At 68.1% G+C, this 225,467-nt stretch carries 222 protein-coding genes and 5 tRNA genes (2 of these 227 running past the window's edge); 126 read left to right on the forward strand and 101 right to left on the reverse strand.

Annotated features, from left to right (window positions below; translation table 11 throughout):
• Positions 1–654, forward strand: the 3' portion of a protein-coding gene (locus ACQ1RG_RS15915; RefSeq protein ID WP_140954586.1) for an amino acid ABC transporter ATP-binding protein. It extends 150 nt beyond the left edge of the window; only the last 654 of its 804 coding nucleotides appear in the window; the start codon falls outside the window, past its left edge; its stop codon occupies positions 652–654.
• Between the two features lie 107 nt (positions 655–761).
• Here the strand turns inward: ACQ1RG_RS15915 and ACQ1RG_RS15920 are convergent, their stop codons facing one another.
• The 5 genes from ACQ1RG_RS15920 to thiL are packed head-to-tail and all read right to left on the reverse strand — an operon-like array spanning position 762 to position 6,662.
• A complete protein-coding gene (locus ACQ1RG_RS15920) occupies positions 762–1,184 on the reverse strand; it encodes a hypothetical protein (RefSeq protein ID WP_137825213.1) in 423 nt (140 codons plus the stop codon).
• Positions 1,181–1,828, reverse strand: a complete 648-nt coding sequence (gene rsmD, locus ACQ1RG_RS15925) for a 16S rRNA (guanine(966)-N(2))-methyltransferase RsmD (protein ID WP_259788549.1) — start codon at positions 1,826–1,828, stop codon at positions 1,181–1,183. The genes ACQ1RG_RS15920 and rsmD overlap by 4 nt, the downstream gene beginning before the upstream one ends.
• A 12-nt stretch (positions 1,829–1,840) precedes the next feature.
• Complete coding sequence (locus ACQ1RG_RS15930; protein WP_101624817.1) at positions 1,841–3,988, reverse strand: ATP-dependent DNA helicase RecG; 2,148 nt, start codon at positions 3,986–3,988, stop codon at positions 1,841–1,843.
• Complete coding sequence (locus ACQ1RG_RS15935; RefSeq protein WP_100227464.1) at positions 3,985–5,643, reverse strand: DAK2 domain-containing protein; 1,659 nt, start codon at positions 5,641–5,643, stop codon at positions 3,985–3,987. The genes ACQ1RG_RS15930 and ACQ1RG_RS15935 overlap by 4 nt, the downstream gene beginning before the upstream one ends.
• A 5-nt stretch (positions 5,644–5,648) precedes the next feature.
• Positions 5,649–6,662 carry a thiamine-phosphate kinase gene (gene thiL, locus ACQ1RG_RS15940; protein ID WP_009378239.1) on the reverse strand — a complete coding sequence of 338 codons (1,014 nt, stop codon included), beginning with the start codon at positions 6,660–6,662 and terminating at the stop codon, positions 5,649–5,651.
• Positions 6,663–6,694: 32 nt separating this feature from the next.
• On the opposite strand from thiL, the gene ACQ1RG_RS15945 reads away from it, so the two are divergent.
• Entirely contained in the window at positions 6,695–7,222 is a 528-nt protein-coding gene (locus ACQ1RG_RS15945) for a DUF3515 domain-containing protein (protein ID WP_081590999.1), read from the forward strand.
• Here ACQ1RG_RS15945 and ACQ1RG_RS15950 read toward each other — a convergent pair whose 3' ends face one another.
• The 7 genes from ACQ1RG_RS15950 to leuC form a co-directional block, all read right to left on the reverse strand.
• Positions 7,223–8,338, reverse strand: a complete 1,116-nt coding sequence (locus ACQ1RG_RS15950; protein ID WP_063249052.1) for a D-alanine--D-alanine ligase family protein — start codon at positions 8,336–8,338, stop codon at positions 7,223–7,225.
• A gap of 70 nt (positions 8,339–8,408) precedes the next feature.
• Positions 8,409–8,942 carry a YbhB/YbcL family Raf kinase inhibitor-like protein gene (locus tag ACQ1RG_RS15955; RefSeq protein ID WP_009378233.1) on the reverse strand — a complete coding sequence of 178 codons (534 nt, stop codon included), beginning with the start codon at positions 8,940–8,942 and terminating at the stop codon, positions 8,409–8,411.
• A 41-nt stretch (positions 8,943–8,983) separates the two neighbouring features.
• Positions 8,984–9,997, reverse strand: a complete 1,014-nt coding sequence (locus ACQ1RG_RS15960; RefSeq protein WP_009378231.1) for an NAD(P)H-dependent glycerol-3-phosphate dehydrogenase — start codon at positions 9,995–9,997, stop codon at positions 8,984–8,986.
• Complete coding sequence (locus tag ACQ1RG_RS15965) at positions 9,994–10,800, reverse strand: lysophospholipid acyltransferase family protein (RefSeq protein ID WP_009378228.1); 807 nt, start codon at positions 10,798–10,800, stop codon at positions 9,994–9,996. Before ACQ1RG_RS15965 ends, ACQ1RG_RS15960 begins: the two co-directional genes overlap by 4 nt.
• The gene (gene murA / locus ACQ1RG_RS15970; protein WP_009378226.1) at positions 10,797–12,113 is read right to left on the reverse strand and encodes a UDP-N-acetylglucosamine 1-carboxyvinyltransferase; all 1,317 of its coding nucleotides are present in this window, start codon (positions 12,111–12,113) and stop codon (positions 10,797–10,799) included. Before murA ends, ACQ1RG_RS15965 begins: the two co-directional genes overlap by 4 nt.
• A 120-nt stretch (positions 12,114–12,233) precedes the next feature.
• The gene (leuD, locus tag ACQ1RG_RS15975; RefSeq protein WP_009378223.1) at positions 12,234–12,833 is read right to left on the reverse strand and encodes a 3-isopropylmalate dehydratase small subunit; all 600 of its coding nucleotides are present in this window, start codon (positions 12,831–12,833) and stop codon (positions 12,234–12,236) included.
• Between the two features lie 9 nt (positions 12,834–12,842).
• Positions 12,843–14,327 carry a 3-isopropylmalate dehydratase large subunit gene (gene leuC / locus ACQ1RG_RS15980; protein WP_040341747.1) on the reverse strand — a complete coding sequence of 495 codons (1,485 nt, stop codon included), beginning with the start codon at positions 14,325–14,327 and terminating at the stop codon, positions 12,843–12,845.
• A 185-nt stretch (positions 14,328–14,512) separates the two neighbouring features.
• On the opposite strand from leuC, the gene ACQ1RG_RS15985 reads away from it, so the two are divergent.
• The 3 genes from ACQ1RG_RS15985 (at position 14,513) to ACQ1RG_RS15995 (ending at position 17,115) form a co-directional block, all read left to right on the forward strand.
• The gene (locus ACQ1RG_RS15985; RefSeq protein ID WP_009378215.1) at positions 14,513–15,229 is read left to right on the forward strand and encodes an IclR family transcriptional regulator; all 717 of its coding nucleotides are present in this window, start codon (positions 14,513–14,515) and stop codon (positions 15,227–15,229) included.
• A gap of 17 nt (positions 15,230–15,246) precedes the next feature.
• Positions 15,247–16,173 carry an aldose 1-epimerase family protein gene (locus ACQ1RG_RS15990; RefSeq protein ID WP_009378213.1) on the forward strand — a complete coding sequence of 309 codons (927 nt, stop codon included), beginning with the start codon at positions 15,247–15,249 and terminating at the stop codon, positions 16,171–16,173.
• Between the two features lie 195 nt (positions 16,174–16,368).
• Positions 16,369–17,115: a DUF4282 domain-containing protein gene (locus ACQ1RG_RS15995; protein ID WP_009378211.1), complete on the forward strand. Its 747-nt coding sequence runs from the start codon at positions 16,369–16,371 to the stop codon at positions 17,113–17,115.
• A 50-nt stretch (positions 17,116–17,165) separates the two neighbouring features.
• Here ACQ1RG_RS15995 and ACQ1RG_RS16000 read toward each other — a convergent pair.
• The 5 genes from ACQ1RG_RS16000 to ACQ1RG_RS16020 form a co-directional block, all read right to left on the reverse strand.
• Positions 17,166–17,238 (reverse strand) — tRNA-Glu (locus ACQ1RG_RS16000).
• A 37-nt stretch (positions 17,239–17,275) separates the two neighbouring features.
• Positions 17,276–17,347 (reverse strand) — tRNA-Gln (locus tag ACQ1RG_RS16005).
• Positions 17,348–17,483: 136 nt separating this feature from the next.
• Complete coding sequence (locus ACQ1RG_RS16010) at positions 17,484–18,722, reverse strand: alpha/beta fold hydrolase (RefSeq protein WP_009378208.1); 1,239 nt, start codon at positions 18,720–18,722, stop codon at positions 17,484–17,486.
• 41 nt (positions 18,723–18,763) lie between these two features.
• The gene (gene gltX / locus ACQ1RG_RS16015) at positions 18,764–20,230 is read right to left on the reverse strand and encodes a glutamate--tRNA ligase (RefSeq protein ID WP_009378207.1); all 1,467 of its coding nucleotides are present in this window, start codon (positions 20,228–20,230) and stop codon (positions 18,764–18,766) included.
• Between the two features lie 64 nt (positions 20,231–20,294).
• Positions 20,295–21,101 carry a fumarylacetoacetate hydrolase family protein gene (locus ACQ1RG_RS16020; RefSeq protein ID WP_040341741.1) on the reverse strand — a complete coding sequence of 269 codons (807 nt, stop codon included), beginning with the start codon at positions 21,099–21,101 and terminating at the stop codon, positions 20,295–20,297.
• A 55-nt stretch (positions 21,102–21,156) separates the two neighbouring features.
• Between ACQ1RG_RS16020 and ACQ1RG_RS16025 the strand changes: the two genes are divergently transcribed.
• The 4 genes from ACQ1RG_RS16025 to ACQ1RG_RS16040 all read left to right on the forward strand — a co-directional run bounded on the left by ACQ1RG_RS16025 (position 21,157) and on the right by ACQ1RG_RS16040 (position 26,955).
• Complete coding sequence (locus ACQ1RG_RS16025; RefSeq protein ID WP_009378205.1) at positions 21,157–22,188, forward strand: FAD-dependent monooxygenase; 1,032 nt, start codon at positions 21,157–21,159, stop codon at positions 22,186–22,188.
• A 12-nt stretch (positions 22,189–22,200) separates the two neighbouring features.
• Positions 22,201–24,837, forward strand: a complete 2,637-nt coding sequence (gene hrpB, locus ACQ1RG_RS16030; RefSeq protein ID WP_009378204.1) for an ATP-dependent helicase HrpB — start codon at positions 22,201–22,203, stop codon at positions 24,835–24,837.
• An 89-nt stretch (positions 24,838–24,926) separates the two neighbouring features.
• Positions 24,927–25,766 (forward strand): hypothetical protein, encoded by an 840-nt coding sequence (locus tag ACQ1RG_RS16035; protein WP_009378202.1) that lies wholly within the window; start codon positions 24,927–24,929, stop codon positions 25,764–25,766.
• A 109-nt stretch (positions 25,767–25,875) separates the two neighbouring features.
• A complete protein-coding gene (locus tag ACQ1RG_RS16040) occupies positions 25,876–26,955 on the forward strand; it encodes an alcohol dehydrogenase catalytic domain-containing protein (protein ID WP_009378200.1) in 1,080 nt (359 codons plus the stop codon).
• A 27-nt stretch (positions 26,956–26,982) separates the two neighbouring features.
• Here the strand turns inward: ACQ1RG_RS16040 and ACQ1RG_RS16045 are convergent, their stop codons facing one another.
• The 11 genes from ACQ1RG_RS16045 to ACQ1RG_RS16095 all read right to left on the reverse strand — a co-directional run bounded on the left by ACQ1RG_RS16045 (position 26,983) and on the right by ACQ1RG_RS16095 (position 39,665).
• Positions 26,983–27,561, reverse strand: coding sequence for a maltokinase N-terminal cap-like domain-containing protein (locus tag ACQ1RG_RS16045; protein ID WP_009378197.1), 579 nt, complete (start codon positions 27,559–27,561; stop codon positions 26,983–26,985).
• 49 nt (positions 27,562–27,610) lie between these two features.
• A complete protein-coding gene (gene thyX, locus ACQ1RG_RS16050) occupies positions 27,611–28,396 on the reverse strand; it encodes an FAD-dependent thymidylate synthase (RefSeq protein WP_009378195.1) in 786 nt (261 codons plus the stop codon).
• A gap of 110 nt (positions 28,397–28,506) precedes the next feature.
• A complete protein-coding gene (locus ACQ1RG_RS16055) occupies positions 28,507–28,944 on the reverse strand; it encodes a hypothetical protein (RefSeq protein WP_009378193.1) in 438 nt (145 codons plus the stop codon).
• A gap of 70 nt (positions 28,945–29,014) precedes the next feature.
• Positions 29,015–29,770 (reverse strand): peptidase E, encoded by a 756-nt coding sequence (locus ACQ1RG_RS16060; protein ID WP_009378191.1) that lies wholly within the window; start codon positions 29,768–29,770, stop codon positions 29,015–29,017.
• Positions 29,749–30,828 carry a lipoate--protein ligase family protein gene (locus ACQ1RG_RS16065; RefSeq protein WP_009378190.1) on the reverse strand — a complete coding sequence of 360 codons (1,080 nt, stop codon included), beginning with the start codon at positions 30,826–30,828 and terminating at the stop codon, positions 29,749–29,751. The genes ACQ1RG_RS16060 and ACQ1RG_RS16065 overlap by 22 nt, the downstream gene beginning before the upstream one ends.
• 76 nt (positions 30,829–30,904) lie before the next feature.
• Positions 30,905–33,100 carry a prolyl oligopeptidase family serine peptidase gene (locus tag ACQ1RG_RS16070; protein ID WP_430600265.1) on the reverse strand — a complete coding sequence of 732 codons (2,196 nt, stop codon included), beginning with the start codon at positions 33,098–33,100 and terminating at the stop codon, positions 30,905–30,907.
• Positions 33,101–33,147: 47 nt separating this feature from the next.
• The gene (locus ACQ1RG_RS16075) at positions 33,148–33,792 is read right to left on the reverse strand and encodes a hypothetical protein (protein ID WP_009378186.1); all 645 of its coding nucleotides are present in this window, start codon (positions 33,790–33,792) and stop codon (positions 33,148–33,150) included.
• A gap of 139 nt (positions 33,793–33,931) precedes the next feature.
• Positions 33,932–35,503 (reverse strand): DUF222 domain-containing protein, encoded by a 1,572-nt coding sequence (locus ACQ1RG_RS16080; RefSeq protein ID WP_430600266.1) that lies wholly within the window; start codon positions 35,501–35,503, stop codon positions 33,932–33,934.
• A 203-nt stretch (positions 35,504–35,706) separates the two neighbouring features.
• A complete protein-coding gene (locus ACQ1RG_RS16085) occupies positions 35,707–37,152 on the reverse strand; it encodes an MFS transporter (RefSeq protein WP_009378183.1) in 1,446 nt (481 codons plus the stop codon).
• A 275-nt stretch (positions 37,153–37,427) separates the two neighbouring features.
• A complete protein-coding gene (locus tag ACQ1RG_RS16090; RefSeq protein WP_009378182.1) occupies positions 37,428–38,519 on the reverse strand; it encodes a branched-chain amino acid aminotransferase in 1,092 nt (363 codons plus the stop codon).
• Between the two features lie 108 nt (positions 38,520–38,627).
• Positions 38,628–39,665, reverse strand: a complete 1,038-nt coding sequence (locus ACQ1RG_RS16095) for a 3-isopropylmalate dehydrogenase (protein ID WP_009378174.1) — start codon at positions 39,663–39,665, stop codon at positions 38,628–38,630.
• Between the two features lie 215 nt (positions 39,666–39,880).
• Between ACQ1RG_RS16095 and ACQ1RG_RS16100 the strand changes: the two genes are divergently transcribed.
• From ACQ1RG_RS16100 to ACQ1RG_RS16110, 3 genes are all read left to right on the forward strand, one after another.
• The gene (locus ACQ1RG_RS16100; RefSeq protein ID WP_009378173.1) at positions 39,881–40,732 is read left to right on the forward strand and encodes an HpcH/HpaI aldolase/citrate lyase family protein; all 852 of its coding nucleotides are present in this window, start codon (positions 39,881–39,883) and stop codon (positions 40,730–40,732) included.
• Positions 40,733–40,911: 179 nt separating this feature from the next.
• Positions 40,912–41,430, forward strand: a complete 519-nt coding sequence (locus ACQ1RG_RS16105) for a phosphatase PAP2 family protein (RefSeq protein WP_009378172.1) — start codon at positions 40,912–40,914, stop codon at positions 41,428–41,430.
• Positions 41,431–41,779: 349 nt separating this feature from the next.
• On the forward strand, positions 41,780–42,451 hold the full coding sequence (locus ACQ1RG_RS16110; protein WP_009378171.1) for a LysE family translocator: 672 nt from the start codon (positions 41,780–41,782) through the stop codon (positions 42,449–42,451).
• 80 nt (positions 42,452–42,531) lie between these two features.
• Here the strand turns inward: ACQ1RG_RS16110 and serA are convergent, their stop codons facing one another.
• The gene (serA, locus tag ACQ1RG_RS16115; RefSeq protein ID WP_009378169.1) at positions 42,532–44,124 is read right to left on the reverse strand and encodes a phosphoglycerate dehydrogenase; all 1,593 of its coding nucleotides are present in this window, start codon (positions 44,122–44,124) and stop codon (positions 42,532–42,534) included.
• An 86-nt stretch (positions 44,125–44,210) separates the two neighbouring features.
• A complete protein-coding gene (locus tag ACQ1RG_RS16120) occupies positions 44,211–45,503 on the reverse strand; it encodes a GNAT family N-acetyltransferase (RefSeq protein WP_009378167.1) in 1,293 nt (430 codons plus the stop codon).
• A gap of 243 nt (positions 45,504–45,746) precedes the next feature.
• On the opposite strand from ACQ1RG_RS16120, the gene ACQ1RG_RS16125 reads away from it, so the two are divergent.
• The 4 genes from ACQ1RG_RS16125 to ACQ1RG_RS16140 all read left to right on the forward strand — a co-directional run bounded on the left by ACQ1RG_RS16125 (position 45,747) and on the right by ACQ1RG_RS16140 (position 51,303).
• Positions 45,747–46,703, forward strand: coding sequence for an ABC transporter permease (locus ACQ1RG_RS16125; RefSeq protein WP_009378165.1), 957 nt, complete (start codon positions 45,747–45,749; stop codon positions 46,701–46,703).
• Entirely contained in the window at positions 46,700–47,695 is a 996-nt protein-coding gene (locus tag ACQ1RG_RS16130) for an ABC transporter permease (RefSeq protein ID WP_009378163.1), read from the forward strand. Before ACQ1RG_RS16125 ends, ACQ1RG_RS16130 begins: the two co-directional genes overlap by 4 nt.
• A gap of 166 nt (positions 47,696–47,861) precedes the next feature.
• Positions 47,862–49,532 (forward strand): ABC transporter substrate-binding protein, encoded by a 1,671-nt coding sequence (locus tag ACQ1RG_RS16135; RefSeq protein ID WP_009378161.1) that lies wholly within the window; start codon positions 47,862–47,864, stop codon positions 49,530–49,532.
• A 1-nt stretch (position 49,533) separates the two neighbouring features.
• Positions 49,534–51,303, forward strand: a complete 1,770-nt coding sequence (locus tag ACQ1RG_RS16140) for a dipeptide ABC transporter ATP-binding protein (RefSeq protein WP_009378159.1) — start codon at positions 49,534–49,536, stop codon at positions 51,301–51,303.
• 149 nt (positions 51,304–51,452) lie between these two features.
• On the opposite strand, the gene ilvC is transcribed toward ACQ1RG_RS16140, so the two are convergent.
• From ilvC to ACQ1RG_RS16155, 3 genes are all read right to left on the reverse strand, one after another.
• Complete coding sequence (ilvC, locus tag ACQ1RG_RS16145) at positions 51,453–52,481, reverse strand: ketol-acid reductoisomerase (RefSeq protein ID WP_009378156.1); 1,029 nt, start codon at positions 52,479–52,481, stop codon at positions 51,453–51,455.
• A gap of 160 nt (positions 52,482–52,641) precedes the next feature.
• On the reverse strand, positions 52,642–53,154 hold the full coding sequence (gene ilvN / locus ACQ1RG_RS16150; protein ID WP_009378155.1) for an acetolactate synthase small subunit: 513 nt from the start codon (positions 53,152–53,154) through the stop codon (positions 52,642–52,644).
• Positions 53,151–55,088: an acetolactate synthase large subunit gene (locus ACQ1RG_RS16155; protein ID WP_009378152.1), complete on the reverse strand. Its 1,938-nt coding sequence runs from the start codon at positions 55,086–55,088 to the stop codon at positions 53,151–53,153. Before ACQ1RG_RS16155 ends, ilvN begins: the two co-directional genes overlap by 4 nt.
• A 371-nt stretch (positions 55,089–55,459) precedes the next feature.
• Between ACQ1RG_RS16155 and ACQ1RG_RS16160 the strand changes: the two genes are divergently transcribed.
• Both ACQ1RG_RS16160 and ACQ1RG_RS16165 read left to right on the forward strand, forming a co-directional pair.
• Positions 55,460–57,310 carry an ABC transporter ATP-binding protein gene (locus ACQ1RG_RS16160; protein ID WP_430600272.1) on the forward strand — a complete coding sequence of 617 codons (1,851 nt, stop codon included), beginning with the start codon at positions 55,460–55,462 and terminating at the stop codon, positions 57,308–57,310.
• Positions 57,307–59,190 (forward strand): ABC transporter ATP-binding protein, encoded by a 1,884-nt coding sequence (locus ACQ1RG_RS16165; protein WP_009378147.1) that lies wholly within the window; start codon positions 57,307–57,309, stop codon positions 59,188–59,190. The genes ACQ1RG_RS16160 and ACQ1RG_RS16165 overlap by 4 nt, the downstream gene beginning before the upstream one ends.
• Positions 59,191–59,458: 268 nt before the next feature.
• On the opposite strand, the gene ACQ1RG_RS16170 is transcribed toward ACQ1RG_RS16165, so the two are convergent.
• A complete protein-coding gene (locus ACQ1RG_RS16170; protein ID WP_430600275.1) occupies positions 59,459–60,286 on the reverse strand; it encodes a DUF559 domain-containing protein in 828 nt (275 codons plus the stop codon).
• Between the two features lie 615 nt (positions 60,287–60,901).
• On the reverse strand, positions 60,902–61,504 hold the full coding sequence (locus ACQ1RG_RS16175; protein ID WP_009379331.1) for a protein-L-isoaspartate O-methyltransferase family protein: 603 nt from the start codon (positions 61,502–61,504) through the stop codon (positions 60,902–60,904).
• Positions 61,505–61,604: 100 nt separating this feature from the next.
• Between ACQ1RG_RS16175 and ACQ1RG_RS16180 the strand changes: the two genes are divergently transcribed.
• Together ACQ1RG_RS16180 and ACQ1RG_RS16185 are read left to right on the forward strand one after the other, a co-directional pair.
• Positions 61,605–62,123: an adenine phosphoribosyltransferase gene (locus tag ACQ1RG_RS16180; protein WP_009379332.1), complete on the forward strand. Its 519-nt coding sequence runs from the start codon at positions 61,605–61,607 to the stop codon at positions 62,121–62,123.
• Positions 62,124–62,425: 302 nt separating this feature from the next.
• Positions 62,426–63,247, forward strand: coding sequence for an aldo/keto reductase (locus ACQ1RG_RS16185; protein WP_040342099.1), 822 nt, complete (start codon positions 62,426–62,428; stop codon positions 63,245–63,247).
• A gap of 225 nt (positions 63,248–63,472) precedes the next feature.
• On the opposite strand, the gene ACQ1RG_RS16190 is transcribed toward ACQ1RG_RS16185, so the two are convergent.
• From ACQ1RG_RS16190 to cysK, 13 genes are all read right to left on the reverse strand, one after another.
• Positions 63,473–65,161 (reverse strand): ABC transporter family substrate-binding protein, encoded by a 1,689-nt coding sequence (locus tag ACQ1RG_RS16190; RefSeq protein WP_223289960.1) that lies wholly within the window; start codon positions 65,159–65,161, stop codon positions 63,473–63,475.
• 46 nt (positions 65,162–65,207) lie between these two features.
• Positions 65,208–67,313, reverse strand: coding sequence for an ABC transporter ATP-binding protein (locus ACQ1RG_RS16195; protein ID WP_009379335.1), 2,106 nt, complete (start codon positions 67,311–67,313; stop codon positions 65,208–65,210).
• Positions 67,306–68,223, reverse strand: a complete 918-nt coding sequence (locus ACQ1RG_RS16200; protein WP_040342078.1) for an ABC transporter permease — start codon at positions 68,221–68,223, stop codon at positions 67,306–67,308. Before ACQ1RG_RS16200 ends, ACQ1RG_RS16195 begins: the two co-directional genes overlap by 8 nt.
• A 1-nt stretch (position 68,224) precedes the next feature.
• The gene (locus ACQ1RG_RS16205; protein ID WP_227007196.1) at positions 68,225–69,079 is read right to left on the reverse strand and encodes an ABC transporter permease; all 855 of its coding nucleotides are present in this window, start codon (positions 69,077–69,079) and stop codon (positions 68,225–68,227) included.
• Positions 69,080–69,588: 509 nt separating this feature from the next.
• On the reverse strand, positions 69,589–70,530 hold the full coding sequence (locus ACQ1RG_RS16210) for a D-2-hydroxyacid dehydrogenase family protein (RefSeq protein ID WP_009379338.1): 942 nt from the start codon (positions 70,528–70,530) through the stop codon (positions 69,589–69,591).
• A gap of 20 nt (positions 70,531–70,550) precedes the next feature.
• Complete coding sequence (gene ilvD, locus ACQ1RG_RS16215) at positions 70,551–72,263, reverse strand: dihydroxy-acid dehydratase (RefSeq protein ID WP_009379340.1); 1,713 nt, start codon at positions 72,261–72,263, stop codon at positions 70,551–70,553.
• A gap of 146 nt (positions 72,264–72,409) precedes the next feature.
• Positions 72,410–73,357, reverse strand: a complete 948-nt coding sequence (locus tag ACQ1RG_RS16220) for a 2-hydroxyacid dehydrogenase (RefSeq protein ID WP_430600279.1) — start codon at positions 73,355–73,357, stop codon at positions 72,410–72,412.
• 30 nt (positions 73,358–73,387) lie between these two features.
• Positions 73,388–73,867: a MarR family winged helix-turn-helix transcriptional regulator gene (locus ACQ1RG_RS16225; protein ID WP_063249095.1), complete on the reverse strand. Its 480-nt coding sequence runs from the start codon at positions 73,865–73,867 to the stop codon at positions 73,388–73,390.
• Between the two features lie 2 nt (positions 73,868–73,869).
• Positions 73,870–74,577 (reverse strand): CE1759 family FMN reductase, encoded by a 708-nt coding sequence (locus tag ACQ1RG_RS16230; protein ID WP_009379346.1) that lies wholly within the window; start codon positions 74,575–74,577, stop codon positions 73,870–73,872.
• The gene (locus ACQ1RG_RS16235) at positions 74,574–75,785 is read right to left on the reverse strand and encodes an LLM class flavin-dependent oxidoreductase (RefSeq protein ID WP_430600281.1); all 1,212 of its coding nucleotides are present in this window, start codon (positions 75,783–75,785) and stop codon (positions 74,574–74,576) included. Before ACQ1RG_RS16235 ends, ACQ1RG_RS16230 begins: the two co-directional genes overlap by 4 nt.
• 359 nt (positions 75,786–76,144) lie before the next feature.
• Positions 76,145–77,098 (reverse strand): endonuclease domain-containing protein, encoded by a 954-nt coding sequence (locus tag ACQ1RG_RS16240; protein WP_101624796.1) that lies wholly within the window; start codon positions 77,096–77,098, stop codon positions 76,145–76,147.
• A 606-nt stretch (positions 77,099–77,704) separates the two neighbouring features.
• Positions 77,705–78,418: a serine O-acetyltransferase EpsC gene (gene epsC, locus ACQ1RG_RS16245; RefSeq protein ID WP_063249097.1), complete on the reverse strand. Its 714-nt coding sequence runs from the start codon at positions 78,416–78,418 to the stop codon at positions 77,705–77,707.
• Between the two features lie 131 nt (positions 78,419–78,549).
• Positions 78,550–79,479, reverse strand: coding sequence for a cysteine synthase A (gene cysK / locus ACQ1RG_RS16250; RefSeq protein WP_009379353.1), 930 nt, complete (start codon positions 79,477–79,479; stop codon positions 78,550–78,552).
• Between the two features lie 428 nt (positions 79,480–79,907).
• On the opposite strand from cysK, the gene def reads away from it, so the two are divergent.
• A complete protein-coding gene (def, locus tag ACQ1RG_RS16255; protein WP_063249098.1) occupies positions 79,908–80,480 on the forward strand; it encodes a peptide deformylase in 573 nt (190 codons plus the stop codon).
• Between the two features lie 8 nt (positions 80,481–80,488).
• On the opposite strand, the gene ACQ1RG_RS16260 is transcribed toward def, so the two are convergent.
• From ACQ1RG_RS16260 to ACQ1RG_RS16310, 11 genes are all read right to left on the reverse strand, one after another.
• Positions 80,489–81,538 carry a hypothetical protein gene (locus ACQ1RG_RS16260; protein WP_231882169.1) on the reverse strand — a complete coding sequence of 350 codons (1,050 nt, stop codon included), beginning with the start codon at positions 81,536–81,538 and terminating at the stop codon, positions 80,489–80,491.
• Between the two features lie 195 nt (positions 81,539–81,733).
• Complete coding sequence (gatB, locus tag ACQ1RG_RS16265; RefSeq protein WP_095375971.1) at positions 81,734–83,215, reverse strand: Asp-tRNA(Asn)/Glu-tRNA(Gln) amidotransferase subunit GatB; 1,482 nt, start codon at positions 83,213–83,215, stop codon at positions 81,734–81,736.
• On the reverse strand, positions 83,212–84,711 hold the full coding sequence (gene gatA / locus ACQ1RG_RS16270; RefSeq protein ID WP_009379362.1) for an Asp-tRNA(Asn)/Glu-tRNA(Gln) amidotransferase subunit GatA: 1,500 nt from the start codon (positions 84,709–84,711) through the stop codon (positions 83,212–83,214). Before gatA ends, gatB begins: the two co-directional genes overlap by 4 nt.
• Position 84,712: 1 nt before the next feature.
• Entirely contained in the window at positions 84,713–84,952 is a 240-nt protein-coding gene (gene gatC, locus ACQ1RG_RS16275; protein ID WP_430600286.1) for an Asp-tRNA(Asn)/Glu-tRNA(Gln) amidotransferase subunit GatC, read from the reverse strand.
• 219 nt (positions 84,953–85,171) lie between these two features.
• A complete protein-coding gene (locus ACQ1RG_RS16280; protein ID WP_119296423.1) occupies positions 85,172–87,523 on the reverse strand; it encodes a molybdopterin-dependent oxidoreductase in 2,352 nt (783 codons plus the stop codon).
• A 13-nt stretch (positions 87,524–87,536) separates the two neighbouring features.
• The gene (locus ACQ1RG_RS16285; RefSeq protein ID WP_119296422.1) at positions 87,537–88,007 is read right to left on the reverse strand and encodes a hypothetical protein; all 471 of its coding nucleotides are present in this window, start codon (positions 88,005–88,007) and stop codon (positions 87,537–87,539) included.
• Positions 88,008–88,121: 114 nt separating this feature from the next.
• Complete coding sequence (ligA, locus tag ACQ1RG_RS16290; RefSeq protein WP_009379368.1) at positions 88,122–90,281, reverse strand: NAD-dependent DNA ligase LigA; 2,160 nt, start codon at positions 90,279–90,281, stop codon at positions 88,122–88,124.
• A gap of 56 nt (positions 90,282–90,337) precedes the next feature.
• Positions 90,338–91,453 (reverse strand): hypothetical protein, encoded by a 1,116-nt coding sequence (locus ACQ1RG_RS16295; protein WP_119296420.1) that lies wholly within the window; start codon positions 91,451–91,453, stop codon positions 90,338–90,340.
• On the reverse strand, positions 91,410–93,398 hold the full coding sequence (locus ACQ1RG_RS16300; protein ID WP_119296419.1) for a S9 family peptidase: 1,989 nt from the start codon (positions 93,396–93,398) through the stop codon (positions 91,410–91,412). Before ACQ1RG_RS16300 ends, ACQ1RG_RS16295 begins: the two co-directional genes overlap by 44 nt.
• A 41-nt stretch (positions 93,399–93,439) precedes the next feature.
• On the reverse strand, positions 93,440–94,612 hold the full coding sequence (gene mnmA, locus ACQ1RG_RS16305) for a tRNA 2-thiouridine(34) synthase MnmA (protein ID WP_366232284.1): 1,173 nt from the start codon (positions 94,610–94,612) through the stop codon (positions 93,440–93,442).
• Entirely contained in the window at positions 94,609–95,820 is a 1,212-nt protein-coding gene (locus tag ACQ1RG_RS16310) for a cysteine desulfurase family protein (protein ID WP_231882170.1), read from the reverse strand. The genes mnmA and ACQ1RG_RS16310 overlap by 4 nt, the downstream gene beginning before the upstream one ends.
• A gap of 116 nt (positions 95,821–95,936) precedes the next feature.
• Between ACQ1RG_RS16310 and ACQ1RG_RS16315 the strand changes: the two genes are divergently transcribed.
• Both ACQ1RG_RS16315 and ACQ1RG_RS16320 read left to right on the forward strand, forming a co-directional pair.
• Positions 95,937–96,287: a hypothetical protein gene (locus ACQ1RG_RS16315; RefSeq protein ID WP_009379374.1), complete on the forward strand. Its 351-nt coding sequence runs from the start codon at positions 95,937–95,939 to the stop codon at positions 96,285–96,287.
• Positions 96,284–96,745: a hypothetical protein gene (locus tag ACQ1RG_RS16320; RefSeq protein ID WP_259820724.1), complete on the forward strand. Its 462-nt coding sequence runs from the start codon at positions 96,284–96,286 to the stop codon at positions 96,743–96,745. Before ACQ1RG_RS16315 ends, ACQ1RG_RS16320 begins: the two co-directional genes overlap by 4 nt.
• 43 nt (positions 96,746–96,788) lie before the next feature.
• Here ACQ1RG_RS16320 and ACQ1RG_RS16325 read toward each other — a convergent pair whose 3' ends face one another.
• From ACQ1RG_RS16325 to ACQ1RG_RS16335, 3 genes are read right to left on the reverse strand one after another with little or no spacing between them, the layout of a single operon-like run.
• Positions 96,789–98,522, reverse strand: coding sequence for a hypothetical protein (locus ACQ1RG_RS16325; protein ID WP_063249109.1), 1,734 nt, complete (start codon positions 98,520–98,522; stop codon positions 96,789–96,791).
• A 59-nt stretch (positions 98,523–98,581) separates the two neighbouring features.
• Positions 98,582–99,505 (reverse strand): tetratricopeptide repeat protein, encoded by a 924-nt coding sequence (locus ACQ1RG_RS16330; RefSeq protein WP_009379380.1) that lies wholly within the window; start codon positions 99,503–99,505, stop codon positions 98,582–98,584.
• Between the two features lie 22 nt (positions 99,506–99,527).
• A complete protein-coding gene (locus tag ACQ1RG_RS16335) occupies positions 99,528–101,120 on the reverse strand; it encodes a hypothetical protein (RefSeq protein ID WP_063249155.1) in 1,593 nt (530 codons plus the stop codon).
• Positions 101,121–101,352: 232 nt separating this feature from the next.
• Here ACQ1RG_RS16335 and orn point away from each other — a divergent pair, with 232 nt between their 5' ends.
• Positions 101,353–101,970, forward strand: coding sequence for an oligoribonuclease (orn, locus tag ACQ1RG_RS16340; RefSeq protein ID WP_009379384.1), 618 nt, complete (start codon positions 101,353–101,355; stop codon positions 101,968–101,970).
• On the opposite strand, the gene ACQ1RG_RS16345 is transcribed toward orn, so the two are convergent.
• A complete protein-coding gene (locus tag ACQ1RG_RS16345; RefSeq protein WP_342474214.1) occupies positions 101,967–102,887 on the reverse strand; it encodes an SCO6745 family protein in 921 nt (306 codons plus the stop codon). The genes orn and ACQ1RG_RS16345 overlap by 4 nt on opposite strands.
• A 39-nt stretch (positions 102,888–102,926) precedes the next feature.
• On the opposite strand from ACQ1RG_RS16345, the gene ACQ1RG_RS16350 reads away from it, so the two are divergent.
• Positions 102,927–103,634 carry an LmeA family phospholipid-binding protein gene (locus tag ACQ1RG_RS16350; protein WP_063249156.1) on the forward strand — a complete coding sequence of 236 codons (708 nt, stop codon included), beginning with the start codon at positions 102,927–102,929 and terminating at the stop codon, positions 103,632–103,634.
• 5 nt (positions 103,635–103,639) lie between these two features.
• Here ACQ1RG_RS16350 and ACQ1RG_RS16355 read toward each other — a convergent pair whose 3' ends face one another.
• The 3 genes from ACQ1RG_RS16355 to ACQ1RG_RS16365 form a co-directional block, all read right to left on the reverse strand.
• Positions 103,640–103,798 carry a hypothetical protein gene (locus tag ACQ1RG_RS16355; protein ID WP_430600289.1) on the reverse strand — a complete coding sequence of 53 codons (159 nt, stop codon included), beginning with the start codon at positions 103,796–103,798 and terminating at the stop codon, positions 103,640–103,642.
• A gap of 92 nt (positions 103,799–103,890) precedes the next feature.
• Positions 103,891–104,889 (reverse strand): IS481 family transposase, encoded by a 999-nt coding sequence (locus ACQ1RG_RS16360; RefSeq protein WP_430600857.1) that lies wholly within the window; start codon positions 104,887–104,889, stop codon positions 103,891–103,893.
• A gap of 98 nt (positions 104,890–104,987) precedes the next feature.
• Entirely contained in the window at positions 104,988–106,331 is a 1,344-nt protein-coding gene (locus tag ACQ1RG_RS16365; protein WP_430600291.1) for an MFS transporter, read from the reverse strand.
• Positions 106,332–106,440: 109 nt separating this feature from the next.
• On the opposite strand from ACQ1RG_RS16365, the gene ACQ1RG_RS16370 reads away from it, so the two are divergent.
• The 5 genes from ACQ1RG_RS16370 to ACQ1RG_RS16390 all read left to right on the forward strand — a co-directional run bounded on the left by ACQ1RG_RS16370 (position 106,441) and on the right by ACQ1RG_RS16390 (position 111,365).
• Positions 106,441–107,724 (forward strand): histidine kinase, encoded by a 1,284-nt coding sequence (locus ACQ1RG_RS16370; RefSeq protein WP_430600292.1) that lies wholly within the window; start codon positions 106,441–106,443, stop codon positions 107,722–107,724.
• Positions 107,721–108,365: a response regulator transcription factor gene (locus ACQ1RG_RS16375; RefSeq protein WP_342474217.1), complete on the forward strand. Its 645-nt coding sequence runs from the start codon at positions 107,721–107,723 to the stop codon at positions 108,363–108,365. The genes ACQ1RG_RS16370 and ACQ1RG_RS16375 overlap by 4 nt, the downstream gene beginning before the upstream one ends.
• Before the next feature lie 151 nt (positions 108,366–108,516).
• Entirely contained in the window at positions 108,517–108,873 is a 357-nt protein-coding gene (locus ACQ1RG_RS16380; RefSeq protein WP_101624957.1) for an antitoxin, read from the forward strand.
• A gap of 217 nt (positions 108,874–109,090) precedes the next feature.
• Complete coding sequence (locus tag ACQ1RG_RS16385; RefSeq protein WP_101624956.1) at positions 109,091–110,425, forward strand: glutaminase; 1,335 nt, start codon at positions 109,091–109,093, stop codon at positions 110,423–110,425.
• A 127-nt stretch (positions 110,426–110,552) separates the two neighbouring features.
• Positions 110,553–111,365, forward strand: a complete 813-nt coding sequence (locus ACQ1RG_RS16390; protein ID WP_101624955.1) for a siderophore-interacting protein — start codon at positions 110,553–110,555, stop codon at positions 111,363–111,365.
• A 54-nt stretch (positions 111,366–111,419) separates the two neighbouring features.
• Here the strand turns inward: ACQ1RG_RS16390 and ACQ1RG_RS16395 are convergent, their stop codons facing one another.
• The 3 genes from ACQ1RG_RS16395 to ACQ1RG_RS16405 all read right to left on the reverse strand — a co-directional run bounded on the left by ACQ1RG_RS16395 (position 111,420) and on the right by ACQ1RG_RS16405 (position 115,559).
• Positions 111,420–113,561, reverse strand: a complete 2,142-nt coding sequence (locus ACQ1RG_RS16395; protein WP_232252477.1) for a choice-of-anchor I family protein — start codon at positions 113,559–113,561, stop codon at positions 111,420–111,422.
• A gap of 196 nt (positions 113,562–113,757) precedes the next feature.
• Complete coding sequence (locus ACQ1RG_RS16400) at positions 113,758–114,708, reverse strand: dihydrodipicolinate synthase family protein (protein ID WP_101624954.1); 951 nt, start codon at positions 114,706–114,708, stop codon at positions 113,758–113,760.
• Positions 114,705–115,559 carry a ribokinase gene (locus ACQ1RG_RS16405; protein WP_101624953.1) on the reverse strand — a complete coding sequence of 285 codons (855 nt, stop codon included), beginning with the start codon at positions 115,557–115,559 and terminating at the stop codon, positions 114,705–114,707. Before ACQ1RG_RS16405 ends, ACQ1RG_RS16400 begins: the two co-directional genes overlap by 4 nt.
• A 62-nt stretch (positions 115,560–115,621) precedes the next feature.
• Here ACQ1RG_RS16405 and ACQ1RG_RS16410 point away from each other — a divergent pair, with 62 nt between their 5' ends.
• Positions 115,622–116,290: a DUF1345 domain-containing protein gene (locus tag ACQ1RG_RS16410; protein WP_101624952.1), complete on the forward strand. Its 669-nt coding sequence runs from the start codon at positions 115,622–115,624 to the stop codon at positions 116,288–116,290.
• A 26-nt stretch (positions 116,291–116,316) separates the two neighbouring features.
• Here ACQ1RG_RS16410 and ACQ1RG_RS16415 read toward each other — a convergent pair whose 3' ends face one another.
• Positions 116,317–116,730 carry a VOC family protein gene (locus ACQ1RG_RS16415; RefSeq protein WP_063249117.1) on the reverse strand — a complete coding sequence of 138 codons (414 nt, stop codon included), beginning with the start codon at positions 116,728–116,730 and terminating at the stop codon, positions 116,317–116,319.
• 277 nt (positions 116,731–117,007) lie between these two features.
• Here ACQ1RG_RS16415 and ACQ1RG_RS16420 point away from each other — a divergent pair, with 277 nt between their 5' ends.
• Positions 117,008–118,138 (forward strand): IS1249 family transposase, encoded by a 1,131-nt coding sequence (locus ACQ1RG_RS16420; protein WP_144589524.1) that lies wholly within the window; start codon positions 117,008–117,010, stop codon positions 118,136–118,138.
• Between the two features lie 119 nt (positions 118,139–118,257).
• Here ACQ1RG_RS16420 and ACQ1RG_RS16425 read toward each other — a convergent pair.
• Positions 118,258–118,330, reverse strand: a tRNA-His gene (locus ACQ1RG_RS16425).
• A 224-nt stretch (positions 118,331–118,554) separates the two neighbouring features.
• Between ACQ1RG_RS16425 and ACQ1RG_RS16430 the strand changes: the two genes are divergently transcribed.
• From ACQ1RG_RS16430 to ACQ1RG_RS16450, 5 genes are all read left to right on the forward strand, one after another.
• The gene (locus ACQ1RG_RS16430; protein WP_201672009.1) at positions 118,555–120,336 is read left to right on the forward strand and encodes a hypothetical protein; all 1,782 of its coding nucleotides are present in this window, start codon (positions 118,555–118,557) and stop codon (positions 120,334–120,336) included.
• Between the two features lie 108 nt (positions 120,337–120,444).
• Positions 120,445–121,977, forward strand: coding sequence for a hypothetical protein (locus ACQ1RG_RS16435; RefSeq protein ID WP_201672008.1), 1,533 nt, complete (start codon positions 120,445–120,447; stop codon positions 121,975–121,977).
• Between the two features lie 173 nt (positions 121,978–122,150).
• Complete coding sequence (locus ACQ1RG_RS16440) at positions 122,151–122,438, forward strand: DUF3618 domain-containing protein (protein ID WP_009379411.1); 288 nt, start codon at positions 122,151–122,153, stop codon at positions 122,436–122,438.
• Positions 122,431–122,751 (forward strand): GroES family chaperonin, encoded by a 321-nt coding sequence (locus tag ACQ1RG_RS16445; protein WP_009379413.1) that lies wholly within the window; start codon positions 122,431–122,433, stop codon positions 122,749–122,751. Before ACQ1RG_RS16440 ends, ACQ1RG_RS16445 begins: the two co-directional genes overlap by 8 nt.
• A gap of 102 nt (positions 122,752–122,853) precedes the next feature.
• Positions 122,854–122,929 (forward strand) — tRNA-Lys (locus ACQ1RG_RS16450).
• Here ACQ1RG_RS16450 and ACQ1RG_RS16455 read toward each other — a convergent pair.
• Complete coding sequence (locus ACQ1RG_RS16455; RefSeq protein ID WP_430600877.1) at positions 122,892–123,206, reverse strand: helix-turn-helix domain-containing protein; 315 nt, start codon at positions 123,204–123,206, stop codon at positions 122,892–122,894. The two genes, ACQ1RG_RS16450 and ACQ1RG_RS16455, sit on opposite strands and share 38 nt — an antisense overlap.
• 88 nt (positions 123,207–123,294) lie before the next feature.
• On the opposite strand from ACQ1RG_RS16455, the gene ACQ1RG_RS16460 reads away from it, so the two are divergent.
• The 50 genes from ACQ1RG_RS16460 to ACQ1RG_RS16705 all read left to right on the forward strand — a co-directional run bounded on the left by ACQ1RG_RS16460 (position 123,295) and on the right by ACQ1RG_RS16705 (position 164,146).
• Entirely contained in the window at positions 123,295–123,513 is a 219-nt protein-coding gene (locus ACQ1RG_RS16460) for a hypothetical protein (RefSeq protein ID WP_430600294.1), read from the forward strand.
• Positions 123,510–124,400 carry a hypothetical protein gene (locus ACQ1RG_RS16465; protein ID WP_430600295.1) on the forward strand — a complete coding sequence of 297 codons (891 nt, stop codon included), beginning with the start codon at positions 123,510–123,512 and terminating at the stop codon, positions 124,398–124,400. The genes ACQ1RG_RS16460 and ACQ1RG_RS16465 overlap by 4 nt, the downstream gene beginning before the upstream one ends.
• Positions 124,390–124,761: a hypothetical protein gene (locus ACQ1RG_RS16470; protein WP_430600296.1), complete on the forward strand. Its 372-nt coding sequence runs from the start codon at positions 124,390–124,392 to the stop codon at positions 124,759–124,761. Before ACQ1RG_RS16465 ends, ACQ1RG_RS16470 begins: the two co-directional genes overlap by 11 nt.
• Positions 124,761–125,084, forward strand: coding sequence for a hypothetical protein (locus ACQ1RG_RS16475; protein ID WP_430600297.1), 324 nt, complete (start codon positions 124,761–124,763; stop codon positions 125,082–125,084). The genes ACQ1RG_RS16470 and ACQ1RG_RS16475 overlap by 1 nt, the downstream gene beginning before the upstream one ends.
• Positions 125,085–125,251: 167 nt before the next feature.
• Positions 125,252–125,431, forward strand: a complete 180-nt coding sequence (locus tag ACQ1RG_RS16480) for a hypothetical protein (RefSeq protein WP_430600298.1) — start codon at positions 125,252–125,254, stop codon at positions 125,429–125,431.
• A complete protein-coding gene (locus ACQ1RG_RS16485) occupies positions 125,428–125,781 on the forward strand; it encodes a hypothetical protein (protein WP_430600299.1) in 354 nt (117 codons plus the stop codon). Before ACQ1RG_RS16480 ends, ACQ1RG_RS16485 begins: the two co-directional genes overlap by 4 nt.
• Positions 125,781–126,128: a hypothetical protein gene (locus ACQ1RG_RS16490; RefSeq protein ID WP_430600300.1), complete on the forward strand. Its 348-nt coding sequence runs from the start codon at positions 125,781–125,783 to the stop codon at positions 126,126–126,128. The genes ACQ1RG_RS16485 and ACQ1RG_RS16490 overlap by 1 nt, the downstream gene beginning before the upstream one ends.
• The gene (locus ACQ1RG_RS16495; RefSeq protein ID WP_430600301.1) at positions 126,122–126,649 is read left to right on the forward strand and encodes a hypothetical protein; all 528 of its coding nucleotides are present in this window, start codon (positions 126,122–126,124) and stop codon (positions 126,647–126,649) included. The genes ACQ1RG_RS16490 and ACQ1RG_RS16495 overlap by 7 nt, the downstream gene beginning before the upstream one ends.
• Positions 126,646–126,954 carry a hypothetical protein gene (locus ACQ1RG_RS16500; RefSeq protein WP_430600302.1) on the forward strand — a complete coding sequence of 103 codons (309 nt, stop codon included), beginning with the start codon at positions 126,646–126,648 and terminating at the stop codon, positions 126,952–126,954. Before ACQ1RG_RS16495 ends, ACQ1RG_RS16500 begins: the two co-directional genes overlap by 4 nt.
• Complete coding sequence (locus ACQ1RG_RS16505; protein WP_415711421.1) at positions 126,951–127,100, forward strand: hypothetical protein; 150 nt, start codon at positions 126,951–126,953, stop codon at positions 127,098–127,100. Before ACQ1RG_RS16500 ends, ACQ1RG_RS16505 begins: the two co-directional genes overlap by 4 nt.
• A 166-nt stretch (positions 127,101–127,266) precedes the next feature.
• Positions 127,267–127,548 (forward strand): hypothetical protein, encoded by a 282-nt coding sequence (locus ACQ1RG_RS16510; protein WP_430600303.1) that lies wholly within the window; start codon positions 127,267–127,269, stop codon positions 127,546–127,548.
• A 5-nt stretch (positions 127,549–127,553) separates the two neighbouring features.
• Positions 127,554–128,387 (forward strand): hypothetical protein, encoded by an 834-nt coding sequence (locus tag ACQ1RG_RS16515; RefSeq protein ID WP_430600304.1) that lies wholly within the window; start codon positions 127,554–127,556, stop codon positions 128,385–128,387.
• A 73-nt stretch (positions 128,388–128,460) separates the two neighbouring features.
• Complete coding sequence (locus tag ACQ1RG_RS16520; protein WP_430600306.1) at positions 128,461–128,838, forward strand: hypothetical protein; 378 nt, start codon at positions 128,461–128,463, stop codon at positions 128,836–128,838.
• Between the two features lies 1 nt (position 128,839).
• Complete coding sequence (locus tag ACQ1RG_RS16525) at positions 128,840–129,001, forward strand: hypothetical protein (protein ID WP_430600307.1); 162 nt, start codon at positions 128,840–128,842, stop codon at positions 128,999–129,001.
• Between the two features lie 29 nt (positions 129,002–129,030).
• Entirely contained in the window at positions 129,031–130,215 is a 1,185-nt protein-coding gene (locus tag ACQ1RG_RS16530; RefSeq protein ID WP_430600309.1) for an RtcB family protein, read from the forward strand.
• A gap of 1 nt (position 130,216) precedes the next feature.
• On the forward strand, positions 130,217–130,702 hold the full coding sequence (locus ACQ1RG_RS16535) for a hypothetical protein (RefSeq protein WP_430600310.1): 486 nt from the start codon (positions 130,217–130,219) through the stop codon (positions 130,700–130,702).
• Positions 130,695–131,126: a hypothetical protein gene (locus ACQ1RG_RS16540; RefSeq protein ID WP_430600311.1), complete on the forward strand. Its 432-nt coding sequence runs from the start codon at positions 130,695–130,697 to the stop codon at positions 131,124–131,126. The genes ACQ1RG_RS16535 and ACQ1RG_RS16540 overlap by 8 nt, the downstream gene beginning before the upstream one ends.
• A 90-nt stretch (positions 131,127–131,216) precedes the next feature.
• Positions 131,217–131,486, forward strand: coding sequence for a hypothetical protein (locus tag ACQ1RG_RS16545; protein WP_430600313.1), 270 nt, complete (start codon positions 131,217–131,219; stop codon positions 131,484–131,486).
• A gap of 119 nt (positions 131,487–131,605) precedes the next feature.
• Positions 131,606–132,073, forward strand: coding sequence for a hypothetical protein (locus ACQ1RG_RS16550; protein ID WP_430600314.1), 468 nt, complete (start codon positions 131,606–131,608; stop codon positions 132,071–132,073).
• Positions 132,074–132,132: 59 nt separating this feature from the next.
• A complete protein-coding gene (locus ACQ1RG_RS16555) occupies positions 132,133–132,429 on the forward strand; it encodes a hypothetical protein (protein WP_430600315.1) in 297 nt (98 codons plus the stop codon).
• Positions 132,426–132,800: a hypothetical protein gene (locus tag ACQ1RG_RS16560; RefSeq protein WP_278372200.1), complete on the forward strand. Its 375-nt coding sequence runs from the start codon at positions 132,426–132,428 to the stop codon at positions 132,798–132,800. The genes ACQ1RG_RS16555 and ACQ1RG_RS16560 overlap by 4 nt, the downstream gene beginning before the upstream one ends.
• Positions 132,801–133,105: 305 nt before the next feature.
• Positions 133,106–134,290 carry a hypothetical protein gene (locus ACQ1RG_RS16565; RefSeq protein WP_430600316.1) on the forward strand — a complete coding sequence of 395 codons (1,185 nt, stop codon included), beginning with the start codon at positions 133,106–133,108 and terminating at the stop codon, positions 134,288–134,290.
• Positions 134,287–134,619, forward strand: a complete 333-nt coding sequence (locus ACQ1RG_RS16570) for a VRR-NUC domain-containing protein (protein ID WP_430600318.1) — start codon at positions 134,287–134,289, stop codon at positions 134,617–134,619. Before ACQ1RG_RS16565 ends, ACQ1RG_RS16570 begins: the two co-directional genes overlap by 4 nt.
• Positions 134,616–135,389, forward strand: a complete 774-nt coding sequence (locus ACQ1RG_RS16575) for a hypothetical protein (RefSeq protein ID WP_430600319.1) — start codon at positions 134,616–134,618, stop codon at positions 135,387–135,389. The genes ACQ1RG_RS16570 and ACQ1RG_RS16575 overlap by 4 nt, the downstream gene beginning before the upstream one ends.
• A gap of 252 nt (positions 135,390–135,641) precedes the next feature.
• Positions 135,642–135,839, forward strand: a complete 198-nt coding sequence (locus ACQ1RG_RS16580; RefSeq protein ID WP_430600320.1) for a hypothetical protein — start codon at positions 135,642–135,644, stop codon at positions 135,837–135,839.
• 228 nt (positions 135,840–136,067) lie between these two features.
• Complete coding sequence (locus tag ACQ1RG_RS16585) at positions 136,068–136,622, forward strand: hypothetical protein (protein WP_430600321.1); 555 nt, start codon at positions 136,068–136,070, stop codon at positions 136,620–136,622.
• Positions 136,609–139,236, forward strand: coding sequence for an LAGLIDADG family homing endonuclease (locus ACQ1RG_RS16590; RefSeq protein ID WP_430600322.1), 2,628 nt, complete (start codon positions 136,609–136,611; stop codon positions 139,234–139,236). The genes ACQ1RG_RS16585 and ACQ1RG_RS16590 overlap by 14 nt, the downstream gene beginning before the upstream one ends.
• A 15-nt stretch (positions 139,237–139,251) precedes the next feature.
• Positions 139,252–140,634, forward strand: coding sequence for a phage portal protein (locus tag ACQ1RG_RS16595; protein ID WP_430600324.1), 1,383 nt, complete (start codon positions 139,252–139,254; stop codon positions 140,632–140,634).
• On the forward strand, positions 140,585–142,105 hold the full coding sequence (locus ACQ1RG_RS16600) for a hypothetical protein (RefSeq protein WP_430600326.1): 1,521 nt from the start codon (positions 140,585–140,587) through the stop codon (positions 142,103–142,105). Before ACQ1RG_RS16595 ends, ACQ1RG_RS16600 begins: the two co-directional genes overlap by 50 nt.
• A gap of 243 nt (positions 142,106–142,348) precedes the next feature.
• Positions 142,349–142,957, forward strand: a complete 609-nt coding sequence (locus ACQ1RG_RS16605) for a hypothetical protein (RefSeq protein ID WP_430600327.1) — start codon at positions 142,349–142,351, stop codon at positions 142,955–142,957.
• A 20-nt stretch (positions 142,958–142,977) separates the two neighbouring features.
• A complete protein-coding gene (locus ACQ1RG_RS16610) occupies positions 142,978–143,958 on the forward strand; it encodes a major capsid protein (protein WP_430600328.1) in 981 nt (326 codons plus the stop codon).
• A gap of 14 nt (positions 143,959–143,972) precedes the next feature.
• On the forward strand, positions 143,973–144,377 hold the full coding sequence (locus ACQ1RG_RS16615) for a hypothetical protein (protein ID WP_430600330.1): 405 nt from the start codon (positions 143,973–143,975) through the stop codon (positions 144,375–144,377).
• Positions 144,378–144,806, forward strand: a complete 429-nt coding sequence (locus ACQ1RG_RS16620; protein WP_430600332.1) for a Gp19/Gp15/Gp42 family protein — start codon at positions 144,378–144,380, stop codon at positions 144,804–144,806.
• Positions 144,803–145,192 carry a DUF6093 family protein gene (locus ACQ1RG_RS16625; RefSeq protein WP_430600334.1) on the forward strand — a complete coding sequence of 130 codons (390 nt, stop codon included), beginning with the start codon at positions 144,803–144,805 and terminating at the stop codon, positions 145,190–145,192. The genes ACQ1RG_RS16620 and ACQ1RG_RS16625 overlap by 4 nt, the downstream gene beginning before the upstream one ends.
• Before the next feature lie 9 nt (positions 145,193–145,201).
• Positions 145,202–145,630, forward strand: coding sequence for a hypothetical protein (locus tag ACQ1RG_RS16630; RefSeq protein ID WP_430600335.1), 429 nt, complete (start codon positions 145,202–145,204; stop codon positions 145,628–145,630).
• Complete coding sequence (locus ACQ1RG_RS16635) at positions 145,627–146,046, forward strand: hypothetical protein (RefSeq protein WP_430600337.1); 420 nt, start codon at positions 145,627–145,629, stop codon at positions 146,044–146,046. The genes ACQ1RG_RS16630 and ACQ1RG_RS16635 overlap by 4 nt, the downstream gene beginning before the upstream one ends.
• 71 nt (positions 146,047–146,117) lie before the next feature.
• Positions 146,118–146,402: a hypothetical protein gene (locus tag ACQ1RG_RS16640; protein WP_197931901.1), complete on the forward strand. Its 285-nt coding sequence runs from the start codon at positions 146,118–146,120 to the stop codon at positions 146,400–146,402.
• Between the two features lie 8 nt (positions 146,403–146,410).
• Positions 146,411–146,920 (forward strand): hypothetical protein, encoded by a 510-nt coding sequence (locus ACQ1RG_RS16645; RefSeq protein ID WP_430600339.1) that lies wholly within the window; start codon positions 146,411–146,413, stop codon positions 146,918–146,920.
• 91 nt (positions 146,921–147,011) lie between these two features.
• Positions 147,012–147,551 carry a hypothetical protein gene (locus ACQ1RG_RS16650; RefSeq protein ID WP_430600340.1) on the forward strand — a complete coding sequence of 180 codons (540 nt, stop codon included), beginning with the start codon at positions 147,012–147,014 and terminating at the stop codon, positions 147,549–147,551.
• A gap of 209 nt (positions 147,552–147,760) precedes the next feature.
• Complete coding sequence (locus ACQ1RG_RS16655) at positions 147,761–147,907, forward strand: hypothetical protein (protein ID WP_197931904.1); 147 nt, start codon at positions 147,761–147,763, stop codon at positions 147,905–147,907.
• An 18-nt stretch (positions 147,908–147,925) separates the two neighbouring features.
• Positions 147,926–154,039, forward strand: coding sequence for a phage tail tape measure protein (locus tag ACQ1RG_RS16660; RefSeq protein WP_430600342.1), 6,114 nt, complete (start codon positions 147,926–147,928; stop codon positions 154,037–154,039).
• A 2-nt stretch (positions 154,040–154,041) separates the two neighbouring features.
• The gene (locus tag ACQ1RG_RS16665) at positions 154,042–154,914 is read left to right on the forward strand and encodes a hypothetical protein (RefSeq protein WP_430600344.1); all 873 of its coding nucleotides are present in this window, start codon (positions 154,042–154,044) and stop codon (positions 154,912–154,914) included.
• A gap of 12 nt (positions 154,915–154,926) precedes the next feature.
• The gene (locus tag ACQ1RG_RS16670) at positions 154,927–155,937 is read left to right on the forward strand and encodes a hypothetical protein (RefSeq protein WP_430600345.1); all 1,011 of its coding nucleotides are present in this window, start codon (positions 154,927–154,929) and stop codon (positions 155,935–155,937) included.
• Between the two features lie 10 nt (positions 155,938–155,947).
• The gene (locus ACQ1RG_RS16675; protein WP_430600347.1) at positions 155,948–157,063 is read left to right on the forward strand and encodes a hypothetical protein; all 1,116 of its coding nucleotides are present in this window, start codon (positions 155,948–155,950) and stop codon (positions 157,061–157,063) included.
• A complete protein-coding gene (locus tag ACQ1RG_RS16680) occupies positions 157,060–161,292 on the forward strand; it encodes a hypothetical protein (RefSeq protein ID WP_430600349.1) in 4,233 nt (1,410 codons plus the stop codon). The genes ACQ1RG_RS16675 and ACQ1RG_RS16680 overlap by 4 nt, the downstream gene beginning before the upstream one ends.
• A 162-nt stretch (positions 161,293–161,454) precedes the next feature.
• Positions 161,455–161,928 (forward strand): hypothetical protein, encoded by a 474-nt coding sequence (locus tag ACQ1RG_RS16685; protein WP_430600350.1) that lies wholly within the window; start codon positions 161,455–161,457, stop codon positions 161,926–161,928.
• Entirely contained in the window at positions 161,925–162,278 is a 354-nt protein-coding gene (locus tag ACQ1RG_RS16690) for a hypothetical protein (protein WP_430600352.1), read from the forward strand. The genes ACQ1RG_RS16685 and ACQ1RG_RS16690 overlap by 4 nt, the downstream gene beginning before the upstream one ends.
• A 75-nt stretch (positions 162,279–162,353) precedes the next feature.
• On the forward strand, positions 162,354–163,388 hold the full coding sequence (locus tag ACQ1RG_RS16695; RefSeq protein ID WP_430600354.1) for a peptidoglycan recognition protein family protein: 1,035 nt from the start codon (positions 162,354–162,356) through the stop codon (positions 163,386–163,388).
• A gap of 17 nt (positions 163,389–163,405) precedes the next feature.
• Positions 163,406–163,939 (forward strand): hypothetical protein, encoded by a 534-nt coding sequence (locus ACQ1RG_RS16700; protein WP_430600356.1) that lies wholly within the window; start codon positions 163,406–163,408, stop codon positions 163,937–163,939.
• Between the two features lie 12 nt (positions 163,940–163,951).
• On the forward strand, positions 163,952–164,146 hold the full coding sequence (locus ACQ1RG_RS16705) for a hypothetical protein (RefSeq protein WP_278372240.1): 195 nt from the start codon (positions 163,952–163,954) through the stop codon (positions 164,144–164,146).
• Positions 164,147–164,212: 66 nt separating this feature from the next.
• On the opposite strand, the gene ACQ1RG_RS16710 is transcribed toward ACQ1RG_RS16705, so the two are convergent.
• The 6 genes from ACQ1RG_RS16710 to ACQ1RG_RS16735 all read right to left on the reverse strand — a co-directional run bounded on the left by ACQ1RG_RS16710 (position 164,213) and on the right by ACQ1RG_RS16735 (position 168,248).
• Complete coding sequence (locus ACQ1RG_RS16710; RefSeq protein WP_197931915.1) at positions 164,213–164,728, reverse strand: hypothetical protein; 516 nt, start codon at positions 164,726–164,728, stop codon at positions 164,213–164,215.
• Positions 164,729–164,795: 67 nt separating this feature from the next.
• Positions 164,796–165,635, reverse strand: coding sequence for a tyrosine-type recombinase/integrase (locus tag ACQ1RG_RS16715; RefSeq protein ID WP_197931916.1), 840 nt, complete (start codon positions 165,633–165,635; stop codon positions 164,796–164,798).
• Positions 165,636–165,821: 186 nt separating this feature from the next.
• Positions 165,822–166,049: a hypothetical protein gene (locus ACQ1RG_RS16720; protein WP_430600358.1), complete on the reverse strand. Its 228-nt coding sequence runs from the start codon at positions 166,047–166,049 to the stop codon at positions 165,822–165,824.
• On the reverse strand, positions 166,046–166,186 hold the full coding sequence (locus tag ACQ1RG_RS16725) for a hypothetical protein (protein WP_197931918.1): 141 nt from the start codon (positions 166,184–166,186) through the stop codon (positions 166,046–166,048). Before ACQ1RG_RS16725 ends, ACQ1RG_RS16720 begins: the two co-directional genes overlap by 4 nt.
• Before the next feature lie 178 nt (positions 166,187–166,364).
• Positions 166,365–167,495 (reverse strand): IS1249 family transposase, encoded by a 1,131-nt coding sequence (locus ACQ1RG_RS16730; RefSeq protein WP_144589524.1) that lies wholly within the window; start codon positions 167,493–167,495, stop codon positions 166,365–166,367.
• Positions 167,496–167,609: 114 nt separating this feature from the next.
• Positions 167,610–168,248 (reverse strand): GntR family transcriptional regulator, encoded by a 639-nt coding sequence (locus ACQ1RG_RS16735; RefSeq protein WP_430600360.1) that lies wholly within the window; start codon positions 168,246–168,248, stop codon positions 167,610–167,612.
• Between the two features lie 235 nt (positions 168,249–168,483).
• Here ACQ1RG_RS16735 and ACQ1RG_RS16740 point away from each other — a divergent pair, with 235 nt between their 5' ends.
• The 7 genes from ACQ1RG_RS16740 to ACQ1RG_RS16770 all read left to right on the forward strand — a co-directional run bounded on the left by ACQ1RG_RS16740 (position 168,484) and on the right by ACQ1RG_RS16770 (position 175,443).
• Complete coding sequence (locus ACQ1RG_RS16740) at positions 168,484–169,758, forward strand: NRAMP family divalent metal transporter (RefSeq protein WP_342474227.1); 1,275 nt, start codon at positions 168,484–168,486, stop codon at positions 169,756–169,758.
• 2 nt (positions 169,759–169,760) lie between these two features.
• Positions 169,761–170,549: a LamB/YcsF family protein gene (locus ACQ1RG_RS16745; protein WP_342474228.1), complete on the forward strand. Its 789-nt coding sequence runs from the start codon at positions 169,761–169,763 to the stop codon at positions 170,547–170,549.
• Complete coding sequence (locus tag ACQ1RG_RS16750) at positions 170,546–171,316, forward strand: putative hydro-lyase (RefSeq protein WP_063249123.1); 771 nt, start codon at positions 170,546–170,548, stop codon at positions 171,314–171,316. The genes ACQ1RG_RS16745 and ACQ1RG_RS16750 overlap by 4 nt, the downstream gene beginning before the upstream one ends.
• Complete coding sequence (locus ACQ1RG_RS16755) at positions 171,313–172,971, forward strand: carboxyltransferase domain-containing protein (protein ID WP_430600363.1); 1,659 nt, start codon at positions 171,313–171,315, stop codon at positions 172,969–172,971. The genes ACQ1RG_RS16750 and ACQ1RG_RS16755 overlap by 4 nt, the downstream gene beginning before the upstream one ends.
• A 3-nt stretch (positions 172,972–172,974) precedes the next feature.
• On the forward strand, positions 172,975–174,726 hold the full coding sequence (locus tag ACQ1RG_RS16760) for an acetyl/propionyl/methylcrotonyl-CoA carboxylase subunit alpha (protein WP_144589018.1): 1,752 nt from the start codon (positions 172,975–172,977) through the stop codon (positions 174,724–174,726).
• A 92-nt stretch (positions 174,727–174,818) separates the two neighbouring features.
• Positions 174,819–175,292 (forward strand): thioredoxin-dependent thiol peroxidase, encoded by a 474-nt coding sequence (gene bcp, locus ACQ1RG_RS16765; protein ID WP_430600365.1) that lies wholly within the window; start codon positions 174,819–174,821, stop codon positions 175,290–175,292.
• A gap of 69 nt (positions 175,293–175,361) precedes the next feature.
• Positions 175,362–175,443, forward strand: a tRNA-Leu gene (locus ACQ1RG_RS16770).
• A gap of 46 nt (positions 175,444–175,489) precedes the next feature.
• On the opposite strand, the gene ACQ1RG_RS16775 is transcribed toward ACQ1RG_RS16770, so the two are convergent.
• Entirely contained in the window at positions 175,490–176,188 is a 699-nt protein-coding gene (locus tag ACQ1RG_RS16775) for a helix-turn-helix transcriptional regulator (RefSeq protein WP_063249127.1), read from the reverse strand.
• Positions 176,189–176,237: 49 nt separating this feature from the next.
• Between ACQ1RG_RS16775 and ACQ1RG_RS16780 the strand changes: the two genes are divergently transcribed.
• On the forward strand, positions 176,238–176,948 hold the full coding sequence (locus ACQ1RG_RS16780) for an alpha/beta fold hydrolase (protein WP_063249128.1): 711 nt from the start codon (positions 176,238–176,240) through the stop codon (positions 176,946–176,948).
• Positions 176,949–177,290: 342 nt separating this feature from the next.
• Here the strand turns inward: ACQ1RG_RS16780 and ACQ1RG_RS16785 are convergent, their stop codons facing one another.
• Complete coding sequence (locus ACQ1RG_RS16785) at positions 177,291–177,671, reverse strand: hypothetical protein (RefSeq protein ID WP_280559303.1); 381 nt, start codon at positions 177,669–177,671, stop codon at positions 177,291–177,293.
• Between the two features lie 203 nt (positions 177,672–177,874).
• Here ACQ1RG_RS16785 and ACQ1RG_RS16790 point away from each other — a divergent pair, with 203 nt between their 5' ends.
• The 4 genes from ACQ1RG_RS16790 (at position 177,875) to ACQ1RG_RS16805 (ending at position 179,444) form a co-directional block, all read left to right on the forward strand.
• The gene (locus ACQ1RG_RS16790) at positions 177,875–178,198 is read left to right on the forward strand and encodes an ArsR/SmtB family transcription factor (RefSeq protein WP_063249130.1); all 324 of its coding nucleotides are present in this window, start codon (positions 177,875–177,877) and stop codon (positions 178,196–178,198) included.
• Positions 178,191–178,634, forward strand: a complete 444-nt coding sequence (locus ACQ1RG_RS16795; RefSeq protein ID WP_063249131.1) for an SRPBCC family protein — start codon at positions 178,191–178,193, stop codon at positions 178,632–178,634. Before ACQ1RG_RS16790 ends, ACQ1RG_RS16795 begins: the two co-directional genes overlap by 8 nt.
• A gap of 65 nt (positions 178,635–178,699) precedes the next feature.
• Positions 178,700–179,059, forward strand: coding sequence for a nuclear transport factor 2 family protein (locus ACQ1RG_RS16800; protein ID WP_063249132.1), 360 nt, complete (start codon positions 178,700–178,702; stop codon positions 179,057–179,059).
• A gap of 37 nt (positions 179,060–179,096) precedes the next feature.
• Positions 179,097–179,444: a TfoX/Sxy family protein gene (locus ACQ1RG_RS16805; protein WP_063249133.1), complete on the forward strand. Its 348-nt coding sequence runs from the start codon at positions 179,097–179,099 to the stop codon at positions 179,442–179,444.
• Here the strand turns inward: ACQ1RG_RS16805 and ACQ1RG_RS16810 are convergent.
• Positions 179,425–180,414, reverse strand: a complete 990-nt coding sequence (locus ACQ1RG_RS16810) for an SRPBCC family protein (RefSeq protein ID WP_063249134.1) — start codon at positions 180,412–180,414, stop codon at positions 179,425–179,427. The genes ACQ1RG_RS16805 and ACQ1RG_RS16810 overlap by 20 nt on opposite strands.
• On the reverse strand, positions 180,411–180,656 hold the full coding sequence (locus tag ACQ1RG_RS16815) for a hypothetical protein (RefSeq protein WP_009379447.1): 246 nt from the start codon (positions 180,654–180,656) through the stop codon (positions 180,411–180,413). The genes ACQ1RG_RS16810 and ACQ1RG_RS16815 overlap by 4 nt, the downstream gene beginning before the upstream one ends.
• Positions 180,657–180,752: 96 nt before the next feature.
• On the opposite strand from ACQ1RG_RS16815, the gene ACQ1RG_RS16820 reads away from it, so the two are divergent.
• The 3 genes from ACQ1RG_RS16820 to ACQ1RG_RS16830 all read left to right on the forward strand — a co-directional run bounded on the left by ACQ1RG_RS16820 (position 180,753) and on the right by ACQ1RG_RS16830 (position 182,032).
• Positions 180,753–180,893, forward strand: a complete 141-nt coding sequence (locus tag ACQ1RG_RS16820; protein WP_342474230.1) for a hypothetical protein — start codon at positions 180,753–180,755, stop codon at positions 180,891–180,893.
• A complete protein-coding gene (locus ACQ1RG_RS16825) occupies positions 180,893–181,216 on the forward strand; it encodes an N-acetyltransferase family protein (RefSeq protein ID WP_430600368.1) in 324 nt (107 codons plus the stop codon). The genes ACQ1RG_RS16820 and ACQ1RG_RS16825 overlap by 1 nt, the downstream gene beginning before the upstream one ends.
• Positions 181,217–181,327: 111 nt before the next feature.
• Positions 181,328–182,032 (forward strand): hypothetical protein, encoded by a 705-nt coding sequence (locus ACQ1RG_RS16830; protein ID WP_009379454.1) that lies wholly within the window; start codon positions 181,328–181,330, stop codon positions 182,030–182,032.
• 14 nt (positions 182,033–182,046) lie between these two features.
• Here ACQ1RG_RS16830 and ACQ1RG_RS16835 read toward each other — a convergent pair whose 3' ends face one another.
• Positions 182,047–182,667, reverse strand: coding sequence for a TetR/AcrR family transcriptional regulator (locus ACQ1RG_RS16835; protein ID WP_040342135.1), 621 nt, complete (start codon positions 182,665–182,667; stop codon positions 182,047–182,049).
• A gap of 94 nt (positions 182,668–182,761) precedes the next feature.
• Between ACQ1RG_RS16835 and ACQ1RG_RS16840 the strand changes: the two genes are divergently transcribed.
• Positions 182,762–184,402, forward strand: a complete 1,641-nt coding sequence (locus tag ACQ1RG_RS16840; protein ID WP_009379458.1) for an amidohydrolase — start codon at positions 182,762–182,764, stop codon at positions 184,400–184,402.
• Between the two features lie 14 nt (positions 184,403–184,416).
• Complete coding sequence (locus ACQ1RG_RS16845) at positions 184,417–185,772, forward strand: APC family permease (RefSeq protein WP_342474232.1); 1,356 nt, start codon at positions 184,417–184,419, stop codon at positions 185,770–185,772.
• On the opposite strand, the gene ACQ1RG_RS16850 is transcribed toward ACQ1RG_RS16845, so the two are convergent.
• Positions 185,709–186,383 carry a hypothetical protein gene (locus ACQ1RG_RS16850; RefSeq protein WP_040342082.1) on the reverse strand — a complete coding sequence of 225 codons (675 nt, stop codon included), beginning with the start codon at positions 186,381–186,383 and terminating at the stop codon, positions 185,709–185,711. The genes ACQ1RG_RS16845 and ACQ1RG_RS16850 overlap by 64 nt on opposite strands.
• Before the next feature lie 43 nt (positions 186,384–186,426).
• On the reverse strand, positions 186,427–187,686 hold the full coding sequence (locus tag ACQ1RG_RS16855) for a class I SAM-dependent methyltransferase (protein ID WP_063249136.1): 1,260 nt from the start codon (positions 187,684–187,686) through the stop codon (positions 186,427–186,429).
• Between the two features lie 110 nt (positions 187,687–187,796).
• Here ACQ1RG_RS16855 and ACQ1RG_RS16860 point away from each other — a divergent pair, with 110 nt between their 5' ends.
• Positions 187,797–188,201 carry a universal stress protein gene (locus tag ACQ1RG_RS16860; RefSeq protein ID WP_009379462.1) on the forward strand — a complete coding sequence of 135 codons (405 nt, stop codon included), beginning with the start codon at positions 187,797–187,799 and terminating at the stop codon, positions 188,199–188,201.
• A gap of 59 nt (positions 188,202–188,260) precedes the next feature.
• On the opposite strand, the gene ACQ1RG_RS16865 is transcribed toward ACQ1RG_RS16860, so the two are convergent.
• The 4 genes from ACQ1RG_RS16865 to sucC form a co-directional block, all read right to left on the reverse strand.
• Positions 188,261–189,421 (reverse strand): threonine aldolase family protein, encoded by a 1,161-nt coding sequence (locus tag ACQ1RG_RS16865; RefSeq protein WP_231882172.1) that lies wholly within the window; start codon positions 189,419–189,421, stop codon positions 188,261–188,263.
• Between the two features lie 153 nt (positions 189,422–189,574).
• Positions 189,575–190,891, reverse strand: a complete 1,317-nt coding sequence (locus ACQ1RG_RS16870; RefSeq protein WP_101624894.1) for a collagen binding domain-containing protein — start codon at positions 190,889–190,891, stop codon at positions 189,575–189,577.
• A 444-nt stretch (positions 190,892–191,335) separates the two neighbouring features.
• Positions 191,336–192,238 carry a succinate--CoA ligase subunit alpha gene (sucD, locus tag ACQ1RG_RS16875; protein WP_144589031.1) on the reverse strand — a complete coding sequence of 301 codons (903 nt, stop codon included), beginning with the start codon at positions 192,236–192,238 and terminating at the stop codon, positions 191,336–191,338.
• 18 nt (positions 192,239–192,256) lie between these two features.
• Complete coding sequence (gene sucC / locus ACQ1RG_RS16880) at positions 192,257–193,426, reverse strand: ADP-forming succinate--CoA ligase subunit beta (protein ID WP_009379467.1); 1,170 nt, start codon at positions 193,424–193,426, stop codon at positions 192,257–192,259.
• Positions 193,427–193,640: 214 nt separating this feature from the next.
• Between sucC and ACQ1RG_RS16885 the strand changes: the two genes are divergently transcribed.
• The 3 genes from ACQ1RG_RS16885 to ACQ1RG_RS16895 all read left to right on the forward strand — a co-directional run bounded on the left by ACQ1RG_RS16885 (position 193,641) and on the right by ACQ1RG_RS16895 (position 195,709).
• Complete coding sequence (locus tag ACQ1RG_RS16885; RefSeq protein ID WP_009379468.1) at positions 193,641–194,135, forward strand: MarR family winged helix-turn-helix transcriptional regulator; 495 nt, start codon at positions 193,641–193,643, stop codon at positions 194,133–194,135.
• Between the two features lie 3 nt (positions 194,136–194,138).
• Entirely contained in the window at positions 194,139–194,861 is a 723-nt protein-coding gene (locus tag ACQ1RG_RS16890; protein ID WP_144589033.1) for a GNAT family N-acetyltransferase, read from the forward strand.
• Between the two features lie 137 nt (positions 194,862–194,998).
• Complete coding sequence (locus ACQ1RG_RS16895; protein WP_144589035.1) at positions 194,999–195,709, forward strand: hypothetical protein; 711 nt, start codon at positions 194,999–195,001, stop codon at positions 195,707–195,709.
• Positions 195,710–195,721: 12 nt separating this feature from the next.
• Here ACQ1RG_RS16895 and ACQ1RG_RS16900 read toward each other — a convergent pair whose 3' ends face one another.
• From ACQ1RG_RS16900 to ACQ1RG_RS16920, 5 genes are all read right to left on the reverse strand, one after another.
• On the reverse strand, positions 195,722–196,096 hold the full coding sequence (locus tag ACQ1RG_RS16900) for a hypothetical protein (protein WP_223289954.1): 375 nt from the start codon (positions 196,094–196,096) through the stop codon (positions 195,722–195,724).
• A 53-nt stretch (positions 196,097–196,149) separates the two neighbouring features.
• Positions 196,150–197,256: an adenosine deaminase gene (locus ACQ1RG_RS16905; RefSeq protein WP_009379474.1), complete on the reverse strand. Its 1,107-nt coding sequence runs from the start codon at positions 197,254–197,256 to the stop codon at positions 196,150–196,152.
• A 43-nt stretch (positions 197,257–197,299) separates the two neighbouring features.
• Positions 197,300–198,448, reverse strand: a complete 1,149-nt coding sequence (locus ACQ1RG_RS16910; protein ID WP_190247143.1) for a BMP family ABC transporter substrate-binding protein — start codon at positions 198,446–198,448, stop codon at positions 197,300–197,302.
• Between the two features lie 38 nt (positions 198,449–198,486).
• A complete protein-coding gene (locus ACQ1RG_RS16915; RefSeq protein WP_223289953.1) occupies positions 198,487–199,818 on the reverse strand; it encodes an amidohydrolase in 1,332 nt (443 codons plus the stop codon).
• A 93-nt stretch (positions 199,819–199,911) separates the two neighbouring features.
• Positions 199,912–200,550: a helix-turn-helix domain-containing protein gene (locus ACQ1RG_RS16920; RefSeq protein WP_430600372.1), complete on the reverse strand. Its 639-nt coding sequence runs from the start codon at positions 200,548–200,550 to the stop codon at positions 199,912–199,914.
• Positions 200,551–200,737: 187 nt separating this feature from the next.
• On the opposite strand from ACQ1RG_RS16920, the gene ACQ1RG_RS16925 reads away from it, so the two are divergent.
• Positions 200,738–201,946 (forward strand): globin domain-containing protein, encoded by a 1,209-nt coding sequence (locus ACQ1RG_RS16925; protein WP_063249140.1) that lies wholly within the window; start codon positions 200,738–200,740, stop codon positions 201,944–201,946.
• 11 nt (positions 201,947–201,957) lie between these two features.
• Here the strand turns inward: ACQ1RG_RS16925 and ACQ1RG_RS16930 are convergent, their stop codons facing one another.
• Positions 201,958–203,067 carry a mannose-1-phosphate guanylyltransferase gene (locus tag ACQ1RG_RS16930; protein WP_167560068.1) on the reverse strand — a complete coding sequence of 370 codons (1,110 nt, stop codon included), beginning with the start codon at positions 203,065–203,067 and terminating at the stop codon, positions 201,958–201,960.
• A gap of 270 nt (positions 203,068–203,337) precedes the next feature.
• Between ACQ1RG_RS16930 and sdhC the strand changes: the two genes are divergently transcribed.
• The 7 genes from sdhC (at position 203,338) to ACQ1RG_RS16965 (ending at position 210,002) form a co-directional block, all read left to right on the forward strand.
• Positions 203,338–203,715, forward strand: a complete 378-nt coding sequence (sdhC, locus tag ACQ1RG_RS16935) for a succinate dehydrogenase, cytochrome b556 subunit (protein ID WP_009379486.1) — start codon at positions 203,338–203,340, stop codon at positions 203,713–203,715.
• 1 nt (position 203,716) lies between these two features.
• A complete protein-coding gene (locus ACQ1RG_RS16940) occupies positions 203,717–204,166 on the forward strand; it encodes a succinate dehydrogenase hydrophobic membrane anchor subunit (RefSeq protein WP_009379489.1) in 450 nt (149 codons plus the stop codon).
• Positions 204,167–204,175: 9 nt separating this feature from the next.
• Positions 204,176–205,936 carry a succinate dehydrogenase flavoprotein subunit gene (sdhA, locus tag ACQ1RG_RS16945; RefSeq protein ID WP_009379491.1) on the forward strand — a complete coding sequence of 587 codons (1,761 nt, stop codon included), beginning with the start codon at positions 204,176–204,178 and terminating at the stop codon, positions 205,934–205,936.
• Positions 205,936–206,727, forward strand: a complete 792-nt coding sequence (locus ACQ1RG_RS16950) for a succinate dehydrogenase iron-sulfur subunit (RefSeq protein ID WP_009379493.1) — start codon at positions 205,936–205,938, stop codon at positions 206,725–206,727. Before sdhA ends, ACQ1RG_RS16950 begins: the two co-directional genes overlap by 1 nt.
• Positions 206,728–206,887: 160 nt before the next feature.
• The gene (locus tag ACQ1RG_RS16955; protein WP_009379494.1) at positions 206,888–208,102 is read left to right on the forward strand and encodes a D-alanyl-D-alanine carboxypeptidase family protein; all 1,215 of its coding nucleotides are present in this window, start codon (positions 206,888–206,890) and stop codon (positions 208,100–208,102) included.
• Positions 208,103–208,470: 368 nt separating this feature from the next.
• Complete coding sequence (locus ACQ1RG_RS16960; protein WP_156491127.1) at positions 208,471–208,635, forward strand: hypothetical protein; 165 nt, start codon at positions 208,471–208,473, stop codon at positions 208,633–208,635.
• A 227-nt stretch (positions 208,636–208,862) separates the two neighbouring features.
• Positions 208,863–210,002, forward strand: a complete 1,140-nt coding sequence (locus tag ACQ1RG_RS16965; RefSeq protein WP_009379496.1) for an FUSC family protein — start codon at positions 208,863–208,865, stop codon at positions 210,000–210,002.
• Here the strand turns inward: ACQ1RG_RS16965 and ACQ1RG_RS16970 are convergent.
• The 5 genes from ACQ1RG_RS16970 to nrdH all read right to left on the reverse strand — a co-directional run bounded on the left by ACQ1RG_RS16970 (position 209,993) and on the right by nrdH (position 214,178).
• Positions 209,993–210,211, reverse strand: coding sequence for a hypothetical protein (locus tag ACQ1RG_RS16970; RefSeq protein ID WP_009379498.1), 219 nt, complete (start codon positions 210,209–210,211; stop codon positions 209,993–209,995). The two genes, ACQ1RG_RS16965 and ACQ1RG_RS16970, sit on opposite strands and share 10 nt — an antisense overlap.
• Before the next feature lie 141 nt (positions 210,212–210,352).
• A complete protein-coding gene (gene nrdF, locus ACQ1RG_RS16975) occupies positions 210,353–211,324 on the reverse strand; it encodes a class 1b ribonucleoside-diphosphate reductase subunit beta (RefSeq protein WP_009379500.1) in 972 nt (323 codons plus the stop codon).
• A 58-nt stretch (positions 211,325–211,382) separates the two neighbouring features.
• A complete protein-coding gene (gene nrdE, locus ACQ1RG_RS16980; RefSeq protein ID WP_179952599.1) occupies positions 211,383–213,629 on the reverse strand; it encodes a class 1b ribonucleoside-diphosphate reductase subunit alpha in 2,247 nt (748 codons plus the stop codon).
• Complete coding sequence (gene nrdI, locus ACQ1RG_RS16985; protein WP_009379509.1) at positions 213,515–213,928, reverse strand: class Ib ribonucleoside-diphosphate reductase assembly flavoprotein NrdI; 414 nt, start codon at positions 213,926–213,928, stop codon at positions 213,515–213,517. Before nrdI ends, nrdE begins: the two co-directional genes overlap by 115 nt.
• A gap of 1 nt (position 213,929) precedes the next feature.
• Positions 213,930–214,178: a glutaredoxin-like protein NrdH gene (nrdH, locus tag ACQ1RG_RS16990; RefSeq protein ID WP_009379512.1), complete on the reverse strand. Its 249-nt coding sequence runs from the start codon at positions 214,176–214,178 to the stop codon at positions 213,930–213,932.
• Between the two features lie 490 nt (positions 214,179–214,668).
• Between nrdH and ACQ1RG_RS16995 the strand changes: the two genes are divergently transcribed.
• The 7 genes from ACQ1RG_RS16995 to ACQ1RG_RS17025 are packed head-to-tail and all read left to right on the forward strand — an operon-like array spanning position 214,669 to position 221,167.
• Positions 214,669–215,664: an AAA family ATPase gene (locus tag ACQ1RG_RS16995; protein WP_009379514.1), complete on the forward strand. Its 996-nt coding sequence runs from the start codon at positions 214,669–214,671 to the stop codon at positions 215,662–215,664.
• Between the two features lie 12 nt (positions 215,665–215,676).
• Positions 215,677–216,561 (forward strand): DUF58 domain-containing protein, encoded by an 885-nt coding sequence (locus ACQ1RG_RS17000; RefSeq protein ID WP_009379515.1) that lies wholly within the window; start codon positions 215,677–215,679, stop codon positions 216,559–216,561.
• On the forward strand, positions 216,548–217,000 hold the full coding sequence (locus tag ACQ1RG_RS17005; protein WP_100227494.1) for a hypothetical protein: 453 nt from the start codon (positions 216,548–216,550) through the stop codon (positions 216,998–217,000). The genes ACQ1RG_RS17000 and ACQ1RG_RS17005 overlap by 14 nt, the downstream gene beginning before the upstream one ends.
• Positions 216,991–217,965, forward strand: coding sequence for a vWA domain-containing protein (locus ACQ1RG_RS17010; protein WP_009379522.1), 975 nt, complete (start codon positions 216,991–216,993; stop codon positions 217,963–217,965). The genes ACQ1RG_RS17005 and ACQ1RG_RS17010 overlap by 10 nt, the downstream gene beginning before the upstream one ends.
• Complete coding sequence (locus tag ACQ1RG_RS17015; protein WP_063249142.1) at positions 217,962–219,236, forward strand: vWA domain-containing protein; 1,275 nt, start codon at positions 217,962–217,964, stop codon at positions 219,234–219,236. The genes ACQ1RG_RS17010 and ACQ1RG_RS17015 overlap by 4 nt, the downstream gene beginning before the upstream one ends.
• On the forward strand, positions 219,233–220,033 hold the full coding sequence (locus tag ACQ1RG_RS17020; protein ID WP_101624899.1) for a tetratricopeptide repeat protein: 801 nt from the start codon (positions 219,233–219,235) through the stop codon (positions 220,031–220,033). The genes ACQ1RG_RS17015 and ACQ1RG_RS17020 overlap by 4 nt, the downstream gene beginning before the upstream one ends.
• Before the next feature lie 21 nt (positions 220,034–220,054).
• A complete protein-coding gene (locus tag ACQ1RG_RS17025) occupies positions 220,055–221,167 on the forward strand; it encodes a histidinol-phosphate transaminase (RefSeq protein WP_009379528.1) in 1,113 nt (370 codons plus the stop codon).
• 21 nt (positions 221,168–221,188) lie between these two features.
• Here the strand turns inward: ACQ1RG_RS17025 and ACQ1RG_RS17030 are convergent, their stop codons facing one another.
• A complete protein-coding gene (locus ACQ1RG_RS17030; RefSeq protein WP_009379530.1) occupies positions 221,189–222,598 on the reverse strand; it encodes a PucR family transcriptional regulator in 1,410 nt (469 codons plus the stop codon).
• 132 nt (positions 222,599–222,730) lie between these two features.
• Here ACQ1RG_RS17030 and speB point away from each other — a divergent pair, with 132 nt between their 5' ends.
• The 3 genes in view from speB to ACQ1RG_RS17045 are tightly spaced (at most 25 nt apart) and all read left to right on the forward strand, a layout consistent with a single transcriptional unit that may run on beyond the window.
• A complete protein-coding gene (gene speB, locus ACQ1RG_RS17035) occupies positions 222,731–223,741 on the forward strand; it encodes an agmatinase (RefSeq protein WP_063249144.1) in 1,011 nt (336 codons plus the stop codon).
• Positions 223,734–225,413 (forward strand): thiamine pyrophosphate-binding protein, encoded by a 1,680-nt coding sequence (locus tag ACQ1RG_RS17040; RefSeq protein ID WP_009379534.1) that lies wholly within the window; start codon positions 223,734–223,736, stop codon positions 225,411–225,413. The genes speB and ACQ1RG_RS17040 overlap by 8 nt, the downstream gene beginning before the upstream one ends.
• 25 nt (positions 225,414–225,438) lie before the next feature.
• On the forward strand, positions 225,439–225,467 hold the 5' end (the start) of the coding sequence (locus ACQ1RG_RS17045; protein WP_231882173.1) for a sodium:solute symporter. It continues 1,471 nt past the right edge of the window; only the first 29 of its 1,500 coding nucleotides appear in the window; the start codon lies at positions 225,439–225,441; its stop codon lies off the right edge, out of view.

Consider the following 225,467-nt stretch of genomic DNA (forward strand, 5'->3'; position numbering starts at 1 on the left):
CCCAGCGGTTCGGGCAAGACGACGATCCTTCGGCTCGTCATGACGCTCGAGGAGCTCACGGGCGGATACATCTACATCGACGGCATGCCGCTGACCTTCGAGGAGAGGGACGGCAAGCGCGTCGAGCTGCCGAAGAAGACTACTCGGGAGATGACGACGCGCATCGGCATGGTCTTCCAGCAGTTCAACCTCTTCCCCAACATGACCGTGCTCGAGAACATCATCGAAGCCCCGATCCACGTGCTGAAGAAGTCGAAGGAGACAGCGGTCGCCGATGCCCGGTCACTGCTCGAGCGGGTCGGGCTGAGTGAGAAGGCCGACGAGCACCCGACCCGGCTCTCCGGCGGTCAGCAGCAGCGGGTGGCGATCGCCCGGGCGCTGGCGATGAGCCCGGAGATCCTCCTCCTCGACGAGGTCACCTCCGCCCTCGACCCCGAACTCGTCGGCGACGTCCTCGCGGTGCTGCGCGACATCGCCGAAACCACGGACATCACCATGCTCCTCGTCACCCACGAGATGCAGTTCGCGCGCGAGGTCTCCGATCGGGTGATGATGTTCGACAGCGGCCGCGTTCTCGAGGAGGGCCCGCCCGACCTCATCTTCAACGACCCGAGCCACGAACGCACGAGGTCGTTCCTCTCGAGCGTGCTCTGAGCCGCTTCGACGGTGCTCTGAGCGCTTCGACGCGGTGATCCGACAAAAACGCGGTCTGCTCACCGCGTATTTGTCGGATCACCGCGTCGATGGCGCGAAGTCGGGATTCACGCGTCCACGGGGGCACGCCGGCGCTCGGCTGCGCGGACCGAGCGCCGGCGCCGGTTCTGCACCATGAGTACGACGGCGATGATCACACACGCGAGCGCGCCCGCGGTGAAGACGTCGGCGAGCCACGCCCAGTGGACGACGTAGTGGTCGGAGAACTCCCACGGCCCGTCGTCGCCGGCGATCTCCCACGAGGTCTGCAGCGACTGGCTGCACGTGACTCCCGCGGGGAACTGCTGCATCCAGGTCGTGAAGCCGGTGACCTCGAAACCTGCCGGCGGCTCGGCGCATCCCTGTGCGCCGCTGCGATGGTCGACGATCTGGTACTGCAGCCACAGGAGGACGCGCGACCCGACGAAGAGCACCGGCACGAGCAGCAGGTAGAGCCACGGCGAGCGCAGCCAGCTGCCGCGTCGCGTCATGAAGCCGCCCCGCCGTCGGCCGCGTCCTCAACGCCCGGATCCTCGTCGCCCGGGTCCTCGTCGCCCGGACCCTCGACGGCGAGCTGGACGAAGTGGAGGGCGGTCTCCCCGAAGGTCTTCGAGCGGAAGACCTCGAGGCCGTCCGGCATCGTCGGCTCAGGGGCCCGGGAGGAGCGTTCGACGACGACGATCGACTCCTCGTCGAGGTGGCTGCGCAGGCGGCTGAGCACCTGGGTCACCGCGTCCTCGCCGAGCGGGTAGGGCGGGTCCATGAAGACGAGGTCGAAGACCCGGGACTCCGGATGGTCCGGGTCGGGGAGGTTCCCGAGGAACTGGAGGACGTCTCCGCTGGTCACCGACGCCGAATGCCCGATGCCGAGCTTGTCGGCGTTCGCTTCGATCGCCCGGGCCGAGGCGAGCGAGGAGTCGACGAAGACGACCTGCGCGGCCCCGCGCGACATCGCTTCGAACCCGAGTCCCCCGGATCCGGCGAAGAGGTCGAGGACATTGGCGGCTTGGAGCACCCCGTAGCCCTCGAGCATCGAGAACAGCGACTCCTTGACGCGGTCCGAGGTGGGTCTCGTCCCGGTGCCGCCCGGTGTGACGAGCTTCGACCCCTTGTGCGCTCCTGCGATGATCCTCATCAGCTCCTCCTCTCAGCTCGCCTCGATGAAGTGGGCGTTGTCCGCGGGCAGCACCCGCTGCCGCAGCACCTGCAGGGCCGGCAGCAGTTCGAAGGTCGGATCGCGGTCGACGATGTGCTCGGCTTCGACCCGTGCCGCCTCGAGGATCTCCGTGTCCCGGAGCACCGAGAGGTGCTTGAGCGAGGATCCGCCCCACTGCGAGGCGCCGAGCACATCGCCCTCTCCCCGGTTGTCGAGATCGTACTCGGCGAGGGCGAACCCGTCGAGGGTGCTCGCCACCGCCTGCAGGCGCTCGAAGCTCTCATCGGCCTCGGGACGCTCGGTGAGGAGGAAGCACATCGCCTCCGAGCCGTCACGGCCGACCCGTCCGCGCAGCTGGTGGAGCTGGGCGACGCCGAAGCGCTCCGCCTCGGCGACGAGCATGATCGTCGCCCGAGGCACGTCGACGCCGACCTCGATGACCGTCGTCGAGACGAGGATGTCGATGTCGCCGATGGTGAACGCGTGCATCACCCGGTCCTTCTCCTCCGTCGACATCCGCCCGTGGAGGAGGCCGAAGCTCAGCCCCTGGAGATGCGGGGACCGCTGGAGCTTCTCGATGAAGTCCTCGATGCTCTCCCGCTGACCGATGACGTCGCCGCTCTCGGGATCGACGATGTCGCTGCGTTCGATCCGGGGGAAGACTGCGAACGTCCCCCGTCCCGCCTCGGCAGCCTTCTGGACACGGGCGAGGGCCCGCGGCAGCCAGTCCTTGTGGTCCTCGATCGAGACGGCGAAGGTCGAGATGTGCTTGATCCCTGCGGGCATCTCCCCCAGCGTCGAGACGTCGAGGTCGGCGAAGACCGTCATCGCCACCGTCCGCGGGATCGGGGTCGCAGACATGACGAGTGTGTGGGGCACCGTGATCCCGCCCTTCGCGCGCAGGGCCTCGCGCTGCTCGACGCCGAACCGGTGCTGCTCGTCGACGACGATGAGGCCGAGGTTGTCGAACATCGTCGAGTCCGAGAGGAGTGCGTGCGTGCCGACGACGATGTCGATCTGCCCGGTCGCGAGGTCGAGGGCGAGCTGCTTGCGCTCCCTGGCCGGCATCGACCCGGTGAGGAGCGCCACCCGGACCTGGTCGTCACCGGAGAGCAGCGGGGAGAGGGCCATCTGGTCGCCGAGGAGCTTCTGGATCGACGCGAAGTGCTGGGAGGCGAGCACCTCGGTGGGGGCGAGCATCGCCGCCTGCGCCCCGGAGTCGACGGCCATGAGCATCGCCCGCAGCGCGACGACGGTCTTGCCGGAGCCGACGTCGCCGTGGAGGAGCCGGTGCATCGCCGTGGTCTTCGCGAGGTCCCCGGCTATCTCCTTGCCGACCCGGACCTGGGAGGAGGTGAGCGCGAACGGCAGGTCGGCGTCGAAGCGGCGGCTGCGCTCCCCGACCTCGAGCAGCGGGGTCGCGACGAACTTCTCGTACTCGGTGCGCCGGGAGACGATCTCGGTCTGCAGGGCCAGCGCTTCCTCCCACTTCCACCGCAGTCTCGCCCGCTCGGTCTCCTCAGTCGTCGACGGCCTGTGCATCGCGTTGAGTGCCTGCCGCAGGTCCGGCAGATCGTACTTCTCCCGCACATCGCGCGGCAGCGGATCGGCGAACTCGGCGGGGTCGGCGACGTCGAGGAGGACCTTGATCGCCTTCCACAGCCTCGTCTGCGCGATCCCCTGCACCCGCGGGTAGACGGGGAACGGCGAGTTGAGGTCCTCAGGCGTCCACTTCGTGTCGTGCTCGTCGCGGTTGAGCCACACCGGGGAGTTCAGCGTCAGCTGTCCCCGGAACTGCTCGACCTTGCCGGCGAAGACGACGACGAGTCCGGGGGTCAGCTGCGCGTCGAGCCATTTCTGGTTGAAGAACGCGATCTTCATCGACTGCCGCCCGTCGTGGACGATGACGTCGGTGATCGTGCCCTTGCGCTGCCGCATCCCGCGGGTCTCCACGGAGACCACCTCGGCCTGGATGATCGCCGTCTCCCCGAGCGGCAGGTCGCCGAGCGGCGTCTTCTCGCCGGGGACGAGGAAGCGCCGGGGGAAGAACCGGAAGAGCTCGCCCACCGAGGTGATCCCGCGCTTGCGCAGGGCACCGAGGTCGCGTTTGGAGAAGTAGTCCTCAAGTCGTGCGCTCATTCGACTCCCATGATGAGCAGGGTCGCCCGGTCCCGCGAGTCGATCTCCTGAAGGCGCACGTGCTCGTGGGACTTCGTGAGCCACCCGCGCAGGTGCGCGAGCACCTCGGTGTCGCAGCCGGGTCCGTGGACGACGGTGAGCAGCTCCCCACCGGCGCCGAGGAGGCGGTCGGCGAGCTTCTCGACGAGGTCCGACAGCTCCGTGCTCTGCGACTTCGCCTTCCCGTCGATGACGACCCGGTAGAACTGCGACGCCGAGGCGGCCGTCCGGTCGGACTCCACCGTGTCCTCCTCGACGACGGACAGCGCTCCCGTGGGCGGGTTGAGCGCAAGCTGTTCAGCGGAGACGATCGTGCCCACGCGCGTCCCGGCCGCCGCATCGGTCATGTCGGCGACGATCTCGACCGTCGGGGCGAACGGGTCGTAGACGGCGAGCGCCGAGAGCAGGGTCGCGACATTGCGCGAACGGATGAGGTGGGCGCCGTCCGTGCCGGTCAGAGCCGTGAGCGTCGTCGAGGAGGCGGGGACGACGATGACGTCGCGCTCCTCTGAGGCGATGACCTCGGCGACCGCCTCGGCGATGGGATTCGACTCACCCCGACCAGTACTCGGCACGCCCCGACCCGGCGCGGCGGCAGGGTCGGCTGCGGCGAGGGCTGCCGGGTCGAGGACCGTCGCCCCGTTGAGGGCGCAGTGGAGGAGGAGCCCGGTGCCGCCGACGAGGGCGACGAGCTTCGTCTCCCCCGCCTCCTCGTGGAGGCGCAGGTCCTCCATGTCGAGGCGGGCGATGCCGTAGTCGGTGAGAAGGTCGAGGGCCCGCGCGGCGCCGGTCTCGTCGGCGACGTGGACATGGACCTTGGGCCCGTTGAGGACGATCGAGGTTCCGCCGAGGCGATCGAGCGCCTCGGCGAGCCCCTCACCGGGAACGGTGCCGAGGGTGGCGACGATCTCGAGTTCCTCGGCCCGGGCCTCGTGGACGATGCGCGGGGTCTTCGCGACCTCCCCGAGCATCGATGCCTGGCCGGTGCGACCGGTGACGGTCGCGTAGAGGAGGTCGAAGAGTTCGACGATGCCGGTGGAGCCGGCATCGACGACGTCGGCCTCGCGGAGGACGGTGAGCTGCGCCGTCGTCTCCCGCAGCGCCTCACGGGAGCGCTGGCGCACCGCGGAGATGAGGTCGACGAGGGCGGCGCCGGCGTCGGCCTGTTCGCGGGCTTCGGTCGCCATCGCGTCGAGGACGGTGAGCATCGTCCCGTCGACGGGGCGGGCGACGGCCTGCCGGGCACGGTGGGAGGCGAGTTCGAGGGCGGAGGCGAGCGCCTCTGGGGTCGCGACGGTCACTCCCTCGAGGGCGTCGGCGACCCCCTCGAGGGCGACGGAGAGGATGAGTCCCGAGTTGCCGCGGGCCCCGCGCGCGGCCCCGGCGGCCATCGCGGTCACGACCTGGGGCAGCGTCACGGGACCGGAGAGCTCCTCGACGGCGAGGTAGGCCGCGCGCAGCGTGTGGTACATGTTCGTGCCGGTGTCGCCGTCGGGGACGGGAAAGACGTTGAGCTCGTCGATCTCCGCGCGCTCACGGCGGAGACGATCGACCGCTCGCCGCGCCCATCTGGCGGCCAGGCGACCGTTGAGCCCGATGGCCGGATTGGGTCCCACGTCCGTCACTTCCCGAAATGGCTGAAGCCGCTCGTCGGCACGGGGGCGCCGTCGAGGCTGACTCCGCTGCCGTCCTGCATCTCTCCGATTCTCCGCCAGCCTACCGGGTCACCCTGACTCACCGGTGCCGACGCGACGAAGCCGTGGTCCTCTCCCCCGTCGAGCACCCAGTGCAGGGCGAGCTCGTCGATACCCGCATCTGCCGTCTCCCCGCCGCGGGCGTCGAGGACGTAGCGGGCGGCGGGGCGCAGCGCAGCGATGAGGTCCTCGAGCGCGGCCCGGTCGATGTCCGCGCGGACCCCGGAGGCCTCCGCGATGCGTCCGAGGTCCGTGCTCAGTCCGTCGGAGACGTCGATCATCGCCGAGGCGGCCGGACGGTGGGCGATCGCCGCATAGTCCGGTTGCGGGGCGAGTTGGGTCCCGATGAGCCCGGCGAGGTCGTCCGGCAACTCGGGGTCGCTGCCGGCCCCGGCGAAGAGGAGGTCGAGTCCGGCCGCCGAGCGCCCGAGGGTGCCGGCGAGCCAGATCTCGTCACCCGGGCGGGCGCCCGCCCGGGTGACGGCCTCCCCGGGGGCGACCGTGCCGAGGGCGGTGATCGCGGTGACGATGAGACCCGACGAGGAGAGATCGCCGCCGATGATCGGCACTTGGGCGCCGAGTGCCCGACCTGCGCGCTCGGCCTCGGCGACGATCCCTGCGAAGAGCGCTTCGAGATCGGTCACGTCCGTGTCATCGGGCACAGCGAGGGAGGCGAGGAGGCCGTGGGGCCGGGCGCCCATCGCGCAGACGTCGGCGAGGTTCTGGGCGGCGGCCTTCGTGCCGAGGCGGGACCAGTCGAGCCAGTCGCGGGTGAAGTCCTCGTTCTCGACGAGCATGTCGGCCGTCGAGACGAGCCGGCCGGTGATCTTCGTCACGGCCGCGTCGTCGCCGGGGCCGACCTCCTCATGGGCCCCTGACCTGCGGTGGGCCAGGAGACGGCGGAGCACTTCGGATTCGCCGAGATCGGACAGTCGGGTCATGTCACCACCCTATCGGGCGATACGCTGGAACCATGCCTGCGAACTCCCGCCGACGCCTAAGCGCCACCTCGCCGCTCGTGCGTGCTGTCGCCGCTGTGACCATCGGCGTGCCCGTGCTCACGACGGTCCTGTCCGGCTGTGCGAAGACGGTCATCGTCGAACCCGCCGAGGATGCGGCGAACCCGAAGTGCGCGGACATTTTGCTCCGCCTGCCCGTCGAAGTGGGCGGCGAGCAGGAGCGCGACACCTCCTCGCAGGGGACGAAGGCGTGGGGCGACCCGAACGTCGCAGTGCTCCGCTGCGGCGTCACCCCTCCGGGTCCGACCACGGACAAGTGCGTGAGCGTGAGCGGGGTCGACTGGGTCTCCAAGGGAGGCGAAGAGGACGACACGTGGGTGTTCACGAGCTACGGCCGCACCCCGGCCGTCGAGGTCCTCGTCAACCGCAAGCTCGGCTCGGGCGCCGACGTCCTTGCCGGCATCTCGCCCGCGCTGCAGGCGTTCCCGCCCGAACGCGAATGCGTCGGTGCCGAGGACGTCGACGCTCCCCCGGAGGGCTAGTCAGCTCCGGCGGGCGTGGTCGGTGAGCGCGATGCCGATGAGTTCGCTGATGAGGCTCGGATAGTCGATCCCGGAGTTCGCCCACATGAACGGGTACGCCGAGGTGGGGGTGAAGCCGGGCAGCGTGTTGATCTCGTTGATGAGCACCTCACCCGAGTCCGTGACGAACGTGTCGACGCGGGCCAGCCCCGTGCAGTCGAAGAGCCGGAACACCGCCGCCGAGAGCTCGCGGATCCGTGCCGTCGTCGCATCGTCGACGTCCGCGGGGCACGTGAGCTTCGCATCGGCGAGGTCGAGGTACTTCGCTTCGAAGTCGTAGAAGTCGTGATCGCCGGAGACCTCGATCTCCCCGGGGTACGAGGTCCGCAGTTCGGCGTCGTCGAGGGATCCGAGCACGGCGCATTCGATCTCCCGGCCGATGACCTGGGGTTCGACGATGACCTTCGTGTCGTGCTCGTAGGCAGCGAGCAGCGCGGCCTCGAGCCCGGCGGGGTCGGCCACCCGGCTCACGCCCATCGACGATCCGGCTCGGGCCGGCTTGACGAAGACGGGGAAGCCGAGGGCTGCCACCCGGGCCTCCGCCTCGGCGCGGTCGGCCTCCCACATCGTCTCGGTGACCAGCTCCCACGGGCACGTGGGGATCTCCGCATGGGCGAGCAGGGACTTCGTGAAGTGCTTGTCCATGCTCGCAGCCGAGGCGAAGACGCCGGAGCCGACGAACGGGGTGTCGCTGAGCTCGAAGAGTCCCTGGAGGGTGCCGTCCTCTCCGTACTGGCCGTGGAGGACGGGGAAGAAGACGTCGACGGTCTCGAGCTCGGAGTAGACGCCGTCGGCGTCACGGTGGATGAGCGGGGCGCCTTCGGCGGAGACGCGCGGGATGATCTCGGTGCCGTCGTCGGTGACCTCGGGCATGTTCTCGGGGTCGAAGCGCATGCTCGCCCAGTCCTCGACGATGCGCCAGACACCGGACTTCGTGATCCCGATCGGCAGGACCCGGTACGCGTCGTCGTCGATGGCGCTGATCACCCCGGCGGCCGTGACGCAGCTGACGGAGTGTTCGCTCGACCGTCCTCCGAAGAGGACTGCGACGAAGGGCCGGTGATCGGTGTCTGACATATGTTTCCTTGCTCGGGGACTCTCATGTGTCCCCGCACGCTCTCACGTGCGGGGACGGGGGCGTGCAGGCTCAGCCGGCCTCATAGGTGCATTCGAGCCAGGCCCGGCCGATGCCCTTGAAGTACATGTTGAAGCCGGCGTAGGCCGGGCTCGCGCTCTCGTCGATGCCCAGCGGCTCGGAGAGTGCGGTGACGATGAAGTAGTACCGGTGCGGGCCGTGGCCCTCGGGAGGGGCGGCGCCGACGAAGCGCGGCTCGCCCGCGTCGTTCTTCAGCGTCACGGCACCGGCGGGCAGGAGGTCGGCCTCGGGGTTGCCGGCGTCGGTGGGCAGTTCGGTCACCGAGGCGTCGAGGTCGGTGACCGTCCAGTGCCAGAACCCCGACCCGGTCGGGGCGTCGGGGTCGTAGCAGGTGACGGCGAACGCCTTCGTCTCCTCGGGGAAGCCCGACCACGACAGCTGCGGGGACTTGTCCTCACCGCCGGGCACACCCATCGCTCCGGAGGCCTGCGCCGCCGGAAGCGGTGCCCCGTTCTCGATGTCGGTGCTGGTCAGGGTGAAGGTCGGCAGCTCGGGAAGGTTGTAGAACGGTGAGTTGACGCTCATGTCTGCTCCTTGGCTCGTGGGACTCGTGGGACGATTCCGGCTCACGCCGGCGGGCCTTCGTGCTTACGCTTCCGAGACAACAGCAATCCCGCGAGTTCGTCAACCTGCAGGTGACCGGCGAGCACCGCGCTCACCGCCTCGGTGATCGGCAGGTCGACGCCGTATCGCTCCCCGAGGGCGAGGACCGCGGGTGAGGACTTCACCCCTTCGGCCGTCTGCTCGGTGTGCGCGATCGTCTCCTCGAGGCTCATCCCCTCGCCGAGGTGGCGCCCGAACGTGCGATTGCGCGAGAGCGGGGAGGCGCATGTGGCGACGAGGTCGCCGAGCCCGGCGAGACCGGAGAGCGTGTGCGGCTGGGCTCCCATCGCCGCGGCGAGACGGGAGGTCTCGGCGAGGCCGCGGGTGATGATCGAGGCCTTCGAGTTGTCGCCGAGGCGCTGCCCGTCGGCGATGCCGACGGCGAGAGCGATGACGTTCTTCACCGCCCCGCCCATCTCGACGCCGACGACGTCGGTGTTCGTGTACGGCCGGAAGTACGCGTTCGCGCTGATCTCGGCGACCACCTCGGCGGTGGCGGCATCGGAGGAGGCGACGACGGTCGCAGTCGGCTGGCGTTCGGCGATCTCCCGGGCGAGGTTGGGCCCGGAGACGACGGCGATCCGTCCGGGATCGACCTCGGCGACCTCGGCGATGACCTCCGACATCCGCTTGCCCGTCTCGACCTCGATGCCCTTCATCAGGCTGACCAGGCGGACGTCGGGACGCAGGTGCGCCTTCCACCGGCTGAGGTTCTCCCGCAGGGTCTGCGCGGGCACGGCGAGGATGACGACGTCGGCGTCGGTGACGGCGGCGATGTCATCGGTGGTGGCGGTGATCGTCTCCGGCAGCTCACGGTCGCCGAGGTAGCGGGAGTTCGTGTGCGCCGTGTTGATCTCCTCGACGGTCTCCTCCCGGCGTGCCCAGAGCGCGACCGGGAAGCCTGCGTCGGCGATGACGGCGGCATACGTCGTCCCCCACGATCCTGCGCCGAGCACGGCGATCTTGTCTGCGCTCATGAGCCGGCCTCCTCGGTGCGGAACCTCTCGGGCAGCTCACGGCCGGAGAGATCGGCGACCATGCCTGCGATGGTGTTCGTCAGCCTCGTCGTCAGCGTCGCCATCGAGCTCCTCTCCCCCCGGTGCTCCCAGAGGTCGGTGTAGTCCAGCGGTTCGCCGAAGCGGACGACGCTGGTGTGCGTGAGCGGGCGCGGGCGGGGAATGAGCCGACCGCGGGGTTTGACGGTCTCGAGCCCCCAGTGCGCGGCGGGGACGATCGGCGCCCCCGTCTCGAGGGCGAGCCGGGCCGTGCCGGACTTGAAGCGCTCGGGCCAGAAGTGCTCGTCCTTCGTCAGCGTCCCCTCGGGGTAGATGACGACGGTCTCGCCCTTCTGCAGGGCCTCCTTCGCGTATTCGAGGGAGTCCCCCGCCTGCGCCGAGGCGCGCAGCACCGGGATCTGGCCGAGTCCCTTGAGGATGACGCCGAGGGGCCCGGAGAAGAGCGTCGACTTCGCGAGGAAGTGCGGGAGCCGGCCGCTGCGCCACACGGCGAGTCCGACGAGGATCGGGTCGAGGTGGTTGGCGTGGTAAGCGGCGACGATCGTGCCCTGACCCACCGGCAGCGCCTGGGCGTTCTCGATGCGCATCTTCGAGGTCAGGCGGAAGAGCCCGTAGGCCGCCGAGGCGACACCGAAGGCGACCCGGCGCTGCGAGGCGACGTCCTTGGGTTCGAACGAGACGATGTGCTCACCGGGCTGCCTGCTCGCGCCCCTGCCGCCGTTCGCGCCCCTGCCCGTGCCGGCATCCCTGCCGGTGCCGCTCATGCCGAGACCTCCGCACCGAGGCCCTGGAGCTTGTCGAGGAAGTTCTCGTACCCGCGGTTGATGAGCTCGATCCCGTGGACCTCGCTCCGGCCCTGGGCGGCGAGGGCGGCGATGAGATGGCTGAAGCCGCCGCGCAGGTCGGGGACGTCGATGCGGGTGCCCTTGAGCTCGGTCGGTCCGGACACGACGGCCGAGTGCGCGTAGTTCCGCCGCCCGAACCGGCACGGGGTGCCGCCGAGGCATTCGCGGTAGAGCTGGATCTTCGCCCCCATCTCGACGAGGGCGTGGGTGAAGCCGAAGCGATTCTCATAGACGGTCTCGTGGATGATCGACAGTCCCTCGGCCTGGGTCATGGCGACGACGAGCGGCTGCTGCCAGTCGGTCATGAAGCCGGGGTGGACGTCGGTCTCGAGGGCGAACGAGGAGAGCCGGCCGCCAGGGTGGCGGAAGCGGATGCCGGTCTCATCGACCTCGAATTCGCCGCCGATCTTGCGGAAGACGTTGAGGAACGTGATCATCTCCGGCTGCGAGGCGCCCTCGACGACGATGTCACCGCCGGTGGCGAGTGCGGCAGAGGCCCACGAGGCGGTCTCGTTGCGGTCGGGCAGTGCCCGGTGGATGTACCCGTGGAGGGAGTCGACCCCTTCGATGCGCACGACTCGGTCGGTGTCGACGGTGATGATCGCGCCCATCTTCTGCAGCAGCGCGATGAGGTCCATGATCTCCGGTTCGATCGCCGCTCCCCGCAGCTCGGTGATGCCCTCGGCGCGCACGGCCGTGAGCAGGACCTGTTCGGTCGCTCCGACCGAGGGGTACGGGAGTTCGACCTTCGTGCCCTGGAGGCGGCGCTTCGTCGAGAGCATGATGCCCCCGGCGGTCTTGTCCACCTCGGCGCCGAACTGCCGGAGCACGTCGAGGTGGAAGTTGATGGGACGGTCGCCGATGTGGCATCCGCCGAGGTCGGGGATGAACGCCTGCCCGAGGCTGTGGAGGAGGGGTCCGCAGAAGAGGATGGGGATCCGGGAGGATCCGGCGTGGGCGTCGATGTCGACGATCGAGCCCTGGGCGACCTCGGAGGGGTCGAGGTGCAGCTCGCCGTCGGGCTGGTCCCCGTCGGGGGCCTGGCTCACCCGCACCCCGTGGAGTTCGAGGAGACCGGTGACGATCTCGACGTCGCGGATCTGCGGGACTCCGCGGAGGACGGACGGGGTCTCTCCGAGCAGGGAGGCGACCATCGCCTTGGGCACCAGGTTCTTCGCGCCCCTGACCCGCACGGTTCCCCCGAGCGGATTTCCGCCGCGGACTTCGAGCATGTTCCTCCCTCTGATCGTCGAACAGCGCACACGTCGGCACCGCCTCGGGAGGCCGTCCCGAGTCGATTCCGGACTCGTCCAAGACTAGCGCAGACGACGCCCCGACCCGGAGTCGGCGGATCAGACTCGCGCAGGCAGGGTGCGGGGTTTGTGAGCGGGCCGTCCGGCCTCGTACGCCGCGATCTCGTCCTCTTTCGCCAAGGTCAGGCTGATGTCGTCGTGGCCCTCGAGGAGACGCCAGCGCGTGTAGTCGTCGATCTGGAAGGGCACCGTGAGCGAGTCGCATGTCACGGTCCTCGACTCGAGGTCGACGGTGATCGAGGTGCCCGGATGGTTCTCGAGGATCTTCCAGATGAGTTCGATGTCGTCCTGCTCGAGCTGGGCGGCGAGCAGTCCCTCCTTGCCGGAGTTGCCGCGGAAGATGTCGCCGAAGCGGGAGGAGAGGACGACGCGGAACCCAAAGTCCTTGAGCGCCCACACGGCATGCTCGCGGGAGGAGCCGGTGCCGAAGTCGGGGCCCGCGACGAGGACGGAGCCGCACGCGAAGTCGGGGTCGTTGAGGACGAAGTCCTCGGCGGTGCGCCAGCGGGAGAAGAGGGCGTCTTCGAAGCCGGTGCGGGTGACCCGCTTGAGGAACTTCGCGGGGATGATCTGGTCGGTGTCGACGTTCGACCGGCGCAGGGGCACGCCGATGCCGGTGTGGGTGGTGAAGGCTTCCATGGCTGCTCCTTACGCGTTCGCCGAGGTGGGGGTGAGCGGGATCGTCGGGCGCTCCGGGCTCCAGTCCACCGGTTCGGCGTCCCGGGGCAGGTCGGCGACATCAGCGGGCGAGGACAGGGTGCCGCGGACCGCAGTCGCCGCGGCCACAAGCGGGGAGACGAGGTGCGTGCGCCCGCCCTTGCCCTGCCGGCCCTCGAAGTTGCGGTTCGACGTCGAGGCGCACCGCTCCCCCTCGGCGAGCTGGTCGGGGTTCATCCCCAGGCACATCGAGCAGCCGGCGAAGCGCCATTCGGCACCGAAGTCCTTGAAGATCACGTCGAGGCCCTCGGCTTCGGCCTGGAGGCGGACCTTCGCGGAGCCGGGGACGACCATGAAGCGGACGTTCTCGGCCTTCCGCCGGCCCCGGACCACCTCGGCGGCGGCACGGAGATCCTCGATCCGGGAGTTCGTGCACGATCCGAGGAAGACCGTGTCGACCTCGATCTCGCGCAGCGGAGTGCCAGGGGTCAGGCCCATGTAGGCGAGCGCGTTCGCGGCGGCGACCTTGTCGTTCTCATCGGCGAAGTCGTCAGGCGAGGGCACCGCGGCCGACAGCGGCAGGCCTTGACCGGGGTTCGTCCCCCACGTGACGAAGGGTTCGATGTCGGCGGCCTCGAGGACCACCTCGGCGTCGAAGGTCGCGCCCTCATCGGTGTAGAGGGTCTTCCAGTACTCCACGGCGGCGTCCCAGTCCTCGCCCTCGGGGGCGTGGGGGCGGCCCTTGACGTAGTCGAAGGTCGTCTCGTCGGGGGCGACCATGCCCGCGCGGGCACCGGCCTCGATGGACATGTTGCAGATCGTCATCCGCGCCTCCATCGACAGGGAGCGGATCGCCGAGCCGCGGTACTCGAGCACGTAGCCCTGTCCGCCGCCGGTGCCGATCTTCGCGATGATCGCGAGGATGATGTCCTTGGCCGTCGAGCCCTCGGGCAGCTCACCGTCGACGGTGATCGACATCGTCTTGAACGGCTTGAGGCTGAGCGTCTGGGTGGCGAGGACGTGTTCGACCTCGGAGGTGCCGATGCCGAAGGCGAGCGCCCCGAACGCTCCGTGAGTCGAGGTGTGCGAGTCGCCGCAGACGACGGTCGTGCCCGGCTGGGTGAGCCCGAGCTGGGGGCCGACGACGTGGACGATGCCCTGATCGGCGTCGCCGAGGCTGTGGAGCCGGATCCCGAACTCCTCGGCGTTCTTCCGCAGGGTCTCGATCTGCGTGCGCGAGGTCGGTTCGGCGATCGGCTTGTCGATGTCCCACGTGGGCGTGTTGTGGTCCTCGGTGGCGATCGTGAGGTCGGGGCGGCGCACGGGGCGCCCGGCGAGTCGGAGTCCGTCGAAGGCCTGCGGGCTGGTCACCTCATGGACGAGGTGGAGGTCGATGTAGATGAGGTCCGGCGCTCCGTCCTCCCCCTCGGAGACGACGTGATCGGCCCAGACCTTCTCGGCCAATGTGCGTGGCATGGTTCCTCCCGCCGGTACGGAGATCCTCCGTACGCGTTGTGCTTCTTCTCGGCGTCCGAGTGCGGTCGCCTAGGGCATCCGATCGGCTCGCCGGATGCTCACCGATGGGTGTGGACAGGAATCTACTCGCCCGTATCGCATTCCGAACTTGCATCTCGCTCAATGAGACGCGCACAATGGTGTCTATGACAAGCAATGGTAGCGGCGTCGGTGTCATCGACAAGGCCGCAATGGTTCTCTCCGCCCTCGAGGCCGGACCTGCGTCTCTGGCCGAGCTCGTCTCGCTCACCGGACTCGCTCGACCGACCGCCCACCGTCTCGCCGTCGCCCTCGAGTTCCACCGCATCGTCGGCCGTGACCTCCAGGGACGCTTCGTCCTCGGTCCGCGACTGGCCGAGCTCTCGTCTGCCGCCGGCGAGGATCGCCTCCTCGCCGCCGCCGGACCGGTGCTCGGGCAGCTGCGCGACCAGACCGGCGAATCGGCGCAGCTCTTCCGCCGCCAGGGCGATCTGCGCCTGTGCGTGGCCGCGGCCGAACGCCCCGTGGGTCTGCGCGACTCGGTGCCGATCGGGGCGACCCTGAGCATGCGGGCCGGGTCCGCTGCCCAGGTGCTGCTGGCCTGGGAGGAGCCCGACCGCCTCCACACCGGCCTGCGCGGCGCCCGGTTCTCCGCAACCATGCTCTCCGGTGTCCGCCGCCGAGGCTGGGCACAGTCGATCGCCGAACGCGAACGCGGCGTCGCCTCCGTCTCCGCCCCCGTGCGGGGTCCGAGCAACCGGGTCGTCGCCGCGGTCTCGATCTCCGGACCCGTCGACCGCCTCACCCGCCAGCCGGGTCGGCTCCACGCGAAGGCCGTCGTCGACGCCGCCCGGGCGCTCACCGAGGCCCTCGTCCGAGGCTGACGATATTCGGGAGCCGCATGACCGACCTCATCGACCTCGCCTATGGGACAAGCACTGCTGTCGTCTCCCCGGTCGGCGCGAGCCTGCGCGACTATACGGTTGCGGGACGATCCGTCGTCGTCGAGACGGGCACCTCCGACGGCGCGGTGCTCGCGCCGTGGCCCAACCGCATCGCCGACGGACGCTACGAGTTCGACGGCACGGTCCACCAGCTTCCGATCACCGAGCCGGCACGGAACACCGCTCTGCACGGGCTGGTCATCGACGTCGAATGGGACGTCGTCGAGGCGACGGAGACTTCGGTGACGCTCACGACGCAGCTCTCCCCTTCACCCGGGTACCCGTTCCGATTCCTTCTCACCGTCCGCTACGACCTCGGCGAGGAGGGACTGCGGGTCCACGCGCGTGCTGAGAACATCGGCACCGAAGCGGCTCCGTTCGGCTTCGGCTTCCACCCGTGGTTTCATCCGGGGGCCGAGTACGTCGACGCCGCGCAGCTGGTCATTCCCGCCGGAACCTGGCTCGTCCCCGATGAGCGCCTCATCCCCGTGGAGTCGCGCCCGTTCGACGACGGTTCGGAGGTCCCTCTCGACCACGATGCGGAGATGTCCGATTGCCTCACGTGCAAGGACTTCCGTGCCCTGCGCAGCGTGGACGGGACGCAACTCGACGATGCGTTCGGTCAGCCGCGCCGAGACCCCGACGGCCGGTCGCGAGCGCGGCTCAGGGGTGCCGACGGCCGGGAAACGGTCATCGACGTCGATTCGGGATTCCGCAACTGGCAGGTCTACACGGGCGATGAGCTCGACGACGGGCTCTCCCGCCGCGCGCTCGCGATCGAGCCGATGACCTGTCCACCGAATGCCTTCGCGACCGGAGAAGACGTCGATGTCGTCGAGCCCGGCGGAACACTCGCGGTCGAGTGGGGCATCCGACTGGTCTGAGCCCGGTGCCTCTCCCGGTCCGCTCCCCTTCGGCCCGCTCCCCTTGAACCGAACCTGTGTGTTCGCGTCGATGATCGGCGCGCTGTGACGGACGGCCAGCTGGCCGTGAGGATGCCCTGATAGATTGCGAAGACGCAGGTGGGCGGCGTCACATCGTCCATCTGGCAATCAGCACCGCCGAGAGAGAGGTCGACTATGACGACGTCCCCGCAGGACCCGAACCAGGACCCCAACCGCCCCGACACCCCGTCCTCCCGGCCGCAGGGCGATTCGCGGCAGCAACAGGGCGATTCGCCGTCGTCGCAGGGCAAGCCTGACCGCAGCCACGATCCGGCGGCCGCCTCATCGAACGAATCGGGACTGCCGACCGGCAGTCAGCCGGCGCAGCAGTACGGCAGTCAGCCGCAGGCCGGCAGTCCGTACGACGGCAGCCCGTACGACGGCTACGCACAGTCCGGCGGCTACGGTCAGTCGGCCAGCTACGGCCAGTCGGGCGGATACGGAGCACCCGGCCCCTACGGTCAGGCGGCGACGCACGGTCAGCATCAGCACTACGGTCAGGCCGCGCCCTACGGTCACGAGACCGGCTACGGTCAGCCCTCGGAGCCGGGATTCCTCAAGTCGCTCTTCGACTTCCGCTTCGAGAACTTCGTCGCCGTGCGCTGGGCCGGGATCATCTACCTGCTCGCCATCATCGTCGCAGGACTGTGGTGGTTGGGAGCGATCCTCTCGGCGATCGCGATCGGAGCCGCGGCGAACACCCCGACGATGTTCAACCCTGAGGCCTCGTTCAATGCATGGCCGCTCGTCCTCACGATCGTCTTCGGCTGGATCCTCCCCGCCCTGTGGGTGATCTTCGTCCGTCTCGTCCTCGAGCTCATCGTCGCAGGCGTCAAGACCGCCGAGCACACGAAGCGCATCGCCGACTCATCCGGTCGGTGAGGTTGAATAGAGTGAGCCCCGCACCGATGGATCGGTGCGGGGCTCAACCGTACCCCCGAGCAGATTCGAACTGCCGTTACCGCCTTGAGAGGGCGGCGTCCTAGGCCACTAGACGACGGGGGCCGATGAACAGATCCTCAGATCGCTCTGAAGCTGTCCGCTGGGGTACCAGGACTTGAACCTAGACTAAGTGAACCAGAATCACTCGTGCTGCCAATTACACCATACCCCACTGCTATGCGGGACTTCCCTGGAGGAATTCCCCTCAGCAACGAGATATAACTCTACACAGGCCCCTCCCCCGCCGCCAAATCCAAACCGTGTGACCTTCTTAACACCGCCGAGGCGGAGAGGGAGGACCGCCTCCCTCACGCCCTCGCGAGCGTGATGAGTCGGTCGAGGACCCGGTAGCCGTCGGCGCGCAGGCCGTTGTGCTCGTACTCGTTCGTCACCCACGGGCGCACGCCGTCCATGAGCTCGGCCGTGGCCAGAGAGTACTCGGCAGGGACGTAGGCGTCCTCGAAGTACACGGCAGCGGCCCCACGCACGGTCGAGGCCCGCAGCGCATCGACGTCGTAGAGCTTCGGCCACTCATAGGCGGCGACGACCTCGGCCACCTCGGCGAACGGTGCGAGCTCGGGATCCTCGGCGAAGGACTCAGGGCCGGCATGCTCACCGGCGAGCAGGGTGGGATCGTCACGGACCTCCGCAGGCATCGCCCGCCTCGCCGCCCAGTTCGTCACGGTCCCGTCGGCCCAGCACGATTCGTGGACGACCGCGTACAGCGGGTTGCGTCCCGAGAACGGCAGGGCACCCGCGAGATCATGGCGCAGGCCGGAGGAGCCCGGATCGAGGTCGAGGAGGTAGTGGAGGGCCTCAGGTCCGTCGGAGGCGCCGAGGTGGTGCCCGAGGAGGCGCACCCGCTCGGTCGTCGCCCGTGCCCCGCCCGGCAGTGCGATGCCGCCGTCGGCTCCGGCGAGGTCCATGAGCGCGGCCATCCGGTCGCGATCGCCGGGGAAGTTCCGGTAGTGCTGCTCGGACTTGCGCATCATCTGCGCCCACGTCGCCCGATAGACGTCGACGGGATCGACCCCGATCGCGGGCAGCCCGCCGGTGAAGTAGGCCTCGGTGAGCGACTCCGAGTGCGCGGAGACGTAGCGCAGAGCGGTGAAACCGCCGAAGGACTGCCCGAGCACCGACCAGCGGTCGACGCCGAGTTCACGGCGCAGCGCCTCGGCGTCCTCGACGATCGAGTCCGCCCGGTAGCACGCGAGCACCTCGGCGATGGCCTCGGGATCGTCGCCGGCGATGTCGAGACCGGTGATCCGGCCCTCGACCGAGCCGATCGGACTCGACTTTCCGGTCCCCCGCTGGTCGAGCATGACCACCTGGAAGTCCTCGAGCGCCCGGGCCAGCCACGAGCCCTGTCCCACCGGAGTCGTCGGGCGAGGCGCCTCGAATCCGGGTCCGCCCTGGAGGAAGACGAGGTAGGGCTTGGAGCTCTCGGCCTCATCGGCGACGATCCGGGCGAAGACCTCGATCCTCGCAGAGGCCGCCGAGTCCGCGTCGAGCCGACCGAAATGGTCGAGCGGGACCTCGACGGTCACGTCACGGAGATGAAGGCCCCCGCGCTGCCATGGGTGGACGTTCACAGCTGCGCCGCCAGCGCGCGCAGACGGGTGAGCGAGGACTCCTTGCCGAGGATCTCGAGTGACTCGAACAGCGGCGGGGAGACGCGGCGCCCGGAGACGGCGACGCGCAGCGGGCCGTAGGCCAGGCGCGGCTTGATCTCCATCTCGTTGACGAGCTTCTCCTCGAGCACGGCCTGGAGCCTCTCCGTCCTCCAGTCCTCGAGTCCCTCGAGGACCTCGATCGAGGCGGCGAGCACCTCGGGGGCGGAGTCCTTGAGGGTCTTGAGCCCGTCCTCGGACATCGTCAGCTCGGCATCGGGGGTGAAGAGGAAGGCGAGGAGGTCGGGCGCCTCGCCGAGGAGGTTCATCCGGGTCTGGACGAGCGGTGCCGCCTGGTCGAGGATCGCCAGCTGAGCATCCGTCGGTTCGGCCGGGAGCACCTCGGCGGCCTGGAGGTAGGGGATGAGGCGGTCACGGAAGTCGTCCGGGGCGAGCATTCGGATGTGGTCGGCGTTGATCGCCGTCGCCTTCTTGATGTCGAAGCGCGCCGGGTTGGGCAGGACGTCGTGGATGTCGAAGGCCTGGGTGAACTCGTCGACGGTGAACACGTCGCGGTCGGGCCCGATCGACCAGCCGAGCAGCCCGAGGTAGTTGATGAGGCCTTCGGGGATGAAGCCGTGCTCGCGGTGGAGGAAGAGGTTCGACTCGGGGTCGCGCTTGGACAGCTTCTTGTTCCCCTGGCCCATGACGTAGGGCAGGTGGCCGAACTCGGGGGTCGCCTCGGCGATGCCGATGTCCTTGAGGGCTTCGTAGAGGACGATCTGGCGCGGGGTCGAGGAGAGGAGGTCCTCGCCGCGGAGCACATGGGTGATGCCCATGAGCGCATCGTCGACGGGGTTGACGAGCGTGTAGAGGGGCTGGCCGTTCGCGCGGACGACGACGAAGTCGGGGATCGTGCCGGCCTTGAAGGTGATCTCGCCGCGGACGAGGTCGGCGAAGGTGATGTCGGCATCGGGCATGCGCACGCGCCACACGGGCTCACGGCCCTCGGCCCGGAACGCGGCGATCTGCTCGTCGGTGAGGTCGCGGTCGAAGCCGTCGTAGCCGAGCTTGGGGTCGCGGCCGGCGGCGGTGTGGCGGGCTTCGACCTCTTCGTTCGTCGAATAGGACTCGTAGATGTGTCCGGCGTCCTTGAGCTTCTCGATGACGCCTGCGTAGATGTCACCGCGCTCTGACTGCCGGTAGGGGCCGTCGGGTCCGCCGACCTCGATGCCCTCGTCCCAGTCGAGCCCGAGCCACTTCATCGCCTCGACGACCTGGGAGAAGCTCTCCTCGGAGTCGCGGGCGGCGTCGGTGTCCTCGATGCGGAAGACGAAGGTGCCGCCGGTGTGCTTGGCGTAGGCCCAGTTGAACAGGGCAGTGCGGACCATGCCGACGTGCGGCGTGCCGGTGGGCGAGGGACAGAAGCGGACTTTGACGGTCATGTGGTGATCGGCTCCAAGGAGTGGTGGTTTGTGTAGTGTTCGTGCAGGGGCGAGCAGGTTCGGCTCAGGCGTCCATGACGGGGTTGGAGAGCACTCCGAGACCGTCGATGGCGATGTCGACGCGGTCGCCGGCGACGATCCGACCGACCCCGGCGGGCGTGCCGGTGAGGATGACGTCGCCGGGCAGCAGCGTGATCGTCTCGGAGAGGTGCTCGATGATCGTCGGGATGTCGAAGATGAAGTCCGCGGTCGTCCCGTCCTGCTTGAGGTCACCATTGACCCACGAACGGATGCTCAGGTCGTCGACGTCGAGGTCGGTCTCGATCCACGGGCCCAGCGGGCACGAGGTGTCGAAGCCCTTGGCCCGGGTCCACTGCGTGTCCGACTTCTGCAGGTCGCGCAGGGTGACATCGTTCGCCGAGGTGTATCCGAGGACGTGGTCGAGTGCGTTCTCCGCCTTCACGCCCTTCGAGACGCGTCCGATGATGACGGCGAGCTCGGCCTCATAGGAGACGTGTTCGCTGATCGCGGGCAGCCGGATGGGGTCGCCGGGGCCGATGACCGAGGTGTTCGGCTTGAAGAACGTCACCGGGGTGACCGGCACCTCGTTGCCGAGTTCGGCGGCGTGGTCGGCGAAGTTCCGGCCGACGCCGATGACCTTGGACCGGGGCAGGATCGGCGAGAGGAGGCGGACGTCGTCGAACTTCAGCCTCTCCCCCGTCGACTGCGCGGGAGCGAAGAACGGGTCGGAGTCGAGGACGGCGAGGCTGAGACCCGAGGTGTCCCACTGCCCGTTCTCGATCGGCGGAACCTCGCCTTCGACGACTCCGTAGGCGGGTTCGTCCTTGTGCACAAATCTCGCAATACGCATGATGCCCAGTCTAGACGCCGAGTTTGCTTCACTCGGGTCGCGGTATCGTGACGGCATGACGAGCGTGCGGATCATCGGCAGCGGAATCGCCGGGGCGACCCTGGCCGCCGCGCTCGACCGGCCCGAGTGGACGGTGACCGTCCACGAACGCGATCCGCAGGCGAGAGCCCTGGACACGGCGTTCGCCCTCTTTCCCTCCGCCATGACCGCCCTGCGCAGGGCAGGCCTGAGCACTGCGGTCGTAAAGTCGGGCGTCCGCGTCGACGAGGCGACGATCCGCAGCTCCGACGGTCGCCTCCTCGCCCGGCCGCCCCGCCTCGGCGCGCTGATGATCGGCCGCGCACAGCTCCACTCCCTCCTCACCGCCGCCCGACCGGCCTCGACACCCCTGCTCACCGGGGAGGTGGCCGACCCGACGACGCTTGCGGCCGATGTCCTCGTCGGCGCCGACGGTGCCCGCAGCAGGGTTCGGTCGGCTGTCTGGGGCGAGCGGTCCGGGCCTCGGCGTCCTCGGCTCACGGTCATCCGCGGCGTCATCGACGCAGACCTCTCCGGTGGCACCGTCACCGAATACTGGGGTGATCGCATGCTCTTCGGCATCACCCCGCTGCCCGGGAATCGGACGAACTGGTTCACCGCCTTCCCCGAACACCGCTTCGCGAGCACGTCCGCCGGGCTCGCCCACCTCCGCCGGGCGGCTCGGGTCTTCCCCTCCCCGGTCACCGCGGTCGTCGAGGCCGCAAGGACCGGGCAGACCGTGATCAGCGGCATCCACGTGTCTCGTCCCCTGCGGTCCTTCGTCCGCGGCCGGACCGTGCTCATCGGCGACTCCGCCCACGCAATGCAGCCGAACCTCGGCCGTGGGGCGTGCGAGTCGATCTGCGATGCCGTCGCCCTCGCCGAACTCCTCAACGCCGACGAACCGGCGTCGGCGCTCGCACGCTACTCTCGCCGCCGCGTGGTGACTCCGCAGGTCATCCGCTCGGGCGCGAGCGTCGCCTCGGGAGTGGCGTTGGCCGGTGGACCGGTCGGGCGCGTCCGTGACCGTGTCCTCTCAGCCCTCGCGCGACTGGGCACCGCACCCTGAGAGACTGGGGGCATGGACTCCTTCGACCTGACGACGATCGGTGCCGACCTCCCGGCGGCTGAGCTCATCGAGCGTCTTCCCGCCGAGGTGGCCGACCCCTTCCCGCGCCTCGTCGTCGAAGCCCCGCCCGGCACCGGCAAGACGACCCTCGTGCCCCCGCTCATCGCCGAGCATCTGCGCACCACCGCCGGACCCGACTCCGGCCGCATCGTCGTCACCCAGCCGCGACGGATGGCGGCCCGCGCTGCGGCGAGGCGGCTCGCGCACCTGACGGGGACCCGCCTCGGCGAGGACATCGGCTTCACGGTGCGCGGGGAGTCCTTGGTCTCGGCACGCACGCGGATCGAGTTCGTCACCACGGGAGTGCTGCTGCGGCGGATGCTCGGCGATCCGGAGCTGCCAGGCGTCGCCGCGATCATCCTCGACGAGGTCCACGAACGCCACCTCGACACCGACCTCGTCTTCGCCATGGGCAGGGAACTCGTCGAGCTCCGTGACGACCTCAGCCTCGTCGTCATGTCCGCGACCCTCGACGCCCGCGATTGGGCGAGGCGTGTGGGTGTCCCGACCGACCCGGCACCGGTCCTCTCCGTCGCGGCGCAGACGCATCCGCTCGACGTCCGGTGGGCACCGGCTCCCGAACGCCCCCTCGACGCCCGTGGGGTAAGCCGGGCCTTCCTCGACCACCTCGCCCGCACGACTGTCCGTGCCCTCGAGGAGTCAGCAGGCGGCGACGTCCTCGTCTTCGCCCCTGGAGCTCGCGAGGTCGACGAGGTGGCCGACCGGATCCGCGGGCAGCTGTCCGGATCCGCGGCGTCCCTCGGTTCCGGGATGCCTGCCGTAAGCGTCCACACGCTCACCGGCCGCACCCCGGCCGCCGACCAGGACGCGATCCTCCGGCCCCGGAACCCCGACGACAGTGAGCGCCGGGTCATCGTCACCACCTCGGTGGCGGAATCTGCGCTCACGGTGCCCGGCGTGAGCATCGTCGTTGATTCGGGGCTCGCCCGTGGTCCCCGCCTCGATACCAAGCGGCGGATGTCGGGGCTCGTGACGACCCGGGAATCGAAGGCTTCCGGTGTCCAGCGCTCGGGTCGCGCCGCCCGCCTCGGCCCCGGCGTCGTCTACCGGTGCCTGTCCGAGTCCGACTGGGCCTCCCTGCCCGAGCACACCCCGCCGGAGATCGCGACCGCCGACCTCACCTCGGCGGTCCTCGACCTCGCCTCCTGGGGCGGTGACACCGAGCTGCTGCCCGACCCGATGCCGCATCACGCCTGGGCCCTGGCCGTGGACAACCTCGTCGGCCTCGGTGCCGTCGAGGTCGACACCGGTGATAGGACGCCCCCGGAGGCGCGGCGCGCCGACCTGCACGTCACCGACCTCGGGCGGGCGATCGCCCGGGTGCCGGCGTCCGTGTGGGCGGCACGCGGACTCCTCGACGGGGCGGCGATGCTCGGGGCCCGGGCCGCCGCCGAGGCGGTCGCCGCCGTCGAATCCGACCGCCGCTCCTCCGGCGCCGACCTCACCGCGGTGCTGCGCGACCTCCGTGCCTCCCGCGACCGGCGCTTCACCCAGGACGTCGACCGGTTCACACGCATCGTCGGCGAGTACAGCGGCGGCGGCACGGCGGGTGAGCGCCTGCGACCGGAGGACCTCGGGCTCGTCGTCGCCCTCGCCTTCCCCCACCAGATCGCCCGAGCGCGCAACGGTGCCGATGCCGAGTATCTGCTCGCCTCGGGCACCGCCGCCTCGCTGCCGAGAAACTCTCCACTCATGGGCAGCCCGTGGCTGGCGATCGCCGAGGTGGGTCTGGCAGGCGGGCGGCCGACGATCCGCTCGGCCGTTCCCATCGACGCGGACACGGCCGAACTCGCCGGGGCGGGACTGCTCGTCACGGAGGAGTCGGCGACGTTCACGGACGGGAAGGTGCGCGCGGTCCGGCAGACCCGCCTCGGCGGGATCGCACTGACGTCGACGCCGATCACGGCGAGCCCGGAGCTCGCGCGGGAGGCGATCGCCCGCTCGATCGAGGACAGGGGTGCGCGGGAGGTGCTGCGGCCGAGTCCCGCCTTCGACCAGCTGCGCGCACGGCTCGGGCTGCTCCGTCACGTCATCGGACAGCCGTGGCCGGACGTGCGGTGGTCGCATCTCGCGCACACTCTGCCCGACTGGTGTCCGGCGGCGCTCGACCGCATGGCGCGCGGCGCCGACCCGGGTGCCGTCGACCTCGTCGGTGCGCTGCGCACACTGCTCCCGTGGCCGGAGGCGGCCCGTCTCGACGAACTCGCCCCGGAGACGATCGAGGTGCCGAGCGGATCGCGGGTGCGCCTCGACTACCCCGACCCGGACGACGTCGGCGACGACGACTCCCCGAATGGGCCGGTCCTCGCCGTCAAACTCCAAGAGGTCTTCGGGTGGACCGAGGTCCCGCGGATCGCCGACGGTCGGGTGCCCGTCGTCCTCCACCTCCTCTCCCCCGCACGCCGGCCGCTGGCGGTGACGAGCGACCTCGCATCGTTCTGGGAGGGCGCGTACCCGCACGTGCGGGCGGAGAACCGCGGCCGCTATCCCAAGCACCCGTGGCCCGAGGATCCGATCAGCGCTCCCGCGATGCGCGGAACGAAGCGGTCTGGGACAATGGAACGGTGACTCAGGCTCTCTCCTCCGCACCGCCGGCCCCCGCAGCTGACGCTGTCGTCGGGCCCGGTTCGCGGTTGTCGGCTCCCGCGTGGCGGACGTTGCGCGAGGAGCACGAAGCGCAGGTCGCCACCCGCACCGATGCGCACGTCGCCCGCCGGATGGCCGGGGAGAAGCACCCCGTCGAGGACTTCCTCTTCACGTACTACCCGTTCAAGGCCGGTCAGCTCGCGAAGTGGAATCCCGGAGCCGGGGTCCTCCTCGAGCTCGAGACCTCAGGCGACCGCGAGTACGTCGACCGTCGGTGGTATCGCACGGACGGCACCGTCGCCGAGGTGGACCTCGAGTCCTGGAGAGCCGACCGAGGCGAGGGGGCTCGGTTCATCGCCGCGCTTCTGTCCGCCACCCTCGATCGCGAAGCGAACATCGGGTGCTTCGGCCTCCACGAATGGGCGATGGTCTATCGGATGAGCGAGGACGAACGCCGCCATCAGCAGGTGCCGCTGCGGCTGAGCTCCGCGGAGACCGACGCCGTCGTCGAACGCCACCGCATCCAGTGCTCCCACCACGATGCGTTCCGCTTCTTCACCGCCGCCGCCAGGCCGCGCAACACGCTCCAGCCGACACGTGAGGGCATGGTCGGCAACGAACAGCCGGGTTGCCTCCATGCGGGCATGGACCTCTACAAGTGGGCGATGAAGATCGGGCCGATCGCCCCGTCGCCGCTCGTCCTCGACTGCTTCGATCTCGCCCTCGACATCCGCACGCTCGACATGGAGGCCTCCCCCTACGATCTGCGCGGCTGGGGCTACGGAGTCGTCGCGATCGAGACCGCGGCCGGCAAGGCGGAGTACATGGAGCGCCAGCAGGCCTTCAGCCGCCGTGCGCAGGCGCTGCGCCGACGCCTCCTCGACGCACTTGCAGCTGCCGGCATCAGCTGAGGCCGACGGGGCTGGCGCACGCCCCTCCCGAACGGCGCGCACCCCGGTCGGCACCGCACCTCCCGGACGGCGCGCACAGCCGCGGGGACTCGCGGCTATCATCGGCGGCATGCGCGCCATCGTCTACGACCGCTTCTCCACACCGCCGCAGCTTGCCGACATCCCTGCACCGACGGCTCCCGACCACGGGGTCGTCATCGACGTCGACGCCACTGGCGTCTGCCGCAGCGATCATCATGCCTGGTCAGGGCACGATGAGACGGTGAGTCTGCCGCACGTGCCCGGGCATGAGCTCGTCGGGCGGATCGCCTCGGCGGGGCCGGCGGTCGAGGGATTCCACGTCGGTGAGCGGGTGACGGTGCCCTTCGTGTGCGGGTGCGGGGCGTGCCGGTGGTGCCGCTCCGGCAACGCCCACGTGTGCCCGAACCAGACGCAGCCGGGCTTCACGCACTTCGGGTCGTGGGCGGATCAGGTCGTCATCCATCACGCCGACGCCAATCTCGTCACCGTGCCCGAGGAGCTGCCGGATTCCGCACTCGTCGGGCTCGGGTGCCGCTTCGCCACGGCCTTCCACGGACTGCGGGTCCGCGCCGAGCTGCAGGCCGGTGAGACCGTGGCCGTGTTCGGCTGCGGCGGGGTGGGTCTCTCGACGATCATGATCGCCCGCGCGATCGGGGCACAGGTCATCGCGGTCGACATCAGCGATGCCGCCCTCGACCGGGCCCGGGACCTCGGAGCGAGCCGGACGGTCAGCGCACGCGGACTGGGACCCGGGGAACTCGCCGAGGCTGTCGTCCGGGCCGCCGCGGCTGTCGAGCCGGCTGCCGACCGTCCGGGCGGGGTCGCCGTGACCGTCGATGCCCTGGGACGGCAGGACACGATCACCTCGGCGATCGCCTCCCTCGGCCCATTGGGCAGGCATGTGCAGATCGGGCTGCTCGACGGCGAGCCCGTCATCGACGTGCCCCGCGTCATCGCGCTCGAGCTGAGCATCCTCGGCTCCCACGGCATGGCCGCAGCCGGCTACCCCGAGCTCGTCGCCCTCGTCGCCTCCGGCGATCTGCGGCCGCAGGATCTCGTCACCACGACGATCGGTCTCGAACAGGCACCGCAGGCGATGCTCGATATGGATGAGGCCGGCGCGACGACGGCTGGGATGACGATCATCGACCTCGGTCTCGGCCGCTGACCAGCGGCTCACCGCAGCCGGCCGAGCTCACTCCATGACCGCGAGCACGACCGAATGGTCCTGACCGGGCCAGCGTCCGAGCAGGAGACCGGATTCGGTGCCCTCGAGCGGCGAGTCGAGTGTGAGCTCGGTGATGAGGTCGACGCCGCCGGCACCGGCCAGCGGGCCCGTGCCGTGGACGTGGGCGACGTCGGTGATCTCCTCGACGCGCTCGCCCGCGTCGTCGACGAGGTACTGCTTCGCCGAGGTGCCCGCGGTGGCGATCGTCGCGTCAAGGCGGCGCCGGAACAGGGGATCGCCCATGCCCGCGTACACCCAGCGCGTGCCGAGGACCGAATGCTCCATCGTCGTGATGAGGGCATCGGCGGCACCGTCGAGGGGCTCACCGCGGTACGTCAGCGGCACCTGGAACGTGCGACCGCCGCTGGAGACGATGTGGACCTCGAGCCCGACCTCACCGGCGGGGTCGTCGAACCGATAGGCGGTGACCTTCTGCAGCGGCTCACGCTCGAGGTCGAGGTCGGACGCCCAGTCCTGCGCGGCCACCCACTCCGTGATGACCTCGAGCTTGCCGGGGCTGAGCTCGGCGTCGAAGATGTCAGCCATGGTGTGCCCTTTCGTGGGTCGCGAGGGTGCGGGGCCGGCGGTGCGGTGGTCAGGCCTTGCGGGTGCCGGGGATCCACTCCCCGTCGACGATCTCGTAGTCGGAGAAGATCGCCGGAGCCTCGGTCTGCATGATCTCGCCGATCTTGTTGAACACGAGGCGGATCTCCTCCTCGGCGCCCTTCGCGGTGCGCATCTCGATGACGTGGCGCAGGGAGCGGAGGTTCGCGGTGTAGACGATGCCGGTGGCCAGGCCTTCGGGGGCGAAGCGGCGCATGAACGAGGTCATGTGCTTCTTGTGCGCGAACTTCGTGCCCTCTTCGTCGAGGCCGAAGTGCTCGGCCATCCACTTCTGATGCTCTTCGAGGGTGTCGAGGACGGCGAGCGAGCGCTCCATGAGCTCGGGATCCTCACGGGCCCAGTCGGGGAACCAGAACGGGATGTCGGCGAGGCGGACGTAGCGCAGGGACTCCTGCGAGAACGCGGAGCCGGCACGGTGGCGGATGAGCTCGTGGGTGAGGACACGGGAGACGTTGTGGAGGACGAACGTGAAGTTCGCATGCTCGAGCACCGACCCGTGCTGGGAGGAGATGACGTTGCCGAGGTAGGACGCCGAATCGGTGCGCACACGGGAGACATTCGGATTGAGGCCCGGCTCCCACGAGCGGTAGCACATGCGTCCGGAGAACTCGAGGAGGTCCTCGGCGTCCGGTGACTCCGCTGCTTCGACCCTGTCCGCCCACGAGGTGCCCCCGACTTCGTCGAGGTACGTCCTCATCGCCTCCCAATCGATGCTGGGCTTGGCGAGCAGTTCAACGGACGGTTCGACCTGGCGCATGTCTCTCCTTGGAGGTTCGGGACGCTGTGGTTCCCAATCCTACAGAGTGTCGGGGTCATCGAGGACGGGGTGCTCACGCTCGCGGGCGCCGGGCCCGGTCTGCCGGTCGCTCAGGCCTCCGGGCCGTCCTGATCCCGCCCGATCTCCGTCCGATTCCTCCGATAGAGGACGGTGAGCAGGATCGCTCCGCCGCCGAAGAAGACGACCCCGACAGCGGCGACGACGGTGAGCGCCGTCGGCGCCACGATCGTCGACTCGATCGCCATCCCCGCAATGGCGAGGGCGACGATCACCGCGCACGCTACGGCGAAGGCCGAGCTGCCGGCGATCGCGAGCAGCAGACTCGAGCGCAGGCTCATCGACGGCAGCCGCATGAATCCGGCGAGCAGGCATCCACCGAAGAAGAGGACGACGAGGATGGCGACGAGCTCGCCGGTCAGGAGCATGCCCATACCGATGAGGACGAACATCGCGGAGACGACGATGAGGAGGATCGCGCTGCGTCGTTCGCTGCGGATGCGCCGTTCCTCACGACTGAGCCTGGCCATGGTTCGCCTCCCTGAGTCCTCGCGCCCAGCATAGCGGCACCGGCGACCTGCGGTCGGCGCTCTCGTCGCCTCAGGCGAGCAAGATCGACTCGAGCGGAGTCTCCGTTTCACCCTCGACGAGGTGGACACGAGCGAGGGGGTCTTCGGTGACCACCGAGGCGAGCGCACCGTCGGTGAAGACGGCGGCAGCACCGTCGTCGAGTCCGAATCCCGGGCCCGGCAGGGTCCCGTCGGCGATCCACGTCCGGAACGTCTCGGCCCGACCCTCTTCGCCGTGATGGTGCGGGCAGGCGCTGCCGGGGAGGAAGCCGAGGCCGTCCCGGAGCGGCGCCAGAGGCCCGAAGGAGTCCGTCGACGAGGCCTCGAACCAGCAGTTCGCGCCGGCGCTGATCCCGGCGAGGATCGTGCCGGAGGCCGCGGCCCGCTGCAGAACGTCGTCGACGCCGTGCGTGCGCCACAGAGCGAGGAGGTTGACCGTCGATCCTCCGCCGACGTAGACAAGGTCCATCTCCGCGAGCATCTCCGGCTCCCGGTATCCCCAGGGGCTCTGTCCGAAGAGGGAGAGCACATGCGTCTGGGCGCGACCGGTGAAGGCGGCCTCGAAGCGCTCGATGTAGTCGCGGCTGTCGCCGGAGGCGGTCGGGACGAAGCACACGCGCGGCAGTGCCGGACTGTGAGGCTGAGCCGCTGCCACCCGACGACCCGCGAGGTCGAGCAGCCAGTCGTCGGTGGCTGACTCTCCGGTCTCCGACATCGAGAAGCCGCCTCCGCCGAGAGTGACGATCGTGCCGCGGAACGCCCCGATCACGGAACCCGGTGCGTCCACGCCTCAGTGCCGAACTTCTCCGCGACGAGCTTGCGGGCGCGGTCGAGCTCGGCTTCGGTGTAAGTGTCCTCAGTGGCGCCGTAGCGGTCGATGAACGTCGTCGCCATGGTCTCGATGATGTCGGTGCGGGTCTCACCGGTCTGGCTGCGCAGCGGGTCGACGCGCTTCTTCGCACTCGCAACGCCTTTGTCGGAGATCTTCGCCTGACCGATGCGGAGGATCTCGACCATCTTGTCGGCATCGATGTCGTAGCTCATCGTCGCGTGGTGGAGCAGCGTGCCGTCGCGCAGGCGCTTCTGCGCGGCCCCGCCGATCTTGCCCTCGGTCGAGGAGATGTCGTTGATCGGTTTGTAGAAGGCCTCGACCCCGAGGCTGCGCAGAGCCGCGAGCACCCATTGGTCGAGGAAGACGTAGGACTCCTGGTAGTCGAGGCCGGCGACAAGCGACGGCGGGACGAACATCGAATACGTGATGCAGTTGCCGCCCTCCATGAACATCGCTCCCCCACCGGAGATGCGGCGGACGACCTCGACGCCGTACTTCTCGACGCCTTCGGGGCGGATCTCGTTGACGTAGGACTGGAAGGCGCCGATGACGGTGGCGGTGTCGTCCCATTCCCAGAACCGCAGGGTGGGCCGGCGCCTGCCCGCGGAGACCTCTTCGAGGAGCACCTGGTCGAGGGCGACGTTGAGCTGTGTCGGCAGGACTTCGCCGCGGATGATCTGCCAGTCGAAGTCGGTGAAGTCCGCGGCCGATCCGAGGGCCCGACGCACTGCTGTGGCGACATCTGCGGTGGAGAACCCGTGCATGGCGAGTTCGGAGCCGTACGTCGCGAGCGCGTCGTCGAGGCGTTCGCGCAGCTGCGCGTTGTCGGCGGTGACGTCGGCGCCGACGAGGGCCGGTGCGAGATCGAAGTAGGCGTCCTCGGGTTCGAGGAAGAAGTCGCCGGAGATCGTGGCCCCGGTGATGGTCTGTCCGTCGGTCTCGACGTCGGCGACGACGAGTTTGCCGCCGATGACCTTGTACTCCGCGTGGAAGCGCTGCGTCTCATTCGTCATGGCTCCACGCTACGCCGCCGCACAGGCCCCTGCCAGTGAGTCCCCTCACCTCTGCAGGGGCCTGCGCGACCCCGGTTCACTCCCCCGTCAGCGCGTTCCAGAGGAATCGGTAGCTCAGCGCCCGCACGAACGCGGCCTGCTTGTTGTCCGAGGCCGCCGCGTGGCCGCCTTCGGTGTCTTCGAAGAACCACACGTCAGGGATCCCCATCGCCTGCATGCGCGCCGCCATCTTCCGTGCCTGCACGGGTCCCACCCGATCATCGGAGGTCGCGGTCCAGAAGAGGACGGGCGGGTAGTCGACGCTGCGGTCGAGAAGGTGGTAGGGCGAGAAGTGCTGGATGAAGGCCCAGTCCGCGGGGTCGTCGGGATCGCCGTATTCGGCCTTCCATGAGTACCCGGCGCTGAGCTTGGTGTACCGGCGCATGTCGAGCAGCGGAACCCCGCAGGAGACCGCGCCGAAGAGCTCGGGGTACTGGGTGAGCATGTTGCCGACGAGGAGACCGCCGTTCGATCCGCCCGCGCAGCCGAGGTCCTCGGTCCGGGTCACGCCCCGGTCGATGAGATCCCTCGCGACGGCGGAATAGTCCTCGTAGGCGCGCATCCGGTTCTCTCGCATCGCCGAGGTGTGCCACTGCGGTCCGTACTCGCCGCCGCCGCGGATGTTGGCGAGCACGTAGACTCCCCGGCGGCCTGCGGGGATGTCGTGGCCGCGCCCTGCGCCGCGGCCCTGTGTCTCCCGCGAGAGCCAGCCGAGGCCGACGATGGGCGAGTAGACGGGCGTGCGGCTGACCTCGAATCCGCCGTAGCCGTCGAGGAGCGTCGGGTTGTTGCCGTCGAGCACCAGACCCGACTCGGCGATCTGGAAGTAAGGAACCTGCGTGCCGTCGGCGCTCGTCGCGAAGTGCTGCTCGACGGTGAGGCCGTCTGAGTCGAAGAGCGCAGGCGAGGACTTGATCACCTCAGGCGCCGACGCCTGAGCGCCGGCTGCGTCGCCGAGGCTGCCGTAGGAGAGCGTCGAGGGGGTGAGGAAGCCGGTGCTCACGAGCCAGTAGTCGTTGGCGGTGGCGTCATCGTCGGGGTCGACGGGGGCGAAGCTGACCATATGGTTCGCCTCGACGCCGGGGAGCGGCGCGGAGGCGAAGTCGTCGCTCGGGTCGAGGACGACGAGCTCGGACTGGACGTCTCGGAGCAGTTCGAGGACGAGCCGGTCGCGAGTCCACGACCACGACGCCAACGCGGTGTGGGCGTCGGGGGTGAAGATCAGCCGGGGTCGGATGGCGCCGGCCTTGACCTCGGCGGTCGGGGCCGCGGCGAGTCCGCCGGCGGGAACGACGACCGTGCCTGCGTCCCAGTCCGACTGCGGTCGGAAGAGGACGAAGTCGTCGTCGATTCCGACGGAGACGTCGGTGGGGACGTCGACGGGGATCCAGGCGTCCTCCCACGACGAGGCGGTCCTCGGCAGGGCGTGGTCCGGTCCGCGGAGATCGTCGAGGTCGATGAAGCTCGCCCGGGAATTGAAGAAGTCGATGGCATCGACGGTGACCGCGCGGTCGACATTGCGGCCGCCGACGTCGGAGCCGACGTAGATCGCGACGTGGTCGCGGGGCACCTCGGCGACGATGGGTGCCTCGTCGATGCTCTGTCCCCTGGTGAGTGCCCGCGCCTGCCGGGGGTAGGAGGAGGTCGTCAGGGAATCGGATCCGGTGTCGGTCGCGACGAGGATCGTGTCGGCGTCGAGCCACGCGAAGCGGGACTTGGCCGTGGGGAGGTCGAAGCCGTCGTCGACGAACTGCTTCGTCTCGAGGTCGAACTCGCGGACGCGGTGGGCATCGCCGCCGTCCGGGGAGAGTGAGATGAGCGCGCGTGTGTGGTCCGGTCGCTTCACCGACGCTCCCGACCACACCCAGGGGGTGTCCTCGGCGCGGGCGAGTTCATCGACGTCGAGAAGGATCTCCCAGTCGGGGTCGTCTGTGGTGTAGCTGTCCCACGTGGTGCGGCGCCACAGGCCCTTGGGGTGGTCCTTGTCGCGCCAGAAGTTGTAGAGGTGCCCGCCGCGCTTGGTGACCATCGGGATGCGGTCGTCGGAGTCGAGGGCCGTGAGGATCTCAGCTGACATGCGGTCGAAGAGATCGTCGCGGAAGCGGGCGAGGGTCGCCTCATTCTCCTCGCGGACCCAGTCGAGAGTGTCATCTCCGTGGATGTCCTCGAGCCAGAGGAAGTCGTCGTCGAGGTCAGGGGTCTGGTCGTGGGCTTCTGTCAATGAGCTGCTCATGGTCCCATCTTGCCAGGTCAGGCGGTGACGTGCGTCTCAGAACGTCATCATTGCGGCGGACGGAACATGACGAGGCCGGGCTCGCCGTTGGGGGCCTGCGGCCCGTGTCCGATGGCGGTGAAGCCGAGGCTTCCGTAGAGGCGGCGAGCCGGGCTGTCGATATCGTCGGTCTGGAGCCAGCAGCCGTAGCCGGAGATTCCGCGCAGCCAGGACTCGAGGGTGCGTCGCCCGAGCCCGGCGGCCCGGAGGCGGGGATCCCTGGCGAGGAGGTTGAGGGCGAACGTCCATTCGAGGACGGGCGCGGCGTCGCCGAGGGACTCCCTGAGCTCGTAGGCCCACTCGTAGGCCTGTTCCGCCCAGGCCCAGAAGTGACCGTACGCGATGGCGCGGAGGCGGCCGTCCTCGGCCGAGCGGGCGAGGGCGGCGAGCACCTGCCCCTTCCGCACGGAGGCCTCGTAGACGTCGGCGAAGAGAAGCGCGTACTTCCGGTCCTCGTTGAGCGGGGGTTCGGCCGCAGCCGCACCGTAGAGGTCACCGACCTCGGACGGCGGCGGCAGCACACCGTGTACACCGGCAGCCGACTCGACGGGCGTCCACCGGTCGCCGAGGCCACCGGGAAGACCCCAGACGAGTTCGACCGGTTGGATCACATCCGCCGTCTTCGCTGAATCGGCGCCGGAACGGTCATTCATATGACCAGCTTAACGACTTGAGTAGTCGGGCCACTGAACGGAAGGAGAACTCGGGCCGTGGAAAACCTCACGGTATCCCGAGATCCTTCGGCACAGTGGTTCTCGATCACGATTCTTCAGAACGGTCCGAGATGCCCGATCACGGAGCTGCTCTGGCGACGAGGTCGTTCCGCAGTCGCCTCTCGCACGGGCTGTCCTCACGCACTGATCCCGCGGAGTCGAGCGGTTGACGGCGAGTCGGGCGCGTGCCCGTCCGAGACGCCAGCCCGACCTGAGGCGGTCCGAGCCGAGGTGGTCCGACCTGAGGCGGTCCGACCGGCGACGGATCGATGAGGACTCGTTCGTCCTTCGGCACCGCCGCAGTCTCCGCGAGGATGACGATCGTCCTGGGCGGCGAGCCCGGACCACGAGCCTGACCCTCCTCCTGCGCCGTTCCGGGCGATCGCGGTCTGGCGTCGATCGGGCAGGTGGATCTGGCGTCGATCGGGCAGGTGGATACGGTGTAGCGGTGACCGGTCGGCGTCGTCACCGACAGCTCGGTGGCTGAGGTTCGATGGCGCCACCCGGGCAGTTCTTTGATGTAGTTGCAGGCAGCGCACAGGCCGGAGGCGTTGTCCCAACTCGTCGCGCCTCCCGCGGCGACGGGAGTCGCGTGGTCCACGTGCTTGATGGTCGCCTCGCACCACGGTGTGCGGCACACGTCGTCGCGGACGGTGATCATCCGTCGCAGCAGACCGGAGAACTCCCGCCGGCTCGATTCCATGGCGACGAGCTGACCGTCGGTCGGTCTCGCATACATTCTGCGCAGGAACACCGCGCCCGGGTCGTCGGCGATGAGGGATCGCGCCGCGCCGGCGGGGATCGGCCCGAAGCCAGGAAGCCATGCGGGCTCGTCACCGTCGTCGAACAGTGTCTCGTCATTCATCACGACGAGGACTTCGAGCGGGATCGCGTCCGCGCTGTCCTGCCCGGTGACGCGCTCAACGAGCAGGTCGGCCATCGTCTGACTCTGCGTGCACCCGCCCGAGGCGCCGGTGCCGACTCGAGCGGCGGCGGCCCTGGAGAGGTTGGCGTATGCGGCGACCGCCTCCGGCATCGGGAGGAAGGCGGTGAGGTAGGCCATGTTGCCGGGTGCCGGGCGAACGCTCACGCAACGCTCCTCCTTGCAGCGGTCGAGGTGCCGCACCGCTGCGACCTGGTCGAGCTTCTGAGCCAGCGCGCGGACTTCGCTGCCGAGCCGGCGCACCCCCACCTCGGCGAGCCGGTCGGCCATCCTCTCATCGACCTGCTGCCGCTTCTCGCGCGGCAGCCATGCGGTCTCGGTCGCGACGAGGCGAGCCTTCTCCTCGGAGATCTCACCCTCTCTGAGAGCCGCGTACGTGTGCGGGAGGTCCATGAGCAGCGTGCGGGAGAAACCGAGGAACCTGCTGCCGCGGGCGCGGGAGACCTTGCGGGCGAGCCCGATCTCGGCGCCGACCCCACGTCCCTGCCGGTCGCTGGGCACCCCGTCCTCGGCTTCGCGGTTGCGCCGGTGCATGTCGAAGGTCAGGGTCTCGCGGGCCTGTGCCGCCGCCGCTGCCGAGGTGAGCTCCTCCAGGGCCGTGATGCGGTCGATCGCCTCACGTTCGGTCCGTGCGGGAGGCAGGGCGGACAGCGTCTCGCGCCAGCGGACGATGTCCGCGATGACGTCTGAAACCGACTCTGCTTCCATGCTCTGTACCCTAGACCGCGGCACTGACACGAGATTCGCCGTGAACGCTCTGCCTGGTCAAGGCCCATTTCGTCCGATGGCTGCCGGTCGGACCGATCGCTGCCGACTCTGCCGGGCCGCGGCTGCTCCGACCGCAGGCGTGCCGGGCTGGAAACGCCACGTTCGACGATGCCCGCCGGGGTCGGCGACCCTCGACGACTGCCTCAGGTGAGCTTCTCCCCTGTCGTCTCCCTGGCGAGGAGCGCCATGAGCGCAACGGCGACGACGACGAGGACACCGGTGAGTGCGAAGGTTGTCACGAGCCCGAGGACCGGCCACATGTAGGCACCGAAGACGAGCGGCGCGATGCCGGTGGCGATCCGCGAGGCCGCCGACGCCCACCCGAAACCGGACCCGCGCAGGCGGGTCGGGTAAAGCTCGGAGACGTAGGTGTAGAGCGTGGGGATCGCGATCTGGATGACGAAACCGAACCCGATGACGCTCGCCTTCGCCGCGAAGCTCAGCTCCGATCCCGATGCTTCGATGAAGACGGCGACGCCGACGAGGAGCACCGCGGAGACGATCGCACTGACACCGAGCACCCACTTGCGCCCCAGGCGTTCGACGAGGAGCGCCGAGACGACGACGCCGAAGATGCCGACCGCGGTCATCGACCCGGTGACGAGGAACGCCGCCTGGTCGCCGAGCCCTTGCCGCTTGAGGATCCCCGGCAGCCATGTCAGTGCCGCGTAGTAGACAAGGAGGACGGAGACGAAGAGGGCCCACGACACCAGCGTCGTCTTCGCCGAGTACTGCCACAGCTGTGCGAGCTGTCCCGTGGCGGCCCGCAGCCGACCGTTGACGGAGGTGATGATTCCAGCGGAGGACTCAACGGTGCCCTGTCTCCCCTCGCCGAGGCTGTCGGTCGTCAGCGGTCCCGCATCGCCGGGTGCGTCGTGCGTCCAGGCCGGCACGTCGGCGCCGGTGCGCTCGACGAGGCGCGCGATGACCGCGTCCGCCTCGGCGTAGCGGCCGACGGAGGCGAGATAGAGAGGCGATTCGGGGATCCCGAACCGGACGGCGACGGTGAGCAGTGCGGGGATGATCATGACGAGCATGATCAGCCGCCAGTCCCCCATCGTCAGCAGCCAGGCGGAGACGAACGCGCACAGAGACGCACCGATCGGCCACCACCCGTCCATCGCGGTGAGCACGCGGCCGCGATGACGCTTCGGCGTGAACTCACCGACGAGTGCGTAGTCGACCGGGATGCAGCCGCCCAAGCCGAAGCCGGCAAGGAAGCGGAAGACGATGAACCACCCGAACTCGGGAGAGAACGCTCCGGCGACGGTGAAGATCGAGAAGACGAGCAGCGTGAGGGTGAACGCCTTCTTGCGCCCGATGACATCGGCGATGCCTCCCCAGACGAACGCGCCGAGGGCCATGCCGATGAGGTTGGCGGTGGCGATCCACGCCGCCTGCCCCACACTGAGGTCCCAATGGTCGCTGAGCAACGGGATGAGGAACCCGTTGAGGGCGACGTCCCACGCGTCGAACATGAAGCCGAGGCCGCCGATGATGAAGATGGCGCCCTGCGTGCGCCACTTCCACGGCAGGTTCGCGATGACGTCGGAGGCCGTGGGTACGGAGGTCGAAGACGGTGCAGTCACGGGGACACAGTACAACGTTTAACGCACGGACGCGCAAAACACTCAGCAGGTGCGCGCCGGGGGCGGGCACGGACGCCAGAAAGGTGGATCCGGTTCGAAAAACGAGACGATTTCGAACCGGATCCGCCTTTCGGGGCCGGCACACAGGCGGCACAGGCGGCTCGCACGCAAGCTGCTCGCGCCGCGCACACCGTCAAGCCGCACAGGCCGTTCAGACCGCACGGGCCACCCACGCCACACAGGCCACGCGAAACCGCTGGCGCGGCAACACCGCCTCAGGCCAGGCGGACGAGCCAGTTGTGCTTGTCCTCGACGCGGCCGTACTGGATGTCGAGGAGTGCCTTGCGCAAGGCCATCGTCTTCTCGCCCGGGGTGTCCCCGTGGTCGATGGTGAAGTCGTCGCTGACGAGCTTGCTGATCGGGGTGATCACCGCGGCGGTGCCGCACGCGAAGGCCTCGACGATGTCACCGTTCTCCGCACCTTCGCGCCATTCGTCGACGGTGAGCTGGCGTTCGACCGGCTCGAGGCCGAGTTCGGGGGCGAGGTCGAGCAGCGAGCGGCGGGTCACCCCGTCGAGGATGGTGTCGCTGAGGGCCGGCGTGAGCAGCTGCCCGTCCTTGGTCACGAGCATGAGGTTCATGCCGCCGAGCTCGTCGATGTACTTGTGCTCCTCGGCGTCGGTGAAGAGCACCTGCTGGCAGCCCTTCTCCGCGGCCTCCTTCTGCGCGAGCAGCGAGGACGCGTAGTTGCCGCCGCACTTGGCGAAGCCGGTGCCGCCGGCGCCGGCGCGGTTGAGCTTCTTCGACAGCCAGATCGACACGGGCTTGATGCCGCCGGCGAAGTACGGTCCGGCAGGCGAAGCGATGACGTAGTAGTCGACCTCGTGGCTGGCGCGCACTCCGAGGAACCGCTCCGAGGCGATCATGAACGGGCGCAGGTAGAGGCTCGATTCGTCGGCGTCGGTGCCCGGCGTCGGCACCCACTTCTCGTCGGTCGAGACGAGCGCCTTGAGCGAGTTGATGAAGTCCTCTTCGCTCAGCTGCGGCAGCGCGAGGCGCTCGGCCGAGCGGTTGATGCGCGCGGCATTGCGGTCGGGCCGGAACGTCCACACCGAGCCGTCAGCGTGACGGTAGGCCTTGAGCCCCTCGAAGATCTCCTGCGCGTAGTGGAAGACCGCTGCCGCCGGATCGAGCACGAGCGGACCGTACGGCTTGACCTCGTGCGCCTGCCATCCGTCATCGTTCGTGTAGCGGATGTGCGCCATGTGGTCGGTGAAGTACTGCCCGAACCCGGGATCCTTCTTGATGTCCTCGCGCACCAGCTCGGGCTGCGGCTGGATGTTCCTGAGGATGGCGAATTCAGTCATCAGAGCTCTTTCGACGTGTGTGAGGCCTACCACGTCTCAGGGTAGTCCATCGGTCCGGCATCCTCGCATCGGGGGTCGGGTGGGATCCCCGCCGAGGCGACCGGCCCCTCAGCCCAGGCGCGCGGCGATCGCGTCGCCCACCTCGGCGGTGGTCCGCTGCGTCCCGTCGCGTTCGGCGAGGTCGGCCTCGACGGCTGCCTCGATGGCCTTGGCCACGGTCTCGAGGCCGAGGTGGGAGGCCATGAGCGCGCCGGAGAGGATCGAGGCGGTCGGATCGGCGATCTGCCGACCGGCGATGTCGGGGGCCGAACCGTGGATCGGCTCGAAGAGACTCGGGGCCGTGCCTTCGACGTTGAGGTTGCCCGAGGCGGCCAGCCCGATGCCTCCGGTGACGGCGGCGGCGAGGTCGGTGAGGATGTCGCCGAAGAGGTTGTCGGTGACGATGACGTCGTAGCGCTGCGGGTCGGTGACCATGTAGATCGTGCACGCGTCCGTGTGCTCGTAGTTGACCGCGACCTCGGGGAACTCCTCGCCGACCTTCTCCACGACCCGTCGCCACAGGTGGCCGGCGTGGACCATGACGTTGTGCTTGTGGACGTACGTGAGCTTCTTCCGCCGCGACTGTGCGCGCGCGAAGGCGTCGCGGACGGCGCGCTCGACGCCGTACCACGTGTTCACCGAGACCTCGGTGGCGACCTCATGCGGGGTGTCCGTGCGGACCGAGCCGCCCATGCCCGTGTACGAGCCCTCCGTGCCCTCGCGGACGACGACGAAGTCGATCTCGGGGCGCGCGGCCAGGGGCGACTCGACGCCGGCGTAGAGCTTCGAGGGCCGGAGGTTGACGGCGTGGCCGAGGCCGAAGCGCATCTTGAGGATGACCCCGCGCTCGAGCACCCCGGAGGGGACGCTGGGGTCGCCGCATGCGCCGAAGAAGATCGCGTCGTGGCCCCGCAGGGATTCGAGGTCCTCGTCGGTGAGCGTCTCGCCTGTGGCATGCCAGCGCTTCGCGCCGACCTCGTAGTCGGTGAGCTCGAGTTCGACCGGTTCGCCCGAGACCTCGATCGCACGCTGGAGGACCTTGAGCCCTTCGGGGACGACCTCGGTGCCGATTCCGTCGCCGGGCATGACCGCAATTGAGAACTTCATGCCGCCACCCTAAGGCGCATCTCATGATGCAACTACCGTGTCCCATCATGCGGACGAGGCGGCAAGTGGGCTCGTCTCCAGCCGGGTGTCAGCCTCGCCAGACCGCTGACGTGGACAATTTCACGTCCCAATCTTCGCATACGGCTACAATTCCACCCTGCAAGGCACGAAGATGGAACTGGCAGAACCACCGAGTCCCGAGAGAAAGTCGATCCTTGACTGAAACGATCCGCAACCGCCGCGCCGCCTCCCTCCCCGCCAAGCTCTCCCGCTCGTGGCTGCTCGTCAACGCGGCGAAGGAGGAGATCTTCGCTCCGGCGCAGGCCTCGGAGGCCGACTCGGTGATCTTCGACCTCGAGGCCTCCGTGGCCGAGGACAAGAAGCTCGATGCCCGCGACAACGTCGTCCGCGCGCTCGAGTCGGGGATGTCGGCGTGGGTGCGCATCAACAAGATGGAGTCGGAGTTCTGGGACGACGACCTCGCCGCCGTCGCCACCCTGCCGGGTCTGCGCGGAGTCATGCTCCCGGAGACCGAACGCCCCGAACAGGTCTCCTACACCGCGATGCGCGCGAAGGCCGGCCTGCCCGTCATCGCCCTCCTCGAATCCGCCCGCGGAGTCGAGAACGCGACGAAGATCGCCGAGGCACCCGGCACCTTCCGCCTCGCCTTCGGCACGAACGACTTCCGCAAGGACACCGGCTTCTCCGGCGATCCCATGGCGCTCGCCTACGCCCGTTCGCGCCTGACCATCGCTTCGCGCATGGGCGGGCTGCCCGGTGCCATCGACGGCCCCTCGGCCGCTGATGCGAGCGACGAGCAGGTGCGCGCGGACGCCGACGTCACCCACCAGATGGGCATGACCGGCAAGCTCGTGCTCGCTCTCGATCAGGTCAACGCCCTCAATGAGGCGATGAGCCCGAGCGAGGACGAGCGCGCGTGGGCCCGGCAGATGCTCGCGGCGGCCGAGGGCGGATCCGAGATCACCGACGGCTCCTACCTGCCCCGTCTCGCCCGCGCGAAGAAGATCGCCTCGCTCGCGGACACCTACGGTCTCTGGAACGCCTGATCCGTCCGCCCGCAGACTCCGTCCACCCCATCGTCCGCATCCCCCGCTGGGCTCTGTGGGCGACGGTTCCCGCGCTCTTCGCGGTCCTCGCCTTCGGGCTCTGGCTGCGGCTGAGCATCGTCGGGCCGACCGTTCTCGACACGTGGTGGGCGCAGCTCGTCAAGGTCCCCGTCGACTCCGTGCCGTACTGGATCTGCGTCACCCTCGCCGAGGTGGGAGGGGCGACGGGCGCCGTCGTCTGCACTGGCGTGGCCGCTGGGATCCTCGTCCTGCTGCGCCGACTGCGCGCAGCCGCTGTCATCGTCACGACGATGCTGCTCGGCGTCGGACTGTCCGAGGCCATCAAGGCGGTCGTCGAACGGCTGCGCCCCGGCGATCAGCTCTACAACTCCCTCGGCTTCTCCTACCCGTCCGGGCATTCGATGGGTGCTGCCGCCCTGGCGCTCAGTCTCGCCCTCATCATCGCCCATGCACGTTCCGGCCGGGGCCCGGACTCGACCCGACTGCGTTTCCACTGGTCGATGGTCCTCGTCCCCGTCTGGATCCTCGCGATGATGTGGTCGCGCACAGCACTCCAGGTCCACTGGCTCACCGACACGATCGCCGGTGCCCTGCTCGGCCTCTCGGCGGCGCTGCTCGCCGACGCGTTCTGGATCTGGGTGGCCCTGCGCACCCGCTCACCGCTGCTCGCCCGCTGACGCCCGACCCTCGGGTCATGCGGGTGCGCGTGGCTCCTGATAACCCAAAACTTCGAGGGCGGCACTGACCGTCTTCCCGACCAGGCGGTTGCCGACCGGCGGCATGCTGGGGAAGACGACGCGCATGAGGAGCGGGCCGGTGAGCAGATCGGCGAGCCAGCCGGGATCGACCCCGCCGGAGATCTCCCCACGCGATCGCCCGGTCGAGGTTGACCCGGGTAAAGGAGTGACGCGGCAGCCGGCAACCCCGAAGCCAGGGCCGCGGCGATCATCGACGCAGGCTGAGACTCCGGGGTCACTCGGGCACCAGGTCCGGCGAACGCGGTCGAGCCGGTCGTAGAATGAGATTGTGCTGACGTGGGCGCAGATGGCGTTGTTCATCCCGGCTGCGGCCGCGGTGGCCGCCTCCCCGGGGGCGAACAATCTGCTCGCTTTCCGTAATGGACTGCGCAGCGGATTCCGTCCCGCAGCCCTGGCTCTGACTGGTCGGTTCCTCGCTTTCACCATCATGCTGGGACTCGTCGTCGCAGGTCTCGGGGTTGTCCTCCAAAGCTCGCAGCTACTCTTCGAGACCCTCCGGATCGTCGGCGCAACCTTCATGGTGTGCCTAGGAGTCTGGATCCTCTGGTCGACTCGCAGGCGCCGCTCTCACGACGATGAGACAGTCTGCGGCGAAGTCGAGGACCACCAGGACGATGCGTCGCATTCGGTGAGACTGGCGATGCAGGAGTTCGTCACGGCCGCGGCCAACCCGAAGGCCCTACTGCTCTTCACCGCGTTCCTTCCACCGTTTGTCAACACGGCAAGCAACGCTGCCCCCGGAAGCGCCCAACTCGCGTTGCTCGGGGCCCTTTACATCGCGTGCGAAGCGGTCACAGCGCTGATTTGGGCGGCGTCGGGTCGCTTGCTGGCCATGCGAGGCGTCAAACAGCGGACACTGCGCCGCCTCGATCAAGCCTCCGGTGGTGCTTTCATTGCACTCGGCGGTGGACTCGCAGCGTCTGACTACTTTCGCCGGTGACCATCACCTCTTCGCGAACCGCGTGACGGGACCGCCTCGGACTCGGAACAGGCGAATCCGGGGCCAGTGGCGGCTCGCCCTCAGTCCTCCTCGAGGGAGACCGCGGAGAACGCCGAGGCATTGACGGCCCCGGCCACGGCGCGCACGACCTCTTCGGGCACGGACGTGTCGACGGCCATGACCGAGAGCGCCTCGCTGCCCTCCGCCGAGGGCGAGACCTGCATGCCTGCGATGTTGATCTCGTTCGCCCCGAGCGCGAGGCCGAGCTGGCCGATGATGCCCGGACGGTCCTCGTAGCGGAAGATGAGGAGGTTGTCGGTGAGCTCGATCTCGAGGTCGTAGCCGTCGACCTCGGTGAGCTTCTGGACGAGCTTCGGCCCGGTCACGGTGCCGGCGACCGTGATCCGCTGACCGTCCCCGGTCGTCGCCGTCAGGCGGGTGACGTTGCGGAAGGACTCGCAGTAGGGGTCGGTGACGAGTTCGACGCCGATCCCGCGCTCCTCGGCGAGCAGCGGGGCGTTGACGTAGGAGACCTGGTCGGACACGACGTCCTTGAACAGGCCCTTGAGCGCGGAGAGCTTGAGGACGGAGACGTCCTTGTCCGCGATCTCCCCGTTGACCTCGACCTTGAAGTGCGTGACCGAGGACTCGGCGAGGGCGTTGACGACGCGTCCGAGCCGTTCGGCGAGCGGGATGCCCGGCCGGACGTCCTCGTGGATCGCCCCTCCCGCGACGTTGACGGCGTCGGGGACGAGCTCACCGGCGAGCGCCTTGCGCACGGACTTCGCGACCGCGACCCCGGCCTTCTCCTGGGCTTCGGCCGTCGAGGCGCCGAGGTGCGGGGTGACGTTGACGGCGTCGAGCTCCATGAGCGCCGAGTGCTCGGGGGGTTCGACGTTCCACACGTCGATGCCAGCGCCTCCGACGGTCCCGGCGGCGACCGCCTCGGCGAGGGCGTCCTCATCGATGATGCCGCCGCGGGCGACGTTGACGAAGCGGGCACCGGGCTTGGCCTGGGCGAACTGCTCGGCCCCGATCATCCCGATCGTCTCCGGGGTCTTGGGCATGTGGACGGTGACGAAGTCGGAGACGGCGAGGAGCCCGGGCAGGTCGACGACCTCGACGCCCATCTGGGCGGCGCGGGCCTGCGTGATGTAGGGGTCGTAGCCGACGAGGCGCATGCCGAAGGCCTTCGCGCGCTCGGCGACGAGCCCGCCGATGCGCCCGAGGCCGACGATGCCGAGCGTCTTCTCGTAGAGTTCGACACCGGTGAACGTCGAGCGCTTCCACTCCCCCGCCTTGAGCGAGGTGTTGCCCGCACCGAAGTACCGCGCCGAGGCGAGGATGTGGGCCATCGTCAGCTCGGCGGCGGAGATGATGTTCGAGGTGGGGGCGTTGACGACCATGACACCCGCCGAGGTGGCGGCCGGGACGTCGACGTTGTCGAGTCCGACCCCGGCGCGGGCGATGACCTTGAGCCTCTTCGCCGCGGCGATCGCCTCGGCGTCGACCTGCGTGGCCGAGCGGACGAGGATCGCGTCGGCATCGACGATGGAGTCCAGGAGCTGGGAGCGGTCGGCGCCGTCCGTGTGACGGATCTCGAAGTCACCCCCGAGCGCGTCGATGGTGGCCGGTGACAGGTTTTCGGCGATGAGCACGATGGGCTTGGGCACGAACAGACTCCTTAGGGTTCCGGGACGGGCCCATCCTAGGTGAGTCCGGGAAAGCGTTCACGAGATCTCAGATTCTGGGAAAGTCCTCAGAACCCGTTCGGCGAGTACGGCATCCGCCCGAGGCTGAACATCGCACTCGCCTGCACGGCGGCACCGGGGACGTTCTCCTCGATGCGTCCGGCACGGACGAGGATGACGGGGTCGGCACCGCCGAAGTAGAGCGAACCGAGCTCGGCGATGCCGAGGCTGAGGTCGGCAGTGGTCGACTCGGAGGCGGTCTCGACGACGGCGTTCTCCCCGTCGGAGGTGATGCGGAACTTGCCGCCGGTGAGCTCCTGCGGGTCGTCGATCTCGAGCACGAGGGTGCCCGCGACGTACCAGGGGCGGGCCTCGAGGGCGGCCTTGACGTCGAGGATCCGGATCCAGATGTTGTCCTCGGTCGACGTCGTCCGCACCCGGCGGGAGTCGGTGAGCAGCCACGGCAGCGGTGAGTCCTCGGCCGATTCGCCGAAGGTCACCCGGCTCGAGAGATCGATCGCGGCGAGGAACGACCACAGCGAGGCGTAGGCGGCATCGGTGGCGGCGACGAAGTCGATGAGCTCGATCGTCGGCGGCTTGACCGACCAGCCGGCGAACTTGTAGGACACGTAGCCGTCTGGCTGCCCGTCCTCACCGAAGTGGAGCGCGGCGCGGACCCCGCGGTCGGCCTCCCCCGTCTCGGTGTTGAGATCCCCCGTGGCCCGCTCGATGTAGGTCTGCTGCCTCTCCATCGCACCCGGTGAGGTGCGCATGAACTCGCCGTAGATCTTCGGGGCGAGTTCGCGCAGGACGCTCGGCAGGCACATCTCGACCCGCCGGTCGGGTTCGCGGATCATCTGGAAGCCCGGCGAGGTGTCGACCTCGATCGCGTGCGACCACGTCGCCACCCCGAAGCCGTAGCGGGAGTAGATGCCGCCCTCGGTCGCGGTGAGTGCGGCGAACGGGTAGCCGGCGGCCTTCGCCTCGGCGAGGTCGGTCGTCATCATCGATCGGAGCAGTCCGCGCCGCCGGTGCGTCGGGCGCACGGTCACCCACGTGATGAGGTGGGCGGGCACGAGCCGGCCGCCGCCGACGTTGACGAGCTTCTCGAACCACGCGAACGTCGCCACGGGGATGCCGGAGTCGAGGGCGTACTCGTATTCGCTCTCGGCATAGACGGCGGTGAGCCGACGGTCATCGTCGATCGCGCGCTGGACGCGCTTCTTCAGCGCCTCATCGGTTGACCGGGAGTCGTGGAAGCCGACGCTCGTCGAGGCGAAGTAGCCCTTCGTCCTCTCATCCGGCTCTCCCGTCGACTCGTCGAAGGCGGGGGTGAAGCTCTCGAAGCGGTAGTTCGTCACAATGTCGCCTTCCTCGAGGATGGGCCGGGTGGTCCTCCCTGCGACTCTAGCACCGGCTCTGTGACCTGGCCCTCGGCAGCGCGCGGCCCCGCCCCGACTCACCTGCCGTCACCCACGGTCACCGGCGGCGGCTGTCACGGAACTTCACGACTTTGCACAGGCGACGATCAGGCGCATAATTGTTGAGCAGTTCGGCGATCCCGGATGCGATTGGCCCAGCCGACCACGAATCGAAGGACCCCGATGCCCACTCCGACGCGCAGCCGCCGTCGCTCAGACACCGTCTGGTCGCGTCTGCGCCGGTCACGCCCCGCGATGATCGGCCTCGGACTCGTCGTTCTCTTCGTCCTCCTCGCCGTCCTCGCCCCGGTCTTCTCGTGGCTGACCGGCAACAGCCCCTACGCGTACAACCCCGATCTCCTCGGTCCGGACACGGCACCGGCGGGGCCGCTGGGCGGGATGAGTGCGGGGCACTGGTTCGGGGTCGAACCGCGCACGGGCCGGGACCTCTTCGCGATCGTCACCTACGGCGCCCAGGTCTCCCTCCTCATCGGGCTCGCCGCGACGGTCGTGTCCGTGGCCGTCGGGGTCGCGATCGGGCTCATCGCCGGCTTCTTCGGCGGAATCGCCGACCGTCTCCTCTCGCGCCTGACCGACATCGTCTTCGGCTTCCCGTTCCTCATCTTCGCGATCGCGCTCTCGGCCACCGTGCCCGCGAGCTTCCCGCGCCCGCTCCTCCTCATCCTCGTCATCGGCCTCTTCGGGTGGCCGCAGGTCGCCCGCGTCGTCCGCAGCGAGACCCTGTCCCTGCGCGAACGCGGCTTCGTCCGTGCCGCCGCCGCACAGGGCACCGGGTCGGCCCGCATCATCGTCCGCGAGATCGTGCCGAACATCGCGGCCACCGTCATCGTCTTCACGACCGTCTCGATACCCGGCAAGATCGGCGCCGAGGCGGCCCTGTCCTTCCTTGGGGTCGGCGTCAACCCGCCCACCCCGTCGTGGGGGCGCTCGATCTCCGATGCGATCTCGTGGGTCCAGGTCGACCCGATGTACCTCATCTTCCCCGGCATGGCGCTCTTCCTCGTCACGCTCGGGTTCAACATGTTCGGCGACGGTCTCCGCGACGCCCTCGACCCCGCCGAGGAGCGGGGCGGGGAGACGGCGAAGGCCGACCCGATGAGCGCAGGAGGTCAGCCGTGAGGCTCCGATTCATCGTCTCCCGGATCCTCGGCGCACTCGTCGTCCTCCTCCTCATCGCGGCCGCGTGCTTCGCGATCTTCTACCTCATGCCCACCAACCCGGCCCAGCTCTCGTGCGGCAAGCCCTGCTCCCCCGAGCGCCTCGCCGAGGTGGAGCGCTACCTCGGCGTCGACCAGGCGTGGTGGAAGCAGCTCGTCGACTTCCTCGCCGGCATCATCGGCGGACGCACCTTCGGCGAAGGCGCGACGGCCATCCACTGCAATGCCCCGTGCTTCGGGTATTCGTTCCGCCTGCGCGACTCGGTCACCGCCCTCATCCTCGACCGTCTGCCGGTGACGCTCTCGCTCACCCTCGGCGCCGCGGTGCTCTGGGCGATCGGCGGCATCGCCGCGGGGCTGCTCGCCGCACTCAAGCGGGGCACGTTCACCGACTCCGCGGTGATGGGGGCGGCGATCACGGGGATCTCGGCACCCACGTATCTGCTCGGCCTCCTCGGCGTGCTCCTCTTCGGCTTCGTCCTCAACGTCCTGCCCATCGGCGGGTATGTCCCGCTGACGGAGAACCCCGCCCTGTGGGCGTTCCATCTCATCCTGCCCTGGGTCGTGCTCGCGATCGCCAACGGCGCGATCTACGCGAGGCTCACGCGCGGGCAGATGCTCGACGTGCTCAGCCAGGACTACATCCGCACGGCGCGGGCGAAGGGGCTGAGCGAGACCGTCGTCGTCGGCAAGCACGGCCTGCGCAACCTCGTCGTGCCCCTGACCACGCTGTTCGCCATCGACATCGGCGGCCTGCTCGGCGGGGCGGTGATCACGGAGAAGGTCTTCGCGCTCGGCGGGGTCGGCACCCTGCTCCTCGAATCGGTCGCCAGCCTCGACATCCAGGTCATCGTCGGCGTCACCCTCTTCGCCGCCGCCGTCGTCATCATCGCCAACCTCATCGCCGACCTCAGCTACTCCGTCCTCGACCCGCGGATCGGAGCCGCCCGATGACCCTGCCCTCCCGGCTCCCGCCGCACCGACTGACACAGCACCGACGCCGATGTCGGCGGCAGCGATGTCGGCGCCTGCGGGCCCCGTACGTCCAGACCCCAGGCACCCAGACCACAGCCACTCAGACACTAGACTCCACTCCACCCACTCCACGCAAAGGACCATCATGAAGCGCATCGGCCTCGCCGCCGCCGCCCTCGCCCTCGGCCTCGTGCTCACCGGCTGCAACGCCAACCCCGGCCTCAACGACGACTCGCAGGGCAACACCCTCGGTGAGACGCAGAAGGGCGGGACGCTCAACATCTTCACCGACGCTCCCGACATCGACTTCGACCCCGGCAAGAGCCAGGGACTCGCGATCACCTCGCTCTCGCTCGTCCACCGTCGGCTGACGACGTGGGACATCCAGCCCGACAAGCCCGGCAAGGTCGTCCCGGACCTCGCCACCGACACCGGCACGGTCAGCGACGACGGGAAGACGTGGACGTTCACCCTCAAGGACGGACTCAAGTACGAGAACGGCCAGCCGATCACGACGCAGGACATCAAGTACGGCATCGAACGCTCCTTCTCCACCGAGCTCTCCGGCGGCCTGAGCTACCACAAGGGTCTGCTCGAGGGCGGCGCCGAATACCAGGGCCCGTTCAAGGGCGAGGACCTCGCCTCGATCGAGACCCCGGATGAGAAGACCATCGTCTTCCGCCTCAACTCCTCCTTCGGCGACTTCCCCTGGATCGTCTCGATGCCGGCCTTCTCCCCTGTGCCCGAGGACCAGGACGACCCGAGCCGGTACGGCATCGACCCCATCGCCTCGGGTCCCTACAAGGTCGAGTCGAACCAGTCCGGTGCCGAAGCAGTGCTCACCCGCAACGACCAGTGGCAGCAGGACACCGACCCGGTGCGCACCGCCGGACCCGATTCGGTGGTCTTCAAGCTCGGCCAGGACGCCTCGGTGACCTCTCAGGCGCTCATCTCCGACTCCGGGGATGCGAAGAACGGGTTCTCCGCGAGCTTCGTGCCCGCCTCCCAGCTCGCGCAGGTCCAGAACGATCCGAACGCGAAGTCCCGGCTCGTCACCTCCGGACCCGGCGCGCTCGCCTACCTCGCGATGAACACCGAGCGCCCCGGCCTCGACGACGTCAAGGTCCGCCAGGCGATCAACTACGCCGTGGACAAGAACACGTTCCGCATCGCCGGTGGCGGGGAGATCTCCGGTGACTATGCGACGACGCTCATCACGCCGGGCATCCCCGGACGCGAGGAGTACGACCTCTACCCGGCCGAGCCCGGCGGCGACGTCGAGAAGGCGAAGTCCCTGCTCGCCGAGGCCGGCGCCGACCTCGGCACGCTCACCCTGCTCACGCAGAACTCCGCGACCTTCGTCGCGCAGGCCGAGGCGATCCAGCAGGCTCTCAGCAGAGCGGGCATCACCGTCGAGATCAAGTCCGTCGACGCGAACACGTACTCCGCCGATGCCACGGCCAACGACGCCGACTACGACCTCGTGCTCGGGTCGTGGCAGCCGGACTTCCCCTCGGCCAACGGCAACATCCAGCCGCTCTTCGACTCCTCGCAGATCGGCAACGGCAACTACAACCTCTCCCGCTACTCGAACAAGGAGGTCGACGCGCTCATCAGGAAGGCGACCGAGACCGTCGATCCGACCGAGGCGCAGAAGGTGTGGGCCGAAGCCGACCGCCGGATCATGGAGGACGCGCCCGTCGTGCCGCTGACGTACAACAAGAACTCCTTCCTCCACGGCTCGAACGTCGAGAACTTCATCATCGGGGAGTTCCCGGCCTACCCCGTGTACTTCAAGGCCTCCCTCAAGGGCTGAGATGACGAGTCCGCATCCCGCGCTGCGCTACCGGGACTACTCGGTCTCCTTCGGCTCCCGCCAGGTCACCCGGGACGTGTCCTTCGATCTCGTCCCGGGCTCGATCCTCGCCCTCGTCGGCGAATCCGGGTCGGGCAAGTCCGTCACCGCACTCGCTCCCCTCGGCCTCGTGCCGGGGGCGAGCGAGTCCGGTTCGGTACTCCTGTGCGCCGAGGAGGGCACCGCCGCCCCGGCAGGACCGGCCCCCGCCCCGGCGGCTGAGGGGGTCGACCTCGTCGGCCTCGATCAGGAACGGCTGCGGGCGATCCGCGGGGAGCGGGTCGGTGTCGTCTTCCAGGAGCCGATGAGCGCGTTCAACCCGATGTTCCGAGTCGGCCATCAGATCGCCGAGGCGGTCCGTGCCCATACCCGCCGTCCCGGGCCGGACCTCGGAGAGCGGGTGGTCCGGCAGCTGCGCACCGTCGGCCTGCGCGACCCCGAGCAGGTCGCCCGGGCCTTCCCGCACGAGCTCTCCGGCGGCCAGTTGCAGCGGGCGATGATCGCGCTCGCGACGATCAACTCACCGCAGGTCCTCATCGCCGACGAGCCGACCACGGCCCTCGACGTCACCGTGCAGACGGGCATCCTCGACCTCCTCCTCGCCCAGGCGCAGGCCGGCCAGGCCGTCCTCCTCATCACCCACGACATGGGCGTCGTCGCCGACATCGCCGACCGCGTGGCCGTGATGAAGGACGGCCGCATCGTCGAGACGGGTCCGGTCGCCCGGATCTTCTCCGACCCGACCTCGGCCTACACCCGGGAGCTGCTCGCCGCCGTGCCGCGGCTCTCCGCGGTCGTCGCGCGGAGGGACGACTCCCCCGCCGAGGCGGCCGCCGGGTCCCCGACGAATGCCGGGTCCCGCGCGGACGTCGGGCCCCGCGCGGGCGTCGAGTCCCGCGCAGCCGCCGAGTCTGCGACCGGCCCAGTGCCCGCAGCCGAGCTGCGGCACGCCACCGTCGTCCACCGCTCCTCGGGCCGCCGGGTCGTCGCCCTCGACGACGTCAGCCTCGTCGTTCCCGCCGGGCAGATCACCGGGCTCGTCGGCGAGTCGGGCTCGGGCAAGTCGACGATCGCCAACGTCCTCACCGGCGGGCAGGCGCTGACCTCGGGTGAGGCGTTCGTCGACGGGGAGCGCGTGACCACTCGCCCGAACCGACGGCAGCGGCGGCACCGGGCAGAGGTCGGTGTCGTCTTCCAGGACCCGCGCGGCTCGCTCAATCCGCGCCGGTCGGTCGGCTCGCAGATCGCCGAGCCGCTGCGCGTCCACACCGACCTGCGAACCCGGCAGATCGAGGCACGGGTGGGCGAGCTGCTCACCGACGTCCAGCTGCCGGCCGACTTCGCCGAGCGCTACCCGCACGAGCTCTCCGGCGGTCAGCGTCAGCGGGTCGCGATCGCCCGCGCACTCGCTCTGCGGCCGAAGCTGCTCATCGCCGACGAACCGACCTCGGCCCTCGACGTCTCCGTCCAGCGCGGAGTGCTCCGGCTCCTCGCCGACCTCCACGAGGTCCGCGAGTTCGCGTGCCTGTTCATCAGCCACGACCTCGCCGTCGTCGAACAGCTCGCCTCGAGCGTCGTCGTCCTCCGCGACGGGCGCATCGTCGAGGAGGGATCGAGCAGGCAGGTGCTCACCGACCCGCAGCAGCCCTACACCCGGGAGCTCATCGAGTCCGCACCGGTGCCCGATCCCGCGGTCCAGGCCGCCAGACGCGCGGCGCGGCTCGCGGCGTAGGCGATCCGGCTCGAGGCACAGGCGAGCCCGCGTTGCCCGGGCTTCCCGTGGAGCGCGCGCACCGGGCCCGCGGCCGACGAGACGACGAAGGCGCCGAGGGAGGCGGTTCCCTCGGCGCCTTCGATCTCCGGGTCCACCCGGGCAGACGATCAGCGAGCGGCAGTGCCCTCGGTGTAGTCGTCGTCGGTGTCCTTGAGCCACGCGAACATCTTCCGCAGCTCGCGACCGGTGGCCTCGATCGGGTGCTTCTCCTCCTTGGCGCGCAACTCCTTGAACTCCGTGCCGCCGTTCTTCTGGTCGTTCATGAAGCGCTCGGCGAAGGTGCCGTTCTGGATGTCGACGAGGACGCTCTCCATGTTCTCCTTGACCTCGGGAGTGATCACCCGGGGGCCGGAGACGTAGTCGCCGTACTCGGCGGTGTCGGAGATCGACCAGCGCTGCTTGGCGATGCCGCCCTCGACCATGAGGTCGACGATGAGCTTGAGCTCGTGGAGGACCTCGAAGTAGGCGATCTCCGGCTGGTAGCCGGCCTCGGTGAGGACCTCGAAGCCGTACTGGACGAGGTGGGAGACGCCGCCGCAGAGCACGGTCTGCTCGCCGAAGAGGTCGGTCTCGGTCTCCTCGGTGAAGGTCGTCTTGATGCCGCCGGCACGGAGGCCGCCGATCGCCTTCGCGTAGGAGAGCGCGAGATCCCACGCGTGGCCGGTCGCGTCGACCTCGACGGCGACGAGGACGGGCACACCGCGGCCGTCGACGTACTCACGGCGGACGACGTGGCCGGGGCCCTTCGGCGCGATCATGACGACGTCGACGCCCTCGGGGGCCTTGATGTAGCCGTAGCGGATGTTGAAGCCGTGGATGAAGACGAGGGCCTTGCCCGGGGTGAGCTGGTCCTTGACCTCGTTCTCGAAGATCTCAGCCTGCACCTGGTCGGGAGCGGCGATGGTGATGACATCGGCCCAGGCGGCCACCTCGGCGGGGGTGCCGACCTCAAGCCCTTCGGCGGCGGCCTTGTCCCGGCTCGACGAACCCTCCTTGAGTCCGATGCGGACTTCGGCGCCGGAGTCGCGCAGGCTCAGTGCGTGAGCGTGGCCCTGACTGCCGTAGCCGATGACGGCGACCTTCTTGCCCTGGATCAGCGACAGGTCGGCATCGTCGTCGTAAAAGCGTTCTGCCATGGTTCTAGCTCCTTCGAGGTTTCGGGGTGATGGCCCCATTGTTTCACAGTTCGGTACGAATGTTCACTTGTTGAGACGACTGTCGTTCCACTCCGTGGAACGCGGTGTCGGTGCCGGTCGGTCGCCGGCTCAGCCGCGCAGGGCCCGGTCGATCGCCGGCTCAGCCGCGCAGGGCCCGGTCGGTGATCGACTTCGGTCCGCGCCCGATCGCGACGGTGCCGGACTGGACGATCTCCTTGATCCCGAAGGGCTCGAGGACGTCGCGAAGGGCCTCGACCTTGCCGAGCTCACCGGTCGCCTCGACGCACACGGAGTCCGTGGAGACGTCGACGATCGAGCCGCGGAACATCTCGACGGCGGCCGCGACCTGGGGTCGCGTGGCGGCGTTGGCCTTGACCTTGTAGATGACGTGGGCCCGGCGCACCGAGGAATCGGGTTCGAGCTCGACGATCTTGATGACGTTGACGAGCTTGTTCAGCTGCTTCGTCACCTGCTCGAGCGGGACGTCGCCGACGTCGACGACGACCGTGATCCGGGAGAGCTCATCGTGTTCGGTGACACCGACGGCGAGGCTGTGGATGTTGAAGCCGCGGCGAGCGATGAGGCCGGTGAAGCGGGTGAGCACACCGGGCTTGTTCTCGACGAGGACGGAGAGCGTGTGTCGGCTGGTCATTCCAGGCCCCCTTCGATCTGAGCCACGGAGCGCAGCGTGTCGTTGTCCTCGGAATCGCCCTCTTCGATGACCGTCTCGATCGGTCCGTCGCCGTCACCGTCGAAGTCGGGGCGGATGCCGCGGGCGTACTCGATCTCATCGTTCGAGACCCCGGCGGCGACCATCGGCCACACCATCGCATCGGGTGGGACCGTGAAGTCGAGGACGACGGGTCGGTCGTTGATCGCCAGCGCCTGCTCGATCGCGGCATCGACGTCGTCGTTGCTGTCCACGCGCAGTGCGAAGCAGCCGTACGCCTCGGCGAGACCCACGAAGTCGGGGATCCGGATCGTCTCGTGCCCGGTGTTGAGGTCGGTGTTCGAGTAGCGGCCGTCATAGAAGAGGGTCTGCCACTGGCGCACCATGCCCAGCGACGAGTTGTTGATGATGGCGACCTTGATCGGGATGCCATCGAGCGCGCACGTTGCGAGCTCCTGATTGGTCATCTGGAAGCAGCCGTCGCCGTCGATGGCCCAGACCACGCGGTCGGGTTCGGCGACCTTCGCGCCCATCGCCGCAGGCACCGAGTAGCCCATCGTGCCGAGCCCGCCCGAGTTCAGCCACGAGCGGGGCCGTTCGAACTCGACGAACTGCGCCGCCCACATCTGGTGCTGGCCGACGCCTGCGGCATAGATCGCCTGGGGTCCGGTGAGCGCGGAGATCCGGGAGATGACGTACTGCGGGTCGCAGAGCTCGCCGTGCTTGGAGTAGCCGCGCGGGTAGGTCCGCTTGAGTCGGGTGAGGAAGCGCCACCACGGCTCCCGCTGGCGCTCGAGCGCCTCCGGGTGCTTGTTCCGCAGCTCGGTGAGGATCTCCGCGAGGACCTCACGGGCGTCGCCGACGATGGCGACCTCGGCCGCGCGGTTCTTCCCGATCTCCGCCGGGTCGATGTCGGCGTGGATGACCTGGGCGTTCGGGGCGAACGAATCGAGGTTGCCCGTCACCCGGTCATCGAAGCGGGCACCGATGGCGATGAGGAGGTCAGCCTTCTGGAACGACGTCACGGCCGGCACGCTGCCGTGCATGCCGGGCATCCCGAGGTGGAGCGGATGGGAGTCGGGGAACGCGCCGCGGGCCATGAGGGTGGTGACCACGGGGATGTTCGTCGCCTCGGCGAGCCGCAGGAGCTCCTTCTCCGCCTCCGAGCGGATGACGCCGCCGCCGATGTAGAAGACGGGACGGTGCGCCTCGGCGATGAGGCGGGCGGCTTCCCGGATCTGCTTCGCGTGCGGCTTGAGGATGGGGCGGTAGCCCGGCAGCTGGGCCTCCTCGGGCCAGACGAACGGGGCCGTGCCGGTCTGCGCATCCTTCGTGATGTCGACGAGGACCGGTCCGGGGCGCCCGGTCGTCGCGATGTGATGGGCGTTGACGATCGCTGATGGAATGTCCTCGGGCCGGGTGACGAGGAAGCTGTGCTTGGTCACCGGCATCGTCATCCCGACGATGTCGGCCTCCTGGAAGGCGTCGGTGCCGAGCAGCTTCGAGCTCTGCTGACCGGTGATCGCGAGCACCGGCACCGAGTCCATGTGGGCGTCGGCAAGCGCGGTGATGAGGTTCGTCGCCCCAGGACCCGAGGTCGCGATGCACACGCCCAGCTTGCCCGAGGCCGCCGCGTAGCCCTCGGCGGCATGGCCGGCGCCCTGCTCGTGGCGGACGAGGATGTGCCGGATCTTCTCGGTCTCGAAGAGCGGATCGTAGGTCGGGAGGATGGTGCCGCCGGGAAGTCCGAAGACGGTGTCGACGCCGAGGCGCTCGAGGCTGCGGACGATCGCCTGTGCGCCGGTGAGGACCTCGGGGGTCGAGCTCCTCCGCACGCTGGACGGTGTCGGCTTCGCCGGCGCTGCGCTCTGCGCAGTCCCGGCGGCCGACTTCTGGGCCGGGGGCGTGGCTGCCATCTCTTCGTTCCCTTTCCTTGGTTGACCCGCTCGCATCCGTCCCCGCACTAAAAAAGCCCCTCCGGTGTCGGTAGGGGCGCGCGGAACGTGTCGTGGTGACAGGCTACGGATGATCCGCGCGCTGGCTAATGACGACGACGAGAAGGTGAGTCATGCCTCAATGATTCACCGCCCCCTCACGGGTGTCAAACCGCAGAAACGATCGTCTCGCATATCGGGATACCTGCGGAGCGAGCGATGAGACCCGGAGCCGACGACCGCCTCGGCGGGGGAATCCATCAGCTTCCACGGTCGAACAAAACCCCACTTCAGGGGGCCCAGATTCCGCATCGCGAGACCATAGACGCGGGGAGTCCCCGGGACTAGGCTTGATGTTCGTGCGCCCCCTTCTACGCTTCTGGCCCGATCTGCGAACCCGGATCGGCATCTACGCGGTCGTTCTCGTCCTCACCCTCGTCGCGAACGGCATCCAGCTCATCGTCCCCGTCATCACCGGGTACATCATCGACGGTCCGATCACCGAAGGCGACCTGCCGGGTCTCTGGCTGCCCGTGCTCGGAGTCCTGGCCATCGGGATCGCCGAGGCGGTGCTCATCTGGGCCCGCCGGATGATCGTCGCCCCCGTGGTCTCGGCCTGGGAGATCATCTGGAGGGCCCGGCTCTTCGACCGCCTCCAGTACACCTCGGTGGCCGTCCACGACTCGTGGGAGTCGGGACAGCTGCTCTCGCGGGCGACGACCGACCTCTCCCAGCTGCGGCGCTTCTTCGCCTTCGGCCTGCCGTTCCTGCTCGCGACCCCGATCGTCCTCGTCGTCGGCACGATCATGCTCACAGCGCTCCAGCCGATCTTCGGACTCATCATGATCGCCATGGCCGTGCCGACGATCGTGTGCGCGGCGATCTTCGAACGCAAGTACCGTGAGGCCTCACGCCGATCGCAGGACACGGTCGGTGAGATCACGACCGACGTCGAGGAGTCGATCCAGGGCATCCGGATCCTCAAGTCCTTCGGCCGCTCCCCGTGGGCCGCCGAGCGCTTCTCCGTGCTCTCGCGCCGGTTCCAGAGCCTTGAGGTGCGCAAGGCAAAGCTCGACTCGTGGTTCTGGGCCCTCCTCATCCTCCTGCCCACGCTCGCCCAGGCCGCGATCGTCGGGGTGGGCACGTGGGGCGTCGTGCAGGGATGGACGACGATCGGCACGGTCGTGGCCGGAGTGACGATCTCGATGGTGCTGCGGATGCCCATCGAGATGCTCGGGTTCCTCCTCGCCGACGCCCTCATGTCGATCACGGCCGCCGGGCGCTACTGGGAGGTCATCGACATCCGCCACGACATCACCGATGCCGACGGCGGGATCGCCGACGACCCGGACGTCGGGCGCTTCCGCGGGGAGCTCGACTTCGACGACGTCGACTTCCACTTCGCCGACACCGACCGGCTCACCCTGCGCGGACTCGACCTGCGCATCGCGCCGGGACAGACGCTCGCGCTGGTGGGCACCACCGGGTCGGGCAAGACGACGCTCGCCTCCCTCGTGCCGCGACTCCAGGACGTCACCGGGGGCGCGGTGCGCATCGACGGCATCGACATCCGGAACCTGCCGGTCAACGAGCTGCGCCACCTCGTCTCGGTCTCCTTCGAGGATCCGATCCTCTTCTCCGCGAGCGTCCGGGACAACGTCGTCATGGGCTCCCCCGGTGCCGATGACGACGCCGTGTGGCAGGCGCTGGAGATCACGGCGGCCGCCGACTTCGTCTCCCGCCTGCCCGAGGGCCTCGACACACAGGTCGGCGAGCAGGGTCTGTCGCTGTCCGGCGGGCAGCGGCAGCGGCTCGCGCTCGCTCGGGCCGTCATCGGCAGGCCGCGGATCCTCGTCCTCGACGATCCGCTCTCGGCCGTCGACGTCGACACCGAGGACCGGGTGCAGCTCGCCCTGCGCGAGATCCTGCCCGATTCGACGACGCTCATCATCGCCCACCGACCCTCGACAGCTGCCCTCGCCGACGTCGTCGCCGTCCTCGACGAGGGCCGCATCGTCGCCCGCGGCACCCACGAGGAGCTCCTCGAGACCTCCCCGCTCTACCGGGAGCTCATGGGGGCGGGGATGCAGGCGAGCGCCTCGGCGAGGGGAACCGGGGCGACCGCCTCGGCGGGGAACTGCCCCAGCCCGGACGGCACTCCTGCCGGGACGAGCGGAACGATCACGGAAGGACGGGACGCATGAGTGCGCCGAAGCCGGCTCAGGACGACGAGGTCGAGTCGCTGCCGCCGGACATCGCGAGGAAGGCGCGGGCCCTGCTCTACTCGCTCGTCCGCCCGCACCTGCCGATGGCGGTGTTCCTCCTCGTCATCGTCGTGGCCACAGCGATCACGCTCGTCATCGGTCCCCTCTTCATCGCCGATGCCCTCGACACCGGCATCCCGCGGGCCGTCGACGGCGACCCCGGGCCGCTGACGAGGGCGATCACGCTGTTCGTCGCGGCGGCGGTGGGCTCGGCGGTGCTCTCGTTCACGGCGACGAGGCTCGTGGGCATCACAGCCCAGAAGATCGTCTTCACCCTGCGCGAGCGCGTGTTCACCCATGTCCAGCGCCTCGATCTCGGCTACCACGAACGCTCGACCTCGGGGCGTCTCGTGTCCCGCCAGACCTCGGACATGGAGTCGGTGCAGCAGTTCCTCTCGTACTCCCTCTTCGAGACCGCGCTCGCGGTGCTCCAGATGGGGTTCATCGCCGTCACCCTCGTCGTCCTCGACGTGCCGCTGGCGATCGTCGTCTTCGCCGGGTTCGTGCCGCTGTTCTTCATCACGAAGTCCGCGCATTCGACGCAGCGCGCCGCCTACCGGCGCACGCGGACGTCGATCGCGAAGGTCATCGTCCACTTCGTCGAGACGATGGGCGGCATCCGCGCCGTCCAGGCCTATCGCCGGCAGCCGGATCGGCGGGGGACGCTCAGCGATCAGGACTCCGCCTATCGGGACGCCAACACCGATGCGCTGCGCGGGGTCGCGTGGTTCGCCGGGTGGACCCGCCTCATCGGCAACGTCACGCAGACGGTCATCATCGTCGTCGGCGCGTGGCTCGTCATCGAGGGGTGGACGCAGATCGGCGTGCTCGCCGCGTTCATCCTCTACCTGCGCCGGTTCTACGGCCCCCTCGACGAACTCGTCCAGTTCTTCAACCTCTACCAGTCGGCCTCGGCCGCGCTCGAGAAGATCGCCGCCGTCCTCGACACCGAGCCCGGAGTGCCCGCCCCGAAGACGCCCGTGCACCTGCCGGCGCGCGCGGGGGCGACCGCCTCGGCGGGGGACGGTGCGGGGGCGACCGCCTCGGCGGGGGACGGTGCGGGGGACGGTGCGGGGGCGACGACGGGACGGTCGATCGAGATCACCGACGTCCGCTTCGCCTACGCCGACGGACCCGACGTCCTCCCCCGCTTCGACCTCACGATCCCGGCGGGGCAGATCGTCGCGCTCGTCGGAGCGACGGGGGCGGGCAAGTCGACGCTCGTCAAGCTCGTCACCCGGTTCTACGATCCCAGCGAGGGCACGGTCAGCCTCGACGAGGTGGACCTGCGCGACCTCGACGATACGGAGCTGCGCTCGAGCGTCGTCATGGTCACGCAGGAGTCGTTCCTCTTCGCGGGCACGATCGCCGACAACATCCGCATCGGCAATCCCGAGGCCACGGACGCCGAGGTCGTCGCCGCAGCCACCGCGGTCGGCCTCGACGCCTACATCCGCCGACTGCCCGACGGGTATGACACGGATGTCAAGAAGCGCGGCGGTCGGCTGAGCTCGGGGCAGCGGCAGCTCGTGTCGTTCGCCCGAGTGTTCCTCGCCGACCCGGACGTCGTCGTCCTCGACGAGGCGACCGCGCACCTCGACATCCCCTCCGAGCGGCTCGTGCAGAAGGCGCTCGCGACGGTCCTCGAGGGCAGGACCGCGATCATCATCGCCCACCGGCTCTCGACGGTCGAGATCGCCGACCGGGTGCTCGTCATGGACGCCGGGCGCATCGTCGAGGACGGCACGCCTGACGAGCTCATCGCCGGCACCGGTCGCTTCGCCGCGCTCCACCGCGCGTGGCGCGACACGCTCGTGTAGCGGGCGGCGGCGGCGCGGCGCGGCCCGGCGCGGCGCGGTGCGGCCCGGCGCGGCGCGGTGCGGCGCGGCGCGGTGCGGCCCGGCGCGGCGCGGTGCGGCGCGGCGCGGTGCGGCCCGGCGCGGCGCGGTGCGGCGCGGCGCGGTGCGGCGAGCTCCACTTCCGGCTTCGACGCGGTGATCCGACATATACGCGGTAAGCAGACCGCGTATATGTCGGATCACCGCGTCGATAGGAACGGGCACGGAGCGCGACCGCGTATGTGTCGGTTCACCGCGTCGAAGCAGCCGGTGTGCGCGCGGCGACGATCCGGGCGATCTCGGTGAACGCCTGCCGCCTCCACAGGTCCTTCCAGAACACTCGGATGACGTGATAGCCCAGAGCTCGCAGCTGCCTCTCACGTTCGCGCTCCCGATCGAAGGCGTCCCGGGCGTCCTGCCCGTCGAGTGTGTACTTGATCCGCCCATCGAACTCGACGATCGTCTTCGACTTCGCGTGCAGGAAGTCGACGCGGGCGATGAAGAAGCCGCGATCGTCGACGATCTCGACCTGCGGTTCGAAGCCGTCCACGCCGATCTCATGGAACCGCACCGCGACGATCGACTCCCCGGGCGACTCACGGCGCGGGTCGGCGAGTCCGAGGGCGGTTCTCACTCGGGCGGCATCACGCACTTCGGGGCACTCGGACAGAACCGTGAGCAGTCGGTCGCCCGCGACCAGGCACTTCCGCAGAGCATCGTCGAGCATCGGCACGCTGAGGTCGAGAGGGTAATCACGGGCTACGTCGATGAGCGTACGCTCTTTCGACGTCACCACGGTATCGCCGAGGCGAGCGATGTGCTCCGCCGGAACGGTTCGTCTGCGGATGATCAGGTGGGCGTGCCGAGTGTTCGTATTCGTCCTGATGACTTCGACCACAGGCTTCTCCATGCTCACGATGACGAATTCCCAGAGCAGGGCCGCGGAGAGGTGGGAGAAGATTTCGGCAGAGATGATGCCGGAATCCGCGCAGCGTCGATTGATGAGGTCAGCCCGCGTTCTGATGAGGATCTTCGTCCGTTCGAGGTGGTCACGGACATCCCCTATCTTTCCGAGCACTTCGGCATCGCCTTGGCGAACTGCCTCCCAGATCCGAGCATGTCTGGGGTTGTTGCACTGATCTTTGACGGCGAACCTTCCTCGGGCGACGCGCTCGAGACAGCAGTCGACAGCAAGTCGGACGTCGCGATCCGAACAGCCGAGGTTCCTCAGCTCTCGGGTCGTGAACACCTGGTACATGACATCATAGTGCTCTATAGCCAAACAAACGTCAATAGACGCACATATTTCGCATCAAACCAATTCGAGCGAGAGTGCTGTGTTCGACATCGACGGCGCACCAGCGACGCGGTGATCCGACATATACGCGGTCTGCTTACCGCGTATATGTCGGATCACCGCGTCGATAGGAATGGGCGCTGAGCGCGACCGCGTATATGTCGGATGACCGCGTCGGTAGTAATGGACACTGAGCGCGACCGCGTATGTGTCGGTTCACCGCGTCGGAGTACCGTCGAAGGGCCTCGATCGCGTCGGAGTACCGTCGAAGCACCTTGGCCGCGTCGGAGTACCGTCGAAGCACCTAAGTATCGCGCCGCTAGTCGCCTGCGGGTCCGGCTCACGACGAACCCTGCGTTCACGACGAACCCTGAGCTCACGACCAGCCGTCCGCGCTCACTCCTCGATGAGCGGGACGAACCGGTAGCGACCGTGGCGAGTGATCGACACGTCCTCGGCCGCCTCGCCGGTGCGCTCGACGCGGAGCATCTCGCCGGAGACGGGAATGACCATCACTCCCCCGCCCACTCCCCCGCCCCTCAGCTGCTCGACAAGACTGCTAGGCAGCTCAGCAGCTTCGGCAGAGACGAGGATCCGGTCGAAGGGCGCGCGCTCGGGCAGGCCGAGGGTCCCGGCGACCGCCTCGGCGAACTCGATCGACTCGATCCCCAGCCCATCACAGGCGATGATCGCGCGGTCGAGGAGCTCCCGATGCCGTTCGACCCCGATGACGCGGCCGCACCCACCGACGAGCACGCCGAGGAGCGCGGTCGTCCACCCCGAGCCTGACCCGAGATCGAGCACCGAATGACCAGGCTCGACGCCGAGGAGGCTGAGCATGTCGGCGACCGTGCTCGGCTGCGAGTTCGTCTGACCGCACCCGATCTCGAGTGGAATATTGGACCCCGCCCACCCCTGCTGATGCTCGGGAAGGAAGCGCTGCCGGGGCACCCGAGCGAACGCCTCGGCGAGGGTGACTTCGTCATCGGACGTGCTCATCTTCTCCCCTCGCCGGTCTGCGCCCTGACGTCTTGGCGTCGACGATACGCTCTCGAGCACCAGCCGAAAAGGCTCCACCCCACCCGAGTACAGTTGACCCGTGACGAATGCAGAGCTCGACCGCGCGCAGGCCCTCATCACCTCGATCCCCGACTACCCGGAACCCGGGGTGAACTTCCGCGACATCTCTCCCCTGCTCGCCGACGGCCCCGCGTTCACCGCCGTCACCGAGGCGCTCATCGCCCCATTCCTCGGCCGCTTCGACTTCGTCGGCGGGCTCGAGGCCCGCGGCTTCCTCTTCGCCGGTGCCATCGCCGCGATGACCGGAGCCGGAATCCTCCCGATCCGCAAGGCCGGGAAACTGCCCCGGCCGGCCGCCGCCGTGTCCTACTCGCTCGAGTACGGCACCGCGACGATCGAAGCCCCCGCCGTCCTCTCCCCCGGCGACCGGGTCCTCCTCGTCGACGACATCCTCGCGACCGGGGGCACGCTCACCGCCGCGCAGGCACTCGTGCGCGAACTCGGCGCCGAGGTGGTCGGATCCGCCGTCGTCCTCGAACTCACCGACCTCGGCGGGCGCGCCCACACCGGCGACGTCCACACGGTCTTCGCCGATTGAGCGCGACCGCCGACTGAGCGCGACCGCCGACTGAGCGCGACCGCCGACTGAACGCGACCGGCGCGGCCCGGCCGTCACAGACGTACCGACCGACCGCCTCGGCGAGGTCCACAGACGCACCGACCGACCGCCTCGGCGAGGCCCTGATTCCCGTTCAACGGAAACTTTCGGACAACCGGGAATGATCCACGGACCTTGTGCCGTTGTACGCTCGGATCAGGTGCCGGAGACCGGCAGCTGAACCCGTCGAGGCGCCCCACCGGGCGCCGATCAGACTCCCATCCGTGACGAAAGGCGACATGATGTCGGTTCCCACTCTCACTCTCAACGACGGCAAGACCATCCCCCAGCTCGGCTTCGGCGTCTTCAAGGTCGACCCGGCCGAGACCGAGCGCATCGTCACCGACGCGCTCGAGGTCGGCTACCGTCACATCGACACCGCTGCCGTCTACGGCAACGAAGAGGGCGTCGGTCGCGCCCTGAAGAACTCCGGCATCGCCCGCGACGAGCTCTTCATCACGACCAAGCTGTGGAACGACCGCCAGGGTGCGGCCGAGTCGCGCCGCGCGCTCGAGGAGAGCCTCGGCAAGCTCGGCCTCGACTACGTCGACCTCTACCTCATCCACTGGCCGGCACCGGCCCAGAACAAGGCCGTCGAGACCTGGGAGGCCTTCCCCTCCTACCGCGACGAGGGCCTGACCCGGTCGATCGGCGTCTCGAACTTCGACTACCGGTACCTGCCGGCGATCCTTGAGACCGGCATCATCCCGGCCGTCAACCAGATCGAGCTCCACCCGCAGTTCCAGGAGATCGAGACCCGTCCCCTCCTCGCCGAGAACGACATCAAGATCGAGGCGTGGGGACCGCTCGGCCAGGGCAGCGTCGACTACGCGTCGACCGTCATCGGCGAGATCGCGGCCGCCCACGGCAAGTCGTGGGCCCAGGTCATCATCCGCTGGCACCTGCAGCGCGGCCACATCCTCTTCCCCAAGTCGAACAGCCGCGAGCGCATGGCCCAGAACTTCGACGTCTTCGACTTCGAACTCACCGACGTTCAGATGGCCTCGATCGATGCCCTCGAGAACGGCGGTCGGGTCTCGGCCGATCCCGCCGAGGTGAACTGACCCTCGCCGAGGTGATGCGGACTCCCGTGGTCCGCTGAGGAACAACCCGCAGGACGCGGGCGGAATCATTCCGCCCGCGTCCTGCGTCTTCTCACCCGAACTCCGGAGCGCTCCCGATGATGCGTTTGAGACCGGCCCCGTGGGAGAACGTGGAACCACGGGGCCGGAGATCAGGTGAGCGAACCTCTGGCCGCTCCGGTTGTATGGACAGTCATATCAGTCGCCTCAGTCCTTGAAGCCGATGGTCGTCCAATCAGGCGTCTCAAGCTGGCGGGGTCCGAGGCTGACGATGTCGTCCTTGACTCCCCACACGTACGGAGTCGGGTAGATCGGAATCACCGGCTTGAGCTTGAAGATCGCCGCATCGCCTTCGTTGGCCAGCTTACGGGCCTCTTCCTCATCGAGCGTCGCTGTCGCAGCCTTGAACTTCTCACCGATCTCGTCGCTCGAGATCTTCGAGTAGTTCTGCTCCGAGTCGGCGGGGTAGAACAGGTTCGAACCCGACGAGATCGGGAACGCCGTGCCTTCCCAGGTGAACGTCGCCATATCGAAATTGCCGTTGAGGATGTTGTCGGCGAAGTACGCGGCGACCGGGACGGTCTCCAGCTCGATCTTGAAGCCGACCTCGTTTAGATCTTTCATGATCTGCTCAGCCCGCTGCGCATTCGATGCGGTGTCTGCAGGGACGACGATCTTGAATTGGAGCTTCTCGCCGTCCTTCTCCCTGACTCCGCCGTCGCCGGGTGTCCATCCGGCGTCGTCAAGGATCTTCTTCGCCGCTTCGGGATCGAAATCCAGACTGCCGCCGGTGTTGTCCTGGTAGCCCTTCTGACCGGGCATGAAGGTGTAGTTGTTAACCAAGGTCACCGGAGCCTCGACCGGGCCGATGGCCGCCTGGGCGATCGCTTCGCGATTGACTGCCCTGCCGATGGCGTCACGGACTTCCTGGTTCTTCAATGCGCCCTTCTCGGCGTTCATCGTCAGGTGAGTCCATTGCATTCCCTGCGACTTGTAGATGGCGCCGTCTTCACGGTTGTTCGCCGTCTGATACGCGTCGCCGTCGGTGCCGACATCGACGACGTCGATCTCCTTGTTCGCGTAAGCCTGAGCCTGCTGCGCCTGCGACACGACCTTGAAGACGACCTTCTCGAGCTTCGGGGTCTGGCCCCACCACTTGTCGTTGCGCACCATGGTGATGACACCGGACTTGTTGTCGACGCTCTCGGCCTTGAACGGACCGTTGGAGGGCAGCACCTTCTTGGTGTACTCCTTGTTGAAGACCTCGGGGTCCTCACTGATCTCATTCGGCAGCGGAGCCGCAATGTAGTTCGGCCAATCGATGTTGGGCGTCTTGAAAGTCACTTTCACTTCGTACTTGTCCGCCCCGGGTTCGATCGACTCGATGTCTTCGTAGCCCTTCGTCGATGCGACCTGGTACTCGTCGGACTTTCCGTCGCGGGTCTTCCAGAAGGCTTTGTAGTCCTCGACGTCGATCGGGGTGCCGTCTTCCCACACGGCGTCTTTGTTGAGCTTGACGTCGATGACCAGTGGGTCCTCGCTGGCGACTTCAACGCTCTCTGCGTAGTTCTTGTCGACCTCCCACGTGCCGTCCGCTTTGATGGAGATCGGTCCGCCGAGCGAGGTTCCGTACAGATTGTTGTTGTCGACGTGCGCGCCGTCGGCGTGATAGTAGTTCAGACTCGCCGGAATCTCCGTCATCGGGTAGGTCAGAGTACCGCCGTCGGCGACCTCGTCGTAGCTCGCCTTCTGGTAATCGGTGGTCGGCAGTGCCGAGATCTCCTTGTCCGCCTTGTCGCTGTCCACTCCGCCCGAGCCGTTGTTCTGCTGCTGGCAGCCGGAGAGAGCCAGCCCCAGAGCGGCGGTCGCGGCGACGACCACTGTCGCCCTTCTCATCCTGATCATCATTGTTCTTGCCTTTCCTTGAGCGGGTTGTGCTGGTTCAGTGGGGGTGATCGAGCTCGCCGATCAGCTCCGAATGGTGGCAGGCCACCAGGCTCTCGCCCGAGGGACTCGGCTGCGGATCGATCTGCGCGCACATCTGCTGCCGTTCGGGGTCGAGCAGGAGGTAGAGCGGGCAGCGAGTGCGGAAGTTGCAGCCGCTGATGTCGTCGGTCGGGCTGGGCAGGTCCCCGGAGAGAAGTACACGTTCGCGGGAGCGTTCGACGAGCGGATCGGGCACCGGGATCGCCGACATGAGTGCCCGGGTATAGGGGTGCTTCGGACTCGCATAGAGTTCGTCCGAACCCCCGTATTCCACGATGCGTCCCAGGTACATCACCGCTACGAAATCAGAGATCTGCCGGACGACGGCGAGGTCGTGGGCGACGAACAGATAGGACAGTCCGAGTGAGTCGCGGAGGTCTTCGAGAAGGTTGATGACCCCGGCCTGAACTGAGACGTCGAGAGCCGATACCGGTTCGTCGAGGACGAGGAGGCTTGGATTCGTCACCAAGGCTCGGGCAATTCCGATCCTCTGACGTTGGCCGCCGGAGAACTCATGAGGATACCGATCGGCCATCGAGGGGTCGAGTCCGACCAGGTCAAGCATCTCCTCAACTCTGCGGTGCCGCTCGGCCGACCGGACTCCATGCACCGTGAGGGGTTCACCGATGACATCGGCGATGGGCAGTCTCGGATCGATCGCAGCCATCGGGTCCTGGAAGACGACCTGCACGTCCTTGCGCAGCGCCAGACGTTCCCGCTTCGACAGAGTCGACACGTCGACTCCGTTGATGACGATCGAACCCTTCTGCGGTGCGACCATCTCGAGGATCTCCCCGATCGTCGTCGACTTGCCGCAGCCAGATTCACCGACAAGGCCGAGTGTCTGTCCTGCCTTGATCTCGAAATCGATGCCGTCGACGGCCTTGACTGTACCGATCTGTCGTTTGAAGACGGCTCCCTTGAGCAGGGGATAGTGCTTCTGCAGATCCGTGACCTCGAGGATCTGCGCCGCCCCGAGGTCCCTGGCTTTCCTCTGCACCGGATCAGGGCGCGGGAAGATCTCCGCTGCGGTCAGCGTTCCCGACGCAATCTCGTCGGCGCGGTGGCATGCTGCGGATGTTCCGGCGATGCCATGGCCTTTCAGTTCCGGCTCGACTTCGCGGCAGATGTCGAGCGCGATGGGGCAACGCGGTGCGAAAGGACACCCGGTAGGAAGGTTCGACAGTGACGGGGGCCTGCCCTCGAGAGGCACCAACCGTTGAGTGCCCGCAGTCGCCAGATTGGGCACGGACCGCAGCAGACCGGATGTATACGGCATCTGCGGGCGGGAGAACACGCTCTCGACTGGCCCTGTCTCGACCAGTCGTCCCGCATACATGACGGCGATCCGGTCAGCGTTGCCGGCTACGACGCCGAGGTCGTGCGTGATGAGTACGACGGCGGCCCCGGTGATCTCCCGCGCCTTCTGCAGCACCTCGAGGATCTGTGCTTGGATGGTGACGTCGAGTGCGGTGGTCGGCTCGTCGGCGATGATGAGATCAGGATCGTTGGCGATCGCGATCGCGATCATGGCCCGTTGGCGCATTCCGCCGGAGAACTCATGAGGATAGGCGTTGACCCGGCGTTCAGGCACAGGAATGCCGACGATGCGCAGCAACTCGATCGCGCGGTCATGCGCGGCGTCCTTGCTCAATGACGCATCGTGAAGGAGCAGTCCCTCGGCGATCTGCTCTCCGATGGTGTAGACAGGAGTGAGTGCTGAGAGCGGATCCTGAAAGACCATCGCGATCTCGGAACCGCGCAGCCGAGACATCTGTTCATCGGGCATGCCCAAGAGTTCTCTGCCCCGGTAGCTGATCGAGCCTTCCACCACCGCGTTCGACGGAAGGAGTCCCATCACGGCCATCGACGACACCGATTTCCCCGAACCCGATTCGCCGACGATGCCGAGGAACTCTCCCGGTCGGACGGAATAGTTGACCCCGCGCACTGCCTTCACATCGCCGTTCGAGTTGGGGAACGTGACCGTCAGATCTCTGACCTCGAGAATCGGTGAATCGGAGGTCGGCAGTGTGGGTACGGAGTTGAGGATGTCAGTCACGATTGGCTCCTGATGTCGGATCGATCGCGTCGCGCAGAGCGTCAGCCATCAGGCTGATGGCGAACAGCATGAGGACAAGGACGCCGGCAGGGAAGACGAAGAGCCACGGTCTGGTGACGGCGGCGCCGGATCCCTCGGCAAGAAGCGTGCCGATCGAGACGTCTGGCTTCTGAATGCCCAGGTTGAAATAGCTCAGCGACGTCTCGGCGAGGATGGCCGAGACCACTCCGAGAGTGGCGTCGACGATGAGGATCGAAGCGACGTTGGGGACGATGTGGCGGCTGAGGATGCGCGGGGTCGAGACTCCCATGTACCGGGCTGCCTTGACGAAGTCACGGTCCTTGATCGCCTTGGTCTGGTTGCGGACGACCTGCGCCATGATCATCCACCCGAACAGAGCGAGGAAGACGACGATCGCCACCCACGACAGCTGCCGCAGCAGCGGCGAGAGCAGGACGAGGATGAAGAACGCAGGGAGGACGAGCAGCAGGTTGATGAACCAGACGATGACGACCTCGACGCGCCCACCGAAATAGCCGGCGGTGGAACCGATGATCGCCGCGAGGATGCTTGCGGCGGGCCCGGCGATGATGCCGATGAGCAGTGATTTCTGGAGCCCAGCCACAGTCTGCGCGTAGATGTCCTGACCGATCGCATTCGTGCCGAACCAATGCTGAGCGCTGGGAGGCTGGTTGAGCGCGAAGATGTCCTGGTCGGTCGGCGAGTAGATGTTGATGGTGTTGCCGAACACGGCGAAAAGGACGAAGAAGGCAAGCATGATCCCGCCGACCCAAAAGCGAGGGGTGGCTTTGAGCCGTCGCCAGATCAGCTTCGCCCGGGACGTAGGACGAGACCGCTGGGCGACGACCTCGGTGTCCGGAGTGGTTGAGATCGGAATATCAGTAGCCATGTCAGATCCTCACTCGCGGATCGAGTGCAGCGTAGAGCACCTCGGACAGCGTCGACGAGATGAGTGTCAGGACCGCGATGAACAGGACAGACCCGGCCGCTGCGTTGATATCGGATTGGAGAATGGAGTTGATGGTGAATTCGCCCATCCCCTTCCAGGAGAAGACGACTTCGAGCATCGCGGAACCGGCGACCAGAGTGCCGAATGCGTACGCGAAGTAGGTCGACATCGGGATGAGAGCGACCCTCACTCCGTGTCGGACGAGCGCGGATCTCCGTGTCCGCCCTTTGGATCGGGCTGTGCGTATGAAATCGGAGCTGAGCACATCGAGCATGACCGACCGCTGATAGCGCGAGTACGTGGCAGCGCTCATGAGGATCAGGGCGATCGTCGGCAGCAACATATGGGAGAACTGATCTGCCAGCCACGGAAAGAATCCAGGGTCGATATCGACCGTGTATTCACCGGTGAAGCGTATGAGGTTGTCGCCGACCGCATTGTTGAAATTGGTAGCGAGGATCATCAGCACGACACCGATGACGAACGTCGGCGTGGCAATTATCAGATAGGACGCATAAGTCACTAGCTGATCAGATCCCTTGTATTGCCTTACGGCTCCCCAAACACCGAGCACGACACCGAGAAGCGCACCGAGAAGCGTACCGATGAGCAGCAGTTTGAGACTCACTCCGGCGCGGGTCATGATCTCAGTGAGCACCGGACTGCCGTTGACCGTGGTGCCGAAGTCTCCATGCAGGAAGATGTTCGTCAGCCAGGCCCATGTGCGCTGGAGGATGGGGACGTCCGGATTGGTTCCATGACCGTTGAGGATCGACTGGATTGACGCCTCTGACAAGGGAGGATTCTGTCCGCGGTACCGTGCCGCGGGGTCCATGAAAGCACTGGCCGCGATATAGGCCGTCACTGTGGCAATGAATGCCAGGATGAAGTAGTTGATGAACCGTCGAAGGATGTATTTCCCCGTGGCGAGGCCTAGAGGGCAGTGGTCGACGCGGTCCTCTCATGGCAGATGCGATGGCGCATCGGGCAGGGAAGCAGAGTGTAGATCTCCCGACGAATCTCAAACGCACTGTCAATCATCAACGATCAGACTTCCTTCGCTCGCACGGCCAATCGAACAGTTCAGCTGAGCACAACCTGACTGGTTACTCACCGGAAACTGAAGATACAGCTCACTGTAGCCAACTGTGATCACTAACACAAAGAAGGCAATCGACTAGAGACGAAGTGGCATTGACGATCCGCGAGTTTACGGGCGACACGCCGCTGACAGGACTGCTTGGCCGCCGCGGCTTCGCATTCTCAGCGAAACGGTGGCCGCGGGTGGGCCCGGGAGGTCAAGCCCTACGTGAGCACCCTGATCGGCTCCCCCGCGGTCCACGCCGCGATGTCCTCGACGGCCTGCGGGTAGAAGACCCGATAGGTCTCCTCGGTGACGTAGCCGAGGTGCGGGGTGAGCACGGTGCGCGGGGCACGGCGCATCGGATGATCGCCCGGCAGGGGTTCGGTGTCGAAGACGTCGAGTCCGGCGCCGCGGATCCGCCCGTCCGCGAGCACGGCGAGCAGCGCCTCGGTGTCGACGAGCCCGGCCCGGGAGGTGTTGACGAGGATCGCGTTCGGCTTCATCCGCGCGAGCTCCGCGGCGCCGATGAGACCCCGGCTGCGCTCGCCCAGCTTGTAGTGGATCGTCACGACATCGGAGGTGGCGAGCAGCTCGTCCTTGTCCACCGCCCGCACCCCGACCTCCGCCGCCCGCTCCGCGGTGAGGTTCTGACTCCACGCGACGACGTCCATCCCGAAGGCTTTGCCGACCGCGGCGACCCGCGATCCCAGCCGGCCCAGACCGATGACGCCGAGGCGGGACCCGGCGAGGTCTCCCCCGATCGTCTCCTGCCAGCCCCCGGCGCGCACTCGCGCATCCTCCGCGGGGATCTGCCGGAGCACGGAGAGGATGAGTCCCCACGTCAGCTCCGGAGTCGCCGTCCGCGGGGCCTCGGTGCCGCACACCGTGACCCCGTGTGCCCTCGCCGCCTCGAGGTCGATCGAGGCGTTCGCGGCCCCCGTGGTGACGAAGAGCCGCAGATCGGGCAGCCGGCTCAGACGGTCGGCGTCGAAGACGGTGCGTTCGCGCATGGCGACGACCACCTCGGCGCCGGCGAGGAGGGACTCGAGATCCGCGGTATCGGTGACCGGCCGGGTGACGACGTCGATGTCGGCGTCGAGGACCGACCAGTCCTCGAAGTCCCGGGAGACGTCCTGGTAGTCATCGAGGATGACGATGCGCATGGTGCGGCTCCCGTCGACGGTCAGCGGCAGACGGCCCCGGTCGAGGCCGACTGGACGAGCTTCGCGTACTTGCCGAGCACGCCGGTGAGTCGGTGGTTCTCCGGCAGCGTCCACGACGTGCGACGCTCGGCCAGCACCTCCTCGTCGACGTGGAGTTCGATCGACCGGGCGGCGATGTCGACGGTGATCTTATCCCCGTCCTCGACGAGGGCGATCGGTCCGCCGTCGACGGCCTCGGGCGCGACGTGGCCGATGCACAGCCCGGTCGACCCTCCGGAGAAGCGGCCGTCGGTGATGAGGAGGACGTCCTTGCCGATGCCCGCGCCCTTGATCGCACCGGTGATCGCGAGCATCTCGCGCATGCCCGGCCCGCCCTTGGGGCCTTCGTAGCGGATGACGACGACGTCACCCTTCTTCAGTTCGCCGTTCAGCACCGCATCCATCGCCGGCTGCTCCTGGTCGAAGACCCGTGCCGTGCCTTCGAAGACGTCGGCGTCGAAGCCCGCGGACTTGACGACGGCGCCCTCGGGGGCGAGCGAGCCGCGGAGCACGGTGAGTCCGCCGGTTGCGTGGATCGGGTTGTTGAGCGCCCGGAGGATCTTGCCGTCGGGGTCGGGCGGGTTGATCTCGGCGAGGTTCTCGGCCACGGTCCGGCCCGTCACGGTGAGGCAGTCGCCGTTGAGGAGACCGGCGTCGAGGAGGGCCTTCATGATCACGGGCACGCCGCCGATCTTGAACACGTCGTTCATCACGTACTCGCCGAAGGGCTTGACGTTGCCGAGGTGGGGCACCTTGTCCCCGATCCGGTTGAAGTCGTCGAGTTCGAGGTCGACGCCGGCTTCGGCGGCGATCGCGAGGAGGTGGAGGACGGCGTTCGTCGACCCGCCGAAGGCCATGACGACGGCGATCGCGTTGTGCAGCGACTCCTTCGTGATGATGTCCTTCGCAGTGATGCCCTTGCGCAGGAGGTTGACGACGGCCTCACCGGACTGGCGGGCGTAGATCGTGCGGTTGCGGTGGATCGCCGGCGGGGCGGCGGAGCCGGGCAGGGACATGCCCATCGCCTCGGCGGCCGAGGCCATCGTGTTCGCCGTGTACATGCCGCCGCACGCGCCTTCACCGGGACACACGGCACGTTCGATGGCGTCGACGTCCTGGCGTGACATCGTTCCCGCCCGGCAGGCGCCGACGGCTTCGAACGCGTCGATGAGGGTGACTTCCTTCTCCGTGCCGTCGGAGAGCTTCGCTGTGCCCGGCATGATCGAGCCGTTGTAGAGGAAGACGCTCGAGAGTCCGAGGCGGGCGGCTGCCATGAGCATGCCGGGGATCGACTTGTCGCAGCCGGCCATGAGCACGGAGCCGTCGAGGCGTTCGGCGCTCATCACGGTCTCGACGGAGTCGGTGATGACCTCGCGGGAGACGAGCGAGTAGTGCATGCCCTCATGCCCCATGGAGATGCCGTCGGAGACGGAGATCGTGCCGAACTCGAGCGGGTACCCACCCGCCGCGTGCACGCCTTCCTTCGCGGCACCGGCGAGGCGCTGGAGCGAGAGGTTGCACGGCGTGATCTCGTTCCACGACGAGGCGACGGCGATCTGCGGCTTCGCCCAGTCGTCATCGCCCATGCCGACGGCCCGGAGCATGCCGCGCGAGGCGGTGCTCTCGAGTCCGTCCGTGACATCGCGGGAACGGGGTTTGATGTCCGGTGCTGAGGTGTCCGTATCGATGCTCATGGGGGCACTCTACGCCCCTGTCCGGCATCCGTCGGCCCCGTTCTCGCATCGTGGAACCAGGGTTTCGGGGTGCCGGTTTCGACCCGGCCGGTCGAGCCGGCACCCCTTCTCACGTGGGCTTTCAGGCGGGAATGCCTCAGCTGACCTCAGTCCTCGGCAACGACGTTGAGGAGTTTCTCCCCGTCGTTGATCCGGCGCACCTGTTCGGCAAGGATCTTGACGACCCGCGGTTCGAACGCCGAGGTGTCGCCGCCGACGTGCGGAGTGATGAGTGTGTTCGGGGTTCCCCACAGCGGGTGGTTCTCCGGCAGCGGCTCGGGGTCCATGACGTCGAGGGCCGCATGGAGGCGTCCGGTCGACAGCTCCGCGACGAGGGCATCGGTGTCGACGACCTTGCCGCGGGCGACGTTGACGATGAGCGCGTTGTCCGGCAGCTGCCGGAGGAATTCGGCGTCGACGAGGTGGTGCGTCGAGTCCGTGAGCGGGATGATGAGGACGACGACGTCGGTGTGGGGAAGGAGGTCGGGCAGTTCGTCGACGCCGTGGACCCTGCCGCGGTCGTCCTCCCTGGCGGTCGTGCCCACCCGGGTGAGCTCGACCTCGAAGGGGGCGAACCGGTCGGCGATCGCCCGCCCGATCTCCCCGACACCGACGACCATGACCCGCCGGTCCTGCAGCGACCGGTAGCGCCTGTGGTCCCAGGTCCGCGAGACCTGGTTGCGCACCGCGTCGTCGATTCCGCGCAGGCTCGCAAGGGTGAGCGCCAGCGCGAGCTCCGCGGTGCCTCCGGTGTGCACTCCCGAGGCGGTGGCGACCTCGATGCCCTTCTCGGGCAGGTGCGCGACCGGGTCGTAGCCCGTCGTCTGGGTGATGACGAGCCGGAGATTGGGCAGTTCCGGCAGAAGCTCGATCGTGCCGGCCGAATCCATGTAGGGCAGGACGACGACGTCGACGTCGTCCTTGCTCAGCTTCGCCGACTTCTCCTTGTCCGAGTAGACGACTAAGTCGACGTTCGCGCGCTGGTGCGCGGGGATCCTGGCGATGACGCGATTGCGGAGGTCGGAGTCGGGGAAGGCGATGGTCGTGATCGTCATAGGGACAATTGTGGCACGAGTCTCATCCGCTCACGGAAGGGCTTTCGCGATACGGGCGAACACGGTGTCGATGACCTCGAGCTCCGCATCGTCGACGTGGGAGAGGAACACCTCGTCGATCGCCCTGCTGTGCAGCCGGGCGGCGTCGAGGAACCGGCGACCACCCGCCTCGGTGAGGCGGATGTTGTGCGATCGCCGGTCCGCGGCGCACGCGAGCTTCTCGACGAGCCCGGCGTCCTCGAGCACCTTGATCCGGTAGTTGAGCCGTGACGGCGAGAACACGAGGCGCTTCGCCAGCGTCCCCATCGTCAGCGTCCGCTCGGGCGCCTCCCAGAGGAGCAGAAGGGTGTTGTAGTCGCTCACGCTCATCCCCGCCTGCTCCTTGAGGCGGTCGTCGAGGACCTGCCGGATGCGCTGTGAGGTCTCGAAGTACGTCCGCCATGCCTCCTGGGCGCGTTCCTCCCGGCCGCGCCCGAATCGGATGACCGGGGCTGCGGTGGTCTCGGACATCGTCAGCCCTCGAGCAGCTGCGCGAACGGGGTGATGCGCTCGGGGTCGAACTCGTCACTGACGCTGCGCTTCTCACCCCGTCCGATGGTCACCCGGTGCGGGGCGAGGCTGTCCGGCCCCTCGTTGCCCGGTGAGTCGTCGGTCGCTGCCGCCTCGGTGCCCGTGAGTCCGCGCACCGCCGCGGTGAGCTCGATGAGCTCCTCCGCGGACTGGCGCACGCGGGAGGTCAGCGCACGCCCGCCCTCCGCGCTGCCCCAGTCGTCGGTCGCGGCGAACACCGTCGTGGGCACGACGATGCCCTTGAGGTAGCTGAGCATCGGGCGCATCGCGGTGTCCCCGGCCAGCGAATGGCGGGCCGTGCCGCCGGTCGTGGCGATGAGCACCGGGGTGCCCGCGAGGACCTGTTCGTCGATGAGCTGCCAGAAGAGCGTGTGCAGTCCCACCGGTGCCACCTTGTACACGGGGGTGACGGTGATGATCGCATCCGCCTCGGCGACCTTCCGGTACGCCTCCTCAAGCTCCTCGGACCGGAACCCGGTGAGCGCCATGTCCGTGAGCGAGGTCGAGAGCCGACGGACGTTGATGCTCTCCGTCGTCGCCTCGATTCCGGCAGACTCCGCCGCCGAGGCGGCCGCGGCCATGATCCTGTCCGCGAGCTTCTGCGTCGTCGAGTTCTCACTCAGCGAGGTGGTGACTGCGAGGATCTTCATTCGCTCTGCGCTCCTGATTCTGCTGCTTCGCGCTCTTCGGCTTCCTTGGCCTTCTTCGCTTCGGCCGCGCGGGCCTCACGGTCCTCGTACGCCTTCGAGCCGGGTCCGCCGCCGGGGATGGGGTCGCGTCCCTCGCGGTGGCGGATGACGAGCGATTCGTGGCTCGGGGCATCGGGCACGTCGGCCGGACGGCCCTTGGCGAACTCCTCGCGGAGGACCGGCACGACCTCCTCGCCGAGGATGTCGAGCTGTTCGAGCACCGTCTTCTGCGGGAGACCGGCGTGGTCGATGAGGAACATCTGGCGCTGGTAGTCGCCGGCCCAGTCGCGGAAGCTCAGGGTCCGTTCGATGACCTCCTGCGGCGATCCCACGGTCAGCGGGGTCTGCGTCGAGAAGTCCTCGAGGCTGGGACCGTGGCCGTAGACCGGGGCGTTGTCGAAGTAGGGACGGAACTCCTTGACCGCATCCTGCGAGTTCTTCCGCATGAACACCTGACCGCCGAGGCCGACGATCGCCTGCTCCGCCGTGCCGTGGCCGTAGTACTCGTAGCGCTGGCGGTAGAGCTGGACCATGCGCGCGGTGTGCGAGGTGGGCCAGAAGATGTTGTTGTGGAAGAAGCCGTCACCGTAGTAGGCGGCCTGCTCGGCGATCTCGGGGCTGCGGATCGACCCGTGCCAGACGAACGGCGGGACGTCGTCGAGCGGCCACGGGGTGACCGTGAAGCCGTTGAGCGGCGTGCGGAACTTGCCCTCCCAGTCGAGGTTCTTCTCCCGCCACAGACGGTAGAGGAGGTTGTAGTTCTCGACCGCGAGCGGGATGCCCGCGCGGATGTCCTTGCCGAACCACGGGTAGACCGGTCCGGTGTTGCCGCGCCCCATGATGAGGTCGAGGCGACCGTCGGCCAGATGCTGGGCGTACGAGTAGTCCTCGGCGATGCGCACCGGGTCGGTCGTCGTGATGAGGGTCGTCGCCGTCGACAGCTTGAGCTTCTCGGTCTGTGCGGCGATGTTCGCCAGCAGCACCAGCGGGTTGGCCGGTGCAACGAACGGCGGGTTGTGGTGCTGGCCGGTGGCGAACACGTCGAGGCCGACCTCTTCGGCCTTCTTCGCGAGCTCGACCGTGTTCTTGATCCGCTGGTGCTCCGACACCGTGGTGCCGTTCGTCGGGTCCGTGGTGACGTCGCCGATGGTGAAGATTCCGAATTCCATGACTGCTCCTCGTCTCTGTGGTCGGCCCGAAGCCAGCCTACAGCCGTTAAAACTTCAGTTTTGAAGTAACTTGTTGAAATCTTAACAGTCAGGTCCGCAGATGTATTCCCCGATTCGGAATTCCTTCGCCGAGGCGGTCCCGCGCCCTAGGGCCACCCGTGCGGCCGGGGCGTCCACCCACGATCCCGAGGAGGATCCAGTCCGATATTGGGCCCAGTTTCGGACCCGATCCTCCTCGGGGACGAGGCTGCGGACCGCGCAGCAGCCACCTCGGCGAGGGTCCACGTCAGTCGGACCATGTCTCTGCGGTCCGAGCGCGCCGCGCTCAGGGAACGTTCGCCACCCCATGCATGTCGAGGTCAGGCGCGACCGCCTCGGCGGACGACATGGGCGGACAGGGTCCGCGCGAACGCTGCCATGTCGGTGCGCTTGGTCACCCTGAGCACCACCCAGCCTTCCGCCTCGAGCAGCTCACGGCGGCGGATGTCGGCGGCGAACTGCTCGGGCGAGGAGCGATGCTGGTCGCCTTCGTACTCGATCGCGATCCGCAGTTCGGGGTATCCGAGGTCGGGGTGGAGGAGGCAGCGCCCGGCTTCGCTCGGCACCGCAGGGTGGACGACGGGCTCGCGAAAGCCGTGGTCGACCAGCCACAATCGCAGCCACGTCTCGCGGGAGGAGTCCACGGTCGGTCGGATGAGGGCGAGCGCTCGCTCGACCTTCCTGCGGCCGCTGATCCTCGGTCGGTCGAGGACACACTGCCGCAGTTCGTCGAGGGAGATGTACGGTCCGCCGGCCTGCCGTCCGATCGCGGCATCCCCGAGAGCGACGAGCTCGGCCAGCGTGAGCTCCGATGCGAGCTGGACGACGAGAAGCGGAATCGCCACGAGATCGACGTCGAGCAGTCCGACCGTCTGACGCTCATGGAACTTCGACCGGTGGAGAACCACCTCGGGCCGATCGATGCGCAGGTCCTTCGAACCGCTGGCCACGTGAAGTGGACCAGCGTCGAAGCGGGCCGGAAGCGGAAGCCCGTAGAGCCGGGCGGCGGTGGCATGACTGCCGGCGACGTCCGGGTGGAGGAGCCTCAGCCCTTTGAGCTTGGTCCATTCAGCAATCCAGCGGTCATCAGCCCACCGCGGCACCGGCAGCTCGGTCTCAGCGTCGACGTCGATCCAGACCCCGCGGAAGAGCTGGACGAACCGCTTCTCCGTCAGCAGTGCGTAACGGGTGACGTCGGGGCGGTCGGCGGACGTCATTGTGAAGGGGATCGACGCCGGTCGGAAGGTCACGGGTTCGTTCATCGAGTTCCACATACGGCCCAGGCTCAGCCCGAACACCCCGAGCACGGTAGACCTGCGATCGGCCCTGTGGAGAGTCGGGTCTGGTCCACAGGCAGAATGCACCCGAGTCGGTGTCGCCGTGCACAGGGTGGCACGCACGAGTGGCGTGGCCGCCGAGGTGCATCCAGTCCGATTCCCGAGCCGAATCCGCACTGGATCCACCTCGTGGACTCAGCGGAGGCGGCAACGCAGCGGCGGGACAGCGATAGTGCCACGGCCGGAGGGCAGGAGCACGCGGAGCGCTTCCCTCGAGTGCCCGTCCACACCGACGTGACCGCGAGTCAGCCGACACCCCATGCAGGCGCGGGGCTCACGGCGAGGGGTTCGTGCGCACGATTCCGAGGCGCGCAGGTTTGACCGCACAGCGCTCAAAACCCCACGGGGTGCCGCGGCGGGCGGCCCCGAGGAGGATCCGATGCGAATTAGAGCCGAAGTTCGCACCGGATCCTCCTCGGAGAGGCGGTGGGTCGGCGAGCGGGGTGGGCGCAAGCCCGGGAGCGAAGTGGGCGCCGGGCCGGGGCGCAGACTTGGTGCCGGCGTCAGCGCGGGAGACGGTGCGGGACGCCGGTGCTCGCCCGCTCAGATCCAGATGGCGGGGTCGAAGAGCTCGAAGTCCGCCTCATCGGCGGTGCGCTGGTCGGCGTCGGTGCGTCCCGCCTCGGCGTCGGGCTTCGCGGGCGTGGGTACGGAGGTCGGCACCGCACCGGTGCGCTTGGGACGGACGGTGGCGGGGATGCCGACGGCGCTCGAGTCCGGCGCGACGTCCTTGACGACGACGGCGTTCGCCCCGACCGAGGAGTTGTCGCCGACGACGACGGGCCCGAGGATCTTCGCGCCGGAGCCGACGAGGACGTGGTTGCCGAGCGTGGGATGCCGCTTCGTCTTCTCCATCGACGTGCCGCCGAGCGTGACCTGGTGGTAGAGCATCACGTCGTCGCCGATCTCCGCGGTCTCCCCGATGACGACGCCGTTGGCGTGGTCGATGAAGAAGCGCCTGCCGATCGTCGCGCCGGGATGGATCTCGACGCCGGTGAGCGCCCGCACCGCCTGCGAGAGGAGGCGTGCCGGGACCTTGAGCTCATCGTGCTGCCACATCCGATGGAGGCCGCGGTGCGCCCAGATCGCGTGGAGTCCCGGATAGGAGAGGATCGAGACGAGGTCGTTCGACGCCGCCGGATCCCGGCGCTGCACCGTGTCGAGGTCCTCGCGCAGCGCCTCCCGGACGCCCTTGCGGCTGAGCCCGTATGCCGCCGCTCCCGCAGTCGCCGCCGCGATCGCCCACAGTGCCTTCATCAAGCCGCTCCCCTTCACGAGTCTTCCCGTCGTCGATGTCGACCCTACCGACGACCGAGGGGACGCCGCATGCCGACGTCCCCTCGTCTGTCTTTCGGCCCCGACGATTCCTCGCCGAGGTGTTTGCCGCCTCAGTCGTCGAGGTATTCCGAGAACAGCGGCGTCGAGAGATAGCGCTCGCCGAAGTCCGGGAGGATGACGACGACGCGCTTGCCGGCGTTCTCCGGCCGCGAGGCGACCTCCTCGGCGGCGACGAGGGCGGCTCCCGAGGAGATGCCGACGAGCAGCCCCTCCTCGTGCGCGACCGTCCGGGCCCGATCGAACGAGGCATCGGCGTCGACGTCGAAGACCTCGTCGTAGATCTCGGTGTCGAGGATCGCCGGCACGAAGTTCGCACCGATGCCCTGGATCGTGTGCGGTCCGGCCTTGCCCTCGGTGAGCAGCGGCGAGGCGGCGGGTTCGACGGCGACGATCTTCACCTCGGGGTTCGCCTCCTTGAGCGCCGCACCGGCACCGGAGATCGTTCCACCCGTGCCGATGCCGGAGACGAAGATGTCGACCTTGCCGTCGGTGTCGGCGAGGATCTCAGGGCCGGTCGTCGCCTTGTGGATCGCGGCGTTGGCCTCGTTCTCGAACTGACGCACGAGGACGGCACCGTCGGCGGCGATCTCCTCGGCCTTCTCGACCGCGCCCTTCATACCCAGGGACTTGTCGGTGAGGACGAGCTCGGCACCGAAGGCGCGCAGCAGCGCACGGCGCTCCTTCGACATCGACTCGGGCATCGTGAGGACGACCTTGTACCCGCGCGAGGCGCCGACCATGGCCAGCGCGATGCCGGTGTTGCCCGAGGTCGCCTCGACGATGGTGCCGCCCGGCTGGAGCTGACCGGAGGCCTCGGCGGCATCGATCATCGCCACGCCGATGCGATCCTTGACCGAGTTCGCGGGGTTGTACGATTCGAGCTTCCCGATGATCTCCGCACCGGTGCGCTCGCTCGCCTTGTTGAGGCGGATCAGCGGTGTGCGGCCGACCAGTTCGGAGACGTTGCTGTAGATGGTCAAGTCGAGTCCTTCCAGGTGTGCGTGCCTTCTGGCTCGCCGGTCCGCGGCATCGGCCCCGGGTGCGGCTGTCATCTCGTGGAACGAGACGTCCAGTGCCCATCTTAACCACGCAGGCGACGGCCACGCCTCTTCAGAGGTTGCTCAACAATCTGTGTTCGCTGGAGGCGAAAAAGTTCGACGCATGACGACACATTCGCAGAATTGCCTGTCAGTGCGGTGAGATGGTGCAGTGTGGAATCGATTGAGGCCTCCAGTCGGTCGCGAACCGCTGAGCAATCGACGTCCCCGGATGGGTCGCTTGGAGGTCCGCCGAGGCGGACGCAGAGGTGCCCCGAGCGCGCAGTGTGAGACAGGGCTGGGCACCCTGCGCACCCGCGTTCGTGCTCGCAGCGGGACGGCCCTGCGCCGGGCTGGATACGATGGAGTCCATGACCGTTCATCCCATCGTCATCTACGGCGAACCCGTCCTCCATCGTCCCGCCGAGACCGTCACGGAGTTCGACGACGCCCTGCGAACCCTTGTCGCCGATATGCACGAGACCCTCGACGCGAGCAACGGCGTCGGACTCGCCGCACCCCAGATCGGCGTGGGCAAGCGGATCTTCGTCTATCACGCCGACGACGACACCGGGGTGCGCCGTCGCGGCGTCTTCGTCAACCCCGTGCTCGTGTCCTCCCGGATCCCCGACACCCGCCCCGACCCGGCGGAGGAGACAGAGGGCTGCCTCTCGGTGCCGAGCCTCGACTTCCCGCTCAAGCGGGCCGAGCGGGTGACGATCAACGGCGTCGACGAGACCGGGGCACCGGTCTCCCTGAGCGCAGAGGGCTGGTTCGCCCGGATCATGCAGCACGAGTACGACCACCTGCAGGGCACGCTCTACGTCGACCGCCTCGATAAGCGCTGGGCGAAGAAGTGGAAGAAGGAGCAGGCCGCCGCAGGCTTCGACGAACCCGGCCGGTCGTGGATGCCCGGGGTCGACCCGGATCCCTTCGGCCACTGAGGCACGGCCTACTGACTGCTGCTCGTCTCCCCCGCGTCGAGGGACTTCTGCGCCGCGGCGAGCCTCTCGTCGAAGTCGTCGAAGGTGTCGGCGGTCTGCTCGAGTTCGACGAGCAGACCCGAGATGACCTCCGACTGGGAGTCGGCGTCGATGCGCAGCTCCCGGAACTGCCAGTCGGCGTTGTCGTCGGCGGCGGTGCGGGAGAGGACGTCGAGGACCCGGTCCCCGAGCTCACGGGAGCGCTCCGAGTTGTGGAGGAGGATGAGCTGCTGGTCGAGCTCGAGGAGCCGGAGGTAGTACTCGTGCATCGAGACGACACGGTTGGCCATCGAGGTGAATGCGACAGCGAGCTTCGCCAGGTAGGCGTCGACGGTCTTCGCCGTGCCGGAGTCCTTGATGCTCTCGATCTCCTCGCGCAGCCGCACGAGTTCGGACAGCCGCACCCCGATCGAGGCGACCGCATGGTCGAGGTCGACACGGGAGACATGGTCGGTGAGTATCGGGTGCGTCCACGCACGGGTGCGCACGATCTTCCGCGCGATCGTCACGGCGAGGTGGAAGAGGCGCTGCTCGTCGGTGTCGCGTCCCTCCTTGCGTCCGGGCAGGTACCCAAGGCGCGCGGGTGTCAGCCATTCGGCGCTCGCCGCCTTCTGTCGGTTGCGGCGGTTGAGGCGTTTGGGGTCACGGAGGTACTTCGGGGCCGTCACCGCGGCGAAGACGCCGGTGCCCACGGCGGTCGCCCCGCCGAGGACGCCGAAGGTCAGGGCCGCGTCGAGGAATCCGGTGAGGAGCGCGACGCCGCCGGGCGCCGCGAAGCCCGCGGTCACTGCGGTGCCGGCCGCGGTTCCGCCCTTGAACGTCGCCGAGGTGCGGAAGAAGTTCCGTCGCATCCCCGGGGTGACCATGATCGCGCTCGGGGACCCCGCGGTGTACCGGTATCCGCGCGCCTTCCACGCCTCGAGGATCTCGTCGTTGACGCTCTCGGGCACGAGCACCCGATAGATCGGCACGGTCCGACCGCATTCGCTCTTCCACAACGACTTCCACGCATGTGCCACCGTGTCCACCTCCACGCACGCTGCGGTGCTGCCGGGCGATCGTCGTCGCGGCACCACCGGGGAGGATGCGAAAAGCCACACCCTCCGACTTCCCTGCCGGACTCCCGGGGCCAGTGACGGACCCGGAGTCCTTTGGGGAGAGTCTAGAGGGTGTGGCTGGATCAACCCTGAGTTCGGCTCAGCCGCCCCCGCGGCTCAGCCGTTGATCTTCGCGAGGATGAGCTCTTTGGCCTTGCCCGCGTCGGCCTGTCCGCGGGTGGCCTTCATGATCGGACCCATGAGCGCGCCGATGGCCTGCATCTTCCCGCCCCGGATCTTCTCGACGACGTCGGGGTTGGCCGCGATCGCCTCGTCGACGGCGGCCTCGAGGGCCCCGGTGTCCTCGACGATCTCGAGTCCGCGGGCACTCATCACCTCGGCGGGTTCTCCCTCACCGTCGGCGACGCCCGCGAGGACCTCCTTGGCGAGGCGGTCGTTGAGCTTGCCGTCGGCGAGCAGCGCGACCAGCGCAGCGACCTGGGCGGGGGTGACGAGCTCGGTCGGGTGGATCTCGCGCTGGTTGGCCAGGCGAGCGACCTCCCCGGTCCACCATTTGCGGGCCGCGGGCGCCGGAGCGCCGGCAACGACGGTGTCCTCGATGGCCTCGAGGAGGCCGGCGTTGACGATGTCGCGCATCTCGAGGTCGCTGAAGCCCCATTCGCCGGTGAGCCGGCGGCGCTTCTGCGCGGGCAGCTCGGGCAGGGACTCCTTGATCTCGGCTACCCAGGTCCGCGAGGGGACGATGGGCACGAGGTCGGGTTCGGGGAAGTACCGGTAGTCGTCGGCGTCGGACTTCACGCGGCCCGAGGTCGTCTCCCCGGTGTCCTCGTGGAAGTGCCGGGTCTCCTGGACGACGCTCTCACCGGCTTCGAGGACGGTCGCCTGGCGGGCGATCTCGAAGCGCACGGCGCGTTCGATCGAGCGGAACGAGTTGACGTTCTTCGTCTCCGTGCGCGTGCCCAGCGGAGCGTCGGGGCTCTCCCGGAGGGAGACGTTGACGTCGGCGCGGACGTTGCCCTGCTCCATCTTCGCCTCGGAGACGCCGATGGCACGGAAGATGTCGCGCAGGGTGCGGACGTAGGCGGCGGCCACCTCCGCGGCGCGCTCCCCGGTGCCGGTGATCGGGTGGGTGACGATCTCGACGAGGGGGACGCCCGCACGGTTGTAGTCGACGAGGGAGTGGTCGGCGCCGTGGATGCGGCCGGTGGCACCGCCGACGTGGGTGTTCTTGCCCGCATCCTCCTCCATGTGCGCCCGCTCGATGGGGATCGTGAACGGGGTGCCGTCCTCGAGTTCGATCTCCACCGAACCCTCGGCGGCGATCGGCTCGTCGTACTGGCTGGTCTGGAAGTCCTTGGGCACGTCGGGGTAGAAGTAGTTCTTCCGCGCGAACCGGCAGGATTCGGCGATCTCGCAGCCGAGCGCGAGACCGATCCGGATCGCGTATTCGACGCCCTTGGCGTTGACGACGGGCAGGGAGCCGGGCAGTCCGAGCGAGGTCGGGGTGATGTTCGAGTTCGGGCCCCCGCCGAAGGTGTTGGGGGCGGCGTCGAACATCTTCGTCGCCGTGCCGAGCTCGACGTGGACCTCGATGCCGATGACCGGATCGTACTTCTTGATCGCGTCGTCGTATTTCACTTGGTCAGTCCTTCCGCGAGGGTGTCGAGCACGCGAGGTCCGGCGGCCTCGAGGGCGGCCTCCAACGGGCCGGCCACGGAGTACATCATGGCGTCCTGACGGGCCGGAGCGAGGATCTGGAAGCCCACGGGCAGGCCGTCGGCGAGGCCGGCGGGCAGGGAGAGTCCCGGGATGCCTGCGAGGTTCGCCGGCAGGGTGGCGACGTCGCCGAGGTAGAGCGCCATCGGATCGGACGCGGACTCCGCCCCGAACCTCAGGGCCGTCGTCGGGGCCGTCGGGGAGACGAGGACGTCGACGGCGTCGAAGGCCTTCGCGAAGTCCCGCTGCACGAGGGTGCGGATCTTCTGCGCCGACCCGTAGTACGCGTCGTAGTACCCGGCCGAGAGCGCGTAGGTGCCGAGGATGATGCGGCGTTTGACCTCGGCGCCGAAGCCGGCGGCCCGGGTCGCAGCCATGACGGTCTCGGCGGTCACCGGGCCCGTCTCGGGTTCGACGCGCAGACCGTAGCGCATGCCGTCGTAGCGGGCGAGGTTCGAGGACACCTCGGAGGGCATGATGAGGTAGTACGCGTCGAGGGCGTAGGAGATCGACGGGCAGTCGACCTCGACGATCTCGGCCCCAGCGGCAGCGGCGACGTCGAGGGCCGCGGTGAATGCCGCACTCACGCCGGCATCGTAGCCGTCACCGGTGAGCTGCTTGATGACGCCGAGGCGCTTGCCCTTGAGGGTGCCGTTCTCGGCGAGCGCGACGAAGTCGGAGACCGGGTCGGGCAGGGACGTCGAGTCGAGCGGGTCGTGACCGGCGAGCAGCTTGTGCAGCGCTGCGGCGTCGGCGACGCTGCGGCCCATCGGTCCGACCTGGTCGAGGCTCGAGGCCATCGCGATGATGCCGAAGCGCGAGATCGACCCGTAGGTGGGCTTGACGCCGACGGTGCCGGTGAAGGCGGCGGGCTGGCGGACGGAGCCGCCGGTGTCGGTGCCGACCGACAGGGGCGCCTGGAAGCCGGCGAGCGCGGCGGCGGCACCGCCGGAGGAACCGCCGGGCACATGCTCGAGGTTCCACGGGTTGCGGGTTGTCCCGAACGCCGAGTGCTCGGTCGTCGATCCCATCGCGAACTCGTCGAGGTTGGTCTTGCCGAGGACGGGCAGACCCGCGTCCTTGACCTTGTTGTGGACGGTCGACTCGTAGGGCGGGACCCAGTTCTCGAGGATCTTCGAGGCGGCGGTCGTGCGCACACCCTCGGTGACGACGAGGTCCTTGAGCGCGACCGGCACACCGGCGAGCGCGTGGAGCTCCTCGCCGCGGGCACGCTTCTCGTCGACGTCCTTGGCCGTGGCCAGCGCGAGCTCGTCGGTGACGGTGATGAACGAGCCGAAGTCGTCCTCGGTCGCTGCGATCCGGTCGAGGTGGGCCTGGGTGACCTCGACAGAGGAGAACTCGCCGGATGCCAGACCTGCGGCGAGTTCGAGGGCGCTCTTGGTAATGAGTTCGCTCATCTCATTCCTCCCCGAGGATCTGGGGGACGAGGAACTTGTCATCGGCGGAGGCCGGGGCGGCGGCGAGCGCCTGCTCGCTGCTCAGCGTCGGTCCCACCTCGTCGGAGCGCATGACGTTGGTCAGGGCGATCGGGTGACTCGTGGCCGGAACGTCCTCTCCTGCCGCCTCGTTGACCCGGGCGACGTTGCTCAGGATCGTCGTGAGGTCGCCGGAGAGTGCTGCCAGTTCGTCTTCGCTCATGGCGATCCGAGCCAGTGACGCCAAGTGCGCGACCTGCTCGGGGGTGATTGCGGAGGACTCCGTCATTCCCTGCCTTTCATCGTCGTGATCACTGCCGACAAGTCTAGTCTGTCCCCTGTCGTCGACGGCACAGGCCGATGGTGACCTCCCCCTCGCCGAGGCGGTCCGACCCCGGGTGGCCGCCCGACGCGGCCCGGACGCTCAGTCGGTGCCGCTCCCTCAGCCCGCGAAGGGCGGGGGTGTCGTCGTCACCGTCACCTCGGACAGCTCGGGCCCACGGTAGGGTTCGACGCGCACGAGGGTCGACAGTGCTGCGGGACCCTGGGCGAGCCGGGAGGTGCCGTGGTCGCGGGTGAGCACGTTCGGGTTGCCATGGACCTCGAGGGAGTCCTCGATGCCCGGGTCGGCGGCCTGATACCAGGCTCCCGCGGAGAGCTGGATGACCCCGGGGCTGATGTCCTCGCTCAGGCGCACGCCGGCCAGGCAGGCGCCGCGGTCGTTGACGACACGGACGATGTCGCCGTCGGCGATGCCGCGGGCGGCGGCGTCGGCGGGATTGAGTCGGCAGGGTTCGCGGCCGCCGATCTTCGCTGCCCTGCTGCCGGCGGCCATGTCGAGCTGGCTGTGCAGACGGTGGGCGGGCTGGTTGGACACGAGGTGGAGAGAGCCTGCCGGGGCGTCGGCGGCGCCGAGCCATTCGGTCGGTTCGAGCCAGGCGGGGTGCCCCGGACAGTCGTCGTAGCCGAAGCCGTCGATCGTCGCCGAGAAGAGTTCGATGAGCCCGGACGGGGTCTCGAGCGGGTGCGCGACGGGGTCGGCGCGGAAGGCCTCGAGGAGCACGGTGCTGCCCTGCGGGATGTCGACGCCGCCTTCCTCCCAGAAGTCGGCGAACTCGGGCAGGTCGATGCCGTGCTCGGCTGCCGCGGACCGCGTGGAGGTGTACAGGTGGGCGATCCACTCCATCTCGTCTTGGCCGGCGGTGAAGTCCTCGGCGACGCCGAGGCGGCCTGCGAGGGCACGGAAGATGTCCCAGTCGGCGCGGGCCTCGTGGCGCGGCGTGATCGCCCGGTGCATCGCAATGATCCGTCGGTCCCCGGAGGCCGCGCCGAGGTCGTTGCGCTCGAGCGTCGTCGTCGCGGGCAGGACGAGGTCGGCGTGCCGGGCCGTCGCCGTCCAGAACGGCTCGTGGACGATGACCGTCTCCGGCCTGGCCCAGCCGCGTCGGAGCCGGTTGAGGTCCTGATGGTGGTGGAACGGGTTGCCGCCCGCCCAGTAGACGAGGCGGGTGTCCGGGTAGCGGCGGACCTCGCCGTTGAACTGGTACTTCTCCCCCGGGGCCAGCAGCATGTCGGCGATCCGAGCTGCGGGGATCGGGGCGCTCACGGCGTTGACCCCCACCGGCAGGCGCGGGGCGGGGAACGGGTACTGCCAGTTGCCCATCGTCCCGGTCGCCCCGTACCCGAAGCCGAAGCCGCCGCCGGGCAATCCGATCTGCCCGAGCATCGCCGCGAGCGCCAGGGCCGCCCAGAACGGCTGCTCTCCGTGGTCGGCGCGCTGGAGCGACCAGGCCACGGAGATCATCGTCCGGTTCCCGGCCATGCTCCGGGCGAGCTCGCGGATCGTCTCCGCGGGGATGCGGGTGATCTCCGCCGCCCAGTCGGCGTCCTTGGCGGTCCCGTCCTCGCTTCCGTCGAGGTAGTCCCGGAACCGTTCCCAGCCCACGCAGCGGGTGGTGAGGAACCCCTCGTCGTGGAGGCCCTCGGTGAGCAGGGTGTGCCCGAGTCCGAGCATGAGCGCGGTGTCCGTGTTCGGTCGGATCGGCATCCACTGCGGGTCGATGACGTCGGGAGCGTCGTCCCTGATCGGGGAGACGGAGTCGAACGCGCAGCCGTTGTCCCGCGTCGCCCGCAGTCGGCCCGGAATCGTGTGGTCGGAGATCCCGCCGGATTCGAGCTGCGTGTTCTTCAGGGCGAGTCCGCCGAACATCACCCACAGCTGCGTGTGCTCGGAGACGACGTCCCAGCTGCTCAGGCGGCCGTTGGCGAACTGGGCGGGCCCGAGCACATGGGGCAGGATCATCGCCGCGGCCCCGAAGCTGTAGTTGCCCACCTGCGAGGTGTGGCCGCCGAACGAGTTGAGGAAACGGTGGAGCTGGGTCCGTGCGTGGTGGAAGCGACCGGCGCTCGACCAGCCGTACGAGCCGCCGAAGATCGCGGCGTTCCCGTACTCGGTCCTCACCCGATCGAGTTCGGAGGCCGCGAGGTCGAGGGCTTCGTCCCAGTCGATCTCGACGAAGGGATCGGCTCCGCGGCGCTCACCGTGCCGGTGCCGATCCTCGCCGAGGCGGTCGCTCGGTCCCGCGGACCGCCGTTCTGCCCGCACGGCCTCGAGCCACGACCTCCTCGCCGCGGGACGGCGGACGCGCAGCCCAGAGTCGACGGACTCGCCGAGGTCGGCGATCATCGGGCTCGGGTGCGGGTCGCGCGGTTCGGGAACGAGGTCGACAAGGGTGTCGTCGGCGACGACGGCGGTGAAGGCTCCCCAGTGAGAACTGTGCGCGACCGAGCTCATGGTCCCCTTCGTATCACACGGTCATGCGCTCGGGCCAGGTCCTCTCACCGCGGATGTAGGAGGACATGTCCCCGAGCACGCGGTCGGCGTCGGCCTGGGTGATCTCGCCGGCATCGACCCCGGTCTGGAGGTCCGCGGCGAGGTCGGTGATCCGCGCTTCGGGCGATTCCGCTCCGGAGCCCGCTGCCGTGCGGAACGTGACGTCGCTGCGGACCGGTGCCGTTGAAACGAGACTGCGCGGACTGAGCGGGACGACGTCGGAGCCGTCGACACCGACGGGCGGGCTCGTCCCCTCCGGGGTGCCGCCGGACCACGGTTCGCCCGCCTCGGCGGCGGTCTTCTGTGCGGCCCCGGCGGTGAGCTGCTTCCCGTGATGATCGGGGCTGAGCACGAGGTCGGCGAGACCGGCTCCGATCGGTGCGGCGGTGAGGACGGCGGCGAGGACGACCGCGGTACCGGCGATCACACGGGGAATGGCCTTCATGACCGTCACTCTTCCAGACGAAGCTGTCCGACGACTTGGCCCCGCCTGTGACGTTCCTCCGTCACAGCCTCCGCCGCCAGTCGGGATCGAGCCTCGCTGTCGGTCAGAATCCCCTCACTCGAGGTTCCCGGTCGTGAGCAGGGTGCGGAACCCGTCCTCGTCGAGGACGGGCACCCCGAGGGACTCGGCCTTCTCGAGCTTCGATCCGGCGTTCTCGCCGGCGACGACGTAGTCGGTCTTCTTCGACACCGAGCTCGCGGCCTTCCCGCCCGCGGCGACGATCGCCTCTTTGATGCCGTCGCGGGTGAAGGTGGAGAGGGATCCGGTGGCGACGATCGTCAGACCGGCGAGGGTCTGCGGGGCTTCCTCCCCCGGGGCGTCCTCCATGCGTACCCCGGCAGCCCGCCACCGGTCGACGATCTCCCGGTGCCAGTCGACGGCGAACCAGTCGCGGATCGAAGTCGCGATCGTCTCCCCGATGCCGTCGACTGCGGAGAGCTCCTCGAGACTCGCCTTCTCGATCGCGTCGAGCGAGTGGAAGTGGGCGGCGAGCGTCCGGGCGGCTGTGGGTCCGACGTGGCGGATGGAGAGTGCGACGAGGACCCGCCACAGGTCCTGGTCCTTGGCCTTGTCGAGTTCGTCGAAGAGCTTCTGCGTGTTCTGGGTGGGAGCGCTCGGTTTCTTCGCAGTCCCCCGGGTGAAGAAGTAGGGGACGAGTTCGCGCTCGCCCGTCTCGACGCCCTTGACCCGCTTGTTCCGCCAGATCTTCACCTCCGCAAGGTCCTCGGGGGTGAGATCGAAGAGGAACGCCTCCGAGGTCAGCGGCGGGGTCTCCGGTTCGGCGGGGGCGGTGAGCGCGAGCGCCGCCTCCTCGCCGAGGGCTTCGATGTCGAAGGCCGCCCGGGAGGCGAGGTAGAACACGCGGTTGGCCAGCTGCGCCGGGCACGAGCGGGCGTTGGGGCAGCGGAGGTCCTTGTCGCCCTCCTTCTGCTCCCCGAGCAGCGTGCCGCACGACGGGCAGTGGGTGGGCATGACGAATTCGCGTTCCGAGCCGTCGCGGGCGGCGACGACGGGGCCGAGCACCTCGGGGATGACGTCGCCGGCCTTGCGCAGGGTGACGGTGTCACCGATGAGCACGCCCTTGCGCTTGACCTCGTAGCCGTTGTGCAGGGTCGCGCGTTCGACGGTGGAACCGGCGACGGTGACGGGCTCCATCACGGCGAACGGCGTCACCCGGCCGGTGCGTCCGACCTGGACCTGGATGTCGAGGAGCTTCGTCGTCACCTCTTCGGGCGGGTACTTGAACGCCGTCGCCCACCGGGGCGCGCGCGAGGTGTAGCCGAGCGCCTCCTGGACGGCGAAGTCGTCGATCTTGACGACGATGCCGTCGATCTCGTGGGTGACGTCGTGGCGGTGCTCGCCGTAGTAGGAGATGAACTCCTCGATCTCCTTCAGCGTCCCGAGGACCTTGTAGTACTCGCTGATCGGCAGACCCCACTGCCGGAACTGCTCGTAGACCTCGGACTGGCGGGCGGGTTCGGGGTGGGAGTCGTCGGCCGGGGTCCACGCGGCGATGCCGTGGACGAGCATGTGCAGGGGCCTCGTCGCGGTGACCGCAGGGTCTTTCTGCCGCAGGGAGCCGGCGGCGGAGTTGCGCGGATTGGCGAACGGGGGCTTGCCCTCGGCGACGAGCTGGGCGTTGAGTTCGGCGAACTTCTCGACGGGGAAGAAGACCTCGCCGCGGATCTCGACCTCGGCGGGTGGGAACTCCGTGTCGAGGCGTTGGGGGATGTCGGCGATCGTGCGGACGTTGGCGGTGATGTCCTCGCCGATGCGGCCGTCGCCGCGGGTCGCGGCGCGCACGAGTTCGCCGTTGCGGTAGAGGAGGTTGACGGCGAGCCCGTCGATCTTGAGCTCGCAGAGGAACTTCGACTTCACGGACACGGCGTCGCGGACCCGGTCGTACCAGGCGCGCAGCTCCTCGAAGTCGAAGACGTTGTCGAGGCTGTACATCCGCCCGATGTGCTCGACGGGAGCGAACGTCGAGGTGTCGACGCTGCCGCCGACGGTCTGCGTCGGTGAGGAGTCGGTGACGAGCTCGGGGTACTTCTCCTCGAGCGCCTCGAGCCGCCGGGAGAGCTCATCGTATTCGGCGTCGGAGACGAGCGGCGAGTCGTCCTTGTAGTAGGCGGCGCGGTGCTCTTCGATCTGCTCGGCGAGCTCCGCGTGCGCTTTGGCCCTCGCCGCGGCGTCCTGCAGGTCCGTTGAGTCCATCCGTTCCTCTCCTGTCTCCGGAGACCGGTGCTCCGGGGTTCCTGACCCAGTCTCGCTCACTCCGCGTCCTCGAGGGCTCGGCGCAGTCCGGCGGCGATGCGCATCGCGCCCTCGTCGACCGCCGCAGGCACGACTGCGGGGTCGAGCAGGGGCGGGTGCCCCAAGGGCAGCTCATCCCCGGCGAGGACACCGAAGCCTGAGAGGCTTCGCGCACTCATGCCGACCCGCATCCACGGCTGGCTGATCCGTTCGTACCAGGCCCGCACCTCCTCGGGCCTGGCCCCGGCCGTCGCGGGCAGGCGCAGCCAGGTGCCCACCCCCGCCTCGGCGAGGACGGCCAGCTGCTCCCATCCCTCTGCCCCGAGCGTACCCAGAGGCACGGACACGGCGGTCGCGCCGATGCCGGCGACCACCTCGGCGGCGGGGATGGCCTTCCCCCGCAGATGCAGCGGGGCGAGATCGGGGAGGCTGAGGAGGACCGGGGGCAGGTGGGCGAGCGTCGAGCGCAGGGCCGCGTAGACCTGGGTCTCGCTGATCGCGGGCAGGCTCGCGAAGCCCGAGACCGTCGGCCACGAGCCGGTGAGCACGGGGTCGAGCCGGGTCTCGGCGAAGCGGATGACGACGTCGGGTCCGAGACGGCGGATGCGTTCGGCGAGGTCGGAGATGCCGAAGGCGTAGGCCTGGACGACATCGCGACGGGCGCCGGAGTCGCCGAGGACGCGTGCGCCCGAGGGCAGACTGAGCGCGGTGACGAGCGTCCACGGTCCCGGCAGGGAGATCTGGACGGAGCCTTCGAAGCCCTGTCCGTACTCGGCGACGGCGTCGAGGGACTCGCCGAGGCCGGAGGCCTCGAGGCGCTCATCGCGGCCCGCGGCCGAGGTCAGGCGCCACCCGTACGAGGTGCGGTCGACGTGGAGGTCACGGAGCAGCCCGACCGCGCGGCCGACGGCGTCGGCGCCCCACCGGTCCCCCGCACGGTGGGCGATGAGGGGGACGGGAGGCAGTCCCGCGGCGAGGAGGTCGAACCCCGCCGAGGCGGCCCGCCAGGCCTCCTCCCCCGGTCGCTGCACCACGTCTCCGGGCACCCAGATCCCCGTCGTCGTCGCCGACGGCGGCAGCGCACGGTCGTCAGCGGTGCCGGCGGGTGCGGGGGATTCCGAAGACGTCGACATAGAATCCGAACTCGCTTTCCAGGGAATCGATGATGGTCTCGGTGCGGACGAAGCCGTGGGATTCGCCCTTGTACAGACGGTAAATGTACTCCACTCCGGAGAGCCGGAGCATGTCGACGAACTGCTGCGCCTGGTTGGGTGGGACGATCGGGTCCCGATCGCCCTGCATGACGGCCACGGGCACGGAGATCTCGGTGGTCCGGTGGATGGGAGAGCGGGCGACGAGTTCCTCCGCCGCATCCGGCCACGGACCGACGAGGCCGTCGACGTAGTGCTTCTCGAAATCGTGGGTGTCGACGAGGAAGCGCATGAGGTCGGTGACCCCGAAGTACGAGGTCCCGCACGCGAAGACGTCGGAGGAGGCGAGCGCCGAGAGCGCCGTCCACCCGCCTGCCGAGCCGCCGGAGATCGCGATCCGCTTCGGGTCGGCGAGGCCCTCGGCGACGAGTGCGCGCACCGCGGTGACGATGTCGTCGACGTCGACGATCCCCCACCGACCGCGCAGGCGCTCCCGCCACGCCCGGCCGAACCCGGTCGACCCGCCGTAGTTGACCTCCATGACCCCGATGCCCCGGGAGGCGAAGTAGCTCATCCGCGCCGACATGTCCGCCGTGGCCTGACCGGTCGGTCCGCCGTGGGCGACGACGACGTAGGGTGGGCGCTCGCGGTCGAGGGCGACGAAGCGCGGATTGTGGGGCGGATGGATGACGACGGGCACTCCGCCGAGCCTGCGCGTGTGCGGGCGCGAGTAGTACTCGTCGTGGGTGTCGAGGCGTTCGACGGCGATCTCGCGGATCGCGCCGCTCACCCGGTCGACGGCGATCAGGGCCCCCGATGACTCGGGCGATTTGAGGGTGAGGAGGACGTGGGTGCGGCCGATGTCGTGGAGTTCGATGCTCCCGGCCGCGGCGATCGCCGTCAGCGGCGCCCCGGCATCGGCCGGCGCTTCCCCCTCCCCCGCCGCCTCAGCGGCAGACGGCCGCACCCGCACGAGCGCGGCCCGATCCGACTGCGAGTGCGCCCAGATCTCGTCGCCGTCGCCGAGGTGCCATTGCGCGCCGAGCTGCCACAGTGGTCCGCCGATCTCGGCTCCCGTGTCGAGGACGGGGACGAGGTCGGATGCGGCGAATTCCCTTCCCCGCCGGTGGCCGTCGGCGGGGGCGAGCGCCTCGGCGAGGTCGAGGGAGTACAGGGACCAGTGCCCGGCGTGGTCGGAGCTCAGCCGCAGGGTCGTCGCCGAGGTGAACTCCGGCTGGAGGAGGGAGGCATCGGTGCCGTGGAGGACGGCGCACACGTGTCCCGGGTTCGGCCCGTGGAGATCGATGACCCACAGACTCGTGGCGTCCCACGGCATGTTCGGGTGCTCCCAGCCGATGAAGCTGAGCAGGCGTCCGTCGGGTGAGAGCCTCGGCCACGCCATGAAATGGGCCTGCCGGGAGAGCACACGCGTCGTCCCGTGCCGGGTGATGAGGACGATCGCGCGCTCGCGGGCCGTCGACCGGCAGTCCTCGCGCACGCACAGCAGTCCCCACGGTGTCATGTGGAGGTCCCCGTAGCGGACCAGGCCCGAGGTGTCCCGGGTGAGCGGGTGCGGGGCACGGCCGGGAACGATCTGCCAGACCCGCTGGTCAGCGGCATTGACGAAGCAGATGACCTCGCTGTCGGGGTCGAGGGCCCACGCCCCTCCCCCGTACTCGTGGACGGCGGAGCGGATGTTGAAGGGATCCGGGAGGATCCGTTCGCCGGGCCCGGGATGGGACAGTGAGGTGCGCACGAGACCGGTGCGGGAGTTCTCCTCGGGGATCTTCGTCGAGTAGTAGACGTGATCGCCGCGGAACTTCGCCTCGAAGATCGGTGCGGCCCCGGCGGCGACCTCGGCCGCGCTCAGCGGCGACGACCACGTGCCGTACGGCGCGGTGACGACGTCCTGAGGCGATTCCTTCATGCCCCCAGGCTACCGCCCGGCCCGGACACGTGACCCCTCATTCACACGCCGAGGCGGTCGGGAGCCGTGACGTCGATCGTCGCCTGGCCGAGCACTCGGGTTCCCCGGTAGATCACCATCGTCTGGCCCGGTGCGACTCCCGAGAGCTCCTCGCCGACATCGACGTGGAGGAGCTGACCAGCGGGCCGGGCAGCGGGCACGTCGGCTTCGTGGGCGGGCACCTCGGCGATGACCTCGCCCAGCCACGCCCGGGCGGGTACGGGATCGGCGTGGGCGCGGATCTGGACCTCGCAGTCGATCGCCGACTCCGGCGTCGACCCGATGTCGGCGGGTGCCGGTCCGCACCACGAGGTGCGGATCCCGGTGAGGTGGCCCACGGCGAGGTCCTCACGGGAGCCGACGGTCACGGTGTTCGTCGCCGGGTCGAGGCCGGTGACGAAGCGCGGCCGACCGTCGGCGGCGGGCTTGCCGATGCCGAGTCCCTTGCGCTGGCCGATCGTGTACGTCATCGCCCCGTCGTGCTCACCGAGCACCTCGCCGCCGGCGTCCTTGATCAGGCCCGGGCGCATGGGGATCTTGTCGGACAGCCAGGCCTTCGTGTCCCCGTCGGGGATGAAGCAGATGTCGTAGGAGTCGGGTTTGTTCGCCACGGGGAAGCCGCGCTCGGCCGCCTCGGCGCGGACATCGGCCTTCGACGCACTCGCCCCGATCGGGAAGTAGCAGTGCTCGAGCTGGTCGCCGGTGAGGACGCCGAGGACGTACGACTGGTCTTTGAGCAGATCCTCGCCCCGGTGGAGTTCGGGACGGCCCTCGGCGTCGCGGACCACCTCGGCGTAGTGGCCGGTCGCGATCCGGTCGAAGCCGAGCGCGAGGGCCCGGTCGAGGAGGGCGGCGAATTTGATCCGCTCGTTGCAGCGCATGCACGGGTTCGGGGTGCGGCCGGCGGCGTACTCGGCGATGAAGTCATCGACGATGTCCTCCTTGAACCGCTCGGAGAAGTCCCACACGTAGAAGGGGATGCCGAGCATGCCCGCCACCCGGTGGGCGTCGCGGGAGTCCTCGATCGTGCAGCAGCCCCTCGACCCGGTGCGCAGGGTGCCGGGCATCCGGGACAGCGCGAGGTGGACGCCGACGACCTCGTGGCCGGCATCGACGGCGCGGGCGGCGGCGACGGCGGAGTCGACTCCGCCGGACATGGCGACGAGCACCCTCATGCGCTCTCCTGCTTCCATCGTGGGGTGGCCGAGACCATTCCGGCCCGGCGAGCCTGCTCGACGACCTCGGGGAGAACGGCGAGCACGGCGTCGACGTCGTCCTCCGTCGATGCGTGGCCGAGGCTGAAGCGCTGCGCCGAACGGGCGACATCTTCGTCCATCCCGCACGCCATGAGCACGTGGGAGGGACGGGAGACGCCCGCCGAGCAGGCCGAGCCCGTCGACGTCGCGATCCCGCGCGCGTCGAGGCCGAAGAGCAGCGAGTCGCCCTCGCAGCCGGCGAACGTGAAGTGGGCGTTGGCGGGCAGCCGCCCATCCCCGCGGGGACCGGAGAGGCGGGCGCCGTCGATCGTCTCCTCGACGCCTGAGATGAGGCGGTCGCGCAGCCGGGCGAACCCGGCAGCCCGGGCCCCGAGGTCGGCCGTGGCGAGGTCGACCGCGGCGGCGAAGGCGATCGCGCCGGCGACGTCGAGCGTGCCCGAGCGCACTCCCCGCTCCTGACCGCCGCCGTGGAGGACGGGGGTCGGAGCGGCAGTGCGGTCGAGGAGGAGCGCGCCGATGCCCACGGGGCCGCCGATCTTGTGCGCGGTGATCGTCATCGCGCTCGCCCCGAGGCCTGCGAAGTCGAGCGGGATCTGCCCGAGCGCCTGGACGGCGTCGATGTGGAAGGGGATGCCGAGTTCGCGGGCGATTGCTCCGATCTCGGCGATCGGCTGGATCGTGCCGATCTCGTTGTTCGCGGCCATGACCGTGACCAGTGCCGTGCGCTCGGGGTCGCGGCGCAGCTCCGCCTCGGCGGCGGCGAGGTCGAGTCGGCCCTCGGCGTCGACGGGAAGGACGACGACCTCGGCGCCGAGGGACTCCAGCCACTCGACCGAGTCGAGGATCGCATGGTGCTCGATCGCCGAGGTGAGCACGCGCGGGCGCGCGGGCGAGGCGAACGAGCCGTCGTTGCGGGAGAGGTAGAGGCCCTTGACGGCGAGATTGTCGGCCTCCGTGCCGCCGGAGGTGAAGACGACCTCGGAGGAGCTCGTGGCCCCGAGTGCCCGGGCGATGTCGTCGCGGGCGGTCTCGAGCCGCATCCGCGCTGCCTGGCCGACGGCGTGCAGCGCCGAGGGGTTGGCCCGGCGGCTCAGCTCGGTCGCGTAGACGTCGAGCACAGCCTGAGGCATCGGCGAAGTCGCTGCATGGTCAAGGTAGATCGGCACGCGCACCATTTTAGGTCCACGCCCGCTCCCCGGGCCAGGATCCGTGCCCGATCTCACCCGTGAGCGCGGGCTGAGAGGGTGGGTGCCTGCCGGGTGCGGTGACTAGACTTGATCGAGTGTTCACCGTTCTCACCCTCGTGCTCTACGCCGTCGCGGCCGTGCTCACCGTGTGGTCGATCGTCGAGACGATCCGCAACCGCCCGGCTGGGAAGCTCCTGCTCGGGGTTGCGGCCCTCCTCCTGCTCCTCCTCATCGTCGAACTCGTCGTCTCCATCGTCACCTTCGGCGGCACGCACGACGTCGATCCGCTCCTCTACTTCGGCTACGTCATCACGGCGATCCTCGTCATGGCCCTCGCCGGGTTCTGGGCGTTCGCCGAACTCTCCCGGTGGGGTCCCGGCGTGCTCGCCGCGGCAGGACTGACGGTGATCGTCATGATCGAGAGAATGGACCAGATTTGGCTGTGAACAGAGGCACCATCCGCCGCCCCTCCCCGCGCTCCCCGTACTCGGCGATGCACTCGGGCCCAGGGCGCGCGCTCACCGCGGTGTACGGGATCTTCGCGCTCTCGGCGACCGCGCGGGCCGGTTACCAGGTCATCCGCGAGTTCGACGTCGCCCCGGTCGCGTATTCGCTCTCGGTCTTCGCAGCGCTGGTCTACATCGTCGCGACCGTCTGCTTCGTCATCGGCAGCCGTGTCACCCACCGCATCGCGATCGCCGCATGCCTCATCGAGTTCGCCGGCGTCATCGTCGTCGGCATCCTCAGCTTCACCCACCCCGAGGACTTCGCCAAGCCCTCGGTGTGGTCGAGCTTCGGCATCGGCTACGGCTTCATCCCCCTCGTCCTCCCCGTGATCGGCCTGTGGTGGCTCATCCGGGTGGGCAGACGCGTGCGCGGCGCAGAGACCCCCGCCGTCCGCTGAGCGCGAGGGCTGCGGAGCCCCCGCTGCCTCGCTCGATGCTGCCTCACTCGATCCGCGAGGAGAGGATGTCCCAGTCGGAGGCGACGGCGGTGAGCTCCTCACCGTTCTGCATGATGACGTAGGGCTGTGCGGTGTCGACCTTGACGGTGTTGCCGTCCTTGTCGTTCGTCTTCACCGCTTCGATCGTGTCACCGAGGTCGAGCGAGTAGTCCTCGGGAACCTTGATCGTCAGCGTGCAGCGGACCTCGCCCATGCCGAGCGCCCCCTGTTCCGTCGTCAGCGTCATCGAAGCGAAGTCGAACTCGGTGTAGGGCTTGCACTCGGCATTCACCTCGTCGAAGCCGGAGTCCTTGTCGCGCAACCCGCCGAGGTAGTCCCGGAAGGACTTGAAGCCGCCCTGGTCGAGCCCCTTGACCTTGTCCGCCTTGCCGTCGGCGAGGTAGGACGCGACCTCATCGGCGGAGGTGGTCATCGACTCCGAGAACGCCTTCGGGGCGACCTCGACAGCGCCGTTCGCGTCGGCGAGGAGGGTCGGCGCCTGATCGGCGGGGATGAAGACGGCGGAGCGGACGATCGGCTGTGTCGACGCGGATTCGCGGGTGGCGAGCTGGACCTGGGTGAGCTTCTCGTCCCCATCGGTGGTGCCGAGGGCATAGAACCACATCGGGTACTGCTCGAAGCTCGGTCCCCCGGCAACGACCTCGGTGAAGTTCGGCGCCCGCAGCTTCTGCTTCGTCTTCTCCGCGATCTGGATCTGCGCGCGGGTGCGGTCGATGAGCGGGGCACCCTGGATCGACTCGAGGCCCTCCCCCTTGTCGGCGAGGATCTTGTCGAGGGACTCCGTGTAGGCGGTCATGAAGTCCCCGGCCTCGCCCGGGCGGACCGCGGTGCGCTCGTAGGGGGTGACGTTCGGGGTGTGCGGCTGGGCGACGGGGAGCGCCGCGCATCCGCTCAGGGCCAGTCCCGTGGTCAGGGTCAGGGCCGTGGCGGCGCGGGTGCGTGCACCACGCCGGGAGCGTCGCCGAGGCGGTTCTCCCTCGGTCGGGGGTGCGGCGTCGGTCGCCGGCTGCGTCTCCGGTTCGGCGTCCGCTTTCGATTCCGGCTTCGAGCGGCCCTTGACCGCGGCCTTCGCCCTGTCCGTCATCGTCGTCTTCGTCCTGCCCCGGGTCCCGTCGCCCGCCTCGTCGCTGGGCGTGCCGGGGCCCTTCTTCTTCCGCGGCCGGATGCGCGCGTTCCACCAGCGGAGGAAGAAGTACGCGGAGAAGCCGGCGAAGATGATCGCGACGGCGAGTCCGATGAGGCTGAGGGCGAGTACGCCTTCGACGCGCATCTTCAGCTGCACGGTCGTGCCGTCGAGGTTCTCCCCCTCGGCTGCCGGGGCGATGACGAGCATCTGCGGATCGGCGTCGAGGTCGAAGGTCTTCGCCACCGACTGGCCGGTCTCCCGGCTCGTCCACCAGTCGCGTCCGGCGATGTCGGCTGCCGGGGCGGGATCGCCGGGCAGCGACCGGTGGGTCGCCTGGTCCGGGAAGTCGACGTCGCTGATCTGGACCTGCGAGACCCCGTCGAGGAAGCTGTCGGTGTCGACGCCGTTGGCGGTGCCGAGGAACAGTTCCTTGCCCTGCGAGTTGCGGGCCTCGATGGTGACGTCGGTGCCCGAGTACGGCACGACCGCCTGGTCGAGGACGACGGCGTACGACCCGTCGGAGACCTCGAAGGCCTCGGTCTCCGTGACCTCGTCGGTGCCGACGACGGACAGCGCGGAGCCGACCAGCACTGCGAGGATCGCCGCGGCGATCGCGAACAGGATGGCTGTGGTGAGACGGACTATCTGGATCAGAACAATGCCCTCATCAGTGATGTGCGTGCTTTGGCCACTGCCGGGTCGTCGGGTCCGACGATCTCGAATAGGTCGAGGACCCGCAGGCGCAGGGCTTCCTTCTGGTCTCCCGTCGACGTGCGGATGAGGGAGATGAGCCGGGAGAACGCACCGGCGGGATCGCCGGTGACGACCTGGGCGTCGGCGGCGGCCATCGCGGCATCGACGTCCTTCGGGTCGGCGTCGGCGGCGGCGATGAGCTCGGCCGGGTCGGCATCGATGAGGCGACGGCCCAACCCTGCGCGGGCGAGGCCGAACTTCGCCTCGTCATCGGCCGGTGATTCCGCGAGCGCGGCCTTGAACAGGGACTCGGCGGTGTCGAAGTCACCCTCGGCCAGGGCGGCTTCGGCCTCCGGGTGTTTCGGACCCGCAGGCTCCGGCTCGGCACCGCCGACGACGGCGCGGCCGTTCACCCCGTTCTCAGCGGCGAGTTTGAGGAGCTCCTCGAGGTACGCGGCGATCTGCGGCTCGGGCAGCGGTCCCTGGAACAGGGGAACCGGCTGGCCCTTGATGACGGCGACGACCGTCGGTGCCGCCTGGACTCCGAAGGCCTGCTGGAGGCGCGGGTTGGCGTCGATGTCGACCTTCGCGAGCACGAGGCGACCGCCGTAGGAGGAGATGAGGCGTTCGAGGACCGCGGTGAGCTGGGTGCTCTCCGGGGCGGCCGGGGATCCGAGGTCGATGACGACGGGCACGCGATCGGACAGTGCCACGACATCGTTGAAGACGGCTTCGTCGACGTCGAGGACGAGCGAGGGCAGCGGCACGGCGTTCGGATCGCCGGCGCCCGCCTGCTCGTCGGCAGGCAGATTCCTGCTGCGGACCGCGGAGAGGTCGAGCCCCTCCTGGGGGCCTGCGTCCTGTGTGGGATCGAGTGACACGGAATCTCCTTCTGGTGGCTGGTCAGCCGAGCTTGGCTCCGCTGAGGGTTTCGAGTCCGCCGATGAGTCGGACCTTGCCGTCCTTCGGCACGAGGAACGTGAGCACCTGATACGTCGAGGTCGACACCGGCTTCTGGGTGCTCGACTCTCCGGTGAGCTCCTTCTGCGGGGTGCTCAGCGTCAGCGTACCGGTCCGTCCTCCTTCGGACTGGGGTGTGATCGTCGACGTCGCCTCGATGACTCCGGTGACGACTGCGGCGTCGCCGGCAGTGCCCTGTGCGACGATCTGGTTGCCCGGATCGTAGGAGAACTTCACGCTCGCCTTGCCCGCCTCGGCGCTCTTGCGCTGCTCTTTCTGGTTGGCCCAGATCGACTTCGCGAAGTCGTCGGCTTCGAAGCTCTTCGCCTCCTTCGAGTCGGCACCCGATCCGAGCGCCTTCGCGTAGTCGGCGATGGTCTGCTTCGGGGTCTTCGCATACCCGTCCGCCTCGGCGTCGAGCAGCGGCGAGCCCTGCCGGGCGTCGGCGATCTCCGGCAGCTCGGTGCCGGGGACGAGCCGAGTCTGCGACCACAGCTTGTAGTCCGAGCGCGGATCCTCCTGGGTGAGGACGAGGAGCTGAGTGGCATCGCCGGCCGAAGTGATGAGGCTGGTGACCCGCGGCCAGGTGTCGGTGGCGGCGGTGTAGTTGACGACGATGTCGTCGGCGGCCACGGCCGGGGGAAGGTCGTGGTCCTTGACCTTCTTCTTCACCGCGTAGGCGGCCCCGCGCTGGTCGAGGGCGGGACCGGTCGCCCGCTCCTCGAGCGCCTTCGCATCGAGGTCCTTGTCGGCGGCGGCGACACCGTCGGCGACGGCACCGAGGATGCGCTCGGCCTGCGTGCTGCTCACCCCGGCCATCGGGGTCGTCGGCGCGGCCGAGGGTTCGGGCTTCGGCAGCTCTTCAGGTCCGCACGCGCTGAGCGCGAGCACGGGGACGATGGCGAAGGCGGTGCCGTATTCGGCGAGTTTGCGACGACGGTCCTGGCGGGCCTGACGCCGGTCGGCTTCGCGCTTGGCGGTGCGGCGCCCGAGGAAGAGGAGGACGAGCCCGATGAGGAAGATCACGCCGCCGCCGATCATCAGCGGGATCGCCCACGGAGTCGCCGCATTGCTCGGCCATGACAGGGTCACCGAGCTCACCTCGCCCGGCTGTCCGGAGCCGGCGATGAGGAACCCGGTGCGGTTCGCCTCGGCGTCCCAGTCGAGGCTCACGGTGCCGCTGCCGGTCGTCTCCGCCTCCCACAGGTCGGCCCCGGCGGGGTTGGGCACCTCTTCGGCGCCGTCCTTGGGTTCGACGGTGAGGCCGCCCTCGGAGGCGAGGCCGGTGATGCGCGCGGCGGCCGAGTCACCGATCCACGCGTCGATGCTCTCGATCGGGGCCTGGGCGATCGTCAAGTCGCCGGTGCCCTCAGCGGTGAGCGTCGCCGGGGTCTCGTAGAGATTGAGCATCCCCGGGTCGACGACGACGGCGGGTGCCGAGCCGTCGATCTGCGTCGTGGCGGTGATCGTGTCGTCCGGGGCCCACAGGGTCTTCTGCAGCAGACCGAGGCCGGCGACGACGACACCCACCACCATGAGAATCACAGCCAGTGTGTAACGCACGCGGGAACCTTCTCCTCAACTCGCGAATATCCTTGTCCGCCCGTGTGGGCAGACGACAGCACAAGTTTAGGCCACTGAGCTGGGACGGGCTCTGCGGATGCACTCAGCGTGTGTCGTCGCCCACACCACCGCAGGGCTCTCGGGTGAGGGCGACGTATAAGCTTGCAGGGTGAGCAACGACAGAATTGTGTGGATCGACTGCGAAATGACCGGCCTCGACGAGGCGCGCGACGAACTGATCGAGATCGCCGCGATCGTCACCGACTTCGAACTGAGGCCCCTGGACGAGGGCGTCGACATCGTCATCCGGCCCTCGGCGCAGGCGCTGGAGAACATGAATGACTTCGTCACCCAGATGCACACCTCCTCGGGCCTCATCACCGAACTCGATGCGGGAACGACCGTCGCCGACGCCCAGGCCCAGGTCCTCGACTATGTGAAGTCGCATGTCAAGGAGGCCGGGAAGGCGCCGTTGGGCGGGAACTCGGTGGGCACGGACAAGGTGTTCCTCAGCAAGCAGATGCCCGAGCTCGTCGACTACCTCCACTACCGGATCATCGACGTCTCCTCGATCAAGGAGCTCGCCAAGCAGTGGTTCCCGCGCGCGTACTTCCAGGCGCCGGAGAAGCGCGGCGGACATCGTGCGCTCGGAGACATCCGCGATTCGATCGTCGAACTCGCCTACTACCGTCGCGCCGTCTTCTCCTCCGCTGGTCCGACCTCGGATGAGGCGAAGGCGATCGCCGCCGAGGTGGTCGCCGCCTTCTCCGCCGACGATGAGTCCGATGCCTCGACGGCACCCGGTTCGGCGGCGGGGGCCTAGCTCGTCTTCTTCGCCGGCTGGGCGAAGATCGAGGCCGGGAAGGCGCCTGCCTGGGCGAAGACCTTGACCAGGGTGCGGCTCGGGGACACGAGTGCGGCGATCTGCTCGTCGCTCAGCCGCGCCCAGGCTGCGGTCACGGTGCCGTCGGTGAGGATCTCGATCTCCTCTTTGAGCTGTCGTCCCGCGTCGGTGATCTCCGGCAGCGGGTACCCGCGCTCGTCCGTGCCGAGGGTGATCAGCCCCGCCTCGGCGAGGCTCTCCTGCGCCGACTGCCAGGCCTCGTCGCTCCACCCTCGGGTCTTCTGTGCCGCGCGCGGTCTGAAACCCGCACCCGTGGCGACGTCGAGGAGGAGCGCCTCGATGCCGGAGACGCCCGCAGTGACGAGGGCGGCGACGTGACCGTCGCCGCGGAACTCGCGCAGCACCGTCGCGGTGTCCCACAGAGCTTCGAAAGCAGTCGCCGGGGTGTGGGCGTCGACGGCGTCGGCCGTCGCGGCGGCGAGCGCCCGCCCGGAGAAGTCGAGGTCCGCCCGCACCGGGGTCAGTGTGGTGGTGAGTTCGGTGGCCGCCTCGGTGAGCAGGGCGATGTCGTCCCGGGTCCCGAAGAGCTCCTCGAAGTAGAGGGAGACGGCGTCGAAGCGGGCGGAGACCATGACGTCGGGCGAGACGACGTCCCACACGCGGGGAACGATGGTGGCGATGAACTCGGGCGAGTAGTTGGAGAAGGTCCCGGCGACGACCCCTGCCGTGACGCGGCCCATCGGGGCCGATCGGGCGGCCATATTCGCCTCGACCCCGGGTTCGAGGCCGAGCTCGGCAAACGAGCGGCCCACGGTCTCGGAGAAGTAGATGGACGAGTGGAACGAGTTGAGACGGGCTGAGAGAGTCCTGATGTTCTGCGTGCGAGTCGAGTCCATGACCCCATCCTAGGCGTGCGCGATGGAACAATGGAGGCCATGACGACCCGCGAGTACGCCCGCCCCCGCAGCCGCCGCAGAACCCTCATCGTCTCCGGGATCGTCGTCGTCCTCACCCTCATCGTCGGCGCGATCGCCGCCGACAGGATCGTCGACAGTCTCACCGAACAGCGCATCGCCGAGGGCCTGAAGTCCTACGGTGAGACCGAGGTGGACGTCGAGGGCTTCCCTGTCCTCACCCAGCTCGCCGCCGGCCGTCTCGATGCGGTGCGCGTGACCGCGGCCAAGGCCACCTACGAGGGCATCGACTTCACGAACGTCGACGCGAAGCTCTTCGACGTCCCCACCGACTCCTCGCGTCCGGTCGGCACGGTCGACGCCGAAGCGACGATCCCGCTGACGACGATCGACCGGTTGGCGAAGGAGAAGGCGTCTCTGCCCGACGGGATGGCGTTCGACAGCAGTGCCAGCGGGCTCGTCCTCACGGGTTCCCTGCTCGGTCAGGACGTGCGCATCGGCATCGACACCCGTGCGGAGGCGAGGCGGATCCTCGTCTCGGCGACGACGCTGCAGCTCGGCTCCGCGCAGGTCGACCTCTCGACCCTTCCCGGGTTCCTCACCTCGGCGATCTCCGACATCGTCATCGACCTCGAGACCCTGCCCGCGGGACTCGAGCTCACCGACATCAAACCCGCCGACGACGGTCTGCGGGTCAGCCTCCACGGCTCCGGAGTCATGCTGCGCTGAGGCGCTCACTCCTCTGTGGGCTCGGTCCGCTCTTTGGGCACGAGCATCCGGTAGCCGGACCAGACGATGTCGACGAGCACGACGATGGTCCAGATGCGTGAGACCGACCCGACCAGCCTCTGCAGCTGCGAGCCCTCGGCGTTCCACGTCAGCAGGGTCGTCACCGAGGTCCCTCCCGTGATCACCTCCCACGGCCAGCTCTGGGCGACGACGGCGAAGACGATCTGCGCGACGGCGTAGATGCCGAGGTGGACGGCTAGGTGTACTGCCCAGCGACGTTGGTTAAGCGGCTGATGGGTGGCTGGTTCCCGATAGCGGTGTGGGGCCGATGATGATTGTACTCATGGATCCATGCCGGTAGGGCCTCGCGGCGCGCGGTCTCGCTGCCATAGAGCCTGGCGTAGGCCCATCCGTCGTTCAAGGTCCGGTGGAAGCGCTCGATCTTACCGTTGGTCTGGGGCCGGTAGGGCCGGGTCCGCTTGTGCTTGATGCCCAGGTCGGTGCAGGCATCACGCCAGGCGTGCGAGCGATAGGCGGAGCCGTTATCGCTCAAAACGCGCTCCACCGCGACGTCCCGGGCCGCGAACCAGACCACGGCCCGCTCGAGCACGGCGATGGCCGTGAGGGCCTTCTCGTCGTTGTGGATCTCCGCGTAGGCGATCCTTGAGTGGTCATCGATCACGGTGTGCACGAACGCGGTACCCAGCCTCGGATGCCCGCTGGAAGTGCGCTGGCCGGTGCGGTTCGCCGTCGCCCGTGAGTTCTGTTCCCCGGCCTGCCGGCCCAGGAACCGATGTCCGCCGCCATCGGGGACATTGCCGAACTTGGTGACGTCCACGTGGATCATCGCCCCGGGATACGAGTGTTCATAGCGGCGGATCGGCTCGCCGGTGATCCTGTCGATGTAGCGCAGCCGGTTGATCCGGCACCGCACCAGCACCGCATGCACCGTCGAGGCGGCCAGGCCCAGGTGGAAGGCGATCTGGACCGGTCCCATGCGCTTGCGCCAGCGCAAGGCCACGATCTTCTTTACCATGGCCTGCGGGGTGCGGTTCGGGCTCGAGCGCGGCCGGCTGGGCTTGTCGGCCATGCCGTCCTCACCGTGGGCGCGGTAGCGGTCCGCCCACCGTTTGGCCGTGGGCCAGGAGACCATGTACTGCTTCGCCGCGGTGGAGACACTCCAGCCCTCGTCGACGATGAGCCGGGCAATCTTCAGACGTGCTTTTGGGGTCAATGCTGCATTAGCGTGGGACACGAAGGCCTCCTGTTTGTGAAGCGGTTTCTTAGACAGCTCCACTCCACATCAGGGGGCTTTCGTCATCCCATCAATTCAGATCGTGTCGTCGCAAGAATTCAACCAACCTGCCTGGGCAGTACAGCTAGGGTGGTGGCGGTTCTCTTCATGGCTGGGCTCAGCCCCTTTCCCTGATCATGGTGCTGTGGTGGTGGAGTGTGCTCGGGTGCTGTCGCGACGGCTGCGAAGGACCGGAGGCTGCGCCGGCCGAGGACGCCGGAGACGACGAGGAGGAGCCCCGCCCCGATCGTCGCGACCTCCCACAGTCCCGCTCCGAAGAGGAGACCGGCGGCGAGGGCACCTGCTGCAGAGCCGAGGAGGTCCGCGCTCTGGTACCACCCGAATCCGCGACCCGCGTGCCTACCGGAGACCTCGGCGACGAGACGTTCGAGCAGGGGGACGAGCAGCGAGAAGCACAGGGCGGAGAGGATCCAGAGCACCGCGAGGGCCACAGGGCCGGGTCGGGCGACCAGTGCCGCGGCGAACACGGCGGAGCAGCCGAGACCGACGAGCAGGATCCGGTGCGGAGGCACCCGGCGGACACGTCGGTGCAACGGCTTCGGGGCGATGCTGAGCACGATCGCCCCGGGCAGATAGACGAGCGCGATCGCGCCGAGGTCGAAGCCGAGCTGCCCGATGAGGTGGAGGATAAGGAGGAGGGAGACGATGCCTTCGGCGAAGGCGACGACGCCGGCGAGGACGAGGATTCCGCGTAGGGACCGCAACAGGTTCCGGGCGTCGACCGGCGTGAGGGGTCTCGCGACGAGGCGGTCTGAGCCGGTGAGCCGGCCGGAGCCGGTGAGGGCAGTGAGCGCGAGGAGGACACCGGCGACGAGGCACGAGGCCGCGCAGGCGAGGGACATCGCCTGTGCTCCGGCGATCTGGAACAGCGGGATGCCGGCGAGAAAGGCGATCCACGCGCCGGAGGACTCGCTCTCCATAAGTGCGGCGAAACGGTCGTCTCCGGAGTCGATGCGTGAGGCGATGTGGGCGCGGACCGCCACCCAGAAGTACGCGCCGCCGAGGCCGCCGAGACCAGCGGCGGCGAAGGCCGGGGGCACGGTGGTCGCGGCGGCGTAGAGGCCGAAGGAGAGCGCACCGCATCCCGCCCCGGCAGCCGCGAGCAGAAGCGTGCCCCGCTCACTCCCTGCGCGGTCGACGAGGACACCGGCCACCGGCCTCACGAGGAGGGAGACGAGGAACTGAACGGCGAGCAGTGCTCCGGTCTGGGCGGGGGTGGCACCGAGGATCTGGGCGGTGGCGAGCGGGAGAACGAATTCGAGGAGCTCGGCCGGTCCGCTGAAGAAGCCGGCCGCGCCCTGCACTCGCGGCTGCCGGGTGGAGGTCCCGGGTGTCCCGGCACCCCCGGGCTGCCGGTTCGTCGGTGTGTGCGGAGAGTCCATGACCTCAGGCTAGGAACCGGGACCTGTGGTGCGCGTCGGTCCGAAGTCGCATCCGGGCGTACGACTTTGGGATGATCCGGACCGGGGTGTGCCTCATTAGACTCAGACCATGTCGTCGACGAGGCCCTCCCCCAGGCACATCCGCGTGCCGGGGCTGCCGAGCGTCGATCTCGAGGACCTCGTCACCGCGATCGTGCTCAGCAGCATCGGCATCCTCTTCATCGTCCTCGGCCCCCGCGACCGGTGGTTCGCCATCGACATCGTCCCCGAAGCCGTCGCGCTGCCGGTCCTCGTGCTCTGCGGGTTCGTCGGCACGCTCTTCGCCTCCCGTGTGCTCGTCTCGACGGTGAGCATCCTCGCAGGCCTCGGCGTCGACCTCCTTTCCGGTGGGCACAACTTCGCCCTGTGGCTGATCTTCCAGCTCGTCTTCGCCCTCGTCGGCCACGCTCCGCGGCCGGTCGCGAAGACCGTGTCCCTGGCTGCCGGGGCGGTCCCTGTTGTCACCGGGCTCATTGCCTTCGCTCTCGGCGCGGAGGTGTCCGCGGCCTTCCAGTTCTCCCTGCTCGCCGCGCTCATCGTCTTCCTGCCCGCCCTGTGGGCGAGCAGCGTCCGTGAGCACCGGAACACCGCCGAGGCCCAACGCGCCCGAGCCGAGGCCGAACGTTCCCGGGCCGATGCGCAGACGCAGATGGCCGTCCTCGCCCACCGCACCGCCGAGGTGAGCGCTCGGCTCGCCGAACAGAAGGTGCGCGCCGCTGCCGCCGAGGACCTCCACGACCTCGTCGCCGGGCACATCTCTGCGATCGCGCTGCAGTCCCAGGCCGCGCTCGCGACCGGCGACGAAGCGGTGCGCGCGCGGGTGCTCACCACCGTCCACGCCTCCGCCGACCTGGCGCTCAGCGAGCTGCGACGGATGATCGACGTGCTCAGCGCCGACACCGACACCACGGATCCGGCGGCCTCGGTGTCCGAGACGCTCGCTCTCGCCCGCGGTCTCGGGGTGAGCGTCACCGGGGAGGAGAGCCTGCGCCTGCTCGACGGCGCCGAGGAGGAGGCGCTGCGCCCGGTCTTCGCGGAACTCCTCGCCAACGTCGTCAAACACGCCGACCCCCGGGAGCTGACGATCACCGCCAAGCGGCCCGGCACGTTCGTCGTCGCCAACCCGGTCTCCGCACCGGATGCCACGGGTTCCGGGCCCGGCGGCGGGCCAGCCGGCAGCGGTCTCGTCGGCACCGGGCGGGGACTGGAGAACATCGTCCGCCGTCTCCACCGCCTCGGCGGCACGGCGGATTTCGCGATTACGGCGGGAGAGTTCCGCGCCGTCATCATCCTGCCGACGCACCTGCGGGCGGGAACGAGCGCCTCGGCGGGGAATGAGGAGGAGAACCCATGACGACCGTCCTCATCGCCGATGACCACGGCGCTGTGCGGGCAGGCATCCGCATGGTGCTCGAGACCTCACCGGAGATCACCGTCGTCGGGGAGGCCGCCGATGGTGCGGTCGCCGTGAGCATGGCGGGGGCGCTGCGGCCCGACATCGTCCTCATGGATGTGCGCATGCCCGTCCTCGACGGGGTCGCTGCGGCACGCGCGCTGCGGGGCACGGGGCCTGCGGTGCTCATGCTCACGTCCTTCGGACTCGACGATGTCATCCTCGCGGCGCTGCGTGCCGGTGCCGCCGGCTTCCTCCTCAAGAACGCCTCGGCCGAGGAACTCATCGACGCGGTGCTCCGGGCCGAGGCCGGGGACACCGTGCTCTCACCCGAGGTCACCGCGAGCGTCGTCGCGATGCTCTCGACGCTGCCGGCTGAACCTGCGGGGCAGGAGTCCGAGCCGTCCGCCCTGCCCGACGATCTCACCGACCGTGAACTCGAGGTCCTCGCGGGGATCGCCGAGGGGAAGAACAACCGGACGCTGGCCCGGGAGTTCGGGATCTCCGAGGCGACGGTGAAGACCCATGTCTCCCGGGTGCTCACGAAGCTCGGCGTCGAGTCCCGGGTCCAGGCGGCGCTGCGGTACACCTCGGCGAGATAGGACCCGGGAACCACCGGTCCGCGGGCCGCCGACCGAACCGAGCCTCCCAAGCTGCGTCGGACGCGTTTGCCAGGACCGACTCAGTCTGTGAGTCTACGATCGGTGCTGACCATCACATCTGTGAACCACACCTGTGAAGAAGGGCGCCACCATGGCTTTCGACAAGTTCCTCAACAAGGCGAAGAACCTCGCCAACGACCCCAAGGTCCGTGAGAAGCTCAACTCCGAGAAGATGGAGAAGTTCAGCGATCAGGTGCTCGACAAGGCGGCAGGTGCCGCGGATTCGCTGACGAAGGGCAAGTACAGCGACAAGATCAAGGGTGCCCGCGACGCCGCCGACCGTGCGATCGGCACCGATGGACGCAACCCGGGAACGCGTCCTGACTTCCGCTCCGGACCCGGTCCGGATGTCCGCCCGGGAGACCCCGGCTCGGACCGTCCGCAGACGCACCGACCCGACGGGTCCGTCGATCCGCGGGACCCCCGCAACCGGCCCGACGCCTCCTGAGGCGCTGATCTCTCGTCAGACGCTGAGCGTTCGGCCCGGGTCTCACGGCTGATCCGCTCCCCCGCCCCCGCACGGTCCGTCCGTGCGGGGGCGTCGTGCATTCCCGGGCCCGCCTGGTCCGGGGTGGGCGATCCCACACTGCCGGGACGCACCAGTGTGTGAGAATGGCAGTCGGGTCGCAGCCCTCGCGGACCCCGAACCGACGACAGGAGGTGCCATGCGATCACCGATCCCCGATTTCCTCGACGCGTCGCTCGAGCGTCATCGCTACGATCTCAGCGGCGCCACCGCCGACTACATCCCCGACCTCGCATCCGCCGACCCGACGAAGCTCGCGATCTGCATCTCCACCCTCGACGGGGTCGAATACGACTCGGGGGACGCGGACTTCGAGTTCTCGATCCAGTCGATGTCGAAGCCCTTCATCTACGGTCTCGCGCTCGAAGCGCTCGGTCTGCCGGCGGTCCTCGACAAGGTCGGCGTCGAACCCACGGGTGAGGCCTTCAACGAGCTCTCCCTCGACAAGTCCTCGGGCAAGCCGCTCAACCCGATGATCAACGCCGGGGCGCTCACCGTCCACGCCCTCCTCGGCGGGAAGGACGCCACCCTGGCCGAGCGCACGGAGATCGTCCGCGCCGGTCTCTCGCGCTTCGCCGGACGCCAGCTGCGCATCGACGAGCACATCGCGGACGGTGAACTCGGTGAGGCGTACCGCAACATCGCGATCGCGAACATGCTCCGCTCCTACGGGGTCATCACCGACGACCCCGACGAGGTGGTCCACGGCTACATCAACCAGTGCTCAGTCCTCGTCAGCGTCAAGGACTTGGCGATCATGGCGGCAACCTTGGCCGGGGGCGGCACGAACCCGCTCACGGGCGAGCAGGTGCTCTCGCCGCGTGTCAACCGGCAGGTGCTCGGAGTGATGATGACGTGCGGGATGTACGACGCCGCCGGTGACTGGATGACCGAGGTCGGGGTGCCTGCCAAGAGCGGCGTCTCCGGCGGGCTCTTCGGCGTCCTGCCCGGTCAGCTCGGCATCGCGACGTTCTCGCCCCGGCTCGATCGGCACGGCACGAGTGTGCGCGGGGCGAAGATCTTCCGTTCGCTCTCGGCCGACCTCGGCCTCCACATCATGAATGCGCCCGAACCGGCACGCTCGATCATCCGCCGCGACCGCCGCTTCGTCGACGCGAAGGGCGACATGGTCCGCATCGTCAGCCTCCAGGGCCTCATCCAGTGGGCCGGGGCGGAGAACGTCATGCGGGAGATCGCCGCGCCCGATGACGCCGTCGACGTCTTCGCCCTCGACATGCGCCGGGTGTATTCGATCAACGAGGTGGCCCGCCGGATGATCGTCGAAGCGCTGCGTCGGCTCGAGGGCGAGGGCAAGCGCGTCGTCCTCCTCGACCCCGAGGACACGATGGGATGCGCCGGAAGCGGTTCGGCACTGCCCGATGTCGAGATCGTCGACTCCCCGAAGGAGCTGCGCAACCTCGACCTGCGCGGTCTGCGGCGAGTCCGCGACGACTTCGCCGATCGGACCTCGTAGACGCTGCGGGTCGGCGGGCCTCGACTGCGTGGGAGGCCGTACTCGTGGGGTGCCTCGCTCACGCGCACGGGCCGACCGCCCCTGTTTGCTAAGGTAAACCTAACCGAACGCGAACGAAAGGTCTCCGATGACGACTGACGCCCCTGCCCGCACGAAGCGACCCGAACGCCCGCAGGCGATCCTCACGGTCACCGCGACCGAGGCGGTCACGCCCAATCTCATCCGCATCACCGCGGGCGGTGAGGGCTTCGACGCGATCAGGGACAACGACGCCACGGACAAGTACGTCAAGATCATCTTCGCCGACCCCGCGCACGGACTCACCCCGCCCTACGATCTCGCCGAACTGCGCGAGCACTCCCCCGAGAGGCTGCCGCGCAACCGCACGTACACGGTGCGCGAGATGGACAGGGAGAATCGGCAGCTGACGATCGACTTCGTCGTCCACGGAGACGAGGGCATCGCCGGCCCGTGGGCGCGGACCGCGGCCCCGGGTGACACGCTCGTGGCGATGGGGGCCGGCGGCGCCTACCGACCCGACCCGGACGCTCCCTGGCACCTGCTCATCGCCGACCACACGGCGATCCCCGCGGTGAGTTCCGCGCTCGAGGAGATGGACGCTGCGGCGACCGGACACATCATCGCGAATGTCCCCCACGCCGAGGACCGTCTGCTGCCCGAGGTTCCCGCAGGGATGACGATGACCTGGGTCGATGACGACGAGGCGCTCATCGCCGCCGTCCGCGACCTCGACTGGGCTGAGGGAACCCCACAGGTCTTCGCCCACGGGGAGCGGGAGACGATCAAGGCGATCCGCCGCATCCTCAAGGAGCGCGAGGTTCCCCGCGAGTCGCTGTCGATCTCGGCCTACTGGGCGCGCGGACGCGCGGAGGACCAGTTCCAGGCCGAGAAGCGCGAGCCCATCGGTCAGATCGACTGATCCGCTGGGCGTCTCCGCGGGGACGCCCAGCGACGTCCTCGCCGGGACGTCGGCTCAGCGTCTCCGAGTGACGAGGAAGGCGACGACGCCGAGGGCGATGAGCCCGGCCGCGACCCCGCCGATGAGAAGGTACTGACCGAGGTCGGCACCGGTGCGCGGCAGCGATCCGGCGTTCTCATCGTCGGCGGCGGCGGATCCCTCAGACCCTGCCGAGACACCGCCGGCGCTGCCGCCCTTCGGGTCAGAGTCCTTCGCATCGGAGTCGTTCGCACCGGACCCGCGCGAATCGGCCGTGTCGGCATCCGCGCCGGTGCCCGCGTCCGCGTCATCGCTCGCCCTCGCATCACTGCCATCGCCGGCATCGGCGTCTGCCCTCGAACCGGCGTCCGCCTCGGCGCCAGCATTCTCATCGGCCCCCACACCTCCGTCAGCCTCGGCCCCGGCACCTCCGTCAGCGTCGGCCCGGGCATCCGAATCGCCGCCGCCTTCGGTGAGGTCGTCGACCGAGTAGAGGCTCGTCGTGCCGGAGACCTCGTTGCCGATGACGAGCGCGGCCTCCCCGGTCGGGGACTCCCCCGCGCTGAGGAACGTGATGCCCTCAGGGCCGAGATCGCCGGCCTTCGAGAGCAGGCCTGCCGGATCCGCGGCACCGTCGATCTCATCCTCGACGGAGACGGAGAAGTCGCGGTTGTTGAAGTAGGTCGCGAACTCCGGGCTCTGCGGGTCGCTGAGGTCGTAGACGGCGATGCCGCCGATGCGCTCGAAGCCGACGAACGCGTACGTCGTCTCCCCCACCTGGCCGATCGTCAGCGCCTCGGGCTCGGGTCCTTTGTCGTCGCTGCGGCCCTCGAGGTTGGATTCGGTGTGGTTGGAGTTGAAGAACTGCGGGATCGCCTTCGCGGTCATCTGCTCGAACTCATCGCCGGAGTCGGCGACGAGCGTGCCGTCGGTCGTCCAGATCGAGAACGACCGGCCTCCGAACGCGTAGAGCTCCTCATAGCAGCTCCCGTCCTCGCTCAGTCCGAGGTCGGTGATGACGTTGAGGCGACCCAGTTCGTCATCCCCGAGGCTGTCGGCCAACGGCGAGGTCTCGCACACGGGGGCGAGGCCGTCGCCGCCGAGATCCTTGACCCTGGCCGCGTCGACGAAGTCGCCCCACTCACGGGAGTCGCCTTCGTTCGCGGTGACGAGGTAGTCGGTGCCGCCGGCGGAGAACGTCGAGACGGTGTCGGGCATATACGCGCCCTTGAGCCCGGGGTAGGTCGCGATGTTCACCATCGGGGCGTCCTTCGGATCCCTGTCGGAGGGGTCAAGACCGTTGCCGGCCTTGCCGTAGTCCTTGAAGCCGAGGGGCATGATCCGCTCGACTTCCCCGGCGGCGATGTCGACGACGGCGATCGCGTTCGCCTCCTGCAGGGTCGCGTACGCCTTGCCGCCTGCGACGGTGATGTACTCGGGTTCGAGGTTGCGGGAGACCGGAAGGTCGCCCTCGGGGTTGGGGCCGAAGACCCGCACACCCTCAGGCAGGGTCTTCGACCCGCCCTCCTCGAACTCCCGGAAGTCGGCGGTCCGCACATCCGCCTCGGTGGGGGCGGCCACCTCGGCGGGGAGGTCGACGATGCCCACCGACCCTTCCGGATCGGTCGAGAAGTCACCGGCCGGCTCGCCCTCGTTCGCCACCAGGGCCTGCTTGCCGTCGGGGGTGATCGTCACCATGTCCGGCAGGGATCCGACGCCCACCGTTCCGAGCACCGTCGCCGAGGTGGTCCTCGCGTCGAAGAACATCAGTGACCCGGGCTTCGTCTTGTCCTCGTTCTCCAGCGCGATGACGCCGAGGCCGTCCTCACGGATCGCGATCGAGTTCGCGGTGCCCGAACCGGTGATCTCGCCGACCTTGGCCGGGTTCTTCGGATCAGAGGCGTCGATGATGTCGACGCTCGCGGCCTGCGCGTTGACGGTGAAGACGGTGTTGCCGTGGACGGCGGTGATCTCGGCTGCGGACTCGTCGAACTGTCCGGTCTCGTACGCGCCGAGGTAGCCGAGCGCGACCTGCGCGCCCGGCGCCGAGGTGGTGATCGGCTCCGGCACCTCTCCCGCTTGTGCCGGGGTGCCGCCTGTGACGTTCAGCCCGGCGCTCAGGCCGGTGGTGAGGAGGAGGGCGGTGAGGGCGGCGGTGACTGTCTTCGTTGTCGTCATCGGTTCTCCGAGTCGAGGCGGCGCGGACGATTCGTGTCCGCCTACTCCATATATATGGAGAGAGGTGACGGTGCCCGGAACCGGAGGTGGCGCGTGCGTGAACGCGTGGCGTCGGCGGCGCGCCGCTCGGTGCGGCGGGGGTCGGTTGCCTGCGGCCGGGGTCGGTCGCCTGCGGCCGGGGTCGGTCGCCTGCGGCTCAGCTCAGGCCGAGGTCGTCGACGACCGAGGCGACCCTGCGCTTGTCCTCGGTGCTCAGTCCCTTGAGCGGTGCCGGGAGGCAGTCGCCGGTGACGAGGCCGAGGTGCTCGGCGATCGCGGCCCCGACTCGGAGGCTGCCGCCGTGGGCGGCAAAGAGATCCCACAGCGGTTGGAGGAGGACGGCGAGTTCGCGGGCGCGTTCGACCTCGCCTGCCTGGATGGCGCGGGTGATCGCGAGCATCGGGGCGGGGATCGTCCCGCCGATCGCTGAGAACCATGCGTCGCAGCCGGCGATGAGTCCCTCCGCGCCGTATGCGTCGACGGAGACGCCGATGGCGACCCGGCCGCCGGTGGCCTGCCGAATTCCTGCCACCCGTTCCTGCCAGTCGGCGGGGCTGAGCGGCAGTCCGGGGATCTTGATCGCCGCGATGCCCTCGATCTCGGACAGACGGGCGTAGAGCTCGGTGGTGAAGGTGAAGCGGGTGGTGGTGGGGTTGTCATAGACGATGACGGGCAGACCACTCGCCGAGGTGACCGCCCGGAAGAGCTCGACGACTTCGGTCTCGGTGAGCGGATGGTAGCTCACGGGGGCGAGGAGAAGCGCTGCGGCACCGGCCGCTGCGGCGGCTTCGGCATTGGTGAGGACATCACGCGTGCTCAGCGCCCCGATGCCGATGGTCACCGGGATGCCGTCGGCACGGTCGACGGTCAGGCGGGCCACCTCGGCGCGGTCCTCGGGACTGAAGTAGGGCCCGCATCCGATCGAGCCGAGCGGGGCGATCGAGTCGACGCCGGCGGCGACGAGGCGGTCGATGAGCCCAGCGAAGGCATCCTCGTCGAGGCGTCCGTCTCGGACCGGGGTGAGCGGGAAGGCACTGAGTCCGGTGAAGGGTGAGGGGGCGGGCAACGGCATGGGCACTGCCTCGGTGCATGTCGCGACGTCGGTCATCTGCTGTCCTTGTCGTCCCGGAGGAAGCGGTCGAGGGTGGGGAACGCCGGCCTGGCACTCGGGTCGGTGACGGCGTACGCTCCGACGGCGTTCGCGATGCTCAGCGCCGCCTCGGCGGGGATCCCTGCGCGCAGGGCGATGGTCAGGGCTGCACAGAACGCATCCCCGGCACCGACGGTGCTCACCGGGGTGACGCGGCGGGCGGGGGCGTGGGCGATCTGGTCGCCGCGGGAGAAGAGGGCAGAGCCCTTAGCCCCGGAGGTCACGGCGACCGAGCGGGCGGAGCGCAGCTGCGGAAGCGCGGCGTACTCGGATTCGTTGACGATGATGAGGTCGGCACGGTCGATCACCTCGGCGGGCAGAGGCAGGGCGGGGGCGGCGTTGACGACGAAGAACCCGCGCACGGTGCGGGCGAGCGCGGACACGACGGTCATCGGGATCTCGAGCTGGGCGAGCACGGTGTCGTCGGCGAAGTCGTGGCCGCCGATGCTCACGTGGGCGTTCGCGCCTTCGCAGACGGCGATCGTGTTCTCACCGTGGGCGTCGACGGTGATGAGCGCCGTTCCGGTCTCGGCGTCGACCTCGGCGATGGAGTCGACGGTCACACCGGCCTGCCGCAGGGCGGCGATCATCTCGGTCCCCGTCGGGTCGGTGCCGACGGCCCCGATCATCCGGGTTCGGGCGCCGAGGCGGGCGGCCGCGGCGGCCGTGTTCGCGCCCTTTCCGCCGGGGCTGCGCGTGAGGGTGCCGCCGCCGACGGTCTCTCCGGGGCCGGGCAGGCGCTCAGTTGTCGCGGTGATGTCGGCGTTGATGCTGCCGACGACGGTGAGGGGGATGGCGAAGGCGGACACACCTCACTCTAACGCGCACCGCGTCCGCCGGCTGGGAAGCCGTGGTGCCGTATATTCGGGCCATGGCTGAGAACTCGACGTCACGGACCATCCCACCCCGACGGTATTCGGCGGGAGCGTGGGCGAGCGGGGCGGCGCAGGCGGTCATCGTCGTCATGTGCCTGCTCTACCTGTTCACGAACGCGCTGTGGGCGCTCATCGCCTGGGAGTGCGTGACGCTGGGCTACCTCGTCGTCGGGCTCATCGTCGTGTGGAGGGGCCGACTGCCCGAGACGGGTGACCGAGAGGAGGCCCGCGTGGTCGCGAAGTGGCTGTGGATCCCGCCGCTGCTGGCCGCGATCGTCGGCGTCCAGGCGGCGATCACCGCGATGGTCAACCAGGGGTCGGGAGAGGCCGGCTCCGAGAAGACGGCGCTCCTCTTCGCGGCGAGCGTGGGCATCATCCTCTCGTGGCTCATGCTCCACATCGCGTTCGCGGAGATCTATGAGGTCACCGAGGCGGCCAACGACGAGCAGGAGCTGCGGTTCCCGACGACGACCACACCCTCGACGCTCGACTACCTCTACTTCTCGTACACGATCGGCACGTCGTTCGCGACCTCGGACGTCGAGGTCTGCGGGGTGCCCGCACGCCGGATCGTCCTCCTCCACAGCATCGCCGCGTTCTTCTACAACGCCCTCGTCGTCGCCGTCGCCTTCCAGGTCCTCCAGAACCTCATCGCCCAGGGGTGAGCCGTGGGCGATATCCCAGGCGCGGGTCAGGCGACGAAGACGCAGAAGGGGTGTCCGGCGGGGTCGGCGAAGACGTAGAGCGGTTCGTCGGGATCGTCGGTGCGGTCGAGGAGGATGCGGGCTCCGAGCGCCTCGGCGCGCTCCCGGTGGGTCTCCAGCGCCTCGGCATCGGGGACGGTGAAGTCGAGGTGCAGCTGCATGGGCACGTCCGGGTCGGGCCACGTGGTGGGCGTGAGTTCGTCGACCTGCTGGATCGCGAGCGTCCGGTTGCCGGCCGCGTCGACGAGGACGAGCCAGTCGGCATCGTCGGGATTGCCGTCGGTCGGCGGTTCGTCGCCGATGCGGTAGTGCAGTCCGAGGTACTGCCGGTAGAACTCGGCCAGGTCGCGGGGGTCCTCGGCGTCGAGGACGGTGTGGAGCAGGCGCGGGAATTCGGTCATCCCTCACCTTAACGCCGCGACATGAGCCCTGAGTCGATGGCGTGGGCAGGAACCACACCACTCGCAGCCCAGTTGTGGTCGAAGAACCGAGGGAAATCAGCCGATTCAGCGAAAATCCCTCGGTTCTTCGACCACAAAGGGTTGGTGGGGCGGGGGGCTATAGGACAGAAAGTGTGTCTCGGATCAGGCTCGTGCCCAGCAATCCCAACGGCAATACCCGGTTTGCTTAGCTGATCGGGCTTAGCATCGATGGGGTGCTTGCAATCGACGTACATGCGTGATCTGTCAAACAAGGCTGAAGAAGAACGGCACGACCAGTGCTGGTACACCGAGGTACCGGTGCCCGAACTGCGGGGCCAGCAGCACCGGTACACGGGCCGTATCGACACGAAGAACCGAGCTGCGGGTCTTCCTCGACTGGCTACTCGGTCCCGCACCACAGACGGCTGTCGATCACTTCGGGTCGACCCGAACCTTCCGCCGCCGCACTCAATGGTGCTGGCGAATCGCCCCGACCGTGTCAGCGACTGGGGAGATCCATGACCAGATCATGCTCGATGGCACCTATTTCAACGGGTGGTGCGTCCTCATCGCCTACACCGGGGAGAAGGTCATTCACTGGCAGTGGTGTGATCGGGAGAAGACCGCGTCCTGGACGGCGTTGATCGCCCGTATCCCTGCCCCGAGATACGCCGTCGTCGATGGCAACGGTCCTTTGACCACTGTGATCGAGACGCTGTGGCCAGATACCCGCATCCAACGGTGTTTCTTCCATATCCGGCAGGCCGGACACCGGCACCTGACCCGGAATCCGAGCTTGCCGGCCAACCAGGAACTGTTGCGCCTGTACCAGGCGCTGCCGCGGGTTGACTCCCGCGATCAAGCAGCAGCGTGGTTGGCGGCGTTCGCGTCGTGGGAGGCGAAGTGGTCAAGGTTCCTCAAACACCGCACCAGGGCCAAAGACGCTGGTGCGAGGCCGGCGCATGTCCGTCGTGGACAGTCGTGGTGGTACACGCATCTGCGGACCCGTCGAGCGTATTTCTTCCTCTCACGGATCATCGCGAAAGGACACTTGTTCACCTGGTTGGATGCCGCTGACGAGGGTATCGAGCTCGCGCGGACGACGAACGCGTTAGAAGGCGGGATCAATGCGGGCATCAAAGGACTGCTGCGGGCACACCGCGGGTTGAGTGAGGGGCATGCCCGGCGTGGGGTGGACTGGTTCCTCTTCGAGAGGTCTCATCAGGCCGGGACGGGGTGGTCCTTGGTCGGGCCGGAGCATTGGGCACCGCCGAAGCGTGTGCGTGCTCCTCGTGAGGAGCCGATCGGACCGGTGGAGTACGGGACAGGGTTCTCGTGGGAAGACGGCATCGGCATCCAGAAGGGGTGGGGAGGACGACGCGGGTGACGCGCCCGGAAAAGACACACTTTCTGTCCTATAACCCCCTATAACCCGGGGCGGGCGCCTGACACGGCAGAAGCCCCGCGATCCTTGATTTCTCAAGGATCGCGGGGCTTCTCGATCGGGGTGAGTAACGGGACTTGAACCCGCGACATCCGCGACCACAACGCGGCGCTCTACCAGCTGAGCTATACCCACCACACAGCCTGCACCTCGGCGCAGACAGCAAGATACATATTAACGTCCCGCACTGCGGTGGGGCAAACGCACAGGCGGTCAGGTGCATAATGAGACGCAGATCTCCTGACGTGCAACGATTCCGTAGAGATGTATAACGGTTTCGGAAAAGCGGTGGGAGGCCCCATCCTCATTCACTAGGATTGTCACCGCCCTGCCGTCGACTTCCCAAGGACCCCTGGTACATGCCACGTGCGCTGATCTCTGTCTCCCAGGACGGGTACACCTACCTGTCCCTCGATGGGGCGACGAGTCGCTACTCGGACACGGGCCAGGCGATGACCTACCTCGGCGACTATGCCCGCGCCACCGAGACTCCGGTGTCGGTGACCATCGACAACGGCGACCAGGGCGTCGACGTCGAAATCGATGCCGCAGGCCGGATCGTCCCCGCCCAGAGCACCGCGCCGAAGGAGCCCGCACCTGCCGCGACGGCCGAGGCTGCGGCTCCCGGTGCCTCCGCACCTGCCCCGGTCTCCCAGCACGACCAGTCGACCCCGGCTGCCCAGTCGACCCCGACCGAACCGGCTGCCCGGGAGACCGACCCGACCACAACCTCGGCGAGTGGAGCCTCCCCCTCCTCCGAGACTGCGGCGGACGCGGCACCGGCGGCGGCCATGGGCACGGACCCCGCACCGACGACCGGCACGGACGCCGGGCGTGCGCCGGAGTCCACCGAGGCGGCCGCCGGGGAGGAGTACCCACTCGGCACCCCGTACTCGGGACCGGCAGCCCAGACCCCGCCCACGCAGAAGCCGAGGCAGAAGCCCGCGCGGAAGCGTCCGGCGGGCAGGAAGCAGCGCCGACTCGGACGCCTCACCGTGCCCGGCCTCGTCCTCATCGGCATCGCGATCCTCATGATCGGCGCCTTCGTCATCCCCAACATCGTCCCCACCAGCGCCCCCGAATCCCCACAGACGATCAACTCGGACCAGCAGCTCGACGCCGCCTCCGACCTCACCGTGGAGACGACCGACGACATCGTCCCGACGTTCGAGAACACACCGACGTGGGAGGCGAAGATCCCCGGCAGCGCCTCGGTGACGGCGTCGGATCGCGGCGTGCTCGTCGTCGACGGCGACAAGCTCGAAGTCCTCGACTCAGCGACCGGTGCGGTGCGCTACTCGGGCACGGTCGATCAGGCACCGACCTTCGCCGTCGACACGAGGATCGGGGGCCGAGCGGCCCTGCTCTGGCAGGTCGGCGACTCCGCACAGGCGCTCTTCGACGGCGAATCCACCCCGAAGTCCTACAGCCTGCCCACGAACACCCGGATCTCCTCGGCAGGCACGAGCGTGCTCGTCAAGTCCGGCAACCGCCTCGCGACCTTCGGCGAGGACGGGCTCATCGACGTGCCCACCCCGGAGAGCGGGTCGACGCCGATGGCGGTGGAGAACGGGGAGCTCTACAGCGCCGACTTCGACGGGCCGGTGGTGGCGACGAACATCGAGTCCGGCGACAAACGCGACATCGACCTCGAGGCCCCTGCCGACGGTCTCCGGATCATCAAATGGATCTCGGCCGGCCACGGCAAGGTCATCGCCCTATGGGGCGAGCAGGGGGCGTCGACGAACAGCGGGCACCGCATCCAGCTCGTCGTCCACTCCCTCGACGACGGCTCGATCCTCTCGACGGTGACGACAACGACGGACATCGTCGGCGAGATGTCGTGGGTCCGCGGCCAAGGCGGACAGCGGGCCTACATCGGCCCCTACCTCTTCGACCTCGAGACCGGTCTCCTGCTCGCCGACACGACACGCGCCGACGTCAACCTCTCCGAACCGCGGGGAACGATCGTTCCGTGCACGATCGACAACGAGGCGGCGTGCCTCATCGCCGGCCAGACCGCGTACCGCAGTGACACCCGCCTCCTCGCCGTCACCGACAACGACAACCAGGCGATCGTCGACGGCGTCGACTCGACGATCCGGGCCTATCCGAAGCGCCCGCAGACCGCGAACGGATGAGCGGAGCTTTAACAGCGCACGCCGAGCCACTATGATTGTGGCCGTCGTGCCGTGACGTCATGTCCCCTTGACGGGCCGATGACCGGCAACCCCGACCGAAGGATCCCAGTGCCGATCACCACACGAGAGTTCAGCCGCACCGCGGCCGCTTTCGGCACTGCGCTTGCCCTCGCGGCCCTGCCCCTGACCGTCGGCTCCCCCGTCGCTGCCTCCCCCTCCCCCTCTCCGACCCCCACCGCCGAGGCGACCGCCGACTCGAGTGCGACCGCGGGGTCCGAGGCGAGCGCCGAGTCCGGGGCGAGCGCCGACTCCTCGAGCGACGGCACGGCCGACGCCGGCAGCGATCCCATCGCCGATGACGGCGATGCGAACGCCGAGGGGTCGGACAATGCCGACGGCGATCGCAGGCCCGACGACGCCTGCGAGAACCCCGAGGAGGCCACCGGCGACGAGCCCTGCGTCGCGGCGACCGTTCCGCTCGTCGCGACCTGGGACGGGAAGGCCAAGACCCTCAAGCTTCCGACGACGAACTCCGATCCTAAGACGAATATGCCCGTCAGCTGGGTCGGTGCCCGGTTCGCAGGCCCGAAGCCGGAAAGTGTTCCCGCCCAGCAGTCCGCGGAGTCGGGAACCTCCGATGCGGAGACCGATTCCTCGGATACCACCTCCGGTTCCGGATCGGATTCGACGGGCGATGCCTCCGGAACCGAGAGCCCTGCCGACGCCGACTCGACCGGGGAGACCGACGACAGCGGCAACCCCATCGACGTGCGGGCCCCGGCGGTCCCGACGGAGTTCTCCCTCAACTCGGAGGGCTACGTCACCCTGCCCGACTCTCCTGATGCCTACACCTTCAGCGGCTTCACCTCGAACCCGAACTGGAAGTTCGAGGTCGACAACGGCACGATCGTCGTCCGGGGCACCCCGTACACGGATTCCGGCGACTCCGCGGATACGGACTCGAACGGCTCGGCGAGCGGCGGGTCCGGATCCGACGGCGGAGGCTCGTCCACCTCGGCGGATGCCAACGCCCCAAGCGATTCCGAGGGCGGATCGTCGGGATCGGGATCCGGATCGGGCGCCTCGGCGGACTCCGGATCGCGAGCCGACGATTCGGGCGGATCGTCGAGCCGCGCGAATGCCGACGACACCTCCGAAGGCGCTTCGAACCCGACGGGCAACGGCGACGACAGCGGGGGGTCGACACGAGCCGGCTCCGACACCGACGGCTCCGGCACCCAGGGCTCGGACTCCGCGGAAGGCGAGTCCGAGGACGGTCGCACGACGGAGGCTCCCTCCACGGGCAACGGGTCCGGCCCCGGGCGCGACGTCATCCCGGGCGACACCGGTGCCGACTGGCTGCCGGGCGCGACCGGCGAGGGTCCGCACCCCGACTACTCGGATCCCGTCCCGCGCAACCCCGACTCCCCCACCCCCGATGATGACACCGACCTCATCACGGGCGGCGATCAGCCGGCGCCGCGCGGCAACAACCAGGCCTCGTCGTCGTTCGGCGAGTCGTTCGTCTCGACGATCGTGAGCTCGTGGCCGGTCCTCGTCCTCGCCGCCTTCGGCATGGGCGCCGTCGGCTTCATCCTCTTCCTCGTCGGCCGCCGCAGTCGGCGCGACGAAACCGCCTGACCCTGCCACCGCCTCGGCGGGGGCGGCGAACGCCGAGGTCGGGCACGCAGCTCGCGCGGAATCCGGGGGCGTCGAACTGACACTGCGAGAACTCAGCGGCTAAGCTTGGCGGCAGGGCCTGTGACTGCCGGTCACAGGCGGACATGCACGTGCGATCCGGAGGATGCGACCCGATGACAGACAACGTCTACACCTCAGATGTGACCGTCGACAATGCGACAGCCGCGCAGCTGTCGGAGTCGATCCGCCTGCGCGAGGAGCGCCTCTCGGAGAACATCGACGAACTGGTGGGACGCCTCCACCCCAAGGTCCTCCTCACCCGCGCCGTCAACAAGGCGAAGTCGACTGTCATCGAAGAGGACGGGTCCCCGAAGCCCGAGGCCATCGCCCTCGGCGCCGGCACCGTGCTCGGCATCGCCGCCCTCGTCGTCGGGTTCTCCGGTCGAGACCGTCGTGGCTGACTCCGCTCTTCCGATCCGCATGCTCCATGACCGGATCCTCATCGACCCCGGTGAGGAGGCCGGCGAACGCAAGTCCGCGGCGGGGATCGTCATCCCCGCGACCGCGACGATGGGCAAGCGCCTCGTCTGGGGCGAGGTCGTCGCCGCTGGTCCGCATGTGCGGCAGGCCGACCTCGGCGACACCGTCCTCTACGATCCCGAGGACCGCGCCGAGGTGGAGCTCGAGGGGCAGGCGTATGTGCTCCTGCGGGAGCGCGACGTCCACGCGATCTCCGAACCCGCCGAGCAGTCGAGCGCGGGAATGTACCTCTGACCTGCGATCTCAGTCACAAAACCGCATAATGGCCCGTCTCGGTTTGCACGAGCGCCGCGCCCCTGAGTAGTATTAATTCTCGTTGCGTGGCAAGTGCGACAGGCGCCTCTAGCTCAATTGGCAGAGCAACTGACTCTTAATCAGTGGGTTCCGGGTTCAAGTCCCGGGGGGCGCACCAGCCAAGAACCGCCGTTCGGATCATCCGGACGGCGGTTTTCTGTTTCCCCGACCAGGTACGCGACGGACGTGCCGAGCTCTCGCGCAACGGCGAGCAGGTCGGACACAGACCACCCCACCCGGCCCTTGAGCTTCTTCGACAGCCCGGTCTGGGTGATGCCGAGCAGCGGCGCCAGCGCGACCTGAGTCATGCCCCGTTCCCACATGAGCATGTGGACGCGAGTGCCGACGAGCATGTCGGGCGACGGAATGTCGTCTCTAAGCGGGGAGGTAGTCATGAGTCGATTATCGACCAAATCGGACAGATAGGCAACACGCTCGAGAAAGTTTCTTGAATAGTCTGATTTGTCATGTACAGTCCTCGGTATGACGAATCAGACTACTCACGACTCCGACGCCTACGTTCCGCCCGGGGCAGCCGCTCGGATCGCTTTCGTCACCACGAAGACGCTCATTCGCATGGCAGAGCGCGGCGACATTCGATCCTTCACACTTCCGTCGGGGCACCGTCGCTACCACCGGGAAGACCTCGAAGCGATCGCCGCCGGTGAGATTCCCACCGGGCCGAAGTCGGTGGCGTCGTGAGCCCGTTCATCCAGTCCGACGACGACCCGGAGGAGAACCGAGCTCGGCGGTCCGGAGAGTTCTCACTGGACGTCGACGGCGAGACCATGTTCCGGATGCTCAAGCGTTCGGGTGAGGACGAGCTGTGCACGGACAATTCCGCAACCGCTGCCCGCGCTCGCGCTGAGCAGAAGGCACAGGACCTCAGAAAACAGGTGAGCCGCCTCGCGGAAGCGGCACGGCGGACCCCGCCAGCGAAGCAGCTACCTCTGTCCAGGCTCGATGACAGCTCCGCCGAGAAGGAAGCGAAACTGAAGGACCAGCTGGACCGCATCCATGAACGCGCGAAGGCACCGATCAGCTATCCCGAGCCCGTCGAGCCACCTGCCGTGGATTACAAGAAGGTGGTCAACGACTCACTCCTGCAAGCCGTGAAGGAGGGCATCGCCGATGAGGGCAATGGCCTCACCCTGCTGTGCGAGTTCCCGCGAGAAGCCGTTGACGGCGGCAGTCATGTACTCCGTCTGGTACTGAAGGACGGCGGCAAGACGATCGCTAGCCGATCCCTCGATTTCAGTGGCACGGTTCCGGTTCGCGCGGGCGAGGAACTCGGCGGTTTGCTTCCGAGCATCGTCGATTTCGTTGAGAAGAGCAGCGAGTTTTTGGGTGTCCATATCGAGACTTCCCTTGCGGGTTACGGCGTCGACCCTACGACGCCTATGGCATCAGCGGAGGGTGCGACCTCTGCTGGTGGGGACATCGTAAGGGACGGCACCGACACGGCTCCCGGGTCGAGAACCCCGGTCGAGGAGTCGGATGCCACGGGCGCGACCACCTGTGAGGGGTCACCACGGTGGTCGCGCCCCACGAAACCCACCAATGGAAGCGAGGTCGACGATGACCAGTGAACGAGTCCCGACCCCGGCGTCGATCCGCCGGCAGGACACCATCAACGACGCGATCACCGCGGCCGACCGAACCCTCAGCGTGTTGCGCGGGTACCGCGCTGCCCGACGTGACGGGTTCCCGCTGTCCCACCTGGCCCGCATCGAGGCGGTCCTCGAACGCACCAGGACGCAGGTGGAGAAGATGATCGCCGAGGAGAAGGGCACGCTGAGCCTGATCGGCTACGACGCCGACGAGGCCGCCCTCCTCACGAAGTTCGCTGGCTCCCCTCCACCCACGAAGCTCACCCCGGTTCCCGACGTCGTCGCGGACCCGGATGACGTCCTCGACATTCCCAAGCACACGGCAGGAGATTGCGACTGATGCCCACCGCATTTGGCTTCAACACCGACCCGAACGCCAGCCTCGAGCGTGAGGAGTTCGTCAACGAGATCTTCGCCGTCCGCAGTGTCGCACTCCTCCGCGTCAAGCAGCTCGAGAAGGAACTCCGCAGCGTCGCCTTCGACTACAACACCCAGGTCGAGAACCTCGGCCTCATCGCTCAGGCGCTCCTCCGCGTCGTCGACGAGACCTCCGACTCCATCGCCGAGCTCGCCGCGAACACCGAAGACGAACTCGTCGCACCGCTGCGCGCTCGCCTCAGCCCGGTCGAGGATCTCGACGTCGAGGAGACGGGCACCCAATGACGGGGTGGGTGCCGGTGGAAGGGGAAGCCCCGGCATCCACTCTGACCCCCACTGGAAAGAAGTAGCCCCCGCCGGGCAGGGCGAGGGCCGAGTAGATCGGATCGATCGTGAACCCCATTCTAGACCAACCACAGGACTCGGAGCGTGAACGCGCCCGTGACAGGAGGATGATCTTCGTGCGCCGCCGCTTCACCATCCTCTGGCTTCCGCTCATCGCTCTCGGCGCGATCACCTACCTGATCGCCTCGGCGCAGACCCTGACGACGAACGGCCTCAATCTCGTTGGCCTGGCTCTCATGGCTGCCGGCGTGCTCGCCGCGGCATGGGATGCGGGTGAGCGGTCGTGACGGCGGTCCGAGGCCAGCGAGACGCGGCGATCGACGCCGTGAACGTCTCCACGCACCTGCACGGTCGCGATCAGAAGCGCATCGAGGCCGCGATGCGCGCGGTCGCCCGCGCTGACGATGGGTTCCTCGACCCGAACAAGGTCCGCGCCGAGCTCACGAACGAGTACGGGCTGACTGTCAACCCACGAGTCCTCTCAGCACGCTACCGGCTGCTGCACCGACGCCGCGTGATCGTGCACGCCGGTACCACGAAGAACCAGGACGTCGCCGGAGGCAATCACGGGAAGCCCATGTGGCTCTACGAAGTCATCGACGAGGCGTGGCTGAACGACGGGGACGGTGATCAGTGATGGTGGCGTTCAAGATCCGTGTGCAGCGCACCACAAGATTCCCCGCTGGCCGCTCCCGAGTGCTCGAGACTCCGTTCGCCGCTCGCATGTGGGAGATCTACGAGGTCAACCAGGCTACGGGGGAGGACGAGTACTACGGGTTCGCGCTCTCCCAGGACGCCGCCGTGCGTGTGGTCTCTGACGTCCTCAAGCAGCGCCGCGGCCGTGCCGCACTCGAAGAGTTCATGCACGCCTACGCCGCGGAAAAGGGTCTGGGGCTTCGCCTCGTGCACCGTCTCCCCCATGCCCCCCGAATCCATGTCTGGCGCCTCGGTGACGGCACAGAGCCTGTGGAGGTGCCATGTTGAATGTCCCCGGACAGATCGACCTCCTCGAGGTCCTCAGCGCGCACGGCGACACGAAGTCGCGCCAGACAGTCCGCCTCGCCAGCGGGGAAGAGCACCGCGCGAAGGTGAAGCTGCCCGAAGAGATCTCCGCCTGGTACCGCGACCACACCAGCGACTGGTGGTACGGCGAAGAGGAGTGCATCGGCTGCGGTCAGGTCGAACCCCGCAAGGGCCTCTACGTGGGTCACGGCGTCCAGTTCGACGAGACCGGCACCCAACTCCTGCCGAGCGGCCCCGGCATGGCGGAGAACGGCGTGTGCATCCTCATGTCGTTCACCGCGATGCACGCCAACATCGCCCGGGCGGTCGCCGACGGCAACCCCCAGTACGACGAATGGCGCCGCCGCTGCTACCTCCACGACACCCCGACGAACAAGAAGCGGTGCCCGAAGGCTCACTTCGCCGCTGACGCCGAGCACAAGGCACGCCTCGCCACGAAGGTGTGGGGCTCGGATGCGTGGAAGGAGCTGGCCTGGTCATGACCCGTCTGAGAACCACTCACTCGAACTCGAGTGTCCGCGCCCGCGCCGAGGCCCTCGTCGAGCACCACGGAAGCATCCGCGCGGCTGCCGAAGCAGTCGGGATCTCCTACGACACCCTCGCCCGTGTCCTCCGGTTCCCGAACACCACCGTCCAGGAACGCACCTACCGGGCGATCACCCGCGCCCACGCCGCCATGCTCCGTGCACGGAAGCGCCGCGACACCGTGGCGGGCGCGGTCGTCGCGGACTTCGCGACCACCCCGGAGGGGCGAGCGTTCATCGCGGAATGCCGAGGTGAGGCATGACCACCACGAAGAACTACACACCCGGCCGCGCTCGCCGCCGGTGCCGGGGTTGCGGGGTCACCGAGCTCTCGTGCACGAGCATCGCCCGCGACACCGGCCACCCCTGCTGCCCGAAGTGCAAACACGACACGAAGGAGGACGACTGATGCCACTGCTGAAGAACTGCTCGCACAAGATGTGCGACCACCCGGTGTTCCCGTGCCGGGGCTGTGGGGCCACGGCCATGGCGTGCACCGCGCAGAACCACCTCAAACACGAGTGGTGCTGCGGGAGTTGCGATCACACGAAACCGAAGCGAATCGAGGACTGACCATGCCCACCACGACCAAGGACAAGACGCTCTCTCAGAGGGACTTCCGAATGGTGGAGAGGATTATCAGCCGCCTCGCCGGCACCCGATTCGATGCGGACAAGATCCTCGCCTACTCCCTCGGCATCGTCGAACTCGAGTCCGGTCCGCACAGCCTCGTCATCGAACTCGAGCACCTCGTCTTCGACGAGAACGGCGACAAGATTCTCAAGGAGGACGACACCGGCTATGTCACCCGCACCCGGAAGTTCCGCATCCCCCTCGGCGAAGAGATCAAGGGGTGACCGCGATGACCAACGCTGACGACGCGAAGGAACACCTCACCGTGGTCCACAACTTCATGGACGGCAAGAAGGAACGCGAGACCCGCCGCATCACCCGCGACCTCTCCGCCCGACTCAACCCGATCATGTTCACCTCGGCGCTCGCCGCGACGCTGCCGCATGTCGCGAAGGACGAGGACGGGCCGACGCATTTCGTGGGGATCGTGTTCACCCCGGCGAACGTTCTGACGGTCGCGTCGACGGGGTCGACGATGATCGTGTGCAAGATCCCTGCCCGGGACGGTGCCCGTGTCACTGGTGACGTCGTCGCTGACTCGGTGACGGTGTCCCCGGTCATGGCGAAGCAGCTGATGGGGTTCACTGGTCTCACCCCGAAGGAGGCGTGGGACCCGGAGCTCGAGCTCACGGTCACCGGCACCGGCCCCGACAAGGTCACGATCCGCGCCACCGACCGGACCGGCCTGTTCGAGGGCAAGTCGTTGCGTCTCCCGGTGTCGGAGCCGGGTACGGACCTCGCGCGTGCCGTGCACGTCCTCGAGTCCATGGCCGGCCAGCAGCCCCGCAGTGTGCGCACCACCTCGGTGCCCGCGAACATGCTCAAGACGTTCATCGCCTCGGCGGAGAAGTTCGGTGGCGACGTCGAGGTGGAAGCGATCTCGGACACCCTGTGGCGCATCTCCTCTGGCACCGCGTTCTACGGTCTCGCCGCCCGCCCCGTCGAGGCCGCCGAGACCGACGAGAAGAAGCTCGCCACCAACGACGCCCGCCGCAAGGACCGCGACCAATGGTCCCTCGACCTCACAGGGGTCGGCCAGGAACTCGTCAGGGGGCTGCAGTGAGCCGCCTCATCGACCGCATGCTCATTCTCCCCGCCCACATCTGGGTGTGGATCATCACCAGGAGGAACCGGAAATGACCACCCAACTGTTCATGCAGCTCTTCTCCATCGTCGCCGCCGGCCTCGCGATCGGCTTCACCATCTACGCGTTCAGATCCAACGCCAAGACCCGCCGAGCGATCAACGAGCAACGCGAACTCCTCGCGGCCGCCGAGGCGAGGAAGAAGACCGAACGGGAACAGGCCATGCAGGTCATGACCCTCCTCGGTGCCCTCAGCGGGCAGACCCCCGTCGAACCCGTCGCGGTCAAGGAAATCAAGCACCGCGATGAGGTGTGCTGGCACTCCGCCGACGGCAGCCGCCACGAGCACTACCAGGCCGGCTACGACGGCGACCCCGGCCCATCCGAAGACGGACTCCACGCCCGACCTCTCACACCACGTGGACTCTGACATGCCAGCCCCAGTCTGCTCAAAGTGCGGCCGCGAACGCACCAGCAACGACGTCCGCGACTACAGCCCGAGCCAATTCATCACCGGGCAGCCATTCGGCTGGTACTCCGGCGACGACGGCGAATTCTGCGGCGACTGCCTCGCCGCGGTCATCGAGAACTAGTAGCCGACCACACCAACGGGAGAACAACAATGACCATCCACCAACTCGCACCCAAGCTCTACAACTGGGCATCCATCCTCGAAGACGACACCCGCGCCCAGGCGCTCGCCACATCGGAGATGCCGTTCGTGCACCCGCATCTCGCGCTCATGCCCGACGCACACCTCGGCAAGGGCGCCACGGTCGGCTCGGTGATCCCCACGGATGGTGCGATCATCCCGGCCGCAGTCGGTGTCGACATCGGGTGCGGCATGATCGCGGTGCGCACCCAGTGGACCGAGAACGACTTCTACGACCGCATCCCGAAGCTCTCGGACGTCCGTGAGGACATCGAGCAGCGCGTGCCGCTGTCCGCCGGCCGCTACAACAAGGGGCTCACGGCGACCGCGAAGAAGCGGGTCAACGAGCTCGGTGAGATGTGGGACGCCACTTGTCCGCTCGACCCTGAGGTGTACGCCGGCAACTGGGATCTGCAGCTCGGCACGCTCGGGTCCGGGAACCACTTCATCGAGGTCACCGTCGACGAGGAGGACCGCGTGTGGGCGTTCCTGCATTCCGGGTCCCGCGGCATCGGCAACAAGATCGCCCAGAACCACATCAAGGTCGCCGACGCTCAGATGAAGAAGTGGTGGGTCACCCTGCCCGACCGGGATCTCGCGTACCTCGTCGAGGGCACCTCTGAGTTCGACCACTACATCGCCGAACTGAACTGGGCGCAGCACTTCGCGCTCCTCAACCGTGAGGAGATGATGGACCGAGTCATCGAGATCCTCGCCAGCTACATGGGCGAGGACGTCATCGAGGCGGAGCGCATCAACTGCCACCACAACTTCACCCAGAAGGAGCACCATTTCGGTCGCAACCTCTGGATCTCCCGGAAGGGCGCGATCAGTGCCCGACCCGGTCAGCCGGGCCTCATCCCCGGCTCCATGGGCACCGCGTCCTACGTCGTCGAGGGCCGCGGCAACCCCATGTCGTTCTACTCCTCCCCGCACGGTGCCGGCCGCAACTTCTCCCGCTCGAAGGCGCGCAAGACGTTCACTCACAAGCAGTTGCGCGAAGCGATGCGGGGCATCGAGTACCGCGACACGGACGCGTTCATCGACGAGATCCCGCAAGCGTACAAGGACATCTACCAGGTCATGGCCGACGCGTCGGATCTCGTCAAGACCCGACACGTGTTCCACCAGCTCATCAACGTGAAGGGCGACTGAAATGGGCAAGTATGTAATCAATCGCGACGGCGACAAGCTGGAACTACGCTCGCAGGGCGACGGGTCCATTCTGGTAAGCCTGATCTCTCGAACACGTGGCGCATGGCTAAACTCGCTGTCCGTTCCTCTGAGTGAACTCAAACGCATCGTCGACAGGGTGGCTAAGGACAACCCGCGCCTCTTACTGGACCAGCACCCAGAGGCGGTTCCCTCCCCCCCAGCCGAGCTCACGATCACGAGGAGCGCGCTGCGGCAGATCATCGAGGAAACCAAGTTCGGTGACATGGGAGCCGTCAGACCGATCCTGTTCGCGACCCGACTCGGCTTCACCGTCGTTGCCGACCCGGTACCGACGGAAGCCGAGAGGATCGAGAGCGCCCTCGACCTCTACGACCTTGACGATATCGGCAACGAAGGCCGCGCGAGGTTCGCCGCGCAGCTCGCCGCCGACGGGTTTCGCGCACCGGGAGGTGAGGGCCGTGGGTGAGAAGAAGTACACGGCTGAGGACTTCGCGGTCGTGGAGTTCGCCAAGCACCGGGACGGGAGTCAGGCGGCGCGGATGGACCCCGGCGACAGCCTCCCGTGGCGTATTGTGTGCGGGCAACGGTCAATGTCCTGGTTCAACGACTACGACATGGCCGAGGGCGGCTGGGTGCCGGTCCCGTCGTCCCCGGCCAAACACACGATCACGGAGAGCGAGTTCAGGGAAGCGCTCGGCAGGCCCCGCACTGGGGGCAGGACTGAAAGGACGCTGGCGATTTTGGGAGAACTCGGCGTCGCCGTAGTCCCCGACCCGGAGCCGACGAACGCGGAGCGGCTGGCGGACGACCTCATGCAGGCCGACCGCGACGGCGGCCAGCCCTACCGTGGCGGCGACTGTCCCGCGCTCACGTGGTTCACCGGTCTGTGAACCTCACCGGCCGCAACCGATTTCACCGAACCTCACCGGACCCGCGTGCCGGATCGGGGAAACCCGGACACCAAGCGAAAGGCTCAGACCATGAATGACACACCCACCTCACTCCCCGGGAACCCCGAAGCCGAAGCCGTAGCGAGACTCACCGCCGCAACCACGGTTGCTGCTGAGGGTGACCCGTCCGCGAACGTCCTCGCACTGCTGACATACACCCAGGCGACCCTCGCCCTCGCGTTCGAGACCAGGACGGCGACGCTCGTGGCCCTCCTCGACTCGGGTGCCCTCGGCGCCGACTACACGCAGGTCGCCGACCAGGTCACCACCCGCCTCGGATTGGAGAACGACGATGACTGAGTGCCGCCCCTGCCGGCTGGGCCGGTGTGACAGGTGCACCGGGTTTGACGGCCCGATGACTACGCACCCGGACGGCCTGCCCCTGTGCACGCACGACCATGACAAGAACGGAGGCGACAATGACTGACACCCGAATCGAGTCGTGGCTGGCGAAACGCCGGAGCATCCACGCGGCGGCGACGGAAGAGTCAGACGGTAAGGAGTGGTTCGCGGCACGGTACACCCTCGTTGCAGGAGACGACTCTGGGGACCCGGATGAGATCATTGGGGACATTCGCAGGAGGCAGTACGCCACCGCCATTGCCGACGCCCACAACCACCTCCCGGCGTTCGTTGCCGTGGTGGGGATGGTGCTCGACCGGCACCGACCGGACGCCCTCTACCAGACGGCGGACCAGTGCGAGAACGACGACGAGGAGCACCAGGACTCCCGCCACTGGGAGGCTGAGGACGGGACGCTCCTGTGCGAGGACTTACCCGCTGGCATCACACAGTGCCGGACTTGCCGGTATGACGATGGGGAGCCCGAGGACTACCCGTGCGCGGAACTCCGCGCCATTGAGGCGGTGATCGGGGATGGTGAGTGAGGAGACCCGCCAGGCTCTCGCGGCACAGCGGCAGCAGAATTACGCGTTAGGGGAATTCGATGGTTGATATCGATCTGGGATGGGACGAGAAGGCCGTGGACCACGCGGTCGCGCATTACACCAACGAGCACCGGCCGACGCTGGAGAACATCAACGGGTACAGGAGATTCGCGACAGGTGCCCGGTGGCAGCGGGACCAGCTGCGCTCGGATGAGGCGGTGGAGAGGGTGGCTATCCACATGTGCGCAACGACGATGCAAGAGTCGATTTGGCCGAAGCTCAGCACCGACGAGCAAGACGAGTGGAGGGCAGAGGCCCGGGCCGCGATCAACGCACTACTGGGGGAGGAGAAGTGAGCGACCGGATCGACTCCCGCAAGCTCGACCTGAGCGGCATCGCCAGTGCCGCCGAGGCGATGAGCGCTGCGTTTCACTCATTAAGGGCTCCGCGAGGATTACCCCAGCTCATCTATCCGACGGTCCCGTGCAGGTTTTGCGGTGAGGTATACCGGAGCGTGAAGCTGTTCGATCTCGACCGCCTGTGCCCAGACTGCACCATCGCGCTCGAGCGCATCGCCGAGACGATCGGGCACCCCATGTCCGCCACGGACCTCGCGCGCCTCGCCGACCGGTCGAGCCGCTGGACGGGCCAGGCTATCCGCTACGGCCGCCCGTGGCAGGACCACGTGCCAGCGCACAACCGGCACCTCCTTAACGAGCAGCCATGAGGAACTGCTCAGCGCACGCCCGCGCCGGGATCTCACGCTGGTGGCGGAAGTGCACCAAATGGACGCCGCGAGCTCGGGCGAAAGCACTCAGGGCGGAAGCGGCAGAAGCGCGCGTGGCCTGGTTCCGGGAAACGCTCGAAGAATTCCGCACGCAAGACCCGGCATTCGAACGGCTGCTGAACCCGCCCAGGCTCAGGGACGGAGGCATCCTGTGAGGCCCTGGGAGGCCCGATGGTTCCGATTCTGAGCCTCCCGCACGACTTGACTACCCCAACTGACCCCACCCACGAGAGGAGACGACCCGGATGCCATGGCTTCGCAACGGTGACACGTCCGCCAACCACCCAGTCGTCCTCGCAGTCCTCGAAGACCAACGATGCGACGACCGCCTCCTCAACGAAGCATTCGGATTCGTCCTCCGCTGCGCACTCCAATCCACCGCCCACCTCACCGACTACATCATCAGCCACGGCACCGCAGTCCAAATGGCCGGACAGACACGAGCCCACGAACTCATCAGCGTCGCGCTCGCCGCGGGTTACCTCACCGAGGTGACTGACGGGGAAGGGCGACGCGCCTACAAGCTCATCCAAGACGACACCTTCATCCACATGCGAACGAGAGAGGAGATCGAATGGGAACGCCAGCGCAAGCTCGACAACGCGAACCCGGGGCTCACGATCCCCGTGCGCCTCCGCGACGGCGACGCGTGCCGCTACTGCGGCCTGGTCGTGAACTTCCACGGCGACCGGCGCGGACAGAAGGCGGGAACGTATGACCATCTGACCAGGCAGGTGCAGTCACCAAACGACATGGTGGTCGCCTGCGGCAGATGCAATGCGACCCTGTCCGATGCGCCGAGGTCTCACCGTGAGAGTCTCCTCATGCCGGCCCCGAAGAAGCCGTACTTCAAACCGAAGACCCTCGAGTGGTTGCGTGCCCACGAGTATGTGATCGCTCACAACATCGTCCTCCCCGACGCTGCCGAACCGGACATGAAGGCCGGGAGTGTTCCTCCCGGCCGCGACGCCGGCACCGCGGCGACGAGGGCACCTGAGAAGAATCCTGCATCCCGGGCCGAGGGACTATCCGACCCCCAGTCGGAGTCAGCCCCCGCGGGAGACGTTCACCGGTCCGAGGGACCGCACGACCACCAGTCGTGTGATGACCCCGCGGTGGACACAGTCTGGTCCGAGGGACTATCCGACCCCCAGTCGGAGTCAGCCCCCGCAGACGCCGGCTCTGGTCCGATGGGACCGCCCGACACCAACCAGTCGGAGCGTGACCCCGCAGAGCCACCCAGCAGGTTCCAGCAGGTCCCAGCAGGTCGCCGGCATCCAGGATCTGGATATGCCGGGTCGGGACGGGACGGGTCGGTGACGGGTTCGGTTCGGGACGGGCCTGGCCGGGCTGGGACGGGACGGTCGGCGCCACCTCCTGCCCTCGTGAACCCTGGTCCTTCGAGGAAGCGTGGCAGGAGGAGAAGGTGAAGCTTGAGGACTACCGTGCCCTGCAGGCCAAGGCCATGTCGGAGAGACAGCTGCAGGAGCTCATCATCGATCTCGCGAAGCGAATGGGCTGGCTGAGCTTCCACGACTATGACAGTCGCCGTTCGACGCCGGGGTTCCCGGATCTGGTGATGGTGCACCCGAGGCAGCGTCGAATCCTGTGGCGTGAGTTGAAGTCGGAGACGGGCACGACAAGGGCGGAGCAGAAGGCGTGGATCTCGGCGCTGTCGCTCGTCGGTGCGGACGTGGATGTGTGGCGGCCCCGCGATTGGGTGAGTGGCCGGATCGAGAAGGAGTTGAGGGGACAATGACGATGTGGGATGCGCGTGAGGTGAGGTCGGCGTCTCTGCCCGAGCTGATCCGGTTGTGTGGTCCGTTGGCCGGGCAGCTCGAGGTGTCGATCCTCAGGCAGGATGCTGTGGCCCCGGCCAGTGGTGGGCGATCGTCGGACGTCACCCCGATCCTGTACCGAGTGGGTGCGGCCGATGTGCTCGATGAGATCACCTCGGTGTTGCGTGCGATCCTCGGTGCGTGGGTGCGTGAGCAGGAGCGGCCGACGTTCCGGATGCTCGATGTGCCGCAGCTCGTGGCCAGCCTCGACCCGCTCAAGAACTGGGTGGTCAAGCACGAGCAGGCTGAGGTGTGGCATGAGCGTCTGCTCGAGCAGTGTCTCGCTGGTCTCGGGCAGATCGACATTCCACCCGAGCGCGTGTTCGCTGGCGTGTGCCCGACTGCTGGGTGTGGTGTGGACCTGTGGCCCACCATCGGTGAGGACGTGATGGTGTGCCCGAAGTGCAAGGTGCAGGTGGACGTGCGTGCTCGACGTCGTGAGGGTCTGCGTCGCATCGAGGGATACGAAGCGCCACTGTCGCGCATCGTTGATACGTTGCGTGCTGCAGGTGAGCAGATCACGCAGGAGCAGGCGAGGCAATGGGCAACGAGGCGAGATGTTCGTGGTCGTGTGCTGTTGCGTGCAGTCGGTCAGGATCAGCGTGGTTCGCGTCTGTATCGTCTTGGTGATGTGCGATCGGTGATGCTTCGCACGACACGCCGCAACACGCGAAGGTCCCGAGGTGCTTGACATTTGTCACGTACCATTCTCGTAGAGTCACCAGAGGTGGCGATGAAGGTCTGACACAGTGTCCTGTGCCAGGCCTTCCGTCATGTTCGGAGGCGGTCAGTGAAGAAGCTCTGCTCGGTCAAGGGATGCCCGACCCTCTTCGATGGCCCCAAGTCCCGGTGCCCGGACCATGAGCGTACCGCCGACCGTACTCGTGGCACGTCCCGTGAGCGTGGGTACGACTGGAAGCACGAACTGACATTCCGCAAAGCGGTGCTCGCTCGTGATCCGATCTGCGTCGAGTGCCACCGTCGCCGGGCCACCGACGCCGACCACTACCCGAAGTCACGGCGCGAGCTCGTCGCCGCCGGCCTCGACCCGAACGACCCCCGCTACGGTCGCGGCCTGTGCGGACCGTGCCACTCGGCATCGACCGCCCGCCGGCAGCCCGGAGGCTGGGCGGCAGGTTGACTTGCCTCTCTGATACCCCAGGGGGAGGCAACCGAACCTGTTCCCACTCCGTACCGACGGGGAGGCCTCAGATAACCAAAACGGGTTCAAACATTTTCAAATTCCCAGGTCAGAAACCCTATTCGCTTGCCCGGTCGGACTCGTTCTGACCCTCTGGGTCAGCCGCTCCGCGAGCGATTCGCGGGGCACTTCTCATGTCGGCGCGATGCCGAGGAACGGAGTATACCCATGGTCAGTGGAGGCCCGCGCAGCCGATCCGGCCCACCCGTCGACCCGAATTCTGGCCGCTCGGACCGCCGAGGGCTGACGTTCAAGCAGCTCCCCGCCGAGGGCTACCACGGCCCGGTGCCGGAGTTCCCGCTGCCGAAGATGATCCGCCGCCGCGTGGTCGTCGTCGACAAGACCCGCACCGTCGAGGTCGACAACACGGCCACGATCTCCCTGCGCCGGCGGGAGATGAAGGTCTGGCGTGACGTGTGGGCACTCCCCCAGGGCCGCGCATGGTCCGCTCCCCGGTATCGGTGGCTGTGGTCCTCGATCGGCGAGTACTGCCGGCTGAAGGCCCTCGTCGAGAAGGAGCCCGACGCGAATGCCACCCTCGTCGCCCAGCTGCACCGTTACCGCGACCAGATCGGCCTCACCCAGGCCGGAATGCGCGAGCTCGGCTGGGACATCACCGACGACGAGGTCGCCGACAAGCGCGCCGAGGCCGCAACGAAGGAACCCACAGCGCCGACGCCCTCGGCCCGAGACAGGCTGAAGGCCGCCGGTGGACGCTCATAGCGAGCAGCCGGCACCCCTGACCCTCGACTTCGACCCCCGGCACACCCTCGGATTCCTCGCCACCGACTGGATCGAGGCGCACTGCCGCGTCCCCGGTGGCGTCTACGAGGGCGAGTCGCTGACGTTCAACGGCTGGCAACTCTACTGCACGGTCAATCACTACCGCATCCGCCCGAACGCCGTCGTCGACCGTCGTCGGCTCCTCGCGCCGTTCCACTACCGCCGATCGATCGTCGTCGGCCCCCAGAAGGCGCTCGCGCTGGACACCCCAGTGCCGACACCCAACGGGTGGACCACCATCGGAGCGATCGACGTCGGTGCCGAGGTGTTCGCCGAAGACGGCAGGCCAACGCGAGTGGTCGCCAAGTCAGCGGTGTTCCACTCGGACACCTACCGAGTGACGTTCTCAGACGGGTCGTCGCTGGTGGCCTGCGGTGACCACGAGTGGTGGGTTGAAGTCCGGACTCCGTCGGCGAAGTATGAGGCCGCCCGGCTTCGCACGAAGGATATGATCGGTCGCCTCGAGGATAAGCATGGCGCTCGCAGGTTCCGGGTGCCGAACGCTCGACCACTGCAGTTGCCTGAAGCAGACTTGCCGCTCGACCCGTACCTGCTCGGAGTGTGGTTGGGAGATGGCGAGACGGACGGCGGCCGCGTCATCTGCCCGGACGCCGAGGTGTTCGACCGGATCCGCGGACTTGGATACCAAGTTCGCGACGAAGACTCAAAGACGTTGCGACACGGGATTGCTGGCCTGCGCCGGCAGCTCCGCGACGCGGGGGTTCTTGGTCACAAACATATTCCGAGAGAGTACCTGCGCGCTTCAGCACAGCAGCGGTGGGCGCTTTTGCAAGGCCTCATGGACACCGATGGGCATGCGGACTTGCGCGGCAAGTGCGAGTTCACGACGGTGCTGCCCGAGCTCGCCGAGAACGTCATGGAACTCTTGGCCACTCTGGGTGTGAAGCCGCTGTGCTTTGAAGGGGAAGCGACACTCTACGGCAGGGTGACGGGCCCGAAGTTCCGGATATCGTTCTCTGCGCGATCGGACATGCCGGTGTTCTCCCTCCCGCGCAAGCAGAACCGTCTGAAGGAACCAGGTCGTTCGCACGCCCAATTCGAGCATCGTCGGATCGTCGCGATCGATCGCATCGCAGACGAGCCGACACAGTGCATCACGGTCTCCGCCGGCTCTCACGTGTTCTTGGCCGGTAAGGAGATGATCCCGACCGGCAACTGCGGGAAGTCCCCGTGGGGTGCCGGACTCCTCCTTCTCGAGGCCGTCGGCCCCTCTCTCTTCGACGGGTGGGCGCTCGCCGACGACGTCTACCGCTGTGAGGACCACGGTTGTAGCTGTGGGTGGGAGTACGTCTACGAGCCTGGTGAGGCGAAAGGCCGGCCGCGCAGTAAGTCCCTCATTGGGCTCGTCGCGTTCGCTGAGTCCCAGACGAACAACGTCTACGAGCCGCTGCAGACGATGATCCTCTCTGGGCCGTTGCAGGAGTTCGTGCACGTGCGGGAGGGCTTCATCCGACTTCCCAACCGCGGGAAGATCGTGCCCCTGTCCTCGGCGGCGAAGTCGAAGCTCGGTCAGCCGCTCACCGGGGCGCTCGGCGACGAGTCGGGCCTCTACACCGAGACGAACAAGATGCTCGACACGTGGAACACGATCTCGCGCGGTGTCGCCGGCATGCAGGGGCGCACGATCGAGCTGACGAACCCGTGGGATCCCATGGAGAACTCCGCAGCGCAGCGCGGGTTCCAGTCCCGGCAGAAGGACATCTTCCGCTACCACCGCAAACCACCGGTCGACCTCGACTACAAGAAGAAGCGCGACAGGGCGAAGATCCACCAGTACGTCTACTCCGACTCCCCCTGGGTCGACACCACCTCGGCGATCGACCCTCTCGCCGAGGAGCTCGTGGAGACTGACCCCACGCAGGCGGAACGCTTCTACGGCAACCGCCTCGTCCAGGGCCTCGGCTCCTACATGCTCGAAGCGCTCTGGGACCGCACCCAAGCCCAGGTCACAGTCCCCGACGGCACCATGATCACCCTCGGCTTCGACGGCTCCCGGTCCGCCGACTGGACCGCGCTGCGCGCCGAGACCATCGACGGCCACCGCTTCACCCCCACCTACGGACCTGACGACCGACCCACCTACTGGAACCCCGACGAGTGGGAAGGTCGCATCCCCCGCTCGGAGGTCACCGCCGCCGTCGACGAGCTCATGGCCCGGTACCGGGTCAACCGCTTCTACGTCGACCCCCGCCACTGGGAGACCCAGGCCGACGCCTGGGCGGCCAACCACGGCGAGGACGTCGTCGTGATGTGGCCGACGAACCAGATCAACCGCATGTACGACGCCCTCGTCAGGTACCTCGAGGACACCACCGAGGAACTGACCACCCACGACGACTGCGAACAGACCAAAACCCACGCGCTCGCCGCCAGGAAGGTCGCCAAGCCTGGGGACAAGTACATCCTCGGCAAACCGTCCGAACACCAGAAAATCGACCTCCTCATGGCCGACGTCCTCACCCACGAGGCCGCGGCAGACTCGCGCGCCGAGGGATGGGACGAGGTCGACAACCGCATGTGGGTCTACCGATGACAGAAAGGGGTGAGCGTGGCTCTCTCAAGCGACGAGCAGACTCTGTTCTCGGAACTCCGGAACCGGCACGAGAAGGCTCGCCCCACTCTCGCCCGACTGGACCGCTACTACGAGGGCATGCAGAGACTCGAACACATCGGTCTCGCCGTACCCCCTGACCTGCGCAGGTTCGAGACGATCGTCAACCTGCCCCGCATCGCCGTCGACGAACCCGAACGCCGCCTCGACGTGAAGTCCCTCATCCTCCCCGGCCAGGAACTCGCCGACGCGGGCCTGCGCGAGGGCTGGGAGTACAACGACATGGACGCCCAGGCCCCGCAGGCGCACCGTGAGGCGATGATCTTCGGCCGCTCGTTCATCACCGTCGGCTCCAACGAAGACGACACCGACCAGCCGTTCATCACCGTCGAATCCCCCCGGTACATGAACGCCCTCATCGACAACCGCACCCGCCGGATGAAAGCAGCCCTGCGCCAGTACATCGACCACGCCAGCCGGCAGGACTCCGCGACCCTCTACCTCCCCGACGCCACGATCTGGCTCGAACGTCAGAACGCCGGCGCGTGGAAGGAAGTCTCCCGCGACAAGCACGCGCTCGGCCGCGTCCCGGTCATCATGCTCCTCAACCGGCAGCGCCTCGGCTCCTGGGACGGCACGAGCGAGATCCACGACATCATCCCGATGACCGACGCCGTCGCCCGCACGCTCACGAACCTGCAGATCGCCGCCGAAACCCACTCGGTGCCACAGAAGTACGTCCTCGGCATGACGAAGGGCGACTTCGTCGACAAGAACGGCGACCCCATCCCTGTCTGGGAGTCATACTTCTCCGGCATTTGGGCACACGCGAACAAGGACGCGAAGGTCGGCAGCTTCACCCCGTCCTCGCTGAAGAACTTCCACGACACCGTCAACCACTACATGGCGCTCGCCGCCGCGATCACCGGCCTGCCCACCCGGTACATGGGTCAGCAGTCGGTCAACCCGGCCGCCGAGGGCGCGATCCGTGCCGACGAGGCCCGGCTGGTGAAGAACTGCGAACGCAAACAGGTGTCCTTCGGCGCCGGCTGGGGTTGGACCATGGCGCTGCGTGAACGGTTCCGCACGGGCCAGTGGCCTGTCAACGGCCGCATCCGGGTCGAATGGCACGACGCCGGCACCCCGACGATCTCGCAGCGCTCCGACGCGATCCAGAAGCTCGCCGGCGGCACCCCGATCCTCTCCCGCGAGGGCGCGTGGGATGAGATGGGCTGGTCCGAGGCACGCAAGGCCAAGGAGCGCGAGTACTTCGCCCGCCAGGATGCCGACCCGTATCTGAACCGCGAGCGGGAGAAGGAGCAGGAGCAGGATGTCTCTGCCCTCGTCGGCGCTGACGTACCAGCGGCAGATCGGGGCTGAGAAGCTCGAGGCTCTCGACGCGGTCAACCGCCAGTGGTCGCGCATGGGCACCGACTTCGACGCCGGCTGGATCCGTGTCGGCCCCCAGATCACCCGGATCGTCACGACCGCGCAACTGCGCATGGCGCAGGCCGCCGCCGACTACCTACCGTCGGCGCTCGCCGAGGTGGGGCTGAGCTCGCAACTGGCCGGGCAGGTCGTGCCGGGGGCGTTCGCAGGAGTCAACGGACAGAACGGCCTTCCGCTGGCTGAGGCACTGAGCTTCTCCGTAGTCCGGGCGAAGATGAGCGTCGCCGAGGGCGCGCAGGCTGGTCGCGCGTTGCAGCGCGGCGGTCAGTGGCTCACGCTCGCCGCCGGCACCGCGATGGCTGATGCTGGACGGTCCGCCGAGGCGGCCGGTCTGGCGGCATCGTCGGCAACGGGGTTCGTGCGGATGCTCAACCCCCCGTCGTGCCCACGGTGCGTGGTGCTCGCGGGGCGCTGGTACCGCTGGAACGCCGGCTTCGACCGGCACCCGGGGTGTGACTGCCGTGGAGTCCCGGCGTCCGAGGACGTCGCCGGGGACATGACCACGGACCCCTACGCCTACTTCGAGTCTCTGTCGCCGGCGCAGCGAATCCGTGACTTCGGGGCCAGTGACGCTCTCGCGATCGAAGAGGGCGCCGACATCTTCCAGGTCGTCAACGCCCGCCGTGGCATGGCGGCCGCCGGCAGGTTCACGCGCGAGGGCACAACCCGCCGAGGATACTTCCGGTCGGGCACAGAGGCAGGTCGTGCCGGTCGCCGCCGGCTCTCGGTGCAGGAGATCGTTCGCCGCTCCGGCGGCGACCGCGCGGCCGCCAGGGAGCTGCTTCGCCGGTACGGCTACATCACCGAGCAGGGCCAGAACCCCCACGGAGTCATCCGGATGGGCGCCGGCTCGTCGTCGGGCGGGATCCGCCGGGTGGCCACGGGTGCTGGTGGCACGCGCCGCCCGACACCGCCGACCGCACCTGGGGCTGCGACATCGGGTGCTGGTGGTGGAGCGAAACCGCCGCGGCCGCCGCGCGCCGGGGCAACGGCACCTGGCCCTGACCCGAAGCGTGGGAAGATCACGTTCCCCGATGATCCGAAGTCGATGCCGCAGCGCCACGAGGTTGAGACTGCGATGGTCCTTGCCGCGAACGGGATGAACGTGAAGTTCCGTGAGGTGGTGCATGGCCGGGAGGTGAAGAATCCCGATGTCGAGGTCGACGGAACCATTTGGGAGTTCAAAGCACCGACTGGTGAGGGCCAGCATACGATATCGAACCAGTTCAGACGAGCGAGGTCTCAGGCAGACCGAATGGTCTTGGACACTCGTCGAACGAGGCTCCCGGACTCGGAGATCCGCGCCGAGGCTCAACGTCGACTCAACCGTGACCGAAGGCTCGTCGAGGTCATCCTCGTCACCAAGAGCAACACCCTGGAACGACTGCGCAAATCGGCATAGAATGGGAGGTGAACGGCTTTCGCAGTCCCGTATTGGACAGCGCGAGCCGTTCTCTATTTCTCCCGTCGTGTGGCCCGCGCCGATTCCTTCTGACACGACGATGGGGGCTACGCCCGCCCGTTCAGTCGGCCTGTTATCTCAAGGCTGAGGCAGGGACCCCCATCGCCACTGATTTTACCACCCTCGTCCGTGCGATGCGGTCGAGGCCGCTACTGCGCGATGCAGTCAACCAAGGAGGCTCTCATGCTTCGCACCACTCCCGCTATCACCCTCAACCCGTTCTCCTCTGCCGATCCGCGCATGCGGTTCTTCGCCGCTCCGGCCGATGCCGCGACGGCCGGCGGTGACTCTGGCGATCAGGGCACCACCGGCACCGACGGTACTGCCGCGCAGGACGGCGCAGGTTCGGGAGATGAACCGAACGATGACGACGGCCTCCGCGAGGGAGGTCTCAAGGCGCTGCAGACCGAGCGTGATGCACGCAAGCAGGCCGAGAAGGAGAACGCGGATCTCAAAGCTCAGATCAAGGCCTTCGAGGATGCGAACAAGTCGCAGGCCGAGAAGGACGCCGAGGAGCGGGAGGAGCTGCAGAAGGCCAACTCTGAGAACGCGTCGCTCGTGCTCAAGTACCAGGTCGCTGAGTCCAAGGGCCTCTCCCTTTCGGCGGCCCGGCGTCTGAGCGGGTCGACGAAGGAAGAGCTCGAGGCTGATGCCGACGAGCTGAAGAAGATCCTCGGCCAGGCAACACCGCCTCCGCCCCCGACACCTCAGCCGGACCGTTCCCAGGGGAACGGTTCGGATAAGCCGAAACCCAAGAACCTGGCGGATGCTGTCACCCAGCATTACGCCTGACCTAGTGAAAGGACAGCGCAATGCCTGTCACGCTCGTTGAAGCGAAGAACAACACTCAGGAAGACTACGATCCGGCAGTCATCGACGAGTTCCGCAAGGAATCGTCGATCCTCGACTCCCTGATCTTCGACGACGCGGTCAACCCGGCCGGCGGTGGGGCGACCCTCACCTACGGTTACCGCCGACTCAAGACTCAGGCGACCGCTGCGACTCGTCCACTCAACACCGAGTACACGCCCGGCAGCGTCGAGACCTCGCACCACTCCACGGAACTCGCGGTCCTTGGTGGTTCGTTCGAGGTCGACCGTGTGATCGCCTCGCTCGGCCCCGCCGCCTCGGCTGCCGTTGCCCTGAACATGGGGCAGAAGATCAAGGCCGCCGTGACGAAGTTCCAGGATCTCGTCATCAACGGCGACACTGCCACGGACGCCGCCGGCTTCGACGGCCTCGACAAGGCCCTCGTCGGTTCCTCGACCGAGATCAACGGGAACGCGGACTGGACGGACTTCGATACGAACCCGCGCGCCGAGCACAAGGCACTCGACCTCATCGACGAGTTCCTCATGTCGCTCGACGGCACCCCGACGGTGATCCTCGGCAACAAGCGCGCCATGGCGCGCCTGCGCGCCGCTGCACGCCGTGCTGGTGAGTACGTCAAGAACCCGGTCGAGGACCTGGTGGGGCAGGACGGACGTCCGATCGTCCGCGAAACCTACGGCGGGATCCTCTTCGCCGATCCGGGCGCGAAGCCGGGCACCAACGACCCGATCATCCCGATCGCGGCCGACGGCACCACCGACATCTACGCCTACCGCGTGGGTCTCGATGGATTCCACGGTGTCACCACCGTCGGCTCGCAGATGGTGCGCACGTGGCTGCCCGACTTCACCTCCTCGGGCGCGGTGAAGAAGGGCGAGGTCGAACTCGGACCTGCCTCGGTCGCGCTCAAGGCCACCAAGGCCGCCGCCGTCCTCCGCGGCATCAAGGTCAAGGCGGTGTGAGCAACATGAAACGCGTGACCACCCCAGTCAAGGGATACACCGGAACCGTCGCCGGTGTCGTCTTCTCCGACGGCCAGGGGCGCACCGACGACCCCGCCGCGCTCGCCTACTTCGAACGTCACGGCTACCGCCTGACCGACGAAGAGCCCGAGCCGACCGGCGACGCCGATTCCACGGATGACGACGAGACCGGTACCGACGAGACGCCTGCCACCGGCGATGCCGACGCTCCACTGGATGCCGCCGACACCGACGATGACGGCGACTCTGACGAAGAGGAGCACACCGGGCCGGCGGTCAAGCCCAGCGGCAATAGCTCGAGACAGGCATGGCGCGACTACGCGCTCGCCACCGGTCGTTCCGAGGAAGAGCTTGAGGGTCTCAACCGCAACGAGATCCGCGAACTCGTCGACAACTGAGTGAAGGGACTGGATGGTATGGCTTTCGCGAACCTCCAAGACGTGCAGACCCGTCTCGGCCGCCGCATCGACGATGCGGTCGAGGTCGAGCAGGTCAACGCGTGGATCAGCGACGTCGAGGCCACCATCCAGTCCCGGATCCCTGACCTCGCTGTCAGGGTTGCCACTGACCCGGTGTACGCCGCGCTGGTCACGAAGATCGTCGCCCAGGTTGTGGGCCGGAAGGTCAAGAACCCCGACGGCAAGCAGAACGAACGCATCGACGACTACTCCTACGGCCTGGGCTCGGAGGCGGCTCGCGCCGACCTCAAACCGACAGCCGACGAGTGGGAGGAACTCGGCCCGGGTACCGAAGGCTCCGAGGCGTTCTCGATTACGATGCAGCCCCGCCCGGGGTTCGCGGAAGTGTGGCCAGACCGGTGGCCGTGAGCGCGCTCCGTGCCGGCCGGGCCCTCGCCGAGCGGATGATGGTCGACCACGTCATCATCCGCCGCATCACCGGCCAGGAAACTGACCGGGTCACCGCCAAGGTCACCCCCGTCACCCAAGTCGTCTACGACGGCAAGGCCAAGCTGCAGTCCTACGAAGGCTACGAGCAGTCCCGCGACACCGCTGGCGTCCAGTACACGGTTCAGCGCCTCTCGATCCACCTGCCCGTCGGCGCATACCGCATCAACGTCGGCGACGTCGCCGAGATCATCACCTCCACCGTCGACCCGCTGCTCGTCGGACGGCAACTTCGCCTCGTCTCCGAGGCCCCGTTCAAGACGTTCGGCACCGCCTACCGCGTGTTCGTCGACTACATCGCCGACTGAGGAGGACCCGTGCCGCTCGACACCTCAGAGACCCAGAAGCTCCTCAACGCGATCGACGACTTCCAAGTCGCCGTCCGCACTGAGGGTGAAGCGATCCTCACCAAGGGCGCCGTCGAGGCCCGCCGCAACCTGCAGGCCGAAGCACAGAAGTCCGAATACTTCAAACGGATCGCCCCGGCAATCAACTTCGACAAGCGTCGCACCGCCCGCGGCGTCGAGATCGAACTCGGCCCCGACAAGGACCGCGTCGTCCGAACCTCAGCCCGAGTTGCCAAGCGCAGCCACAAGACCAAGCCTGCGACTCCAGGCAAACTCGCCCCCATCGCCTACTTCGGCGGTGCCAACGGCGGCGGAGGCACCCTCGACTTCGACGAACCCGTCGAACGCGAGTTCGACGTCATCGACGACTACCTTCACCGCCTCGGAGACATGCTGTGAGCATCCTCGCACTCACCGACGCGATCGAAGCGCTCTTTCCCGAGGACACGCACTTCGAGGCCGTCAAGCCCAACGAGCGCGGCCAGTACCTCGACACCCTCTTCCCGTGGACCGTCGCCCGCGTGCAAATCCCGACCACCCGCTCACGGTCCCTCGCCCACAACCGCCTCGCCCGCCGCGTCCGTGTCAACGTCACCATCGCCGGCGTCACCCACGAATCCGTGCGCGCCGTCTACGCCAACCTCGACCCACTCATCCAGGGCGCTCGCCCCATCGCGGAGGGGTGGTCGACCTCGCCGTTGGATCTCGTCAACGCCCGCGAGATCGCTGAGGACGAGTCGCTGACGTTGACGACCGCGAACCGGCATCCGGTGTTCACGGTCCTCGAGTACGAGCTCACCGCCACCCAGCACTGACCACCATCGCCCTCCTGAGGCCCCGCACCGTCCCGGTTCGGGGCCTTCGTCATACCCGAAAGGTGCACCTCATGCCCTACTTCGTCCGCGTCAAGGACACCTCGACGAAGCACCAGTTCGATGTGCCGGAAGACGACCCGCGCATCGGCAAGGCGTTCGAGCTGCTCAACGACGACCGGTACCCGCGCGCCCGCGCCCCGCGGCCGCCGAAGCATTACGTCCCCGCGAAGCGGTCCAGTGCCGCTGACCGGGATTCGTCCGACGACAGCCAGGAGTCGGACGGCGAGGCCAAGGCATCCGCCGACGCCACCGAAACACCTGAGTCGAAGCCGGCTCGGGCCAACTCAAGAAAGTGAGGCCAGTCATGGCTGAAATTCCATCGACGCCGGCGGACGGCAACTTCAAGGTCGTGTTCGTCCCGGCGATCGCCGACACCAAGGCTCCGAAGCTCACCGAGGTCAACGCGGCGGGTGCACTCGACATCAGCTGCTACCTGACCGGTGACGGGTGGTCCCCGACGAAGGAGCAGGCGACGATCTCTGATCCGCGCCTGTGCTCGCGTCAGGAGTTCGGTCGCCCGGGCCGCAAGACTCCGGGCCTGTCGATCACCGTCATCGACAACACGAACTCCGACAACGCCACCGACTCCAACGAGGCCGTCGAGACGATCCGTGAGGGCGTCAGCGGCTACTACGTGGAGCGCATCGGCGTCCCCTACGAGGAGCCGTTCGAGGCGGGCCAGAAGGTCACCATCTACCCGGCCACCGCCGGTGAGAAGCAGGTCCTCGCCCCCGAGGCGAACTCCGTCACCCGCGCCACGATCCCGCAGTTCATCTTCGGGGACGTGCGCACGGACGTCGCGATCGCCGCCTGACCGCACCAACCTCCTGTCTCCGCCCGGCACTCCCGTCTGGGCGGGGACAGGTTCTCATCCATCGCTCACGGGAGGAACGGGAGATCACACCATGTCCAAGCTCGGAATCACTCGCCCCACCGCCGTCGTCGACCTCGTCACGAACCTCGAACTGCTCGCCGACCACCAGGCCGCACGCGAGGAGCTCGATCGCCTCAACAGGCTCACCACCGCCAAGGAACGCCTGAACAACCCGTACTCCGCTGACATGCGCGCGGTCGCGGAGAAGATCCTCGACATCGAGAAGAAGATGGACGAGTCGACCGTGTGCGTGAAGCTCAAGGCGCTCAAGCGCGCCGAGTTCGCCGAACTGGTCGCAGCCCACCCGGCGCGCGAAAACAACGACGTCGACAGCCACTTCGGGTTCAACACCGATACGTTCGCCGACGCCGCCATTCCGAAGTCGATCGTCGGTGCGCACCGGAAGCTCTCCGGCAAGAAGGTCGACTTCACCGGTGACGACTGGGCTGAGGTGTCTGAGGAACTCTCGGACGCACAGTACGCCGACTTCACCTCTGCGCTCATCGGCATCAACCGGCAGGCCACGTCGGTCCCTTTCTCACAGACCGCCTCCGCCGTGAACCGCAGCTGAGACGCGAAGTCGAGGCCGCCGAGCGCCTCGGCATCAGCGTCAAACGCTTCAACGGCTGGGAGCCGACCATCACCTACGTCTACGACGACGATGGTCGGCTCCTCTCGTCCCAGGCCGAACCCGAATGGGACGAGACGCAACGCGACTGGTTCCTCTCCCTCGCCGAGTACCGGGCTGGCTTGTGCCCGATCTGCGGGTACGAGAAGGCCGTGTGCCAGGCGATCGAGAACGCCGGCAAGTTCGCCCCCAACCCGCCCGCCCGCTGTCACGCGACGACGGCGCTGCGCCAGTACCAGAAGGACCGCGAGTACGCCGTCCCCGACGCCCTCGTGTGGTCCGTCGGACTCCAACCCTGACCTTCGAGGAGGTGACCCATGGCTGATCGCTCTGTTGCCTGGCGGATGACACTCGATTCCACCGGGATCGTGACCGGTTCCCGCCTCGCGAAGACCGCCATGCTCGACCTCGAGCGCAACGGCATCGCGAAAGCGCGCCTCGGACTGGCCGGGCTTGAGAAGTCAGCGAAAGAACACCCCCAGGCATGGCAGGCCGCCGGTGCCGCGGCGGCCGGGTTCGGCGGCGCTGTCGCTGTCGGGTTCGGCATGGCCGGCCGCGCCGCGATGCAGTGGCAGTCCGACTTCGCCGGTGTCACGAAGACCGTCAACGGCACTGAGCGGGAACTCTCGGGCCTCGAACAAGGGCTGCGGAACCTCGCACGCAAGGAACTGCCAGCCAGCACCACGGAGATCGCCGCCGTCGCCGAGGCGGCCGGACAGCTCGGCATCAAGACCGGCAACGTCCTCCTCTTCACCAAAACCATGATCGACATGGGCGAGTCGACGAACCTGTCCGCCGAGGAGGCGGCGTCGTCGCTGGCCCGGTTCTCCAACATCATGGGCACCAACCAGAAGGACATGGGCCGCCTCGGCGCCGCCGTCGTCGGTCTGGGCAACAACTTCGCCACCACTGAGCGCGAGATCGTCGAAATGGCGATGCGCATCGCCGGCGCCGGCCGCCAGGCCGGCATGACCGAGGGCGACGTCCTCGGCCTCGCCACCGCACTCTCCTCCGTCGGCATCGACGCTGAGGCTGGCGGCACCGCGATCTCCATGGTGATGAAGAAGATCGGCAACGAGGTCTCCGGCGGCGGCGACAAGCTCGCAACATTCGCTGAGACCGCCGGCATGTCCTCGGACCAGTTCAGTGCTGCCTGGCGCGACAACGCATCCGGCGCCCTGCAGACGTTCATCGCCGGCCTCGGCCAGGCCCAGGCCAACGGTCAGAACGTCAACCAGACCCTCACCGACCTCGGCATCACCGGCATCCGCGAAGCCGACGCCCTGCTCCGCCTCTCCGGCGCATCCGACGTCCTCAAGCAGGCGCTCGCCACCGGCAACGAGGAGTACGCGCGGGGTATCGCGCTGATGGAAGAGGCGAACAAGCGCTACGACACCGCCGAGTCCCGCGTGCGGATCGCCGGCAACGCGATCAAGGACTCCGCGATCAGCTTCGGAGACGTGTTCCTCCCCGCCGTCGCGGATGCGGCTGACGGTGTCGCGGGGTTAGCGAATTGGATCTCCGACCTCCCCGAGCCCGTGAAGCAGGCTACGGCGGGGGTCGCGGGTATCGCCGGGGCCGCTGGGCTCGCCGGAGGAGGGTTCCTCCTCCTCGCGCCGAAGGTCTTCGAAGTCATCGACGGATTCAAGACCCTGAATCGAGAGCATCCTCAGGTCGCCGGCGGACTTACCTCGATGAGCAAGGCAATCGCCGTGGTCGGTGCGGCATTCGCCGCCGCCCAGGTCACCGGCGCCGCGTTCAGCGCTGTCCTCAAGCAGGGCACCACCAGCAGCGCCGAGATGACGGCCGCGCTCGTCCAACTGCAGAATCCCGAGAAGATGGGCGTCAAGGACACCATCCTCGACCCGAAAATGTGGGAGAACACGCAGGGCTGGTGGACGAGCACCGGTGATGAGATCAACAACTGGGGCGTCGCTCTCGAACGCACCACTGCCTCCGGTGCCGCGTTCACCGTGTGGATGGACAAACTCCTCAACGTCAAGTCGGACATCTCGAAGGCCAACGAGAACATCGAGGCCACCGACAAGGCACTCTCCGACCTTGTCTCCTCTGGTGGCCTTGAGACCGCTCAGCAGGGCTTCGCCGCGATCGCCGACGAAGCAAAACGTTCCGACGTCGACCTGCAGACCACGTTCGAGAAGTTCCCCCAGTACCGCGATCATCTGACGAACATCGCGCTCGCCGCAGGCCAGGCGACCGACGACCAGACGCTGATGAAGATCGCGACGGGCGAGATCACCCCGGAGATGCTCGCCGCCGGCGCCGCAACTGACGAACAGGCTCAGAAGCTCAGCGACCTCGGCGTGGAGGCCCAGTCGACCGGTGACAAGATCTCCCAGCTCGCCGAGGAGATCCGGGGGTTCGGCTCCGCGACGCTCAGCGAGCGTGAAGCACAGCGCGCGTTCCAGGAGTCTCTCGACTCGGCCACCGAGGCGTTGGAGAAGAACGGGAAGACTCTCGACATCACCACGCAGAAGGGCCGGGACAACCAGGACGCTCTCGACGGGATCGCGCAGGCTGGCAACGAGGCCGCCGCGTCCATGGCGGAGAACGGTGCGTCTGCCGAACAACTGAGGTCGTCTCTGCAGACCTCCCGCGAGGAGCTGGTGCGCACCGCGCGTAGCTTCGGCATGACCAAGTCCGAGGCCGAGGCCTACGCCGACCAGGTGCTCATGACCCCCGAGGAGGTGCGCACCCGCGTCAAGGCTCTCGGCATTGACTCGGCCCTCGACGGCATCACCTCCGTGCAGGAGGCCCTCGCGAACGTCAAGGACAAGAACGTCTGGGTGCGGGTCAACGAGGTCTACGTCCGGCAGGAGGGCAACAAGAAGGTCTACTCCTCGGACCCGAAGAGCAAGAACACCCAGAAGTTCGAGGCCGCCGGCGGAATCCTCGAGTACATGGCCGACGGCGGCCTGCGCCCCATGGCACCGATCGCGGAGATGGTGCCACCGAACACGTGGCGGGTCGTCGGCGACCGCATGGACGTCGACGAAGCCTACGTCCCCCTCGACGGGTCACGCCGGTCGTGGAAGATCCTCGCCGAGGCCCTGCAGCGAATGCCCGGCACTCTCCCCATGGCCAAGGGTGGTATCGCATCGACCACCCCGGACGATGCGAAGCGTCGCCTCGCCGAGGCCAAGGAGAAGGCCGAGGAGCGCCGCCGCGCTGAGGCTGAGCGCCGCGCCCGCGTCGGCGAGCTCCGTACCGAGCTCTACACCGACATCCGCCGCGGCGACGTCCGTCAGCAGGTCACCAGTGGTCTCTCCGGCGCCTACTCCGCCGTCGACCGGCTCAACGCGCTCGCCGGCAACAAGGACCTCTCCGGCAGCGCCCGCCGCCGCGCCGGCATCGATGCTCGCCAGTACGAGAAGTCCCTGCGATCGCTGTACGGGTCGTTGGAGAAGCTCGAGAAGCGGACCGAGAAGGCGAAGGCGAAGCTCGACGAGCTCAAGCAGATCCAGAACTCGGTGTCCTCGTCGATCCAGAACAACGCCTACAAGCTCGACGTCGACTCTCAGTGGGCGCAGGACAAGAACGGTGTCTGGCAGCAGACCAAGGGCGTGTCCGGGGTGCGCACGAACGCGGCCGCCGCGGCGAAACGCGTCCGCGACCTCTCGGCCAAGCTCAAGCGCCTGCAGCGCATGGGCTACTCGGGTGCGATCCTGCAGGAAGTCGCCCAGGCCGGATCGATCGAGGAGTCGATCACCGTGGCCGACGAACTCCTCAAGGGCACCAGCGGCGACGTCCGCTCGATCAACGCCTCCTACAAGGACATCGAGAAGTACTCGAACCAGGCCGGCGCCTACGTCACCGAGGGGTTCTACAAGGGCGGCGTCAACGCGGCAGCCGGCCTCGTCAAGGGACTCGAGTCCCAGCAGAAGGCTGTGGAGAAGACGATCGAGAAGATCGCCCGCGGCATGGAGAACTCCCTCAAGCGAGCCCTCGGCATCAAGTCCCCCTCCACAGTCATGTACGCCCGCGGCCTCGACACCGCCGCCGGCCTCAACAACGCCCTCCTCGACTCCATCACCCAGATCGAGGACACCGCGGGCCTCCTCGGCCTCGCCGCCGTCCCACCCCTCACCTCGCTCGGCCCCATCCCCACCGACTACGCCGCAGCACCCTCGGACACCGCGGCGCTCGCCTCAGACCCGACGGCAGCGGTGGGTGTGCCGGCGCCGACGGATCTCGCCGGCTCTCAGGCGGGTGCCGAGGTGTCGTGGGAGGACACTGTCACGACGACGTCGGATGCTCTGACGTCGATGCAGGCCCTCACAGAGGCCGCGTATCTCAAGATGACCTCGGACACCGACGCGTCCCTGCTGGCCCGTCAGGAGGCCACCTCGACGGCGATGACGGGCATGTCGGAGACGCTGTCGTTGGGGATGACGACGATGTCGACGACTCAGTCGACGAATCTCGCGTCGATGACGGCGAACCAGGCCGCGAACCTCTCCACCATGGCGAAGGCTCAGAAGGCCGGCTGGGATTCGATGAACGCGCAGACTGCGTCGTCAGTGTCCGCGATGCGCTCGGGTGTCGACGCGACGATGCGCGGGATGAACGCGGACCTCTCCGACACGCTCGGCACCCTGGGGCGCACGGCGTCGTCCGGGTTCGATTCGATCGAGCGTGGCGGCAAGGACTCGTTCGAGGGTCTGCGGTCCGGGATCGACCGGACGATGGAGCGTACTCCCGGCGACGTCGGCGAGTCGCTGAACCGCACGATCAGTGTGCTCTCGTCGTTCGCGGCCGCGGTCAACGGGGCGTTCGGTGACGTCGGGGTCAAGCTCAAGGCACCTGCGAAGCTGAAGTACCGCGACGGCGGCACCCTGCCCGGCTACTCGCCGCGCCAGGACATCCACCAGTTCTATTCCCCCACCGGTGGCCGCATCGACCTCTCCGGCGGCGAATCGTTCATGGTTCCCGAGTGGACGAAGGCCATGGGCGGCGAGGCCGGGATCAAGGCGCAGAACCGTGCCGCCCGGGAGGGCCGCCTCGAGGACCTCTACGCGATGCAGGCCGAGCACTTCGCTGACGGCGGTGTGTGGCGCGGCCTGTGGGGCATCGTCAAGTCGAAGTTCCCGTCGGCGACCCTGAATTCTGCGTACCGTGGCGGCGCGACCACTGTGTCGGGCAACAAGTCCTACCACTCGCGTGGCATGGCCGTTGACCTCGGCGGGCCGATGCGTCAGATCTTCGACTTCCTCTACAACAACTACCGCAACTCCGCCGAGATCATCTACTCCCCGGCCGGTGGGCGCCAGATCAAGAACGGCCGCCCCTACACCTACTCGGGTGCGGTCCGGAAGATCCACTGGAACCACGTGCACTGGGCGAACCGTTCGGTGCCCGGTGGTGCCGGCGCGGACATGACACCGGGCTCGTTCTCCGGGGACGACTTTATGCCGCCCTCGCACCCGTTCCTCGACCGTGCGGGTGTCGCCGCCGGCGCGAACCTCGAGAAGGCGTACCGGAGGGCTGCGCAGAAGCTCACCGGGGAAATGTATGGCAAGTTCTCGAAGCAGCTCCCGGACGGGCTCGCCGGGCAGCTGGGGCGCGGCATCATGTCCCGCGCCGCCGAGGGTCTGGTGAAGAAGGCCGCGGACTACGGCAAGTCGCAGACGTTCGTGATGCCCGGCGGGTCCGGTGTGGAGCGGTGGCGTGACACTGTCATCCAGGCCCTCAAGCGTGTGGGTCTGCCCACCACCGACGACTACGTCAATGCGTGGTTGCGGCAGATCAAGTCCGAGTCCGGTGGCAACCCGAGCATCCGCCAGCAGGTGCGTGACGTGAACTCGGGTGGCAACGAGGCGATGGGTCTCGTGCAGGTCATCCCGGGCACGTTCGCGGCCTTCCGCGACAAGTCGCTGCCGAACGATCGCACGCACCCGCTCGCGAACCTCGTCGCCGGCATGAACTGGGCGAAGTACAAGGCGAAGCGCCGCGGCTGGAACATGCTCGACTTCATCGGCAAGGGCCACGGCTACGCCGACGGCACCCTCGCCGCGATCCCGGGTCTCGCCGAGGTCGGGGAGGACGGCTTCGAGCTCGTCCGTGACCGGTTCGGCAAGTGGGCGCGCCTCGGCGGCGACGGGTCGAAGGTCGTGAACTTCGCCGGCGGCGAGCAGGTCATGCCGCACAAGGAGTCCGTCGCGATCGAGAACCAGGTGATGCGCGGTGTGCCCTCGACGATCGGCCTCGACGACGCCTCCGTGAAGGCGATCGCCGCGGCGGCGGCCGGCCAGATGACGAAGGCCGACATCGCGGGTCTCCTCGACGGCGTCCAGATCACCCTGTCCGTCGACGGGCAGCAGATGACCGGGTTCGTCCATTCCACGGTCGGCAGCGGCTACACCGACGCGAAGCGCACCATCGCCCGTTCCTCCACCCTCCTCGGGAGTTGACCATGCCGACCCTGTCCCATTCTGAGTTCGATCTGCGCGGGTACCGCTTCGGCCCCGGCCACCCCGTCTACCTGAGCGGCATCGAAACGCCGGGCCTGGTGTGGCGTGACCAGGATGTCCTCAACCCCGTCGCCGGGGGCGTGTTCTTCGGACGCGACTACAAGGACGTCAAACCGTGGGGGTTGAAGTTCACGATCACCGGTACGGACCCCGCCGAGGCCGCGGCGAACTACTTCGCCCTGGTCAAGGCGTGGGAGGCGCCGGACGTGCGCGACCCGGGCGCCGAGGTGCCGCTCGACTTCGCGCTGCACGACACTATCCGCCGCATCTACGGTCGCCCCCGCGACCTCAAGCTCACCGAGCCCTCGGACCTCTTCGTCCTCGAGACGCTCAAGGCCGAGGCCACGTTCCAACCCTCGTCACCGGACCTCGTCGACGGCGTGTCCAGACAGCTCAAGATGACGATGACCCCCGGCCGGGCCGGGGGTTTCGTCTTCCCGATCGTCTTCCCCTGGGGCACCACGCAGGGCGGCACCCGGCAGGGCATCATCTCCGACGGAGGCGGCACCACCCCCACCCATGACGTGCTCATCGAGGTCCACGGCCCCGTCAGCAAGGCCGTCGTCACCGGTCCGGGGTGGCGGTTCGGTGTCACTCAGAACCTGCCGTATGACCGCTCCATCATCCTCGACACCCGCCGGCGAACAGTCCTCTGGGACACCGGCGCCTCGGCGGCCGGCCTCATCAGCCCGGGCACCCGCCTCGATGACATCACGATCCCGCCCGGCCCGTCGGAGATCAAGTTCACCGGCGAGGACCAGTCCGGCACCTCCACCGTCACTCTCACGTGGCGGCCCACCATCACCACACTCTGAGGGAGATCACTCATGGCCTTGCAGAACATCCCCTGGGCGATCGGCGGCGGCGCCGAGAACGACGTCGAAGGCGCTCGCCTCGCCCTGTACGCGGCGACGAACGGCGGCCGCGGCATCATGGCCCCTCGTGACCTCCGGGTCACCGCGCTGCCGACCCCGGGCGGTGCGGTGCGCATCCACGCAGGTGCCGGTGTCACCCCGAACGACTACCTCGGCCCCGGCGGTGCAGGCCAGTCCTACGCAGTGCGCGAGACTTCGTCAACGGACTTCCCCGTACCGGCCACCGGGTCGTCGGGCGGTGCGCTGCGGTACCTCATCATCCGGATCAAAGACGAGCAGTACGACGGCGCGAAGCCGACGAACCCGGCCACCGACCCCCGCAACTTCTATCAGTGGGTGTCCGCGCTGCCGACGACGGTGCCGTATGTGCCGTTGAAGAAGCTCAACCAGCCGGCGAACACGGCGACCATCACGAACGACATGCTCACCGACATTCGGGAAATGGCGAACCCCCGCATCCTCGTCGTCAACCGGTCCCGTGCCTCGGTGGCCTCCGACCAGGGCATGGCGTTGAACTCGAAGGCGGCGGCCGGCGAGTGGTTCCCCGGCGACGGCACCCCGACCGGTGCCCGTCAGCAGATGTTCTGCCCGGCCTGGGCGACAGCGATGGTCGTCGAACCCGCCTGGTACCAGGTCCGCTACTCGGCGGCGAACGTGTGGGGACGGTACTGGATCAACTACGGCCCCTCCTCCGCCGAAGGCAACTACTCTGGCCAGCCGTTCCGGTACAACACGCAGGAGTTCGCGTTCGACGCCCCCGAGGGCAACATCCAACGGCAGCCGTGGTTGATGTCGGACTACCGCACCATCCACGCGGCAATGCGCGGACAGATGATGACGTTCGCGTTCCGAGCCCGTCGCCACGACTCCTCGACTGCCACCGGCGTCGTGCGCATGGACGGTCTCTCCGGCCTGTCGCTGAAGGTGACGTTCCTCGAAGAACCCGACCCGTCCACCGAGTGAGCACACGCCCATGACATGGCGCTACCTCGCAACCAGACTCAACGGTGACGGCACCGAGACGTTCCTCAACACGAACGTCCCACTGACCGATGTGGAGATCCACCAGGTCGTCAACGGCCACGGCGGACTCAAAGCCACCATCGAACCCGAACACCCCTCCCTCAAACAGGACGGGAAGTTCATCCTCGAGGCCGGCACCACCGGCATCTACGCCGAGGTCGACGGCCTCATCCGCGGCGGCGGCATCCTCGAGAACATAGACACCGACGGCCCGAAACTCGGACTCGACTGCGTCGGCCACACCGGGTACCTCACCGGCATGCCCTACACCGGGCACAAAGTCATCGAACGCGACGACCCCCTCAAGGTCTCCCGCCACCTGTGGGACCACACCCAAGCCCGGAAGAACTTCAACCTCGGCATCGAATTCGACGGCGACACGAAGTCCCGCACCATGTTCATCGGCGACGACACCATCCCCCCATCCACCACCCCGGTGAAGGTCACCCCCTACGTACTCGCGTACTGGCAAACCCACGACCTCGCCAAGGAGTTCGACGAACTCGCCGACCTCGCCCCCTTCGAATACACGCTCACCCACACCTGGAACACCGACAAAACGAAGATCCACCACACCCTCACCTACGGCTACCCACGCCTCGGCGCTCGCCGCACTGACCTGCGGTTCACCGTCGGGGAGAACGTCACCGTGCTCCCCCAGTTCAAGACCGACGCGGACTCCTACGCCTCGAACGTCATCGTCCTCGGTGCCGGCGAGGGACAGAAGATGATGCGCGCCGAAGACGCCGACCCCACCCCCGGCCGCCTCGGCCGCTACGAGGTCGTCGCCGACAAATCCATCACCACCCCCACAGCGGCCCGGCAGCGCGCAGCAGTCGAGCGCCGGGCACGCGACGGCCAGGACGACATCAGCGACCTCGCCGTCGCCCAACACCCGAACGCACTCCTCGGCTCCTACCAAGTCGGTGACGACATCCTCATCAACACCGCCGACGGCTGGCAGGGCCGACGCAGCGTCTGGGTGAAGATCCTCGGCATCCAGATCCGCCCCAACACGAACACGACCACCCTGCAGGTCCGACGCGCAGAGAAGGTGAGCAAGTGAGACCCCTCGACCGCATGGTCCGCGACATCGAGAACCTCAAGAAGGCACAACGCGCGCTCGCCACGGGGCCGCAGTTGGCGAATTCGTCGTTGGAGAACGGCACTCTCGATGTCAACGACGCGGACGGGAATCTGCGGATGATGGTCGGGCTGCAGGATGACGGCCGGCAGACGGTCACAGTGATCGGCGGCCCGACCCCGCCCACCCCTTCGGCCCCACAGGTCTCGGTCGACAACGGCACGATCGTTGCCCGCTGGGATGGGAACTTCGTCGACGAACTCGTAGCTCCCACGGATTGGTCACGCACGGAGATCCACGCCGTGCCCGGCGCCGCCGAGTTCGTCCCGACGAGGGCCACGGCCCGCGATTCCATCGTGGCCGCGTCGGGTGGTGAGGTCACGATCGGTGTCGAGAAGGGCACCTGGACGGTGTGCTTGGTCTCCTGGTCCCAGGCGGGGAAGCTCTCGCCGGCGTCCGGGTTCGTGACGGTCGAGGTTCCCGGGTATGGGGATCTCGTGCAGGCCGCGATCGATCAGGCGCAGAGACTCATCGACCAGGCGAAGCAGGCGTTGGAGGGGAGCCAGGAAGAGCTCGCGGGGAAGATCACCGCCGCCGAGACGGCACTCAATGGTCTCAAGACGACTCTCGGCGATCTCGCTGACACGACCCTCCCAAAACTGCGTGAGGATCTCACCGCCGCCGAGGGTCGCCTCGACGAAGCTGAGCAGGGCCTCGACGCCGTGCCGGGAGCGATCTCGGGTGCAGTCCAGTCGGCGGCCGATGCGGCAGCGCGCTTCGATGCCGAGTTGAAGTCGCAGATGGACCAGGCACTCGCGAACGCCCAGACCGCGCTCGAGGGTGGGATCACCGACGCACAGGCGACGGCCGACTCTGCCCAGCAGGCCGCCTTCGATGCCGGGTCGAAGGCCACCACGGCGCAGACCTCTGCGGACAAGGCGCTCGCCGACGCCGCTGCGGCGGCCGGGATCGCGAACGGTAAGGGCAAGATCATCGTCCAGGTGTCGGCACCGACCGGGTCGAACGCGAACATCAACAACCTGTGGATCGACATCTCCGGCACCCCACCGAAGAACCAGCCGAACCGGTACGACGGCACGAACTGGGTGCCGGTGACGGACAAGGCGGCCACGGATGCGGCCGCCGCGGCGGTGGCTGCACAGTCGAAGGCGGACCAGGCGAAGACCGCTGCCGACGCCGCGCAGACAGCGGCGGATGCGGCACAGGCCGCGGCGAGCAAGGCGCAGTCGGATGCGACGTCGGCGATGACCTCGGCGTCGACGAAGAACCGGGTCACCCGGTCCACCTCACGGCCCCCGGCGAACTACGACGGCAGGGTCGATGATGTGTGGTTCACCATGTCCACGATGGGCAGTGGCGGCCGTGTCCTGTTCCAGGAGCTGTGGAACGGCACCACCTGGGTGTCAGTGCTGGTCTCGTCTGAGGTCATCGCCTACCTTGACGCAGCGAAGATCACGACCGGGTTCCTCGACGTCGCCACCCTCATTCGTGCCGGTGCGATCACCGTGGACAAGCTCCTCATCGGCACGGAACGCAACATGGTGCCCAACGGTGACCTGTCGAAGGGCAGCGCGATCGGGTGGCCCACGTCGGTGACTTACAGCACGGACGCACCGCCAGGATATGCCGGATCGGTGAACAACTCCGCCAATCTCACAGTATCGAGTGACCTTGCCTCATTCGGGCAGTTCACGGTCACGCCCGCGGAGACACTTGTGCTCGAGGTATGGGTCAAGGCAGACAAGCCGAACTCGCGTCTCTATCTCGAGCTGCGGGCCCAGGACGGGTCGATGGTCGCGGATGGTTCGAATCGCTGGGAGGCAGTCGAGGGCACCGGTCCGGCTGGAGCATATTTGTACCCGGTGGCGAACTACGTCGTGCCGACGACGTGGACGAAACTCGTGCAACGGGTGAAGGTTCGCGCTGGCGTGAACAAGGTCTATCTGTCGCGGGTGTACTTCAACCATGCCAATGGTTCAGAGCGCACAGCGACGGTCTCGCTCGCTGGCCTGAAGCTGTACAAGGCTGTCGGTGGCACCCTCATCGAACCGGGTGGCATCCAGACCCCACACCTCGCGGCGAACGTCCTCGAGGTCTCCAACCTCAAGGCGGGGCTGGCGGCTATGGCTGAGGCTGTGGTGCAGAAGATCGCCGCCGCCACGGCGTCGATCCAGCAGGCCGACATTCGGAACCTGTTCGTCACCGGCCAGTCCACCCTCTCCACCGTCGTCGCGCAGACCATCGCCGCCGACGTCGCGAAGTTCCTCAAGATCGAGGTCGGACAGCTCCTCGCCGGCACCGCCACCATGGACCAGGCGACGGTCCGGAAGCTCTTCGCCGACGTGGTCGTCGCCGGCATGGCCGTGGCGACCGAGTTCATTGGTGAGAACGCGATCCTCACCGGTGCCGTGACAGCGTCGAAGATCACCGCAAGCGAGGAGTTGTGGGCGAAGATCGGTGAGTTCGTGCGCATCCGCACCGGCATGCTCGAGGCCGATGCGATCGACGGCATGGTCATCACCGGTGCCACCATCCAAACCGCCCGCACCGGAGCACGTGTCACCCAGGACGCGTCCGGTATCGCCGTCTACGACGACGCCGACGACTGGCGAGTCAGACTCACCCCGTATGGGTCCACGTTCAAGGGTGACCTTGAGGCCGAGTCCATGGTGGCGACTGGCCCGGCGGAGTTCCGGCACACGGAGAACCGGCTCGGGCAGGGGGCGAAGCTCGTCCTCGAGGCGGGTGTTACGGACCCGACCGCACCCCCGGTGGTGCAGCCGTATTGGGCCTCCGTGGGGTTCACTCCTCCTGAGGGTGGAGTCCTCTACGGCCTGGCCTACGCGGATGGGAAGTACTGGACGTTTGTCGACGTCCCCAACGCTTCCGAGGTCGACCGCCTCATCTCGATCGACCCGGCCACCGGAGTCGTCGGCGACAACATTCCGATGACGGACCAATTCTGGGCTGCCGGGGGTGTCACCGCGATCGGCTCCGAACTGTTCCTCCTGGGTCAGAAGTCCGGCACCCCGTACAAGTACTTCGTGCGCGTGTACTCCACCGCCGGCGCGTTCCTCCGCGAGTGGGAGTACACCGACGTGGGCTGGTCGAAGACGAACCCTCTGACCTACAAGCCGGGCATCGGCACGGACGGCACGAACGTCGTCATCGCTCAATGCACCGACGCCGGGTCACTGATTTGGCGCACCTACAACAAGACGACCGGTGCGACGATCGCGACCGTCGACTGCAAGGACGGAACGAAGTCCGACGTCGGCGGAATCTACATCGGCCCCGGCGACTGGGGTGGCGGCACGTTCGTCACCGTCCGCAAGACCTCCGGCAACGTCGGGGACGCGATCGTGACGTTCTCCACCTCCGGGGTGTGGGATCCCGCGAAGTCGTGGAAGACAGCGGAGAACGGCCGCGACACGGGCCTGGCCTTCGCTGATGGGAAGTTCCGCACTCTCAACGGCGGAGGTGGCCGCATCAACGAGTACGCGCCACCGACGACGGGAGATGACTCCCCGGACTGGTGGGTGGCGTACCGGTGGGAGACCGATTTCGACAGCGACAACGCCCTCGACTACACGTCGCGGATCAGTCCCCCGACACGGTTCACATGGCCTCGTCGTGCTCGCCTGAAAGCGTTGGGTTCGCCGCTGCCGGTCGGAGTTGAAACGATCGGTGGGTTCACCGCGAAGAAGGCCACGACACCCGAGCGTACTGACTTCCGGCGTTCGTTCACGAACACCCAGCAGGGCAAATCGGTGGCGCTGTGGCACTACCTCGACAGTGAGACCACAGTCCCTGCCGAAGTGAACACGTACCCGACCGCGACTCCCGCGACGATCGCCTCGGCGTCGAACACGTTCGAGGTCAAGGGTGACGGGTCGGGCCGGTGGGGGCCGCTCTCGTTCAGTCAGAACACCGTCACCGGTGTCCCGAAGGTCGCCTCCGGGGTGGTGCAGCTCAACGTGCCCTCGAACAACGGCCGCGTCTCGGCAACAGTCACCCTGCCTGCGGGACGCTTCACCACGAAACCCGCCATTCAGGTCACCGCCCGCACCGCATGGCCTGTGGTGCACGCGGCGACTTTCATTGACGAGACGACCACGAGCTTCGTCGTCTGGGCGCGCAGGGACACTGCCGGCCCGATCGACGTGGCATGGACTGCGATAGGGGAATGAGATGTCAGACCTGTGGGCAACGTGTCTCACACCGGATTGTGTGAACGAGGGTGAACCCGTGCAGCTGACCGACCCTGAGATGCTCGTCATCTGCGGGCCGTGCGGGGCACCGGTCACGGAGAAGTCCACCACCCCACCCGAACCGGTCGAGGAGGTGGACTCGTGAGGGGTCGGCACTCGTACATGCTGCCGTCCATCCTGCGGGTCAAATTCCGGCTCGAACCAGCCCCAGAATGGCTCCTCACCGCGCTGCTCATCATCCTCGCCGGACGAGGACTGGGCAGCGGACTCGACCTTGCCCTCGACCCGGACACGAGCAGTGACATCTACGCCTACGCCGATATCGTCGGTGCCAACACCTGGGGGTGGTTGCAAGCACTGGCGTCCGTCCTGCTTCTGTTGGCCATGGCCTCCCGGTGGCTTTCTGCGATTCTCGCCACCCAAGTCGTGATCACCGCGATCTGGTTCGTCTACGGCATCGCGATCTTCCAGGGCACCCTCCCGATCATCACCGAAGACGGTGGGCTCCGGAACGCGTTCAACCCGTGGGCAACCGCCGCGGTGATGTTCATCGGATTCCTCGCCACAGTCGACCAGATGCGGCGGAGGATCGCCCGGGATGGGAGGCCCGCATGATTCCCACGCTGCCGCCGTCGATGATGGATGCCCTCGTTCAGGCTGGTGGTGGTGCCGGGTTCATCGCGTTCGCGATCGCTCTCATCGTCCAGGGCCGCCGCAGGGGCCTTAAGGAGCGCGCCGAGGAGGCGGAGAAGGGGCACAAGGACGCGACTGCGGAGATCGCCGAACTCAAGAAGCAGCTCCGGGAGATGGAGGAGAACTTCAACGAGCAAATGGCTGACCTCAAGGAACAGTTCACCAGAGAGATCGCGAAACTCCAACGTCAGAACGTGGGCCTCGTCACCGTGAACTACCACCTGCGCCAGCGCCTGGCCGAGAACGGTCTCGCTCACGACGACATCACCTGACCACCAACCACCCCACCATCACGCTCCCTGACGCATCGTCTCGGGGCGTTTCTCATGCCTGAAGGAGGCAACACCATGGCGTATGCGCTCGCCCCACGGATCGCGAGGGCGGTGAAGAAGTCCGGTCTCGAGGTCGTGTGGGTCGGTGACTGGGAGGGACGGGGCCGCGCGACCATGCGCGGCGTGAAGACGATCACCCTTCACCACACCGCGACCCCGAGATCGTTCAAACGCTCCACGGAGTACCCGACGTTCAACGTCGTCAAGAACGGGCGCCCGCGCCTACCTGGCCCGCTCGCCCAGTTAGGTCTAGGCCGCACCGGGGTCGTGTACGTGTTCGCGGCCGGCGTCGCGAACCATGCCGGGAAGTCCCGGTCGAGCACGATGACGAACTCGTATGCGATCGGCATCGAAGCTGAGGGTGCGATGGAGGACTGGCCGAAGGCGCAGTACGACGCGTACCTCAAGCTCGTGCGTGCCCTCCTCGACGAGTTCGACCTCTCCGAGTCCCGGGCGCTGCGGCACGCCGAGACGTGCTCCCCACCCGGGCGGAAGTCGGATGCCTCGTTCAACGGGGACACGTTCCGCAAACGCCTCAAGCTCACGAAGACCGGTGGCCGACCGCCGGCCCCGAAACCCACCACCCCCACACCCGCACCCAGGAAGGGAATCCTCGACATGTCATTCAAGACCTCCGACCGCCGCACCGCGAAGCAGCCTCTGCCGCCGAACCGGGAGACGACGCTCAAGACCCGTGCGAAGAACACCTGGTCGTTCCTCACTTCCACGAAGCGTGGGGAGACGTTCATGGTCAACGCTCACATCACGATCAACGGCCTCCGTGAGGGGCAGGTCGCTGAGGTGTGGCTGCGCCTCGGCGAGTACAACGCGAAGACGAAGAAGGGCGCCACCCGCTACGACTACAAGCGGGTCACCGTGCATGGTCGCGCCGGCGGCGGCGACGTGCACGCCGAGCTCACCCAGGTCGACAAGTGCAACATCGGCCCGAAGATGAGCGGCGACATGCGCCTCTACGTCGTCGCGAAGAACGTCTCCGGTGATGGTGAGGTCGCAGTCACCGACATCAAGTGGACCGAGCTCACGGACTGAGAAGGAGCACACCCATCATGAAGATCGTCACCACACCCAACGCGTCGGCCACCCAGACCGAGCACCCTGCACGCACCGCGGTGCGCACGTTCATCCAGGCATGGATTCCCGGCATCATCGGTGCCCTCGTCGTCGTGCCCGAGATCGTGAGGATCGTCCTCGACGAGTTCACCCGATCCAACGTCGAACCTCCCGAGCAGCTGCGCCTCATCCTCGTCGCGATCGCCACCGGCGCGGCCCTCGTCTCCTCGGTCATCGCACGCGTCATGGCGATCCCCGGCGTCGAACGCGCCCTGCGGAAGCTCGGCCTCGGCGCGGCCCCCACGGACCCGGACTTCGGGAACTGGGACGGCCTCGACTCCGAGGACGTTGAACCTGTCGGAGACGGCGCGGACGACCCCGACGACACCCCGCCCGACCCGCAGGTCGACGGGGACGCCGAACCTGAGGGTGAACCGGATGAGGAAGGGTACACGGCAACGACCGCGTACCGTCCCGAGACCACCGGCGACGCCGACCCCACCGGGCCGGCCGACACCCCGAGGCACTGAAAGGACACCATCATGCCGGCACCGATCCTCCGCTACTTCACCTACGACCACCTCACCGACCCGCCCCTCCGGGCAACCTCGGAGAAGTTCGCGGCGCTCGCCGCCGAGGTGGACGGCGCGTTGCCCGACGGCCCTGAGAAGTCGACGGCGTTGCGGAAGCTCCTCGAGGCCAAGGACGCCGCTGTGCGCGCAGCACTAGACGCCTGACCTCAGCGCACGAATAGGCCCCCACCGCATCATGCAGTGGGGGCCATTTCGTCTTGTCCTCAGGCATCACATGTACGGTTCCCACGCGTCGTACTTCGACTGGAGATCCTCCATTGCCGTGACGAAAGCGAAGACCTTCTTCACACACTCCGAATCGGCCGAGCAATCGTCGGGTAGCGCCTCCCCCGCGTCTGCCGCCGCCACTGCGACTTTCTCGGTCGCACCCCAAATGATAGCGATCTCCTCAGGCGGTTCACCGATGTATGCTGGGACGCCGGGTTTCGTCGCGCCCTCGATCTTGAGCTTCGCCGTCTCAGCAGTCAGGCCACCGCCCAAGAGCAGAGCTTGACATGTCGGGTCTCCGGATTCGGTCGCCAGCGTCGAGCAGGTCGCCTCGTGCCAGTCGGCGAGCCAATCATCAACATCACCACGGCTCTCCGCGATGACAGAAGCGAACTGCTGCACCGAAGCGCCGGAGGTCTGTACCTCGTTCGTAGAGGGAACCGAAGCAGGCTCACCGGACGAGCAAGCTGACAACAGTAGAATGAGTGCGGTCGGGGCCGCGAGTACGGATGCATGCATGTTCGAAGCGTAGGCGCTCGCCTCGCACGCCGGAATACTGCTGTCGTTGTTTGTGGCCGTTCCGTTATCAGGCGATTGCGGCGAAGGAGGCGGCGTGGTGGAGCGCGTCGTCGTGGACGCTGACGTAGATCTGGGTGGTGGTGGGGCTGGCGTGGCCCATGAGTTTCTGGACGGCGCGGATGTCCTTGCAGCCGGCGTAGGTGATGGTGCCGTACCGGTGGCGGAGGCTGTGGCCGGTCCAGTCGCCGGGCATGGTGTCGGAGAGGACTTCGATGACGCGTTTGTTGGAGAGGTGACCGTTGATCTTGCCGGTGAAGGCCCAGCCGCCGGAGTTAGCGCCTGCTCGCGCACGGACGAGCTGGGCGAGGCTGGTGGGGATGGGGATGCGCCGGTCCTTGTCGCCTTTGCCGTGGGCGATGATCGAGGGGCGTTCGATGGGTCCGACGATGTCGGAGACGTTGACGAGGCAGATCTCGCAGGAGCGCATGCCGGCTTCGGCGCCGAGGCGGATCATGAGTCGTTCGCGTTCGGGGGCGACGGCGAGCAGCGGCCGTAGGAGCTCCTCGGGGAACGGCCGCGGGACACCGATGTCGGCGCGCACGCGCGGGAGGTAGACGGTGGGGTTGTCCTCGGTGCGACCGGTCTGGGTGGTCCAGCCGAAGAACGACTTGAGCGTCGATCGGTAGCTCGATCGTGTGGTCTTCTTCCACTCGCGCGCGCAGAGGAAGTCGGTGATGTCTTCGAGGGAGACTTCGCGGGGCGTGAGCCCGGTGTGGTGGGCGAAGCGCCGCATGTGGTAGCTGCGGAGGTAGCGGGTGGATTGGGGGTAGTCGGCGGCGGTCATCCACCGGGAGAACGCGTCGAGGTCCTCCGCCCACGCCACCGGGGTGGGAAGTGTCTGTCGCATACGCTGATCTTGGTGAGAATTTATGGAAACGACACTCGCGATTTCCATTTCGTGACCCATTCTAAACCGTATCGTTATTTAAGTTGACCTGCCATTTGAGTGTGGTTGAACATGAAATTTTGGCCACATCGACGCAGGTCAGATGGTCAACGACGCTCACGCTAAGCGAACACCTTACCCATTCTCTCATTTGAGTAGATCGGCGTACTCGCGTTCGGTGTCGGCGAGGCCAGCTTTTGCATTGCGGTAGTCGATGACTCGCCCGCCGAAGATCACGGTGTCGGTGCCGATGGTGGCGGCGGTGCCGGCGATCTCCCGGGCGAGGAAGTTCACGTGCGCCTCGAGGTGGTCGCGTCGGCGACCGAGCTCGACGAGACGGTCGGCGCGGGTGTTGAGGTCGGTCTCGGTGGTCATCGTGCGTCGACCTCCTCGAACTCTGCGGCTGCGGGGAACGCGAGCACTTCGGCGTCTCCGGAAATGGTGACATCGACGTCGGTTCGGGGGTGGAATGGGATGACGGCACCCTCGTTGACCTGGGGTTCGTCTGTCACGACTCTTAAACAGTGGGTTCCGGGTTCAAGTCCCGGGGGGCGCACCAGCCAAGAACCGCCGTCCGGATCATCCGGACGGCGGTTCTTTCGCATTCTCAGTCGACTGCGGACGCAGGTGCGGGCCTCACCCCTGGCCGGCGCGGGTTATAGGACAGAAAGTGTGTCTTTTCCGGGCGCGTCACCCGCGTCGTCCTCCCCACCCCTTCTGGATGCCGATGCCGTCTTCCCACGAGAACCCTGTCCCGTACTCCACCGGTCCGATCGGCTCCTCACGAGGAGCACGCACACGCTTCGGCGGTGCCCAATGCTCCGGCCCGACCAAGGACCACCCCGTCCCGGCCTGATGAGACCTCTCGAAGAGGAACCAGTCCACCCCACGCCGGGCATGCCCCTCACTCAACCCGCGGTGTGCCCGCAGCAGTCCTTTGATGCCCGCATTGATCCCGCCTTCTAACGCGTTCGTCGTCCGCGCGAGCTCGATACCCTCGTCAGCGGCATCCAACCAGGTGAACAAGTGTCCTTTCGCGATGATCCGTGAGAGGAAGAAATACGCTCGACGGGTCCGCAGATGCGTGTACCACCACGACTGTCCACGACGGACATGCGCCGGCCTCGCACCAGCGTCTTTGGCCCTGGTGCGGTGTTTGAGGAACCTTGACCACTTCGCCTCCCACGACGCGAACGCCGCCAACCACGCTGCTGCTTGATCGCGGGAGTCAACCCGCGGCAGCGCCTGGTACAGGCGCAACAGTTCCTGGTTGGCCGGCAAGCTCGGATTCCGGGTCAGGTGCCGGTGTCCGGCCTGCCGGATATGGAAGAAACACCGTTGGATGCGGGTATCTGGCCACAGCGTCTCGATCACAGTGGTCAAAGGACCGTTGCCATCGACGACGGCGTATCTCGGGGCAGGGATACGGGCGATCAACGCCGTCCAGGACGCGGTCTTCTCCCGATCACACCACTGCCAGTGAATGACCTTCTCCCCGGTGTAGGCGATGAGGACGCACCACCCGTTGAAATAGGTGCCATCGAGCATGATCTGGTCATGGATCTCCCCAGTCGCTGACACGGTCGGGGCGATTCGCCAGCACCATTGAGTGCGGCGGCGGAAGGTTCGGGTCGACCCGAAGTGATCGACAGCCGTCTGTGGTGCGGGACCGAGTAGCCAGTCGAGGAAGACCCGCAGCTCGGTTCTTCGTGTCGATACGGCCCGTGTACCGGTGCTGCTGGCCCCGCAGTTCGGGCACCGGTACCTCGGTGTACCAGCACTGGTCGTGCCGTTCTTCTTCAGCCTTGTTTGACAGATCACGCATGTACGTCGATTGCAAGCACCCCATCGATGCTAAGCCCGATCAGCTAAGCAAACCGGGTATTGCCGTTGGGATTGCTGGGCACGAGCCTGATCCGAGACACACTTTCTGTCCTATAGCCCGCCGGCGCGGGCGTAGGCGCCGAGAACCTGCCGTTCGGAATCGCCGAGGTAGTTCCCGAGCAGCGTCGAGGCGGCCGCGGGGCCGTCGCCGAGGTAGGTCTCATAGACCTCCTCGTTCCGCTCGACGAAGGGCGCGTGGAGGAAATCGAGGAGTTCGACCTTGAGGAAGGCCAGCCGCAGCTCGGCGAGGACATGACCGAAGGACCGCATGAGGCGGACGCTGTCAGAGAGCGCGACGACGCCGTTGTGGAACGCCATGTTCGCCGTGCCCACCTGGAGCCAGTCCCCCGCGTCGGCGGCGGCCTTCGCCTCCTCGATCGCCCGGAGCATGTCCGCGGCCCGCGGATGGTTGCGGGGCGCGTGGGCGAGCACGGTGCACTCGACGGTCCGGCGCACCCGGTAGATGTCGATGACATCGGCCGTGGACGGCGAGGCGACCGAGACGCCGCGGTTGGGAACATGGTCGACGAGCCCCTGCTCCCCGAGCACCCGGAACGCCTCGCGCAGCGTGTTCCGGGAGACGTCGAACTCCTTCGCCAGCGCCGCCTCGGACAGCCGGGCGCCGGGACGGAGCTCACCGGCGATGAGGCGATCGGTGAGCCGATTGACCAGGGAGGATTCGTGATTCACATCTCCATCCTAGTGACCGCGCAGCGAAGCACGTTGGACGGGGCGACAATTCGCCCTGATGTGTCGACCGCCGCCGTTGACGATTCTGTGATCCACGTCTACTCTTGTTGAACAATCGTTGGTAGATTGTTTACTAATTCAGCGGACAGCGCGTGAAGCAGGACACAGCAGTCGTCCTTCGCCGACGTCCGAGCGCACCATCGACCACACACCGCGACACCTCATCGGAGAGCCCATGTCACACACGCCCGTCTCGCCCCCACCCGACCAGGAGAGTCCGCTCGGCCGGCAGCACGAGAAGATCAGCCGCAGTGCCATCGTCGGTGCGATCTTCCTCATGGCCACCTCGGCGATCGGTCCGGGATTCATCACCCAGACGGCGACGTTCACCGCGCAGATGGGGGCGGCGTTCGCCTTCGCGATCCTCATCTCGATCCTCATCGACATCGCCATCCAGCTCAACATCTGGCGGATGATCACCTCGTCGGGCAAACGCGCAGCCCAGCTCGCCTCGTCCGCGGTGCCCGGCTCCGGCATCCTGCTCTCGATCCTCATCGTGATCGGCGGCCTCGCCTTCAACATCGGCAACATCGCCGGCGGTGGTCTCGGCCTCAACGCCCTCCTCGGCATCGATCCGAAGCTCGGCGGCCTGCTCACCGGTGTCCTCGCGATCGGGATCTTCCTCTTCAAGCGCGCCGGCAAGGTCGTCGACACCGTCGTCCTCATCCTCGGCGTCGGCATGATCATCCTCACCGTCATCGTCGCCGTCGTCTCCCAGCCGCCGGTCGGTGAGGCCCTGCGCCAGTCCTTCCTGCCCGAGACGATCAACTTCGCGACGATCACGACGATCGTCGGCGGCACCGTCGGCGGCTACATCACCTACTCCGGTGCCCACCGCTACCTCGACTCGGGTAAGACCGGCCCGGAGAACGCACCGGCGGTCATGCGCTCGGCGCTCTCGGGCATCGTCGTCACCGGCATCATGCGCTACGTCCTCTTCCTCGCGATCTTCGGCGTCGTCGCCTCCGGCGTCGTCCTCGACCTCGAGAGCCAGGTCGCCAACCCCGCCGGTCAGGCCTTCGCCGCTGTCCTCGGCGACGCCGGCATCCGGATCTTCGGGGCGATCTTCTGGGCAGCGGCACTGAGCTCGGTCATCGGGGCGGCCTACACCTCGGCGACCTTCCTCTCCGCGTTCTCGAAGAAGCTCGCAGGCGGCTGGCCGCTCCAGCTGGCCACGGTCGCCTTCATCGTCGTCTCGCTCGTCGTCTACCTCATCGTCGGTACCGCACCGGCGACCCTGCTCGTCTTCGTCGGCGGGTTCAACGGCCTCATCCTGCCGATCGGCCTGACGATCTTCATGTACATCGGCTGGTTCCGCCCGAAGCTCCTGCGCACCGACTCGTACCCGAAGTGGTTGCTCGTCCTCGGCACGGCGGCGACACTGGTGTCCTGGTACATGGCCGTCCAGTCGGTCGGCCCCATCTTCGCGATGATCGGAATCGGAGCCTGAGAATGACCACAGCCCAGCACGCACCCACGATCGACCTCAACTCCGACCTCGGGGAGAACGTCCCCGACCGCATCGTCAGCGACGATGAGGCGATGCTCGGCATCGTCACCAGCGCGAACGTCTCCTGCGGGTTCCACGCCGGCAGTCCCGAGGGGATTCGGGCCACCCTCGCCGAGGCGACCGACCGGGGCGTCGTCATCGGAGCCCACCCCGGCTACGATGACTACGAGGGCTTCGGTCGGCGGGCCCTCGACGTGCCCGCGGCGACCCTGCAGGCCCAGGTCGAGTACCAGATCGGTGCGCTCATGGGCCTGGCCACCGCGGTCGGCGGCACCGTCGGCTACGTCAAACCCCACGGGGGTCTCTACAACGCGATCGTCCACGACGAAGCGCAGGCGAGGGTCGTCGCCGAGGCGGTCAAAGCCGTCGACCCGAACCTGACCTTCCTCGGCCTCGCCGGCAGCGTGTCCAACCGGGTCGCCGCCGAGGTGGGACTGACCGTGGCCGCCGAGGCCTTCGCCGACCGCGCCTACAACCCCGACGGCTCGCTCGTCTCCCGCACCGAAGCCGGTGCCGTCCTCGACGACCCGGCGCTCGTTGCGGCCCGGGTCCTCCGCCTCGTCGAGACCGGGCAGATCGAGGCGATCGACGGCAGCACCATCACCGTCGACGCCCAGTCGATCTGCTTCCACGGGGACTCGAAGGGCTCGATCGAGATGGCGCAGGCCTCCCGCGCCGTCCTCGAGGAGGCCGGCGTCGTCATCGCTCCGTTCGCCGGTGCGCGGTCGTGACCGGCGCCGCCGCCCGCGAGCGCATCCGTCACGGCTTCACCGGCCCCACCTCGGGGATGGCGCCGGGATTCGTCCAGGCCAATCTCATCGCCGTCCCCGCCGACTGGGCCTTCGACGTCCTCCTCTTCGCCCAGCGCAACCCGAAGCCGTGCCCGATCGTCGACGTCCTCGAACCGGGACAGGTCGAATCGGCGCTCGCGAAGGGCAGCGACCTGCGCACGGACCTCCCCCGCTACCGGGTGTGGGAGCACGGTGAGCTCACCGGGGAGATCGACGACGCCACCGAGATCTGGGCCGAGCACCCCGACCTCGTGTCCTTCCTCATCGGGTGCAGCTTCACGTTCGAGACCGGACTCCTCGACGCGGGCATCCCGATCCGCCACCAGGACGCCGGGCGCAACGTCCCGATGTACCGGACGTCGAACCGATGCCGACCGGCCGGCCGGATCGCCGGCGACATGGTCGTCTCAATGCGCCCGATCCCCGCCCATCAGGTCGCCGAGGCGGTGCGCATCACCGACCGCTTCCCCGCCGTCCACGGCGCTCCCGTCCACATCGGCGACCCCGCGGCGATCGGCATCACCGACCTCGACTCCCCCGACTTCGGCGATGCCCCGGTCATGGCCGAAGGCGACATCCCCGTCTTCTGGGCGTGCGGAGTCACCCCGCAGGTCGCCATTGCCGAATCGGCACCGCCCTTCGCCCTCACCCACTCCCCCGGGCGGATGTTCATCACCGACGCCACCGAAAGCGACTACCGCCAGTGACCGAATTCCGCACGGCCTCCCGGCAGCACCTCCTCGTCGAGTGCGCCGACCTCACCGCGACCATGCGCCTCCACCACAGCCTCGAGACCGCGGGGCTGCCCGGCGTCGTCGAACTCGTGCCGGCCGCCCGCACCGTGCTCGTCCGCTTCGACCCGGGACGCACCTCGGAGCGGGAGCTCAAGGAGACCATCCGCGGTCTCGACCTCAGCTCTGGAAGCGAGGACGATGCCCGCACCGTGACCATCGACGTCCGCTACGACGGGGAGGACCTCGCCGAGGTGGCCGACCTCCTCGACGTCTCCCCCGCCGAGGTGGTCGCCCGCCACCAGCGGGCCCGCTGGCAGGTCGCGTTCTCCGGGTTCGCCCCCGGCTTCGGATATCTCGCCGGCGACGACCCGCTCTTCGACGTGCCCCGCCGCTCAAACCCCCGCACTCGGGTCCCCGTCGGCTCGGTCGGTCTTGCCGGGGAGTTCACCGGGATCTACCCGCGCAGCTCACCTGGAGGATGGCAGCTCATCGGCCGCACCGACGCGCGGCTGTGGGACCTCGACCGGGACCCTCCTGCGCTCTTCGTCCCCGGCACCCTCGTGACCTTCCGCGAGGCCGAACGGGAGAGCGTGCGCATCGGGGACGCGGACACCGAACGAGACACCGAACCGACCGCGGACTCGACGGAGACTGTCACCGACTCCGACTCCGGCTCAGCCTCGGCGCCCCATGCGCTCACCGTCGTCCAACCGGGACTCCAACTCCTCGTCGAAGACCTCGGGCGGCCCGGGTTCGCCTCGATGGGCGTCTCGAGCGCGGGAGCCGCGGACCGGGCGGCCCTGCGGGAGGCCAACCGCCTCGTCGGCAACGCCGAGGACACCGCAGCCCTCGAGAGCCTCGGCGGAACCGTCCTCGACATCACCGGCGACGGTGTCGCCGCGGTCACCGGGGCCGAGGGGCCGATCACGCTCAGCGGCGCGAACGGGGTCGTCCACCGGCCCGAAGTCGGGGAGGCGTTCTCCCTCGTCGACGGCGACCGCCTCGAGATCGGGGCGAGCGAGCGTGGGCTGCGCCGGTACCTCAGCGTCCGCGGCGGATTGGCGGTGACCACCGCGCTCAGCAGTGCCTCGAGTGACACCCTCGGGCACCTCGGACCCGCAGCGCTCACGGCCGAGGACACGATCGGACTCCACGGGCCCGCCAACGCACCGTTCCTCGTCGATCCCGGCCCCCGCCTCGGCGAGGGTAGGCACCTGCCGACACCGGGTGAGGTCGTCGAACTCACGGTCACCCTGGGACCGCGCGATGACTGGTTCACCCCCGCGGGGGTCGCCACCCTCTTCGACCAGGAGTGGACGGTCACCCACGAATCCGACCGGGTCGGCCTGCGGCTGAGCGGGGACGTTCCGCTCGAGCGGGCACGGACCGGGGAGCTGCCGAGCGAGGGCGCGGTCACCGGTGCCCTGCAGGTGCCGCCGAACGGTCAGCCCGTGCTCTTCGGCCCCGACCATCCGCTCACCGGCGGCTATCCGATCATCGGCAGCGTCGACGACACCGACCTCGCAGCCCAGCTCGCCCCGGGGGTCCGGATCCGCTTCCGGCGTTCGGATTCGGGTCCTGCCGACACTGCCGCCACCGTCGACTCCACCACCACCGACGAAAGCTGAACCATGTCGAGAATCCTCATCGCCAACCGCGGCGAGATCGCCGTGCGCGTCATCCGCGCCTGCGCCCAGAACGGGCACACCTCCATCGCCGTCTACGCCGATCAGGACGCCAACGCCCTGCACACGCAGCTCGCCGATGTCGCGATCGCCCTGCCCGGGACGACCGCCGCCGAGACCTACCTCAGCATCGAGGCGATCATCGCAGCCGCCCGGCAGGCCGGTGCCGACGCCGTCCATCCCGGCTACGGGTTCCTCTCGGAGAACGCCGACTTCGCCGCCGCCGTCGAGGACGCCGGGATGATCTGGATCGGACCGACCCCGGACTCGATCACCGCGCTCGGGGACAAGGTCACCGCCCGGCAGCTCGCCCAGAAGGCCGGGGCACCGCTCGCGCCGGGAATCGACCGGCCGCTGCGCGACGCCGCTGAGGTCGAGGAGTTCGCCGCCGAGCACGGCCTGCCCATCATCATCAAGGCCGCCCACGGCGGGGGTGGTCGCGGGATGAAGATCGTCCGCGAGATCTCCGACGTCGCCGGGGCCTTCGAATCGGCGACCCGGGAGGCCATCGAGGCGTTCGGTCGTCCCGAATGCTTCGTCGAGAAGTTCCTCGAACACCCCCGCCACGTCGAGGTCCAGGTCGTCGGCGACGGAAGGGGCACGGTCGTCGCCGTCGGCGACCGGGACTGTTCGGCCCAGCGGCGCAACCAGAAGCTCGTCGAGGAGGCTCCTGCCCCGAACCTCTCGGAGGAGCAGCGCGAACGCCTCCAGCGCTCGGCCGAGGCGATCTGCGCCGAGGTCGACTACCGAGGCGCCGGCACCGTCGAGTTCCTCCTCGCCGCCGACGGGACGATGACGTTCCTCGAGGTCAACACCCGGCTCCAGGTCGAACACCCCGTCACCGAGGCGGTCACCGGGGTCGACCTCGTCACCGAGCAGTTCCGCATCGCCTTCGGCGAGGGGCTGTCCCTGTCGGCGACCCCCGAGGTCAGCGGACACGCGATCGAACTGCGGATCAACGCCGAGGATCCCGGCCGCGGCTTCCTCCCCACGCCCGGGCGCATTGAGACCCTCACCGTCCCCGGCGGGCCCGGGGTGCGCTGGGACTCCGGGGTCCGTGCCGGTGACACCGTCCAGCCTGCCTTCGACTCCCTCTTCGCGAAGCTCATCGTCCACGGACCCGACCGGGCCACGACGATCGCGCGAACGATCACCGCGGCCACCGAGCTCGACGTCGTCGGTCCGGCCACCGTGCTCCCGTGCTCGCTGGCGATCCTCCGCCACCCGGCCTTCGCCGGGGAGAGCCTCGGCATCGACACGCAGTGGATCGAATCCCAGCTGCTGCCCGAGTTCGCCCCGCAGGAGAGGCCCGCGCCCGTATCGGGCGACGGGATCACCCGCGTCGACATCGAGATCGACGGGAAGCTCACGACACTCGGCCTGCCCGACGCGCTGCTCGCAGCACTCGGGTCGGTCGGCGGGACCGCCTCGGCGGGGACCGGAGAGGACGGGGACCGCGCCGAGGGATCAGTGGCCTCGGACGACGGATCGACTGCGGTGACCGCGCCTGTGCCCGGCAGCCTCGTCGACTTCCTCGTTGATGACGGCGCCGAGGTGGCCGAAGGCGACGAGGTCGCCGTGCTCTCGGCGATGAAGATGGAGACCCGGGTGCAGGCGGGAGCCGCGGGCACGCTCACCCATGCCGCGTCGGTCGGCGACGTCGTCGTCGTCGGGGAGGCCATCGCCCGGATCCGGTGAGGTCGGATGGGCAGAGTCCGTCCCGGCGGGTGCCGAGTCCTTCCCGGCCGATAGAGTGGACGGAAACGTCAGCATCATGAAGAGGAGACCTCATGCCACGTCTGTCAGTCGGCGACACCGCCCCGGACTTCACGCTCGTCGATCAGGACGGGAAGTCCGTGAGCCTCAGCGACTTCCGCGGGAAGCGGGTCGTCGTCTACTTCTACCCGGCGGCGATGACGCCGGGCTGCACGACGGAGGCGTGTGACTTCCGCGATTCGCTCTCCGCGCTGACGAGCGCCGGTCTCGTCGTCCTCGGCGTCTCCCCCGATTCGCCGGAGAAGCTCAAGAAGTTCGAGGAGAAGGAAGGACTGACCTTCGAGCTGCTCTCCGATCCGGACAAGGCGATGATGGACGAGTGGGGCGCGTTCGGCGAGAAGAAGAACTACGGCAAGGTCGTCCAGGGCGTCATCCGCTCGACCGTCGTCGTCGACGCCGAAGGCACGGTCGAACTCGCCCAGTACAACGTCAAGGCCACCGGTCACGTCGGAAGGTTGCGCAAGGCGCTCGGCATCGACGCCGCCTGAGCGGCCGCTCGCCCGCGAGCTCGGGCTTTCGGCCGCCTGCCCGCGTCCTGCTAGGCTTGATGCGGCCACGCGCGAGTGGCGGAATTGGTAGACGCGCTGGATTTAGGTTCCAGTGTCTTCGGACGTAGGGGTTCAAGTCCCCTCTCGCGTACGCAGTCTGTGCCGCGACACCGATCGGTGTCGCGGCACAGTGTCGTTCAGGCCCCGCCTGTGACCGCCCGGGCCGTCGTCGGCGGGGCACCGACCGAGGCGACGGGGATGTCGGCCGCCGGCTCCGCCGTGAGGTGGGCGGTGAGCATCCGGTCGAGGACGAACCAGCGGATGGCCTCCCGGTCGCGACTGTGGGCGACGAGAAACCACCGACTCTGCGTGTGTGCGAGGAAGATCGGATCGACCCGATGCGCCGACTCGCGCCCGTTCCGATCGCGGTAGCGCAGAGACAGCACTCTCCGTTCCTCGAGCGACCGTTCGACGGCCCTCCTCACCTGCGGTGATCCCGGTTCATCGGCATGATCGATCCAGATCCGCGCGCCGAGGCGGTCCGACCGCTCCCGTGTGCGTGCGTCCATCACCGCCTGGACCTTCGCCAGCGCCGCCCGAGAGTCGCCGTCGAAGGGCTGACCACGATGGGCGGCGACGGCAGCGGCGAGCCCCGAGGCCTCAGCCTCGGTGAAGTTGACCGGCGGCAGGGTCGCCGCCGCGTCGACGGCGTACCCGCCGCCCGGGCCCGGCTGCGCCCAGACAGGGAAACCACCCTGTTGCAGGCTCGAGATGTCGCGTTTGATCGTGCGCACGCTCACCTCGAAGATCTCCGACAGCCGCTCCGCCGTCCGACCCGCCGAACCGGCCCGGCGCAGCTCCTCGCGCAGGGCGTAGAGACGATCGATGCGATTCATGGATAAATGGTGACATACCAGTGACATCGGAGTCGGTCATGATGGTTCCATGAATACGCACTCGCAGTCACTTCTCCTCCTCTCCGGCGCCGGACTCCCCTCGTGGATCTGGGATCAGGCCCGCGACCACCTCGGCGAGGAGATGACCTCCGTCGTCGCCCCACGCCCCACCTCGGAATCCGCGCGTCTGCGCGACTACGCCGAGGCGGCTATCGCCGCGATGCCGACCGAGCAGGTCGTCCTCGTCGGCCATTCGGCCGGCGGCGTCGTCGCCTCGGAGATCGCCCGCCTCGCTCCCGAACGGGTCGCCGGCTTCCTCGCGGTGAGCGCGATCGTGCCGCCGGCCGGTGGGTCGTTCGTCTCCGCAATGCCCGCGCCCAACCGGTGGGTGCTCGGCGCGGCGATGAGGTTCGCCGGGACCAGGCCGCCCGAGTCGGCCATCCGGAAGAACCTCGCCAGCGGCCTCGACGGTGAGATCGTCGACCGTCTCATCAGCGACTTCACCCCCGAACCCCAGGCCTACTATCGCGATCACCTCAGCCCGGGCACGTGGAGCGCACCCCGTGGATACGTGATGTCGACGACCGATAAGGAGCTGCCGCCGGCGCTGCAGAAGCGCTTCGCGGCGAACCTCGGCGGCGAGTGGACACGGGAGCTGACCACCGGGCACGTGCCCATGCTCGAGGATCCCGCCGGACTCGCCACCGCCATCACCGCCTTCGTCGACACGCTGCCGCGTAAGACGACCGGCCCCGAGTGATTCGTCAGCAGCGCAACATCGCCCTCACCCTGCGCAGAACGCGGACGGATTGTTCTTCCACTTGTCGCCGCGCTGCTTTCAGGTCCTTGCCATTTCGCCGGATCCAGTCGCTCTTGGCCGCTGCCGTTTTCACACCTCCCGCACTTCAGTGGTGTGCAGGACGTCGACACGGACCTGGTCCAGGCACATGTGAATGTGGTCGGCGGTGAGGACGGCAACGATCATGTTCGCAGCACGCGGCCTGACCCGGGAGAGTTACTGTGAACTATAAGTGGAGAACCAAGTACGGCTGGTCTCCCACGCAAACAGCCCCCGGGGCTGGTCGTTCTACACGAGATGACGCTAATTACGTCGTTTCGACGGGAAATTCTCCATGTCGATCACGATCGGTTCGTAATCGTCAATGCGATGCTCGACCTCATCGCTGGAGGACGTGTCCCAGTCTTCGTGATGATCCTCGAGGATTCGGTTTGCGATCAGCGCGAGCGCTGCATGCTGTCGTCCACGGCTGTTTCCCATCGCGACGACCGCGTCAGAACTATTCGCCTCGACTTCGTCTGCAAGTCCACGAACGTCGATACTGAAACTGACAATTGAGCCTTCGTTGTCACGCATTGGGAATGTCATTTCGGTGCCATGAACTTCAACGTCGCCTACTGCACCTACCATGTCAGCCAGCCGCCCGGCGAGAACGTAGTCAAGGTCGTGGATCTTCTCAGTCATCAGCACTTCGTTGCAGGGAATGATGTAACCACGTTCTTCCCTCGGTACGAGACTGGCACATTGGTCGTGAACGTGTCGTAGGTCTTGCCGTTGTACTTCAACTCTACAGGCGCACAGTCCTAATTCACTCATCTCTATGAGTACAAACACTCATTTGTGTTACAGTGAGGGTACACAGCACAGTCCGAACGATTGGGATCGCGATGAACGCTGAGGCCGCACCAGACCTCGATCGGGCGCTGCGCGCGCTCGCCGACGGGAACCGTCGGGCCATCCTGGCAGCGATCCGCACTTCCCCGAAACCGGTGGGGACGATCGCCGAGGAGCTCGGCCTCTCCCAGCAGACGACGTCGCACCACCTCGGCGTGCTGCGGAAGGCGGGACTGACCGTCGGCACCCGGGAGGGCACGCGGCACCTCTTCGCGGTGAGCACCGACGGCCTCGCTGCGGTGCGCACGTACCTCGATGACTTCTGGCCCACCAAGCTCTCCGCCCTCAAGGCCGCCGTGGAGAGTGATCATGGCTGAGTTCACCGATTCTATCGACATCGCCGCCCCACCCGAGGCCGTCTTCGCCTATCTCACGACGAACGAGGGGATGACGGCGTGGATGGGTGAGTTCGCCGACCTCGACCCTCGCCGAGGCGGTCAGTTCGCCGTCGACATCGCCGGCCATCCCGTCCGCGGTGAGTTCCTCGACGTCGATCCCCACAGCCGCGTCGTCGTCTCGTGGGGGTTCGCCGGCAGCGACGATCTGCCCGCCGGCGCCTCGACCGTCGAATTCCGGCTCACTCCGACCTCGGCGGGCACGCGCGTCGATCTCCGGCACTCGGACCTGCCCGAGGTCAGTGTGCCCGGCCATGCGGACGGTTGGTCGCACTTCCTCTCCCGCCTCGTCATCGCCGGGACCGGCGGCGACGCGGGACCCGACACGTGGGTGCCGCTGCCCGACCGCCCGCACTGACTCCGCCCGATCCGACGGAAGACTATTCACAGGAACTGGGAACACCGAGAGATGAGGAGAATCCCATGGCCGAGACCACCGCATACGACACCGTGAGGAAGTATCACGAGGCCTGGACGAACGGCCGCGTCGATGAGGCGATGGAGCACGTCGCCGAGGACATCGCGTGCCGCGCCCCCGGCATGGACATCGCCGGCAAGGACGCCTACCGGCAGTTCATCGGCGGCTTCGCCCCCATGCTCACCGGCATCGAGGAGGTCACCGACTTCTCCGACGGCGATCAGGTCGCCCTCTTCTACTACCCGCAGACCGCTGCGACGTCGACGACTCCGGCCGCTGAGCTCTTCACGGTCCGGGACGGTCTGATCACCGAGAGCCTGCTCATGTTCGACCGGCTCTCCTACGGTCCGCCGAACCCGTCATGATCGACGTCGACGCGTGCACACCAGTGAGGAGTGAGCGATGACTCCCGAACAAGGAGCCCTCGTCGACCGACTCCGTGCCCTGCTCGCCGACGAGCCGGCGGTGCGCGAGGTCGCGATGTTCGGCGGTCGGTCGTTCATGGTCAGCGAGAAGATCGCCGTGAGTGGACTCAAGTCCGGCAGCCTGCTCGTGCGCATCGACGCCGACCGTCACGACGAGCTCGTCGGCCGGCCGGGTGCTCGGCAGGCCGAGATGGGTGCCGGACGGACGATGGGTCCGGGGTGGATCGACGTCGCTGCCACGGCGATCGGCGACGACGCCGGGCTGAGCGCGTGGGTCGATGCGGCCCTCGAGCACAACCGGGCCGTCACCGGAACGCGCGGCTGATCCCGGCACGCAGCTGCCCCAGCTGGATCCAGATGAGGAAGCGCTGAAGCGGCCGCAGGACCAGCCCGAGGAGGCGGCGGACGAGGCTGGTCGAGGTGCGCACCCACGCGTACTCGATGTGCAGTTGGGTGCCGCCGGCCGCCGGTTCCAGGGCGATCGACGTGCGTCGGGCGTTGGCCCGCGCAGCATCGGGGTAGGTGGCCCGCCATTCGATGAACCGCGGTTCATCGGCCTCGACGACCTCCACTCGCTGGTTGACCACGTGGGGCTTGACGGTGACCGGCGTCCCATCGCGCCGGGTCGAGCGCGTTCGAGCAGCCCACGACTGACCCGCCGAGGTGGCAGCGGCGCCGTCCTCAACGGCGTCGATCGTCGGATCCCAGTCGGGCAGTCGCGAGGCGTCCGAGATCAGGCGCCACACGTCATCGATCGGCGCCGGGACGAACGCCGCAGCCGTGCCCGACAGCGCATCCGCACTCGTCGAGCCCGAACGCCGGTCCGACAGACGCTCAACTCTGTCGAGCTCGGCGAGCACAGCCTCGGGCGAGGTGCCCAAACGCTGGAGAATCGATTCGATCATGCCGCTCGGTTCGACGACGAGGTCGCGCAGCACCGCGGCCGCGTCACCTCGCTTGCCGGAGCTGTTCGCGGACTGGAGGATCCTCACCGCACGGTCACCCCACTCGTAGCCCTCGGTCTCGTGGAAGACGATACGGCCGGGCTCGGGCGGGTCCATGCGGATTCCGAGTCCGGCGAGCTGTTCGGCATGCTGCGCGGCAACCGCCTCCCGGGCGTCGTCGATCGTGATGCCGAGACTGCGCAGCACCTGACCGGCGGTCTGCTCGCTGACGGTGAGCGCGAGGAACAGGTGGTCGATGTCGGCTTCACGCTGGCCGACGCGCGAGGCTTCCTCCATCGCCGTGATCGACAGCGAGTACGACGTCGATGCGGAATCGGTGAACCTGCTCATCGGGCCCTCCTGGGGACGGGGATCGTCGGATCGATCCTCTTCGCGTACTTCTTGTGCACCGCCTGCCGGGAGACGCCGAGCGCGTCGGCGACGTCCTGCCAGCTCATCCCGGCTCGCAGTCCGGCTTCGACCTGGGCGAGTTCGAGGCGTTCGGTGAGTGCGCGCAACGATGACACTGCCCGCAGCCCCGCCCGGGGGTCACTCGTGTCGGCCGCGACATCGGCGATCTGTGTCGATTCCATGTCTGTCAATTTACGTTGCTAACGCGCCGCCTGTCAACCATTGTTGCTTACCGGCGGTCGCTTCCCGCGGGCTCAGCGGACCTCTACAGTGGGCTCATGAGCTCAACCGCCGACCTCACCGTTCGCCCTGTGACCGCTTCCGACGAGTCCCGCTGGAAGGAGCTCTTCCGCGGCTACCGGGAGTTCTACAAGCTCCCCGAATCCGAGGACGTCGTCGAGCGCGTCTGGGATGGCTGATGGATCCGTCCCATGAGTGCGAAGGACTCGTCGCCGAGGCGGATGGGCGGATCGTCGCGATCGCCGACTACCGACGATTCTCCCGTCCATCGACGGGGACCGTCGGCCTCTGGCTCGACGACCTCTTCACCGACCCCGAAGCCCGCGGCACCAGGGCCGGTCGCGCGCTCATCGCCCGGCTGCAGGAGATCGCGGCCGAGGAGGGGCGTTCGGTCGTCCGGTGGATCACCGCCGACGACAACACGCAGGCACAGGCCCTCTACGACCAGGTCGCGACGAAGACGAACTGGCTCACCTACGACGCGGCACCGGTTGCCGAGTAGACCACTCGGAACTGCTCGCACACGACGGGCGACGCCGCCCGCGCTCCCGCCCAGAAATCGGCAAGCCTCGTGTCGTCCATGGACCGACCCTACCCCGGTAGTCTTGCTTCCATGCTCGTGTCAGACCTCGTGCGTCTCGTCGGCGCTGCGATCAGCCTCATCGGCCTCGGCCTCGTCATGGGCATCAGTCCGACGACGATCGCCGTGTCCTTCCGGGTCCTCACCGATGTTCCCCGCGCCAAGCGCGCGATGGGTTTCATGCTCCTCGGACTCATCCTCGGTGCCACGGTCATCCTCCTCGCCCTCCAGGTCATCGACCCACACACGCTCGAGACCCTCGTCAGTCGCGACATCGAGAAGGTCCTCGTCCGTCACAGCGTCGACCTCGCCGCCGGCGCCCTCTTCCTCACCGCCGGCATCATCATGGCCGTGCGGCTGCGCCGACCTCCGAAACCGAAGAGGCCGCACAGGAAGCCCACCGGCAAAGCCGGGGCGATGGTCCTCATCGGCATCTCGAACACCGTCATCAGCTTCAGCGACTTCGCGACGATGTACATGGTCGCCCGCATCGTCCGCGCCGTGAGCGAGGACATCATCATCCGCGGCATCGTCTACCTCGTCTTCATCGCCGCGATGATCGCCCCCTACGTGCTCCTCACCTGGGCATGGAACCGCTTCCCGAAGGTCTCTGCGAAACTCTCTGCGTTCTTCACCCGCATCGCGAACGCGAACCTCCGCCCCTGGGCGACCGCGCTCACGCTGCTCGCCGCCGTCATCTTCCTCGCGATGGGCATCTGGGGCGAACCGCGCCTATAGGACGCGAACGCCGCTCACGCCACTCGGGCTGCCAGTCGCACCCGCAACCCGTCGAGAAGGGCAGCGAGCCCGAGCTCGAACGACGGCTCCGCCCCGTACGAGTCGGCATTGTGAGCGGCGAGCGCCGCATGGACGGCAGGGAACTGCTCATCGGCGGCCTCCTGCGCGAGGAGGTCACCGGGGGCGACCATGTCGAGCGCCGACCCGAGCACATGCGCCTCAACCGTGCGGACGACCGCGATGACCTCGGACTCCGGCCAACCGCCTCGGCGCAGGCCCGCGACGACCGCGTCGTACATCGCATACGTCGACCGGTCCCGGATCGAGGTCGTCGCGAGCAGGCGGATGAGGTTGGGGTGGGCGGCGAAGACCCGCAGGTACGAACGCGCCCACACCTCGATTGCCTCGTCCCAGGCCAGACCCGACGACTCGGCGAAGGCGCTGACGTCGATGCCCGTGACGATCCGCGCGCGCATCGCCTCGATGAGGTCATCGCGCCCGCTGACGTGGTTGTAGAGCGAGGAGACCTGGCGGTCGACCCGATCGGCGAGGACGCGCATGGACAGCGCCTCGGCCCCCTCGACATCGACGAGATCGAGGGCGGCACTGACAAGCCGGTCCCGATTGAGTCGCATGATCACCACTTCCCCTGACTCCGTGAAGAGTGTATCGTGCTGAGGGTCACAAATACGAACACTGTTCGTACGCAATGGAGCGGAAGGGAGTCCTGTGACGACAACCCATTTCTCAGGCGGCACGATCTGGCGCGGTGCGAGCAGCGAGCCCAGTGACGCCCTCCTCATCAGTGACGGCATCGTCATCGCCGTCGGGGCGACCGACGTCGCGGCCCGCCTCGGCGAACTTCCCGCCGACACCGCAGTCGAACACGTCGACCTTGCCGGCGGGTTCCTCATGCCGTCCTTCGGCGACGGGCACGCGCACCCGATGTTCGGCGGGCTCGAGGCCGCAGGCCCCCAGGTCCGCAGATGCACCTCGGTGGATGAGATCGTCGCGGAGGTCCGACGCTGCGCCGAGGCGAACCCCGAGGCCGACTGGATCGTCGGCGCCTCGTACGACGGCAGCCTCGTCGAGGGCGGACTCTTCGACGCCCGCTGGCTCGACGAGGCGGTGGCCGACCGTCCGGTCGTCCTCCGCGCGTGGGACTACCACACGGTGTGGTGCAACTCCAGGGCGCTCGAGCTCGCCGGCATCACCGCCGACACCCCCGACCCCGTCCTCGGCGAGATCCCCCGCCTGCCCGACGGCTCCCCGCTCGGCATCCTCCGCGAATGGGGTGCCGTCGACCTCATCGACGCCGTCCGCCCACCCCAGTCCGAAGACGACCGCCTCCGCGCGCTCGACCGCGCTGCCCGCTACCTCCTCGACCGCGGGGTGACGTGGGTCCAGGACGCGTGGGTCGAACCCGCCGACGTCGACACCTACCTCACCGCCGCGAGGTCCGGCGACCTCGGCATCCGCGTCAACCTCGCCCTCTACGCCGACCCCCGGCACTTCGCCGAACAGCTGCCGGGCATGGTCGCCTCCCGTGCGCGAGTCCGCGCCGCCGGGTCTGACCTGCTCACCGCGGAGACCGTGAAGTTCTTCGCCGACGGCGTCGTCGAGAACGAGACCGGTGCCCTCCTCGAACCGTACTGCTCATCCCTGCACAACCACGGCATGCGCGTGTGGGAGGGTGACTCCCTCGCCGAGGCGGTCACCGCCGTCGACGCCGAGGGCTTCCAGATCCACATCCACGCGATCGGCGATGCCGCCGTCCGACAGGCCCTCGATGCGATCGAGACCGCGATCACCATCAACGGTCCCCGCGACCGCCGCCCCGTCATCGCGCACGCCCAGCTCGTCGACGCAGCCGACCTCCGCCGCTTCGCCGAGCTCGGGGTCATCGCGACCATGCAGCCGCTCTGGGCACAGCTCGATGCGCTCATGACCGTGCTCACGGTCCCCCGTCTCGGCGAGGATCGGGCCGATGAGCAGTACCGGATGCGCTCGATCCTCGACTCCGGAGCGAGACTCGCCTTCGGCTCCGACTGGCCGGTCTCCTCCGGAGCCCCGCTCGAGGGGCTTGCGATCGCCACGAGCAGGCGCACCGCCGACGGCGAACCGGCAGGCGGATGGACACCTGATGAGATCGTCGGCATCGGGCCCGCCCTCGACGCGTACTCTCAGTCCGTGGCCCATCAGGCCTTCGCCGACCGCGCGCCGACACCCTGGGGTGAGATCCGTCCCGGGGCGAGCGCCGACCTCGTCATCCTCGACGCCGACCCGCGCACGCTCACCGCCGCGGAACTCGCAGCCCTGCGCGTGCGCGCCACCTACCTGCGCGGCAGCCTCGCCGCCCCGACAGTCTGACCGGAAGGACCGTCATGTCCGACGACCACGGCACCACCGCTCCCGCCGAGACCGGGCATCTGCGCCGCGCCCTCGGCGTTCCCTCACTCGTCTTCTTCGGCCTCGTCTACATGGTCCCGCTCACGGTGTTCACGACCTACGGCATCGTCACCGAGATCACCGGCGGGCGCGTGCCGCTCGCCTATGTCATCACCCTCGTCGCGATGGTCTTCACCGCCCGCTCGTACGCGAAGATGGCCGGCGAGCTGCCCTTCGCCGGCTCCGCGTACACGTACACGCAGAAGACCTTCGGCGCCGGCGTCGGCTTCGTCGCCGGGTGGGCGCTGCTGCTCGACTACCTCTTCCTGCCGATGATCAACTACCTCGTCATCGGCCTCTATCTCAATGCCGCCCTGCCGATGGTCCCCTCGTGGGTCTTCGTCCTCGTCGCCATCGTCCTCGTCACGATCCTCAACATCATCGGCATCGTCTCGGTGGCGCGCGCGAACATCGTCATCATCGCCGCCCAGGGGATCTTCATCCTCACCTTCGCCGTCCTTTCCTTCGCCACCATTTCGGGCTCGGGTTCGATCGATCTCGCCGCCCCGTTCACCGGCGACGGCACCGTCGACGGGTTCGGGGCCGTCATGGCCGGTGCCGCGATCCTCTGCCTGTCCTTCCTCGGCTTCGACGCCGTCTCGACGCTGTCGGAGGAGGCGAAGGATCCCAAGCGCTCGGTGCCGCGGGCGATCGTCATCGCCACGCTCACCGGCGGGCTCATCTACATCGTGCTCTCGTTCATCGCCCAGCTCGTCTTCCCGTCGAACGCGTTCGCCGACCCCGAGTCCGGTTCGCTCGACGTCATGGCCGCCGCCGGAGGGCAGTTCCTCACGATCTTCTTCACCGCCGCCTACGTCGCCGGCGCCTGCGGGTCGGCACTGACCTCGCAGGCCTCGGTCTCGCGCATCCTCTACGCGATGGGCCGCGACGGGGTGCTTCCGCGCGGGTTCTTCGGGCGCCTGTCGAAGCGCTTCCTCACCCCGGTCTTCGCGACGGTCACCGTCGGCGTCGTCTCCCTCCTCGCGCTCGCTGTCGACCTCACGTTCATCTCGGAGATGGTCAGCTTCGGCGCGCTCATGGCGTTCTCCGCGGTCAACCTCGCAGTCATCAAGCACTTCGTCATCGACAGGGGTCGCCGAGGCGGTCGTGCGATCCTCAGCTACGTCGTCCTGCCCGGCATCGGCTTCGGCCTCACCGTGTGGCTGTGGACGAGCCTGTCCCCGCGCACGCTCATCATCGGGCTGGTGTGGCTGGCCCTCGGCGTCGCCTACCTCGCGTTCGTCACCCGCGGCTTCCGCCGGCCCACACCCTCGCTCGATCTCAAGGAGTGAGGCGCTCGATCTCGCCGAGTGAGGCGCTCGACCTCAAGGAGTATGGCCCCCCGATCACCCGAGGACGCGCGCGGGTAGTCACTCGACGCCCCGGAGCCGGTGAACTCGATGCTCATCGCGGTGGGGATGTCCGCGTCCTTGAGGATGCTCATCGCCGGCAGGTCGCGCAGGTACGCGGCGTTGGCTTCCTCGAGCGGGAGCTCCGCCTCGGCGGAGGCGAAGGCCGCCGCGAAGGCTTCGTCGTCGAGGTCGGACTCGATCGCCCGGACGGCGAGGTCGAGGTGTTCGGGGGCGCTCATCAGCCGCAGCCCCTGGAGCGCGAGCTCTCGGGCGGGTCGGGGGACGTGCGTCCGGTACCAGGCGAGCCCGTGCTCGCTCACCGCCGCACGGTAGAGGTCGACATAGCTGCTGCGCAGGGCGTCCTGGGAAATCGCGTCGGTGTCATCGACGCGATCGAGTGCACCGGCGACGATTCCGCGGTTGCAGTCGACGAGTTCTGCGGCGGTGCCATCGAGGGCCTCCTGCGTGAGCAGAACGGGGTGGGAGCTGTCCTTCTCACACGAGAGGATGTCGTCGAGCTGGCTGTATTCGATCCGATCGAAGTCGTTCATGCCCCGAGACTAGGACGACGACGTGAATAGCAGGTGACGTGGGTCACTCTCCGGGCAGGCGGCTCTCGACGACCGTGAACTTGGCCGTCCGGGCGAGCTGCACGCTCGGACCGATGAGGTCCTCGAGCCGATCCCGGTAGCGCAGGTGGGAGTTGAAGACGGTGAGCACGCGGCCGCCGGGGGTCAGGTGGGCTGCAGCCGTGCGCATCATCCCCGCCGCCGTGTCCGTCTCGATCGCTGTGCCGTGGTGGAACGGCGGGTTGAGAAGGATGAGGTCGTACGCTCCCCCGAGCGGGTCGTCGGTACCGCCGCTGTCGGTATCGCCGGCATCGGCACCGCTCGCATCGGCGAGGATGATGTCGACGGCCGTTCCGTTGGCCTCCGCCGTCTCCCTCGCCGAGGCGACCGCCGCCTTCGAGACGTCGACGCCGACTCCCGTGTCCGCTCCCGTCACGGCTATCGCCGCTGTGAGCAGCCAGCCGTTGCCCGCTCCGAGGTCGAGGACGGAGGCCGGACGGGCGAGCGCGGGGACTGCATCCGGGGAAGCGGACGCCTCGGCGAGGGCGGTGAGCAGGAGCGATGACCCTTCGTCGGCTTTCGTCCCGGAGAAGCACGCGCCGTGGGCGCTGACCGTGAGCGGTCCGGTCGCGGGCGTGTCGATGACCCCGGTGCGCGGGAAACGGGTGAGCGAGGGGGAGGTCAGGGGGCGGCTGCCGATGATCAGACGGTTCTTCCCCACTCCCGGTGAGACGTCGACGCGACCGAAGGCGCGGGCGAGCTCCTTGTTCACCGCCCGGCTCATCACGTCGCTGCGGCCGATGACGATGAGTGTCGTGACGAGCGGGTGGAGGACGGTGATCGCCTCGGCGAGGGCATGTGTCGCCTTCGGCGCATCGACGACCGCCCAGGTCTCGCCGGGCACGTCCCCGCTCTCGGTGCGCTGTACGTCGGCGAGGTCGGCGACGGGCTCGGCACCCGGGGCTTCCGCGGCGACGTTCCGTGCCTCGTCGAGGCGGTCGTTGTACGTGCGCACGGCGGTGAGCTCGGAGAGCACGCGGGTCTGGAGGCCGAGTGGGTCGTCGACGAGGATGACCTCGTCGGGGGCAGCGCTCGGGGCGGTGAACGTCCCCTCGCTCGACCGTCCGGAGACGTCGAGTTCACCGGTGCGACGCCCGATCACATAGTCGGCGAGCAGCCGCGCCTGGGCGAGCCCCGGGGCGTCGGCGGGCCACGGCATCCGGGCGAGCAGGTCGTCGCGGGTGCGCAGGGCCGCAGAGTCGGAGGCGAGGAGGGAGGCGGGCATCCGCTCAGTCTAATGCGCGCCCGCTCGTGCGCACCTGTCGGCGACCGGGCCCGGCGTGAGATGTGCTACTAATTGAGGGAGCCTCATCCCCCGACGCACCAGGAGAGACCATGACCATTCTCGTCGGCTATTCCCCCTCGCCCGAAGGCAAGGCCGCGGTCGCATTCGGCATCGAGCAGGCTCGCGCCTTCGACGACACCCTCATCGTCCTCAACGCCGGCATCGGGGAGACGCCCGACGAGCACGGAGTCGCGACGAACGCCGACATGGATGAACTCAAGCAGACCCTGCTGAACTCCGAGGTCTCCCACGAGATCCTCCAGTTCCTCCGCGGCAACGACCCCGTCGAGGAGCTCCTGGCCCTCGCCGAGGCGACCGACGACACCCGCATGATCGTCATCGGTTCCCGTCGCCGCTCCCCCGTCGGCAAGCTCATCATGGGTTCGACCGCGCAGCGGATCATCCTCGAAGCCGAGGTCCCCGTCGTCTCCGTCAAGGCCGATCGCTCCCGCTGACGGCTCTCACCGCCGCAGACGCCGACCGATCGGCATCGACCGCGTCCGTGCGGTGACGCTCACTCCCCCGCGATGGCGGCGATGAGGGCGTCGACATCGTCGGTCGTCGTGTCGAAGGCGCACATGAGGCGGACGATGTCCCGCTCGAGCGGCCAGTCGGCGAACGCGAAGCGCTGTCGGGCCCGGGCGGCCACCTCGGCGGGCATGCGGACGAAGACGACGTTGGCCTCGACGGGCTGGACGAGGTCGAGCCCGGGGACACGGCCGGAGGCGGCCACCTCGGCGAGCCTGGTCTCGAGGTACCGCGCCATCGCGTTGGCGTGGTCCGCCGACCTCCGCCACAGGTCCCCGTCGTAGAGGGCGTTGAGCTGCGCGGAGAGGAAGCGCATCTTCGACGACAGTTGGAGGTTCATCTTCCGCAGGAAGCGCATCCCCTGCCCGATCTCGGGGTTGAGGACGACGACGGCCTCAGCGCCGAGGAGGCCGTTCTTCGTCCCGCCGAGGCTGAGGATGTCGACGCCGACGTCCGTGGTCAGGGTGGCGAGGTCGGTGCCGAGGAAGGCGGCGGCATTGCCGAGGCGGGAGCCGTCGACGTGGAGGATCATCCCGTTCGCGTGGGCGTGGTCGGCGATCGCGCGGATCTCCTCGGGCCGGTAGGTCGTCCCCCATTCCGTCGACTGGGAGATGCTCACGGCCAGCGGCTGCGCATTGTGCTCGCTGCCGCGGCCGACCATCGCAGAGGCGATCGACTCCGGGGTGAGCTTGCCGTCGGCGGTCGGGACGGCGACGATCTTGAGCCCGCCGACCTTCTCCGGTGCGCCGGTCTCGTCGTAGTTGATGTGGGCGCTCGCGGCCGTGATGACCGCGGCCCAGCGGGGCAGGGCCGACTGGAGGGCAAGGACGTTGGCGCCGGTGCCGTTGAAGACGGGGAACGCCTGCGCCCGCGCCCCGAAGTGTCCTTCCATGACGCCGTGGAAGTGCGCGGTCCAGGGATCCCCGCCGTAGCCGGGGGTGTGCCCGACATTGGCGTCGATGAGCGCCTGGATGACCTCGGGATGCGCGCCTGCCCAGTTGTCCGAACCGAAGTTGCGGGGGTGGTCGACGGGATCCGTGCTCACGCGGTCGGCAAGGTGCGGCTGCTCGGGCGTGGCGGGTTCGGCCGAGGGGTCGAGGACCTGGTCGGCGGGTGAGGGGGCGTCGTTGCGAGTCTCGTCGTTCACCTGCTCAGCGTATCGCCCTGCCCCACCGCCGTGCAGGCGGGGCCGCGGACCGACATCCCGCCTCGGCGAGTGAGCGGTGAATGGCGGAAGGGGGAGCGATCGACGATCACTCCCCCCTTCCGGCTCAGACGGTCTCAGCCGTCAATCGCGGTCTCAGCTCTCCTCGCTGATCTTCCGGCGACGGACGAGCATGAGCGTCACGGCACCGGCGGCCAGCAGCGCCGCGCCGGCAGCGAGGGTGCCGATGGTCTCGACACCGGTGCGCGGCAGGTCACCGCCGGGGCCCGGGGCCGTCGGCGTCTCGGACGGCGACGGAGCCGGGGCGGTCGGGGTCTCGGTCGGGGCCGGGCTGTCCGTCGGAGTGTCCGTCGGGGCCGGGCTGTCCGTCGGAGTGTCCGTCGGGGCCGGGCTGTCCGTCGGAGTCGGCGATCCCGTGGGCGTCTCGGTCGGGGTCTCAGTCGGAGTCTCAGTCGGGGTGTCGGTCGGGGTGTCGGTCGGGGTCGGGGTGGAGCCCTCGTCACCGTCGCCGGTGCCGCCGCCGCCCTGGCGGACGACCTCGCCCTTCTTGATCACGGTCTCTTCGCCCTCGATCTCGAACTTCGCCGAGTTCGTGTAGGTTCCGGCCTTGCCGCCGTCGGTGACCGTCGTGCGGTAGATGACGGCGTAGACCCAGCCCTCTTCCGAGGTGAAGCTCACGGTCGAGCCGTCCTCGGAGACGGTGTAGAAGTCCTCGGGCTTCGGCCCCCAGCCCACCGGCTGCCCGTTCTCGTTGAACTGGTTCGTGCCGGCCAGACGGGTCTCACCGGGGATGAGTTCGATGTTCTCCCCGCCGAGGTCGGTCACCGTGACCTTCTGGTCGCCCTTCATCCCGCCGGCGGGCGAGGCGATGTTGACGTGCCACTGGATGATGTCGTTCTCGCGGTCGTAGCTGCCCCACTTGTAGGAGTCCTGGCCCTTCCACTCGCATTCGCCCTCGCAGGGTCCGTCGGGCGGAGTGACGGTGACGGTGTCGGAGACCTCACCGAAGTCGTAGGTGACTTCCTTGGTCTCGGTCGTCTCCGTCTGCACGGAGACCCAGAAGTAGAACGTGCCCTTGAGGTTGAGCGGGTTGTCGGCGAGGTACTGCGAGTCGAAGTCGCAGAAGATCTGCGTCTCGGTCACGGTGCACTCGCCCATTGCGACGCCCTCGGGATCGAGGAGGTCGAACGCGTCGACACGGCCCTGCAGTTCGGCAGGCAGGTCGACGACGAAGCCCGCGGGCGTCGTCGGGTTGTCGGGGAGACTCCAGGTGCCGTCGATGCGGGCTACGGAGCCGCTCTTGATCTCGTCCTGCTGGAATTCGAGGGAGTCGATCGAGGCGTTGGTCTGGTACGGCGGCGCAGCATTCGCGGGGATTGCGACCAGTACCGTTGCGAGCAGGGCGAACATCGCGAGGATGGCCGCCCCGACGCGTGGAAGTACGTGCGTCATGGGGATTCCTTTGTATGTTGGACAGCACCGTCGACTATCCGGGAGGGGACCGGAGATCGGTGCTGAGTGGGGACTCAAAGCGAAACATTACAAGTTGGACACGATGATCACAACTTGCACACGAATTCTGCCCAGTCGGCTCTCAGAGATGAGGGGTGCTGCCGGCGGTGATGAGGGTGTGCAGCTGCGGATTCCGCACTTGGAGCACCAAGAACTACCCGTGCACCGGGTGTTTTCAGCGCTGCGGGTGCGGGGTGGAGAACTGCCGGGATGATGTGACGCTCCGGGGATGACGTGACGCTCCGGGGATGACGTGGCGCTGCGGGTGCGGGATGAAGGGGCTGAGGCGAGTGCAGACGGCACGAAGCCCGCCTCCGATGATCGGAGGCGGGCTTCGCAGTGCTGACCGCGGCGACCCGGTCTCAGCGGCCGGGTGTCAGCGGCTCACTTGCCGGCGAGGAGCTCACGCATGAGTTCGGCGGTCTCGGTCGGGGTCTTGCCGACCTTGACGCCGGCGGCCTCGAGGGCCTCCTTCTTCGCCTGGGCGGTGCCCGAGGAGCCGGAGACGATGGCGCCGGCGTGGCCCATGGTCTTGCCCTCGGGAGCGGTGAAGCCTGCGACGTAGCCGACGACCGGCTTCGACACGTTCTCCTTGATGTAGGCGGCGGCCCGCTCCTCGGCGTCTCCGCCGATCTCGCCGATCATGACGATCGCCTCGGTCTCCGGGTCGGCCTCGAACGCCTCGAGGGCGTCGATGTGCGTGGTGCCGATGACCGGGTCACCGCCGATGCCGATCGCAGTCGAGAAGCCGAGGTCACGGAGTTCGTACATCATCTGGTAGGTGAGCGTGCCCGACTTCGAGACGAGCCCGAGCTTGCCCTTCTTCGTGATGTTCGCGGGGATGATGCCGGCCAGCGACTGCTCGGGCGAGATGATGCCCGGGCAGTTGGGGCCGATGATCCGGGTCTTGTTGCCGGCCGCCTGGGCACGCGCCCAGACCTCGGCCGAATCCTGGACCGGGATGCCCTCGGTGATGATGACGAGCAGGCCGATGCCGGCGTCGATCGCCTCGATCGCCGCGTCCTTCGAGAACGCGGGCGGGACGAAGGCGACGGACACGTCGGCACCGGTGGCCTCCATCGCCTCGGCGACGGTCGCGAAGACGGGAAGCTCGATGTCATCGCCGTTCTTGTCGACGTGCTTGACAGTGGTGCCGGCCTTGCGGGCGTTGACGCCGCCGACGACGTTCGAGCCGGCCGCGAGCATGCGCGCGGTGTGCTTGGTGCCCTCGCCGCCGGTGATGCCCTGGACGATGATCTTCGAATCGGAATTCAGGAAGATTGACATGGGTATGGAGACCTTTCCTTACTTCGCAGCAGCCAGTTCGGCGGCCTTGTCGGCTCCACCGTCCATGGTGTCGACCTGGGTGACGAGCGGGTGAGCGGCCTCGGCGAGGATCGCCCGTCCCTCTTCGACGTTGTTGCCGTCGAGGCGGACGACGAGGGGCTTGGTCGCCTGGTCGCCGAGGATCTCGAGGGCCTTGACGATGCCGCGGGCGACCTCGTCGCAGGCGGTAATGCCGCCGAAGACGTTGACGAAGACAGCCTTGACCTGGTCATCGCCGAGGATGACGTCGAGTCCGTTGGCCATGACCTCCGCCGAGGCGCCGCCGCCGATGTCGAGGAAGTTCGCCGGCTTGACGTTGTCGTGCTTCTCGCCTGCGTAGGCGACGACGTCGAGGGTCGACATCACGAGGCCCGCACCGTTGCCGATGATTCCGACCTCGCCGTCGAGCTTGACGTAGTTGAGGTCGAGTTCCTTGGCCTTGAGCTCGAGGGGGTCCTCGGCGTCGATGTCGCGCAGCTCTTCGTGGTCGGGGTGGCGGAAGTCGGCGTTCTCGTCGAGCGAGACCTTGCCGTCGAGGGCGATGATGTCACCGGCACCGGTCTTGACCAGCGGGTTGACCTCGACGAGGGTGGCGTCCTCCTTCTCGAAGACGGTCCACAGGGACACGAGCACGGGGGCGACCTTCGCAGCGGTCTCGGCATCGAAGCCGGCAGCCTCGGCGATCTCCCTGGCCTTGGCCTCGTCGATCCCGTCGATCGCGTTGACGGGGATCTTCGCGAGCGCTTCGGGGCGCTCGACCGCGAGCTGCTCGATCTCCATGCCGCCTTCCTTCGAGCACATCGCGAGGTAGGTGCGGTTGGAGCGGTCGAGGAGGACGGAGAAGTAGTATTCTTCGGCGATGTCCGCACCTTCGGCGATCATCACCTTCTTCGTGATGTGTCCCTTGATGTCGAGACCGAGGATCTCCTTGGCACGCGCTTCCGCCTCGTCAGGATTCTTCGCGACCTTGACGCCGCCGGCCTTGCCGCGGCCGCCGATCTTCACCTGCGACTTGACGACGACCACGCCGCCGCCCAGGTCTTCGGCTGCCTTCTTCGCTTCTTCTGGTGTCGTGGCGACCTGAGCCTTGAGCACGGGCACCCCGTGCTTCTCGAACAGGTCACGTGCTTGATACTCGAAAAGATCCACGTGTCTTCCTTCGTTTCGTCTGCAGGGCGTTCTCACCCAGCATTCGTGCGGGGTCTTTTGGCCCCGCAAGAGCGTTGACGGATGCAACAACCACAGACCACTTTATTCCCAACCGCACTCGAGCAACCAAATTCGCAGGCCCGGTACGTAAGGAATGTCTCGCGAAAAAGAATCTTGGTCGTCAAGATTCTTGATCTGGACGTAAAATCGGATCATGGATGAGGTCGACAGGATCGTCGCTGCGTGGCGACACGAGCGTCCTGACCTCGATGTCTCCCCCATGGAGATCCTCTCCCGGGTGACTCGGCTCTCCCGTCAGCTCGACCGGGCACGGAAGTCGAGCTTCGCCGAGTACGGCATCGAGGGCTGGGCCTTCGACGTGCTCTCCGCCCTGCGCCGCTCCGGCGAGCCCTACCAGCTCTCCCCCTCCACGCTCCTCCAGGAGACGCTCGTGACCTCGGGGACGATGACGAACCGCATCGACCGCCTCGTCACCGCCGGCTGGGTCGAACGCCTCCCCGATCCTGCCGATCGCCGCGGGGTGCTCGTGCGCCTGACCGAGACCGGACGCGCGACCGTCGACTCGGCACTCGCCGACCTCCTCGTCAAGGAGCGCGACATCCTCGCCGGCCTCACCCCCGCGGGACGGCGCAAGCTCGCCGCACTCCTGCGCGAGCTCTCCACCGGCTTCGACGGCGACGAGGACTGAACGATGACCGACTCGACAGATCCCGCCGAGGTGCTCCACCCCGCCGAGGTGGCCGCTGGGTCCCTGCGCGACTGGACCGGGGTGGCGCCGCCTCGGCGGGAGACGATCCACGGCACCATCGTCGATCTCGAACCTCTCGACCCCGCTCGCCACGGCGATGACCTCTTCGTTGCCTCGATTGCCGAGGGAGCCGAGGAGCGCTTCGCCTATCTGCCCGAGGTCCCACCGACCGATCGCGGTGAGTTCACCGACTGGCTGACCACGGTCGCGGCCTCGCCCGATCTCCTCTTCTTCGCCGTCGTCGACCGCGCCACCGGGCGCGCGGTGGGACGCCAGGCGCTCATGCGCGTCGATCCGGCCAACGGGGTCATCGAGATCGGCAACATCCTCTGGGGTCCCGACCTCGCGCGCACCCGCGGGGCGACCGAGGCGTTCTTCCTCTTCGCCGACGCGGTCTTCACTTCCGGATATCGCCGCTTCGAATGGAAGTGCAACGACGCCAACGTCCCCTCGAAACGGGCGGCGGAGCGCTTCGGCTTCACTCCCGAAGGGGTCTTCCGCCAGCACATGGTCGTCAAGGGGCGCAACCGGGACACCGCATGGTTCTCGATCCTCGACTCCGAATGGCCGCAGCTGCGGAAGGGGTTCGCCGCATGGCTCGATCCGGCGAACTTCGACGAGGCCGGAGTGCAGAAGCGCAGTCTGCGCGAACTCCGGGGACGCTGAGCACCGACAGACGCCGGGTCGACACAGGACACAGAGAGCCCACAGGGCGCTGAGATCGGCGCGTCCCGCCGGGCCCGGACGGCCCGTCGGCATAGGCTGGAGCTGATGTCCGACACGACTCCGACGTTCGAGGAACCATGCGCCTTCGCTCCCTTGCCCTCCTGACCGCTGCCGCCGTCCTCACCACGAGCGCCTGCGTGCCGACCTCGACGGAGACGCGGCCCCAGCCGCGCCCCTCGGTCAGTCCCGAGGAGGTCACTCCGATCGCCACGCCAGACGATGCGCCGGAGATCTCCGTCGTCGACTCCTCCCCCGGCGGAGCGAAGGAGTCCGACCCGCTGTGGCAGGGCCTCGCGCAGGCCGCCGCAGAGAAGAAGCCGGCCTACCTCAAGACGTGGGTCCACACGGCCAACCCCGACCTCCCCGACTCCGGCGAGGTCACCGTCACCCCCGACAGCCCCAACAGCGTCAGCGTCACCCTCGATGCGGGCAACGTGACCACGGACAAGGCCCCGTTCGTCCTCATCCACGGCCTCTTCGACGTCGAGGAGATCGGCGAGTCCGCGTACACACTCACGACCGTGAACTCCGACGACATCCCCGAACTCGATCCGCAGGGACCCGACGACGAGGCCCGGTGCACGGCCGACGACGCCCAGGACCGGATCTCCCTGGCCGCCGACGACCTCTCCGCGGATCCGTCGAAGCGCGAGGAGTTCCGCCAGCAGTGGGGTGCATCCCCGCAGGTGTGGTGGGGCATCCAGATGACCGCGCGGAGCCTCGGTGAAGAGGGCGGCGTCGCCGGCGACTACCTCACCGAGGCATGCGGAGCCTACCTGGGTCAGTGACGTCGACCTCGGCTACGCGAGCGCCCGGTTGTAGGCGTCGACGACCGGCGGGGTGAAGTAGCCGACGATGACGGCGATCGCGGTGATGAGGCATCCGAGGCCGAGCCACAGTGATCCGCCGATGACGCTGATGCCGAAGACGATGACGAGGAGCTCGAAGGCGATCGCCGCGGGCCGCGCCCACCGATGCAGCCGCCACGATCCCCGCGCCGCGGCCAGGAGCCCGGCGGCGAAGATGAGGAACATCACCGCGAGGCCGATGAGTGAGCTCGCGAGCGCCCCGGCGCCCAGCGCGGTGACGACGAACGAGATCGCGGTGCCGATGAGCACGAGCGCCTGCAGACCGAGGACGATGACGACGAGGAGCATCGCCCGCGGGGTGGGCACACCGTGACCGTCCGGATCCGGAGACCCGGGCGCCCCGCCTGCGTCCGCCGGCCTCACACGGTCACCCGGGCGAATCCGGGGATGAGGATCTCGTCGAGCATGCGCTCGCGCACGTCGAGGGGGAGGAAGGCCGCGGTGATCGCGTTGACGGTCGCCCACTCAAGGTCGGTCTGAGTCCAGCCCGCCTCGTCGACGAGCAGGCGCATCTCGCGGGTCACGGACGTGCCCGACATGAGGCGGTTGTCCGGGTTGATCGTCACAGCGAACCCGAGGTCTTTCAGCCCGGTGATCGGGTGGGAGGCGATGGTGCCGCCGATGTCGGTCTGGAGGTTCGAGCTCGGGCAGAGTTCGAGGGGGATCTGCTGGTCGAGCACCCATGCGGCGAGGCTGCCGAGCTGGCCCTCACCGTCGACGATGTCCATGTCCTCGACGATCCGCGCGCCGTGGCCGATGCGCTGGGTGTGGCAGACCGTGACCGCTTCGTGGATGGACTCCTTCCCGGCGGCCTCACCGGCGTGGATCGTCACCGGCACATAGGCCTGGTGGAGGGCGTTGAAGGCCGAGAGGTGGGCCGACGGCGGGAAGCCCTTCTCGGGGCCGGCGATGTCGAAGCCGACGACGCCGGAGTCCGCGCCCTTCTCCCGGTGGCGGATGGCGAGTTCGGCGATCGCCATCGAGTTGTCGGCCTGGCGCATCGCAGTGATGATCTGACCGACGCGGATGAACCGGCCGTCGGCCGACGCCTCGGCGACACCGGCGTCGAGGCCCTCCTGGACGGCGTCGACGACGTCGTCGAGGTCGAGGCCGCCGGCGAGGTGCTGTTCGGGTGCCCACCGGGCTTCGGCGTAGAAGACTCCGTCGGCGACCTGATCGAGCACCCACTCCTTGGCGACGCGGATCAGGCCCTCACGGGTCTGCATCACCGCGGTGGTGTGGGCGAAGGTCTCGAGGTAGCGGACGAGGTCACCGGAGTTCGCGGACTCCGCGAACCACTGGGCCAGCGCCTCGGGATCCGTGGCGGGCAGCTCATGGCCGACCGCCTCGGCGAGTTCGATCATCGTCTCCGGTCGCAGACCACCGTCGAGGTGGTCGTGGAGGGAGACCTTGGGCAGCTGGAGGATCGGGTCGTCGTGGGCGACGCCGGCGGGAGTTCTATGCACGGGGCAAGTCTATCGGCTGCCGGCCGGGAGGAGCATGGGAACGCTACCCCGCGGTCGGGTCGATGTCCCCGCTCTTGATCCGCTCGCGCAGATCCGCGATGCTGCGCCCGGCGTCGGAGACGCGGCTGAGGAACCCGTCCTCGGCGGAGATGCCGACTCCGCCGTTGTCGATCGTCCCCTTGTACTCGTGCTCGGTGACGAGGATGCCGTTGATCTCGGCGGGGTCCTCGGGACCGGGTTCGACGACCTCGTCGGGATTCTTGCTCTGCGGCCATTCGGGGAACATCGTCCGCAGCCCGCGGCGGATGTTCGGTTCGATCGTCGCGATGATCGCGTCGCTGAAGTCGCCCGAGGCGCCGTACCAGATGATCTTCGGCAGCACCGGCTCCTCACCCTCGCCCTCGGGGTCGGGGGTGGCAGTGGCCGCGGCGGTGCGCTCCTCGGTGACGGCGGCGAGCACCCCCATCGCCGCGGCCGAGCCGAAGGGCACGACGACATCGGCGTCGGCTCTGCGCGCGGACTCGAAGAAGTCGCGGCCGCCGCCGTCGGTGTCGTCGACGGTGCGTCCGGCGATCCGCGACTCCCGGTACGAGGTGACGTCCTCGACCTCGTCGCCGGACTCCTTGTTGTAGAGGGCCACACCGGCGTCGAAGGCGGTGAGGATCTGCTCGGCCTGCGGGAATCCGCGGGAGACGAACGCGGAGACCTCACCCGATTCGCTCGCCGTGGCCGCGATGTAGCCGGCGATGAACGCCGGCGGCACGAGGTCGAAGTCGAGGCTGAGCACATTGTCGGGGAAGTCCTCGTGCCCGCTGGCGATGCCGAGGAAGAGGCCGTCGGGGTTGCCTCGGGCGAAGTCGGCGAGTTCGCTCGCGCCGCCGGGTCCGACGACGGTCGTGAGCGTGCACGCCTCCCCCGTCGTCCGCTGCAGCGCCGCCGAGGTGGCGGAGGAGTTCGAGACCCGCTGACTCGAGGTCGCGGTGAAGAGTCCCGCGGCCCGCGCGAGCTCGATCTCGGCGAGGGTGATGGCTCCGGCGGAGTGGTCGTCGAAGCCGGCGGGGGCCGAGATCATGCATCCGGTCGTCGGGTCCGCGACCGCCTCGGGCGTCGACACCGCACACGCGCTCACCCCGAGGAGGCTGAGCACGCCGAGGCCGGCACCGGCGGCCCGGGTCGCGAGGTTCGTTCTCATCGCTCCAGGTTATCGGGCGGGCCTGAGTGCCGCCCGCCTCACCGCTTCGAGTCGAGGACCCTGAGCGCGGTGGCCGTGACGATGCGCGCGGCGATCGCGACGCTGTCCTCGTCGATAAGGAGGTCGCCCTGATGGAGGTCGTAGGTGGTGCCCCCGGGCGTGCGTGTGCCCATGCGCACGAGCGCCCCGGGAACGTGCGTGAGGTACCACGCGAAGTCCTCCCCGCCCATCGACTGCGGGGTCAGCTGCACGGAGTGCTCTCCGAGTTCGGCCCGCACGGCCGCTTCGATGAGCGCGACCTGGTCCTCGGTGTTGACGACCGGGGGGACGCCGCGGCGGTGGTCGAGTTCGACCTTGACCCCGTACGGGCCGGCGATGCGCTCGACGAGGTCGGGCAGCACCTCGGCGACCTGGTTCCAGCCGTCGACGTCGAGGCACCGCAGGGTTCCGCGCAGCACTCCCTCGGAGGGGACGACGTTGGCGGCGTGGCCGGCGCTGATCTCACCCCAGACGAGCGAGATCGCGTGACGGGGGTCGATGAGACGACCGAGCGTCGAGGGCAGGTCGGTGGCGAGTTTGCCGAGCGCGTAGACGAGGTCCTCGGTGAGGTGGGGCCGCGAGGTGTGGCCGCCATGGCCGGTGAGCCGGATGAGGACGGTGTCGCCGGCGGCGGTGATCGCACCAATGCGCGAACCGATCCGGCCGACGTCGACGTTGGGGTCGCAGTGGACGGCGTAGATCTCGGGGACGTCGTCGAGGACGCCCTGGGAGATAACGCGCAGCGCCCCGCCCGGAGTGACCTCCTCGCCCGGCTGGAAGATCAGGCGCACCCGTCCCCCGAGGCCGCCCGGAGTGCTCTCGTGGGCCCGCTGCAGGGCGATGCCGGCGCCGAGGAGGCCGGTGAGGTGGACGTCGTGTCCGCACGCATGGGCGACCCCGGGCACGGTCGAGGCGAACTCCTCGGCGATGAGGTCGTCGATGGGCAGGGCGTCGATGTCGGCGCGCAGGGCGAGCGCGATGGGTCCCTCACCGATGTCGCAGATCAGCCCTGTTCCCTCGAGGCGGACCGGGGTCAGCCCCGCGGCCTCGAGGCGGGCGACGAGCTTGTCCGTCGTCGCGGACTCCCGGAAGGAGAGCTCCGGATGCGAGTGGATGTCGCGGCGGAAGTCGATGAGCTCGGGGCCGATTTCCGCGATCGTGGAGGCGATGACGCTCGCGGGAGTCGCCGCCGCGGCGCCGTCGGCGGCAGCCGTCGCGTCGGCGGTGACGCGCTGCTGGGAGCCAGCGGCATTCGCGCGCGACCGGGTGCCTGCGACGCTGGGAGGCTCTCCGTCGTGGATCGCTGTGCTGGGATCGGGGTTGAGTGACATTGAGGCCATGCTAGACACTGGCGCGCGGGTTTGGACCCCTCGTGACCAAATTCGACACGTTCGGTGACTTCGTTCCCTCCCCAGCCGCGCCCCTCAGGCGGTCTGCGCGCTCGAGCGGGCGGCGAGGAGGCGGAGTTCGCAGGAGTCCGGGGTGAGGAACGGTTCGACCTCGTCGATCGTCAGCGGTCCGGGGACCTGGGCGAGGATGTCGCGGAGCAGCCGCGCATGGACGGCACACGCCATGGTCCGCTCGTCACCGTCGAGCTGGAGGTGCGGGCACGCGGCGAGCGAGACGCGCAGCTCGGTCTCGTCGGCGACGGGCTCGAGTCCGGAGTCGTCGAGGTGCTCGAAAAGGGTCTCGAACTGGTCTCCCGCGTCCTCGCCGAGGTCGCGCACCCGCTGCGGCCGGCACGACATGCCGATCCGCCGCAGCACCGGACCGAGGCGGCGGGCCTCATCGATGCGCTTCCGCGCCGCCGGGTTCATCTGCGCATCGTCGACGGCCCGGTAGACGGACGGGGGTCTGCCGCGGGTGCCGCAGGGCCGGGGCCGGGAGCTGACGAGGCCTTCGGCGATGAGGACGCCGAGGTGGTCGCGGACGGTGTTGACGTGGAGGCCCACCGCCTCGGCGAGCTCCTTGAGGGAGCGGTCGGGGTGCTCCTGGACGGCGCCGAGGAGGCGCACCCGGTTGGGCTCGGTGAGTCCTCTGTAGTCGGTGGTCCTGCGCGGCATGGCGGCATCCTGTTCGTCGGCGTCGAACGCACCACTATTCTACGCCGCGTAGAAAAGTGGGACAACGGCTGTGGTCACAGCGCCGAACGGACGGTCACGGCCGAATAAACACGGTCGAAGCCCGAGCATGCTGCGCGCCCCGCTGCCACCCTGGAGCCAACGAACCGCCCCCTGACGAAGGATCCCCATGCAGCTCAGCCCGCAGTCACACGAGATCGTGGCGGCCACGGCCGGCGTCGTCGCCGCACACGCCGACGAGATCACCTCGGTGTTCTACCCCTCGATGTTCGAGGCCCACCCCGAGCTTCTCAACATCTTCAACACCGCCAATCAGGCCGTCGGCGAGCAGCCGAAGGCCCTCGCGGCCTCGGTCGTCGCCTTCGCCGTCCAGCTCATCGACCCCGACGCCCCCGACTTCACCCCGGTGCTCAATCGGATCGCCCACAAGCACGTCTCGCTCGGGATCAGGGCCTCGGAGTACCTCGTCGTCGGCAAGTACCTGCTCGGCGCGGTGAAGACCGTGCTCGGCGATGCCGTCACCGACGAGGTCGCCGCCGCGTGGGACGAGGTGTACTGGCTCTTCGCCACTGCCCTCATCGCCGAGGAGGCGAGGCTCTACGCGCAGGGCGGCACGGATCCCGAGCACCCGTGGCGCGACTACCGGGTCGTCGAGCGCTTCGACGAATCCGACGAGGTCTTCTCCCTCCTGCTCGCCCCCGTCTCCGGCGAGGTGCCGAGCCACCGCACCGGTCAGTACGTCGCGATTCTCGTCGAGCTCCCCGACGGTTCGACCCAGCCGCGGCAGTACACGATCTCCTCGGGTCCCCGTGGGGACTCGCTGCGGGTGACGATCAAGCGGGTCCGCGGCGTCGGCGGGGCACCGGATGGTGTCGTCTCGGGCTGGCTGTTCGACAATGCCGAGCCGGGCACCGTCCTCAAGCTCTCGCAGCCGGCCGGCGACGTCGTCCTCGGCGAGTCCGACGCTCCGCTCGTCCTCGTCTCCGCGGGCATCGGGATCACCCCGATCGCCGCGATCATGGAGGACCTCTCGCGGCGCCAGCCCGACCGCACGGTGCGCCTCTACCACGCGGACCGCTCACACGCCCATCACGCGCTCTACGCCGGATTGCGCCGGCAGATCCTCGCGATGACCGATGCGCAGGCGCTCAACTGGTACGAGGAGGGCGCGACCGAGGCTCCGACCCTCCACCCCGCGCGCAGCGGCTTCATGGACCTCAGCGGCATCGCCGTGCCCGCCGAGGCAGAGGTATTCATGTGCGGTCCCCTGCCGTTCATGCAGGCGACGAGGCTCGCGCTCATCGACAAGGGCGTGCCGGCCGAGCGCATCCACTACGAGGTCTTCGGACCCGACCTCTGGGCGCAGAGCCCGCAGTGAGGCGGTGAGGCTCAGAGCAGGTCGTCGAGGCCGCGCTCGCCGGCCAGGGACACCGCCTTCTTGACGTCCTGGGCATGTGAGCGGGAGGTGATGAGGAGGACGTCCTCGGTGTCGACGACGACGAGGTCCTCGAGTCCGACGATGGCGACGGTGCGCGGCTGCTCGGAGAAGACGACGCCCGAGGCGTCGACTTCGAGGAGGTCGCAGGACCCGCCGATCGAGATGACCCCGCGCGGTTCGCCGGGCACGGGCTGACGCAGCCGGGCGACGGAGTCGAAGTCGCCGACGTCGTCCCAGCCGAAGTCGCCGGGGATGACGATGACGCGACCGGCCTCGGCGGCGGGTTCGGCGACGACGTAGTCGATCGCGCGCTTCTCCAGGCCCGGCCACACCTCGGCGAGCACGGCGTCACGGGATTCCGTGTCCCACGCCTCGGCGATCTGCGACAGGCCCTCGAAGAGGGTCGGGTCCTCCGTCCGGAGGATCTCGAGGAAGGCCGAGGCCTTGGCGATGAACATTCCGGCGTTCCAGCGGTAGCGGCCGGAGTCGACGTAGCGGCGGGCCGTGCTCGCGGCCGGCTTCTCCGCGAACGCGAGCGCCCGGCGGGCGGTGGGAGCGCCGGGGAGGCCGAGCAGACTGCCGGTCTTGATGTAGCCGTAGGCGGTCGCGGGGTTCCGGGGCATGATGCCGACGGTGACGATGTCACCGGTCTCCGCGGCTGCGCAGGCCTGTTCGATGACGGAACGGAATTCGTCGACGTTCGTGATCGAGTGGTCGGCGGAGAACGAGCCGACGATCGCCTCGGGGTCGGTCTTCGCGATGAGGAGGGTCGCCAGTCCGATGGCCGCGGCGGAGTCCTTCGGCGAAGGCTCGGCGACGATGCGGCTCGGGCACAGTTCGGGCAGCTGCTCGGCGACCTGGTCGAGGTGGCTCTCACCGGTGACGACCCAGACGTTGTCATCGCCGACGAGCGGGGCGACCCGATCCCACGTCGACTGGAGAAGGCTGCGTCCGGTGCCGAGCACGTCGTGGAGGAACTTCGGGGATGCCTTGCGGGAGAGCGGCCAGAGCCGGGTTCCGGATCCGCCCGCGGGGATGATGGCGTGGAAGTGCGTGTTCACCCCCTCAGTGTCTCAGAGTCCGGGCACCGCCTCTGCGAAGTTCTCCGCCGTGTCGGGGTGAGGAGATCCCGAGCGCACCGGGCCGCGAATTACCGCACATGAATATGTGGTAAATCGCCGTCCCAGCACGCGGAATCAGTCGCTGTGAGGGAACTGCCAGGGTCTGGGTGTGATCCATCCCGCTCAGCGGCGGACCGACTGGCAACTGCGGGGCGTTGGGCGTAGTTTCATGTTGTACATCGTCGATTCATCCAAGATGGAGGATGCTCCGTGGCCCAAGCGTCAACGAGCACTCTGTACCGCGGTGGAGAAGGAATGTGGTCCTGGGTCGCGCATCGCGTCACAGGCGTCGGAATCTTCTTCTTCCTGCTGGTCCACGTGCTCGACACAGCACTCGTTCGCGTTTCCCCCGAGGCGTACAACGCCGTCATCGGGACGTACAAGACGCCGATCATGGCCTTCGGGGAGATCGCCCTCGTCGCCGCGATCGCCTTCCATGCGTTCAACGGCCTGCGCGTCATCCTCATCGACTTCTCCAAGGGCGGACCGAAGAACCAGAAGAAGCTGTTCTGGGGGGTCATGATCCTCTGGCTCATCGTCATGGTCGCGTTCGTGCCCCGCCAGCTGATGCACACGTTCGGAGGCTGATATGAGCACAACATCGATTCCGGCGCCCCGCACCGGTTACTCCCGCCACAAGTCCACGCGCTCGAAGTTCGAGATGTTCGCGTGGCTCTTCATGCGTCTGTCGGGCATCGTGCTCGTCATCCTCATCTTCGGGCACCTCTTCGTCAACCTCTGGGCCGGCGAAGGCGTCCAGCAGATCGACTTCGGCTTCGTCGCCGGCAAGTGGGCGAGCCCGTTCTGGCAGATCTGGGACCTCCTCATGCTCTGGCTGGCGATGCTGCACGGCACGAACGGCCTGCGCACGATCATCATGGACTACGCCGAGAAGCCCGGCACCCGGATGAGCCTCCAGCTCATCCTCTACATCGCCTCGGCGGTCATCCTCGTGCTCGGCACGCTCGTCATCTTCACCTTCGATCCCTGCCCTGCCGGAGCCGACCCCGCGCTGCTCGCGTCGTTCTGCCAGGCCTAAAGGAGAAACATGCAGGTACATCACTACGACGTCGTCATCGTCGGCGCCGGTGGCGCTGGCATGCGCGCCGCCATCGAGTCGGGTCAGCGGGCCCGCACCGCGGTCCTGACCAAGCTCTACCCCACCCGTTCCCACACCGGCGCCGCCCAGGGCGGTATGTGCGCGGCCCTGGCGAACGTGGAGGAGGACAACTGGGAGTGGCACACCTTCGACACCGTCAAGGGCGGTGACTACCTCGTCGACCAGGATGCCGCCGAGGTGATGGCAAAGGAGGCCATCGACGCCGTCCTCGATCTCGAGAAGATGGGGCTGCCGTTCAACCGCACCCCCGAGGGCAAGATCGACCAGCGCCGCTTCGGCGGTCACACCCGTGACCACGGCAAGGCACCGGTGCGCCGGTCCTGCTACGCCGCCGACCGCACCGGCCACATGATCCTCCAGACCCTCTACCAGAACTGCGTCAAGCACGGGGTGGAGTTCTACAACGAGTTCTACGTCCTCGACCTCGTCATGACCGAGGTCGACGGAGTCCGTCGTCCCGCCGGCGTCGTCGCCTACGAACTCGCGACCGGTGAGATCCACGTCTTCCAGGCCAAGTCCGTCGTCTTCGCCACCGGCGGCGTCGGCAAGGTCTTCAAGACCACCTCGAACGCCCACACGCTCACCGGCGACGGCATGGCCGTGACCTACAACCGCGGCATCCCGCTCGAGGACATGGAGTTCTTCCAGTTCCACCCGACAGGTCTCGCCGGTCTCGGCATCCTCCTGTCCGAGGCCGCCCGCGGTGAGGGTGCGATCCTGCGCAACTCCGAGGGTGAGCGCTTCATGGAGCGCTACGCCCCGACGATCAAGGACCTCGCTCCGCGTGACATCGTCGCCCGGTCGATGGCCAACGAGGTCCGCGAAGGCCGCGGCGCCGGTCCGAACAAGGACTACGTCCTCCTCGACCTCACCCACCTCGAGCCCTCGCACATCGACGAGAAGCTGCCCGACATCACCGAGTTCGCCCGCACCTACCTCGGTGTCGAGCCCTACACGGAGCCGGTGCCGGTCTTCCCGACCGCGCACTACGCGATGGGCGGCATTCCGACGAACATCGCCTCCGAGGTGCTCGCCGACAACGACACCGTCATCCCCGGCCTCTTCGCCGCCGGCGAGTGCGCGTGCGTGTCCGTCCACGGCTCGAACCGCCTGGGCACGAACTCCCTGCTCGACATCAACGTCTTCGGCAAGCGTGCGGGCATCGCCGCCGCCGAATACGCCAAGGGCGCCGACATGGTCGAACTGCCCGAGGACCCTCAGGCCGACACGGTCGCCGTGCTCGAGCGCCTGCGGACCTCCGACGGACCCGAGCGCATCGGCGCGATCCGCAAGGACCTGCAGGAGATCATGGACGCCAACGTCCAGGTGTTCCGCACCGACGAGACGCTGCGCGAGGCGCTCGCGGAGATCGAGAAGCTCCGTGCCCGCTACGACAACGTCGGCATCCAGGACCGCGGCAAGCGCTACAACCTCGACCTGCTCGAAGCCGTCGAGCTCGGCTTCCTGCTCGAACTCGCCGAGGTCATCACGGTGGCAGCGATCCACCGCAAGGAGTCCCGCGGCGGTCACTTCCGCGAGGACTTCCCGAACCGTGACGACGAGAACTTCATGCACCACACCATGACGTACCTCGATCCGGAATCGGAGGCCGAAGGGATCCCGGGCATGCGCCTGGAGACCAAGCCCGTCGTCGTCACCCGTTACCAGCCGATGGAGCGTAAGTACTGATGAGCACCGAAACCACCACCCCGGAGCCGGCGTCGAAGGTCGACCTCCCCTCGCATGTGAGCGGAGACCAGGGAGAGATCCCGTCCTTCGACTGCACCTTCCGCATCGCCCGCTTCGATCCCGAGACGGACGAAGCACCGCACTGGGAGGAGTACAAGGTCACGATGTACGGCACCGACCGTGTGCTCGATGCCCTGCACAAGATCAAGTGGGAGATCGACGGTTCGCTGTCCTTCCGCCGCTCGTGCGCCCACGGCGTGTGCGGGTCCGATGCCATGCGCATCAACGGCCGCAACCGCCTGGCCTGCAAGACCCTGCTCAAGGACCTCGACACGAACAAGGTCATCACCGTCGAGGCGATCAAGGGCCTTCCGCTCGAGAAGGACCTCATCGTCGACATGGAGCCCTTCTTCCAGTCGTACCGCGAGATCATGCCGTTCCTCATCACCTCCGGTCATGAGCCCACGCGCGAGCGCCTGCAGTCTGCTGAGCAGCGCGAGGCCTTCGACGACACGACGAAGTGCATCCTCTGTGCTTCGTGCACCTCGTCGTGCCCCGTGTTCTGGACCGACGGCCAGTACTTCGGTCCGGCCGCGATCGTCAACGCGCACCGCTTCATCTTCGACTCGCGTGACGAGGGTGGCGACATGCGCCTCGAGATCCTCAACGACAAGGAAGGCGTGTGGCGTTGCCGCACGACGTTCAACTGCACCGATGCCTGCCCGCGCGGCATCGAGATCACCAAGGCCATCGCCGAGGTGAAGCAGGCGATCCTCCAGCGCGCGTTCTGATCCAGCGCTGATCCGGCATCGGTCGGATCCCCCTGGGATCGACCGGATCCCCCGCCGAGGCGGCCGTGCACAGGCACGGCCGCCTTCGTCGGTTTCCCCGTCGCTTCGGGGATGCGAAACCTGAGGATCGGCGACACCGAGGATCCGTACACTGGTCGGCATGCGCTCTGCTTCTCCGACCGTTCGCTGCGCCCCGCGTGTCCTTGCCGCCTCGCGCCCGCGCGCCGTCACCGCCGCGATCCTCACGCTGTTCCTCGTCCTCACACAGCTCGTCCTCTCCCCCGGCACCTCGCATGCTCAGCCCGAGCCGACCGAGAAGGGGGAGAAGATCTACGTCACGCGGTCCGACCTCGGCGACGGAACGAAGCCACCGGCACCGATCGGCACCGCATGGCTCGTCGGGGACCTCGACTCCGGGGAGCTGCAGGTGGCCGAGAACATCGATGTCCGGCATGCGCCGGCGTCGACGATCAAGCTGCTCACGGCGCTCGCGCTCGTCGACGTCCTCAATGACCCCGAGCAGAAGGTCGAAGCGACGTTCGAGGACATGGAGATCGACGGGACGAAGGTCGGGCTCATGCAGAAGAACTCGTACACTGTCGACACCCTCTTCCACGCGATGCTCATGTCGAGCGCCAACGATGCGGCCAATGCGCTCGGTCGGGCCGCCGGCGGGCAGGAGAAGGCCGTGGCGCTGATGAACGAGAAGGCGAAGTCGCTGGGGATGACGAACACGCGCGCGGCCAACACCACCGGCCTCGACGACCCCGACCAGTACACGACGGTCTCCGACATGATGAAGCTCGCCTGGGCGGTGACCGAGAACGAGCGGCTGATGGAGATCATCGGCACGCAGACGTATAAGTTCCCGGGTGGGACGAACCCGGAGACGAAGGAGAAGTTCAAGGGCTACGAGATCCAGAACCACACGAAGGTCGTCGGTCAGGTCGAGGGCGGCCTCGGGCTGAAGAACGGGTACACGAAGGCCGCGAAGGGCTCCTACATCGCCGTGGCCGAACGCGACGGCAGACGGGTCGTCTCCGCGCTGCTCGGGTCGGAGAACAACTCCCGGCAGGCCGCCGTCGACCTCCTCGAATGGGACTTCGCACAGACGAACCCGGAGACGCTGGCCACGGTGCCGGTCGGACCGGCGGCGACGCCGAGTCCGACGGCCACGGCCTCGGGCAGCGGCAGCGACGCCGGCGGGACCGCCGACGCCGATGCCGCGCCGTCTGCCGAGGCAGCCGGGAATGAGACCTCGGTTCCGTGGGGCGGGGTGCTGCCGTTCGTCCTCCTCGGCGGGGGTGTCGTCCTCCTCATCGCAGCGATCCTGCTCTGGGGGCGTCTGCGGAAACGGCATCGCACGCTGAGCTGAGGCGTCGTTTTGACTCCCGACGCTTGGAGGGTCTACTCTGGTCACTTGCGCTCGAAGCGTCCGTGACCGCCCTGGCATGCATCGGCCGGGCGACGACGGAGACGGCAGGCCGATCATGACGGCCGCCGACCGAGACGAACCACCACGGACACCGTGTCTCTTCGCAGTGCAGTCCCGTCACCGTCGGGATCGACCCGCATCACGGTGAACCCCGCAGGAGAATGCGACGACGACCGTTGCAGGAATCCTGCCGTCTTCCGGCGACCACCCATCGCCGAGCACCGGCGACCACCCATCGCCGCATCAACCACACGACAGGGCCCAGGCGTCGTTGCCTGTCCTGTCGTCGACAGAAAGGAGGGGAACCCATGTCTGAGTTCCCACAGTGGGTCCAGCGTGCCGTCGAGCATGCCGGCCTCATCGACCCGCAGATCAGCACGGAGCACGGGGAGGTCACGATCAGTGACGCCACCGGCCGCACCGTCCTGTTCACCGGTTCGGCGCTGCGTGAGACCACGCCGCTGGCTGCCTGAGCGCAGCCTCCGCCGGAGCGGAGCAGCGCACTGCCGGGTCTGACGCAGTGCGCCCGCTCCCCCGGCACCGACCACGACGCCCGGATCATGTGCCTCCTTGTTCGAGGATCATGATCCGGGCGTCTTTGCGTCCCCGAAAATGAACAGGTACCTTGTCTTTTCGGGCGAGCGCACGACTCGTCTCGACCGGCACGAGAATCCCTTTCCAGGAAGCGAGGACGACCCTAGTGACACCCTCTCTCGCAACGATCCTCGACCGCCTCCGACGGCCCGAGACGGTCACGGATCTCATCCAAGTCGCCAAGACGGTCATCGCCGCCACTCTCGGGTGGTGGCTTTCGGTGGCCGTCCTCGACTCGCAGATGCCGTTCCTCGCCCCGTGGGCCGCACTCCTCACCGTCCATGCGACGATCCACCGCTCGGTCGCACGCGGAGCGCAGACGATGGTCGCCTCGGTCGCCGGGGTCGCGATGTCCTTCGTCATCGGCAACTGGCTCGGGGTGAGCCTCTGGACGTTCGGCTTCGCCCTCCTCGTCGGGGTCCTCCTCGCCCGTCTTCCGTGGATCCGGGAGGAGGGCATCGCGATCGCGACGACGGCGATCTTCGTCCTCGGCAGCGGATTCGACAGTCAGGAGCCGTTCCTCCTCGAACGCATCGTCGAGCTCGCGATCGGCGTCGGAGTCGGTGTGGGGGTGAACTTCCTCATCGTCCCACCGATGCGCGACCAGCAGGCGGCGGAGCACATCGACAGCGTCAACCGGCGCATCGGCGAGGTGCTGGAGAACATGGGTGATGAATTCGCCGTGTCCTGGGACACTGATCGGGCTGGGGTCTGGTTCGCGGAGACGGAATCGATGAGCGGTGAACTCTCCGCCGCGTGGCAGACGGTACACCTGGCGAGTGAGTCCAGGCGGGCGAATCCCCGGACCCGACTGCGGTCGCTGCGGCGGGTGCTGCGTCGGCACGACGACGAGCCCTCGGAGGTCGCCGAGCTCAGCTATGAGAACATCCTCCAGCGTCTCGACGAAGGGGTCTCCCACGTCCGCCACCTTGCGCGCACTCTCCACGCAGCGACCTACGATGACGGCGACTGGGACGAGACCTTCCGCGAGCGCTGGGCTGCGATCGTCGGCGACGCCGGCCGGGCGGTCGCCGACCCCGACGCCGAGGTCGCTCCCATCCACGCCCGCCTCGACGAGCTCTCCGCGGAGCTCTCGGACGGTGAGGAGCTGCCGCAGCGGGCCTGGCCGCTCTACGGGGCGCTCATCACGAGCGTGCGCCACATCGCCGTCATCGTCGACGATGTCGCCTCGGCACGCCGAGCCCGGGACGCCGAAGAATCACCGACTGAATCGGCTCACGTCTGAGGGTGGTCCTCGTCGTCGAGGCCGACCTCGACGGACTGTTCGGCCACATCGGCGCCATCGGCCTCGCGGACCGCGGGGAACGATCCGGTCGGCTGCGCGTCCTCACCCGTGGGCTCCGTGCCGACGACGCCCTCGGGGTCGTCGAGGTCCTGTGCCTGCTCCATCCGGTCCGGCTCGGGCACTTCGCTGAACGACTGCACTGAGTTCACGATTCCTCCTTGAGACGGGACGGCCATGGGGGTACTCGTGATCGTAACCGCGTGGGCGCGCATGTCAAGGAGAAAGCAGAGGCGGCCCGGTCGATCGACCGGGCCGCCAGTCGGCAGCGCGCTGCTGTGAGGGTCAGCGACTCAGAAGTCCCAGTCCTCGTCCTGGGTGTTCTCGGCCTTGCCGATGACGTAGGACGACCCGGAGCCGGAGAAGAAGTCGTGGTTCTCATCGCTGTTGGGCGAGAGCGCCGCGAGGATCGCCGGGTTGACGTCCGTGACCTCCTTGGGGAACATCGCCTCGTAGCCGAGGTTCATCAGCGCCTTGTTCGCGTTGTAGTGGAGGAACTTCTTGCAGTCCTCGGCCAGTCCCACCGAATCGTAGAGCTCGTGGGTGTAGGAGACCTCGTTCTCGTAGAGCTCGAAGAGGAGGTTCATCGTGTAGTCCTTGAGCTCCTGACGGCGCTCCGCGGTCTGCGACTCGAGTCCCCGCTGGTACTTGTAGCCGATGTAGTACCCATGGACGGCCTCATCGCGGATGATGAGGCGGATGAGGTCGGCGGTGTTCGTCAGCTTCGCATGCGACGACCAGTACATCGGCAGGTAGAACCCGGAATAGAAGAGGAACGACTCGAGCAGCGTCGAGGCGACCTTGCGCTTGAGCGGATCATCACCCCGGTAGTAGCTGAGGATGATGTCGGCCTTCTGCTGCAGGTACGTGTTCTCCCGCGACCAGCGGAACGCCTCGTCGATCTCCTTCGTCGAGGTCAGGGTCGAGAAGATCGACGAGTACGACTTCGCGTGGACGCTCTCCATGAAGGCGATGTTCGTGAGCACGGCCTCCTCGTGCGGGGTCACCGCATCGGGGATGAGCGAGATCGCGCCGACCGTGCCCTGGATCGTGTCGAGCAGGGTCAGCCCGGTGAAGACGCGCATCGTCAGCATCTTCTCCTCATCGGTCAGCGTCGCCCACGAGGGGACGTCGTTGCTCAGCGGCACCTTCTCCGGCAGCCAGAAGTTGCCGGTGAGGCGGTCCCAGACGTCGTCGTCGACCGGATCGACGACGCGGTTCCAGTTGATGGCGTCGACGTGTGAGGCCAGGGTGAGGTTTTCCACGGAGGTGTTCTCTCTTCTTAGTTCGTCAGTTCAGCGGGGTGTCAGCGGTCGGTCGGCGTCACAGCATGCACGAGACGCAGCCGTCGACCTCGGTGCCCTGCAGCGCGAGCTGACGCAGGCGGATGTAGTAGATCGTCTTGATGCCCTTGCGCCACGCGTAGATCTGTGCCTTGTTGATGTCGCGCGTCGTCGCGGTGTCCATGAAGAACAGCGTCAGGGACAGGCCCTGGTCGACGTGCTTCGTCGCCTCGGCGTACGTGTCGATGATCTTCTCGTAGCCGATCTCGTAGGCGTCCTGGTAGTACTCGAGGTTGTCGTTGTCCATGAAGGGAGCCGGGTAGTAGACGCGCCCGATCTTGCCCTCCTTGCGGATCTCGATCTTCGAGGCCACCGGGTGGATCGACGAGGTCGAGTTGTTGATGTAGGAGATCGACCCGGTCGGCGGCACGGCCTGGAGGTTCTGGTTGTAGATGCCGTGCTCGGCGACCGCTGCCTTGAGCTCACGCCAGTCGTCCTGGGTGGGGATGTGCACGCCCGCCTCGGCGAAGAGCTCGGCGACCCGCGCCGTCCGCGGCTCCCATGTCTCATCGATGTACTTGTCGAAGTACTCACCGGTCGCGTACTTCGAACGCTCGAAGCCGGCGAACGCAGAGCCGCGCTCCTTCGCGATCTCCATCGACGCCCGCACGCAGTGGTAGGCGACGGTGTAGAAGTACATGTTCGTGAAGTCGAGGCCCTCGTCGGAGCCGTAGTAGACGTGCTCACGGGCGAGGTAGCCGTGGAGGTTCATCTGGCCGAGCCCGATCGCGTGCGACATGTCGTTGCCTCGGGCGATCGAGGGCACCGACTGGATGTCCGAGGTCTCGGCGACGGCGGTGAGTCCGCGGATCGCGGTCTCGACGGTGCGCCCGAAGTCCTCGGAGTCCATCGTCAGGGCGATGTTGAGCGACCCGAGGTTGCACGAGATGTCCTTGCCGACGACGTCGTAGCCCAGATCCTCGTCGTACTTCGACGGTTCGGAGACCTGGAGGATCTCCGAGCAGAGGTTCGACATGATGATCTTGCCGTCGATCGGGTTCGCCCGGTTCACCGTGTCCTCGAACATGATGTACGGGTAGCCGGACTCGAACTGGATCTCCGCGAGCGTCTGGAAGAACTCGCGGGCGTTGATCTTCTTCTTCCGGATCGAGGCGTTGTCGACCATCTCCTCGTACTTCTCCGTGACGTCGACGTCGGAGAACGGGATCCCGTAGACGCGTTCGACGTCGTAGGGGCTGAAGAGGTACATGTCCTCGTTGCGCTTGGCGAGCTCGAACGTGATGTCGGGGATGACGACGCCGAGCGAGAGGGTCTTGATCCGGATCTTCTCATCCGCGTTCTCTCGCTTGGTGTCGAGGAAGCTGTAGATGTCCGGGTGGTGGGCGTGGATGTAGACCGCGCCCGCGCCCTGACGCGCACCGAGCTGGTTGGCGTAGGAGAAGGAGTCCTCGAGCAGCTTCATCACGGGGATGACACCCGAGGACTGGTTCTCGATCTTCTTGATCGGAGCACCGGACTCGCGGATGTTCGTCAGGCTGAAGGCCACGCCGCCGCCGCGCTTGGACAGCTGCAGGGCCGAGTTGATCGAGCGGCCGATCGACTCCATGTTGTCCTCGATGCGCAGGAGGAAGCACGAGACGAGCTCGCCGCGCTGCTTCTTCCCGGCGTTGAGGAAGGTCGGGGTGGCCGGCTGGAAGCGGCCGGTGATGATCTCGTCGACGAGCTGCGTCGCGAGCGTCTCGTCCCCGCGGGCGAGGAAGAGGGCGACCATGACGACGCGGTCCTCGAAGCGCTCGAGGTAGCGCTTGCCGTCGAAGGTCTTGAGCGTGTACGAGGTGTAGAACTTGAACGCGCCGAGGAACGTCTGGAAGCGGAACTTGTGCGAGTACGCGCGCTTCGACAGGGACTCGATGAAGTCGAAGGAGTACTGCTCCAAGACCTCCGGCTCGTAGTAGTCCTTCTCAACGAGGTAGTCGAGCTTCTCCTTGAGATCGTGGAAGAAGACCGTGTTGTTGTTGACGTGCTGAAGGAAGTACTGGCGCGCAGCCTGTTTGTCCCGCTCGAACTGGATCCGCCCGTCCATGTCGTAGAGATTCAGCATGGCATTGAGCGCATGGTAGTCGAGGTCCGTCTCTTCGCGGATGATGTCCTCTACATTGCGGTCTTCAGCGAGCTCTCGCACAGTTTGTCCAATCCTAGGTTCACATCCGCGACCTCCTCGGGGGTGCCGAGGAGTTCGACGCGGTACAGCAGGGGAACGTGGCATTTCGCGGCGACCTTGATCGCCGCCTTGCAGTATTCGGCTCCGAAGTTCGTGTTTCCGGCGCCGATGACGCCGACGAGGTGCCGGCGGTTCGATTCGATGTTGAGGAACTTGATCACCTGTTTGGGCACGGCCCCGCGGTTGGGACCGGCACCGTAGGTGGGGGTGACGAGCACGAACGGCTCGTCGACCAGCAGCGTCTCATCCTTCGTCAGCAGCGGCAGACGGCGGGAGGGATGATCGAGCTTGCCCACGAAGCGGTGGGTGTACTCGGACGAGCTGGAGTAGTAGACGACGAGCATCTCAGGCCACGACGGTGGCCGCCGTCTGCTGGCCGGCGAGGGCGGCGATCTTGTCGGGGCGGAAGCCCGACCAGTGGTCGCTGTCGGTGACGACGACCGGCGCCTGCATGTAGCCCATGGCCTTGACGACGTCGAGGGCGTTCTCGTCGACGCTGAGGTCGACCGTGGTGTACTTCAGTCCCTTGGCGTCGAGCGCACGGTAGGTGGCGTTGCACTGGACACAAGCGGGCTTGGTGTACACGGTGATCATGGCGACTCCTCGTCTCTGTGCTGGATGGGTGTTTCCGATGGGTGGGCCATGCCGGCGACGCGGCCTCCCGAGTGGGAGGGATCACTGTCAAGGCGACCGGCGATGACCACTAGATGTTGTGTTCGGGTACGAGCCTACCCCTATATCCAGTGTTACACCAGTGTGATTAGCACCGTCCACACCCTGTGCCCGAAGTCCTCCACAGTCGTCCACAGGCTGTGAACGACAACGGTGTAGTTCGATCACCAGCGCGGACACGCGCGACTCCGGGCGAGACAGCGATTCGGGGTCGGGATCCGGGCTGGGTTATCCACCGTTGTCCACAGGAAAAATTCATTCCTTGTGGGCGTGTTGCCCGGCGTGTCGACGACTGCGTCCGGACCTTCACACTATGTGTCGGTACTGACACGAGAACACCCAGTCACGTGTCAGGGTCCGCTCCTATGCTGGGTACCGACAGCAACGACGACCACGAGAGAGCAGCACGCGCATGACGGCAACGGCACCGGCCAACACGCAGGAGATCGCCCACGCGAAGTCCCTCCTCAGCGGGCTCGAATCGTATCTCGACCACTTCGTCGTCGGGCAGCAGCGACTCCGCGAGTCCCTGCTCATCGGCCTCCTCTCCGGCGGCCACCTCCTCCTCGAGAGCGTCCCCGGACTCGCGAAGACCACGGCGGCCGCTGCCCTCGCCAACGCCGTCGACGGGAAGTTCTCCCGCATCCAGTGCACCCCCGACCTGCTGCCGGCGGACATCATCGGCTCGCAGATCTACAACGCCCGCGAAGGCTCCTTCAACACCGTCCTCGGTCCCGTCCACGCCAACATCGTCCTCCTCGACGAGATCAACCGCTCCTCGGCGAAGACGCAGTCGGCGATGCTCGAGGCGATGCAGGAGCGGCAGACGACGATCGGCGGACAGCGCTTCGACCTGCCCAGGCCCTTCCTCGTCATGGCCACCCAGAACCCCATCGAGCAGGAGGGCACCTACCAGCTGCCCGAAGCCCAGCTCGACCGCTTCATGATCAAGGATCTCCTCACCCACCCGAGCCCGAACGAAGAGGTCGAGATCCTCGCCCGCCTCGACTCCGGTGTCTTCGACAAGGACTCCGTGCCCGCGGCCTCGTGCACGCTCGAGGACGTCATGACGATGCAGCGCTACGCGCGCACCATCTACATCGACCCCTCGATCACTCGTTACCTCGTCGAACTCGTCCACGCCACGCGCAACACGCAGAAGTACCTCGGTCGCCTCGCCCCCTACATCGAGTACGGGGCCAGCCCCCGCGCCTCGATCGCCTTCACCAACGCCGGGCGGGCGCTGGCGATGATCCGCGGGCGCAACTACGTCATCCCCGAGGACATCAAGGATCTCGCCCACCGCGTCCTCGCTCACCGCATCCAGCTCAACTTCGAGGCCGCCGCGGAGAACATCACGAGCGCCCAGGTCGTCGATGCCCTCCTCATGGCAGTGCCGACCCCGTGACCAGGTGCCCTGATGACTGCTCTGCTCAATCGGATCAAGGCGCGGATGACCATCCACGCCCACCGGCGCACGCGCCGTCTCCTCGACGGGGACTACTCCTCGGTCTTCCACGGCCACAGCCTCGACTTCGACGACCTGCGCGACTACATCCCCGGTGACGAGATCCGCGACATCGACTGGAAGGCCACGGCCCGCCATGCGGATCCGCTCGTCAAGCGCTACGTCGCCCACCGTCGCCACATCCTCGCCCTCGTCGTCGACACCTCCCGCGGCTTCGACGCCGTCACCTCGGCGGGGGCGGACAAACGGCAGCTCGCAATCCTCATGGCCGGGATGACCGGCTACCTCGCCGTGCGCCACGGTGACGACGTCATGCTCATCCACGGCGACGCCGAGCACACGCTGGCCTCCCCGCGCAAGGGCAGCGAGGCCCACCTCGAGCACCTCCTCCAGCAGATCCTCGCCGAGGCCGGAGGGACGACCGACGGGTCGATCGACGCGCAGCTGCAGTGGATCGCCGGGCACATCACCCACCGGATGCTCATCGTCGTCATCTCCGACCAGGCGCCGCTCGGCCCCGAGGCGGAGGCGACGATCAGGCGCCTGCGCGCCCAGCACGAGATCCTCTGGATCACCATCACCGACGCCGACCTCGCGCGTCTCGGCCCCGCCGCCGCCCCCTTCGACGTCGCCCGCGCCGACGTCGGCCTGCCGTCCTCGGTCATGGCTGACCCCCGGGTGCAGGCGGAGTTCATCGTCGCCGAGGCGGAGCGCCGTCAGCACCGCACCGACCTGCTCTCGAAGCTCGGGATCGCCCACACCGAGGTGTCCGAGCCCGAGCAGGCGCTCGGCAGCCTGCATTCCCTGCTCTGGAGGCACCGTCGTGGGTCCCGTTGAGCTCATGGGTCCGCTGCAGATCTCGGTGTGGTGGTACGTCGCCGCCGCGATCGTCCTCCTCGCAGCGCTCGTCAACCTCTTCGCCCCGCTCCTGCGCGCGGCCGCCGGCGCCACGGCGAAGGCGCAGCCGCGGATCCCGATCCCCGTCCGCAGCACGTACATGACCCGCATCGCCGACGTCGAGGCGGATCTCGCCGCCGGTGAGACCGACGTCCGCGAGGGCGCGCGGACGCTGGCGAAGATCGTCCGCGAGTTCGCCCGCGACGCGTGGGGCGTGCGCTCGGAGCATCTGACGTACCGCGATGCCGCGGTCGCCGGCCTCGACGACCTCGCCGATTCCCTGCGCGGGCTCTACACCGCCGAGTTCGCCGAGGACGGGGCCGAGGACCTGCGTGCCCAGATCGCCGAGGCGAGGAAGCTGGTGGCGCGATGGTCCTGATGTTCTGGTGGCTCGCGCTCGCGCTCCTCGTCCTCGCCGCACTCGCCGTCGTCGTCTTCCGGCGTCCGCGCCGCACGGTCTCCTCCCTGCCCGTCGCCCACAGCGCACGGATGACGAGCCTTCCCGGGTTCCGCCGTGCGATGCGGAGGAAGATGACGCTCACCGCCGCCTTCCTCGGCGTCATCGCCCTCACCGGACTCGGGGCGCTCGCCGGAGTCGCCCGGCCCGCCTGGATCGAGACCGTCAACCCGGAGAAGAAGCTGCGCGACGTCATGCTCTGCCTCGACGTCTCCGGCTCGATGCTCGGCTACGACGCCGACCTGCTGGCCGCCTACCAGGAGCTCGTCGAGCGCTTCGACGGCGAGCGCATCGGCATGACCGTCTTCAATGCGACCGCGGTCTCCGCGTTCCCGCTCACCGATGACTACGACATGGTGCAGAACTACCTCGAGGACGCCGAGCAGGGGTTCCGGACGTGGGGCTCGGAGGGCACCGACTACTCATGGTCGACCTCGCCGCCGAACATCGGCGGGTCCTCGCTCATCGGCGACGGACTCGTGTCCTGCATCGACAACTTCGACCGCAAGGACGAGGACCGGTCGCGCTCGATCGTCTTCGCCACCGACAACATGCTCGCCGGTGAGCCCCTGTTCGAGCTCAACGAGGCCGCCGACATCGCCGTGGAGGCGAACGTCCGGATCTACAGCCTCTCCCCGCCGTCGATCCTCGCAACCACCCAGACCCAGGAGCTCAGGTCCGTCTCCGATCGGACCGGCGGCAAGCAGTTCGACATGGGTTCGGCGACGACGATCGACCGCATCGTCTCGGAGATCCAGAGCCAGGAGGCGCAGAACACTCCGGGTCGCTCGTACACGATCGTCCACGACATGCCCGCCGCTCCCCTGCTCATCGCCGCGTTCGGACTCATCGGCGTCTTCGTCCTCGCGTGGAGGGTGCGATCATGACCTTCGACCCGCTGCTCGGATGGATCGGCACGGCCGTCATCGTCGCCGTCCTCCTCGCCGTGTGCCTCATCCCCCTCATCCGCGGCCGGGGCCCGAAGTGGAAGTGGTTCGCGCGCATCGGCGTCGTCGCCGTCCTCGCCCTCGCCCTCGCCCGCCCGGGCGTCACCACCGAGTCGACGACCGAGGAGTACGAGACCGCCGCCGACGTCTACTTCCTCGTCGACACGACGACGTCGATGGCCGCCGAGGACTACAACGGGACCACCCCGCGCATCGACGGGGTCAAGGAGGACATGCTCGCGCTCGCGGAGCAGCTGCCGGGCGCGCGCCTGAGCATCATCACCTTCGCCTCGACCGCCTCGACGGCGATGCCCCTGACAACCGACCACGCGGCCTTCGCCTCGGCGGTCGACGTGCTCACCCCGGAGTACTCGCTCAATTCGAACGGCTCGTCGATCACCGAGGCCGGTGACGAGCTCAAGGCCCGGATGGATTCGAACGAGGAGGACCGGCCGGGCAACAAGACCCTCGTCTTCTACTTCGGCGACGGAGAGCAGACGGCGCCCGGTCAGCCGGACTCGTGGACCTCCTTCGCCTCCCGCATCGACTCCGGCGCCGTGTTCGGCTACGGCACGACCGCGGGCGGGAAGATGAAGGAGTCCCAGCCCTTCGGCTCCGGCGGATTCCCCGGCGGCACCGACCAGGACCCCTGGGATCAGGACAGCTCCGGCCAGGACGGCGGCGGCCTCGACTCCGGCTCGTCCTCGGACGATGAGTACATCCGCGACGCCGAGGGCAACCTCGGGATCTCGACGATCGACGAGGCGAACCTCAGGCAGTTGAGCTCCGACCTCGGCGTCCCCTACCACCTGCGCGACGGCAGCGCCCCGATGTCCTCGGTCTACACCGCACCGACCTACGATCAGCAGCTCGTGCGCAAGGACGGGCGCGTCACCGTCGACGAGTACTACTGGATCCCGCTCGCGCTCGTCTTCGCGTGGATCGCCGTGGAGATGATCTTCGCCTTCCGGCAGTTCGTCCGCCTGCGGGCGATCATGCCCCCGCGCCGAGGCGGTCGCCGTGCAGCCGCGCCCCCGCCGATGTCGGGTCCGCCGCTGCCCGGGCCGCCGCTGCCCGGCGGACCCCCGCGGCCCTTCGGTCCCCCACCGGGTTCCGGACCGCCACCGCGCACCGGACCGCCACACGGGGACCCCCGCCGCCCGATGCCGGTCGGTGCTCCCTCGCGTCCGGAGAGCGGAGGACGACGATGAGGCGACTCACCCGCCTGTGGACGCGCCTGCGTCTGCTCACGAAGATCAACCTCCTCCTCGGCACGGCGCTCGGTCTCGCCTTCGCCTATATCGCGACGACCGTCTACTTCGGTGCGGCATCGCAGGTCCGCTACGACTCCAACGACTTCCCCGGAGCCCAGAAGGCAGCGACCGTCTTCCTTGCGCTCAGCCCGCTCGAACGCCACATCGGCTACTACAACCGGGGCACCGCGAAGGCCGCCGTCGGTGACTTCGAACCCGCGCAGGAGGACCTCGAGACCGCGCTCGACCTCACCCCGCCGCGGGACGAGTGCGCGGTGCGGATCAACCTCTCCTTCGTCTACGAGAAGCTCGCCGACCAGGTCGCAGGCCAGGACGAGAAGAAGTCCGGAGAACTCTACGACCAGGCGCTGGCCACGCTCGCCGACGCTCCCGAGGAGTGCCGGCCGGATCAGAGCGAGACCCAGCAGAAGAGCGACGAGGCCAGCGAACGCGTCCAGGAGAAGAAGGACGGCGGCCAGAGCCAGGACAGCGGATCCGGCGACGACTCCCAGGGGTCTCAGGGCGATGACGAGCAGAACGGCGACGACCAGCAGAACACCGACGACCAGCAGGGCTCCGGCGACCAGAACCAGGACGATCAGGGCAGCGAGGAGCAGAAGGACGACTCGGGCGAGATGACCGAGGAGGAGAAGAAGCGCGAGGAGCTGCGCCAGCGCGGCGAGGACTCCAACCGCGAACAGCAGCAGGGACCCGGCGGCAACGGCGGACGCACGACCCCGGACAAGCCGTGGTGAGCGCTGTGCGATCATGAGTGCATGACCGACACCTCACCCTCGGCCGAGGCTGCCCCCGGCCTGCCGCGTCTGCGCTCCGCCCTGACGACGTTCCCGCCCTACATCCCGGGCAAACCGCCGGCAGAGGTGCCCGGTCTCACCCCGTACAAGCTCTCCTCGAACGAGAACCACCTGCCGCCGCTGCCGGCCGTGCTCGAGACGATGGCCGCCCACGCCGTCGCCCCCGCCGCCTACCCCGACGACGCGGCGGCGGCGCTGCGCCGGGAGCTCGCCGACCGCCTCGGCGTGGGCACCGACAACCTCGTCGTCACGACGGGGGCGAGCGAGCTCCTAGTCGCCCTCACCCAGATCACCTCGGACGCGACCACCGAGGCGATCTACCCCTGGCCGTCGTTCGAGATGTACCCGCAGACGACGGGCCTGGCCGGGTCGACCCGCATCGAGGTGCCGCTGCGGTCCGACGGCACCCACGACCTCGCGGCGATGGCGGCCGCGATCACCGAGGCGACGAGCCTCATCATCCTCTGCTCCCCGAACAACCCGACCGGCCCGGTGCTCCGCGACGCCGAGGTGCGCGAATTCCTCACCGCGGTCCCCGACCATGTCGTCGTCGCCCTCGACGAAGCGTACTGGGAGTTCGCGAACACGCCCGGCGCCGTCGACGGCCTCGAGCTCGTCGCCGACCATCCCAACGTCGTCCTCCTGCGCACCTTCTCCAAGGCCCACGGACTCGCAGGGCTGCGCGTCGGCTACGGAGTCGGCCATCCGAGCGTCATCGCCGGCCTCCTCAAGGCCGTCATCCCCTTCGGCGTCACCGACCTCAGCCAGGCCGCGGCGCTCGAGTCGCTGCGCCACTGGGACGAGGTCATCGACCGCGCAAGGCAGATCGCCACGATCCGCGACGGATTCGCCGCGGGCCTGCGCACCCAGGGCTGGGAGGTCCCCGAGGCTCAGGGCAACTTCGTCTGGCTGCCGCTCGGGCCGCTCTCCGACGCCTTCGAGGACGCCTGCGTCGCCGCCGCGATCGCCGTGCGCAACCTCGGCGACGGGGTGCGCATCAGCATCGGCCCGCCCGAGGCCCTCGACCGGGTCCTTGAGGTCGCAGCGGCCTTCCGCGCCGAGCACTTCGGCTGACCGGACCCGGCACGCCGGCGGTCAGAGTTCGGCGAGTTCGAGGGCGATCGCCACGGCCTGCGTCGTCTCCGGGTCCGCAAGATCGCGCCCGAGCAGCCGTTCGATCCGCTGCAGCCGCGCCCGCACCGTGTGCCGGTGGACGCCGAGCTCGGTCGCCACAGCGTCCCGCACTCCCCCGGCGGCGATGAAGGACCGCAGGGTGAGGAGCAGCTCGCGCCCGTCCTTCGAGGAGATGAGGTCGCCGAGGACCCGGTCGACGAAGCGGTTCGCCGCCGCCTCGTCGATCGCCGACAGCAGCGCCCTGACATCGGAGTTCGCCGTCTCATGCTGGGTCCGCCACACCGTCCACGTGTGATGGACCTGGGTCAGGGGCAGCAGTTTGGCGAAGAGCTTCTCCACCCCCGTCACCTCCGCGACCCGATCGACGAGGCTGTCGCCGGTGTGGAGGACGCCGACCATCGACCCGGAGCGGGCGATGAGGGTGTCGGGACCGAGGTCGGCGAGCAGCTGTTCCGCGGTCTCTCCGCGCACCTCGCCGAAGATCGTGAATCGGGCACGGGCGACCGCGGGCGAACCGGTGCGCAGCACCCACTCCGTCCGGGCCTCCGCCGGCTGCAGTGACGTCGTGAACAGGCGCGACTCACCCCGCCGAGGCGGCCCCGCGGAGATCGCGAGACCGAGGAGGGCCGCAGCGGTCGAGAGCAGCTGGGAGCGGGTGCGCTGACTCACGGTCGTCTCCGCCGCAGCGAGGATCCATCCGGCGACCCGCTCATCACCGACCGGCACGGCCTCGAACCCTCCCGCGCCTGCCCTGAGCAGACGCGGAGCCGACGAGGTGCCGAGCGCCTCGCCGATGAGCTCGGAGCGCACGGCCACAGGCGGGTTCGGACCGGTCAGCCCCCGCCCGGTCGGGGAGACGAACTGGACCTCGCCGCCGAGGGTGTCGGCGAGGTCGGCGACGAGATCGGCGGGACCGGTGCGGGCGAGCGCGGTGGCGAACCGGCGACCCGCGCTCGAGGCTCGGGTGACCTCGCGGTTCGTCTCCTCCTCGCGCATCCTCGTGAAGGCGTCGACGACGGCGACGAACGGCACGGGTTCGGGCACGCCGAAGAGCGCGAGCCCGTGTTCCTCAGCATGCCGGATGAGCGAGGCCGGCAGCTCGACCGAGGGCAGGTCGCTGCCGAGACCGATGCCGAGCGCGTGGACCCCGACCCGGGTGAGTCTCGCGATGTAGTCACCGGCCGAGGGCGCGGTGAGATCCTGGCCGACGCCGATCGTGAGCAGAACCTCGCCGCCGGCGAGCCATTCGTCGACTTCCGGCAGCTCGGAGGAGTGGACGATCGTCACCTCCTTCTCCCGCGCGCCCGGCGGATCGACGGCGATCTCGAGGGCGAGTTCGCGCCGCGCCCACAGCTGTCCCAAGGTGACCATGCGCCCATCCTATCCACTGTGTCCATGCTCGGCGGATGCACTGTCCGCAGTGGATATCTGTGACGGGGATGACACGTCCTAGGCTGAGGGCACACACTGCCGCCCTCACCCGACGACGCCCAAGGAGAGTCCATGCCGTCCCAACCCCTCGGCCCTGCCGACTACAGCCAGACCCCGCGCTTCGCGGGACCCCCGACCTTCGGTCTCCTCCCCCGCCTCGACGAGGTCGAAGCTGCCCGTCCGGGTGAGAGGATCGACGTCAAGGTCGTCGGCATCCCCTTCGATGCCGGTGTCAGCTACCGTCCCGGTGCCCGCTTCGGTCCCGCGCACATCCGCCAGTCCTCGAAGCTGCTGCGCCCCTACAACCAGGCGACGAACGTCCACCCGTTCACGTGGCAGCAGGTCGCCGACTGCGGTGACCTCGGCGTCAATCCCTTCGACATCGAAGAGGCCATCGCCACCGTCGAGGAGAACGCCGACGCCCTGCGCGCCGACGGAGCGAAGATCCTCACCCTCGGCGGCGACCACACGCTCGCGCTGCCGAACCTCCGTTCGCTGCACAAGACGCACGGGAAGATCGCCGTCCTCCACTTCGACGCCCACCTCGACACATGGGACACGTACTTCGGGGCCCCGTACACGCACGGCACGCCCTTCCGGCGGGCGAGCGAAGAGGGTCTGCTCGACCTCGAATCGTGCATGCACGTCGGCATCCGCGGCCCCCTCTACGGGAGCAAGGACCTCGAGGACGACAGCGTGCTCGGCTTCCAGATCATCCGCAGCGACGACTACCAGTTCACCTCCGTGCCCGAGGTCGTCGCCCGCATCCGCAGGCGCCTCGGCGATGCTCCTGTCTACCTCTCGATCGACATCGACGTCCTCGACCCGGCGGCCGCGCCCGGCACCGGCACCCCCGAGGCGGGCGGCATGACGAGCCGTGAGCTGCTCAATACCATCCGCGGGCTCCAGGGGCTCAACATCGTCGGCGCGGAGATCGTCGAGGTCGCCCCCGCCTACGACCATGCGGAGATCACGGGGCTCGCCGCCGCCCACGCCGGCTACGAGATCCTCTCCCTGTGGGCGGCCGAGCAGAACGGGCTCACCGGACCCTCGGGTCCCAGCGGGGAGGCCCTCGGTGTCTGAGACGACCCACCGCAACGGCGGCCTCGCCGTCGTCTCGACGCTCGTCGCCCATGGTGTCGACACGATCTTCGGCATCCCCGGCACCCACAACCTCGAGTTCTACCGGCATCTGCCGGCGTTCGGGATCCGCGCCGTCACGCCTCGCCACGAGCAGGGTGCCGGCTACGGCGCCGACGGGTACTTCCTGCTCTCGGGCAAGCCCGGGGTCGTCATCACGACCTCGGGTCCGGGACTGACGAACGTCATCACGGCAGCGGCGACCGCGTACGCGGAGTCGCGTCCGATGCTCATCCTCTCCCCCGGTGTGCCCACCGGGCTCGAGCGCGCCGACATCGGCATGCTCCATGAGACCAAGGACTCCTCCGGGGCCCTGTCCCACCTGCTCGTGTCCTCCCAGCGCACGCGCACCGCCGAGGGTGCGGCCCAGGCCGTCGCCGAGGCGTTCGCCCTCTTCGCGTCCTCCCGTCCGGGTCCTGTCCACATCGAGGTCCCCCTCGACGTCCTCGAGGGCGCCTGGCACGGCAGCGTGCCCGCGCCGATCCCGGCCCGCCGGCCCGGTCTCGACGCCCACGCCGTCACCCGCGCTGCCGAGGCGATCCGCAGTGCCTCACGCCCGGTCATCGTCGCAGGCGGCGGGGCGCGTGCGGCCGCCGCCGAGGTGGCGGCGCTCGCCGAGTCGATCGACGCTCCGGTGGCGACGACGGCCAACGGCAAGGGCATCGTCGATGAGGACCATCCGCTCTCGCTGGGGTCGAACGTCCGATTCCCGAGCGTCCAGGCCGAGACCGCCGCCGCCGACGTCCTCATCGTCCTCGGCTCCGAACTCGCCGACTCCGACCTCTGGGGCGGGACGATCGGCGCCCAGACCGCCCCCGGGGTCAGGGACGAGTCGGCAGACCAGGTCGTCATCCGCTGCGACATCGACCCCGACCAGTTGGGCAAGAACCTCAGCGGGGACATCCTCGTCTGCGCCGACACCGGTGAGTTCCTCACCGCACTCGCCGCCGAACTCGACGCCGCACCGGCGGCTGCGGACACACCCGCAGAGGACACGACCACGACCGACGGCGGGACCGCCTCGGCGAGGGAGAGGGTCGAGACGATCCGCGCGCACTGGGGCGCAGATTTCGACTCCGAGCGGATCGGGGCCCGGGTGACCCGGCTCGTCGCCGCCGGCGCCGGCCCGGACGTCGTCATCGCCGGGGACTCCTCCCAGGTCACCTACGACGGCTCGGTCCACGCGCTTCTCGCCCACACCCCCGACCAGCTGCTCTACATGCCCGGCTTCGCCACGCTCGGCTACGGCATTCCGGCGGCGATCGGGGCGAAGGTCGCCTCCCCGCAGCGTCCGGTCGTCTGCGTCCTCGGGGACGGGGCGGCGATGTTCTCGATCCAGGAGGTCATGACCGCGACCGAACTCGGCCTCGGGATCCCCTTCGTCATCGTCGACAACGGCGGGTACGCGGAGATCGAGGAGCAGATGGTCGACCGGGACATGGAGCCCTTCGCCGTCCGCCTCGCTCGCCCGGACTTCGCCCAGCTCGGCGCCTCGATGGGAGGGGTCGGGGTGAGCATGCGGGAGTCGGAGATGACCGCAGAGCTGCCCGACGCCGTCGCCGAGGCGCTGGGACGCGCCGTTCCCACCATCATCCACATCACCGTCGGCGACTGAACCGACCCTGGAATAAGGAGTCACTGTGGACTCACTCGTTGTCATCATCTATCT

The sequence above is a fragment of the Brevibacterium sp. K72 genome (assembly GCF_050562175.1).
GTDB lineage: Bacteria > Actinomycetota > Actinomycetes > Actinomycetales > Brevibacteriaceae > Brevibacterium > Brevibacterium casei.

Bases quoted from the DNA above. Each gene is read 5' to 3' on its own strand.
- ACQ1RG_RS15920 (WP_137825213.1), bottom strand. From the start codon at position 1,184: ATGACGCGACGCGGCAGCTGGCTGCGCTCGCCGTGGCTCTACCTGCTG.
- rsmD (WP_259788549.1), bottom strand. From the start codon at position 1,828: ATGAGGATCATCGCAGGAGCGCACAAGGGGTCGAAGCTCGTCACACCG.
- ACQ1RG_RS15930 (WP_101624817.1), bottom strand. From the start codon at position 3,988: ATGAGCGCACGACTTGAGGACTACTTCTCCAAACGCGACCTCGGTGCC.
- thiL (WP_009378239.1), bottom strand. From the start codon at position 6,662: ATGACCCGACTGTCCGATCTCGGCGAATCCGAAGTGCTCCGCCGTCTC.
- ACQ1RG_RS15945 (WP_081590999.1), top strand. From the start codon at position 6,695: ATGCCTGCGAACTCCCGCCGACGCCTAAGCGCCACCTCGCCGCTCGTG.
- ACQ1RG_RS15950 (WP_063249052.1), bottom strand. From the start codon at position 8,338: ATGTCAGACACCGATCACCGGCCCTTCGTCGCAGTCCTCTTCGGAGGA.
- ACQ1RG_RS15955 (WP_009378233.1), bottom strand. From the start codon at position 8,942: ATGAGCGTCAACTCACCGTTCTACAACCTTCCCGAGCTGCCGACCTTC.
- ACQ1RG_RS15960 (WP_009378231.1), bottom strand. From the start codon at position 9,997: ATGAGCGCAGACAAGATCGCCGTGCTCGGCGCAGGATCGTGGGGGACG.
- ACQ1RG_RS15965 (WP_009378228.1), bottom strand. From the start codon at position 10,800: ATGAGCGGCACCGGCAGGGATGCCGGCACGGGCAGGGGCGCGAACGGC.
- murA (WP_009378226.1), bottom strand. From the start codon at position 12,113: ATGCTCGAAGTCCGCGGCGGAAATCCGCTCGGGGGAACCGTGCGGGTC.
- leuD (WP_009378223.1), bottom strand. From the start codon at position 12,833: ATGGAAGCCTTCACCACCCACACCGGCATCGGCGTGCCCCTGCGCCGG.
- leuC (WP_040341747.1), bottom strand. From the start codon at position 14,327: ATGCCACGCACATTGGCCGAGAAGGTCTGGGCCGATCACGTCGTCTCC.
- ACQ1RG_RS15985 (WP_009378215.1), top strand. From the start codon at position 14,513: ATGACAAGCAATGGTAGCGGCGTCGGTGTCATCGACAAGGCCGCAATG.
- ACQ1RG_RS15990 (WP_009378213.1), top strand. From the start codon at position 15,247: ATGACCGACCTCATCGACCTCGCCTATGGGACAAGCACTGCTGTCGTC.
- ACQ1RG_RS15995 (WP_009378211.1), top strand. From the start codon at position 16,369: ATGACGACGTCCCCGCAGGACCCGAACCAGGACCCCAACCGCCCCGAC.
- gltX (WP_009378207.1), bottom strand. From the start codon at position 20,230: ATGACCGTCAAAGTCCGCTTCTGTCCCTCGCCCACCGGCACGCCGCAC.
- ACQ1RG_RS16020 (WP_040341741.1), bottom strand. From the start codon at position 21,101: ATGCGTATTGCGAGATTTGTGCACAAGGACGAACCCGCCTACGGAGTC.
- ACQ1RG_RS16025 (WP_009378205.1), top strand. From the start codon at position 21,157: ATGACGAGCGTGCGGATCATCGGCAGCGGAATCGCCGGGGCGACCCTG.
- hrpB (WP_009378204.1), top strand. From the start codon at position 22,201: ATGGACTCCTTCGACCTGACGACGATCGGTGCCGACCTCCCGGCGGCT.
- ACQ1RG_RS16040 (WP_009378200.1), top strand. From the start codon at position 25,876: ATGCGCGCCATCGTCTACGACCGCTTCTCCACACCGCCGCAGCTTGCC.
- ACQ1RG_RS16045 (WP_009378197.1), bottom strand. From the start codon at position 27,561: ATGGCTGACATCTTCGACGCCGAGCTCAGCCCCGGCAAGCTCGAGGTC.
- thyX (WP_009378195.1), bottom strand. From the start codon at position 28,396: ATGCGCCAGGTCGAACCGTCCGTTGAACTGCTCGCCAAGCCCAGCATC.
- ACQ1RG_RS16055 (WP_009378193.1), bottom strand. From the start codon at position 28,944: ATGGCCAGGCTCAGTCGTGAGGAACGGCGCATCCGCAGCGAACGACGC.
- ACQ1RG_RS16065 (WP_009378190.1), bottom strand. From the start codon at position 30,828: ATGACGAATGAGACGCAGCGCTTCCACGCGGAGTACAAGGTCATCGGC.
- ACQ1RG_RS16070 (WP_430600265.1), bottom strand. From the start codon at position 33,100: ATGAGCAGCTCATTGACAGAAGCCCACGACCAGACCCCTGACCTCGAC.
- ACQ1RG_RS16075 (WP_009378186.1), bottom strand. From the start codon at position 33,792: ATGAATGACCGTTCCGGCGCCGATTCAGCGAAGACGGCGGATGTGATC.
- ACQ1RG_RS16080 (WP_430600266.1), bottom strand. From the start codon at position 35,503: ATGGAAGCAGAGTCGGTTTCAGACGTCATCGCGGACATCGTCCGCTGG.
- ACQ1RG_RS16090 (WP_009378182.1), bottom strand. From the start codon at position 38,519: ATGACTGAATTCGCCATCCTCAGGAACATCCAGCCGCAGCCCGAGCTG.
- ACQ1RG_RS16095 (WP_009378174.1), bottom strand. From the start codon at position 39,665: ATGAAGTTCTCAATTGCGGTCATGCCCGGCGACGGAATCGGCACCGAG.
- ACQ1RG_RS16125 (WP_009378165.1), top strand. From the start codon at position 45,747: ATGCCCACTCCGACGCGCAGCCGCCGTCGCTCAGACACCGTCTGGTCG.
- ACQ1RG_RS16135 (WP_009378161.1), top strand. From the start codon at position 47,862: ATGAAGCGCATCGGCCTCGCCGCCGCCGCCCTCGCCCTCGGCCTCGTG.
- ACQ1RG_RS16140 (WP_009378159.1), top strand. From the start codon at position 49,534: ATGACGAGTCCGCATCCCGCGCTGCGCTACCGGGACTACTCGGTCTCC.
- ilvC (WP_009378156.1), bottom strand. From the start codon at position 52,481: ATGGCAGAACGCTTTTACGACGACGATGCCGACCTGTCGCTGATCCAG.
- ilvN (WP_009378155.1), bottom strand. From the start codon at position 53,154: ATGACCAGCCGACACACGCTCTCCGTCCTCGTCGAGAACAAGCCCGGT.
- ACQ1RG_RS16155 (WP_009378152.1), bottom strand. From the start codon at position 55,088: ATGGCAGCCACGCCCCCGGCCCAGAAGTCGGCCGCCGGGACTGCGCAG.
- ACQ1RG_RS16160 (WP_430600272.1), top strand. From the start codon at position 55,460: ATGTTCGTGCGCCCCCTTCTACGCTTCTGGCCCGATCTGCGAACCCGG.
- ACQ1RG_RS16165 (WP_009378147.1), top strand. From the start codon at position 57,307: ATGAGTGCGCCGAAGCCGGCTCAGGACGACGAGGTCGAGTCGCTGCCG.
- ACQ1RG_RS16175 (WP_009379331.1), bottom strand. From the start codon at position 61,504: ATGAGCACGTCCGATGACGAAGTCACCCTCGCCGAGGCGTTCGCTCGG.
- ACQ1RG_RS16185 (WP_040342099.1), top strand. From the start codon at position 62,426: ATGTCGGTTCCCACTCTCACTCTCAACGACGGCAAGACCATCCCCCAG.
- ACQ1RG_RS16190 (WP_223289960.1), bottom strand. From the start codon at position 65,161: ATGAGAAGGGCGACAGTGGTCGTCGCCGCGACCGCCGCTCTGGGGCTG.
- ACQ1RG_RS16200 (WP_040342078.1), bottom strand. From the start codon at position 68,223: ATGGCTACTGATATTCCGATCTCAACCACTCCGGACACCGAGGTCGTC.
- ACQ1RG_RS16210 (WP_009379338.1), bottom strand. From the start codon at position 70,530: ATGCGCATCGTCATCCTCGATGACTACCAGGACGTCTCCCGGGACTTC.
- ilvD (WP_009379340.1), bottom strand. From the start codon at position 72,263: ATGAGCATCGATACGGACACCTCAGCACCGGACATCAAACCCCGTTCC.
- ACQ1RG_RS16220 (WP_430600279.1), bottom strand. From the start codon at position 73,357: ATGACGATCACGACCATCGCCTTCCCCGACTCCGACCTCCGCAATCGC.
- ACQ1RG_RS16225 (WP_063249095.1), bottom strand. From the start codon at position 73,867: ATGTCCGAGACCACCGCAGCCCCGGTCATCCGATTCGGGCGCGGCCGG.
- ACQ1RG_RS16230 (WP_009379346.1), bottom strand. From the start codon at position 74,577: ATGAAGATCCTCGCAGTCACCACCTCGCTGAGTGAGAACTCGACGACG.
- ACQ1RG_RS16235 (WP_430600281.1), bottom strand. From the start codon at position 75,785: ATGGAATTCGGAATCTTCACCATCGGCGACGTCACCACGGACCCGACG.
- ACQ1RG_RS16240 (WP_101624796.1), bottom strand. From the start codon at position 77,098: ATGTGGAACTCGATGAACGAACCCGTGACCTTCCGACCGGCGTCGATC.
- epsC (WP_063249097.1), bottom strand. From the start codon at position 78,418: ATGAAGGCACTGTGGGCGATCGCGGCGGCGACTGCGGGAGCGGCGGCA.
- def (WP_063249098.1), top strand. From the start codon at position 79,908: ATGACCGTTCATCCCATCGTCATCTACGGCGAACCCGTCCTCCATCGT.
- gatA (WP_009379362.1), bottom strand. From the start codon at position 84,711: ATGAGCGAACTCATTACCAAGAGCGCCCTCGAACTCGCCGCAGGTCTG.
- gatC (WP_430600286.1), bottom strand. From the start codon at position 84,952: ATGAGCGAAGACGAACTGGCAGCACTCTCCGGCGACCTCACGACGATC.
- ACQ1RG_RS16280 (WP_119296423.1), bottom strand. From the start codon at position 87,523: ATGAGCTCGGTCGCGCACAGTTCTCACTGGGGAGCCTTCACCGCCGTC.
- ACQ1RG_RS16285 (WP_119296422.1), bottom strand. From the start codon at position 88,007: ATGAAGGCCATTCCCCGTGTGATCGCCGGTACCGCGGTCGTCCTCGCC.
- ligA (WP_009379368.1), bottom strand. From the start codon at position 90,281: ATGGACTCAACGGACCTGCAGGACGCCGCGGCGAGGGCCAAAGCGCAC.
- ACQ1RG_RS16295 (WP_119296420.1), bottom strand. From the start codon at position 91,453: ATGTCGACGTCTTCGGAATCCCCCGCACCCGCCGGCACCGCTGACGAC.
- ACQ1RG_RS16300 (WP_119296419.1), bottom strand. From the start codon at position 93,398: ATGAAGGAATCGCCTCAGGACGTCGTCACCGCGCCGTACGGCACGTGG.
- mnmA (WP_366232284.1), bottom strand. From the start codon at position 94,612: ATGAGGGTGCTCGTCGCCATGTCCGGCGGAGTCGACTCCGCCGTCGCC.
- ACQ1RG_RS16335 (WP_063249155.1), bottom strand. From the start codon at position 101,120: ATGGTGGTGGGTGTCGTCGTCGCCGGCCTCGGTCTGCTGCAGAAGACC.
- orn (WP_009379384.1), top strand. From the start codon at position 101,353: ATGACCGGCCTCGACGAGGCGCGCGACGAACTGATCGAGATCGCCGCG.
- ACQ1RG_RS16345 (WP_342474214.1), bottom strand. From the start codon at position 102,887: ATGGACTCGACTCGCACGCAGAACATCAGGACTCTCTCAGCCCGTCTC.
- ACQ1RG_RS16350 (WP_063249156.1), top strand. From the start codon at position 102,927: ATGACGACCCGCGAGTACGCCCGCCCCCGCAGCCGCCGCAGAACCCTC.
- ACQ1RG_RS16365 (WP_430600291.1), bottom strand. From the start codon at position 106,331: ATGGACTCTCCGCACACACCGACGAACCGGCAGCCCGGGGGTGCCGGG.
- ACQ1RG_RS16370 (WP_430600292.1), top strand. From the start codon at position 106,441: ATGTCGTCGACGAGGCCCTCCCCCAGGCACATCCGCGTGCCGGGGCTG.
- ACQ1RG_RS16375 (WP_342474217.1), top strand. From the start codon at position 107,721: ATGACGACCGTCCTCATCGCCGATGACCACGGCGCTGTGCGGGCAGGC.
- ACQ1RG_RS16380 (WP_101624957.1), top strand. From the start codon at position 108,517: ATGGCTTTCGACAAGTTCCTCAACAAGGCGAAGAACCTCGCCAACGAC.
- ACQ1RG_RS16385 (WP_101624956.1), top strand. From the start codon at position 109,091: ATGCGATCACCGATCCCCGATTTCCTCGACGCGTCGCTCGAGCGTCAT.
- ACQ1RG_RS16390 (WP_101624955.1), top strand. From the start codon at position 110,553: ATGACGACTGACGCCCCTGCCCGCACGAAGCGACCCGAACGCCCGCAG.
- ACQ1RG_RS16395 (WP_232252477.1), bottom strand. From the start codon at position 113,561: ATGACGACAACGAAGACAGTCACCGCCGCCCTCACCGCCCTCCTCCTC.
- ACQ1RG_RS16400 (WP_101624954.1), bottom strand. From the start codon at position 114,708: ATGACCGACGTCGCGACATGCACCGAGGCAGTGCCCATGCCGTTGCCC.
- ACQ1RG_RS16410 (WP_101624952.1), top strand. From the start codon at position 115,622: ATGGCTGAGAACTCGACGTCACGGACCATCCCACCCCGACGGTATTCG.
- ACQ1RG_RS16415 (WP_063249117.1), bottom strand. From the start codon at position 116,730: ATGACCGAATTCCCGCGCCTGCTCCACACCGTCCTCGACGCCGAGGAC.
- ACQ1RG_RS16430 (WP_201672009.1), top strand. From the start codon at position 118,555: ATGCCACGTGCGCTGATCTCTGTCTCCCAGGACGGGTACACCTACCTG.
- ACQ1RG_RS16440 (WP_009379411.1), top strand. From the start codon at position 122,151: ATGACAGACAACGTCTACACCTCAGATGTGACCGTCGACAATGCGACA.
- ACQ1RG_RS16455 (WP_430600877.1), bottom strand. From the start codon at position 123,206: ATGACTACCTCCCCGCTTAGAGACGACATTCCGTCGCCCGACATGCTC.
- ACQ1RG_RS16460 (WP_430600294.1), top strand. From the start codon at position 123,295: ATGACGAATCAGACTACTCACGACTCCGACGCCTACGTTCCGCCCGGG.
- ACQ1RG_RS16470 (WP_430600296.1), top strand. From the start codon at position 124,390: ATGACCAGTGAACGAGTCCCGACCCCGGCGTCGATCCGCCGGCAGGAC.
- ACQ1RG_RS16475 (WP_430600297.1), top strand. From the start codon at position 124,761: ATGCCCACCGCATTTGGCTTCAACACCGACCCGAACGCCAGCCTCGAG.
- ACQ1RG_RS16480 (WP_430600298.1), top strand. From the start codon at position 125,252: ATGATCTTCGTGCGCCGCCGCTTCACCATCCTCTGGCTTCCGCTCATC.
- ACQ1RG_RS16490 (WP_430600300.1), top strand. From the start codon at position 125,781: ATGGTGGCGTTCAAGATCCGTGTGCAGCGCACCACAAGATTCCCCGCT.
- ACQ1RG_RS16495 (WP_430600301.1), top strand. From the start codon at position 126,122: ATGTTGAATGTCCCCGGACAGATCGACCTCCTCGAGGTCCTCAGCGCG.
- ACQ1RG_RS16500 (WP_430600302.1), top strand. From the start codon at position 126,646: ATGACCCGTCTGAGAACCACTCACTCGAACTCGAGTGTCCGCGCCCGC.
- ACQ1RG_RS16505 (WP_415711421.1), top strand. From the start codon at position 126,951: ATGACCACCACGAAGAACTACACACCCGGCCGCGCTCGCCGCCGGTGC.
- ACQ1RG_RS16510 (WP_430600303.1), top strand. From the start codon at position 127,267: ATGCCCACCACGACCAAGGACAAGACGCTCTCTCAGAGGGACTTCCGA.
- ACQ1RG_RS16515 (WP_430600304.1), top strand. From the start codon at position 127,554: ATGACCAACGCTGACGACGCGAAGGAACACCTCACCGTGGTCCACAAC.
- ACQ1RG_RS16520 (WP_430600306.1), top strand. From the start codon at position 128,461: ATGACCACCCAACTGTTCATGCAGCTCTTCTCCATCGTCGCCGCCGGC.
- ACQ1RG_RS16525 (WP_430600307.1), top strand. From the start codon at position 128,840: ATGCCAGCCCCAGTCTGCTCAAAGTGCGGCCGCGAACGCACCAGCAAC.
- ACQ1RG_RS16530 (WP_430600309.1), top strand. From the start codon at position 129,031: ATGACCATCCACCAACTCGCACCCAAGCTCTACAACTGGGCATCCATC.
- ACQ1RG_RS16535 (WP_430600310.1), top strand. From the start codon at position 130,217: ATGGGCAAGTATGTAATCAATCGCGACGGCGACAAGCTGGAACTACGC.
- ACQ1RG_RS16545 (WP_430600313.1), top strand. From the start codon at position 131,217: ATGAATGACACACCCACCTCACTCCCCGGGAACCCCGAAGCCGAAGCC.
- ACQ1RG_RS16550 (WP_430600314.1), top strand. From the start codon at position 131,606: ATGACTGACACCCGAATCGAGTCGTGGCTGGCGAAACGCCGGAGCATC.
- ACQ1RG_RS16555 (WP_430600315.1), top strand. From the start codon at position 132,133: ATGGTTGATATCGATCTGGGATGGGACGAGAAGGCCGTGGACCACGCG.
- ACQ1RG_RS16565 (WP_430600316.1), top strand. From the start codon at position 133,106: ATGCCATGGCTTCGCAACGGTGACACGTCCGCCAACCACCCAGTCGTC.
- ACQ1RG_RS16575 (WP_430600319.1), top strand. From the start codon at position 134,616: ATGACGATGTGGGATGCGCGTGAGGTGAGGTCGGCGTCTCTGCCCGAG.
- ACQ1RG_RS16585 (WP_430600321.1), top strand. From the start codon at position 136,068: ATGGTCAGTGGAGGCCCGCGCAGCCGATCCGGCCCACCCGTCGACCCG.
- ACQ1RG_RS16600 (WP_430600326.1), top strand. From the start codon at position 140,585: ATGTCTCTGCCCTCGTCGGCGCTGACGTACCAGCGGCAGATCGGGGCT.
- ACQ1RG_RS16605 (WP_430600327.1), top strand. From the start codon at position 142,349: ATGCTTCGCACCACTCCCGCTATCACCCTCAACCCGTTCTCCTCTGCC.
- ACQ1RG_RS16610 (WP_430600328.1), top strand. From the start codon at position 142,978: ATGCCTGTCACGCTCGTTGAAGCGAAGAACAACACTCAGGAAGACTAC.
- ACQ1RG_RS16640 (WP_197931901.1), top strand. From the start codon at position 146,118: ATGCCCTACTTCGTCCGCGTCAAGGACACCTCGACGAAGCACCAGTTC.
- ACQ1RG_RS16645 (WP_430600339.1), top strand. From the start codon at position 146,411: ATGGCTGAAATTCCATCGACGCCGGCGGACGGCAACTTCAAGGTCGTG.
- ACQ1RG_RS16650 (WP_430600340.1), top strand. From the start codon at position 147,012: ATGTCCAAGCTCGGAATCACTCGCCCCACCGCCGTCGTCGACCTCGTC.
- ACQ1RG_RS16660 (WP_430600342.1), top strand. From the start codon at position 147,926: ATGGCTGATCGCTCTGTTGCCTGGCGGATGACACTCGATTCCACCGGG.
- ACQ1RG_RS16665 (WP_430600344.1), top strand. From the start codon at position 154,042: ATGCCGACCCTGTCCCATTCTGAGTTCGATCTGCGCGGGTACCGCTTC.
- ACQ1RG_RS16670 (WP_430600345.1), top strand. From the start codon at position 154,927: ATGGCCTTGCAGAACATCCCCTGGGCGATCGGCGGCGGCGCCGAGAAC.
- ACQ1RG_RS16675 (WP_430600347.1), top strand. From the start codon at position 155,948: ATGACATGGCGCTACCTCGCAACCAGACTCAACGGTGACGGCACCGAG.
- ACQ1RG_RS16690 (WP_430600352.1), top strand. From the start codon at position 161,925: ATGATTCCCACGCTGCCGCCGTCGATGATGGATGCCCTCGTTCAGGCT.
- ACQ1RG_RS16695 (WP_430600354.1), top strand. From the start codon at position 162,354: ATGGCGTATGCGCTCGCCCCACGGATCGCGAGGGCGGTGAAGAAGTCC.
- ACQ1RG_RS16700 (WP_430600356.1), top strand. From the start codon at position 163,406: ATGAAGATCGTCACCACACCCAACGCGTCGGCCACCCAGACCGAGCAC.
- ACQ1RG_RS16705 (WP_278372240.1), top strand. From the start codon at position 163,952: ATGCCGGCACCGATCCTCCGCTACTTCACCTACGACCACCTCACCGAC.
- ACQ1RG_RS16710 (WP_197931915.1), bottom strand. From the start codon at position 164,728: ATGCATGCATCCGTACTCGCGGCCCCGACCGCACTCATTCTACTGTTG.
- ACQ1RG_RS16715 (WP_197931916.1), bottom strand. From the start codon at position 165,635: ATGCGACAGACACTTCCCACCCCGGTGGCGTGGGCGGAGGACCTCGAC.
- ACQ1RG_RS16720 (WP_430600358.1), bottom strand. From the start codon at position 166,049: ATGACCACCGAGACCGACCTCAACACCCGCGCCGACCGTCTCGTCGAG.
- ACQ1RG_RS16740 (WP_342474227.1), top strand. From the start codon at position 168,484: ATGTCACACACGCCCGTCTCGCCCCCACCCGACCAGGAGAGTCCGCTC.
- ACQ1RG_RS16745 (WP_342474228.1), top strand. From the start codon at position 169,761: ATGACCACAGCCCAGCACGCACCCACGATCGACCTCAACTCCGACCTC.
- ACQ1RG_RS16760 (WP_144589018.1), top strand. From the start codon at position 172,975: ATGTCGAGAATCCTCATCGCCAACCGCGGCGAGATCGCCGTGCGCGTC.
- bcp (WP_430600365.1), top strand. From the start codon at position 174,819: ATGCCACGTCTGTCAGTCGGCGACACCGCCCCGGACTTCACGCTCGTC.
- ACQ1RG_RS16775 (WP_063249127.1), bottom strand. From the start codon at position 176,188: ATGAATCGCATCGATCGTCTCTACGCCCTGCGCGAGGAGCTGCGCCGG.
- ACQ1RG_RS16780 (WP_063249128.1), top strand. From the start codon at position 176,238: ATGAATACGCACTCGCAGTCACTTCTCCTCCTCTCCGGCGCCGGACTC.
- ACQ1RG_RS16785 (WP_280559303.1), bottom strand. From the start codon at position 177,671: ATGACTGAGAAGATCCACGACCTTGACTACGTTCTCGCCGGGCGGCTG.
- ACQ1RG_RS16790 (WP_063249130.1), top strand. From the start codon at position 177,875: ATGAACGCTGAGGCCGCACCAGACCTCGATCGGGCGCTGCGCGCGCTC.
- ACQ1RG_RS16795 (WP_063249131.1), top strand. From the start codon at position 178,191: ATGGCTGAGTTCACCGATTCTATCGACATCGCCGCCCCACCCGAGGCC.
- ACQ1RG_RS16800 (WP_063249132.1), top strand. From the start codon at position 178,700: ATGGCCGAGACCACCGCATACGACACCGTGAGGAAGTATCACGAGGCC.
- ACQ1RG_RS16805 (WP_063249133.1), top strand. From the start codon at position 179,097: ATGACTCCCGAACAAGGAGCCCTCGTCGACCGACTCCGTGCCCTGCTC.
- ACQ1RG_RS16810 (WP_063249134.1), bottom strand. From the start codon at position 180,414: ATGAGCAGGTTCACCGATTCCGCATCGACGTCGTACTCGCTGTCGATC.
- ACQ1RG_RS16815 (WP_009379447.1), bottom strand. From the start codon at position 180,656: ATGGAATCGACACAGATCGCCGATGTCGCGGCCGACACGAGTGACCCC.
- ACQ1RG_RS16820 (WP_342474230.1), top strand. From the start codon at position 180,753: ATGAGCTCAACCGCCGACCTCACCGTTCGCCCTGTGACCGCTTCCGAC.
- ACQ1RG_RS16825 (WP_430600368.1), top strand. From the start codon at position 180,893: ATGGATCCGTCCCATGAGTGCGAAGGACTCGTCGCCGAGGCGGATGGG.
- ACQ1RG_RS16830 (WP_009379454.1), top strand. From the start codon at position 181,328: ATGCTCGTGTCAGACCTCGTGCGTCTCGTCGGCGCTGCGATCAGCCTC.
- ACQ1RG_RS16835 (WP_040342135.1), bottom strand. From the start codon at position 182,667: ATGCGACTCAATCGGGACCGGCTTGTCAGTGCCGCCCTCGATCTCGTC.
- ACQ1RG_RS16845 (WP_342474232.1), top strand. From the start codon at position 184,417: ATGTCCGACGACCACGGCACCACCGCTCCCGCCGAGACCGGGCATCTG.
- ACQ1RG_RS16850 (WP_040342082.1), bottom strand. From the start codon at position 186,383: ATGAACGACTTCGATCGGATCGAATACAGCCAGCTCGACGACATCCTC.
- ACQ1RG_RS16855 (WP_063249136.1), bottom strand. From the start codon at position 187,686: ATGCCCGCCTCCCTCCTCGCCTCCGACTCTGCGGCCCTGCGCACCCGC.
- ACQ1RG_RS16860 (WP_009379462.1), top strand. From the start codon at position 187,797: ATGACCATTCTCGTCGGCTATTCCCCCTCGCCCGAAGGCAAGGCCGCG.
- ACQ1RG_RS16870 (WP_101624894.1), bottom strand. From the start codon at position 190,891: ATGACGCACGTACTTCCACGCGTCGGGGCGGCCATCCTCGCGATGTTC.
- sucD (WP_144589031.1), bottom strand. From the start codon at position 192,238: ATGTCAATCTTCCTGAATTCCGATTCGAAGATCATCGTCCAGGGCATC.
- ACQ1RG_RS16885 (WP_009379468.1), top strand. From the start codon at position 193,641: ATGGATGAGGTCGACAGGATCGTCGCTGCGTGGCGACACGAGCGTCCT.
- ACQ1RG_RS16890 (WP_144589033.1), top strand. From the start codon at position 194,139: ATGACCGACTCGACAGATCCCGCCGAGGTGCTCCACCCCGCCGAGGTG.
- ACQ1RG_RS16895 (WP_144589035.1), top strand. From the start codon at position 194,999: ATGCGCCTTCGCTCCCTTGCCCTCCTGACCGCTGCCGCCGTCCTCACC.
- ACQ1RG_RS16910 (WP_190247143.1), bottom strand. From the start codon at position 198,448: ATGAGAACGAACCTCGCGACCCGGGCCGCCGGTGCCGGCCTCGGCGTG.
- ACQ1RG_RS16915 (WP_223289953.1), bottom strand. From the start codon at position 199,818: ATGTCACTCAACCCCGATCCCAGCACAGCGATCCACGACGGAGAGCCT.
- ACQ1RG_RS16920 (WP_430600372.1), bottom strand. From the start codon at position 200,550: ATGCCGCGCAGGACCACCGACTACAGAGGACTCACCGAGCCCAACCGG.
- ACQ1RG_RS16925 (WP_063249140.1), top strand. From the start codon at position 200,738: ATGCAGCTCAGCCCGCAGTCACACGAGATCGTGGCGGCCACGGCCGGC.
- ACQ1RG_RS16940 (WP_009379489.1), top strand. From the start codon at position 203,717: ATGAGCACAACATCGATTCCGGCGCCCCGCACCGGTTACTCCCGCCAC.
- sdhA (WP_009379491.1), top strand. From the start codon at position 204,176: ATGCAGGTACATCACTACGACGTCGTCATCGTCGGCGCCGGTGGCGCT.
- ACQ1RG_RS16950 (WP_009379493.1), top strand. From the start codon at position 205,936: ATGAGCACCGAAACCACCACCCCGGAGCCGGCGTCGAAGGTCGACCTC.
- ACQ1RG_RS16955 (WP_009379494.1), top strand. From the start codon at position 206,888: ATGCGCTCTGCTTCTCCGACCGTTCGCTGCGCCCCGCGTGTCCTTGCC.
- ACQ1RG_RS16960 (WP_156491127.1), top strand. From the start codon at position 208,471: ATGTCTGAGTTCCCACAGTGGGTCCAGCGTGCCGTCGAGCATGCCGGC.
- nrdE (WP_179952599.1), bottom strand. From the start codon at position 213,629: ATGCCACGTTCCCCTGCTGTACCGCGTCGAACTCCTCGGCACCCCCGA.
- nrdI (WP_009379509.1), bottom strand. From the start codon at position 213,928: ATGCTCGTCGTCTACTACTCCAGCTCGTCCGAGTACACCCACCGCTTC.
- nrdH (WP_009379512.1), bottom strand. From the start codon at position 214,178: ATGATCACCGTGTACACCAAGCCCGCTTGTGTCCAGTGCAACGCCACC.
- ACQ1RG_RS16995 (WP_009379514.1), top strand. From the start codon at position 214,669: ATGACGGCAACGGCACCGGCCAACACGCAGGAGATCGCCCACGCGAAG.
- ACQ1RG_RS17000 (WP_009379515.1), top strand. From the start codon at position 215,677: ATGACTGCTCTGCTCAATCGGATCAAGGCGCGGATGACCATCCACGCC.
- ACQ1RG_RS17010 (WP_009379522.1), top strand. From the start codon at position 216,991: ATGGTCCTGATGTTCTGGTGGCTCGCGCTCGCGCTCCTCGTCCTCGCC.
- ACQ1RG_RS17015 (WP_063249142.1), top strand. From the start codon at position 217,962: ATGACCTTCGACCCGCTGCTCGGATGGATCGGCACGGCCGTCATCGTC.
- ACQ1RG_RS17020 (WP_101624899.1), top strand. From the start codon at position 219,233: ATGAGGCGACTCACCCGCCTGTGGACGCGCCTGCGTCTGCTCACGAAG.
- ACQ1RG_RS17025 (WP_009379528.1), top strand. From the start codon at position 220,055: ATGACCGACACCTCACCCTCGGCCGAGGCTGCCCCCGGCCTGCCGCGT.
- ACQ1RG_RS17030 (WP_009379530.1), bottom strand. From the start codon at position 222,598: ATGGTCACCTTGGGACAGCTGTGGGCGCGGCGCGAACTCGCCCTCGAG.
- speB (WP_063249144.1), top strand. From the start codon at position 222,731: ATGCCGTCCCAACCCCTCGGCCCTGCCGACTACAGCCAGACCCCGCGC.